237 protein-coding genes, 2 tRNA genes, 2 pseudogenes and 1 other annotated feature (2 of these 242 only partly in view) are annotated in these 226407 nt (G+C 53.6%); of the genes and pseudogenes, 141 read left to right on the forward strand and 100 right to left on the reverse strand.

From position 1 onward, the window contains the following. The 12 genes from cheA to HFD94_RS04490 form a co-directional block, all read left to right on the forward strand. On the forward strand, positions 1-275 hold the final stretch of the coding sequence (cheA, locus tag HFD94_RS04435; RefSeq protein ID WP_181955347.1) for a chemotaxis protein CheA. 1708 nt of this gene lie to the left of the window's left edge; only the last 275 of its 1983 coding nucleotides appear in the window; its start codon lies off the left edge, out of view; its stop codon occupies positions 273-275. A gap of 23 nt (positions 276-298) precedes the next feature. Continuing rightward, positions 299-796 (forward strand): chemotaxis protein CheW, encoded by a 498-nt coding sequence (gene cheW / locus HFD94_RS04440; RefSeq protein ID WP_010258541.1) that lies wholly within the window; start codon positions 299-301, stop codon positions 794-796. A gap of 161 nt (positions 797-957) precedes the next feature. Next, positions 958-2631: a methyl-accepting chemotaxis protein gene (locus HFD94_RS04445; RefSeq protein ID WP_010670819.1), complete on the forward strand. Its 1674-nt coding sequence runs from the start codon at positions 958-960 to the stop codon at positions 2629-2631. A gap of 194 nt (positions 2632-2825) precedes the next feature. Beyond that, on the forward strand, positions 2826-4388 hold the full coding sequence (locus HFD94_RS04450; RefSeq protein WP_010258545.1) for a methyl-accepting chemotaxis protein: 1563 nt from the start codon (positions 2826-2828) through the stop codon (positions 4386-4388). Positions 4389-4494: 106 nt separating this feature from the next. Next, positions 4495-6171, forward strand: coding sequence for a methyl-accepting chemotaxis protein (locus HFD94_RS04455; protein WP_010258548.1), 1677 nt, complete (start codon positions 4495-4497; stop codon positions 6169-6171). Positions 6172-6251: 80 nt separating this feature from the next. Next, on the forward strand, positions 6252-7124 hold the full coding sequence (gene cheR, locus HFD94_RS04460; protein ID WP_010258551.1) for a protein-glutamate O-methyltransferase CheR: 873 nt from the start codon (positions 6252-6254) through the stop codon (positions 7122-7124). Continuing rightward, positions 7124-8173, forward strand: a complete 1050-nt coding sequence (locus HFD94_RS04465) for a chemotaxis response regulator protein-glutamate methylesterase (RefSeq protein WP_061901363.1) — start codon at positions 7124-7126, stop codon at positions 8171-8173. The genes cheR and HFD94_RS04465 overlap by 1 nt, the downstream gene beginning before the upstream one ends. A gap of 39 nt (positions 8174-8212) precedes the next feature. Beyond that, positions 8213-8602, forward strand: coding sequence for a chemotaxis response regulator CheY (cheY, locus tag HFD94_RS04470; protein WP_010258559.1), 390 nt, complete (start codon positions 8213-8215; stop codon positions 8600-8602). Positions 8603-8611: 9 nt separating this feature from the next. After that, a complete protein-coding gene (gene cheZ / locus HFD94_RS04475; protein WP_003849160.1) occupies positions 8612-9253 on the forward strand; it encodes a protein phosphatase CheZ in 642 nt (213 codons plus the stop codon). A gap of 188 nt (positions 9254-9441) precedes the next feature. Continuing rightward, the gene (gene flhB, locus HFD94_RS04480; protein ID WP_010258565.1) at positions 9442-10593 is read left to right on the forward strand and encodes a flagellar biosynthesis protein FlhB; all 1152 of its coding nucleotides are present in this window, start codon (positions 9442-9444) and stop codon (positions 10591-10593) included. Beyond that, positions 10586-12679: a flagellar biosynthesis protein FlhA gene (flhA, locus tag HFD94_RS04485; RefSeq protein WP_010258569.1), complete on the forward strand. Its 2094-nt coding sequence runs from the start codon at positions 10586-10588 to the stop codon at positions 12677-12679. Before flhB ends, flhA begins: the two co-directional genes overlap by 8 nt. Beyond that, positions 12679-13071, forward strand: coding sequence for a flagellar protein FlhE (locus HFD94_RS04490; protein ID WP_050679619.1), 393 nt, complete (start codon positions 12679-12681; stop codon positions 13069-13071). Before flhA ends, HFD94_RS04490 begins: the two co-directional genes overlap by 1 nt. A 162-nt stretch (positions 13072-13233) precedes the next feature. Here the strand turns inward: HFD94_RS04490 and HFD94_RS04495 are convergent, their stop codons facing one another. From HFD94_RS04495 to HFD94_RS23100, 6 genes are all read right to left on the reverse strand, one after another. Then, entirely contained in the window at positions 13234-13566 is a 333-nt protein-coding gene (locus HFD94_RS04495) for a HigA family addiction module antitoxin (protein ID WP_010258577.1), read from the reverse strand. 80 nt (positions 13567-13646) lie between these two features. Beyond that, on the reverse strand, positions 13647-13964 hold the full coding sequence (locus HFD94_RS04500) for a type II toxin-antitoxin system RelE/ParE family toxin (protein WP_061901364.1): 318 nt from the start codon (positions 13962-13964) through the stop codon (positions 13647-13649). A 74-nt stretch (positions 13965-14038) separates the two neighbouring features. Next, entirely contained in the window at positions 14039-15037 is a 999-nt protein-coding gene (locus HFD94_RS04505; protein ID WP_122888761.1) for an aldo/keto reductase, read from the reverse strand. Positions 15038-15249: 212 nt separating this feature from the next. Next, positions 15250-16185, reverse strand: a complete 936-nt coding sequence (locus HFD94_RS04510) for a LysR family transcriptional regulator (RefSeq protein ID WP_122888762.1) — start codon at positions 16183-16185, stop codon at positions 15250-15252. Positions 16186-16271: 86 nt separating this feature from the next. Next, positions 16272-18002 (reverse strand): arginine--tRNA ligase, encoded by a 1731-nt coding sequence (gene argS, locus HFD94_RS04515; RefSeq protein WP_010258588.1) that lies wholly within the window; start codon positions 18000-18002, stop codon positions 16272-16274. 210 nt (positions 18003-18212) lie between these two features. Further along, positions 18213-18335 carry a hypothetical protein gene (locus HFD94_RS23100; RefSeq protein ID WP_009089698.1) on the reverse strand — a complete coding sequence of 41 codons (123 nt, stop codon included), beginning with the start codon at positions 18333-18335 and terminating at the stop codon, positions 18213-18215. Positions 18336-18619: 284 nt separating this feature from the next. Between HFD94_RS23100 and HFD94_RS04520 the strand changes: the two genes are divergently transcribed. Next, entirely contained in the window at positions 18620-19210 is a 591-nt protein-coding gene (locus HFD94_RS04520) for a VOC family protein (protein WP_197979775.1), read from the forward strand. On the opposite strand, the gene HFD94_RS04525 is transcribed toward HFD94_RS04520, so the two are convergent. Continuing rightward, a complete protein-coding gene (locus HFD94_RS04525) occupies positions 19207-20352 on the reverse strand; it encodes a MalY/PatB family protein (RefSeq protein ID WP_122888764.1) in 1146 nt (381 codons plus the stop codon). The two genes, HFD94_RS04520 and HFD94_RS04525, sit on opposite strands and share 4 nt — an antisense overlap. A gap of 85 nt (positions 20353-20437) precedes the next feature. Between HFD94_RS04525 and cutC the strand changes: the two genes are divergently transcribed. Both cutC and HFD94_RS04535 read left to right on the forward strand, forming a co-directional pair. Beyond that, on the forward strand, positions 20438-21190 hold the full coding sequence (cutC, locus tag HFD94_RS04530; protein ID WP_010258601.1) for a copper homeostasis protein CutC: 753 nt from the start codon (positions 20438-20440) through the stop codon (positions 21188-21190). A 222-nt stretch (positions 21191-21412) separates the two neighbouring features. Beyond that, positions 21413-21598, forward strand: a complete 186-nt coding sequence (locus HFD94_RS04535) for an AlpA family transcriptional regulator (RefSeq protein WP_167432787.1) — start codon at positions 21413-21415, stop codon at positions 21596-21598. Between the two features lie 30 nt (positions 21599-21628). Here HFD94_RS04535 and HFD94_RS04540 read toward each other — a convergent pair whose 3' ends face one another. From HFD94_RS04540 to HFD94_RS04595, 12 genes are all read right to left on the reverse strand, one after another. Next, complete coding sequence (locus HFD94_RS04540) at positions 21629-21883, reverse strand: pyocin activator PrtN family protein (protein ID WP_167432788.1); 255 nt, start codon at positions 21881-21883, stop codon at positions 21629-21631. Between the two features lie 50 nt (positions 21884-21933). Beyond that, positions 21934-22281: a hypothetical protein gene (locus HFD94_RS04545; RefSeq protein WP_167432789.1), complete on the reverse strand. Its 348-nt coding sequence runs from the start codon at positions 22279-22281 to the stop codon at positions 21934-21936. Next, positions 22274-22693 carry an HNH endonuclease gene (locus tag HFD94_RS04550; protein ID WP_167432790.1) on the reverse strand — a complete coding sequence of 140 codons (420 nt, stop codon included), beginning with the start codon at positions 22691-22693 and terminating at the stop codon, positions 22274-22276. The genes HFD94_RS04545 and HFD94_RS04550 overlap by 8 nt, the downstream gene beginning before the upstream one ends. After that, a complete protein-coding gene (locus HFD94_RS04555; protein WP_371742523.1) occupies positions 22693-23169 on the reverse strand; it encodes a class I SAM-dependent methyltransferase in 477 nt (158 codons plus the stop codon). The genes HFD94_RS04550 and HFD94_RS04555 overlap by 1 nt, the downstream gene beginning before the upstream one ends. Then, on the reverse strand, positions 23169-23846 hold the full coding sequence (locus tag HFD94_RS04560) for a hypothetical protein (protein WP_167432792.1): 678 nt from the start codon (positions 23844-23846) through the stop codon (positions 23169-23171). The genes HFD94_RS04555 and HFD94_RS04560 overlap by 1 nt, the downstream gene beginning before the upstream one ends. Further along, positions 23839-24051, reverse strand: a complete 213-nt coding sequence (locus HFD94_RS04565) for a hypothetical protein (RefSeq protein ID WP_371742524.1) — start codon at positions 24049-24051, stop codon at positions 23839-23841. Before HFD94_RS04565 ends, HFD94_RS04560 begins: the two co-directional genes overlap by 8 nt. Positions 24052-24062: 11 nt before the next feature. After that, on the reverse strand, positions 24063-24770 hold the full coding sequence (locus HFD94_RS04570; protein ID WP_167432794.1) for a hypothetical protein: 708 nt from the start codon (positions 24768-24770) through the stop codon (positions 24063-24065). A gap of 12 nt (positions 24771-24782) precedes the next feature. Then, a complete protein-coding gene (locus HFD94_RS04575) occupies positions 24783-25187 on the reverse strand; it encodes a hypothetical protein (protein WP_167432795.1) in 405 nt (134 codons plus the stop codon). Then, complete coding sequence (locus tag HFD94_RS04580; RefSeq protein ID WP_167432796.1) at positions 25184-25627, reverse strand: hypothetical protein; 444 nt, start codon at positions 25625-25627, stop codon at positions 25184-25186. Before HFD94_RS04580 ends, HFD94_RS04575 begins: the two co-directional genes overlap by 4 nt. 11 nt (positions 25628-25638) lie before the next feature. After that, complete coding sequence (locus tag HFD94_RS04585; RefSeq protein WP_167432797.1) at positions 25639-25803, reverse strand: DUF1317 family protein; 165 nt, start codon at positions 25801-25803, stop codon at positions 25639-25641. Next, positions 25790-26326: an HD family hydrolase gene (locus tag HFD94_RS04590; RefSeq protein WP_167432798.1), complete on the reverse strand. Its 537-nt coding sequence runs from the start codon at positions 26324-26326 to the stop codon at positions 25790-25792. The genes HFD94_RS04585 and HFD94_RS04590 overlap by 14 nt, the downstream gene beginning before the upstream one ends. A gap of 956 nt (positions 26327-27282) precedes the next feature. Then, a complete protein-coding gene (locus HFD94_RS04595) occupies positions 27283-27942 on the reverse strand; it encodes a LexA family transcriptional regulator (protein WP_181955343.1) in 660 nt (219 codons plus the stop codon). A 91-nt stretch (positions 27943-28033) separates the two neighbouring features. Here HFD94_RS04595 and HFD94_RS04600 point away from each other — a divergent pair, with 91 nt between their 5' ends. From HFD94_RS04600 to HFD94_RS04625, 7 genes are all read left to right on the forward strand, one after another. Further along, positions 28034-28222 carry a Cro/CI family transcriptional regulator gene (locus HFD94_RS04600; RefSeq protein ID WP_167432800.1) on the forward strand — a complete coding sequence of 63 codons (189 nt, stop codon included), beginning with the start codon at positions 28034-28036 and terminating at the stop codon, positions 28220-28222. Positions 28223-28259: 37 nt separating this feature from the next. Further along, positions 28260-28808 (forward strand): YmfL family putative regulatory protein, encoded by a 549-nt coding sequence (locus tag HFD94_RS04605; RefSeq protein ID WP_167432801.1) that lies wholly within the window; start codon positions 28260-28262, stop codon positions 28806-28808. Between the two features lie 186 nt (positions 28809-28994). Beyond that, a complete protein-coding gene (locus HFD94_RS04610; protein WP_167432802.1) occupies positions 28995-29189 on the forward strand; it encodes a DUF4222 domain-containing protein in 195 nt (64 codons plus the stop codon). Then, on the forward strand, positions 29167-30051 hold the full coding sequence (locus HFD94_RS04615; protein WP_167432803.1) for a conserved phage C-terminal domain-containing protein: 885 nt from the start codon (positions 29167-29169) through the stop codon (positions 30049-30051). Before HFD94_RS04610 ends, HFD94_RS04615 begins: the two co-directional genes overlap by 23 nt. Before the next feature lie 11 nt (positions 30052-30062). After that, positions 30063-30497: a PerC family transcriptional regulator gene (locus tag HFD94_RS04620; RefSeq protein ID WP_167432804.1), complete on the forward strand. Its 435-nt coding sequence runs from the start codon at positions 30063-30065 to the stop codon at positions 30495-30497. Beyond that, positions 30494-30616, forward strand: a complete 123-nt coding sequence (locus tag HFD94_RS23105; protein ID WP_254920038.1) for a hypothetical protein — start codon at positions 30494-30496, stop codon at positions 30614-30616. The genes HFD94_RS04620 and HFD94_RS23105 overlap by 4 nt, the downstream gene beginning before the upstream one ends. Next, a complete protein-coding gene (locus HFD94_RS04625) occupies positions 30613-32055 on the forward strand; it encodes a dATP/dGTP pyrophosphohydrolase domain-containing protein (RefSeq protein ID WP_167432805.1) in 1443 nt (480 codons plus the stop codon). Before HFD94_RS23105 ends, HFD94_RS04625 begins: the two co-directional genes overlap by 4 nt. Positions 32056-32301: 246 nt before the next feature. Here the strand turns inward: HFD94_RS04625 and HFD94_RS04630 are convergent, their stop codons facing one another. Then, a complete protein-coding gene (locus tag HFD94_RS04630) occupies positions 32302-33219 on the reverse strand; it encodes a type I restriction enzyme HsdR N-terminal domain-containing protein (RefSeq protein ID WP_167432806.1) in 918 nt (305 codons plus the stop codon). 497 nt (positions 33220-33716) lie between these two features. Here HFD94_RS04630 and HFD94_RS04635 point away from each other — a divergent pair, with 497 nt between their 5' ends. Genes HFD94_RS04635 through HFD94_RS04645 form a run of 3 tightly spaced genes read left to right on the forward strand, consistent with a single transcriptional unit; the run spans position 33717 to position 35809 of the window. Beyond that, on the forward strand, positions 33717-34433 hold the full coding sequence (locus HFD94_RS04635) for a phage antirepressor KilAC domain-containing protein (RefSeq protein WP_167432807.1): 717 nt from the start codon (positions 33717-33719) through the stop codon (positions 34431-34433). Beyond that, positions 34430-35446: a DUF968 domain-containing protein gene (locus HFD94_RS04640; protein WP_167432808.1), complete on the forward strand. Its 1017-nt coding sequence runs from the start codon at positions 34430-34432 to the stop codon at positions 35444-35446. The genes HFD94_RS04635 and HFD94_RS04640 overlap by 4 nt, the downstream gene beginning before the upstream one ends. A gap of 18 nt (positions 35447-35464) precedes the next feature. Further along, positions 35465-35809, forward strand: a complete 345-nt coding sequence (locus HFD94_RS04645) for an antiterminator Q family protein (protein ID WP_167432809.1) — start codon at positions 35465-35467, stop codon at positions 35807-35809. 27 nt (positions 35810-35836) lie between these two features. Here HFD94_RS04645 and HFD94_RS04650 read toward each other — a convergent pair whose 3' ends face one another. Together HFD94_RS04650 and HFD94_RS04655 are read right to left on the reverse strand one after the other, a co-directional pair. Further along, a complete protein-coding gene (locus HFD94_RS04650) occupies positions 35837-36724 on the reverse strand; it encodes a Kiwa anti-phage protein KwaB-like domain-containing protein (RefSeq protein ID WP_167432810.1) in 888 nt (295 codons plus the stop codon). 4 nt (positions 36725-36728) lie between these two features. Then, on the reverse strand, positions 36729-37247 hold the full coding sequence (locus tag HFD94_RS04655) for a hypothetical protein (RefSeq protein WP_167432811.1): 519 nt from the start codon (positions 37245-37247) through the stop codon (positions 36729-36731). 455 nt (positions 37248-37702) lie between these two features. Here HFD94_RS04655 and HFD94_RS04660 point away from each other — a divergent pair, with 455 nt between their 5' ends. From HFD94_RS04660 to HFD94_RS22890, 35 genes and pseudogenes are all read left to right on the forward strand, one after another. Then, positions 37703-37879, forward strand: coding sequence for a type II toxin-antitoxin system HicA family toxin (locus tag HFD94_RS04660; protein WP_167432812.1), 177 nt, complete (start codon positions 37703-37705; stop codon positions 37877-37879). A 48-nt stretch (positions 37880-37927) separates the two neighbouring features. Then, positions 37928-38335 (forward strand): type II toxin-antitoxin system HicB family antitoxin, encoded by a 408-nt coding sequence (locus HFD94_RS04665; RefSeq protein ID WP_167432813.1) that lies wholly within the window; start codon positions 37928-37930, stop codon positions 38333-38335. Positions 38336-38487: 152 nt separating this feature from the next. Further along, positions 38488-38850 (forward strand): phage holin, lambda family, encoded by a 363-nt coding sequence (locus HFD94_RS04670; protein WP_082668175.1) that lies wholly within the window; start codon positions 38488-38490, stop codon positions 38848-38850. Continuing rightward, a complete protein-coding gene (locus tag HFD94_RS04675; RefSeq protein WP_167432814.1) occupies positions 38834-39466 on the forward strand; it encodes a glycoside hydrolase family 19 protein in 633 nt (210 codons plus the stop codon). Before HFD94_RS04670 ends, HFD94_RS04675 begins: the two co-directional genes overlap by 17 nt. Further along, complete coding sequence (locus tag HFD94_RS04680; RefSeq protein ID WP_167432815.1) at positions 39454-39927, forward strand: Rz lytic protein; 474 nt, start codon at positions 39454-39456, stop codon at positions 39925-39927. The genes HFD94_RS04675 and HFD94_RS04680 overlap by 13 nt, the downstream gene beginning before the upstream one ends. A gap of 236 nt (positions 39928-40163) precedes the next feature. Then, on the forward strand, positions 40164-40478 hold the full coding sequence (locus HFD94_RS04685) for a hypothetical protein (protein ID WP_167432816.1): 315 nt from the start codon (positions 40164-40166) through the stop codon (positions 40476-40478). Further along, positions 40468-40842 carry a hypothetical protein gene (locus tag HFD94_RS04690; RefSeq protein ID WP_167432817.1) on the forward strand — a complete coding sequence of 125 codons (375 nt, stop codon included), beginning with the start codon at positions 40468-40470 and terminating at the stop codon, positions 40840-40842. The genes HFD94_RS04685 and HFD94_RS04690 overlap by 11 nt, the downstream gene beginning before the upstream one ends. 128 nt (positions 40843-40970) lie before the next feature. Beyond that, positions 40971-42428: pseudogene (locus HFD94_RS04695) on the forward strand (glycosyltransferase family 2 protein). Then, positions 42410-43033 carry a hypothetical protein gene (locus tag HFD94_RS04700; RefSeq protein WP_207712419.1) on the forward strand — a complete coding sequence of 208 codons (624 nt, stop codon included), beginning with the start codon at positions 42410-42412 and terminating at the stop codon, positions 43031-43033. The pseudogene HFD94_RS04695 and the gene HFD94_RS04700 overlap by 19 nt, the downstream one beginning before the upstream one ends. 124 nt (positions 43034-43157) lie before the next feature. Further along, on the forward strand, positions 43158-43319 hold the full coding sequence (locus HFD94_RS22965) for an HNH endonuclease (RefSeq protein WP_243234771.1): 162 nt from the start codon (positions 43158-43160) through the stop codon (positions 43317-43319). A 171-nt stretch (positions 43320-43490) separates the two neighbouring features. Continuing rightward, the gene (locus HFD94_RS04710; protein ID WP_052271452.1) at positions 43491-43991 is read left to right on the forward strand and encodes a terminase small subunit; all 501 of its coding nucleotides are present in this window, start codon (positions 43491-43493) and stop codon (positions 43989-43991) included. Between the two features lie 2 nt (positions 43992-43993). After that, positions 43994-45655 carry a terminase large subunit gene (locus tag HFD94_RS04715; protein WP_167432820.1) on the forward strand — a complete coding sequence of 554 codons (1662 nt, stop codon included), beginning with the start codon at positions 43994-43996 and terminating at the stop codon, positions 45653-45655. Positions 45656-45712: 57 nt separating this feature from the next. Beyond that, positions 45713-47650 carry a phage major capsid protein gene (locus HFD94_RS04720; protein WP_167432821.1) on the forward strand — a complete coding sequence of 646 codons (1938 nt, stop codon included), beginning with the start codon at positions 45713-45715 and terminating at the stop codon, positions 47648-47650. A gap of 4 nt (positions 47651-47654) precedes the next feature. Beyond that, positions 47655-47840, forward strand: coding sequence for a hypothetical protein (locus tag HFD94_RS04725; RefSeq protein WP_167432822.1), 186 nt, complete (start codon positions 47655-47657; stop codon positions 47838-47840). 19 nt (positions 47841-47859) lie between these two features. After that, positions 47860-49218 (forward strand): phage portal protein, encoded by a 1359-nt coding sequence (locus tag HFD94_RS04730; protein WP_167432823.1) that lies wholly within the window; start codon positions 47860-47862, stop codon positions 49216-49218. After that, the gene (locus tag HFD94_RS04735; RefSeq protein ID WP_167432824.1) at positions 49211-50197 is read left to right on the forward strand and encodes a phage gp6-like head-tail connector protein; all 987 of its coding nucleotides are present in this window, start codon (positions 49211-49213) and stop codon (positions 50195-50197) included. The genes HFD94_RS04730 and HFD94_RS04735 overlap by 8 nt, the downstream gene beginning before the upstream one ends. Further along, on the forward strand, positions 50197-50526 hold the full coding sequence (locus HFD94_RS04740; protein WP_167432825.1) for a head-tail connector protein: 330 nt from the start codon (positions 50197-50199) through the stop codon (positions 50524-50526). Before HFD94_RS04735 ends, HFD94_RS04740 begins: the two co-directional genes overlap by 1 nt. A gap of 75 nt (positions 50527-50601) precedes the next feature. Then, on the forward strand, positions 50602-50799 hold the full coding sequence (locus HFD94_RS04745; protein ID WP_167432826.1) for a hypothetical protein: 198 nt from the start codon (positions 50602-50604) through the stop codon (positions 50797-50799). Between the two features lie 3 nt (positions 50800-50802). After that, entirely contained in the window at positions 50803-51135 is a 333-nt protein-coding gene (locus HFD94_RS04750) for a phage head closure protein (protein ID WP_167432827.1), read from the forward strand. Then, a complete protein-coding gene (locus HFD94_RS04755; RefSeq protein ID WP_167432828.1) occupies positions 51128-51613 on the forward strand; it encodes an HK97-gp10 family putative phage morphogenesis protein in 486 nt (161 codons plus the stop codon). Before HFD94_RS04750 ends, HFD94_RS04755 begins: the two co-directional genes overlap by 8 nt. Continuing rightward, on the forward strand, positions 51610-51975 hold the full coding sequence (locus tag HFD94_RS04760; protein ID WP_167432829.1) for a DUF3168 domain-containing protein: 366 nt from the start codon (positions 51610-51612) through the stop codon (positions 51973-51975). Before HFD94_RS04755 ends, HFD94_RS04760 begins: the two co-directional genes overlap by 4 nt. A gap of 58 nt (positions 51976-52033) precedes the next feature. Further along, a complete protein-coding gene (locus HFD94_RS04765) occupies positions 52034-52531 on the forward strand; it encodes a phage tail tube protein (RefSeq protein ID WP_167432830.1) in 498 nt (165 codons plus the stop codon). 39 nt (positions 52532-52570) lie between these two features. Continuing rightward, positions 52571-53056, forward strand: a complete 486-nt coding sequence (locus tag HFD94_RS04770; RefSeq protein ID WP_167432831.1) for a phage tail assembly chaperone family protein, TAC — start codon at positions 52571-52573, stop codon at positions 53054-53056. A gap of 5 nt (positions 53057-53061) precedes the next feature. Then, positions 53062-53232 (forward strand): hypothetical protein, encoded by a 171-nt coding sequence (locus HFD94_RS04775; RefSeq protein WP_167432832.1) that lies wholly within the window; start codon positions 53062-53064, stop codon positions 53230-53232. A gap of 21 nt (positions 53233-53253) precedes the next feature. Beyond that, positions 53254-55728: a phage tail tape measure protein gene (locus HFD94_RS04780; protein WP_167432833.1), complete on the forward strand. Its 2475-nt coding sequence runs from the start codon at positions 53254-53256 to the stop codon at positions 55726-55728. A gap of 15 nt (positions 55729-55743) precedes the next feature. Beyond that, the gene (locus HFD94_RS04785; protein WP_167432834.1) at positions 55744-56085 is read left to right on the forward strand and encodes a phage tail protein; all 342 of its coding nucleotides are present in this window, start codon (positions 55744-55746) and stop codon (positions 56083-56085) included. A 52-nt stretch (positions 56086-56137) separates the two neighbouring features. Then, on the forward strand, positions 56138-56875 hold the full coding sequence (locus HFD94_RS04790) for a phage minor tail protein L (RefSeq protein ID WP_167432835.1): 738 nt from the start codon (positions 56138-56140) through the stop codon (positions 56873-56875). Between the two features lie 2 nt (positions 56876-56877). Further along, positions 56878-57597, forward strand: coding sequence for a C40 family peptidase (locus HFD94_RS04795; protein WP_167432836.1), 720 nt, complete (start codon positions 56878-56880; stop codon positions 57595-57597). Then, entirely contained in the window at positions 57590-58213 is a 624-nt protein-coding gene (locus HFD94_RS04800; RefSeq protein ID WP_167432837.1) for a tail assembly protein, read from the forward strand. The genes HFD94_RS04795 and HFD94_RS04800 overlap by 8 nt, the downstream gene beginning before the upstream one ends. A gap of 247 nt (positions 58214-58460) precedes the next feature. Next, positions 58461-58745, forward strand: coding sequence for a hypothetical protein (locus tag HFD94_RS04805; protein ID WP_167432838.1), 285 nt, complete (start codon positions 58461-58463; stop codon positions 58743-58745). A 309-nt stretch (positions 58746-59054) separates the two neighbouring features. After that, positions 59055-59492, forward strand: coding sequence for a hypothetical protein (locus HFD94_RS04810; protein WP_167432839.1), 438 nt, complete (start codon positions 59055-59057; stop codon positions 59490-59492). A gap of 87 nt (positions 59493-59579) precedes the next feature. After that, complete coding sequence (locus HFD94_RS04815; RefSeq protein ID WP_167432840.1) at positions 59580-62792, forward strand: host specificity protein J; 3213 nt, start codon at positions 59580-59582, stop codon at positions 62790-62792. After that, a complete protein-coding gene (locus HFD94_RS04820) occupies positions 62792-63094 on the forward strand; it encodes a hypothetical protein (protein WP_167432841.1) in 303 nt (100 codons plus the stop codon). The genes HFD94_RS04815 and HFD94_RS04820 overlap by 1 nt, the downstream gene beginning before the upstream one ends. A gap of 1 nt (position 63095) precedes the next feature. After that, entirely contained in the window at positions 63096-63776 is a 681-nt protein-coding gene (locus tag HFD94_RS04825; protein ID WP_167432842.1) for a hypothetical protein, read from the forward strand. Positions 63777-64149: 373 nt separating this feature from the next. Further along, the gene (locus HFD94_RS22890) at positions 64150-65562 is read left to right on the forward strand and encodes a phage tail protein (protein ID WP_181955344.1); all 1413 of its coding nucleotides are present in this window, start codon (positions 64150-64152) and stop codon (positions 65560-65562) included. 24 nt (positions 65563-65586) lie between these two features. Here HFD94_RS22890 and HFD94_RS04835 read toward each other — a convergent pair whose 3' ends face one another. Next, complete coding sequence (locus HFD94_RS04835; protein WP_167432843.1) at positions 65587-66363, reverse strand: tail fiber domain-containing protein; 777 nt, start codon at positions 66361-66363, stop codon at positions 65587-65589. 18 nt (positions 66364-66381) lie between these two features. Between HFD94_RS04835 and HFD94_RS04840 the strand changes: the two genes are divergently transcribed. The 4 genes from HFD94_RS04840 to HFD94_RS04855 all read left to right on the forward strand — a co-directional run bounded on the left by HFD94_RS04840 (position 66382) and on the right by HFD94_RS04855 (position 68152). Beyond that, positions 66382-66975, forward strand: coding sequence for a recombinase family protein (locus HFD94_RS04840; RefSeq protein ID WP_167432844.1), 594 nt, complete (start codon positions 66382-66384; stop codon positions 66973-66975). A gap of 190 nt (positions 66976-67165) precedes the next feature. Beyond that, complete coding sequence (locus HFD94_RS04845) at positions 67166-67405, forward strand: hypothetical protein (protein ID WP_167432845.1); 240 nt, start codon at positions 67166-67168, stop codon at positions 67403-67405. A 2-nt stretch (positions 67406-67407) separates the two neighbouring features. Next, complete coding sequence (locus HFD94_RS04850) at positions 67408-67731, forward strand: phage repressor protein (RefSeq protein ID WP_167432846.1); 324 nt, start codon at positions 67408-67410, stop codon at positions 67729-67731. A gap of 79 nt (positions 67732-67810) precedes the next feature. Then, positions 67811-68152: a hypothetical protein gene (locus tag HFD94_RS04855; protein ID WP_167432847.1), complete on the forward strand. Its 342-nt coding sequence runs from the start codon at positions 67811-67813 to the stop codon at positions 68150-68152. A gap of 29 nt (positions 68153-68181) precedes the next feature. Here the strand turns inward: HFD94_RS04855 and HFD94_RS04860 are convergent, their stop codons facing one another. After that, positions 68182-69312 carry a site-specific integrase gene (locus HFD94_RS04860; RefSeq protein WP_167432848.1) on the reverse strand — a complete coding sequence of 377 codons (1131 nt, stop codon included), beginning with the start codon at positions 69310-69312 and terminating at the stop codon, positions 68182-68184. Positions 69313-69843: 531 nt separating this feature from the next. Here HFD94_RS04860 and HFD94_RS04865 point away from each other — a divergent pair. Next, the gene (locus HFD94_RS04865) at positions 69844-70692 is read left to right on the forward strand and encodes a hypothetical protein (RefSeq protein ID WP_089414076.1); all 849 of its coding nucleotides are present in this window, start codon (positions 69844-69846) and stop codon (positions 70690-70692) included. 30 nt (positions 70693-70722) lie between these two features. On the opposite strand, the gene HFD94_RS04870 is transcribed toward HFD94_RS04865, so the two are convergent. Beyond that, entirely contained in the window at positions 70723-71820 is a 1098-nt protein-coding gene (locus HFD94_RS04870; RefSeq protein ID WP_010258605.1) for a glycerol dehydrogenase, read from the reverse strand. Positions 71821-71974: 154 nt separating this feature from the next. On the opposite strand from HFD94_RS04870, the gene HFD94_RS04875 reads away from it, so the two are divergent. After that, positions 71975-72595 (forward strand): LysE family translocator, encoded by a 621-nt coding sequence (locus tag HFD94_RS04875; RefSeq protein WP_033757930.1) that lies wholly within the window; start codon positions 71975-71977, stop codon positions 72593-72595. Between the two features lie 4 nt (positions 72596-72599). On the opposite strand, the gene cmoB is transcribed toward HFD94_RS04875, so the two are convergent. From cmoB to HFD94_RS04895, 4 genes are all read right to left on the reverse strand, one after another. Beyond that, positions 72600-73568: a tRNA 5-methoxyuridine(34)/uridine 5-oxyacetic acid(34) synthase CmoB gene (gene cmoB / locus HFD94_RS04880; RefSeq protein ID WP_010258611.1), complete on the reverse strand. Its 969-nt coding sequence runs from the start codon at positions 73566-73568 to the stop codon at positions 72600-72602. After that, entirely contained in the window at positions 73565-74293 is a 729-nt protein-coding gene (gene cmoA, locus HFD94_RS04885; protein WP_010258614.1) for a carboxy-S-adenosyl-L-methionine synthase CmoA, read from the reverse strand. The genes cmoB and cmoA overlap by 4 nt, the downstream gene beginning before the upstream one ends. Before the next feature lie 81 nt (positions 74294-74374). Further along, entirely contained in the window at positions 74375-74770 is a 396-nt protein-coding gene (locus HFD94_RS04890) for an MAPEG family protein (RefSeq protein WP_010258617.1), read from the reverse strand. 69 nt (positions 74771-74839) lie between these two features. Continuing rightward, positions 74840-75661: a DUF72 domain-containing protein gene (locus HFD94_RS04895; protein ID WP_050679612.1), complete on the reverse strand. Its 822-nt coding sequence runs from the start codon at positions 75659-75661 to the stop codon at positions 74840-74842. A 211-nt stretch (positions 75662-75872) separates the two neighbouring features. Between HFD94_RS04895 and aspS the strand changes: the two genes are divergently transcribed. From aspS to ruvB, 6 genes are all read left to right on the forward strand, one after another. Next, on the forward strand, positions 75873-77651 hold the full coding sequence (gene aspS, locus HFD94_RS04900; RefSeq protein WP_010670804.1) for an aspartate--tRNA ligase: 1779 nt from the start codon (positions 75873-75875) through the stop codon (positions 77649-77651). Beyond that, on the forward strand, positions 77651-78082 hold the full coding sequence (gene nudB, locus HFD94_RS04905) for a dihydroneopterin triphosphate diphosphatase (RefSeq protein ID WP_010258628.1): 432 nt from the start codon (positions 77651-77653) through the stop codon (positions 78080-78082). Before aspS ends, nudB begins: the two co-directional genes overlap by 1 nt. Positions 78083-78366: 284 nt before the next feature. Further along, positions 78367-79110 carry a YebC/PmpR family DNA-binding transcriptional regulator gene (locus tag HFD94_RS04910; RefSeq protein ID WP_010258633.1) on the forward strand — a complete coding sequence of 248 codons (744 nt, stop codon included), beginning with the start codon at positions 78367-78369 and terminating at the stop codon, positions 79108-79110. A 37-nt stretch (positions 79111-79147) separates the two neighbouring features. Then, positions 79148-79675, forward strand: coding sequence for a crossover junction endodeoxyribonuclease RuvC (ruvC, locus tag HFD94_RS04915; RefSeq protein WP_167432849.1), 528 nt, complete (start codon positions 79148-79150; stop codon positions 79673-79675). A 96-nt stretch (positions 79676-79771) separates the two neighbouring features. Then, positions 79772-80386 (forward strand): Holliday junction branch migration protein RuvA, encoded by a 615-nt coding sequence (ruvA, locus tag HFD94_RS04920; protein WP_003849207.1) that lies wholly within the window; start codon positions 79772-79774, stop codon positions 80384-80386. A gap of 8 nt (positions 80387-80394) precedes the next feature. Next, complete coding sequence (ruvB, locus tag HFD94_RS04925) at positions 80395-81399, forward strand: Holliday junction branch migration DNA helicase RuvB (protein ID WP_052270583.1); 1005 nt, start codon at positions 80395-80397, stop codon at positions 81397-81399. On the opposite strand, the gene znuB is transcribed toward ruvB, so the two are convergent. Together znuB and znuC are read right to left on the reverse strand one after the other, a co-directional pair. Beyond that, complete coding sequence (gene znuB / locus HFD94_RS04930; RefSeq protein ID WP_010258643.1) at positions 81400-82185, reverse strand: zinc ABC transporter permease subunit ZnuB; 786 nt, start codon at positions 82183-82185, stop codon at positions 81400-81402. Continuing rightward, positions 82182-82937, reverse strand: coding sequence for a zinc ABC transporter ATP-binding protein ZnuC (gene znuC / locus HFD94_RS04935; RefSeq protein WP_010258646.1), 756 nt, complete (start codon positions 82935-82937; stop codon positions 82182-82184). The genes znuB and znuC overlap by 4 nt, the downstream gene beginning before the upstream one ends. A 77-nt stretch (positions 82938-83014) precedes the next feature. Here znuC and znuA point away from each other — a divergent pair, with 77 nt between their 5' ends. The 3 genes from znuA (at position 83015) to lpxM (ending at position 86407) form a co-directional block, all read left to right on the forward strand. Further along, positions 83015-83962 (forward strand): zinc ABC transporter substrate-binding protein ZnuA, encoded by a 948-nt coding sequence (gene znuA / locus HFD94_RS04940; RefSeq protein ID WP_167432850.1) that lies wholly within the window; start codon positions 83015-83017, stop codon positions 83960-83962. A 13-nt stretch (positions 83963-83975) separates the two neighbouring features. Continuing rightward, positions 83976-85307 carry a murein DD-endopeptidase MepM gene (mepM, locus tag HFD94_RS04945; protein ID WP_010258653.1) on the forward strand — a complete coding sequence of 444 codons (1332 nt, stop codon included), beginning with the start codon at positions 83976-83978 and terminating at the stop codon, positions 85305-85307. Between the two features lie 125 nt (positions 85308-85432). Then, positions 85433-86407 carry a lauroyl-Kdo(2)-lipid IV(A) myristoyltransferase gene (gene lpxM / locus HFD94_RS04950; protein ID WP_122888765.1) on the forward strand — a complete coding sequence of 325 codons (975 nt, stop codon included), beginning with the start codon at positions 85433-85435 and terminating at the stop codon, positions 86405-86407. A 119-nt stretch (positions 86408-86526) separates the two neighbouring features. Here the strand turns inward: lpxM and HFD94_RS04955 are convergent, their stop codons facing one another. The 3 genes from HFD94_RS04955 to HFD94_RS04965 all read right to left on the reverse strand — a co-directional run bounded on the left by HFD94_RS04955 (position 86527) and on the right by HFD94_RS04965 (position 90272). Next, positions 86527-87759 (reverse strand): MFS transporter, encoded by a 1233-nt coding sequence (locus HFD94_RS04955; protein WP_022625519.1) that lies wholly within the window; start codon positions 87757-87759, stop codon positions 86527-86529. A gap of 84 nt (positions 87760-87843) precedes the next feature. Continuing rightward, the gene (gene pyk, locus HFD94_RS04960; protein WP_033757915.1) at positions 87844-89286 is read right to left on the reverse strand and encodes a pyruvate kinase; all 1443 of its coding nucleotides are present in this window, start codon (positions 89284-89286) and stop codon (positions 87844-87846) included. A gap of 107 nt (positions 89287-89393) precedes the next feature. Further along, entirely contained in the window at positions 89394-90272 is an 879-nt protein-coding gene (locus HFD94_RS04965; protein ID WP_010258668.1) for a MurR/RpiR family transcriptional regulator, read from the reverse strand. Between the two features lie 364 nt (positions 90273-90636). On the opposite strand from HFD94_RS04965, the gene zwf reads away from it, so the two are divergent. Both zwf and HFD94_RS04975 read left to right on the forward strand, forming a co-directional pair. Next, the gene (gene zwf, locus HFD94_RS04970; RefSeq protein WP_010258671.1) at positions 90637-92112 is read left to right on the forward strand and encodes a glucose-6-phosphate dehydrogenase; all 1476 of its coding nucleotides are present in this window, start codon (positions 90637-90639) and stop codon (positions 92110-92112) included. Positions 92113-92326: 214 nt separating this feature from the next. After that, a complete protein-coding gene (locus HFD94_RS04975; protein ID WP_010258674.1) occupies positions 92327-92965 on the forward strand; it encodes a bifunctional 4-hydroxy-2-oxoglutarate aldolase/2-dehydro-3-deoxy-phosphogluconate aldolase in 639 nt (212 codons plus the stop codon). Positions 92966-92999: 34 nt separating this feature from the next. Here HFD94_RS04975 and purT read toward each other — a convergent pair whose 3' ends face one another. Beyond that, positions 93000-94178: a formate-dependent phosphoribosylglycinamide formyltransferase gene (gene purT / locus HFD94_RS04980; RefSeq protein WP_033757913.1), complete on the reverse strand. Its 1179-nt coding sequence runs from the start codon at positions 94176-94178 to the stop codon at positions 93000-93002. A gap of 166 nt (positions 94179-94344) precedes the next feature. On the opposite strand from purT, the gene HFD94_RS04985 reads away from it, so the two are divergent. Further along, positions 94345-95001, forward strand: a complete 657-nt coding sequence (locus tag HFD94_RS04985; RefSeq protein ID WP_064691398.1) for a tellurite resistance TerB family protein — start codon at positions 94345-94347, stop codon at positions 94999-95001. A gap of 126 nt (positions 95002-95127) precedes the next feature. Further along, positions 95128-97191: a prolyl oligopeptidase family serine peptidase gene (locus HFD94_RS04990; protein WP_033779005.1), complete on the forward strand. Its 2064-nt coding sequence runs from the start codon at positions 95128-95130 to the stop codon at positions 97189-97191. On the opposite strand, the gene exoX is transcribed toward HFD94_RS04990, so the two are convergent. Then, entirely contained in the window at positions 97185-97856 is a 672-nt protein-coding gene (gene exoX, locus HFD94_RS04995) for an exodeoxyribonuclease X (RefSeq protein ID WP_181955263.1), read from the reverse strand. The two genes, HFD94_RS04990 and exoX, sit on opposite strands and share 7 nt — an antisense overlap. Further along, the gene (locus HFD94_RS05000; protein WP_010258692.1) at positions 97853-98086 is read right to left on the reverse strand and encodes a DNA polymerase III subunit theta; all 234 of its coding nucleotides are present in this window, start codon (positions 98084-98086) and stop codon (positions 97853-97855) included. The genes exoX and HFD94_RS05000 overlap by 4 nt, the downstream gene beginning before the upstream one ends. Positions 98087-98237: 151 nt before the next feature. Here HFD94_RS05000 and copC point away from each other — a divergent pair, with 151 nt between their 5' ends. The 7 genes from copC to HFD94_RS05035 all read left to right on the forward strand — a co-directional run bounded on the left by copC (position 98238) and on the right by HFD94_RS05035 (position 103688). Continuing rightward, positions 98238-98615 (forward strand): copper homeostasis periplasmic binding protein CopC, encoded by a 378-nt coding sequence (gene copC, locus HFD94_RS05005; protein ID WP_033769230.1) that lies wholly within the window; start codon positions 98238-98240, stop codon positions 98613-98615. Between the two features lie 5 nt (positions 98616-98620). Next, on the forward strand, positions 98621-99496 hold the full coding sequence (gene copD, locus HFD94_RS05010) for a copper homeostasis membrane protein CopD (RefSeq protein ID WP_029519716.1): 876 nt from the start codon (positions 98621-98623) through the stop codon (positions 99494-99496). Between the two features lie 28 nt (positions 99497-99524). After that, positions 99525-99872 carry a YebY family protein gene (locus tag HFD94_RS05015; RefSeq protein WP_010670792.1) on the forward strand — a complete coding sequence of 116 codons (348 nt, stop codon included), beginning with the start codon at positions 99525-99527 and terminating at the stop codon, positions 99870-99872. 936 nt (positions 99873-100808) lie between these two features. Further along, positions 100809-101306: a hypothetical protein gene (locus HFD94_RS05020; RefSeq protein WP_243234769.1), complete on the forward strand. Its 498-nt coding sequence runs from the start codon at positions 100809-100811 to the stop codon at positions 101304-101306. Positions 101307-101323: 17 nt separating this feature from the next. Beyond that, positions 101324-101764, forward strand: a complete 441-nt coding sequence (locus HFD94_RS05025) for a hypothetical protein (RefSeq protein ID WP_061901373.1) — start codon at positions 101324-101326, stop codon at positions 101762-101764. Between the two features lie 551 nt (positions 101765-102315). Then, positions 102316-103338: an alcohol dehydrogenase AdhP gene (gene adhP / locus HFD94_RS05030; RefSeq protein WP_010258714.1), complete on the forward strand. Its 1023-nt coding sequence runs from the start codon at positions 102316-102318 to the stop codon at positions 103336-103338. Positions 103339-103550: 212 nt separating this feature from the next. Beyond that, complete coding sequence (locus tag HFD94_RS05035; protein WP_010258717.1) at positions 103551-103688, forward strand: hypothetical protein; 138 nt, start codon at positions 103551-103553, stop codon at positions 103686-103688. 97 nt (positions 103689-103785) lie between these two features. Here HFD94_RS05035 and HFD94_RS05040 read toward each other — a convergent pair whose 3' ends face one another. The 8 genes from HFD94_RS05040 to betI form a co-directional block, all read right to left on the reverse strand. After that, a complete protein-coding gene (locus HFD94_RS05040; protein ID WP_010258724.1) occupies positions 103786-103971 on the reverse strand; it encodes a hypothetical protein in 186 nt (61 codons plus the stop codon). A 102-nt stretch (positions 103972-104073) separates the two neighbouring features. After that, positions 104074-104334: a hypothetical protein gene (locus tag HFD94_RS05045; protein WP_010258727.1), complete on the reverse strand. Its 261-nt coding sequence runs from the start codon at positions 104332-104334 to the stop codon at positions 104074-104076. A gap of 181 nt (positions 104335-104515) precedes the next feature. After that, positions 104516-105658, reverse strand: coding sequence for an acyltransferase (locus HFD94_RS05050; RefSeq protein ID WP_010258734.1), 1143 nt, complete (start codon positions 105656-105658; stop codon positions 104516-104518). A 200-nt stretch (positions 105659-105858) separates the two neighbouring features. Next, positions 105859-106188: a multidrug/spermidine efflux SMR transporter subunit MdtI gene (mdtI, locus tag HFD94_RS05055; protein ID WP_010258739.1), complete on the reverse strand. Its 330-nt coding sequence runs from the start codon at positions 106186-106188 to the stop codon at positions 105859-105861. Beyond that, complete coding sequence (gene mdtJ, locus HFD94_RS05060) at positions 106175-106525, reverse strand: multidrug/spermidine efflux SMR transporter subunit MdtJ (RefSeq protein WP_010258741.1); 351 nt, start codon at positions 106523-106525, stop codon at positions 106175-106177. The genes mdtI and mdtJ overlap by 14 nt, the downstream gene beginning before the upstream one ends. Positions 106526-106954: 429 nt before the next feature. Beyond that, the gene (betA, locus tag HFD94_RS05065; protein WP_010258743.1) at positions 106955-108637 is read right to left on the reverse strand and encodes a choline dehydrogenase; all 1683 of its coding nucleotides are present in this window, start codon (positions 108635-108637) and stop codon (positions 106955-106957) included. 23 nt (positions 108638-108660) lie between these two features. Continuing rightward, a complete protein-coding gene (gene betB / locus HFD94_RS05070; RefSeq protein ID WP_010258746.1) occupies positions 108661-110133 on the reverse strand; it encodes a betaine-aldehyde dehydrogenase in 1473 nt (490 codons plus the stop codon). A gap of 14 nt (positions 110134-110147) precedes the next feature. Next, entirely contained in the window at positions 110148-110741 is a 594-nt protein-coding gene (betI, locus tag HFD94_RS05075) for a transcriptional regulator BetI (protein ID WP_010258750.1), read from the reverse strand. A gap of 255 nt (positions 110742-110996) precedes the next feature. Between betI and HFD94_RS05080 the strand changes: the two genes are divergently transcribed. The 4 genes from HFD94_RS05080 to HFD94_RS05095 all read left to right on the forward strand — a co-directional run bounded on the left by HFD94_RS05080 (position 110997) and on the right by HFD94_RS05095 (position 115823). Continuing rightward, positions 110997-113027 carry a choline transporter gene (locus HFD94_RS05080; protein WP_010258753.1) on the forward strand — a complete coding sequence of 677 codons (2031 nt, stop codon included), beginning with the start codon at positions 110997-110999 and terminating at the stop codon, positions 113025-113027. Positions 113028-113168: 141 nt separating this feature from the next. Next, complete coding sequence (locus HFD94_RS05085) at positions 113169-114518, forward strand: MFS transporter (RefSeq protein WP_167423287.1); 1350 nt, start codon at positions 113169-113171, stop codon at positions 114516-114518. 147 nt (positions 114519-114665) lie between these two features. After that, the gene (locus tag HFD94_RS05090) at positions 114666-114878 is read left to right on the forward strand and encodes a DUF1272 domain-containing protein (RefSeq protein WP_132499946.1); all 213 of its coding nucleotides are present in this window, start codon (positions 114666-114668) and stop codon (positions 114876-114878) included. Between the two features lie 297 nt (positions 114879-115175). Further along, positions 115176-115823: a metallophosphoesterase gene (locus HFD94_RS05095; RefSeq protein WP_167432852.1), complete on the forward strand. Its 648-nt coding sequence runs from the start codon at positions 115176-115178 to the stop codon at positions 115821-115823. Between the two features lies 1 nt (position 115824). Here the strand turns inward: HFD94_RS05095 and rsmF are convergent, their stop codons facing one another. From rsmF to yebS, 3 genes are all read right to left on the reverse strand, one after another. Further along, a complete protein-coding gene (gene rsmF, locus HFD94_RS05100; protein ID WP_207712416.1) occupies positions 115825-117252 on the reverse strand; it encodes a 16S rRNA (cytosine(1407)-C(5))-methyltransferase RsmF in 1428 nt (475 codons plus the stop codon). A 162-nt stretch (positions 117253-117414) separates the two neighbouring features. Then, entirely contained in the window at positions 117415-120048 is a 2634-nt protein-coding gene (locus HFD94_RS05105; RefSeq protein WP_010258767.1) for a PqiB family protein, read from the reverse strand. Beyond that, entirely contained in the window at positions 120017-121261 is a 1245-nt protein-coding gene (gene yebS / locus HFD94_RS05110; RefSeq protein ID WP_022625536.1) for a membrane integrity lipid transport subunit YebS, read from the reverse strand. The genes HFD94_RS05105 and yebS overlap by 32 nt, the downstream gene beginning before the upstream one ends. A 214-nt stretch (positions 121262-121475) precedes the next feature. On the opposite strand from yebS, the gene HFD94_RS05115 reads away from it, so the two are divergent. From HFD94_RS05115 to htpX, 4 genes are all read left to right on the forward strand, one after another. Then, positions 121476-121976, forward strand: a complete 501-nt coding sequence (locus HFD94_RS05115; protein WP_010258773.1) for a GAF domain-containing protein — start codon at positions 121476-121478, stop codon at positions 121974-121976. Between the two features lie 96 nt (positions 121977-122072). Next, positions 122073-122774, forward strand: a complete 702-nt coding sequence (proQ, locus tag HFD94_RS05120; protein ID WP_010258776.1) for an RNA chaperone ProQ — start codon at positions 122073-122075, stop codon at positions 122772-122774. Between the two features lie 19 nt (positions 122775-122793). Then, positions 122794-124833 (forward strand): carboxy terminal-processing peptidase, encoded by a 2040-nt coding sequence (prc, locus tag HFD94_RS05125; RefSeq protein ID WP_167432854.1) that lies wholly within the window; start codon positions 122794-122796, stop codon positions 124831-124833. 244 nt (positions 124834-125077) lie between these two features. After that, entirely contained in the window at positions 125078-125959 is an 882-nt protein-coding gene (gene htpX, locus HFD94_RS05130) for a protease HtpX (RefSeq protein WP_003852678.1), read from the forward strand. A gap of 262 nt (positions 125960-126221) precedes the next feature. Here htpX and HFD94_RS05135 read toward each other — a convergent pair whose 3' ends face one another. Continuing rightward, a complete protein-coding gene (locus tag HFD94_RS05135) occupies positions 126222-127592 on the reverse strand; it encodes an MFS transporter (protein WP_061901379.1) in 1371 nt (456 codons plus the stop codon). A gap of 187 nt (positions 127593-127779) precedes the next feature. Here HFD94_RS05135 and kdgR point away from each other — a divergent pair, with 187 nt between their 5' ends. Next, positions 127780-128571, forward strand: coding sequence for a DNA-binding transcriptional regulator KdgR (gene kdgR, locus HFD94_RS05140; protein ID WP_167432855.1), 792 nt, complete (start codon positions 127780-127782; stop codon positions 128569-128571). A 30-nt stretch (positions 128572-128601) separates the two neighbouring features. Here the strand turns inward: kdgR and HFD94_RS05145 are convergent, their stop codons facing one another. Further along, positions 128602-128838: a YobH family protein gene (locus HFD94_RS05145; protein WP_010258788.1), complete on the reverse strand. Its 237-nt coding sequence runs from the start codon at positions 128836-128838 to the stop codon at positions 128602-128604. 212 nt (positions 128839-129050) lie between these two features. On the opposite strand from HFD94_RS05145, the gene HFD94_RS05150 reads away from it, so the two are divergent. The 4 genes from HFD94_RS05150 to rlmA all read left to right on the forward strand — a co-directional run bounded on the left by HFD94_RS05150 (position 129051) and on the right by rlmA (position 132165). After that, a complete protein-coding gene (locus HFD94_RS05150) occupies positions 129051-129323 on the forward strand; it encodes a YebO family protein (protein WP_010258793.1) in 273 nt (90 codons plus the stop codon). 18 nt (positions 129324-129341) lie between these two features. Continuing rightward, positions 129342-130352, forward strand: coding sequence for an MBL fold metallo-hydrolase (locus HFD94_RS05155; RefSeq protein ID WP_064691387.1), 1011 nt, complete (start codon positions 129342-129344; stop codon positions 130350-130352). Between the two features lie 656 nt (positions 130353-131008). Next, positions 131009-131218, forward strand: coding sequence for a transcription antiterminator/RNA stability regulator CspE (gene cspE, locus HFD94_RS05165; RefSeq protein ID WP_003852684.1), 210 nt, complete (start codon positions 131009-131011; stop codon positions 131216-131218). A 137-nt stretch (positions 131219-131355) separates the two neighbouring features. Beyond that, entirely contained in the window at positions 131356-132165 is an 810-nt protein-coding gene (gene rlmA, locus HFD94_RS05170) for a 23S rRNA (guanine(745)-N(1))-methyltransferase (protein WP_064704231.1), read from the forward strand. On the opposite strand, the gene HFD94_RS05175 is transcribed toward rlmA, so the two are convergent. The 4 genes from HFD94_RS05175 to manX form a co-directional block, all read right to left on the reverse strand. Beyond that, positions 132162-132620 (reverse strand): DUF986 family protein, encoded by a 459-nt coding sequence (locus HFD94_RS05175; protein ID WP_022625541.1) that lies wholly within the window; start codon positions 132618-132620, stop codon positions 132162-132164. The genes rlmA and HFD94_RS05175 overlap by 4 nt on opposite strands. Positions 132621-132711: 91 nt before the next feature. Then, positions 132712-133557 carry a PTS mannose transporter subunit IID gene (locus HFD94_RS05180; protein ID WP_010260523.1) on the reverse strand — a complete coding sequence of 282 codons (846 nt, stop codon included), beginning with the start codon at positions 133555-133557 and terminating at the stop codon, positions 132712-132714. A gap of 15 nt (positions 133558-133572) precedes the next feature. After that, the gene (locus HFD94_RS05185) at positions 133573-134373 is read right to left on the reverse strand and encodes a PTS mannose/fructose/sorbose transporter subunit IIC (protein ID WP_010670765.1); all 801 of its coding nucleotides are present in this window, start codon (positions 134371-134373) and stop codon (positions 133573-133575) included. Positions 134374-134436: 63 nt separating this feature from the next. Then, positions 134437-135399, reverse strand: a complete 963-nt coding sequence (gene manX / locus HFD94_RS05190) for a PTS mannose transporter subunit IIAB (protein ID WP_022625543.1) — start codon at positions 135397-135399, stop codon at positions 134437-134439. 507 nt (positions 135400-135906) lie between these two features. Here manX and HFD94_RS05195 point away from each other — a divergent pair. Then, positions 135907-137487 carry a TerC family protein gene (locus tag HFD94_RS05195; RefSeq protein ID WP_010260533.1) on the forward strand — a complete coding sequence of 527 codons (1581 nt, stop codon included), beginning with the start codon at positions 135907-135909 and terminating at the stop codon, positions 137485-137487. Positions 137488-137627: 140 nt separating this feature from the next. On the opposite strand, the gene HFD94_RS05200 is transcribed toward HFD94_RS05195, so the two are convergent. From HFD94_RS05200 to pabB, 4 genes are all read right to left on the reverse strand, one after another. Next, positions 137628-139190: an EAL domain-containing protein gene (locus HFD94_RS05200; RefSeq protein ID WP_167432856.1), complete on the reverse strand. Its 1563-nt coding sequence runs from the start codon at positions 139188-139190 to the stop codon at positions 137628-137630. Positions 139191-139414: 224 nt separating this feature from the next. Further along, entirely contained in the window at positions 139415-140779 is a 1365-nt protein-coding gene (locus HFD94_RS05205; protein WP_010260538.1) for an L-serine ammonia-lyase, read from the reverse strand. A 182-nt stretch (positions 140780-140961) separates the two neighbouring features. Next, positions 140962-141525, reverse strand: coding sequence for a CoA pyrophosphatase (locus HFD94_RS05210; RefSeq protein WP_010260541.1), 564 nt, complete (start codon positions 141523-141525; stop codon positions 140962-140964). Further along, positions 141509-142888, reverse strand: coding sequence for an aminodeoxychorismate synthase component 1 (gene pabB / locus HFD94_RS05215; RefSeq protein ID WP_167432857.1), 1380 nt, complete (start codon positions 142886-142888; stop codon positions 141509-141511). The genes HFD94_RS05210 and pabB overlap by 17 nt, the downstream gene beginning before the upstream one ends. Positions 142889-142998: 110 nt before the next feature. On the opposite strand from pabB, the gene HFD94_RS05220 reads away from it, so the two are divergent. After that, positions 142999-143193 carry a YoaH family protein gene (locus HFD94_RS05220; RefSeq protein ID WP_010260545.1) on the forward strand — a complete coding sequence of 65 codons (195 nt, stop codon included), beginning with the start codon at positions 142999-143001 and terminating at the stop codon, positions 143191-143193. Between the two features lie 11 nt (positions 143194-143204). Here HFD94_RS05220 and HFD94_RS05225 read toward each other — a convergent pair whose 3' ends face one another. Continuing rightward, positions 143205-143549 carry a RidA family protein gene (locus HFD94_RS05225; RefSeq protein WP_003852699.1) on the reverse strand — a complete coding sequence of 115 codons (345 nt, stop codon included), beginning with the start codon at positions 143547-143549 and terminating at the stop codon, positions 143205-143207. 67 nt (positions 143550-143616) lie between these two features. After that, the gene (locus tag HFD94_RS05230) at positions 143617-143976 is read right to left on the reverse strand and encodes a hypothetical protein (protein WP_033757884.1); all 360 of its coding nucleotides are present in this window, start codon (positions 143974-143976) and stop codon (positions 143617-143619) included. Positions 143977-144326: 350 nt separating this feature from the next. Between HFD94_RS05230 and HFD94_RS05235 the strand changes: the two genes are divergently transcribed. Next, positions 144327-144494: a hypothetical protein gene (locus tag HFD94_RS05235; RefSeq protein ID WP_167432858.1), complete on the forward strand. Its 168-nt coding sequence runs from the start codon at positions 144327-144329 to the stop codon at positions 144492-144494. Between the two features lie 382 nt (positions 144495-144876). On the opposite strand, the gene HFD94_RS05240 is transcribed toward HFD94_RS05235, so the two are convergent. Next, complete coding sequence (locus HFD94_RS05240) at positions 144877-145551, reverse strand: ATP-dependent Clp protease proteolytic subunit (protein WP_167432859.1); 675 nt, start codon at positions 145549-145551, stop codon at positions 144877-144879. A gap of 1858 nt (positions 145552-147409) precedes the next feature. On the opposite strand from HFD94_RS05240, the gene HFD94_RS05245 reads away from it, so the two are divergent. From HFD94_RS05245 to rnd, 6 genes are all read left to right on the forward strand, one after another. Then, positions 147410-148147 (forward strand): carbonic anhydrase, encoded by a 738-nt coding sequence (locus HFD94_RS05245; RefSeq protein WP_045139910.1) that lies wholly within the window; start codon positions 147410-147412, stop codon positions 148145-148147. 241 nt (positions 148148-148388) lie between these two features. Beyond that, positions 148389-150305 carry an ATP-dependent DNA helicase gene (locus tag HFD94_RS05250; protein WP_010260556.1) on the forward strand — a complete coding sequence of 639 codons (1917 nt, stop codon included), beginning with the start codon at positions 148389-148391 and terminating at the stop codon, positions 150303-150305. 44 nt (positions 150306-150349) lie between these two features. After that, entirely contained in the window at positions 150350-151048 is a 699-nt protein-coding gene (gene tsaB, locus HFD94_RS05255; protein ID WP_010260559.1) for a tRNA (adenosine(37)-N6)-threonylcarbamoyltransferase complex dimerization subunit type 1 TsaB, read from the forward strand. 60 nt (positions 151049-151108) lie between these two features. After that, a complete protein-coding gene (locus HFD94_RS05260) occupies positions 151109-151705 on the forward strand; it encodes a Slp family lipoprotein (protein WP_167432860.1) in 597 nt (198 codons plus the stop codon). Positions 151706-151914: 209 nt separating this feature from the next. Continuing rightward, the gene (gene fadD / locus HFD94_RS05265; protein WP_010260565.1) at positions 151915-153591 is read left to right on the forward strand and encodes a long-chain-fatty-acid--CoA ligase FadD; all 1677 of its coding nucleotides are present in this window, start codon (positions 151915-151917) and stop codon (positions 153589-153591) included. A 98-nt stretch (positions 153592-153689) separates the two neighbouring features. Then, positions 153690-154811 carry a ribonuclease D gene (gene rnd, locus HFD94_RS05270; RefSeq protein ID WP_010260566.1) on the forward strand — a complete coding sequence of 374 codons (1122 nt, stop codon included), beginning with the start codon at positions 153690-153692 and terminating at the stop codon, positions 154809-154811. Between the two features lie 53 nt (positions 154812-154864). On the opposite strand, the gene minE is transcribed toward rnd, so the two are convergent. The 3 genes from minE to minC are packed head-to-tail and all read right to left on the reverse strand — an operon-like array spanning position 154865 to position 156691. Further along, a complete protein-coding gene (gene minE / locus HFD94_RS05275; RefSeq protein WP_008925314.1) occupies positions 154865-155134 on the reverse strand; it encodes a cell division topological specificity factor MinE in 270 nt (89 codons plus the stop codon). A 3-nt stretch (positions 155135-155137) separates the two neighbouring features. After that, positions 155138-155950, reverse strand: coding sequence for a septum site-determining protein MinD (gene minD, locus HFD94_RS05280; protein ID WP_010260569.1), 813 nt, complete (start codon positions 155948-155950; stop codon positions 155138-155140). 33 nt (positions 155951-155983) lie between these two features. After that, a complete protein-coding gene (gene minC, locus HFD94_RS05285; RefSeq protein ID WP_010260571.1) occupies positions 155984-156691 on the reverse strand; it encodes a septum site-determining protein MinC in 708 nt (235 codons plus the stop codon). A gap of 155 nt (positions 156692-156846) precedes the next feature. Here minC and HFD94_RS05290 point away from each other — a divergent pair, with 155 nt between their 5' ends. The 3 genes from HFD94_RS05290 (at position 156847) to HFD94_RS05300 (ending at position 158610) form a co-directional block, all read left to right on the forward strand. Then, positions 156847-157122: a YcgL domain-containing protein gene (locus HFD94_RS05290; RefSeq protein ID WP_010260572.1), complete on the forward strand. Its 276-nt coding sequence runs from the start codon at positions 156847-156849 to the stop codon at positions 157120-157122. 316 nt (positions 157123-157438) lie between these two features. Beyond that, complete coding sequence (locus tag HFD94_RS05295; RefSeq protein ID WP_010260576.1) at positions 157439-158098, forward strand: fumarylacetoacetate hydrolase family protein; 660 nt, start codon at positions 157439-157441, stop codon at positions 158096-158098. 65 nt (positions 158099-158163) lie between these two features. After that, positions 158164-158610: a YcgN family cysteine cluster protein gene (locus HFD94_RS05300; RefSeq protein ID WP_010260578.1), complete on the forward strand. Its 447-nt coding sequence runs from the start codon at positions 158164-158166 to the stop codon at positions 158608-158610. Positions 158611-159075: 465 nt separating this feature from the next. Here HFD94_RS05300 and dsbB read toward each other — a convergent pair whose 3' ends face one another. Further along, positions 159076-159606 (reverse strand): disulfide bond formation protein DsbB, encoded by a 531-nt coding sequence (gene dsbB, locus HFD94_RS05305; protein WP_010260580.1) that lies wholly within the window; start codon positions 159604-159606, stop codon positions 159076-159078. 483 nt (positions 159607-160089) lie between these two features. Here dsbB and fadR point away from each other — a divergent pair, with 483 nt between their 5' ends. Next, positions 160090-160809, forward strand: a complete 720-nt coding sequence (gene fadR, locus HFD94_RS05310; protein WP_010670276.1) for a fatty acid metabolism transcriptional regulator FadR — start codon at positions 160090-160092, stop codon at positions 160807-160809. 42 nt (positions 160810-160851) lie between these two features. Here the strand turns inward: fadR and HFD94_RS05315 are convergent, their stop codons facing one another. After that, a complete protein-coding gene (locus HFD94_RS05315) occupies positions 160852-162387 on the reverse strand; it encodes a SpoVR family protein (RefSeq protein ID WP_022625556.1) in 1536 nt (511 codons plus the stop codon). 504 nt (positions 162388-162891) lie between these two features. Here HFD94_RS05315 and HFD94_RS05320 point away from each other — a divergent pair. Both HFD94_RS05320 and dadX read left to right on the forward strand, forming a co-directional pair. Next, on the forward strand, positions 162892-164193 hold the full coding sequence (locus tag HFD94_RS05320; protein ID WP_022625557.1) for a D-amino acid dehydrogenase: 1302 nt from the start codon (positions 162892-162894) through the stop codon (positions 164191-164193). Positions 164194-164212: 19 nt separating this feature from the next. After that, complete coding sequence (gene dadX / locus HFD94_RS05325; protein WP_010670275.1) at positions 164213-165283, forward strand: catabolic alanine racemase DadX; 1071 nt, start codon at positions 164213-164215, stop codon at positions 165281-165283. Here dadX and HFD94_RS05330 read toward each other — a convergent pair. The 6 genes from HFD94_RS05330 to yeaG all read right to left on the reverse strand — a co-directional run bounded on the left by HFD94_RS05330 (position 165276) and on the right by yeaG (position 174027). Continuing rightward, positions 165276-166469 (reverse strand): multidrug effflux MFS transporter, encoded by a 1194-nt coding sequence (locus HFD94_RS05330; protein WP_167432861.1) that lies wholly within the window; start codon positions 166467-166469, stop codon positions 165276-165278. The two genes, dadX and HFD94_RS05330, sit on opposite strands and share 8 nt — an antisense overlap. A gap of 127 nt (positions 166470-166596) precedes the next feature. Next, on the reverse strand, positions 166597-168063 hold the full coding sequence (gene wbaP, locus HFD94_RS05335; protein ID WP_029519111.1) for an undecaprenyl-phosphate galactose phosphotransferase WbaP: 1467 nt from the start codon (positions 168061-168063) through the stop codon (positions 166597-166599). A gap of 377 nt (positions 168064-168440) precedes the next feature. After that, on the reverse strand, positions 168441-168674 hold the full coding sequence (locus tag HFD94_RS05340; protein WP_010260598.1) for a DUF1480 family protein: 234 nt from the start codon (positions 168672-168674) through the stop codon (positions 168441-168443). Positions 168675-168752: 78 nt separating this feature from the next. Further along, positions 168753-170480 (reverse strand): potassium/proton antiporter, encoded by a 1728-nt coding sequence (locus HFD94_RS05345; RefSeq protein WP_010670274.1) that lies wholly within the window; start codon positions 170478-170480, stop codon positions 168753-168755. A gap of 248 nt (positions 170481-170728) precedes the next feature. Further along, the gene (locus HFD94_RS05350) at positions 170729-172003 is read right to left on the reverse strand and encodes a YeaH/YhbH family protein (protein WP_010260603.1); all 1275 of its coding nucleotides are present in this window, start codon (positions 172001-172003) and stop codon (positions 170729-170731) included. An 89-nt stretch (positions 172004-172092) separates the two neighbouring features. Further along, positions 172093-174027: a protein kinase YeaG gene (gene yeaG / locus HFD94_RS05355; protein WP_010260606.1), complete on the reverse strand. Its 1935-nt coding sequence runs from the start codon at positions 174025-174027 to the stop codon at positions 172093-172095. A gap of 420 nt (positions 174028-174447) precedes the next feature. On the opposite strand from yeaG, the gene HFD94_RS05360 reads away from it, so the two are divergent. Then, on the forward strand, positions 174448-175197 hold the full coding sequence (locus tag HFD94_RS05360; RefSeq protein ID WP_010260609.1) for a MipA/OmpV family protein: 750 nt from the start codon (positions 174448-174450) through the stop codon (positions 175195-175197). A 72-nt stretch (positions 175198-175269) separates the two neighbouring features. Beyond that, positions 175270-176121: an aldo/keto reductase gene (locus HFD94_RS05365; protein WP_061901391.1), complete on the forward strand. Its 852-nt coding sequence runs from the start codon at positions 175270-175272 to the stop codon at positions 176119-176121. On the opposite strand, the gene HFD94_RS05370 is transcribed toward HFD94_RS05365, so the two are convergent. Together HFD94_RS05370 and gapA are read right to left on the reverse strand one after the other, a co-directional pair. Next, positions 176118-177017, reverse strand: coding sequence for a D-hexose-6-phosphate mutarotase (locus HFD94_RS05370; protein WP_061901392.1), 900 nt, complete (start codon positions 177015-177017; stop codon positions 176118-176120). The genes HFD94_RS05365 and HFD94_RS05370 overlap by 4 nt on opposite strands. A gap of 74 nt (positions 177018-177091) precedes the next feature. Continuing rightward, entirely contained in the window at positions 177092-178090 is a 999-nt protein-coding gene (gene gapA / locus HFD94_RS05375; protein ID WP_003852747.1) for a glyceraldehyde-3-phosphate dehydrogenase, read from the reverse strand. A gap of 341 nt (positions 178091-178431) precedes the next feature. Here gapA and msrB point away from each other — a divergent pair, with 341 nt between their 5' ends. Both msrB and HFD94_RS05385 read left to right on the forward strand, forming a co-directional pair. Further along, entirely contained in the window at positions 178432-178842 is a 411-nt protein-coding gene (gene msrB, locus HFD94_RS05380; protein ID WP_010670269.1) for a peptide-methionine (R)-S-oxide reductase MsrB, read from the forward strand. Between the two features lie 5 nt (positions 178843-178847). After that, positions 178848-179129, forward strand: a complete 282-nt coding sequence (locus tag HFD94_RS05385; protein WP_003852750.1) for a YeaC family protein — start codon at positions 178848-178850, stop codon at positions 179127-179129. Positions 179130-179158: 29 nt separating this feature from the next. Here HFD94_RS05385 and pncA read toward each other — a convergent pair whose 3' ends face one another. From pncA to sppA, 3 genes are all read right to left on the reverse strand, one after another. Beyond that, positions 179159-179767, reverse strand: a complete 609-nt coding sequence (gene pncA / locus HFD94_RS05390; RefSeq protein ID WP_122888820.1) for a bifunctional nicotinamidase/pyrazinamidase — start codon at positions 179765-179767, stop codon at positions 179159-179161. Between the two features lie 16 nt (positions 179768-179783). Continuing rightward, on the reverse strand, positions 179784-180797 hold the full coding sequence (gene ansA / locus HFD94_RS05395; protein WP_010260629.1) for an asparaginase: 1014 nt from the start codon (positions 180795-180797) through the stop codon (positions 179784-179786). An 85-nt stretch (positions 180798-180882) separates the two neighbouring features. Continuing rightward, complete coding sequence (gene sppA / locus HFD94_RS05400) at positions 180883-182745, reverse strand: signal peptide peptidase SppA (protein WP_010260631.1); 1863 nt, start codon at positions 182743-182745, stop codon at positions 180883-180885. A gap of 173 nt (positions 182746-182918) precedes the next feature. Between sppA and HFD94_RS05405 the strand changes: the two genes are divergently transcribed. The 3 genes from HFD94_RS05405 to HFD94_RS05415 all read left to right on the forward strand — a co-directional run bounded on the left by HFD94_RS05405 (position 182919) and on the right by HFD94_RS05415 (position 185892). Further along, positions 182919-183470, forward strand: a complete 552-nt coding sequence (locus HFD94_RS05405) for an NAD(P)H nitroreductase (protein WP_010260634.1) — start codon at positions 182919-182921, stop codon at positions 183468-183470. A gap of 197 nt (positions 183471-183667) precedes the next feature. Continuing rightward, positions 183668-185584, forward strand: coding sequence for a DNA topoisomerase III (locus HFD94_RS05410; RefSeq protein WP_167432862.1), 1917 nt, complete (start codon positions 183668-183670; stop codon positions 185582-185584). Then, a complete protein-coding gene (locus HFD94_RS05415; RefSeq protein WP_010260638.1) occupies positions 185581-185892 on the forward strand; it encodes a DUF1496 domain-containing protein in 312 nt (103 codons plus the stop codon). Before HFD94_RS05410 ends, HFD94_RS05415 begins: the two co-directional genes overlap by 4 nt. 33 nt (positions 185893-185925) lie before the next feature. Here HFD94_RS05415 and xthA read toward each other — a convergent pair whose 3' ends face one another. From xthA to HFD94_RS05440, 5 genes are all read right to left on the reverse strand, one after another. Further along, the gene (xthA, locus tag HFD94_RS05420) at positions 185926-186732 is read right to left on the reverse strand and encodes an exodeoxyribonuclease III (protein ID WP_010260640.1); all 807 of its coding nucleotides are present in this window, start codon (positions 186730-186732) and stop codon (positions 185926-185928) included. A 158-nt stretch (positions 186733-186890) separates the two neighbouring features. Next, positions 186891-186975 (reverse strand) — tRNA-Tyr (locus HFD94_RS05425). Positions 186976-187013: 38 nt separating this feature from the next. Next, positions 187014-187098: transfer RNA gene (locus HFD94_RS05430), tRNA-Tyr, on the reverse strand. Between the two features lie 144 nt (positions 187099-187242). Then, a complete protein-coding gene (gene purU, locus HFD94_RS05435; protein ID WP_003852258.1) occupies positions 187243-188091 on the reverse strand; it encodes a formyltetrahydrofolate deformylase in 849 nt (282 codons plus the stop codon). A gap of 56 nt (positions 188092-188147) precedes the next feature. After that, positions 188148-188603: a YchJ family protein gene (locus HFD94_RS05440; protein WP_062757774.1), complete on the reverse strand. Its 456-nt coding sequence runs from the start codon at positions 188601-188603 to the stop codon at positions 188148-188150. Positions 188604-188699: 96 nt separating this feature from the next. Between HFD94_RS05440 and rssA the strand changes: the two genes are divergently transcribed. From rssA to HFD94_RS05465, 5 genes are all read left to right on the forward strand, one after another. Then, positions 188700-189605, forward strand: coding sequence for a patatin-like phospholipase RssA (gene rssA / locus HFD94_RS05445; RefSeq protein ID WP_010244341.1), 906 nt, complete (start codon positions 188700-188702; stop codon positions 189603-189605). Positions 189606-189704: 99 nt separating this feature from the next. Then, positions 189705-190721: a two-component system response regulator RssB gene (gene rssB / locus HFD94_RS05450; protein WP_010244345.1), complete on the forward strand. Its 1017-nt coding sequence runs from the start codon at positions 189705-189707 to the stop codon at positions 190719-190721. Between the two features lie 193 nt (positions 190722-190914). Next, positions 190915-191823, forward strand: coding sequence for a UTP--glucose-1-phosphate uridylyltransferase GalU (galU, locus tag HFD94_RS05455; protein WP_008925296.1), 909 nt, complete (start codon positions 190915-190917; stop codon positions 191821-191823). A 22-nt stretch (positions 191824-191845) separates the two neighbouring features. Further along, positions 191846-193186, forward strand: coding sequence for a UDP-glucose/GDP-mannose dehydrogenase family protein (locus tag HFD94_RS05460; RefSeq protein ID WP_003852248.1), 1341 nt, complete (start codon positions 191846-191848; stop codon positions 193184-193186). Positions 193187-193200: 14 nt separating this feature from the next. Then, positions 193201-194208 (forward strand): NAD-dependent epimerase, encoded by a 1008-nt coding sequence (locus tag HFD94_RS05465; RefSeq protein WP_050679584.1) that lies wholly within the window; start codon positions 193201-193203, stop codon positions 194206-194208. A gap of 87 nt (positions 194209-194295) precedes the next feature. Here HFD94_RS05465 and hns read toward each other — a convergent pair whose 3' ends face one another. Continuing rightward, entirely contained in the window at positions 194296-194703 is a 408-nt protein-coding gene (gene hns / locus HFD94_RS05470; RefSeq protein ID WP_010244359.1) for a histone-like nucleoid-structuring protein H-NS, read from the reverse strand. A gap of 409 nt (positions 194704-195112) precedes the next feature. On the opposite strand from hns, the gene tdk reads away from it, so the two are divergent. Beyond that, entirely contained in the window at positions 195113-195733 is a 621-nt protein-coding gene (tdk, locus tag HFD94_RS05475; protein ID WP_167432863.1) for a thymidine kinase, read from the forward strand. A gap of 68 nt (positions 195734-195801) precedes the next feature. Here the strand turns inward: tdk and adhE are convergent, their stop codons facing one another. Further along, positions 195802-198489, reverse strand: coding sequence for a bifunctional acetaldehyde-CoA/alcohol dehydrogenase (gene adhE / locus HFD94_RS05480; RefSeq protein ID WP_167432864.1), 2688 nt, complete (start codon positions 198487-198489; stop codon positions 195802-195804). Positions 198490-198949: 460 nt separating this feature from the next. Here adhE and HFD94_RS05485 point away from each other — a divergent pair, with 460 nt between their 5' ends. The 7 genes from HFD94_RS05485 to oppF all read left to right on the forward strand — a co-directional run bounded on the left by HFD94_RS05485 (position 198950) and on the right by oppF (position 207560). Beyond that, on the forward strand, positions 198950-199597 hold the full coding sequence (locus HFD94_RS05485) for a YchE family NAAT transporter (protein WP_010244367.1): 648 nt from the start codon (positions 198950-198952) through the stop codon (positions 199595-199597). A 582-nt stretch (positions 199598-200179) separates the two neighbouring features. Next, entirely contained in the window at positions 200180-201805 is a 1626-nt protein-coding gene (locus tag HFD94_RS05490) for an ABC transporter substrate-binding protein (RefSeq protein WP_167432865.1), read from the forward strand. Between the two features lie 156 nt (positions 201806-201961). Beyond that, on the forward strand, positions 201962-203602 hold the full coding sequence (gene oppA, locus HFD94_RS05495) for an oligopeptide ABC transporter substrate-binding protein OppA (protein WP_010244375.1): 1641 nt from the start codon (positions 201962-201964) through the stop codon (positions 203600-203602). 91 nt (positions 203603-203693) lie between these two features. Continuing rightward, on the forward strand, positions 203694-204614 hold the full coding sequence (gene oppB / locus HFD94_RS05500) for an oligopeptide ABC transporter permease OppB (protein ID WP_010244379.1): 921 nt from the start codon (positions 203694-203696) through the stop codon (positions 204612-204614). Between the two features lie 14 nt (positions 204615-204628). Further along, positions 204629-205537 carry an oligopeptide ABC transporter permease OppC gene (gene oppC, locus HFD94_RS05505; RefSeq protein WP_010244382.1) on the forward strand — a complete coding sequence of 303 codons (909 nt, stop codon included), beginning with the start codon at positions 204629-204631 and terminating at the stop codon, positions 205535-205537. Between the two features lie 11 nt (positions 205538-205548). Further along, complete coding sequence (locus HFD94_RS05510) at positions 205549-206562, forward strand: ABC transporter ATP-binding protein (RefSeq protein ID WP_010244386.1); 1014 nt, start codon at positions 205549-205551, stop codon at positions 206560-206562. Continuing rightward, positions 206559-207560, forward strand: a complete 1002-nt coding sequence (gene oppF / locus HFD94_RS05515) for a murein tripeptide/oligopeptide ABC transporter ATP binding protein OppF (protein WP_010244389.1) — start codon at positions 206559-206561, stop codon at positions 207558-207560. Before HFD94_RS05510 ends, oppF begins: the two co-directional genes overlap by 4 nt. A 48-nt stretch (positions 207561-207608) precedes the next feature. On the opposite strand, the gene HFD94_RS05520 is transcribed toward oppF, so the two are convergent. Further along, entirely contained in the window at positions 207609-207932 is a 324-nt protein-coding gene (locus HFD94_RS05520) for an HI1450 family dsDNA-mimic protein (RefSeq protein WP_003853921.1), read from the reverse strand. Positions 207933-207977: 45 nt separating this feature from the next. Further along, positions 207978-209438, reverse strand: coding sequence for a cardiolipin synthase (cls, locus tag HFD94_RS05525; protein WP_010244396.1), 1461 nt, complete (start codon positions 209436-209438; stop codon positions 207978-207980). A 170-nt stretch (positions 209439-209608) separates the two neighbouring features. On the opposite strand from cls, the gene HFD94_RS05530 reads away from it, so the two are divergent. Then, positions 209609-209782, forward strand: a complete 174-nt coding sequence (locus HFD94_RS05530) for a YciY family protein (RefSeq protein ID WP_003853917.1) — start codon at positions 209609-209611, stop codon at positions 209780-209782. 54 nt (positions 209783-209836) lie between these two features. Here the strand turns inward: HFD94_RS05530 and HFD94_RS05535 are convergent, their stop codons facing one another. Beyond that, the gene (locus tag HFD94_RS05535) at positions 209837-210064 is read right to left on the reverse strand and encodes a hypothetical protein (protein WP_228312651.1); all 228 of its coding nucleotides are present in this window, start codon (positions 210062-210064) and stop codon (positions 209837-209839) included. A gap of 448 nt (positions 210065-210512) precedes the next feature. On the opposite strand from HFD94_RS05535, the gene ycgZ reads away from it, so the two are divergent. Next, positions 210513-210755 carry a regulatory protein YcgZ gene (gene ycgZ / locus HFD94_RS05540; protein ID WP_010244401.1) on the forward strand — a complete coding sequence of 81 codons (243 nt, stop codon included), beginning with the start codon at positions 210513-210515 and terminating at the stop codon, positions 210753-210755. 226 nt (positions 210756-210981) lie between these two features. Here ycgZ and HFD94_RS05545 read toward each other — a convergent pair whose 3' ends face one another. Beyond that, positions 210982-211167 (reverse strand): hypothetical protein, encoded by a 186-nt coding sequence (locus HFD94_RS05545; RefSeq protein WP_010670260.1) that lies wholly within the window; start codon positions 211165-211167, stop codon positions 210982-210984. A gap of 77 nt (positions 211168-211244) precedes the next feature. Beyond that, a complete protein-coding gene (locus tag HFD94_RS05550; protein ID WP_010244407.1) occupies positions 211245-211541 on the reverse strand; it encodes a YciI family protein in 297 nt (98 codons plus the stop codon). Between the two features lie 197 nt (positions 211542-211738). Here HFD94_RS05550 and tonB point away from each other — a divergent pair, with 197 nt between their 5' ends. Next, positions 211739-212494 carry a TonB system transport protein TonB gene (tonB, locus tag HFD94_RS05555; protein WP_029519101.1) on the forward strand — a complete coding sequence of 252 codons (756 nt, stop codon included), beginning with the start codon at positions 211739-211741 and terminating at the stop codon, positions 212492-212494. A gap of 36 nt (positions 212495-212530) precedes the next feature. Here tonB and yciA read toward each other — a convergent pair whose 3' ends face one another. Genes yciA through HFD94_RS05575 form a run of 4 tightly spaced genes read right to left on the reverse strand, consistent with a single transcriptional unit; the run spans position 212531 to position 214781 of the window. Then, positions 212531-212953: an acyl-CoA thioester hydrolase YciA gene (gene yciA / locus HFD94_RS05560; RefSeq protein WP_010670258.1), complete on the reverse strand. Its 423-nt coding sequence runs from the start codon at positions 212951-212953 to the stop codon at positions 212531-212533. Between the two features lie 58 nt (positions 212954-213011). After that, positions 213012-213551 (reverse strand): septation protein A, encoded by a 540-nt coding sequence (locus tag HFD94_RS05565; RefSeq protein WP_010244416.1) that lies wholly within the window; start codon positions 213549-213551, stop codon positions 213012-213014. A gap of 51 nt (positions 213552-213602) precedes the next feature. Then, complete coding sequence (locus HFD94_RS05570; protein ID WP_010244420.1) at positions 213603-214337, reverse strand: YciC family protein; 735 nt, start codon at positions 214335-214337, stop codon at positions 213603-213605. A gap of 27 nt (positions 214338-214364) precedes the next feature. Then, a complete protein-coding gene (locus tag HFD94_RS05575; protein WP_010244424.1) occupies positions 214365-214781 on the reverse strand; it encodes a YkgJ family cysteine cluster protein in 417 nt (138 codons plus the stop codon). 249 nt (positions 214782-215030) lie between these two features. Here HFD94_RS05575 and ompW point away from each other — a divergent pair, with 249 nt between their 5' ends. Then, a complete protein-coding gene (ompW, locus tag HFD94_RS05580) occupies positions 215031-215666 on the forward strand; it encodes an outer membrane protein OmpW (protein ID WP_029519099.1) in 636 nt (211 codons plus the stop codon). A 57-nt stretch (positions 215667-215723) separates the two neighbouring features. Here ompW and HFD94_RS05585 read toward each other — a convergent pair whose 3' ends face one another. The 6 genes and pseudogenes from HFD94_RS05585 to HFD94_RS05615 all read right to left on the reverse strand — a co-directional run bounded on the left by HFD94_RS05585 (position 215724) and on the right by HFD94_RS05615 (position 222751). Continuing rightward, entirely contained in the window at positions 215724-216038 is a 315-nt protein-coding gene (locus HFD94_RS05585; protein ID WP_010244430.1) for a BON domain-containing protein, read from the reverse strand. 149 nt (positions 216039-216187) lie between these two features. Then, positions 216188-216991, reverse strand: coding sequence for a tryptophan synthase subunit alpha (gene trpA / locus HFD94_RS05590; protein ID WP_167432866.1), 804 nt, complete (start codon positions 216989-216991; stop codon positions 216188-216190). Then, positions 216991-218181, reverse strand: a complete 1191-nt coding sequence (gene trpB / locus HFD94_RS05595) for a tryptophan synthase subunit beta (RefSeq protein ID WP_010244436.1) — start codon at positions 218179-218181, stop codon at positions 216991-216993. The genes trpA and trpB overlap by 1 nt, the downstream gene beginning before the upstream one ends. Positions 218182-218227: 46 nt before the next feature. After that, positions 218228-219589, reverse strand: a complete 1362-nt coding sequence (gene trpCF, locus HFD94_RS05600) for a bifunctional indole-3-glycerol-phosphate synthase TrpC/phosphoribosylanthranilate isomerase TrpF (protein ID WP_033787698.1) — start codon at positions 219587-219589, stop codon at positions 218228-218230. Between the two features lie 2 nt (positions 219590-219591). Next, positions 219592-221186: pseudogene (gene trpD / locus HFD94_RS22975) on the reverse strand (bifunctional anthranilate synthase glutamate amidotransferase component TrpG/anthranilate phosphoribosyltransferase TrpD). Then, positions 221186-222751 carry an anthranilate synthase component 1 gene (locus tag HFD94_RS05615; protein ID WP_010670253.1) on the reverse strand — a complete coding sequence of 522 codons (1566 nt, stop codon included), beginning with the start codon at positions 222749-222751 and terminating at the stop codon, positions 221186-221188. The pseudogene trpD and the gene HFD94_RS05615 overlap by 1 nt, the downstream one beginning before the upstream one ends. 23 nt (positions 222752-222774) lie before the next feature. Beyond that, positions 222775-222876, reverse strand: a sequence feature (Trp leader region). A 120-nt stretch (positions 222877-222996) separates the two neighbouring features. Between HFD94_RS05615 and HFD94_RS05620 the strand changes: the two genes are divergently transcribed. Both HFD94_RS05620 and HFD94_RS05625 read left to right on the forward strand, forming a co-directional pair. Continuing rightward, a complete protein-coding gene (locus tag HFD94_RS05620; protein ID WP_164973026.1) occupies positions 222997-223914 on the forward strand; it encodes a PHP domain-containing protein in 918 nt (305 codons plus the stop codon). Between the two features lie 12 nt (positions 223915-223926). Next, positions 223927-224547 (forward strand): L-threonylcarbamoyladenylate synthase, encoded by a 621-nt coding sequence (locus tag HFD94_RS05625; RefSeq protein WP_003853883.1) that lies wholly within the window; start codon positions 223927-223929, stop codon positions 224545-224547. Positions 224548-224557: 10 nt separating this feature from the next. Here HFD94_RS05625 and HFD94_RS05630 read toward each other — a convergent pair whose 3' ends face one another. Further along, a complete protein-coding gene (locus HFD94_RS05630) occupies positions 224558-225205 on the reverse strand; it encodes a hypothetical protein (protein WP_010244455.1) in 648 nt (215 codons plus the stop codon). A 779-nt stretch (positions 225206-225984) separates the two neighbouring features. Here HFD94_RS05630 and rluB point away from each other — a divergent pair. Then, a protein-coding gene (gene rluB, locus HFD94_RS05635) for a 23S rRNA pseudouridine(2605) synthase RluB (RefSeq protein WP_010670251.1) crosses the window boundary here: on the forward strand, positions 225985-226407 show its start. Its footprint extends 468 nt past the window's final position; the window shows 423 of its 891 coding nt (coding positions 1-423); the start codon lies at positions 225985-225987; its stop codon lies off the right edge, out of view.

Raw genomic sequence — 226407 nt, forward strand, 5'->3', positions numbered from 1 at the left:
TGTGGAACGTCTTTGATGTGCAGGATGCCAAAACCGAGGCCACTCAGGGCATCGTGGTAATCCTGCAAAGCGCGGGCAAACGTTACGCGCTACTGGTCGATCAGCTGATTGGCCAGCATCAGGTGGTGGTGAAGAACCTGGAAAGTAACTATCGCAAAGTGCCGGGCATCTCTGCCGCCACCATTCTTGGCGATGGTAGCGTGGCGCTGATTGTTGATGTTTCAGCACTGCAATCACTTAACCGTGAAAAACGTGTGGCTGGCGCTGCCGCCTGATTGATAACGAAAGGGTAAATAACATGAATGGAATGGCAACCGTGACAAAAATCGCTGGCGAAACTGTGGGTCAGGAGTTTCTGGTCTTCACGCTGGGCGACGAAGAGTACGGCATCGATATCCTCAAAGTTCAGGAAATTCGCGGTTACGATCAGGTAACGCGTATCGCAAATACCCCTGAATTTATCCGCGGCGTCACTAACCTGCGCGGCGTTATCGTGCCGATTATCGATCTGCGCGTGAAGTTTGCGCAGCCCGATGTTGAGTACAATGAAAACACCGTGGTTATCGTGCTGAATCTGGAAAATCGCGTGGTCGGTATCGTGGTTGACGGCGTCTCTGATGTGCTGTCGCTGACCCAGGATCAGATCCGTCCTTCACCGGAGTTCGCTGTGACCATGTCCACCGAGTACCTGACCGGTCTGGGTGCGCTGGGCGATCGCATGCTGATTCTGGTCGACATTGAGAAGCTGCTGAGCAGCGACGAGATGGCGCTGGTGGATAACCTGCGTAGCGCGTAATTGAATCATCACGGGCCGGTTATGGCTGGCCCGTGATAGTTTCACAGAGCGATAATTCCTTTCTATTCATAGAATAAAGCCGCATTGCACTCTAATTTCCCGCTGTCACCTGCCGATAATCCCTCAGTCACTTTAATTACCTACTTTCTTCAGGGTTACTCATGTTAACGAAAATCCGTGTTGTCACCAGCCTGTTACTGGTGTTGCTGGTGTTTGGGCTGTTACAGGCCTTCTCCGGTTCTGTTTTCTACTCCGCATTAAGCCACGACAAGCAAAGCTTCGCCGTGTCGCAGCTGGCGATGCAAAATACGCAGTCGCTCAACGACGCCTATATGAGTCTTAACCAGAGCCGGGTGCTGCTGACCCGTATTCAGCTGCGTTTCGCCACCAGTAAGCTGGAAGGCAAAACGGCCGATGTCGCCACGCTGTTTGACGACAGCAAAAACTTTCAGCAGGCGGCCGCCGGTTTTTTCAAAGTCTTTAAAGAGACACCCGATACGCCGGGACAAAATAGTGAGTTAAACAACCAGCTGGAGCAGCGCTACAGCGACTATGGCGCTGCGCTGGATCAGTTGCAGACGGCGCTACAGGCAAACGATCTGATTGCGGCCGGTAAAGCCCCGGTGGCGCCAAGCCAGAGTGCGTTTCTGACGCTTTACCGTGAATGGCGAGCCGATCAGAATCGCCTGACTACGCTTGGTGTTGAAGAGAACAGTTCTGCTTACAGCCGTATGATGTGGATCCTCTCCACCATCATGGCTGTCGTGGTCGCCGTGATCGTGCTCTGCTGGTTTGGACTGCGCAAAATCGTGATGACACCCCTCAACAGCAGCATTAATCACATCCAGCATATCGCCCAGGGCGATTTAACCCAGCCGATTGTGGTGGAAGGGCGCAATGAGATGACTCAGCTCGCGGCCAGTCTGCATGACATGCAGCAGTCACTGGTGCGCACGGTGACCAATGTGCGTGACGGCTCGGATGCGATTTTCACCGGTGCCAGCGAGATCTCTGCCGGAAACAATGATCTTTCTGCCCGCACAGAACAGCAGGCTGCGTCACTGGAGCAGACGGCGGCCAGCATGGAGCAGCTCACAGCCACGGTGAAACAGAACGCCGAAAACGCCCGCCAGGCGTCACAGCTGGCACTCAGCGCCTCAGAAACCGCAGAAAAAGGCGGCAACGTGGTGGCGGGTGTCGTGAAAACCATGAGCGAAATCGCTGGCAGCTCGAAGAAGATTGCCGATATCACCAGCGTGATTGATGGCATTGCTTTCCAGACCAATATTCTGGCGCTTAACGCCGCCGTTGAAGCGGCGCGTGCCGGCGAGCAGGGTCGCGGTTTTGCCGTGGTCGCGGGCGAAGTGCGTAATCTGGCGCAGCGCAGCGCCCAGGCGGCAAAAGAGATCAAAGGGTTGATCGACGACTCAGTGAACCGGGTCAATGTCGGTTCGCAACTGGTCGGCACCGCCGGGGAAACCATGAGCGATATCGTCAGTGCGGTTACGCGCGTCACCGACATCATGGGTGAAATCGCCTCTGCGTCGGACGAGCAGAGTCGCGGAATCGATCAGGTCGGGCAGGCGGTCACTGAGATGGATCGCGTTACCCAGCAGAACGCCTCGCTGGTGGAAGAGTCCGCTGCCGCAGCCGCCTCGCTGGAAGATCAGGCCAGCCGGTTAAGTCAGTCAGTGTCGGTCTTCAAAATTAAACGCGGCGCGTTGCAGCAGACGCTGACAAAGCATCTGCCGATTGCCGCACCCGCTACGGCGGCGCTGGCACCACGCAAAGCCCTGACGGCGCCGGTCAGTGATACTCACTGGGAAACCTTCTGATGTCACGCTGCGCATCCTGCGGGATGCGCAGCAACCCCTCGCGATTCCTCTGCGTAAAGCCAAACTCAGCAGCTCATGCTGATAAAAATAATTACAAAAGCCACTTCTCTCCTGAAAGCGCTGAATAGCGTTAATTAATCCTGTTACATCGCCGATATAGCCGCTGCACCTAAATTAACCTGCAGGGGAACAAGATGTTAAAAAAAATAAAAGTGGTGACCAGTTTAATCGCAGTCCTGGTCATCTTTGGCGCGCTCCAGTTAGTCGCTGGCAGCCTTTTCTGGTCAGCCCTCAATAAAGACAAAGAGTCCTTTGCGCTGTCGCAGGTCTCCAATCGCAATGTCACCGAGATGACTGACGCCTATATTTCACTGAACAACAGCCGTACCACGCTGAACCGCGGCATGCTGCGCTTACAGACCAGCATGGCCTCGCAGATGAACGGCGGTCAGCTTGATGAGCTGATCAACAAAGCCAATACCCAGTTAGCGGAAGCCGATCGCCACTTTAAAATCTATTACCATCTGCCAACCACGTCAGGTCTTGACGAAACCATGGGCGACACGCTTGAAGCGGATTACGCTAACTACGAAAACGGCCTGAAGGCGATGGTAAAAAGCCTGCAGGCGCGTGACCTGGAAGGGATGTTCAAACAGAACATTGAGCAGAAACAGGTCGCGATGCAGGAGAGTTACAACAAATGGCGTGCGCGTCAGACTGAGCTTTCCGATCAGGGAATGGAGCAGAACCAGAAAGCCTTTAAACAGATGATGTGGCTGCTGGCCGCGATTGGTGTTGCGGTGCTTGCGGTGATTATTACCTGCTGGTTTGGCCTGCGTCAGGTGCTGATTCAGCCGCTGCAACAGCTGCTGGCACAGATTCGCGCTATTGCCTCTGGCGATTTGACCCAGCCGATTGTGGTTGAGGGGCGTAATGAGATGAGCCAGCTGGCAGCAGGCATCCATGAGATGCAGCAGTCGCTGGTGATGACGGTGGGGAATGTGCGTGACGGCTCTGATGCCATCTTTACCGGTGCCAGCGAAATCGCCGCCGGTAACAACGACCTGTCGGCCCGCACCGAAGAGCAGGCCGCTTCGCTGGAGCAGACCGCTGCCAGCATGGAGCAGCTCACTGCCACGGTGAAGCAAAATGCTGACAACGCCCGTCAGGCATCCCAGCTGGCGCTGACCGCCTCCGAAACCGCGCAGCAGGGCGGTAAAGTGGTGAATGGCGTGGTCACAACCATGAAAGAGATCGCCGGCAGCTCGAAGAAAATCGCGGACATTATCAGCGTGATCGACGGCATCGCCTTCCAGACTAATATCCTGGCGCTGAATGCGGCGGTTGAAGCGGCACGTGCCGGTGAACAGGGTCGCGGTTTTGCGGTGGTGGCCGGTGAAGTGCGCAGTCTGGCCCAGCGCAGCGCTCAGGCCGCCAAAGAGATTAAAGGCCTGATTGAAGACTCGGTGTCACGCGTCAACAGCGGTTCACTGCAGGTTGAAAGCGCCGGCAGCACCATGAATGAGATTGTGGGTGCCGTGACCCGCGTTACCGACATCATGGGTGAGATCGCCTCCGCTTCCGATGAGCAGAGCCGCGGTATCGAGCAGGTCGGTCTGGCCGTTACCGAAATGGATCGCGTGACCCAGCAGAACGCCTCGCTGGTTGAGGAATCTGCCGCCGCTGCGGCCGCACTGGAGCAGCAGGCCAGCGTCCTGACCCAGGCCGTCTCCGTTTTCAAAATTTCCCGCGCCTGATTTTTTCCTCTTTCAACATGGCGGCGGCGTAAAGCCGTCGCCATGCATAAAGTTCCCCCCGTCTCCGCCGATAAATACACACGAATCGCCAACCAATGAGGTGTTTATGTTTAGTCGAGTACGAGTCGTCTCCGGCCTGCTGTGTGTGCTGGCGCTGTTTGCGCTGCTGCAGCTGTTTTCCGGCGGAATGTTTTTCAAAACTGTCAGTTCAGATAAAGAGAATTTTGCCTACAACCAACGCCTGAATACTCTGCAACAGGCGATGGGCACCTCATGGGTTTCGCTGGTTCAGGCGCGCAACACCCTTAACCGCGCCGGTATCCGTTTTCTGCAGGATGCACAGATGTCGGGCTCGGGTGCCAGCGTGAAAGAGCTGGTCGCCCTGGCGGGCGAGGAGCTGAAGCAGGCTGAAGTCAGCTATCAGATATTCAACGATAACCTGTCAGAAGAAGGCAAAACGGCCGAAAACGTCCGGGCGTTACAGGCGAACTACAAGGCCTATCACGATGCGCTGGCGGAGCTGATGGTCTTCTTCACCGCCGGCAATTTCAAAGGTTTTGTGGATCAGCCGACCCAGAGCTACCAGGACAAGTTCCAGAAAGATTACAGCGAGTGGCTTGAGCACAATAAAGCGCTGTCTCAGCAGGGTGTGGAAGCCAACCAGCACGCGTATACCCGCTCCATCACTATCGTTATCGCCACGCTGGCAGTGACCTTGCTGATGATTATCCTGGTGTGGAACGTGATGCGCTCGGTGCTGATCCGTCCGCTGCGTCAGAGTATTGAGCATATCCAGCACATCGCACGGGGCGATCTGACCCAGCCGGTTGAGATTAGCGTACGTAACGAAATCGGTGAGTTACTGACTTCGCTGCAGCACATGCAGCAGGAGCTGGTCCGTACCGTGCGAACCGTACGAGACGGCTCTGATGCCATCTATACCGGTGCCAGTGAAATCTCCATCGGCAATAACGATCTCTCTTCACGTACCGAACAGCAGGCCGCTTCGCTGGAGCAGACCGCTGCCAGCATGGAGCAGCTCACCGCGACCGTGAAGCAGAATGCCGAAAACGCCCGTCAGGCGTCCAAGCTGGCGCTGACTGCCTCTGAAACCGCGCAGCAGGGCGGCAAAGTGGTGGATGGCGTGGTCACCACCATGAAAGAAATTGCGGGCAGTTCCAAAAAGATTGCCGATATCACCAGTGTGATTGATGGCATCGCCTTCCAGACCAACATCCTGGCGCTGAATGCGGCCGTTGAAGCGGCGCGTGCCGGTGAGCAGGGTCGCGGTTTTGCGGTCGTTGCCGGTGAAGTGCGCAGCCTGGCGCAGCGCAGCGCCCAGGCCGCCAAAGAGATTAAAGGTCTGATTGAAGATTCGGTTAGCCGCGTTAATACCGGCTCGGTGCTGGTAGAGAGCGCCGGTGACACCATGAGCAATATCGTCAGCGCGGTCACCCGCGTCACGGACATCATGGGTGAGATCGCCTCAGCGTCAGACGAGCAGAGCCGTGGCATTGACCAGGTGGGCCTTGCCGTGACCGAGATGGATCGCGTCACCCAGCAGAACGCCTCACTGGTCGAAGAGTCAGCGGCAGCGGCTGCAGCGCTCGAAGATCAGGCAAGTCACTTAAAACAAGCGGTATCAGTGTTCAATATTGGTAAAGAATTTGTCGCTCAGGCCGTTAACAAGACAACGGCGATGAAAACTCTCCAGTCAGATGCACCGTTAGCCGTTGGTCGTTCGCCTGCTACCCGCAGCGACGACAACTGGGAAACCTTTTAAACGCCCGTGGCCCGGCCGCCATTGAGCCGCCGGGCATCGCAGCAGACAAATAATGTATTGAGTTCGGGCCAGGTGCAGAGATGAAAAAATCGACAATTTTAGATCAAAATGAGACGACAACGCTGCTGTCGCAAATGGTGCAGCGTTTACCGCTCTCCGATACGCATTTTCGTCGTATCAGCCAGCTGATCTATCAGCGTGCCGGTATCGTACTGGCCGATCACAAGCGTGAGATGGTTTACAACCGTCTGGTTCGTCGCCTGCGTACGCTGAATATCGATGATTTCGGTCGCTACCTGGCGCTGCTGGAGTCCGATCCGAACAGTGCCGAGTGGCAGGCGTTTATCAATGCCCTGACCACTAACCTGACCGCGTTCTTCCGCGAAGCGCATCACTTCCCGATTCTGGCGGAGCATGCACGTAAGCGACAGGGCAACTTCAGCGTCTGGAGTACCGCAGCGTCAACCGGCGAAGAGCCTTACTCCATCGCCATGACGCTGGCGGAAGCGCTGGGCACCGGACCGGGCAAGTTCCAGGTTCATGCCAGCGATATCGACACCCAGGTGCTGGAAAAAGCGGTGGCGGGTGTTTATCGCCAGGAGGAGCTGCGCACGCTGTCACCCGCACAAATGCAGCGCTACTTCCTGCGCGGCACCGGTCCTCATGCCGGTATGGTGCGGGCGCGTCCCGAGCTGACCAATATGGTCACTTACGCGCAGCTTAACCTGCTGGCCAATGACTGGGCGCTGCCGGGTCAGTTCGACGCTATTTTCTGTCGCAACGTGATGATCTATTTCGATAAAGAGACGCAGGAGAAGATTCTGCGTCGGTTTGTCCCGCTACTGAAGCCGGGCGGCATTCTGTTCGCCGGTCATTCAGAAAACTTCAGTCAGATCAGTAAAGAGTTCTGGCTGCGCGGGCAAACCGTCTATGGACTGACGAAGGAAAGATGATGAGCAAAATCACCGTGATGTGCGTAGATGACTCTGCGCTGATGCGGCAGTTGATGACTGAAATCATCAACAGCCATCCGGATATGGAGATGGTCGCTACGGCGCCCGATCCGCTGGTCGCCCGCGATTTGATTAAGCAGTTCAATCCGCAGGTGCTGACGCTGGATGTGGAAATGCCGCGCATGGATGGCCTCGATTTCCTGGAAAAACTGATGCGGTTACGGCCAATGCCGGTGGTGATGGTTTCATCGCTGACCGGGAAAGGCTCTGAAATTACCCTGCGCGCGCTGGAGCTGGGAGCGGTGGATTTCGTCACCAAGCCACAGCTCGGTATCCGCGAAGGGATGCTGTCTTACAGCCAGATGATTGGCGACAAAATTCGTGCAGCCTCCCGTGCCCGACTGCACAACCGTACAGCGATGCCGGTGCCGGCGACGCTGAAAGCGGGCCCGCTGCTGAGTAGTGAGAAGCTGATTGCGATTGGCTCCTCCACCGGGGGTACCGAGGCGATTCGCCATGTGCTGCAGCCGTTACCGGCGACCAGCCCGGCACTGCTGATTACCCAGCATATGCCGCCAGGCTTTACCCGCTCTTTTGCCGAACGTCTGAACAAGTTGTGTCAGATCACGGTAAAAGAAGCTGAAGATGGTGAGCGTATTCTGCCAGGCCATGCCTACATTGCGCCAGGCGCAATGCACATGGAGCTGGCCCGAAGTGGCGCCAACTATGTGGTGAAACTGAATGAAGGGCCACCGGTTAACCGGCACAAACCCTCTGTGGATGTGCTGTTTAAATCGGTGGCAACTTACGCCGGACGAAATGCGGTGGGGGTCATCCTCACCGGCATGGGCAACGACGGTGCCGCCGGGATGCTGGAAATGCATCGGGCAGGCGCCTGGACTATCGCCCAGAACGAAGCCAGCTGTGTGGTATTTGGCATGCCGCGTGAGGCCATTGCCACAGGCGGCGTGAGCGAAGTCGTGGATTTAAGCAACATCAGCCAGCACATGCTGGCGAAAATTAGCGCCGGACAGGCATTGCGTATTTAACAGGCCCGTCCCGCCGGGCGAGACAACTCAGGAGTAGATATGGCTGATAAAAACATGCGCTTTTTGGTAGTAGACGACTTCAATACGATGCGTCGTATTGTGCGTAACCTGCTGAAAGAGCTGGGCTTCAATAACGTAGAAGAAGCGGAAGATGGTGTGGATGCCCTCGGCAAACTGAAAGCGGGTGGTTTCGACTTCGTGATTTCCGACTGGAACATGCCAAACATGGATGGCCTGCAGCTGCTGCAGACCATTCGTGCCGACGCGGCAATGAGTTCGCTGCCGGTGTTGATGGTGACCGCGGAAGCGAAGAAAGAGAACATTATCGCCGCCGCCCAGGCCGGTGCCAGCGGATATGTCGTGAAGCCATTCACTGCGGCAACCCTGGAAGAAAAGCTGGGTAAAATTTTCGAAAAACTGGGCATGTAAGGGGATGTGATGAGCGACTTTCCGAAACCAACTGAGGATGCCGCGGCACACGACATCATTTCACGTATTGGCTCTCTGACGCGCATGCTGCGCGACAGCCTGCGCGAGCTGGGGCTGGATAAAGCCATAGCCGATGCGGCTGAAGCCATTCCTGATGCCCGCGACCGTCTGGATTATGTTGTGCAGATGACGGCGCAGGCCGCTGACCGTGCGTTGAACTGTGTTGAAGCAGCACAACCCCATCAGGATAAGATGGAAGCCGGGGCAACCCAGCTGAAAGGGCGTTGGGATGAGTGGTTTGAGAACCCGATTGAACTGGGTGATGCGCGGGAGTTGGTGACGGATACGCGCGCATTCCTCACCGCCGTGCCAGAGCATACCGCCTTTACCAACAAGCAGCTGCTTGAAATCATGATGGCGCAGGATTTCCAGGACCTGACCGGTCAGGTGATCAAGCGCATGATGGATGTGATCCAGGAAATTGAGCGCCAGCTGTTAATGGTGCTGCTGGAGAATATGCCAGAAGTCAGCGCTGAGAAGCGTCAGGAAGGCACCAGCCTGCTGAACGGTCCGCAGATTCACGCCGATGCACCGGGCGTGGTGGCGAACCAGGATCAGGTTGATGACCTGCTGGACAGCTTAGGGTTCTAGGTTTCGTCCGCCTGCGGGCGGGTGAAACAGCTGCAGATTATAATAAACAGGGTCACCTTCGGGTGGCCCCGTTCCGCATTGTCAGACCCATCCCCGAAAGAACGCCTGTTTTCTTCATCTTATCTCCGCTTTAACTTAAGCCAGATTTGTCATCCTATGCTCAGAATTCCTGCCAACCGAGGTTTGTCGTGGCTGAAGATAGCGACGAAGACAAAACAGAATCGCCCACGGCCCACCGACTTGAGAAAGCGCGTGAAGAGGGCCAGATTCCGCGTTCGCGCGAACTCACATCCGTACTGATGCTGCTGGCCGGCATCATGATCCTGTGGATGGGCGGCAACATGATGGCGCACCGGCTGGCGGCGATGGTCGCCACCGGACTCCGTTTTGATCACGGCATGGTCAGAGATGACAAAATTATCGTCAGCCACATCGGCAGCCTGATCACGCAGGCACTGATGGCGCTGCTGCCATTGATGGGCGGTCTGGTGCTGGTGGCAATCGCCGCGCCCATGCTGCTGGGCGGTATCGTTTTCAGCGGTAAATCGATCAAGTTCGACCTGAAGAAGATGAGCCCGATGGCTGGGTTCAAGCGAATGTTTGCGGCGCAGGCCTGGACCGAACTGTTTAAAGGCATCCTCAAGACTATTCTGGTTGGCTCGGTGGGCTGGTGGTACATCTGGAGCCACTGGCCCGAGATGCTGCGGCTGATTAGCGAAGCGCCCGTCACCGCGCTGATTCACGGCATGGAGATGATCGCAGTCTGCTGTTCGCTGGTGATGCTGGGGCTGATCCCGATGGTCGGATATGACGTCTTCTGGCAGCTGCACAGCCACTTTAAAAAGCTGAAGATGTCGATGCAGGAGATCCGCGACGAGCATAAGCAGCAGGAAGGTGACCCGCACGTTAAAGGGCGCATCCGGCAGCAGATGCGCGCCGCAGCGCGACGCCGAATGATGGCGGATGTGCCGAAAGCCGATGTCATCGTCACCAACCCGACGCACTACTCGGTGGCACTGCAGTACAACGAGAAGAAGATGAGTGCGCCGAAAGTGGTGGCGAAAGGCGCAGGCGAGATCGCCCTGAGAATTCGTGAACTGGCTGCCGAACACCGCATCCCGGTTCTGGAAGCACCGCCGCTGGCGCGTGCGTTATACCGACATACTGAAATTGGTCAGCACATTCCCGGCGCGCTCTATGCCGCCGTGGCCGAGGTGCTGGCGTGGGTCTGGCAGTCGCGTCGCTGGAAGCGCGAAGGCGGCCTGATCCCAACCAAACCAAAAAACCTGCCGGTTCCGGCAGAGATGGACTTTGCAGGAGAGAGCAAAAACGATGGCTAATAACCTGGCCGCAAAACTACGTTTACCGGGCAACTTTAAAGATATGCAGTGGCAGGTGCTGGCCGGGCCGGTACTGATCCTGATGATCCTGTCGATGATGGTTCTGCCATTACCGCCGTTCATCCTCGATCTGCTGTTCACCTTTAACATTGCGCTGTCGATCATGATCCTGCTGGTGGCGATGTTCACCCAGCGGACCCTGGAGTTTGCGGCGTTCCCGACCATTCTGCTGTTCTCTACCTTGCTGCGTCTGGCGCTGAACGTGGCTTCAACCCGTATCATCCTGATGGAAGGGCATACGGGTGCCGCCGCGGCAGGACAGGTGGTTGAAGCGTTCGGTCACTTCCTGGTGGGCGGTAACTTCGCCATCGGTATCGTGGTGTTTATCATCCTCGTCATCATCAACTTTATGGTTATCACCAAAGGTGCTGGCCGTATCGCCGAAGTGGGCGCGCGCTTTGTGCTGGACGGGATGCCCGGTAAGCAGATGGCGATCGATGCCGACCTCAACGCCGGTCTGATCGGTGAAGATGACGCCAAACGCCGCCGTGCCGAAGTGACCCAGGAAGCGGACTTCTACGGTTCGATGGACGGTGCCAGTAAGTTCGTTCGTGGTGATGCCGTCGCCGGTATCATGATCATGGTGATCAACGTCATCGGCGGCCTGCTGGTGGGCGTGGTGCAGCACGGTATGGATGTGGGTCATGCCGCAGAGACCTATACGCTGCTGACCATCGGTGATGGTCTGGTCGCGCAGATCCCGGCGCTGGTTATCTCTACCGCAGCCGGTGTTATCGTGACGCGCGTTGCCACCGATCAGGATGTCGGCGAACAGATGGTCACCCAGCTGTTCAAAGATCCGCGCGTGCTGATGCTGAGCGCCGGCGTGATTGGTCTGCTCGGTCTGGTGCCGGGCATGCCGAACTTCGTCTTCCTGCTGTTCACCGCCGCCTTACTGGGTCTGGCCTGGTGGCTGCGTGGCCGCGAAATGCAGCCGAAGAAGAAAGTGGAAGTCACGGGCGGCATCGCCAAAACGGCGGACACGCCAGCCGCCACCGAAGCGTCGTGGACCGATGTGCAGCTGGAAGATACGCTGGGCATGGAAGTGGGCTATCGCCTGATTCCGATGGTCGATCATCAGCAAAACGGTGAGCTGCTGGGACGTATCCGCAGTATCCGTAAGAAAGTCGCTCAGGATGTCGGTTTCCTGCCGCCGGTAGTGCATATCCGCGACAACATGGAGCTGCCACCGGCACGCTATCGCATCCTGATGAAAGGGGTGGAGATTGGCAGCGGTGATGCCTATCCTGGCCGCTGGATGGCGATTAACCCTGGCACGGCTGCCGGAAGTCTGCCAGGCGAAGCGACCGTTGATCCCGCCTTTGGACTGGCGGCGGTCTGGATTGATAGCGCGCTGAAAGAGCAGGCACAGATTCAGGGCTTTACCGTGGTTGAAGCCAGTACCGTGGTGGCAACCCACCTTAACCATCTGATTGGCCAGTTCGCCAGCGAGCTGTTTGGCCGTCAGGAAGCGCAGCAGTTGCTGGATCGTGTGACTCAGGAGATGCCGAAGCTGACCGAAGATCTGGTGCCGGGAGTGATCTCGCTGACCACCCTGCACAAGGTGCTGCAGAACCTGCTGGTGGAGCGGGTGTCGATTCGCGATATGCGCACCATTATCGAAACGCTGGCGGAACATGCGCCGGTGCAGAGCGATCCGCAGGAGCTGACCAGCGTGGTGCGTGTGGCGCTGGGCCGTGCGATTACTCAGCAGTGGTTCCCGGGTAATGACGAAGTGCAGGTTATCGGGCTCGATTCCACGCTGGAGCGCCTGCTGTTACAGGCGTTGCAGGGCGGTGGCGGACTGGAGCCGGGTCTGGCCGATCGGCTGTTAAGTCAGGCACAGGCGGCATTGCAGCGTCAGGAGATGCTGGGCGCGCCGCCGGTGCTGCTGGTCAATCATCCGCTGCGTGCGCTGCTGGCGCGTTTCCTGCGCCGCAATCTGCCACAGCTGGTGGTGCTCTCTAATCTGGAGCTGAGCGACAACCGTCAGATCCGTATGACTGCCACCATCGGAGGTAAATAATGCGCTGGCTGGTGATGGCATTCGTGATGCTGCCACTGATGGCGCAGGCGGCCGGTGGTGCCTGGAGTGCCACGGCCAATGGGCCGCTGCTGGCGAACCGCGGCAGCTGGCAACGGGCGCAGCCGCTGACGCCGCCCGCCGACATTGGCGGGGAGGTCAGCGTTATTAACTGGCGTTATCAGCTGAGCAGACCGGCCCCGTCCGGCCTGCAGGTGCGCTTGTGCGGCGAACAGCGCTGCACTTCCCTGGAGGGGGCAAGCGGCACCACGCGCGGGCTGGCACATCTGAGCGCCGGTGAGACCCTGCACATGGTGTTTGGTTTCGCCGGAAGCGGGGCGCTGCCACCCGGATTACGGGTGGTGAGCAGTGAAGTAATGGTCAATTACGAGTAAGGATATCGTTGCTGAATTGACTGAAGGCGAGCCGGAGATCGCCTCCTGGCTCCCTTGTTACGTGATGACCCTGGCTGTAAACCGATGCTAACCCTGACCCAGCGGCTGACAGATAATTGACCCGTTTCAAATCCCGTCATGACCAGTGCGTTATAAAGCTTTTCACGCCAGCTGATTCTCTTTCTGCACCAGAAAATCCTTCAACGGTGTTACGCGACTGATCTCCTCCTGTGCCCTGGCATCATGCATCACTTCCCAGATATCGACACTGTTTTGCAGATTAAGCCAGAACTCAACGCTGGTTTCGAAGGCTGCAGCCAGCCTGAAAGCCATATCCGGCGTCAGCTTCCGGTTATTGTTGACCAGGGCGCTGACGGTGTTGCGGTGCACTTTTAGCATCTCCGCTAAGTCGAGAATCTTCAGGCCGGTTGGCTCCAGATATTCGTAAAGTAATACGTCACCGACAGTGGTCGGTTTGCGGGTCGCCTGGTTCATAGTCTTGCTCTCTTTATTACTGACAGAGGTTGATGTGTTACATGCTGTCTTACAGCGCCTGATGCAGCCAGGCTCAGTTTTCATCGCTTGTGCGTTTTATAACTATGAGCATCCAGATAAAGGTCAACGGCCTTACCTTCTATCCATTTAAAGATCAGCCGATATTGCTCATTGACCCTGATTGAAGCATATCCCTTGAGAGGCGGGTTTAGTTCCTCATGACGATTGCCTGGCGGCGACTTTAAATCCTTATAGCTAATCGCCGCATTGATGATGTCGAGCTTTCGCGCCAGCGCTGATGAGAGGCTTGACGGTATTCTTTTGGAAAATTTGCCATATAAAAAATAATCCTTAAGCCAGTCATCCCTGAAACTTTCAATATTCCTTAACGTCGCCACCTCATTACCTCCCTGTATCACACTGAAAACAATTTAACGCACCGATGCACAGTGCACAAGTGCGTAGTTTGTATTCAGGCGTTCACCCCCTTCATTCCCTCCTCAGAGTAGCGACCGCCTTTAACTTCAATCTGCTGATGCACAGCGTTCAGCAACCCGATATCTTCCTCTTCCAGCTCGATATCTGCGGCCTGCGCGTTTTCAGTAAGGTAAGCGATCTGTTTGGTGCCCGGTATCGGCACAATTTTGTCATACTGGGCCAGTAGCCAGGCCAGCGCAATCTGCCCGGTGGTGGCGTGATATTTCTCAGCCAGTGGCGTCACCGCGTTAAGAAGCTGGAGATTGTGATCGATATTTTCCTGCCGGAAACGGTCATTATTTTTGCGGAAATCACCCTCGGCAAAATCGCTGTTTTTACGGTATTTACCCGTCAGGAATCCTCTGCCCAGCGGCGAATAGGGCACCAGTCCGATACCGAGCTTTTTCACCATAGGGAGAATCTCCTCTTCGATGTCACGCGTCCAGAGTGAATACTCCGTTTGCAGCGCGGCCAGCGGATGGATCGCCTGCGCCCGATTCAGTGTTGAAGCCGATGCTTCACACAGCCCGATCCGGGCAATCTTTCCCTCCTGCACCAGACGGCTGAGACACTGCATGCTCTCCTCAATCGGTGTCGCCGGACTGATCCGGTGCAGATAAAAGAGATCGATACGCTCAACGCCTAGCCGTTTCAGTGATGCATGGCAGCAGCGGGTAATGTAGTCCGGCTGATTGTTGATGGTGCGGGCATAGGCCGCATCAGCCGGACGTTCAATGCCACATTTGGTGGCAACGGTGAACTTCAGCCGTTCGGCCTGATTGAGCCCGGCAAGAAACTGACCTATCAACTGCTCGTTGTGACCGCGACCGTAAAGATCGGCGGTATCGATAAAGGTGATATCCAGATCACGCAGCTTACTGAGCAGTTGCAGGGAATGACGGTCATCGGTCTGACCATAAAATTCGCTGAGCCCCATCGCGCCATAGCCGATTGCGCTGACGTCCAGACCCTGAGTTAACGTTCGCTTTTTCATTGTCGCTCCTCGTATGTGAGACGCGATTGTTTCACTCCCTGTGAAAGCAATGAATTGCTCTTTCCGTCATGCAAAAAAGGTATCAGGCGGATGAAAGGGCTTCAGACATCTATCCGGCGTGTCGACACAGTAAGCTCTCAGCAACAGGCTGAGCGGAGATTAAGAAGGGAGAAGAGTGTGGTGGTGCTTCGCTGCGTTTCAGCGGCACGGCATCATGCGGACGTTATCGCATTCCCGGGATGAGAGAGTTCTCTCAGCGCATTGAGAACCGCCTCATTTTTTTCATCGGCGCGAATCGCCGCGTAAACATCAATCGCCAGCTGCTGCGCCGCATCCTCTCTCAGCGGGCGGTAACAGAGACCTGCCTGATTAAAGGTGCATTTTGACTGCGGCATCAGGGCGAATCCTTTTCCTCTGGCGATGTGTGACAGCATCAGCAGGGAATCGTCCGGCTCTCTTACCCGTTTCAGCGTGACGCTGAGTGTGGCGAAGTAGCGCTCGCATTTATCGTAAAACAGCGGATTGGCGCTGCGGGCAAACCAGAACAGCGGCAGATCGGCCAGCGCTTCCAGCGAGACCCGTTCCGCCACACTGGCAGGATGCGCCGACGGCATGGCAATCAGCAGCGGCTCACGGTAAACCCAGGCGTACTGAACGGTCTCTTCCGTATCCGACCCCTTTTCTCCGGTGAGTATTAAATCCAGACTGTTTTTGCCCAGGCTTTGCAACAGCTGAGGAGAGGTCAGGCGGGGCATCTCCATCTCATCGCTGGCATGAAAAGCGGCGAGCAGCCGGTTAAGTGGCGAAATCAGTTCAAAGTTCAGCGTGCGGGTCAGCCCGATGCGTAGTCGGGCCGCGGCGGGCTGCGCATCCTGCTTCAGGGCATTCAGCGCAGTCAGGATCGCTTCCGCTTTCGCGACCAGCGCACGGCCAGAATCGGTGAGCGTTACCTCATGGGTCGTGCGGCTGAACAGCGAGTGGCCCAGCAGATCTTCCAGACTCTGAATCTGACGGGTAAGCGGCGGTTGCGTCATGCTGAGATGTTCTGCGGCCCGGCGAAAATTCAGCTCGTGCGCAACAGCCAGAAAGCACTGTAACTGTTTTATGGTGGGAAGGTGGCTGCTGATGAGGTGCGCGGCTACAGACATAACACCATCCTGCTGCGAAGTTCGGGAGATCAGAGCGGATATACGAATTCAGCAACGGAGAGGGAAACCCCTCTCCGTTTAAGAGGTTACATGCGCTCGACGGTGTCGATGCCCAGCGTATCCAGACCCTGCTTCAGCGTCTTCGCGGTCAGCGCGGCCAGCTGCAGTCGGCTCAGACGTGTTGTGTCTGATTCTGCGGTGAGAATAGGGCAGTGCTCGTAGAATCCGGAGAACAGACCGGCCAGATCGTAGAGATAGGCACACATCACGTGTGGCGTGCCGTCACGAGCGACCTGAGTAATGACCTCTTCGAACTGCAGCAGACGGGTGGCCAGCTGCGCTTCACGCTCTTCGCTGATCACAATTTCCGCATCCAGCGAATCGGCATCAATGCCCGCCTTGCGGAACACGGAGAGAACGCGGGTATAGGCATACTGCATGTAAGGCGCGGTATTGCCTTCGAACGCCAGCATGTTGTCCCAGTCGAAAATGTAATCGGTGGTACGGCTTTTTGACAGGTCGGCGTATTTCACCGCGCTGATGCCAACCACTTCCGCCAGCGTTTTCACTTCCGCTTCGCTCATCTCCGGGTTCTTCTCACGCACCAGCGTGTAGGCACGCTGATAGGCTTCATCCAGCAGATCGGAGAGCTTGATGGTGCCGCCGCTGCGGGTTTTGAACGGACGGCCATCTTTGCCCAGCATCATGCCGAACGCATGGTGCTCCAGCGGAACAGATTCCGGCACATAACCCGCTTTACGGACGATAGTCCAGGCCTGAACCAGATGCTGATGCTGACGTGAGTCGATGTAATAGAGTACACGATCGGCTTTCAGCGTTTCGTAACGATATTTCGCACAGGCGATATCGGTAGTGGTGTAGAGGTAGCCGCCATCCTTTTTCTGGATGATGACGCCCATCGGTTCACCCTCTTTGTTCTGGAATTCATCCAGGAACACCACGGTCGCACCTTCACTCTCTACCGCTAAGCCTTTCTGTTTCAGATCGGAGACGATGCCAGGCAGCATATCGTTATAGAGACTTTCACCCATAACATCATTGCGCGTCAGCGTGACGTTCATGCGGTCATAGATTTTCTGGTTCTGACTCATGGTGATGTCGACCAGCTTCTTCCACATCTGGCGGCAATAGTCATCGCCGCCCTGTAATTTCACCACATAACTGCGCGCGCGCTCGGCAAACTCAGGATCTTCATCATAAGTGCGCTTGGCTTCACGGTAGAAGCCTTCGAGATCGGCCAGCGCCATCTCTGCATGATCTTCATTCTGCTGCTTTTCCAGGAACGCGATCAGCATACCGAACTGCGTTCCCCAGTCGCCAACGTGGTTCGCACGGATCACTTTATGGCCGAGAAACTCCAGCGTACGCACCGCCGCGTCACCAATGATGGTGGAGCGGACGTGGCCCACATGCATCTCTTTCGCAACGTTAGGCGCAGAGTAGTCGACGACGATAGTCTGGGGCTCGGCCAGTTGCACGCCAAGGCGCGGCAGACGCAGCGCTTCCCGGGCATGACTGGCCAGCCAGTTGTGGTCAAGGAAGATATTGATGAAGCCCGGCCCGGCAATTTCGACTTTGCTGGCGATGCCGGTCAGGTCGAGGTGCTGAATCACCGTTTCCGCTAATTGTCGCGGTGCCTGTCCCAGCTTTTTCGCCACGGCCATAATGCCGTTGGCCTGATAGTCTCCAAACTGAACCCGGGCGGATTGACGAACCTGGGGTTCGCAATCGGCGGGTGCGCCGGCTAAAACCATTGCCTGACTGACTTTTGCGGAAAGAAGTGCCTGAATATTCACCGAGTTACCTTCATGTGCTGAGCAACGCCCGGACCAGAAAGCCGGGCTGTCATCATCTTGCCTGAGCGCATCGCGTCACGGAGAGGCAGAAACGGATGGGGCAGACAAAACGGAAAAAAATGAGGGGAAAAGTATACGTGAAATGTCAGTGGGCGTCAGCAGTTGGTTGAAGCGGGGAAACAGAGCTGAATAAGATGTTTCCCTGAAGCATTAACGACGTCGCAGATGACGGCGTGGGTTCTTTACGCTTTTATCTTCACGCACCTTCCAATGGCGGGAGATTGCAAATCCCATCAGTGCGATCAGGACAGCGACAACGATGAGCATAGACATAGAGCCATTCCTTTTGGTTGTGTTAGGTCAAATTTATAGGAAGGCGGGGTGGGCTGCAATTGTTTGCCAGGTAAATGAGAGTTATCTTATTGTATTAAAGAAGTTGATATAAATCATATATTTAACATGCTTTCATCAAGGAACTCATGGTCCTAAACAGGAGATAAATCCGAAATGAAAGATGTTATTATGAGGATTAGCGTTAAATTTCGGGCCAAATAAGATGAATCTTATCATTATGTGATGCTCAGCACGCGGCGAGCCAAAAGGCAGGCGGGTTATAAATGCTAAACAAATTGAGAGGAAGTGGGGTAGTGAAGAGATCTTTTCCGGCAGAATTGGATGATTTAAAGACAGATTTAGGACGTTTTGAAGAATCGTTGCAAAGTTTTGCGCAGCGGCTCGGTTTGCGCCTTACCGATCTGGAGGTGGACCATATCGCAGTGCGTTGCCATCAGGACACGACGGCGATGCGCTGGCAGCAAGGTTTGCAGCAGATTGGCACGCAGTTTTCGGCGGCGATGATCAATGGCAGGCAGATTTGCCTGTTTAAACTCCATGACCCGCTGATTGTCGCAGGCAGGCAGATTGATGTGGTTGAACTGCCATGGCCGGGTGAAAAGCGTTATCGCCATGAAGGCTGGGAGCATATTGAGGTGGTGTTACGCGGCGATCATCAGACGCTGGGCGTGCGCGCGATGGCCTTGCTGTCAGATGAGGCGCTGACGCAGCCGGGTATTTCATTTAAAACCAGTTCACCGCAGGGCGAGAATGAGCGCCTGCCCAATCCGACCCTGGCGGTAACGGATGGGCAGACGACAATCAAGTTTCATCCGTGGCGACTGGAGGAGATTGTCGCCAGCGAGCAGAACTAAAGGCGGGCGGCTAACGCACGCTTCAGGCGCGCAACGGCTTCGTCGAGCAGCGCGCGGGTACAGCCGAAATTGAGCCGGACAAACTGGTCATTGCCAAACTCACGTCCGGCGGTTAAGCCCAGCCCGTGCTTTTCAAAATAGAGCGCCGGGCTGGCCACACCCAGCGCGCTGGCGTCGATCCAGGCCAGGTAGGTCGCTTCCGGTGAGGCGAGTGACAGGCCGGTCATCTTATTGACCTGCGACACCAGCCAGTCACGGTTACTGCGCAGATAGGCATTCTGCGCATTCAGCCAGGGCTCACCCTCGCGCCATGCTGCTGCTGCTGCCGTGAGTGCCAGAATATCAACATCTGGCACAATGCCGCGTCGTACCCGGTTGAATTGCGCGCGCAGCCCGGCGTTAGGGATGATGGCGATGGAAGCCCCCAGACCGGCAATGTTAAAGGACTTTGAGGGCGACATCAGCGTCACGCTACGCTGGGCTGCATCTTCGCTCAGTGAAGCAAAGGGTATGTGCTTAACGCCGGGTTGCAGCAGCAGATCGCTGTGGATCTCGTCGGAACAAACAATCAAATCGTGCTTCTGCGCAAATTCCAGCTGCGCCTGAAGTTCCTCGCGGCGATAGACGGTACCGCCCGGATTCTGCGGGTTGCACAGCATTAACAGCCGCGCTTTATCGTCCAGTAGACCTTCCGGCGCATCCAGATCCAGTAGCCAGCGTCCCTCTTGCAGCGTCAGTGGCAGCGTGATCTGACCGCGCTCTGCCAGTTTTGCTGCACCGCGAAACGGCGGATAGATTGGCGTTGGCGCAATCGTCAGCTCGTCAGGCGCGGTGAAAGCGCGCACTGCCAGATTCAGACCGCTTACGACACCCGGCAAAACCACAATCCATTCCGGATTAACGTGCCACTGATAGCGTGAGGCGAGCCAGGCTATCGCGCTATCGATAAATTCAACAGGCGTGTCGCCATAGCCAAAAATCCCATGTTCGGCACGGGTTTTAATCGCATTGATGACGCAGTCAGGCGATCGGAAATCGGTGTCTGCCACCCACAAAGGCAGAATGTCCTGGTCCGCATATTTGTTCCATTTAAGGCTATCGCTGTGACGACGGTCTATCCGTTGGTCGAAATTGAATGCCATAGTTAACTTTCCCGGTAAACTCATTCCAGCAGCCAGACTAACTGATGAATCTGCCTTGAACCAGAGTCATGTAAAGGAGAAGAGAATGACCACACTGGAAATTTGCTGCTATGGCGTGGATTGCGCTGTGACCGCACAACAGGCGGGCGCGGATCGGGTTGAACTCTGTGCCGCACCGCGTGAAGGCGGCCTGACCCCGTCGGCGGGGATGCTGAATGCCGCCCGGCAAGAAGTTTCGATTCCGGTTCATCCTATTGTCCGGCCACGTGGTGGCGATTTTTGTTACACCGCACGCGAATTTGAAGCGATGAAATCGGATGTGGCGTTAATCCGTGAACTCGGTTTTCCTGGTCTGGTGATTGGGATGCTGGATGAAGATGCTCACATTCATCATGGTCAGATGCGGCAGATTATGGCGCTGTGTGACGGCCTGGCCGTAACCTTTCATCGCGCCTTCGATCTCTGTCACAGCCCTAAGCGTGCGCTGGAAGAACTAACGGATTTGGGAGTGGCGCGTATTCTGACATCCGGTCAGCAGCAGAGCGCTGAAAACGGAATTGCATTACTCAGGGAACTAAATGAGGCCAGCACCGGTCCTATTATTATGGCGGGTGCCGGGGTACGTCTCAGCAACCTGCAAAAGTTTCTCGACATGGGGATTGATGAAGTTCACAGCTCGGCCAGCCGCCTTGTCGCGTCGCCGATGCGCTACCGCAAAGCGGGGGTCTCCATGTGTTCAGAAGCCGAGACTGACGAGTTCAGCCGCTACTGTGTAGACGGCGATGTGGTTGAGGCGATGAAAAGCGTGATGCAGATGAGCACCGTTCGGGTCGCCTGAACCACAACAGATTTTGCCGCGCAGCACGCCGATCATTGACGTGGTGTTTGCAAGTACCAAACCCCAGTATCCTTGCTGGGGTTCTTTTTATCTAAAACAAAGGGTTAGGATAAAAAGGGGTCCTCGGGGTCCTCATGGGGTCCTGAGAGTTGCGAAAATAACCCAGTAATGAACAATAATCAACAGTAATGAGACTGGTTAAAATTAGCCTGATGAGGTTGTATGGCTGAAATTGAACTCGTAACTGAAGCGCAGGTAATGAGCAAGCTGAGGGTCACATCAAGAACGACAATCAGGAATTACACGGAAAAAATGGGATTCCCTAAGCCGATTCGAAGCAGGCCAAAACTTTATATACTTGCAGAAGTTGATAAGTGGATTTTGAATGGTGGCGTGAACCAGAGGTGAGCATCTCGGGTTCACGCAGAAAAGAGTTGTTTACGCCTGCATTGCGCGGTGCACCGCTTTGCTTTCTTCTCTTTGCTGATCGATGTAATCAGCAAGGTCTGCGATATGTACCATTCGCGGAGCCTTCTGGCTTTCCGCAGTTCTGAATGTTGGGATTGGCAATCTGTTTTCCGACGCCTTCCGTTCAGCGGTTGCCGACTTCATGCCAAAATATTTCTCGCATACCTGGCTAAGTGGAACGGTTGCCGTCTCATATTCAGCCATCAATAAAAACATTGTATTCATATTCTTCTCCACACATTCCCGCTGCATCAGGTTTGTTTAGCCGTGACAGGTCACGGCATATCGATATTCAATTTCAGTTCGTGCCAGCCGCTGGTGGCCCAGCACGCTGCTTCACCCTGGCAAGGGCATGACTGCACCGGCAGCTGCTCTTTGCATTTCCCGCACTGCTGGTGGGCCAGCGCCTCAAGTTGCTGCGCCAGCTCAGCGGAGTCTTTCCGGATTAACAGCGCGATGTACTCGTTCAGCTCATACGGTTCACGACCAGGGCGGCGTGCGACGCAGTTCTGCGCCAGCATCTCCAGTTCCTGACTATCCAGCGCCAGCTCCAGCTTTTTACCACCGGCAGCGGCCTGTCTGGCACGCTGCGCTGCTTTGCGTTCGGCGGGGGATTTAGACATCAACTGTCTCCCGATAAACCTCAAACCAGAACACCACTGGTTTATCTACCACCTCAACCAAGCCGAAACGTTCCGCTGTGCGGAAATTGACGCTGTACAATCTTGCCCGCTCTGCCTGCGCTGCTATTTGTTCTCTAAAACACTCCAGGGTGAAAGTAGCCTTGAAGAGATTGCAAGGTGCGCATGCTGGGAATAGGTTTCCGATAACGTCATTTTCGGGACGCCAGTGTTCTCCTGTTGCTACTGTCCGGCGTGTTCCATCCTGGCGGCGAGGGCCAAACTCCCATTTTCGCAATGCAGCCTCGACATGATCCGCATGCCACCCCTTATCAGGAAGGTCACAGCCGCAGTACGCGCATTTGCCGCCGAATTTAACGCGCAACTCAGCGCGCTGTTTTTTAGTTAGCGCCATCACTGCGCCTCCTTCAAAAAGATAATCCAGTGCGTTTTGTCTCCCTTACCGGTACGCTGCCAGATCGTTGGCTTCACGTCGGTCAGGGCGATCACTTGGCTTACCGGTATCTGCGTTTCATTCCATTTAAAAATCAGCGTGCCGTGTGGCCGCAAAACACGAAACGCCTCACTGAAACCTGCGCGAATATCATCGCGCCAGGTCTGCTTATCAAGTGCCCCATACTTTTTGCGCATCCAACTTTTCTCTCCAGCGCGGTCGAGGTGAGGCGGGTCAAAGACTACCTGAGCAAAACTGCAATCAGCGAACGGTAGCGCGCGAAAATCGGCGATTACATCTGGGTTGATGTGCAGGTTTCGCCCATCACAAAGCGTGTGCTGCTCATTACGGATGTCGGTGAATAAGGCCCGAGAATCAGTCTTATCCAGCCAGAACATCCGGGAGCCACAGCACATATCGAGGATTGGCTGTTCCATCACTCACCCTCCACGCGCTTAAACTCAATAACCCACACCCATGGATTAGCCTGCCAGCTGTCAGCGCCGTAGATGGATTGCCAGACATGATGGAAGTGCTCATGTGGCGTGGCGCTGTATTGGTATCCCGGAATTGAGTCATGACCACCTAAGCAACCTTCAGCCAGCGCGTCCTTCTCCGTCATGCTATTTAACCGCTCCACACGAACGCAGGTAATCTCCAGCGTAATGCGAGACGCCCAGCGCGGCATGTGGATGGATGGCGTCCACGTATCGACTACTGCTGGTTTATTGCATTTCTCAATTGGCACCCGGTGCGTCTGCTGCGTCCAGCTTTGCTGCTCACTGGCTTTATAAACCAGTGTGGCCACGTCAGTTGCCCGACTGTGTACCCGGAACGTTTCACGCACCCACAGGCGATCACCAACTGCACCGAACGGACACTTAGCCAGAAACTGCTCTTTGGTGTAGTCACACCATGTGCCGCTCTGGTTGCGCATTGAGAAAACATGCTCGCCATACCACTTATCACCGGGCTCGCGATACTCAATAACTTTATGGCCACTGGCCTGCATATTTTTAGCCGGTGACTGGATGATCCGGCGCGTCTGCGTCTTTCTGCCGTCGAGAACTGCACCAACCATGTCGGCGTTAAAGAGGATTGGGCGTTCACGCATGGCGCACCGCCTTTTCATCCATTGACCATGCAGTAGCGAGAGCTTGAGTTACCTGGTAGAAATCGTGTTTAACAACAGCTTCAGAAAAGGTTCCGTCAGCGTTGACCGTTTCAATTTTTGTGTAATTTCCGCCATGAACCTGATCAGGGCTGAATTGCGTTACCGCATTAGTTTCGATGATGGTAGAGCCATCAAGCGTCATCATTTTCAATCTCATCACTCACCATCCTTACCGGCGCGGAGTTCTGCGGCGAAACCTGCGAGTGCGATCCGGAAAGTTGAACCTTCAAGGGTTGCTTTTGATGCAAACATTTCCACACCCTCAGCCCGCACAGCGTTGAGGTAGGCGTCGGTGGCTGGGGTAGCGAGATTCGGCAGGAGCGCATAATCACAGATGGATGAGATATGGCTACCGAGGTAACTATCCTCTTCCGTGCGGGGCCGCTCATCAATCATCGTTGCCCGCTGCAGAATGACTCCCCATACAGTCCGGTCGGTTTCTTCTGACCATCCGTCGCATGCATCACCACGGTAGTAGTCGATGTCGCTGTCTGCTGCTGCAATAGCCTTTTCAGCAGAATCATGCTCTTCAAAGCCGCTGTCAGTGCCATAGCTGAAAAAGCCGATTCCGCTTTTCAGAATGGCATTCTCAGCCGCCAGCTCATCACGCTGCTGCTCCAGCGCCTGGAATGCTTCGGCAATGGCGAGGATGTTGGCAGGGCTGCAAAGCTCCAGATAATCGCAAAGCCATGATGCTTCGTTTGAGTTGCTCCCGGTGGAGATTACAGCTTCGCCGCGACTCTCGCAGATTATCTCGTGGGCTTGTTTGCCGTCTTTATCCTGGCAAAGCGCGCTACTCCAATCGCTGCCGTGCCAGTCCGCAACAAACTTCGCTTGCTCAACTAATTCATTCAGCTTTTCCATCACTCACCATCCTTAACCCATGCATTCCAGATACAGCCCGCTGGCAATCAGACGGGCGCGGCGTTTTGCTGCTTCACAGTGGCGCTTCTTTGCCTTTTCAGAGCAGTCATTCCTGTGGTTGATCACCATTGGCTTACATGGCGGGGGAGCAACGCGGCGCGGATTTCTGACCAGGGTATAGGTGCGGTCAATGGAGCCACCACCGAGACAGACCTGATTGGATGCCTCAACCTGAAGTGTTTCACCACCGCGGCGCATGATGTGAAGTACCAAACGGTTGAACTCACGCAGGGTCATACCGAGACGTTCCGCCAGCTCACGGCCCGTTGCCGGGCCTTTTGATAACTGCCAGGCCAGCTTTTCGCTGAACCCGGCGTTAGGGCCATGACTGCGGCGATACTGAGCTACCTTTTTCATGACACCACCTTCAGCGTTACCGTTCGTGAGCGGAGTAAATCCATTTCCATTTGGGAGATGATGTTGATCGCTTGTAAGGTGCCTGGCAGCTGTTGATTACCCATAGTTGACACAGCTCGACGCGCCTCACCGAGTGCTTCACCGCGCAGAGTTCGAATCCATTGGTCGCAGGCTGGCGTAGCTAATGCTGCATTCAGGTCATCAATCAGCGTCAGGTCTGCGCCTGCAGCCTGTAGGGCTGAAATAGTGTCAGGCAGCACGCTGTTGATGCGCAGAACCTCTGAAGCCATCAGGCTGGCGCGGACGGTGGCAACATCAAGACGCGTAGCCAAATCACTCACCATCTTTGCCATTTCCAGCAGAGAGGTTTCTTTACCGATGCTCCTGGCGAACTGGTGGCCAGCAGCGACGACTTCTTTATTCGATTTAGAAGAAAGCATGTTGCTGGCCCTCAGTGGATGGTGATGTTGATGGTTTTATTAAGCCGCTCAGCTTCACGCTGCGCCTTAATGGGGTTACTGATTACCGAGCCATCAGGCATAATCCAGCCGTTCAGGATATGGCTGTAGGGCAGGGTGATGATGCCTAGGGTGATATGATCATCAGGCTTTTGCATTGTGCTGCTCCCAAAGCTCATTAAATCGGGTGATGAAAAGCACTCTTGCCTGACGCGGGTTTAGCGGGGTGATAAGGAAATGCGCTGGCTCAATATTTTCGAGGATCGGCCAGACCGTACCATCGTCCATGTCGAAATCACGGCGTTCGGTAGCCAGAAGAACCAGATCAGCATGCTTCACGCATTCAGACATACGCACAGGGATGTTGAACCGATGCCGAACAGCCAGATCAATACGAGCCTCAACAGCTTTATAATCGGGCAAAATCGATTTCAGTGGGGCTGCAATATCATTGCAATAAGCCTCAGCGGCATCGTGCATCAGCGCCTCAAATGCATACTTCTGAGGCACCACTGTGCTGCAAAGTACAGAGTGTTGAGCCACGCTGTAGAATTCGTCCAGATGACCAGTGAAACGGCAGATGTTCGACAGGGCGCAGGCAATATCTTCAATACAGATTTGCTCTGGTTCCGGGTCAATGAAGTTGAAGCTTTTGCGACTATTGGTGCAAACCCAGACCATACAATTTCTCCACACACGATTTTTGGTTGCATGAATCCCTTGCCAGTTATGGCAATAAAAAACTTTTGGGATTCGTTTAAGTTGGCTGGCGGGTTACTGCAATAACCCACAGCCCGATTACTCCACACACTTGAAAGGTTGCTGCGGTGCCGGGTGCCTCCCGGTGCTCTGGTCAGACTGACAAACACCAGAGCGGAAACTCTTAGACTGTGTGCAATCTTTGTCAGTCTTCCGCGCGCGCTGGCCGCATTCACCACAACGGGGAGAGCATTCATCAACGGCTTAATACTGCGCCTCCAAATACTCTTTCCTGTTGTGTGCCGGTCTTTCCCGGCTGTCAGTTCTTTATTGCCATCTGAACTCATCGGCCTAACGAGTTTTAACGACCTTTACCGTTTGCATAGTCTTGTCGCCGCTAATATCGGTAGCAGTACCGCTACTTTGTGGACATTTATTGAGACCGTCTTGAAGTAGTAAGCCATCCAGTCTCGTTCATAGAACTTTCAAAAATTCTTTCAGCGAGGCTTGCTCTAATCTTTTTAAAAAAGGGCGGTTAAACAAACCTTCATGAGTAACCGCCAACACAGCAATTCCGTACTCTTAAAGCGCTGGTCCGCGAACCACATCTTCAACATCACACTGCACACTCACCACACCGGCATCACCACAACAGACAACATCAGCATCTGGGAAGAGCCTCAAAAAGGTAATCAGGTCCCTGACCGTTGTGTTCGACATGTTTTTAATCATCTTCACAGTACTGCCCTCACACCACTGCAACTGCTTTTGCGAATCATCCCGAACTTCTTACGCCTCGGGCGGCTACTTCGTGGGCGTCCTGCCTGTTCGCTGCTGATGTAACCGAATGTACCTTTAGTTACTCTTGGTGTCAATACTGCATGTACCTTTAGTTACCATCAGGGGCATAAAAAAGCCGCTGCTAAGCGGCTGGGTAACTATAGGTTCTGAGTAACCTGAACAACTTTGCCGATTATTCGACAATTTCCGTCGATTGGGATTGGTTTAAACACTGGATTTAAAGGCATCAGATACGCGTGAGGGCTATCCCATACAAGTTTCTTCACAGTGGCCTCAGATGATCCGTCAAGTATGGCAACAACAATCTTGCCATACAGATCATCGAGCTGCCCGTAATTTGGCTCAACGATAACCACGGACCCTTCAGGTATGGATGGTAATCCTGACGGGTTAGTCATTGACTCACCACGAACGATTAAACCAAATACTTCGTCAGAAACATCACTTGTTGTAAGAGTCCAATTTAACACGTCGCTCAACCTTGAACTTGCATAACTATCCGTCCACATTCCCGCCTGGACAGCCGATATAATGGGTACTGATGTCGGTTTCTTTAAGTGAGGGACCGTTTTTGTATCATCTTCCAAAGATGCCCCTTTGGAATATAAGAGCCATTCTGGCGTGGTCTTAAGCAACTTTGCCAGTTGGTGCAAATTCTCCCCATCAGGCTTAGTTGTTCCGTTCTCCCACTTAGTGACTGATACGCGGCTGACCCCGAGTGCTTTTGCTAACGCATCCTGGGTCATATTCAGGTCAAGTCTCTTTAGTCGTATGCGATCTTTCATTTCTGTTTTCATGTAACCAATGTTACCTAAAAGCACTGTAACTTTTGTTTGCTTTTGGTTGTACCTTTAGTTACATTGAGTCCATTGTTTGAAGGAGGAAAAAATGCTTAAAAAAGTCGTCGTTGCGCACTTTGGCGGAATCTCAAAAACAGCTTCAGCGCTCAGCATCTCACACCCAGCTGTTTGCAGGTGGGGTGAAGTAATCCCTGAGAAGCAGGCTTTTGTCATTGAGAGAATCACCAAGGGTCATCTCAAGTATGACCCGCAGCTTTATGCGAAGAATACAGCCTAATTGGCACTGAAATAACCACAGGAAAGAGGGCTTAACCGTGGATCAGAAACACTGGCAAGTAGAAAAGCAACCAGCCTGGCTGGTGGCAGCAATTAAAAAGACCATCTCAAGTCTTCCGGGTGGGTACGCAGAAGCTGCCGAATGGCTGGGCGTTACAGAAGATGCTCTGTTCAACCGCCTGCGCACTAATGGCGATCAGATTTTCCCAATGGGTTGGGCGATGGTCCTGCAACAGGCAAGCGACACCAAGCACATCGCTAACGCGGTGTCCCGTCAGTCAAACAGCGTCAACGTTCCGCTGGTGGACATTGAGGATGTTGATAACGCGGATATCAATCAGCGACTGATGGAGTCAGTTGAGTGGATTGGCAAGCACTCTGCCTACATCCGCAAAGCAACAGCTGATGGTGTGATTGATGCGGCGGAGCGTGAGCAGATTGAAGAGAACAGCTATCAGGTCATGGCTAAGTGGCAGGAACATCTGACGCTGCTTTATCGGGTTTTTTGCCCGCCAGAAAAGGTGAACGCCGCAGGATTGCAGCCCGCGGCGTTCGATGCGACTAAATCAACGTGTGTGGAGAACTAATCGCGTGATCAATTTAACCAGATTACCAGGGTTACCGCAATTCCGTTGCCTCCCTTCAGCTGGTGGCCGCTTCAGCAGTGAGCCGCTGCGGTATGTGCTTAATGTACCAGGCGGCGCAGAGGAAGTTAACCACAGCTTTGTTGACTGGGCTGTGGGCGATGCTAACCAGCGAATGAAGGCGACCAAATGCGAGAGCTTGACCGAATCTTCCGCGATAAGCGCGGCGTCCCTGTACGGGTCATACGCTGGGAGCCAGAGAACGACCGGGTTATCTACCTGCGTGACGACTATGAACATGGTGAGTGCTTCAGCTCTCTCGAACGGTTTAAGCAATATTTTAGAGAGGTCGAGGTAGCCAATGAGTTTACTTCTGAAGGTTAAGCCTCTCGTGATTAGCCCGATGCTTGCCCAGCGGATTGGTTTGAATGAAGCCATCGTGCTGCAGCAGATTTGTTACTGGCTGGAGGACACCACATCTGGCGTTGAGCATGAAGGCCGGCGCTGGGTTTATAACACCATTGAAGACTGGAATGAACAATTCCCCTGGTGGTCGTCAGATACGGTTAAACGTGCTCTGACCTCGCTTAAGAAAAGCGGGCTCATCTATGTTGAGCAGCTGAAAAAGACTCAACATGATCGCACGAATTTCTACGCAATTAACCACGCAAACCCACTGTTGGCCGATGAGGGCAAATTGCCCTCATCGAAGGATGCAAGTTGCACTCATCGAAAAGGGCAAGCTGCACCTATCGATAAGGGCATTTTAACCCCATCGATGGGGGCAAATTGCCCTCGTCTTACAGAGAATACAACAGAGAATACTACAGAGATTACAACAACCCCTTCTTGTCAGGTTGCGGGGCAACCCGACCATGCCCCTGATGCAAATCAGGCTGCTTTTAGCGTGCTGGAGCATCTGAACCGCGCAGCAGGCATGCGCTTTCAGAAATCAAAATCCTCACTGGCACCAATTCGCGGTCGCCTGGCTGAAGATTTCACTGCTGATGAACTGATCCTCACTGTGGATTACTCAATCGCGAAGTGGGCTGAAGACCCAAAAATGTGTGAGTACGTCCGACCGGAAACAATTTTCCGTCCGGGTAAGTTCCCCGGCTATCTGAGTTCCGCGCAGAAGTGGGATAAAGCGGGGCGGCCTAAGTGCATCAACGGTAAGTGGCAGCGTGATGTGATGGCTATCTCATCAATGGACTATGAAATTCCTAACGGCTTTCGCGGCGCATAGGGGATAGAGCGATGATTAACCACGAATCAAAAATTCTTGAACTGATTACCCGCAATGGCCCGCTGAAGGTCCGCGAACTCTGCAAGCTTACCGGCCTGCATGAGACCTCAGTGAAGCGCTTTATCAAACCGCTTTTCACCAGAGGGACTCTCAAGCGTGCCAGCGACTGGAGTTATTCGATCAACACCGCTCCGGTGCCAGAAGAGAGCGAAAAGCATCGCCAGCTGGCGAAGCAGGCTACCGAACTGGAGGCTAAAGGGTTCTGGTTGCGTGCTGCACAGGTCTGGCGTGAAGCGATGCTGGTGGCCCGGTTCGATGCATCCCGCAATGAAGCCAAAGAGAACTGCGACCGCTGTGCCGCAAGAGGCTCACTTAACTGTGGCAACTATGGCGGGCTTGATACAGGCCGTATTGGCGAAAGCTTCCTGAGTGAGGATCGCCAATGAAAGCGCACCTGAAGAGCCACTACCAACGCAATGAGATTTTCTACCAGGCCATCCGCACCGCAGCGGTGATGATTGCCGCCCTGATTATTGTCCTGACATGGGAGCTGACCACAGCATGAGCACATTAGCGCGCATTTACGACGACAAGAAAAATAGCGATACCGATATCACCACCCGTAAAACTTACCTGCTGGGCGTTGATGAGTTGTATGTAGAAACTAATTACAACATTCGTGATATCGATCAAACCCATGTCGAGGAGTTCCGCGACGCCTTTATCGCTGGTGAACATGTGCCTCCGCTGGCTGTTAAGGTCACCGAGAAGGGCATTAAGATCATCGATGGCCATCACCGCTATTACGGTGCGAAGCTGGCTCAGGAAGCAGGCTATACGCTGCGCCTTGAGTGTAAGGACTTCGTGGGCAGTGAGGCCGACAGTGTGGCATTCATGGTCACCAGTAGTCAGGGCCGCGCTCTGTTGCCGCTGGAACGTGCAGCCGCCTATCAGCGCCTCGTTAACCAGGGCTTAGAGCCAGCCGAGATCGCCGCAAAGGTGAAACGTTCGATCACCGACGTTGAACAGCACCTGCAGCTGCTGACCGTTGGCGAGCCTCTGATTGAGATGGTGAAATCCGGTGAAGTGGCCGCAACCACAGCAGTAGCCCTGCAGCGTGAGCATGGCGTGAAAGCATCATCAGTAGCACAGGAGCAGATGCAGATAGCCAAAGCAGCGGGCAAGAAGAAGCTGACCCGATCTGCAGCCATCGTGTCACCAGCAAAACTGCGTGAAAGAATCCGTGCAGAGCATGCGGCGTGGTCACAGGAAACTTTTGGTGATGTAGGCCCGGTTGGTCCTCTTAAGCACCTGGCGAAAGAAGCTTTGGAAGCAGCTGAAGCACCTGACGACCTGTCAGAGTGGGCTGACCTTCAGTTTCTGCTGTGGGATGCCATGCGCCGCGCCGGTATCACCGAGGAAGAGCTTAACGCTGCGATGGAGCTGAAACTCAGCGTCAATAAATCCCGCAAGTGGCCCGAACCTGAAGACGGTGAGCCGCGTGAACACCTGAAGGCTGATAGTGAGGATGCTGTTGAGTCTGAAAAAGATTATGGCGACGACCTGCCACTGCTGAAGCATGAAATCCTTGAGAAAAGCGGTGTTGAGGTTTGGGGCTGCGTTATTGCTGCGTTCAAAATGAAGGCTGAGTACACATACAGCGAATCCAAATGGGCGCATACATGGGCGGCAGACTCCGTTGAGAATCCTACCTGTGTGACCGTTCCGGCAGAGACGATTGCCAGTGCAGTGCGCCTCATCAAGCAGCACCAGGACGATCTTGAACTGAAACTGTGGCTTTCAGAGCAGCACGATGATTCAGAGATGGCAACAGAGCAACTGATGCGCTTCTCAGCAGTGTTGTCTGAAGTTCGCCAGGACAAGCCATGCTCTGTTCAGGAGTTTATCGCGCTGGTGGAGCAGACCGACCGTGATTGCTGGTCAAACATCCGCATGCTGCGTCAGGCTATTCGTGATGAGGCTATTTTGGGTGTTCAGCTCTAATTTCCAAAGTGACATAAATTCAGCATCGGCACTGCGTAATGTCTAAAAGGCTGATAGACAGTTTTAACTAAAATAGCACCCATGGGTACTTCTTTATGCAATATGTTTATTTAAGTGTTTTTATTTCTGGGTAGATAGTAGGTTTTGGTTTGAATTTCATTTTTAACTAATCATTTAAAGCCGGTTTTTACCGGCTTTAAATGGTTTGTTGCGATAGTTGCCCCGACTTTAAAGTGAATAAATTTATTATTCCATTTCTTTTTTTGCTAGCTCTTCCCATTCGTCAATTGAATGATTATAAGGGAATACTTCTTTAACAATGAAAGGTATGTAGCTTTCCTCGGCATTATGATGTATTTCGCTGCTAATATTACTTGAAATGCCGAATTTTACGTCTGGGTCGTTTTCTGAGAAGTTTATATAAAAAGGCTGCTGGCTTAAAGCGAGCCTAATCCTGTCTGCCTGCTCTGGTGGAAGTATCTTGAGTAATTTTTTAAATGTCTTTTTGTTGAAGTCTAAAGAAATAGCCATATCAACATCACCGGGTATGGTTGATGTGCAGGTGTATGATTGTTCACTCAATCGACTGATAAATTTAGTATTTATGGCTGGTGCAGTAAAAAGCCCACCTTTCACGAAACCCATTTTACGCATATAAATACCAAAGTCAGGTGCATAATTAATAAGTTGTGGGTTGGCCTTAATTTCAGGGTTTAAAATCCTAAATAACTTATCCCAGTTGCTATCAATATCTTTTAATGAAAACTTGAGCAAAGGATTTAATTCCCGGATGCTGTATAAAACAAATTCCTTCCCATTGCATAATGCATACATTTCCGCTCTGATTTCAGGATGTATAGCATAACTATAAGCTTGCTCAACGTGTACGCTTTTACTTATTTTCTCAATAGGAGATTTTGCATCAAGAATCCAATATGGACGAGCATCAGAAAGAAAAACATAATCCGGTACTATTGAAATTTTTCTTGGCTGTGAACCTATTGAAACAAAAGGATGTGAAAGTGTTTTGCTCCTGATTACACGGCTATCCCCTGATGCTTTATAACCAAGTGCTTTGATAATTGGTAAAATCAGCTCCTCTCTAACTGAATCCTCTTTAAATTCATCAGAGTTAAGTAGGTCAAAATCAAAATCATCGAACATATTAATTCCTTTTTATTTGTTAGGTGTTTAATTTTCAATGCGATTAGAAAATTTATTTTGCATAAATTAGAGTGTTGTCTTTAGTGGGTTTTTTCCACACTTTAATATTTAATATCACAAAATACAATCTTCATTGGATTCGCCCAGCTTAATGCAGCTCGTATCATGGAAAGTAGTCCTAAAGGATTTTTTTACAAGACCATAGTTAGTTTTACCCATTGTTAATGATAATCGCCGTCTTGGTGAGGTGTTCTTGCATGATGCGCCCTGTTTAGTCATTGTTCTCTTGTATACATACTGGAGCTTACATTTGTGGCCAGTAGCAGTTGTCCTTCAAAAGTAAGCATTTGACTAAGACCAGGTCGTGAAATTAATTATTTTATCGTTATGATGTGAATGTTGGGAAGCGTATGCAGACGCTGTCCGCAAAGGTTGGTCCCGTTCATTTGCAGATGATGGGGCGGGGCCGGTTAAAAACAGTGTGTGGAGAGGTCAAAATGCTGAATCAATCAGCGGGTGCCATTGCGCCTGTAGTCAATGCTATTCAATCCCCAATCATGACCAGCCGTGAAATTGCTGATCTCACAGCTAAGCGTCATCCAGATGTTAAAAGAGACATTGAAGCCATGCTGCTTCAGCTTCAGGAAGATGCGAGCAGATTTGCTCACATCTACTTAGACAGCATGAACCGCCAGCAGACTGAGTATCACCTTGACCGTGAGCACACTGAATGCCTCATCACCGGCTATAGTGCCATCCTTCGCATGAAAGTGATCAAGCGGCTCCATGAATTAGAGGAAAGCCAGCCAGTCAAAATCCCGCAGACCTTTGCTGAAGCACTCCGCCTGGCCGCCGAAATGGAAGAGGAGAAGGAGCGCCTGCAACTGCAGCTGACTGAAGCCGCGCCAAAGGTTGCTTTTGTGGATCGCTACGTCACGGCCACCGGCTCAATGACATTCCGGCAGGTGGCAAAACTTCTTGAGGCTAAAGAGCCAGAGCTTCGCCTGTTCCTCATTGAGAGCCGGGTTATGTACCGTCTCAATGGCGTCCTGACACCCTACAGCCAACATATTGAGGCTGGTCGATTTGAACTTAGAACCGGCACCACTACCGATTCTAACTATGCGTTCAGTCAGTCCCGATTTACCGCGAAGGGCGTCCAGTGGATTGGCGGGCTATGGACAGCGCATAAAGCGGCAGGCGGTGCTGAGTGAGAGCATTACTTACGCCTGAGGTAGCACCCCGCACCGGAATTGTATTGCTGAAGCCAGGACCAGACCTGTTGAAGCTGTTTAAGGGCAGGGTGGTGATCAGCACACCGACAATGGATATGGCAGACCTGCCGTCAGGGCGGCTGAATGATGGCACGCAGCCGCTGCTCGATGAACCCTCACTGATTCCCTTCTTCAGCCACGAACGCGTGATAAAGGCCGTTGGTGGACCGAATGCGCTGGCATCTTTCGTCCAGTCCTTCGGCTGCTGCCAGTGGGAGAAGCTGGATGTATGGCATCACCATGAATTCACAGTGTCAGAAATCAAAAACGGCCTGGTGTCTCTTTGCTATAGCCACGATAATGAGTTCAGGGAAAACGGCGTACCCGGTAGCCTGGAGAATATCGCCAAAGGTAATACCGCACTCTGGATAATCAGGGCGGCATGCAGTCAGATGGCGCTAAATGGTGGCCACCAGCTGACGCTGCCTGAACTGTGCTGGTGGGCAACCCTGAATGATGTGATTGACCTGATACCAGAGGCACCGGCCCGGCGCGTTCTGCGTATGCCGAAAGAGACCATCCAGAGCGGCGAGCTTAAAGAAGCCCGCATTGTTCCGGCGCGACCGGCTCGCGAGGTAATTCAGGATGCTGCTCAGCTGGTCAAAAAGATAATCGACCTGCGCACCGACCCGGAATCACCAGAATCATTCATGAAGCGCCCTAAGCGCAAGCGCTGGGAAAGTGAGAAATACACACGATGGGTAAAGTCGCAGACGTGCGCATGTTGCGGCGTTCAGGCTGACGATCCTCATCACATCATCGGACATGGACAGGGGGGAATGGGAACGAAGGCGCATGATTTATTTGTGATACCGCTATGCAGAGCGCATCACGATGAACTGCACCGGGATATGAAAGCGTTTGAAGCAAAATATGGCAGTCAGGTTGAGTTGCTATTCAGGTTCCTTGATTTCGCGATTGCAGTCGGCGTGATTGGGACAAATAAAAAATAAAGTGTGTGGAGAGTTTAAATGCGTGACATGTCACAAGAGCTTGAAATGTGGGGAGCGTGGGCTACTTCTGAAAACAGCGGTGTAGACTGGAATAGTATAGCTGCAGGGTTTAGAGGACTTATACCACATTCAGGAAGAAGAATAGTTCACTGTGATGACGACCGAGGGATAAAAATTGATAGCTGCGTAGCGCGCTTGAAAAAGTATAAGCCTGAGGAATACGAAATTATCATAGCTCACTATGTATTGAGGATATCTTTAAGATCTATAGCAAGAAAAAGAAAATGTTCAGATGGAACTATTAGAAAGGAACTCCAGACGGCTCTTGGGTTCATTGATGGAATGTTATGCTTAATTGATTGAAAGGGAGCCGCCTTGGCGGCATCCTCATTAGATATAAGGCCTCTTGGACGTCGATTTAAATATTTTTTGTGTTACTTCTGAAGTGAAAATGTCTTCATCTAAAAAATCCAACAAAGCTTTTATCTCTCTTTTTACCTCTGGGATGACAATTTTTTCGACGTTTCCAACTTTAATTGTTTGGAGCGGAAATCGAATTTTCCTTGCAGCATCCTTTAAAGCGGGGATGTTCGCCGCATTAAGTATTCCGCTTTGTTTTATTAATGTTATTTTAGTTCTGATAATTGAATCTGAAACGGATTTAAGGTTAAAATTCAGCTGCGTAGAAAATATGGGATCATTAGCGAAGTCATCAACATCATCATCGGTAGCTTCTTCAAAATATCTAGTCATGTCAAACAAGCTACGCATTTTAAAAAAGCTTTTAAAATAAACTTTGTCATCATTTATATAAGTTGTTATTTTGTCATCGATATTAAATCCTACGTTATCTGCTTTGCTAAAGGTATTTTTAGCAGCAACCAAGCCCATCAAGAAGGATTTGCTGGTATCTAGTATTTGTTTTTTGTTAAAAGTTTGTACAGCAATAATTTTATTATTGCCAGGAGATTCGACACCTACAAAAAGTGCCTTTATATGTTTGATGTCAACGGTTGTTGGATCCCACTCCTTGATTGCTGTATTGCGCGTCACTGCGTCAATTAACACTCTCGCTTCAACAAAATCATTTAAAACAAAGCACTCATCATAGGTAGGTGTATAACCCGCATGGAAATCAATTATGTTGTCATGGTGCGTTTCAAAATGCTGCTTCTGATCTTTAAACGCTTGATCAACCATGGCACTTGATTTCTTGTCAAGTTTAATTCTGAGTACTTTAGTAGTTACTTGATTATCCATCAAAGCAAAGAGGGCCATTTTTTCACCTTTTAATATGGAGGTATGTATAGTCAGTTAGCTTAACAACTGTAAAGTCTTTTTCTTTAATATCAGTAATTACGTCCTTGGATATAAGGACAAATCCAACACCTGTATCATCTTCTGCTTCATAGAACTTATAACCATGAATTGCTAAGATTGGGTTAAAGTTGTAGTTTTCTGAAAAACAGATATAAAATAGTAATGAAACATAGAAAAATATCGCATACTCCTTTTGTTGAGCTATAGAATCAGTTCCTAACAAAGGAAATAAATAGCTCAGGAAGTAGTTAGTTACTTCTTTGTTTGCCGGTGAAAGCGAATCTATATTTTTAGTTAAAGGCTCCAAATGATTTTTTGCGAACCAGATTAACGACATGCATAACACCCAGCTTACAACAGCAGTAATTCCACTATAAATCATCAAGTCATTGGATTTTTTCATCCAGCCAATAAAAAATAATGTTCCGCAAACAGGTGCTATAGAACTAGCTGTAAGTAGCAGTCGGGCAATTTTGTTCATAAAAACCTCATGGGTTGACTGTTTATACATACAGTACTATAAGGCAAAAGCGCTCTAAAAACCATGCTCCAAACCCATTGAGATTAATCCTAGAATCATAAACGTAGCTAATGGAAAAAACAATTACCGCGTACGCATTTTTATAGGTATTCTGATAAGAGTGGGTTTTAAGCAGCTAACTTATCTGCTAAAAGTCAGTTCCAAATGTGGATGTCAAAGCGCCTCGGGCCTTACCAGCCTGAAGGCGTTTTTATTTTAAATATACCCTGCAGGGGATAGTGATCTGTCTATCCCTTGAAGGGGATAAGAAATTGATCCTGTTGCCGACGGGCAAGGCACTTACCGCTTTTGCGTCAGGGTTATTTTTCAAAATATCGGCTTCCTGTAAACAAAAATGTTGACCAAGTAAGCATAAATGTTTACTATGGCTTCATGTTCAACAGACAGGAGGAGTAGTGAAGCAAAGCGAGTTCAGGCGGTGGCTTGAATCTCAGGGAGTCGAAGTTTCAAACGGTACTAACCATCTGAAGCTGAGATACAACGGGAAGCGAAGTGTAATGCCAAGGCATCCCGGCGCTGAGTTAAAAGAACCACTGCGAAAGGCCATAATTAAGCAGTTAGGCCTGAAATAATTAACCAGCCCTTCGGGGCTGGTTCTCGCAGAGTTTCACTAAGACGATATGCGATACCCGATTAATCTTGAGCCGTGCGACGGCGGATATGTGGTTTCGTTCCCGGATATACCGGAGGCGCTTACTCAGGGCGATACGCGTGAGGAGGCGTTAGCGATGGGTCTGGATGCGCTGGTTACTTCATTTGATTTCTACTTTGAAGATAACCAGCCTGTTCCGGCACCTGGACCGGTGACAGGGGATTTTGTAGAGGTTCCGGCGAGTGTGTCGGCGAAGGTGCTACTGCTGAATGCTTTCCTTGCTTCCGGCTTAACTCAGGTTGAGCTGGCTTCACGCATGGGAGTTAAAAAGCAGGAGGTAACGCGCATCTTCGATCTGCACCACTCGACCAAAATAGATACTGTTCAGAAGGCGCTCTCAGCGCTGGGCAAACGACTTGAATTAGTCGCTGCCTGACAGGCATCAAATAATAAATTCAAAGGCTCACTTCGGTGGGCCTTTTTCGTTTTTGCGCACACCAATCAGTCTCCACACACACTTATGACACCGTGGCGTTGCGCAATCTTCTTCTGACTACCGACAGCACCTACCAATTATCGGAGGTGAGGATGAAACGCATGCCGGACAAAGACGTTGGGTTCTGGGCAAGCCTGATTGCCTGGCTTTACGCCCACAAAAACGAAACCGGCTATGCGGGTCTTGCCGGAGTTATGGCGATTCTCAGAGCTACTTACGTAGGTAAAGACGCATGGTCACGCCGCCTGCTTGATGCAGCGATGTGCAGCGTCTTCGCCTTCTTCCTACAGCCGAGCCTGCAGGTAATTGGCTCGGTGTTTAACTGGCACTTCAGTGAAGACATTACGCGGGTTGCTGCGGTCTTCCTTGGCTTCCTCGGTGTGGACTACGTGTCAACGAAGATACGCCGCCAGATAGATAAGCGATTGGGAGACAGTAATGCTGATAGCCAGTAGTTTTCAGCGTGCCACCGGCGTAAGTGATTCTCTGCGCGATGCCTGGTATCCACATATAGCGGCAAGCCTCTCAGCCTTCCAGATAAGCACGCCACTACGGCAGGCTCACTTTCTGGCACAGACAGGGCATGAGTCAGCCGGGTTCCTGAAGGTTGAAGAAGGGCTGAACTATAGCGAGAACGCACTGACCGCGATGTTTGGCAAGCGCATCACTGCCGAACAGGCCCGCGCATATGGACGTAATGCGATGCATCCGGCCAACCAGAAGATGATCGCCAGCGTCATTTACGCAAACCGTAACGGTAATGGTGATGTTAATTCGGGAGATGGTTACCGCTATCGCGGTCGCGGTCTGATTCAGATCACCGGCAAGGCGAACTATGAGGCGCTGGTTAAACAGCTTGGCGCTGATGTAGTGGCAAACCCTGATTTATTGCTGTGCTATCGCTTTGCTGCGATGTCAGCAGCGGCATGGTGGAAGAATCACGGATTAAACGAGCTGGCAGACTCTGATGATGTTACCCGCATCACCAGAGTCATTAACGGTGGCACCAATGGTCTGGACGACCGGAAATCCCGCTTATCAAAATCTAAGGGGATTCTATGTTCAACGTAATCGGCTTTATCCGAAACAATTCAGGCCTGGTCATCATCGGTCTTATCTGCGTGGCACTGTGGGGCCTGAACGCCAGTAACTCACAGCTGAAGGCAACGAACGACAGGCTTGAGAAGCTGGCAAACAGCAAAGACGAGCAGATTAATGACCTGCGCTCTAAGAACGATGGCCTGGCATCAAGTGTCACTGAGCTGGTAACAGCAGTTAAGCAGCAAAACGATGTGATGAGTCAGGTCACAGAGCAGCGTGCCGTAACAGCCCAGCAGAACCGGAAACTACAGAATGAAATTAAGCGATACCTTGCGGCTGATAAAAATGCTGCCGCTACTGTTCCTGCTGATGCTGTTAAGCGGTTGCGAGACGCCGCGAAGTCAGTCAATCGAGTACAGGATAATCAAGCAGCCCCGAGTAAATCTGCCAGCGGAATTGACCAGCCCGATAAAGGCACCGGAACCCGCTAGAGAGATGAGCTATGGTGATTCGGTTGAGTTGAACGTGGTACTGTATGGCCTTCTTGAAGAGTGTAATGTTGATAGGGATGCCATTAAAAAGCTTCAAAAAAAATAAAAACGATGTATATTCACAATACTGCTTGAGTGTATACTTTATCAAATAACTCATAGGTTTAAAAAATTTACTTAAGCCTAGTTGTTAATAGTGAGTGTGAGGTTGGGTATTTTTAAAAATGAGGTTGTGAATGTCAAAAAATAAATTAGATAAATCAATGTCTGAGTTTATTGACTTTCGTGATAGTGCGCAGGGTCTTTTTAATTCGCAATCAAGCATAATTGAGAGTGTACTGTCTTTGTTTAAAGATGTAGACGATTTCAGAAATGCAAATGGTGAACTTGATGAAAGACATAAAGGGATTTTAGAGGCTTATAATAAAATCATTCCAAGCGTTAAAGATGCATTAATTGCCATGAAGAAGTTTAACACTTCTCTCGAAAGTGATTATTTGAGTGGTGTAAATTTGCTTCAGCAACTCAAGGATGAGAAGAATGAAAAATAACCTTGAAATCGACATTGAAGAATTTAAAGATCTGCAATCTAATAATGTTAGGTTTACAAAAGAGGTTGAGCAGGCTGAAGATAATATTCAAAAACCTGCTAGGGATGATAAGACCAGAAATACTTTAACTCTAAGTTTTATTCTTGGTTTTTTTGGTTTGCTCGTTTTTTCATGTGTTTTTGTTTTGGTTTATAATAACTTCGCAGTGAAGTGGGCTGTCAAACTTAATCAAAACAAAGTTGCTGATATCGCTGCCAGCATACATCTGTTAGAGTTAGATAAAGTCTTGTCAATAATGATTGGAGCATTAGGAACATCTTTAGGCTTCATTATTGGATATTATTTTAAAGAAAAAAATAAGTGATCTGTTTAAATGAAAAAATCATGATCCCGATTGATTGTTTCTTGGGTTAAAAAACATATCTACCATTTAAATTATTGTGAGTTACAAAGTTAAAACCGCTTAAGTGCGGTTTTTTTATTGGGGTAAATATGGAAGTTATGATTGATGGCATGCGCTATACGCCGGTCACTGAGCGGGTATCGAACATCGGTATCGCCATCAGCACCCATAACCGCCATGACATTTTATCCCGTTCCCTTGAGCATCAACTGAAGTTTCTGCCGGCCGGTGCACTGGTGGTTGTTATTGATGACGGTTCAGCCAAACCGGTTGCAGGGCCGGAAGGCGTCAGAGTGATACGGCTTGAAACTTCACGGGGCATTGTGGCGGCTAAGAACACCAGCCTTGAGTCCCTGATTAATGCCGGTTGTGAGCATCTCTTCCTGTGGGACGATGATGCCTGGCCGATTGCTGGTGGCTGGGAGCTGGCCTATATCGAATCACCTGAGCCGCATCTTGCTTACCAGTTTCAGGACTGTGCTACCGGACAGAAGCTGAATGATATAGCGGTGCTGTATCGGGATGATCGGCACGTCGCCTACACCGGCCAGCGAGGGGTGATGCTTTATTACCATCGCAGTGCAATTGAAAAGGTTGGGGGTTTCGATCCTATCTATCAGCGCGGTATGTATGAGCACTCTGATTTAGCGTTGCGCATCCACAATGCCGGGTTAACGAGCTGGGCGTTTGCTGATGTCGCTGGCTCCGAAAAGCTAATTTACTCGCTTGATGAGCATTAGGCCGTTGAGCGTTCCGTTCCTAAGCCTGACCGTGAGGCACAGGTAAAACGCAACGTCACGATTCACAATGAACGCCGCAACAGCGGTTACACCGGTTACGCAGAGTACCGGCAGCAGCGCAACGTGGTGATTACCACACTGCTGACAAGCCAGCCTGACCCACAGCGCAACACCAGAATCACGGCATCGCCTGACCTGCTGGCTAAGTGGGCGGCATCGGTCAATGGCGGTGATGCGGTCGTGTTAACCGATGAGCTGACTACAGCACCTGCAGGCACGTCGCTGGTAGCCGTTACTGATGTGAAGATGAATGTTTACTTCAGGCGCTGGCTGCATATCTGGCAGCACCTTCGCGATCATCCTGAATATAACTTCGTCTGGTGTACCGATGGTACTGACGTTGAGATGCTGCACGAACCGTGGCAAGGGATGGAGCAGGGCAAAATTTACGTTGGTTCCGAACCTAAAACCTATGCAGACGCATGGGCTAAGCAGCAGCATCCTGAAGGTGTCTATCAGGCGTTTCTCGCTGAGCACCAGAATGATGTGATGCTGAATGCCGGTCTACTCGGTGGCAGTCGCGCTGACGTGATGGCAATAGCCCATGGCATCGTTCGCCTCTATTACCACATCGAATCACTGCGCTTCTGGAATCAGGAAGTAAAAGCTGCAGCAGTTGGCGACATGATTGCCTTTGGCATTGTTGCCCATCGTTACAGTCACAAGCTGGTTACTGGTCCGCGCGTGCATACAGTATTCAAGTCAGAAGGCATCGGTAAGGAGTTCGCCTGGTGGAAGCACAAATAAGTTTTGTGGTTGTGGGGCATTACTCACGCAGGCATCAGGCAGAACGCCTGGCACAGATGCTTAACGCTCACCTGCTGATTGATGAGGATAAGCATGGCGCGAACTGGAACCATCGCCGCGCTATCGAATGGGCCAGCCAGCAGAATTTACGAGTAGTAATTCTGGAAGACGATGCACTGCCGGTGTCTCTCTTCGCGCAGAAAGTGGCTGAGTGGCTGTCGCGCTTCCCAGATGACCTGCTGAGCTTTTACCTCGGTACCGGCAGGCCACCTCAGTATCAGCTTGAGATAGCAACGAAGCTGATTGATACAGATCGACGTCATGCGGATTACATCACACTCAACCGACTCATTCATGGCGTCTGCTACAGCGTACCAACGCAAAGGGTACAGCAGGTGCTGTCACGCTGGAATCATCGATCACCTGCTGACTATGCAGTGGGTGATGCATTTGGTGGACCGATAGTTTATCCGTGTTACTCGCTGGTGGATCACATGGACAGCGATACTGTTGAGATACACCCTGACAACGCACCGCGTACAGAGCGCCGCAGAGCATGGCGGCTGGACTTAAAGGAGCATCATGGCACGACTCGTAACGCTTAAGCCCCGGCTCTCAGTTGACCGAACGCAACGCGTGAGAACTGTAACCGTAGCTGAGACGCGCATCACTGGCTGGAAGCTGCAGGCACGGCGTAAGCGACTATGGTCTGCCAATCCATGCTGTGCGATGTGTGGCCGCCTTACTGAGTATCCTCACGGCTTCGAGCTGGACCACAAGGTTGCACTGCATCGGGGTGGTGAAGACATCGATGCCAACTGTCAAATTCTTTGCTGTGGTGCTGACGGGTGCCATCGCAGGAAGACCAATGACGACACGAAAGGCAATTGATAACAATTATCATTACCGCTGAATGATAGTTGCATTTGCAATCTCTTAAATGTGAATGATATCGATTATCACTTGAGGGTAGGGGGGGAGTCCGAAAGTTTCAGGGCTATCCTCTACGAAACCTCGCCCCCTCTCACGCACAGAAAATATCCCCTTTTGGAGGGTGTAAACATGTTAACAGCCCAGAAGCGAAAATTCGCGCTGGCGCTGATTTCCGGTATGTCGAAAAAAGATGCGGCTATAAAGGCTGGGTATTCCGCAAACTCCGCACGCTCCAAGGGTTCGCAGCTTGCTAAAGACCCGGAAGTCATCGCTTTTATGAGCCGCAAAAAGAATGAAAAAGTTGAAGTTGATGACGTGCCAACGCATGGAAAAAAAGTTAATACCCCAGCGATAAACACGCCACTGAATCCTGATCCCGAGCCAGTGCCGGAAATTGTCCGGGCGGCTGGTGAGTATGATGACCCGCTTGAGTTTCTGAAGTCGGTTATGAATGACCGTGCTGAGGATATTGATACCCGCAAAGATGCCGCAAAGGCGATGCTCCCCTACCTACATAGCAAAAAAGGTGAGGGCGGCAAGAAGGATGCGAAGCAGGCTGCTGCTAAGGCGGTTGCCAGCAAGTTCATGGGCATGGCTCCGCCACAGCTGATTGTGAATAACGGGAGATAAAGATGCCTGAATGGTCCACCGCATGCGCTGACTGGGCCAGCAGGCTCATTAACCGTGAGTCAATAATTCCGCCGCCTATTTTCAGAGATTCTGGTGAGCACGCACTGTCTATCTTTAAAGAACTCAGGGTAACTGACCTGCCTGGAAAGCCGACATTTGGCGAGTGTTCAGAACAGTGGGTGTTTGATTTTGTTCTGGCAATATTCGGCGGCTATGACCAGCAAACCGGCAATCAGATGATCCGGGAGTATGGTCTTCTCATCAGCAAGAAGAACACGAAATCAACTATTGCTGCCGGGATTATGCTGACCGCGCTGATTATCTGCTGGCGTGCTGATGAAGAGCATCTGATTCTGGCACCGACAAAAGAGGTTGCCGACAACTGCTTTAAACCCGCTGCCAGCATGGTCCGTGAAGATGAAGAGCTCTCAGCACTTTTTCACGTTCAGGATCACATTCGCACCATTACCCATCGGGTTAATCGCAACAGCCTGAAGGTCGTGGCTGCTGACAGCGATACGGTGTCGGGCAAAAAGGCCGGTCGAATTCTGGTGGAGGAATTGTGGCTGTTTGGCAAAAATGCCAAAGCGGATGCGATGTTTATTGAGGCGCTGGGCGGGCAGGTGTCGCGTAATGAAGGCTGGGTAATTTACCTGAGCACGCAGAGCGATGAGCCGCCTGCAGGTGTCTTCAAAAAGAAACTGGATTACTGGCGTAACGTCCGTGACGGGATCATAAAGGATGGCAAAACGCTCGGCATCCTTTATGAGTTCCCTCCTGAAATGGTGGAAAATGAAGGTTTCCGCAACCCGGATAACTTTTATATCACCAACCCGAACATGGGCCGCTCTGTCAGTAAAGAGTGGCTTGATGATGAGTATCTTAAGCGGTCGCAGGAAGATGAAGGCAGCCTGAGAAAGTTTCTCGCCAAACATCTGAACGTTGAAATCGGCATGAATCTCCGTAACGACCGCTGGGCCGGTGCGGAGTTCTGGGAAACGCAGTCTGATCCGTCTGTGACATTCAAACAGATTTTAACCCGGTGCGAAGTTATCACTGTCGGCATTGACGGGGGCGGGCTGGATGACCTTCTGGGGCTTTCTGTGGCCGGTCGCGATAAGAAAACCCGCGACTGGCTCACCTGGTCTCATGCCTGGTGCCATGAAAAGATGCTGGAGCGCCGCAAAAGCGAAGAAAGCAAACTGCGTGACTTTGAAAAGCAGGGCGATCTTACCATCGTGAAAAGAGTTGGTGATGATGCGGATGAAGTTGCGATGTATGTATCGCAGATTTACGAAGCAGGCCTGCTGGATAAGGTAGGTATGGACCCGGCAGGGATCGGGGTGCTATTGGATACGCTGATTGATGCAGGAATACCGCAGGATTCAGTTGTGGGTGTCAGTCAGGGCTGGCGGCTGGGCGGCGCATGTAAGACTACTGAGCGCAAACTGGCAGAGGGTGCTCTGAAGCATGCACCTCAGCCCCTGATGAACTGGTGCGTTGGTAACGCCAAAGTTGTCATCAGCGGCAATGCACCACTGGTAACCAAGGGTGCCAGCGGCGTCGGTAAAATCGACCCGCTGATGGCTCTCTTTAATGCCATATATCTGATGGCGCTGAATCCGGCTGCTACCAAAAAAGAATACAGCGTGTTTTTCATTTAGAAATTCCGCTTTCAACGACCCGCTCCGGCGGGTTTTTTCGTTTCTGGAGAAAGGGAAATGAAGAATCAGCACGCCGTCAGCCTTCTGAAGGTGAAGGCGGTCAATGAGGATACGCGGGAAATCACTGGCATTGCGACAACGCCGTCACCGGATCGGTATGGCGACATCGTGATGCCCGAGGGTGCAAAGTTCCAGCTGCCTATCCCGCTGCTCTGGCAGCATGACCATCAGTCTCCCATCGGCCAAGTGACCAGCGCCAAGGTTACCGCTGAGGGTATCGAAATCAAAGCCACACTGGCGCAGGCAGATGCACCCAGTCAGCTCGCGGCACGACTTGAAGAAGCATGGCAGAGCATCCGGCTTGGCCTTGTAAAAGGATTGTCGATCGGCTTCCGGCCTATTGAATACGCCTACATCGACGAAGGCGGCATCCGGTTCACGAAGTGGGAGTGGTACGAACTCTCTGTCGTAACGGTGCCGGCCAATGCCGAAGGCACGATCCAGACCGTTAAATCCATCGATGAGAAGCTGCGGGCCGCGTCAGGCGTAGTGCAGAACGACTCGAAAAAAATAAAACCCGCTGGCGCTACAGCAGTTAAAAATTCTCAGACTAAAGGAACCAAGATGAACATTGCCGAGATGATTAAAACTTTCGAAACCAAGCGCGCTACGCTCGATGCTGAGCGTCAAAATGTTATGTCAAAAGCCTTCGATGAAGGCCGCACGCTTGATGCGGAAGAAGAAGATAAGTATGACGAAGTGAGTACGGAAATTAAATCCGTTGATGCGCACCTGGCTCGCCTTCGTGACATGGAATCAACTAAAGCCGCGACCGCTCAACCGGTTCAGAAAGCAGCAGGTGGTACGGTGGTAAACACTGTTGATAACCGCGCTCCTGCGGTGATCCATGTTGAGAAGCCGCTGGAAAAAGGGATCGCTTTTGCGCGTTTCGCCAAGTCACTGGCCGCTGCAAATGGCAGCCGTACCGAAGCGCTGGAGATCGCAAAGCGTCAGTATCCGCGAGATGCCAAGCTTCACCACGTTCTGAAGGCTGCTGTAGGTGCAGGTACCACAACTGATCCGCAGTGGGCTGGCAGCCTGGTGGAGTATCAGGAGTACGCTCAGGACTTCGTCGAATTCTTGCGGCCACAGACCATTATCGGCCGCTTTGGTCAGGGGGATATTCCTGCACTGCGTCAGGTTCCGTTCAACATCCGCATTCCGGCTCAGACTTCTGGCGGCTCTGCGAACTGGGTTGGTCAGGGTAAAGCTAAACCCCTGACTAAATTCGATTTTGAATCAATCACCTTTGGCTTCTCCAAAGTCGCTGCCATTGCTGTGCTGACTGATGAGCTGATCCGCTTCTCTAATCCTGCCGCTGATGCACTGGTGCGCAACAGCCTGGCTGAAGCGGTAATCGCCCGACTGGATGCTGACTTTGTCAATCCGGCAAAAGCAGAAGTCGCTAACGTGTCTCCGGCCTCTATCACCAATGGCGCGCAGCAAATTCCAAGTGCAGGCAACCCTGACACCGACAGCACTAACGCATTTCAGGTGTTTATCGATGCGGGTCTGCAACCGACTGGTGGCGTATGGCTGATGTCCAGCACTACAGCGCTGGCACTGTCAAAACGTAAAAATGCGCTGGGCCAGAGAGAGTATCCGGACATGACCATGTTTGGCGGTACTTTCGAAGGTCTGCCGGCCATCGTCTCTCAGTATGTAGGTAATCTTCTGGTGCTGGTTAACGCGCCGGATATCTACCTGGCAGATGATGGTGGCGTTGCGGTTGATATGTCCCGTGAGGCATCTCTTGAAATGGAGAGCGAACCTACCGGCGACAGCATCACGCCGAATCCGACTGAAATGGTTTCCATGTTCCAGACCAACAGCGTGGCAATCCGCGCCGAACGCTGGATCAACTGGAAGCGTCGCCGTACTGCGGCGGTGGCGGTGATTACCGGTGTTAATTACAGCGCTAACGCTGGCAGCTAAGGAGATGCGGGGAGAAATCCCCGCTCTTTTCTCTATGAAACAGGTTCGTTATCTCAAAAACACCCACGATGCACATGCGGGTGAGAAACGCTTTCTGCGTGACGATCACGCTGAGGTTCTCCGCTTAACCGGCCATGTTGAATTTATCGATATTGTCGAGAAAAAGGCAAAGAGCCAGAAAAAGAATTAACGCTCAGGAGAAGCAGCCAATGTTCGGTTTCCGCAAAAAACCAAAGGAAGAAAAGGCGCTTCAGGCTGCTAATGGTGGCTGGTGGCGAAGGATTTTTGAGTCATTTTCCGGCGCATGGCAGCGAAATATAGAAGTAGACAGTACAACAGTGCTGGCTTACCACGCGGTCTTCACCTGTATTTCTCTAATTGCCGCAGATATCGCGAAAATGCCGATATTGCTTAAAAAGAAACTGAGCAGCGGTATCTGGACGGATCACAGCGATGCGAAGATTTCTCCGTTGCTGAGAAAGCCAAACAGCTTTCAGACACGCATGCAGTTCTTCGAGTGCTGGATGAATTCAAAGCTTTCTGATGGCAACACCTATGTGCTGAAGTTGCGTGATGTCAGCGGGAACGTTAAGCAACTGCGCGTGCTGGACCCAAACAAAGTTACGCCTTACGTGACCGATGATGGAGAAATTTTCTATCAGGTCAGGCCGGATAATATTCACGGGCTGGAGCAGCAGGTAATGGTGCCGGCACGGGAAATTATTCACGATCGGTTCAACTGCTTTTTCCATCCTCTTTGCGGACTGTCACCCATTTATGCCTGTGGGCTGACAGCAATGCAGGGCGATGCGATCCTGACAAACTCCGCAAATCATTTTAAAAACGGCGGAAAACCCGGAGGCGTTATTAAAGTTCCGGGGGCGGTCGATGCAGATAAAGCACGGGAAATAAAACAGAACTGGGACGAGGGTTATTCCGGCGAAAATGCCGGAAGAACAGCATTGCTGGCTGATAATGCATCATTTGAAGTTATTGCTATGACAGCCGTAGATGCTCAGATGGTGGAGCAGTTAAAACTGACTGCTGAAATCATCTGCTCAACATTCCACGTCCCGATTTATAAGGTCAACACGGCATCAACACCGTCCTATAACAATATTGAAGCTCTCGACCAGGGGTATTACTCGCAGTGTCTCCAGACACACATTGAAGGTATTGAACTTCTTCTGGATGAGGCATTAGAACTGGACGCGCAGACCGGGGTGGAATTCGACCTGAATACACTGATCCGCATGGACACTGAAGGGCGTTACAAAACTTACAGCGAAGGCATCGGTGCTGGTTTCCTCACCCCCAATCAGGCACGCAAAAGCGAAAATATGCCGCCTGTTGAAGGTGGCGATACACCATATCTGCAGCAGCAGAACTATGCGCTGTCAGCTTTAGCCAGAAGGGACGCCAGTGACGATCCGTTTGGCACTCAATCCAAATCTGAAGCGGCCATCACGCCGACACCACCTGTTGACGATGAAAGCAGCAAAGCTCTTACTGAGCATGAGCATTTCATGGTCAAGGCAATGCTGAAAGGACTGCTTACCCATGAATGAACGTGACATGTCACTGCTTAAGGCGGTCAGCGAAGCAGTAAAAGAGCAGCTGTCAGCAGTGCAACAACGCTATGAAACCACGCTGAAGGAACAGGCTGAAGAAATTAACAGGCTTAAATCTCAGGTCGAAGAGTATCAACAGTCAGTACCGGATGAGCAGGCTATTGCCGATTTAGTACTGGCGAAGATTTATGTTCCTGCCGCGCCGGCGCTGCCGGATATCGCGCAGATGGTGAAAGATGAGGTGGCTGAGATTCCGGTGCCGGAATCGCCAGTTCTGCCTGATATTGACGGCATGATACAACGGGCCGTTTCTGCCGTTGTGGTGCCGCAACCCGAGCCGCTGCCGGATATCATGCAGATGGTGAAAGATGCGGTGGCTGAGATTCCGGTGCCGGAATCGCCAGTTCTGCCGGATATTGACGGCATGATACAACGGGCCGTTTCTGCCATTGAAATGCCGCAACCCGAGCCGCTGCCGGATATCGCGCAGATGGTGAAAGATGCGGTGGCTAAAATACCTAAGCCGGAAGATGGTGAGCCTGGCGAAGATGGAAAAGACGCGCTTCAGATTGAAATTATGCCGCATATCGATGCTGAGAAATCATACCCGCGTGGCACCTATGCTATTCATCATGGCGGCCTGTGGCGTTCATTCCAGAAAACAACGGGTATGAATGGCTGGGAGTGCCTGGTAGACGGTATCAGCGACATTGATATCACTCAGGCCGAAGATCGTCAGTTCACTGTCACCGCGGTTAAATCAAGCGGTGAAAAAACAGAGAAAACGTTCAGCATGCCGGTAATGATCTACCGCGACATTTTCAAAGACGGCGTGAAGTATTACCCGGGTGACAGCGTTACGTGGGGCGGTTCGGTCTGGTACTGCCATCAGGAAACAGGCGATAAGCCTGGTGAAGATGGCTCTAAAGGCTGGAAACTTGCTGTTAAGCGCGGTCGTGATGCGAGGGCTAAGTGATGCTGGAATTTGTAACGCTTAGCGAAGCCAAAGATCATCTGCGTATTGATACCGATGATGGTGATTCAGATCTGCAGCTAAAAATTTACTCTGCGAGTGCGGCCGTACTGGATTACATACAGGGGAGCCGTGACAAAGTTGTCGGCGAAGATGGAAAAATCATTGACGCCGCACCTGAACTTCAGCGCGTAAAACAGGCAACACTGATTTTAATAGGCATCCTTGATCGCGTCCGTGGCGGCGAGGAAGAGAGCCAGTATAAGCAGGGCGAATTACCTTACTCTGTGACATGCCTCATTTATTCCCTTCGTAAACCAACCATTCTCTGAGCGCAGGAGCATATATGGCATGCAGTGGATGTCAGGCGCGCCGTGACTGGATAAAGAAATGGACCAGAATCGCCTATGAACGAGCAACAGGTAAGCGAACTGCTGAAAGCGATGTCAGCGCAAACAAAAGCAATGACCGATCAGACAGCGGCAATAAGCCGCCTGGCTGAATCAAACGAGTCGTTAGCCGCGGTGCTTTATCAGACCTTTGCTGATGAGGTGCAGGATGATATGCCGGCTGCCACTTATCTAAGCGGAAAGCCAAAGGGGTAGTTCATGCAGGCAGGAAAATTGAGGCATCGCGTCTCGTTTCAGGAGCCGGTTAAAACCCAGAACCCTTTAACCGGAGCAACCGTCAACTCATGGCAGGAAATTCAAAAGTTATGGGCTGACGTTGTACCACTGTCAGCGCGGGAGTTTATAGCGGCGCAGGCTACTCAGGCTGAGATCACAACGCGCATAACGATCCGTTTCCGCAGCGACATCACCTCAAAACATCGCATCGTATACGGGAATAAAATATTCAACATTGAGGGTGTACTTCCTGACCCTGAAAGTGGCCGGGATTACCTGACATTGCCGTGTTCGGAGGGCGTTAACGATGGCTGATGGTGTTGGGTTTTCCTTGACCGGTCTGGATACGCTGCTTGGCCGGCTGGATTCAATAAGCGATGACCTGAAGAAAAAAGGGGGCAGGGCAGCACTACGCAGAGCAGGAAATGTCATTGTGGACAGGGCAAAGGCTAATGCTCGTCGCGTTGATGATATTCATACCGGGCGGAGCATCGCCGACAACATAGCACTGCGGTGGAACGGGCGCGTATTCCGGCGCACCGGTGATCTTGCCTTTCGGATCGGCGTACTACACGGTGCAGTACTCAAAAATCATCCTGATAAAGCTGTGAATGCACCAACCCCTCACTGGCGTTTACTGGAGTTTGGTACTGAAAAAATGCGGGCTCAGCCAATTATGCGGCCAGCTGCTGAGAACGGTGTGGATATGGTCATCAACACGTTCGCCAATGAATACGATAAGGCGCTGGACCGGGCTATTGCCCGCGCCCGAAAAAAAGGGACACAGACATGATTGCACCAATCTTTCCGGTCTGTTCCTCCAGTGCTGCAGTGAATGCGCTGATTGGTGGTGATCGCCTCAGGCTTTATCCGTTCGGCCTTCAGGATGATGATGTCATCTATCCCTATGCGGTATGGCAGAACATCAGCGGTGATCCAGAAAATTATCTTGGACAACGACCTGACGCGGACTCGTTTACGCTGCAGGTTGATGTCTATGCGAATACCCCCGACGAAGCAATCGCCGTCGCCGCTGCTCTGCGAGACGCGATTGAGCCACACGCAAATATAGCGCGCTGGGGAGCTCAGACTCGCGACAGTGAAACTAAACGCTACCGCTACTCATTTGATGTGGACTGGATAGTCCTTCGCTAATCACCTCACCAACTAACCAACCGGCCCTGAGCCGGTTTTTTTACGTCCGGAGATAACCATGTCTGTACTGACGCAGGGCACACAGCTCTATGTGTTTGCAAATAACACGGTGAGTGAAATCGAGTGCATTACCGCATTCAACCCGGGCAGTAGCCCGGCGGATCAGATTGAAGATACCTGTCTGAGTGAGAAAAGTACGCGCACCTATAAGAAAGGTCTGCGCACGCCGGCTCAGGCATCGGCAACGCTCAATGCTGACCCCAAAAATGCCAGCCACCTGATGCTAAGCAATCTCGCAGAAACCTCTGACCAGACAGATCTGGTATTCGCTATCGGCTGGTCAGATGGCGAATCAGTGCCAACCGTGGCCGCTGCGAATGCACCAAACGCTGTTGATGGGCTCAACCTGCCTGACGACCGCACCTGGTATGTGTTCAAAGGGTACGTCGCCGATTTCCCTTTTGATTTCCAGGCTAACACGGTGGTTCAGACCACGGCGACCATTCAGCGCTCCGGAGCCGGTGCGTGGATTCCAAAGGCTGAATCCGGCTCCTAATTCACCGGGGCTCCGGCCCCAATTCATAGCAGGATAAGCATGAAACTGACGCTTGAAGCACTCAAATCCTCCGGAGCCTTTACCGGGCGACCGGTCGAAAAAGAAATTAACTGGAAGCAGGGCGATAAAGATTTTACCGCTACGGTCTATGTGCGTCCTATGGGCTATCACACTGCAACCTCAGATGTTTTAGCAATGGGCGGGAAGGTGGACGGAGTGGCCGGTCGCATCGCTGCATCAATCTGTGATGAATTCGGCAAGCCAATTTTTACCCCGGCAGACATTACCGGTGAGGCTGACCCGGATCGTGGCTCTCTTGATGGCGCGCTGACCATTGCACTGCTGGTGGCGATTCAGGAAGTTAACGACTTGGGAAAGACTTCGAGCTCAGTGCCGAAGACGAATTCTGGTGCGAGCTCGTCCTCAACGGTATCGGCGGGCGCACCATCGCCGAAGCGCGTGAAGCGATCAGCTTCAAAGAGTCGCAGCTCTGGGCGAAATTCCGGGAACGCTACGGAAGCCTGAACCCCATGATGCGCACCGAATGGGGAGCGGGGGTTGTTGCAAGTACCATTGCCAATGTGAACCGGGATGCTAAAACGCCGCCGTTCAGCCCGACCGACTTCACGCTGCATTTCACAAAAGTCACTGCTGCTGATGAGCCGATTTCACTTGATGAAGCCATGACCAGCTGGGGATAACGGCCGCCAGACGGAGAGTTTATGGCTTCAAAATCACTTGGCACCCTGACGATTGACCTTATTGCTAAGGTGGGCGGCTTCGTTTCAGGCATGGATAAGGCGGAGCGTGCCTCTGAAAAATGGGCTAAGCAGGTCCAGAAAGATTCTGCTGCCAGCTCTGCTGCACTGCTTTCAGTGGGGGGCGCGGTACAGGCAGCTGCATTAGCCGCAGGCACAGCCGGTTTCGCTTTACTGAAATCGACCTCAGAACAGGTGAACGCCACAGACCAGTGGGCGAAATCGCTGAAGATGTCCACGCAGGAACTTCTTGCCTGGCAGTTTGCTGCAGAAAAAGCCGGTATATCCGGTGACAATATGGCTGACATCTTCAAAGACATCAGCGATAAAATCGGTGATGCGGTCCTGAATAAGTCAGGTGAGGCCGTTGATGCACTTAACTCGCTTGGCCTGTCTGCCGACAAGCTGTCGAAGGTATCACCGGACAAGCAGTTGCTGGCGATCGGCGAAGCGCTGGGCAAAATCAGCACCAACGCCGGCAAGGTCACCATCCTTGAAAGCCTGGGCAATGACCTCACAAAACTTCTTCCGCTATTCGACAACAATAATGCGAAGCTGACACAGTTCATACAGTTGGCAAAAGATTATGGCGTCGCGCCTGACCCGCAATCCATTGATGACCTGGTTAAGGTCAATGCCCTGTTTCAGGATATGGAAGCGCAGGTTAAAGGGCTGAAGATGGAGATTGCAGCCGGACTTGCGCACGTTGACCTGAGTCCGCTGAATAACTCCCTGTCAGAAATTCATGATGTACTGACCGATCCGAAAGTGCTGCAGGGTATCGCCGATTTGGTCAGCCAGGTGGCGCAGCTTGCCGGATGGCTGATTAAAGCCGCAGCCGGCGCAGGGAAACTCGCCACATCTTCATCCAACCGGATGGCCGCGCTGGGTAACCGGGTTGATATGAATAACCCGGACCAGATTCAGGCACGCATTGATTACCTCAACAGCAACGCAAAAGATCGCGGCAACGGAATGTATGACGGCAGTCAGACCTTCCTCGGCTGGATCATGGGTAAAGACGACAGCGTTAAGGCTATATCGGACGAAATTGCGACGCTGACTGGCCGCCTGGCAGAGCTGAACAAGCAGCCGAAAGATATCAGGGTCTCACCTGACGTCACACCTGCCAGTGCGTCATCGCTGCTGAACTTCGGTCTCGCTCCGGGACAGACCAACGGGAAGCCGCCGAAGGATACCGCAGGGGCTAAACTGGAGTCGGCATTTAAAGCGGTTGAGCGCAGTTACATGCGCCAGATTGAGCTCATCGACACCACGGGTAAAAAGACCGCTGTAGTCACTGAGCAGCAAAAGCTTCAGTTTGATATTGCTGACGGTAAGCTGCAGGGGCTGAACGCCACGCAGCAGAAACGCCTGGAGTCGCTGGCACAGGAAGTTGACCGGCTGAACGCTGTCAAAAAGGCGAATGAAGAAAATGCCAAGGTGGCTGCCTTTGTTGCCAACCTGCAGGCACAGAACAGCAACGCTAAATCATCACTGAATATTGACGTTCAGGGAGCTGGTGCTGGCGACAAAGAGCGGCAGCGCATGAAAGAACGGCTGAATATTGAAAGGGAATATCTGGATCAACAGCGTGAACTGCAGACGCAATATCAGTCGGGCGACATCACCAAATCACTTTATGACAGAGAAACCAGCGCGATCAGTAGCGCCATGAGTGATCGCCTTAAAATGCAGGAGGATTATTACAAAAGCATGGATGCCATGCAGACAGACTGGATGGGTGGCGTGAGTGACGGCCTGGCTAACTGGCTGGATACCTCATCAAATTATTCAGCCTCAGCGGCAAGCGTTGTCAGCAGTTCAATGGATAGTGCTCTGGATAACGTATCGTCCATGCTTATGGGTAATAAAGCCAGCTGGAAGGATTGGACTTCATCAGTACTCAGCATGATCGCTAAAGTTGCTCTGCAGATGGCCGCTGTAAACCTTATAGGCGGACTGGTGAGTTCAGTCGGCGGCGCTGCTGTTGGCGCAGCATCGGCTGGCGGTGGCACAGCGAATAACTCATTCAGCAGTGGTTCCTACAACAACCTGACGCTTAACGCCAAAGGCGGCGTGTATGAGTCGCATGACCTGAGCCAGTACAGCGGATCGGTCGTCAGTTCTCCGACGCTGTTCGCCTTCGCTAAGGGTGCCGGTCTGATGGGGGAGGCCGGTCCTGAAGCGATAATGCCGCTGACGCGTGCGGCAGATGGCTCACTTGGTGTGCGCGCAATAGGCAGTGGTGGTGGCAGCGGCGGTACGTCTATTTCTGTCAGCGCACCTGTCACAGTTGAGGGTGGCGGGGCCGGTGAAACCAGCAGCACCAACACGGCCAATACTGCCCGACAGCTGCAGAGCATGATCCAGACTGTACTTTCGGACCGTCTTAAGAAAGAGATACTGCCTGGCGGCATACTTTACCGCGGCGGATAACATTGATGGTGAAAAATGGCGATTGATACTTTTAGCTGGTGCGTCAGAACAGGGGCGACCGAAGAGATCACCGTTGCCACCCTTCAGGCTCAGTTCGGTGAGGGATATAAACAGGTTGCCGGTGTCGGGATTAATGACCAGCGTGAATCGTGGCCGGTTACCTGCAGCGGCAGTAAAGCTGAGATGGCTACGGTGAGAGCTTTTCTCAAAGCACATGTCACGGCCTCATGCTGGTGGGTGAATCCGTGGGATGAGAAAAAGCTTTATCGCATTAAGGCGGACTCAATACGTCCCGTCTTCATCAACGGTAACTTTGTCGAGATCAGCTTTACCTTCGAGCAGTCTTTCGCACCGTGACATGTCACGATAACAACAGGGCGCTGATGCGCCCTTTTTTATTGGGTGAAAAATGAGTTTTAACCAGGACATTCAGGCGCTGGAGCCGGGGAGTCTGGTCCAGCTGATTGAGATTGACGGTACAGCCTTTGGGCTTGATACCGTGCTGCGCTTTCATGCGTATAACCTGCCGACCGAAGGCTGGAAGTCTTTTGCAGCGGAAAACCTGCCATCAATCATCTGGCAGGGCAATGAGTACGATCCTCACCCGTATGAGCTGACCGGCATGGAGATGAGCAGTACCGGTTCACAGCCGACGCCAAAGCTTTCTGTTGGCAACGTGGGCAACTATGTCACCGCACTCTGCCTGCAGTTTGACGACATGGTTAAGGCTAAGGTCCGCATTCATACCACGCTGGCAAAGTATCTTGATGCGGCAAACTGGACGGCAGGCAACCCCAACGCCAATCCGCAGGAAGAGCGGGTACAGCTGTTTTATGTGAACGCTAAAACGTCTGAAACGCGCACCCAGGTGGATTTTGAACTCTGTTCACCCTTTGACATTCAGAGCCTGCAGTTGCCATCGCGTCAGATTACGCCGGTATGCACCTGGTGCATGCGTGGCTGGTATCGTACCGGCACCGGATGTGATTACGCGGGCAACCGGTACTTTGCGAAAGATGGCACGCCCACGAATGACCCGTCTAAAGATGTTTGTGGAGGTCGCCTGGCTGACTGTAAGGCCCGGTTTGGTGAAGACCAGCCGCTGCCATTCGGCGGGTTCCCGGCTGCAAACCTTCAGGGTAAATAACCATGCGTAAAAAAATTCTTGAGGCGATACGTGAACACGTCGCTGCCGAATACCCGAAAGAGGCTTGCGGTCTGGTCATTCAGTCTGGCCGGACCCAGACCTACGTCCCCTGCAGGAATATCGCTGAATCGCCGACTGAGCATTTCACGCTGTCGCCGGAGGATAAGCGGGCAGCGGAAGCGCAGGGTGACATTCTGATGGTCATCCATTCTCACCCGGACGTGCCGCAGCTTATCCCGTCAGAACGTGACCGGGTTCAGTGCGACTTCTCCGGCGTGGAGTGGGGGATCATGTCGTGGCCGGATGGTGACTTCTGCACCATCAGCCCCCGCACTGAACGCGACTATACAGGTCGTCCCTGGCTGATTGGCGGTAATGACTGCTGGACACTCATCATGGACTACTACCAGCGTGAGCACGGCATCACCCTTAAAAACTGGTCTGTTGATTATGAGTGGTGGGTGGACGGCAAAGAAAACCTGTATGACGACAACTGGCAGTCGGAGGGGTTTGTGGAGATTGAACCAGCGGAAATGCGTGAGGGCGACATGATCATGATGCGCATCAGCGCCCCGGTAACGAACCACGCCGCAATCTATCTGGGCAACAATATCATTCTTCATCATAACGCCGGGAGCCTGTCTACGCGGGTGCCTTATGGCGAATACTGGCGTAACCGTACCGTGCGCATCGTGCGCCGAAAGGAGCTGATGGATGCTTAAAACCATGCGACTTAAAGGCCGGATGGCAAAAATGTTTGGTCAGGTGCACCAGTTTCACGTCGCCGATTTGCGGGAGCTGCTGCGTGCGATGTGCTCACAGGTGCCGGGGTTCAAAAAGTATGTGTCGAATGCGCATCTTAACGGTGTTCGCTTTGCCTTTTTCAGCGGCAAAGACAACATTGGCCTGCAGGAATTTGATATGTCTTCTGCCGCGACTGAGTTTGAAATGGAGCCGGTTCTGGAGGGTTCGAAGCGGGGCGGCACGCTGCAGATCATCATCGGGGCCGTTGCGATTGTGGCCGCGTTCTTCACAGCGGGTGCGTCACTGGCTGCATATGGTGCGGCTATCGGTACCACGACCGCAGTCGGTCTGGCTACTACAGCACTGACCAGTATCGGTATCAGCATGCTGCTGGGCGGTGTCGTACAGATGCTGACGCCGCAACCCAAGCTCAACGTGGGTGCGTCATCCAGCACGGACAATAAGCCGAACTATGCGTTCGGTGCGCCGGTGAATACCGTTGCCATGGGGTATCCGGTTCCGGTTCTTTACGGGACGCGTGAAATTGGCGGCGCGATCATCAGCGCAGGTAGCTTTACCAGCGACCAGCAATAAAATGACGTTAGGAAAAAGTCTTATTTTTTTAGGGGATACATCCGTGGCTACTGAGTGTTACTGGAAAAGAGGGACTGAAGTGGGCATTTTGTGTCATAGCTTTTCACAAAATTTGTTCGTAACGTCAAAACGGTAGTATGATAAAGTATCAATTAAAGCTTCATTTCAACTATTGCATTCTGAGATTTTCTTAAAGTTTCTCTCAATACAGTCGATACTAAATTTGAATTCATCTAACGAGACATGTATGTCGCAAAAATCATCTGAAAATTTTACGTTAGCTCCAAGCGAAGACCGAGACGGCGCCTATGCTGAGGTCGTATCGTTGGTTCCCTATGAAACTTCAGCTGGTGGTGCATTTGTTAATGTTTCCTTTTTCTGTCCCAGAGTAGAGCATATCCTCAATGAAAATGGGGCTGTCGCTGATGCTTCAGTTAAGCTTTTCAAGGTGAAATCTGTAACTTTGCCAAAATCGGCGTTCTTGGACCTGAAAAACACTATAGATACATTAATTGAAAAAGAGGGTTGGTGATGACATCTCTTAACCTTTATGAAACATCTTCTCTAAGTCACCCATTTGCATGGGAGTCCTCCCCATTTGGCTCGGAAGTTATTACCTACGAGAAAAAATCTAAACCCATAACTTCTCGTGCCAGATTGCAAATAGGCAGTTTGATTTCTATGCAAACCAATGAAGTAGCATTACTATTTTGGCGTACCGTATATCAGGGTTTAAGAGGTAGAAGCAAAGCTCATGCAGGTGACTTTGTCGTCGATAGTACTCTTACTGTCGAGCAGCTTTTACAAATGATTGAGCAAAGATAGGCTACAGAGGTCAAGGATGGGGCTCAAAGGAACATTGTCTGGTCATTTTTTGGAAGGAGAAAATGATACACTTTTCTGTACAGATTGGCGTTATCTGACTCCAGACGAAAAGATAAGCATACTCACATTTATCAAAGACATTGATGAGCAGACTCATGTCATTGGTAAAAATAAAGAGTCGTGGTTAGATGATGACCGAGATGAAATTTTGGGAGCTGAAGGTTATAAAGATGAGAATTACTGGCATTATCATTGCGGCCCAGGGTGGTACCACAACACTTTTCGGTGTATGACAAAATGTCTTTATTTCAATCCAGGTGGTAAAGCTTCGCATGAATGCATTCACTACTATCCAGTACCAGAAGAAAACGGAAAGATAGTGGTTGTGGGATATTCACGAATCCACATTCCCTTTTTACGTTCTGACGATCCTCGAAACCCGTTTTTCAAATAGAAACCGCCATTTGGCGGTTTTTTTATGGGAAATTTCAACAGATAAAGTTAACAAACCACCGTTAGGTGGTTTTTTTATGGGTGAAATATGCGACTTCTCGAAGGTGCCGTGATTCAGGGCAGTAAGGGTGGCGGCGGTGGCGGCGCTCATACTCCGGTTGAACAGCCAGACGATCTGCTGTCTATCGCAAAATTAAAAATGCTGCTGGCGATCTCAGAGGGTGAGATTCAGGGGGATTTAACCGCTCAGCAGATTTACCTGAACGACACCCAACTGGCGAACGAAGACGGCACCTACAACTTTACCGGCGTAGTGTGGGACTGGCGTAAAGGTACGCAGGACCAGACCTATATTCAGGGTATGCCTGAAGTCGATAATGAGCTTTCGGTTGGCGTTACAGTAACGCAGGCCATCGCCTGGACCCGCCAGTTTACCAATCTGACCCTGGATGCCATACGCATTAAGCTGAGCCTGTCGGTGCAGTATGAGTATAAAGATAATGGCGATATGGTTGGTACCGTAACGCAGTATGCCATTGACCTGTCAACTGACGGCGGTTCATGGGTCACGGTAGTGGACGGAAGGTTTGCCGGTAAAACCACATCTGAATATCAGCGCGATCATCGCATCGACTTACCTAAAGCCACGTCTGGCTGGTCAGTCAGGGTGCGTCGCATTACCGCTGATTCCTCATCCTCAAAGCTGATTAACGCTTTCAAAGTTTTTTCGTTCGCAGAGGTCATCGACAGCAAACTGCGCTACCCCAATACTGCGCTGCTGTATATCGAGGTTAATGCCAGTCAGTTCAGCGGTCAGGCACCAAAAGTAACGTGCAAGCCAAAAGGGCGGCTGGTTCGCGTTCCGACAACCTATGACCCTGTTTCACGCACTTATGCCGGAACATGGCAGGGTGATTTCAAATACGCCTATACCGACAACCCGGCATGGATTTTCTATGACCTGGTGCTGGATAAAATCTTTGGTATGGGGACGCGTGTCGATGCAACCATGATCGACAAGTGGGAGCTTTACAGTATTTCGCAGTACTGCGATCAGATGGTGTCTGACGGCGCAGGCGGCACGGAGCCGCGCTTTACCTGTAACGTATTCATCCAGAGTCAGCAGGATGCTTACACCGTGCTGAAGGATATTGCGGCGATATTTCGTGGCATCACATTCTGGGGCAATAGCCAGATTTTTGTGAATGCAGACGTGCCGCAGGTCGATTCAGACGGCAATGTTGACGTTGATTTCGTTTACCACGCGGCGAACGTCATTGACGGGCTGTTCACGTATGCCGGTGGCAGTTACAAAAACCGCTATTCATCCTGTCAGGTAAGCTGGTCCGATCCGATTAACCACTATTCCGACACTGTAGAGGGCGTTTACGACTCTGACCTAGTGCAGCGTTATGATGTGCGGGAGATGAGCCTTACGGCCATTGGTTGCACGTCTCAGAGCGAGGCGCACCGTCGCGGGCGCTGGGCCATTCTCTCCAATGCCAAAGATGGTACGGTTTCATTCGGCGTCGGCCTGGATGGTTATATTCCTATCCCCGCTGAAATCATCGGTGTGGCGGACCCATTCCGAAGCGGGAAGCAGAACGGCGGTCGCATCAGTTCTGTTAATGGCCTGCGCGTTACACTCGACCGCGCGATTGATTACGCAGCCGGTGACAGGCTGGTTGTGAACCTGCCGGACGGTACCGCGCAGACCCGCACAATTGGCAGCATCAGCGCCGATAAGAAAACGGTCAGCGTGAATACTTCATTCCGCATTACACCGGTTGCGGGCGCGGTATGGGCTATCGACAGCAATAATCTGGCAATTCAGTATTTCCGTGTGACCTCAGTAGCCGGGAACGATGACGGCACTTTTACCATTACCGGCGTGCAACACGACCCGAATAAGTACCGCTACATTGACGATGGCGTGCGCATCGAGCCAGCCCCAATCACGGTTACACCAATCAGCGTTCTGAAAGCGCCGTCCAACATCAAGATCAGTGAAGTCAGCTTTGTTGAGCAGGGCCTTTCTGTCTCCTCGATGCAGGTCACATGGGATCGTGTTGAGGGTGCAATCAGCTACGTTGCTCAGTGGCGAAAAGACAAAGGGGACTGGGTAAACGTCAGCCAGACCAGTGCGCAGGGTTTCAGCATTCAGGGCATTTATACCGGCGTCTATGATGTGCGGGTGCGCGGCGTTAACGCGGCGGAGGTTTCTTCCCCGTGGGGTTATGCTGACTCAACTTCGCTTACGGGCAAGGCGGGCAAGCCAGGCACACCAGTTAATCTCCGTGCAACTGATAACGTGGTATGGGCGATTGATGTGACGTGGGCATTTCCTGATGGCTCAGGCGACACCTCTTACACTGAAATTCAGGTGGCCACAACGCCGGACGGGCAAAGCCCGCAGTTCCTTGCTTATGTTCCTTATCCCGGCGTCAGCTATCAGCACGGCCCTATGCCCGCTGGCGTTCGCCGCTGGTACCGCGCCCGGCTGGTGGACCGTATCGGCAACACTGGCGACTGGACGACGTATGTTGAGGGCGCAAGCAGCGTAGATGCAACCGCGTTACTGGGTGACATTACCGAACAGGTTCTTAAAACCGATGCCGGTAAGCAGCTCATAGCCAAAGTTGATACCAATATCGATGCCATGCTGCAGAACGCGCTCAACCTCGACGCAACCGTTGATCATCAGATGGCTGAGTCAGGCAAAAACCGTGCTGATATCCTGACGGTCAAACAAACAATCGCGACAAACGATCAGGCTTATGCGCAGAAGTTTGAACAGGTGCAGGCCACAGTTGACCAGAATACTGCCGCAGTTCAGCAGACATCTACCGCGCTGGCCGATACCAACGGCAAGCTGTCAGCACAGTACTCTGTCAAAGTGGCCGTAGACAGCAACGGGCGTCAGTATGCTGCAGGTATGGGGATTGGAGTTGAGAACAGCCCTGCAGGTATGCAGACGCAGGTGCTGTTCCTCGCTGATCGGTTCGCTGTGATGTCACAGGTTGGAGCGACGCCGAAAACTTTCTTTGCCATTCAGAACGGCCAGACAATTATCAATCAGGCGTTTATTGGTGACGCGACTATTACCAGCGCAATGATTGCCGCCTATATCGAGTCCACAAACTACGTTGCTGGCGCTACGGGGTGGAGGCTCAGTAAAGACGGAACCTTTGAGAACAACGGCTATGAGCCTGGCAACGGACGAATGGTGCAAACGAATAACCAGATTAGCGTTTACGACGGAAATGGCGTATTGCGCGTCAGAATGGGGAAACTCAGCTAATGGCATATGGCTTCGGAACATGGGATGTCAGCGGCGTCGATAATAATACCGGGCTCGTTAAGATAAACGCGCTCGGCGTTATGCCTATTGACGCCACCAGTAACTACAATCAGGCATTTTCATTACCAGCCGGTTATTCCCTTGATTATCTTTTTCAGGCCAGCGGCGACAGGAGTGGTAATGGCAGAAAGAAGATATATGTAAGCGGTTCAAACATTGTTGTAGGCCAGGTATCAGGTTCGGATTACTCGGCTGGAACCTTTCCCAACGTTCCGGGCAATATATTGGTGTTCGTGAGGTAATATGTCCTACGGAGCAATGCTCACAGACTCAGCAGGCGTGCCATTTTATATTGGCGATACAATGCCATTAACCCTTCTTGAAAAGCGCGTGCTTAGTGTACCTGCGTCGTCAGGGAGTGGCACCGTGATAAATTTATTTAACAATGACGGGGTCATAAGGTTTGTTTTTGTTAACAGCAATGGTGCCCAGGGCAACGCCCAAAGCACGTGTGAAGCGCTGGAGTTATCTGGCGGGGTTTGGAGCTTGCGATGCGCTGGCGCGACAAGAACAGTCAGCGTTTATATTTTCGGCTATCAGTTTCAGCCCATTCCTGCCTGGGGGATTCAGATAAATGACCCTCAGGGCCGATGCATTCTGACAAATGAAACCAAGGTGTTACGTGATGTCCAGAAGCTAGGAGATGAAGGAGCTGACGCAGGGTCTGGATTCACCGCCAACTTTACCCTTAATGGAGAGTGGGCTGTAGCACCAGCGTATACTGGAAGCTATGTTGGTACAGTAAGCCAAGGCGGGCAGGTTTATCCGGTAGTGGCTCAGTATGCAAGCAGCGCAAGGTTCAACGGCAGCACGACGCAAATCACCAGCGGCTATATTGGCAACCTTAATACAGGAGGCGGAGGCACCGGCACTCTTACAAACTACCGAAACCGCTTGGTAGCTGTAAATGTTCAGCGATATTAAGATTATCGATCATTATGATTGATAAATAATTTTGATGTATTTTTGTGTTGAAGGTATAAAGCAGCGAACTAAACAAGGATGATGAAATGAAAAAAATTCTGTTATTAGCCGCTGCGTTGGTGCTCGCCGGATGTCAGACATTACCGCCTGTAAAGTGCTCTGCAATCGCCAGAATTGGTGGACAGGATGTAAACGTCCCAGTATATGGTGTTAAGACGGAAGCAAACCAGACTAAGTATTACGCGGGAAATCCTTTTGGATGGAAATGGGTCTCGAAATCCAATTTCACCGAGAGCACTTGCGAAAAATAGTTAATAACTCAAATCAATGAACCCGGCCCCCGCGCCGGGTTTTTTATTGCCCGGAGAAAGCTATGCCAGCAGGCACTATTGCACTAACCAATAACTCTACGACTGTTACCGGTACAGGTACTAATTTCACATCAGAGCTGAAGGCTAATGATTTCCTGGTGGCAATTGTTGGCGGCGTGACTTATACGCTTGGCGTGCAGTCAGTTAATTCGGCCACAGGCCTCACGCTGATCACTGCTTACAATGGATCTACAGCAACAGGTGTGGCGTGGACAGCCGTGCCCAACGCAGCGCTGGTTGGCATAACAGCTCAGGTTGCAGCTGATGTTGCTAAGGCAATACGTGGGCTCAATCTCGACAAGGCCAACTGGCAGCAGGTATACAGCGCCTCGGGTACTATTACCGTTAATCTTCCTGATGGCAGCCAGTATAGCGGGCCATCATGGAATGCCGTCGCTAGCTCCGTCACAGGCAAGATGGATAAAGCGAAAAACTTGGAGGACCTGACAGATAAATCTGCCGCTCGCACAAACCTTGGTTTTGTAGATGGGGGGCTTCCAGTATCTTTGGGTGGCACAGGAGGCAAAACACAAGCTGCTGCTCGTTCAGGTCTGGGATTAAAATCAGGAGCCGTAACTGATGCTGTCGGTAGTACAGATACATCGAATGGGTTTGGTAAAATCCCCCTTCTTGGTTCGACTTATACTCCCGGCAATGGACAAAGGGCGTTCACTTTTGCCTCTAGCAACACGCCTGCATTTTCTGGTGCGAATGATGGTAGCTGGACGACGCCGCTGGTAATCAGCAATGGTGGCAACAATTCAGCATCCGCAGCTGTAGTGTTTATCCGGGATGGGAATTTTGCGAATTACTTTGGTATTGATCAGGACAATCAGTGGGCGCACGGGGGGTGGTCAACTCCGGGGGCTCGCTATCGTTTCTGGTCAGAAAGAATTACCACCGTTGACGGTAACGGCTTTATCAAGCGAGCATCGCCAATAGTGCGCGTTGCTGAGACGGGCGAGGCCATGCCTGAGAATTTTGGCGAGGGAAATTTCATCGTTGGTGAGTTATGTGCTGTGAACGACGAAGCAGAAGGGGTGACTGTAACTAAGACTGAGACTGGAATTTACGAAATATCAGGCACAAATGGCCTCTATCCCGAGGGCTGGACTATTGAAATACCGCAGGATGAGAACGGTAATCGACTGTGCTTTGCTTCTGTGACCTATAAAAACAAAAAGTTAATCTTGCAGATTAATAAGCGTAAGTTTGACATTGATACTGCAATGACAATTGCAGGCGATCCGATGGACATACCTGCAGGGCGCTGGATAGATCTAAGGGTGGCTATGCCTGAGAACTCGAAATTCAATAAAGACTCGGAAGCTGCAAAGAAAAGCCTTGAAAAACAGATATCTATCGAATTAAAGGCTCAGGAAAATAGTAAAGCAATTGCGACCTCAGGCTCATAACTCAGCCCCCAGCAGGGGGCATTCTTAAGCATCAAGGCCGTCGATTGCTTCCATTCGCTTCTGTAATTCACTGATTGAGTCATCGCGCATCTGGATTGCTGTTTTTACATCAATAAGCACAACCAGCATATCTGCCATGATGGCCCTGTCAGAAACTCCCATTATTGACGCTCCAGCTGGGGTATACGCGTATTTATCATCTATCTCTGCCAGCTCCTGTGCGATAAATCCCCGGTCAGCTCTACCATCTGATTTCCAGATAAAATCACGGGTTTTGATTTTGCTTAACCGGTCCCAAGCCCTTGCTTTATCGCTGTCCTGAATTTTTTCCTTTAGTGCTCTATCCGAGCTTACATAAGCAAAAGCACCTCTTTTAGAGTCTCCACAACCGGTTACGCCTGCATAAAAAGCATTGAAATCATTACCGTTGAACGCTACCAGGCGAGCCTGAATATCAGAACCATTATCAAAGCAGTCCATTTCCCAACGTTGAGTTGCATTGTTGTTACAGCGGGCAAACAGGTTCCGGGTTGTTCCAGAGCCAACAACAGCACCAGAAGACGTCTTATTGAAGCCGAAATCGGCACCATAGCCACAAAAGAACGAACCTACATTTAATGTCGTATTCCCATTAATAAGGCCACCTGTCTTACCATCTAATGTATTCAATCTGGAATCATTACCTGCAGCGACTGTGTTTGCTGCCGTTCCAACACTCTTTGTTGCTGCTTCGCCTAAACCAAGGTTTACAAGAACGATAACCCCTGGCCTTATATACCTGATTAATGTTTCGATCTGCATTTTATGGGAATCATACAAATGCTTATTGGTTACGTAAGGGTGTCAACAAATGACCAAAATACAGATTTACAGCGCAGCGCATTACAAAGCGCAAATTGTGACCTGATTTTTGAAGATAAAATAAGTGGAAAAACCTCCGACAGACCGGGCCTTAAGAAAGCAGTTAGGGCGCTGGAGCGGGGTGACACATTAGTAGTGTGGAAGCTCGACCGACTCGGAAGAAGCATGCGCCATCTGGTCATGCTGATAGAAGAGCTAAGGGAAAAAGGCATTAATTTTCGGAGCCTTACAGACAGTATTGATACTGGAACGCCAATGGGCCGCTTTTTTTTCCATGTGATGGGGGCGCTGGCGGAAATGGAGCGAGAATTGATAGTCGAGCGAACGCGTGCCGGTCTGGCGTCTGCCAGGGAAAAGGGGCGGATTGGGGGGCGCAGAAGGATAATGACTCCTGAAGTTGTCGAAAGAGCTAAACGCATGATTGCCAACGGGGCAACTCTGAATCAGGTTGCTTTGGTGATGGAAGTTTCGCCAAAAACGATTTACCGCTATATACCTGCAGCAGAGCAGGAAGCACTAAAAAAGCAAATAAAACCGACGACCGGGCAATGACTCAGCCGCTCCTGTCTGAGCGGGCTGCGGTGCGGGTGATTTGAGATTAGTCACTCACCATCGCAAGCGCCAACTAAAAACCCCTTTCATCTCAGACTCTTTACAAATATGTGCACCGCTCCGCCTTGATCAAATCTACCGATCGATATTACTGTTTATCCATACAGTATTTATCAGAGGAGGGTTTATCATGGCGAGAGAGAGTGACATACACGCGGCGTTCGTTGGCGCGATAACAAAAGACGGCAGAGGGCGGCAGATTGTCACCACTGCGGCGTTCCAGAAAAGGCTGGATGATCTGAACCACGTGTGGACGCTGCAGGAGTGCAACAGGTGGATTAGGCGTTACCAGAACTTCTTCTTCGAGCTGGTTACCGAGGAAAGCGAGAATAAGACCTGGTCTTTACGCAACATGGGATACGTGAGGTAACTATGGGATTTCCATCACCAGCTTCAGATTACATAGAGCGACGCATTGACCTGAACGATGTGCTGATGCCTCACCGTAACAACATGATCCTGATTGAGACGCCTGATGGGTTCGTGCTGGCGGACAAATCTCTTAAGCCCACGCCGGGCGACCGAGTCGCATTCCAGATAGGCGAATTCCCGCAGCTGGGCAGATTGTTCAGTACCGGGATTATCACCTCAGACGGTGAAACGATCGACGGAGAGGGCATGGACGGGATTATCGTGCTGGGAAAAGTAACTGCTGAAATAGTGTCGGTTTATGAACAATGTCGCCCCACGATTTAAGGTTTATCCTAATCGAACAGGTCTCATAGTGACGCATCTCTGTTAGCATTAGCTCAAGTAAAACTGACAGGATTAATTGATGAAAAATTTAGCCGTCGCAATGATAGCTCTGGGGCTAGGGGGATGCACTAACCCATATAATTATCGTGAGGATCAAGAGGTTTTAGCGTCATATACGACGACAAAAACCCCAGAAGAGACTCAAGAGTGCATTTTAGCTGCATGGCAGAAAAACCCGCTTATGTATCAAATTATTCCTCAAAAAACGGGTAAGTATTACAGCGTATTTTCTGGAGCAGATAACGCAGATGTATTTGCAGATGGCGAGGTAACGCGGATAAACTTTTACTCTCTTCGTGGCGCTCTGGACGTCACAAATGGCATAGAAAAACGTAAGGCTGCAATCAAAACCTGCTTATGATTTTCCGCCCGGCACCTTCCGGGCGTTACTTACTTAACACTCGCGTTCACGGGTGTTTTATCAAGGCCAGGAATGAGGTCGCTTCTTTTCTCCTGCAACTCTTTGAATCGGTCATGCAGGGAGCGGGGATAAAGCTCTGTATATATTTGCCACAATGTCTTAAGTGAACGGTGTCCTGTTACTTGGGCTACCTCCTCGATCACAAATCCCGCCTCAAAAAGCCTGCTGGCTCCCTCTCTGCGCAGGTCATGGTATCGAAGGTCTTCAATGCCTAACTTGTTCCTTTCTTCACCAAACACGATTGAAATCCTTTTGTGCCTGTAGGGAAAAATCAGATCGCTGGTTTTAGGCTGCATCATGACTATGTCCCAGGCATCACCAAGCAGCGCGACATACATGTGATTACCCATCTTTTTACGTGGGTGCTTACGATCGCGAACGAGTATGGCTTTCTGCTGATGATCGATATCATCCCACCTCAAGCGAGTTACCTCGCCAATCCTCATGCAAGACAATATCGAAAAAAGAAAAATCCGGTGAAATGGAATTTTTTTGTATGAATGACGCGACCGCTCTTCAAGTGCAACCAGAAGGGCATCCGTTTCATCTTTGGTAGGTCGCCGGCTTCTTTTTTGAGAGTGAGCGATCATCCCTAATTTGCTCATCTGATATTTGGCAGAACGATAACACTCCATATCAAATGCTATGTTGAACATAGGCGATGCCGAAGCCAGGACAGCACCGATAAAGGTGATATCGTTTCTAATGGTGGAAGGGCCGGCACCTTGGTCAGCCCTCAGCTTGGCGTGATTTATGAAAGTGTTTGAGCTGAAGTCTTTGAGAGGTACGCTGCAAATTTCGCAGCGACTAATCAGGCTTAAGGATGAGGCCTTGCTTGCACTATAAGTTATGCTGGGGTGGCTGATATACATCTTCAGCAAATCGCCAAAGAGGGCGCTATTCTTTTTATTCTCAACAGGTATGCCGTTCTTTTCGATGTCGGCAACCCTGATGACACCCCATGATTTTGCCTCAGACTGCTTGGAAAAAGTCTCTCTTTCACGGTGAACTACTACCCCTTCGTTTTTTACTGCTACAGTACAGCGATAACGAAACTCACCCTTAGACGTCTTTCTTTTTTCAATAACGTAGTAAGCCATAGAATCAGCCCTGTTTGGTTGGGATGCTCAGGGGGTCCTGCAGGGGATCCTGACCCGTCAAAAATGATTGCTAATACTGTGATAATGTACAGTAATCCGCAAGTAAAAAAACCACATTACAACGTAATTTATTGATTTATATGGCAATAACCTTTGGTGGCATTTTTAGAATCACTATATCCTTGCTGGGGTTCTTTTTGTGTAAAACACACTCCATCCCGGTTAAATTGTTTTGCGCTTCTCTGGCATGTTATTGATGTCAGAGGGATCTGAAATCTGGCTGCAGCGAAGTTATCACTCTTTCGCCTGGCTCGATAAAAATGACCTGCCCCTTATTAATCATTACATGTCATCCAGGACTTCCCGTCCCGGCAGCAACGTAATCATTCGTTTTCTTCGTTATGCTGATGCCGTGTTGCCTCTCCGGTCCTTAAAACCTTAAAAGGCGATGCAGGCTGAAATCTTCACAGATTGCCGCTGTTCATCACCGCAGCGTTTACACTGAAAGCAACGTCGCCTGGAAAAGATCCTATGAAACCCAATCCGATTGCTGTCCTGACTCTGATCCTGACTGTTCTCTGCAGCAGCAGCGCTGCGGCCAGCGCATGCAGCCCGAACAACGCTGCTGTGGCTAACAGCAATAACCTGATTTTGCTGGGCGGGAATGCGAAAGGCGCGGTGAAGCAGGTGGTTGCGGGTGAGTTTGGCAAAGATGTGAACTCGCAAAAGCGCGTACTGGGGCAGTTTGACGCCTGTGGCGATCTGACGGTTGCCGACGTCAGCTATGACAAAAGTGAGCGCAACGTGATTCTCAGTATGGAGCAACACATTGCCCGGGTGCAGGGCGGCTGGGTGGCGGAATATGCGTATCTGGTAAAAGTGCTGAAAGAGGGCAAAGAGGTGGTGGTCGATAACCGACAGGGGACGATTAACTGGCAGAAAGGTCAGCATGGCAACATTACCAGCGCCTCCGACAGGTTTACCAGCATGGGTAAAAGCGGCTTTACCGACACGACTTACCGTTATGATCGGCAGTTCAGGCTGGAGAAGAGCGTGGCGCGCGGCAGCGATCCCCTGACCAACGGTGAAAATCACTACCACTGGAACCCGCAGGGTCTGGTGACCCGCACCACATCGGCCCGCAGCACCGACAGTTATACCTACGATCCCCAATGGCGTGAAGTGCGGCTCAACGGCACGGCGACCACACCACTGAGCACCATCCGGTCAGTAGATGAGTGTCAGTCCTGGGATCAGGTGGGTAACTGTACCCTGAGCTATCTGCACGAGACCGAAATCTTCACGCGCGGCACTATTGAGCGCCATCTCAGTTCCGCCTACAAATATGAGTACTGGGACCAGCCAGCGGCGGCGGAGTGAAAGGCGATCGGATGATCGCCTGTCGGGTGGTTATTTAACCGTCTGACTAAAGGCATCCAGCGCCAGCAGCGCGTTTGCAATATCTTCCGGTGAAAGGTTTGGATTAAGGTTTTTCAGCGTGTCGCCCTCACTGTTCGCCAGTGCACCCACTTTGACCAGATTCTCCCAGCTCTCATTTTCCAGATGCAGCTCCCGGAGCGTGGTCGGCATGTTGATCGAGCGATAGAAGCGGATATAGCGCGCAATGTCCTCATCCGGACGCTTCTCAAGCACCATCTGCGTCAGTGTGCCGTAGGCGACTTTCTCGCCATGGGTCAGATGGTGGATATCACCATCAATCGCGGTGAAACCATTATGAATAGCGTGCGCAGCTGCCAGCCCTCCGTTTTCAAAGCCCAACCCTGATAGCAGCGTATTCGCCTCAACCACCGCTTCCACGGCGGGCGTCACTCGTTTTTGGGTGACGGCAACATAGGCGCTGTAACCCCAGGTAAGCAGCGTTTCTTCACAGGCACGGGCAATCGCCAGCCCGGCAATCGTCGGATCACCATTAACCATTGATTTTGAATGCGAACGCGCCACCGCCTGCGCTTCAACCCAGGTCGCCAGTCCATCGGCAATGCCGGAGGCAAAGAGTCGTGCTGGCGCACTGGCGCAGACTGCGGTGTCCACCAGCACCAAATCAGGATTTTTGCTGTAGAAGCGATAGCTCTCAAATACGCCGCTATCAGAATAGATGACCGACAGGGCGCTACAGGGGGCATCGGTGGAGGCGATAGTAGGCACGATGGCTACCGGCTGCTTCAGCTCATCCGCCACCGCTTTAACCGTATCCAGCGTTTTGCCGCCGCCCAGCCCGACAACCACGTTACAGCCCTGGTTTTTCGCCAGCTGGCTCAGACGGGTGATCTCATTGCTCGACGCCTCGCCGTTGAACTGGTGCCAGTTGAAGGTAACGCCCGCCTTTTGCAGCGCCTGTTGGGCGCGTTCGCCGATCAATTTCCAGACGACATCATCCGCGACCAGGAAAGCGTTATCACCCAGTTCGGCCACGTAGGGGCCCAGCTCATCCAGCACGCCCGCGCCCTGCACATATTTACGGGGTGAAGAGAAGATAAATTTACTCATAATCACAGCTCCTTAATATGAAGTTAAACCGCCCTTAGCCTGGCACACGCTGACGAACAGGGAGAGTGACAAGGGTGAGATAATTCGACGGGCCTGTTACGCTGGCAGGACACCCATACGCTGCTGACCGGCTGTTACCTCCAGGGAGAACGCCATGACCACCACGCTGTTTTCATTTCTGTTTGCCATCACCATACTGACGCTGACGCCGGGCTTTGATACCGCGCTGGTACTGCGCTCAGCAGTCGCTCAGGGCGCAAAGCGCGCCAGCGTGACGGCACTGGGTATCACGCTCGGCTGTCTGGTCTGGGGTGTCGCGGTGGGATTCGGATTAGGCGCGCTGCTGCTGGCCTCCGAAATGGCCTATAACCTGCTTAAGTGGCTGGGTGCCGCCTGGTTACTTTATCTGGGGCTGAAATTGTTGCTGAAACCCCGCCAGGCAGCAATCGACTCGCAACAACCGGCGCTGCAACAGGGCTATCTTGCCTGTTTCAGCCGCGGGCTGCTTGGCAATCTGCTAAACCCCAAAGTGGGGATCTTCTATGTGAGTTTTTTGCCACAGTTTATCCCGGCGGGGGCGTCGGTGGCGCTCTGGTGTAGTCTGATGGCGCTGGCACACATGCTGCTGGGGCTGATCTGGAATGCGGTACTGATTGGCGGCAGCCACTATTTCGCCGGTCATTTGCGCAAACCGCGGGTGCTGAAGGTGATGGATCGTCTGACCGGCTGCGTATTTATAGGATTTGCGGCGAAACTGGCATTGTCTCGCCGCTAGGGTATTACGGTTTGGTGGCGACCAGCACGGCGCGCAGAGGCGCCGGATAGCCCTCGACCGTTTTGCTGGGGTCATCGGGATCGAGGAATTCAGCCAGAGACTCGCTGGTCATCCAGTCAGTACGGCGTTGCTCTTCAGTGGTAGTGAGGGCGAAATCGACAATCCGGACATCCACAAAGCCGCTTTTTTCCAGCCAGCTTTTCAGCGCTTCAGCTGACGGAATGAAGAAGACATTGCGCATCTGCGCATATCGCTCACCGGGCACCAGCACCTGATTCACATCGCCCTCAATCACCAGCGTCTCCAGCACCAGTTCGCCACCGCTGACCAGCTGATTCTTAAGCTGTAACAGGTGATCCAGCGGCGAACGGCGATGATAGAGCACGCCCATCGAGAACACGGTATCGAACGCCTGCAACACCGGTAACTGCTCAATGCCCAGCGGCAGCATATGCGCCCGGCGATCGTCGTTCAGCAGCTTACGCACCGCTTCGAACTGCACCAGGAACAGCTGCATTGGATCGATGCCAACCACCAGATGGGCACCCGCGCCAATCATCCGCCACATGTGATAGCCACTGCCGCAGCCCACATCGAGCACTGTGCGGCCGGCCAGCGGAGAGATGTGCGGTAGCACGCGCTCCCACTTCCAGTCAGATCGCCATTCGGTGTTGATGTGGGTGCCATAAAGGAAATAGGGCCCCTTACGCCACGGCATCAGGTTGCGCAGTAATTTCTCAATACCCTGACGATGGCGATCGCTGATGTCATCGCGGTCGGCAGTAACGCTGTGCAGCAGGTCAAGCTTTTGAGGCTCCAGCAGCGGCAGATACTCCAGCGACTTGTACCAGTCGCGGAAGTGCCCATGCAGGTTTTCACGCTGCCACTCGCTGATTTGAGCCGGTAACACTTCCAGCCACTTCGCCAGCGGTCCCACCGCAATTTGCTGATAAAAACGGCCAAAGTCGATCATTTCAACGCCACCAGAGATCCAAAATTAAAGCACTGGAACCAGAGTTCGGCGTGCGAGAAACCGGCCTGTTTCAGACGGGCTTTATGAGCTTCAACGCTGTCAGTCAGCATCACATTTTCCAGCATGCTGCGTTTCTGGCTGATTTCCAGTTCGCTGTAGCCGTTGGCGCGCTTGAAGTCGTGATGCATGTTAAACAGCAGCTCACCGACTTCGGCATCTTCAAAACTGAATTTCTCTGACAGCACCAGCGCGCCGCCCGGTTTCAGTCCCTGCCAGATCTTTTCCAGCAGCGCCAGACGCGCCGGCGGTTCCAGAAACTGCAGCGTAAAGTTGAGTACCACCAGAGAGGCGTTCTCAATCTCAATGTCGCGGATATCCGCTTCCAGCACCGTTACCGGTGTGTCCGCGCGAAACGCATCAAGATGCCGACGGCAGCGCTCCACCATCGCCGGGGAGTTATCCACTGCGATGATCTGGCAACCCGGCACCTGAATATTGCGGCGCACCGACAGGGTGGCCGCGCCCAGCGAGCAGCCCAGGTCATAAACCTTGCTGTCCGGGGTAACAAAACGTTCTGCCAGCATGCCAATCATCGAAATGATGTTGGAGTAGCCCGGCACCGAGCGCTGAATCATGTCAGGAAAGACTTCAGCTACACGCTCGTCAAAAGTCCAGTCGCCCAGTTTTGCAATGGGCGCTGAGAAGAGTTGATCGCGGTCAGACATATCGAAAATCCGAAGAGACGACGGAAAGGGCGCTATTCTCGCAGAAAGTGGGGCGGGCTGCACCCCTTAACCCAGGCCAGCTTAATGCAGCGTCAGCACCAGTTCCCACGGCATATAGATCAGGTTAAAAATCACCATGCCGCACAGGGAAAACAGCGTCAGCAGCATGCCATATTTGCGGCCTGCCATTGCGCTGCTGCGCAAACCCCAGGCGTGCAGCAGGCGACTGATAAAGAACAGCAGACCCGTGAGATGCACCATCCAGATATCGGCGCCGTTCATCTCCATCATTACCAGCAGAAACAGCGCCAGCGGAATGGTTTCGATGGCGTTGCCGTGAATGCGAATCGCCATTTTCAGGTCGTGGTAGCCGCCATCGCCATACGCCACGCGATAGAATCGGCGATAGCGGACCACGTCCAGCGTGAATTTCATCACCAGTAATGCACCCATCACCACATATAACGCGCTAACCATTGCCACCCCTGCGACTGTCCATAATGCTTCTATTCTAACGGGCGTGCAGCCCGCTGTCCTGGGCAGGAATCAAAACAGTGACGTCTGCTGCGGCCAGTCCGGTCCGCTACCTATGCCGGGATCGATCTGTTGCAGCTGCGGCCAGAGCGCCTGCACCAGCGGAAAGACCTGACCCATATCGGGCGTGTGCAGAAACAGCATGGCGTCGCCCTGTAGCTGCCATTCTGTCAGCTTGTCACGCCAGATCTGAAACAGCGGCACGCTCTCTTCCACGCTATCGCTGCCGATAAACCGCACCATCGGCTGTGAGCCGGTTCGCAGCGCATGAGGCGGCACCCGGGGTTTTTGCGCGCGGGCCACCAGCGCGGCCGGACTTTGCGAGGTAGAGGCGTGAACCGGACGGCTGTCGAGCATCACGCGATTGATGCCGCGCGCCAGCAGGCCGCGATTCAGCGCCCGTTCGGCATCCCCTTTAGCGAAGAAAGCGGGATGGCGGACTTCGACGCCGTAGTGAAAACGGCGTGGCAGGCTGTCGAGAAAGCGCCACAGGTCGTCGAGCTGCGTCGGGGAGAAGCTGGCAGGCAGTTGCAGCCAGTACTGACCGATGCGATCGGCCAGCGGCTCCATCAGGCGCAGGAAATCGGTCAGCAGGTCGTCGCTGTGCTGCAGCGCTGCCTGATGGCTGATGGTATTGGGAAACTTAAAGCAGAAGCGAAACGCATCGTGCGTCATATCGCGCCAGCGCATCACCGTTTCCGGATTCGGCAGCGCATAGAGCGTGGTATTTCCCTCTACACAATGGAAATAGCGGGCATAGTCCGCCAGGCTTTCGATGCCCCAGCGTTTCCAGTGTGAATGCTGCCACTGGGGCAGGCCAATACGAAGTGTCACGCGCGCTCCTGGCTGCAGAATAAGATACCCCATTATCCGCTATGGTCAGGCTGGGGGGCAAATGCACACAGGAAATCGGCGCTTTGGCGCGGATCTGCTTATCCTGTCTGGCTTTTTCCATTATAATGACCGCCATTTTTGCGACAGCATCGCAACAGGTAACGCGGCCGGATGCTGTCAGATGCAGCGGCGAAGTTAAAAGGATAGTGTTATGCGTACAGAATATTGCGGACAGCTCAATCTGTCTCATGTGGGTCAGCAAGTCACGCTTTGCGGCTGGGTAAACCGCCGTCGCGATCTGGGCAGTTTGATTTTTATCGATATGCGCGACCGTGAAGGCATCGTGCAGGTGTTTTTTGATCCCGATCGCCAGGACGCATTTAAGCTGGCTTCTGAACTGCGTAACGAATTCTGTATCCAGATCACCGGTACCGTACGTGCGCGTGATGAGAAGAACAAAAACAGCGACATGGCGACCGGTGAAGTGGAAGTGTTTGCCCAGGCACTGACCATCATTAACCGCTCTGAGCCACTGCCGCTGGACTCGAATCAGACCAACAGCGAAGAAGCGCGCCTGAAGTACCGCTATCTGGATCTGCGCCGCCCTGAGATGGTGACGCGTCTGAAAACCCGCGCAAAAATCACCAGCTTCGTTCGTCGCTTTATGGATGACGCAGGTTTCCTGGATATCGAAACCCCGATGCTGACCAAAGCGACGCCGGAAGGCGCGCGTGACTATCTGGTGCCAAGCCGGGTACATAAAGGCAAATTCTATGCGCTGCCGCAGTCACCTCAGCTCTTCAAACAGCTGCTGATGATGTCCGGTTTTGACCGCTACTATCAGATCGTTAAATGCTTCCGCGACGAAGATTTACGTGCCGATCGTCAGCCAGAATTTACCCAGATCGACGTGGAAACCTCCTTTATGACCGCGCCACAGGTGCGTGAAATCATGGAGCGTTTAATCCGCAATCTGTGGCAGGACGTGCAGGGCGTTGATCTCGGTGAGTTCCCGCAGATGACCTTTGCAGAGGCGATGCATCGCTACGGTTCTGATAAACCGGATCTGCGTAATCCGATGGAGCTGGTGGACGTCGGCGACCTGCTGAAAAACGTGGAGTTCCAGGTCTTCTCTGGCCCGGCTAATGATGAAAAGGGCCGTGTTGCCGCGCTGCGCGTACCGACCGGCGCACAGCTGAGCCGTAAGCAGATTGATGAATATGGCAAGTTCGTGGAGATTTACGGTGCCAAAGGTCTGGCGTGGATGAAGGTTAACGTCCGTGCTGACGGCCTGGAAGGCGTGCAGAGCCCGGTTGCCAAATTCCTGAATGCAGAGATCGTGGAAGGCATTCTGAGCCGCACCGGCGCTCAGGATGGCGACATTATCTTCTTTGGTGCCGATCGCGCCAAAGTGGTTGCGGATGCACTGGGTGCGCTGCGTCTGAAAGTGGGCCGCGAGCTGAACATCACTGATGAGAAAGCCTGGGCACCGCTGTGGGTAATCGACTTCCCGATGTTCGAAGAGGACGAAGAGGGCGGTCTGGCTGCGATGCACCATCCGTTCACGGCGCCAAAAGAGATGAGCGCAGAAGAGCTGGCCGCCGATCCAACCCGTGCCGTGGCGAATGCCTACGACATGGTGATCAACGGTTATGAAGTGGGCGGCGGTTCAGTGCGTATCCACAACGGCAAAATGCAGCAGACGGTGTTCAGCATTCTGGGTATCGAAGAGCATGAGCAACGTGAGAAGTTTGGCTTCCTGCTGGATGCGCTAAAGTTCGGTACGCCACCGCATGCGGGCCTGGCCTTTGGTCTGGACCGCCTGACCATGCTGCTGACCGGCACCGATAACATTCGTGACGTCATTGCGTTCCCGAAAACCACGGCGGCCGCCTGCATGATGACCGAAGCGCCAAGCGAAGCCAATCCGGCTTCCCTGCTGGAGCTCGGCATTCAGGTCGTTAAAAAAGAAAAGCCTGAGAATAAATAATGGGCTATAAACACCCGGTTTCAGTGCTGGTCGTCATTTCGGCGCGCGATACTGGCCGGGTGTTGATGCTGCAGCGGCGTGACGATCCCACGTTCTGGCAGTCGGTCACCGGCAGCCTGGAGGCGGGAGAGTCACCGCTGGCGACCGCGTGTCGTGAAGTGAATGAGGAAATCGGCATCGACGTGCTGGCCGAGCGGCTGGAGGTGGAGGATTGTCAGCGTCAGATCGACTTTGAAATCTTTCCCCATTTCCGCCATCGCTACGCCCCTGATGTCACTCATAATCACGAGCACTGGTTTCGCCTGCAACTGCCGACGGAGCGCGATGTGATGCTCACCGAGCATCTGGCGTTTCGCTGGCTGGCACCCGCTGACGCTGCAGCATTAACCCGATCATGGAGTAACCGCCAGGCAATTGAAGAATTTATCTGAATGCTCGCCATCGCCCGGTATTCCGGCGGCGGATAGATTAAATTTTATGAATCTGGTGAGTTTTAACAGGACTTCACCAACATATTGAACAGTCAGGCGTAATCGGCACCGTGAGGTTGTTCACCGCCCGCGCGATATCGTCAGCGTACGGTTGTACGTGAGGATGCTTCGCGAAGCTCGCCCTCGGGGCATTCAGGTTGTCAGTCACCTGTATGCGTACGGACGGTAAACAGGCTCGCAAGCAGGATAGCCTGCACCCTGTAAAAGATCGGAGAAAATTTAAAATGGCAGGACACAGTAAGTGGGCAAACACCAAACACCGTAAAGCGGCGCAGGATGCCAAGCGCGGCAAAATCTTCACCAAAATCATTCGTGAGCTGGTGACGGCGGCCAAGCTGGGCGGCGGCGATCCGGGCTCAAACCCGCGTCTGCGTGCAGCAATGGATAAAGCGCTGGCGAACAATATGACACGTGACACCATGGATCGCGCTATCGCGCGCGGTGTAGGCGGCGATGACAATGCCAATATGGAAACCATCATCTATGAAGGCTACGGTCCTGGCGGCTCGGCCATCATGATTGAATGCCTGAGTGACAACCGTAACCGTACCGTGGGCGAAGTGCGTCACGCCTTCACCAAAACCGGCGGGAATCTCGGCACCGACGGCTCCGTGGCTTACCTGTTCAACAAAAAAGGCGTGATCTCCTATGCGCCAGGTCAGGATGAAGATGCGGTGATGGAAGCGGCTCTGGAAGCGGGCGCAGAAGATGTGGTCAGCTATGACGACGGCGCGATTGATGTCTTCACCGCATGGGAAGAGATGGGCACGGTGCGTGATGCACTGGAAGCACTCGGCCTGAAAGCGGACACTGCAGAAGTGGCGATGATCCCGACCACCAAAGCCGAAATGGATGCGGAAACCGCACCTAAACTGCTGCGTCTGATCGACATGCTGGAAGATTGCGACGATGTGCAGGAGGTCTATCACAACGGTGAAATCTCCGACGAGGTAGCGGAAACGCTGTAATGGCGTCTACCGTAATCACTTTAACCAAAGAGGCGTAATGTCGATTATCCTGGGTATTGATCCCGGCTCACGCATCACCGGTTATGGTGTTATTCTTCAGACTGGCCGCCAGCTCACTTATCTGGGCAGCGGCTGTATCCGCACTAATACCACCGAGTTGCCCGCCCGACTGAAGCTGATTTATGCGGGCGTCTGTGAAATCATTACGCAGTTTTCACCCGACTTCTTCGCCATTGAACAGGTGTTCATGGCGAAGAATGCAGACTCCGCGCTGAAGCTTGGCCAGGCCCGCGGTGCCGCAATTGTTGCCGCGGTTAACCACGATCTGCCGGTGTTTGAGTATGCCGCCCGTCAGGTAAAACAGACCGTGGTTGGCATCGGCAGCGCCGAGAAAAGTCAGGTGCAGCACATGGTGCGAACCCTGCTGAAGCTGCCGGCGAACCCGCAGGCGGATGCCGCCGATGCGCTGGCGATTGCCATTACGCACTGTCATGTGGCTCAGAATGCGGCTCGCATGAGTGACAGCAAGCTGGTACTGACGCGCGGACGGTTACGCTCAGGTTAGCCGTCATCGCTCAGGTCTCACTCACAGGCTGGATATTCATCCAGCCTTTTTTATGTTATAAAATCCGCCACATTCGTTAGTTAAGGAAGCGTTCAGGTGATAGGTCGTTTACGGGGCAATATTCTGGAAAAGCAGCCGCCACTGGTGCTGCTTGAGGCACACGGCGTCGGCTATGAAATTTATATGCCCATGACCTGTTTTTATGAGTTGCCTGAACTTCAGCACGAAGCGGTGATTTTTACCCACTTCGTGGTGCGTGAAGATGCGCAGCTGCTGTTTGGTTTTAACAGCAAGCAGGAGCGCGCGCTGTTTCGCGAACTGATTAAAGTGAATGGCGTCGGACCCAAGCTGGCGCTGGCGATCCTCTCCGGCATGTCGGCGCAGCAGTTTGTGACCGCTGTTGAGAAAGAGGAGATCGCGTCACTGGTGAAACTGCCAGGCGTGGGCAAAAAGACCGCTGAGCGTCTGGTGGTCGAAATGAAGGACCGCTTCAAAGGAATGCACGGCGACCTGTTTGGCGGCGATTCTGCGTTTACGCTGACCACGCCGAGCGCCGAGCCGGAAACCAATGATGCGGAATCCGAAGCGGTTGCAGCGCTGGTATCACTGGGTTATAAACCGCAGGAAGCGAGCCGTATGATCAGTAAAGTCGGTCGACCGGATGCGGATTGCGAAACCCTGATCCGCGAAGCGCTACGCGCCGCCATTTGAGGTAATTCATGATAGAAGCCGACCGCCTGATCTCCGCTGTCAGTATCAGCGAAGAAGAGGTTATTGACCGCGCTATTCGCCCGAAGATGCTGACCGAGTATGTCGGTCAGCCGCAGGTGCGTGAGCAGATGGAGATTTTCATCAAGGCAGCGCAACTGCGCGGCGATGCGCTCGATCATCTGCTGATCTTCGGTCCGCCGGGACTGGGTAAAACCACCCTGGCGAACATCGTGGCCAACGAGATGGGTGTCAATCTTCGCACTACTTCAGGTCCGGTGCTGGAAAAGGCGGGCGACCTGGCGGCGATGCTGACCAACCTTGAACCGCATGACGTCCTGTTTATCGATGAAATCCATCGTCTCTCACCGGTGGTGGAAGAGATACTCTACCCGGCGATGGAAGATTATCAGCTGGATATCATGATTGGCGAAGGCCCGGCTGCGCGCTCAATCAAGCTCGATCTGCCGCCGTTTACCCTGATTGGCGCCACCACGCGTGCTGGCTCGCTGACCTCGCCGCTGCGCGATCGTTTCGGCATTGTGCAGCGGCTTGAGTTCTACCAGGTTAAAGATTTGCAGCACATCGTAGGCCGCAGCGCCGCCTGTCTGGGTCTGGCGCTGAGTGACGAAGGGGCGTTAGAGATCGCCCGTCGCGCCCGCGGCACACCGCGTATCGCCAACCGCCTGCTGCGCCGCGTTCGTGACTTCGCCGAAGTGCGGGCAAACGGTGATTTGAGCGGTGAAGTCTCCTGCAGCGCGCTGGATATGCTTAACGTAGACAGCGAAGGGTTCGATTATATGGACCGTAAACTGCTGCTGGCGATCATCGACAAATTTATGGGTGGGCCGGTGGGGCTGGATAACCTGGCTGCGGCCATTGGTGAAGAGCGGGAAACCATCGAAGATGTGATTGAACCCTTCCTGATTCAGCAGGGCTTCATTCAGCGCACACCGCGTGGCCGTATGGCCACGCAGCACGCTTATCGTCACTTCGGCATTACGCGCGAAGAGTAATTAGACTGCTGGTTTCCGGACCATGCTGAAAATAAACAGGATGGCGGCGCAGAGCACCACTGACGGCCCGGCAGGGGTGTCGTAGAAGGCGGAGAAGGTCAGGCCGCCGGTGACGGCAATCACCCCGATGACTACGGCGACGGCCGCCATGCCTTCCGGTGAACGCACAAAGCGACGAGCGGTCGCAGCGGGGATAATCAGCAGTGAGGTGATAATCAGCGCACCCACGAACTTCATTGCCACTCCGATAGTCAGTGCCGTGACCAGCATCAGGATCAGACGGGTACGCTGGATATTGACGCCGTCCACCTGGGCCAGTTCCGGGCTGATGGTCATCGACAGCAGCGACCGCCACTGCCACGCCATCACCAGCAGCACGATCACCACGCCGCCACCCATCATCCAGAGATCGTCTGGCGTCACCGCCAGCAGATCGCCAAACAGATAAGCCATCAGATCGACGCGAACGTTCTTCATCAGGCTGACCACCACCAGGCCCAGCGACAGCGCGCTGTGCGCCATAATCCCCAGCAGGGTATCGATAGCCAGATGTGGACGACGCTCCAGCCAGACCAGTCCCAGCGCCAGGCAGACCGTGACCAGAATCACCGCGTAGTAAGGATTCACGTTAAACAGCAGGCCAAATGCCACGCCAAGCAGAGAGGCATGCGCCAGGGTATCGCCGAAATAGGACATCTTGCGCCAGACAACAAACGATCCCAGCGGACCGGCAGCCAGCGCTAACATCACACCGCCTATCCAGCCCGGTAATAACAACTCAATCATGATGGACCCTGTCCTTTGCGTAAAACGATACGTCCCTGAAGGTCGTGACGGTGATTATGATGATGACGATAAATCGCCAGCTCCTCCGCGCCGCGCGGACCAAACATGGCGATAAATTCCGGATGCTGCGATACCGCTTCCGGTGTGCCGGAACAACAGATGTGATGGTTAAGGCAGAGCACTTCGTCGGTTTTGGCCATCACCAGATGCAGATCGTGGGAGACCATCAGTACGCCGCAGTTCAGTTCAACGCGTAACTGATTGATAAGGTCATAGAGTGACACCTGACCATTCACATCCACACCCTGAGTAGGCTCATCGAGTACCAGCAACTGAGGCTGATTCAGCAGGGCGCGCGCCAGCAGCACACGCTGGGTTTCACCACCGGAAAGCTTTTGCAGCGGGGCGTTGAGCAGGTGACCCGCCTGCACGCGTTTCAGTGCCGGCAGGATCTCGGCGTTTTTGCTGCCCCGGGTCAGACGCATAAAGCGTTCAACGGTCACTGGCAGGGTCGGGTCGATGTGCAGCTTCTGTGGCACATAGCCAATTCGCAGACCGGGATCACGCTGAACGGAACCGGTGGTGGGGGCGAGCAGCCCCAGCACCACTCGCACCAGCGTTGATTTTCCGGCACCGTTAGGACCCAGCAGGGTGAGGATGCGGCCAGGCTGCAGTGCCAGGCTGACACCGGATAACACATTGCGCTGGTTAAACTTTATCGAAACATTATCGAGTGTGACAAGTGAGGTCATAGTATTTACAGGTTGCACAGAATTTCGAATGTTATAATATCACATTCCACCTCATGGTCACGATGGAATGACGCAATATGTTACATAATAAAAAGGGCGCAATTTTCGCCTTAACTGCTTTCTCCGTTACAGCTTCGTTAACCCTTCCAGCTCAGGCGAATGTCGTGGCTTCACTCAAACCGGTAGGGTTTATTGCTGCGGCCATTGCCGATGGTGTCACACCGGTTGACGTTCTGCTACCGGACGGTGCCTCTGAACACGACTATTCCCTGCGGCCCTCAGATGCAAAACGCTTAAAAAACGCGGACTTAGTTGTCTGGGTCGGGCCTGAAATGGAAGCCTTTATGGCGAAGTCTGCGGCTGAACTTCCGGCTCAGAAAAACCTCGCGATGGTGAACATCGACGGGGTAAAACCGTTATTGATTAGCGGTGGTGAAGATGAAGATGAACACACAGCGGAAAAATCCGAAGAACAGGACGCCGATGCTCATCACCATCATCACGGCGAGTTTAATATGCACCTGTGGTTGTCGCCAGAGATTGCGCGCAAGACCGCGGTTGCAATCCATGGAAAATTATTGGAACTTATGCCGCAAGATAAAGCCAAACTTGACGCCAACCTCCAGCAGTTTGAGATAGCTTTGGCGGACACGGACAAACGCGTTAGCGCACAACTCGCTCCGGTCAGAAATAAAGGATATTTCGTTTTTCACGACGCTTACACGTACTTTGAAAAACAATACGGTCTCTCGCCCACCGGGCACTTTACCGTCAATCCTGAAATTCAACCGGGCGCTCAGCGTTTACATCAGATACGAACACAGTTGGTTGAGCAAAAGGCGGTCTGCGTCTTTGCTGAGCCACAATTCAGGCCAGCAGTCATCGATGCTGTCGCCCGCGGAACGCAGGTGCGTAAAGGCACGCTCGATCCCCTGGGAACAGACATCAGCTTAGCCAAAGACAGCTATGTGAAATTCCTCTCACAACTGTCGAGCCAGTATGAAAGCTGCCTGAATGGAGCATGAGGAATAGGTAAAAGTGCAGCAGATAGCCCGCTCTGTCGCCCTCGCATTTAATAATTTGCCGCGCCCCCACCGCGTAATGCTGGGTTCTTTAACTGTAGTCACTCTGGCCGTCGCTGTCTGGCGGCCTTACGTTTATCATCCTTCGGATGATGTGACGCCCATCGTCAAAAACATTGAACTGGATAAGAACACGTTCCGCACGCTGTTGCCGGAAGCCAGTGAGCCTATCGATCAGAGCACACCGGAACCGGAAGAAGAACTGCCTGCGGACGATGTGGACACCGACGTGCCCGAAACGGCCGGTGTTCACGACTACACCGTTTCATCCGGCGATACTCTGAGCAGTGCCCTGAATCAGTATGGCATCGACATCAGTGACATTAATGCGCTGGTGATGAGCGACCGCGATCTGCGTAATCTGCAGGTTGGTCAGCAGCTGAGCTGGACGCTGGATGATGATGGCGGCCTGAAAACCCTGAGCTGGGAAATTTCCCGCCGTGAAACCCGCACCTATGAGCGCACCCCTAAAGGTGGCTTTAAGATGGATGCGGAGATGCAGAAGGGCGAATGGCGCAACAGCGTGATGCAGGGCGAAGTACGCGGCAGTTTTGCCGCCAGCGCCCAGCGTGCCGGGCTGAGCAGTGCCGAAGCCAGCGCCGTAATCAAAGCGCTGCAATGGCAGATGGACTTCCGTAAGCTGCGTGCAGGTGATCAGTTCAGTGTACTGATGTCACGCGAAATGCTGGATGGCAAGAGTGCGCAAAGTCAGTTGCTGGGTGTGCGCCTGCGCAGCGGGGGTAAAGACTATTACGCTTTCCGCGCCGAAGATGGCAAGTTCTACGATCGCAGCGGCTCCGGTCTGGCGCGCGGCTTTATGCGCTTCCCGACGGTTAAGCAGTATCGTGTCTCCTCTAACTTTAATCCGCGTCGTCTCAACCCGGTTACCGGCCGCATTGCGCCTCATAAAGGCGTCGACTTTGCGCTGCCGATCGGTACGCCGGTGCTGGCAGTGGGTGATGGTGAAATAGTGGTGGCGAAGAACGGCGGTGCCGCGGGTAACTATGTCGCGATTCGTCATGGCCGTCAGTATATGACGCGCTATATGCACATGAAGAAAGTGCTGGTGAAGCCAGGCCAGAAAGTGAAGCGTGGTGACCGTATTGGACTGTCAGGCAACACCGGACGTTCCACCGGGCCGCATCTGCATTTCGAAATCTGGATCAATAATCAGGCGGTCAACCCCTTAACGGCGAAACTGCCGCGTATGGAAGGCCTGACCGGTAAAGATCGCAGCGATTACATGGCACAGGTTAAATCCTGGTTGCCTCAGCTGGGTCTGAAGTAAGCGAATCTCGTTAAATCGCGCAAAAACCGACGGGTTCCCCGTCGGTTTTTTGCTATCTGGCGCAGGATGATTGCAAATTTTCAGGTCGTCACTATCATTAGCCGGTCATTGCTTGAGGCGAGTGCATGGAAACCCGTAAAAAAAATAACACTGAATTTATTCCCGTTTTTGAACGTTCTTTTCTCAAACCTAAATACTGGGGCAGCTGGCTGGCAATTGGTGCGTTGGCGGGTCTGGCGTATTTACCGCCGAAAGTGCGCGATCCGCTGCTGGGTCGGTTAGGCAAATTCGCCGGTAAGCTGGCAAAGGGCGCACGTCGCCGTGCGCTGATTAACCTCTATTACTGTCTGCCGGAACTCAGCGAGGCGCAGCGTGCAACGCTGGTCGATGAGATGTTTGCGACGGCACCGCAGGCGATGGCAATGATGACCGAGCTGGTGCTGCGCGATCCGGCGAGTATCCGTGAACGTGTAGAGTGGCATGGTCGTGACATTATCGACCAGATGAAAGCGGACCAGCAGAATGTGATTTTCCTGGTGCCACACGGCTGGGCGGTGGATATTCCTGCCATGCTGCTGGCGTCAGAAGGGCAAAAGATGGCGGCAATGTTCCATAACCAGAGCGATCCGCTGATGGACTATGCGTGGAACACCGCACGCCGCGGTTATGGCGGACGGCTTCATGCCCGCAACGACGGCATTAAACCCTTTATCAGTTCGATCCGTCAGGGCTACTGGGGCTACTACCTGCCCGATCAGGATCATGGCCCGGAGCACAGCGAGTTCGTCGATTTCTTTGCCACCTATAAAGCGACGCTGCCTGCGGTAGGGCGACTGATGAAAGTCTGCCGCGCTCGTGTGGTGCCGCTGTTTCCGGTTTATAACAGCGAAACGCACAAGCTTGAGATTTATGTGCGTCCGCCGATGGACGATCTGCTGGAAGCTGACGATCACCAGTTGGCTCGCCGGATGAATGAAGAAGTGGAAGTGTTTGTCCGCCCGCATCCCGAGCAGTACACCTGGATCCTCAAGCTGCTGAAGACCCGCAAAGAGGGTGACATCGAGCCCTATTCGCGCAAAGATCTCTATCCGCGCAAATAGCAAAAAGGCCGCGAAAACGGCCTTTTCTTATCTCCTAATCACTGGCTACAGGTGTGTGCTCCCTTGCTTTGAGCTTCTGAGCTGCCTGCTCAGGACACACCTGTGGCTGGGCTGCCTTTTTATAACGCCTCCAGCCTGCTGCGACGTTTACGCTCGCGCATAAACAGGATCACCAGGCCAAACCAGAGCACGCCGCTGATAAAGTTGACCAGGCAGAACCACAGCGTGCCGCCGCTGAAGTAGCCGCTTTTCGCCAGCTCAATTCCCACCGCCAGCGTCATAATACTGATCATTCCCAGCATCGCTGCCACGCTGCCTTTGCCTTCGTTGCTGGCGTAGAGCGTCAGGCGATACAGTCCGGCATTGACCATGCCCGCGCCAAAGGCGTAGAGACTCAGGCCAGCGGTTATCAGCAGATAACCGTGGCTGTTCATCAGGCTCGCCACCAGCGCCAGGCTCAGACCAATCAGAATCGGCCAGGCGGCGAACTTCACCGGCTGTTCAATCGGCACGCGTCCCGCCAGCTTACTCAGCGTCAGGTTACCGGCGATCATCGCCAGAAACACCGGCAGCTGCAACAGGGCGTACTGCATGCGTGACAGACCTTCGTCGTGCATCAGGATTACCGGCGAAAGGGCAACCCAGGTGAGGATCGGGATAAACACCAGCCCGATAGCGAAGGAACCAAACATCACCAGCCGGTCTTTCATCAGCCGGCCATAGTTGCGTGCCAGATTGGGCAGGGCGATGGAATGACTGCGGTCACCTGCGGTTTCGGGCATCACACGCCACAGCACCACAAAGGCGACCAGGCTGCAGGCGGCAAACAGCCAGAACATGCTGCGCCAGCTGCCAATGGTGAGCCAGGCTGCACCGGCAAGCGGACCCGCCAGCGGAGCCAGCAGCGCCACGTTGGCCATCAGCGCCATCATGCGCACCGCCAGCGCCTCATCGAAGGCTTCCTGAATTGCGGCATAGCCGACCGCGCCGATAAAGCAGAGGCTGATGCCCTGAATAAAGCGCAGGCTGACAAATTCTTCAATCGAGCTGACCCAGTGCATCAGCATGCAGGCGACGGCAAAAAACAGGATGCCGAAGAGCATTACCGGTCGCCGGCCAAACTTATCAGAGAGAGGGCCCAGCAGCCATTGCAGCACCACGCCGCCAATCAGGTAGGCGGTCAGTGAGGTGGAGACCCATTCAGGGCCGACGGAAAATTCGCTGGTGACGATCAGCATGCCAGGCTGGATCATGTCATGAGCAATATAGGTGGCAAACTCGAACAGCACTAACGCCAGAGGAAAGAGTAAAATTCGGCCGGTAAGCTGGCTGATGGGGTGGAAACGGGCCATCTGGCCTCCTTGTCAGAAAAGAAAACGCGACTGCCAGGCAGTCGCGTCGTTTATTCTACACCGACAATGTAAACCCGGGCTCAATTAATCCACGCGCAGCACACGTGTGGTATTGGTGGTGCCGGTGGCGCCCATCACATCGCCCTGCGTCACAATGACCAGATCGCCAGAGACCAGGAAGCCTTTGTCGCGCAGCAGGTTAACCGCATCGTGTGCAGCAGCCACACCGTCGTTATTGCTGTCGAAGAACACCGGCGTTACGCCGCGATAGAGCGCGGTGAGATTCAGTGTGCGTTCATGGCGTGACATGGCAAAAATCGGCAGGCCTGAGGTGATACGTGAGGTCATCAGCGGGGTACGGCCCGACTCGGTCATGGTGATGATCGCGGTGACGCCCTGCAGGTGGTTCGCGGCGTACATGGATGACATAGCAATCGCTTCTTCGACATTGTCGAACTGCACGTCCAGACGATGCTTGGAGACGTTGACGCTCGGGATCTTCTCCGCGCCCAGGCAGACCTTCGCCATCGCGGAGACAGTTTCAGCCGGATACTGACCCGCTGCGGTTTCCGCAGAGAGCATCACGGCATCGGTGCCATCCAGCACGGCGTTCGCCACGTCCATCACTTCTGCGCGGGTCGGCATCGGGTTAGTGATCATCGACTCCATCATCTGCGTCGCGGTAATGATGGTGCGGTTAAGCTGGCGGGCACGACGAATCAATGCTTTCTGAATGCCGACCAGTTCCGGATCGCCAATCTCAACGCCCAGATCGCCACGCGCCACCATCACTACATCAGAGGCCAGAATGATGTCATCCATCGCTTCCTGGCTGGCGACCGCTTCGGCACGTTCCACTTTTGCGACCAGTTTGGCGTCACAACCCGCTTCGCGCGCCAGACGACGTGCCAGATTCATATCTTCGCCACAGCGTGGGAAAGAGACGGCCAGATAGTCGACGCGGATTTTGGCGGCAGTGATGATATCCGCTTTATCTTTTTCGGTCAGCGCTTCAGCTGAGAGTCCGCCGCCCAGTTTGTTAATGCCTTTGTTGTTCGACAGCGGGCCACCCACGGTGACTTCTGTGAACACTTTCATGTCCTGAACTTCCAGCACTTTCAGCTGCACGCGGCCATCATCCAGCAGCAGGATATCGCCCGGCACCACATCTGCCGGCAGGCCTTTGTAGTCGATACCGACGCGTTCTTTATCGCCTTCGCCTTTACCCAGATTGGCATCCAGCAGGAAACGGTCGCCGATATTCAGGAAAACTTTGCCTTCTTTGAAGGTTGAAACACGAATTTTTGGACCCTGGAGGTCACCGAGGATGGCCACGTGGCGACCCAGTTTTGCGGCAATCTCACGCACTTTATCGGCGCGGATCTGGTGATCTTCTGGCGTGCCGTGAGAGAAGTTGAGTCGTACAACGTTCGCGCCGGCAGCGATGATTTTTTCTAAATTATTATCACGATCGGTGGCCGGGCCGAGGGTTGTAACGATTTTGGTTCTTCTGAGACGTCTTGACATCGAGGACTCCGTAAACATTTAAGCGTGCCCTGGTCTGTGGACACAGCATGGTTATCTATTCTATATGATCGACGGGTTGTGATACGACTCACATTGTAAATGTGATGTTAATTTTTTTGCTGATCATCCTTTTCCCGAATGGTGTGCTTTTCGTAACGCGACGCTTTCAACGCCTCTTTCACGCGTTTCAGGTTTTCCCGGAAGGGCGCACCCCGTTCCAGGGTGAAACCGGTCGCCAACACATCGATCACGGTCAACTGCGCCAGGCGCGATACCATCGGCAAATAGATATCCGTATCTTCCGGTACATCAAGCACTAAAGCTATCGCTGCTTCATGGGCAAGGGGAGAATCGGCAGAGGTGATGGCTATAACGGTGGAACCGTTTACACGGGCCAGGCGAGCCAGTTCTACCATATTTTTTGTGCGTCCAGTATGCGAAATGAGAACAAAAACGTCACCGGCTCGACTATTTATGCAACTCATGCGCTGGATCACAATATCGTCTGACCAGATGACCGGCAGATTAAAGCGCAGAAATTTGGTAAAGGCGTCATGTGCTACCACAGCGGAAGCCCCCAGCCCGAAAAAGGCGAGTTTGTCAGCCTGAGTAAGCAGGGTGACGGCCTGCTGCAGTTGGGCGCTATCCAGTTGATCCCGTACCCGCTGCAGCCCTGCCAGCGCCGAGTCAAAGATTTTGTGGCTGTAGTTCTCCACACTGTCATCGTCCTCCACGCCTCGACTGACCCAGTTGCTGCTTTTCACCAGGCTCTGCGCCAGTTGCAGCTTAAAGTCGGGAAAGCCGCGCGCGCCCAGTCGATGACAGAAGCGATTCACCGTGGGTTCACTGACGCAGGCTTCACGCGCCAGGGTGGCGATGCTGGAGTGCATCGCCGCCTGCGGCGCAGCCAGAATCTGCCGGGCGACTTTCTGTTCCGCATTGCTGAGCGCGGCGAACTGCGCCTCAATTTTTTCCAGCATATTCATAAGCCGATGACCATAATCACTTTTAGCAATTTCAATTATCCCTGTCGTCAGGGTCGATTAACAGAGACTATATCGTGTCATCACCTGCCAGGCGCAACGGCGGACAAGTCGATTGCCCTTTTTTTTGGGATACTTTGACCGGTGCCTGATTTTCCTGACACCAACAGACACAGAAAAAACCGGCAATCCGCACGTGTCATCACACGCGCTTAGCACATCCGGTACAGAGTTAATGCGGTTGACCCGGCGAGTCGGTTTACCTGGCGCGGGGAAAAAAGTACATTGTGCTCAAAGAAAATAATAACCTGGACCCGGTGGCAGAGGATGCATCACCACCGGACTATCCTGCAACGAGGAGAGGAAAATGGCGGTAACACAAACAGCCCAGGCATGCGATCTGGTGATTTTCGGTGCCAAAGGCGATCTTGCACGCCGTAAACTGTTGCCTTCACTGTACCAGTTAGAGAAAGCGGGGCAGATCCACGAGGAAACCCGCATTATTGGTGTCGGCCGTGCCGAGTGGGATAAAGCGGAATACACCAAAGTGGTACGTGAAGCGCTGGAAACCTTCATGAAGGAGAAGATTGACGAAGCGCTGTGGGACAAACTCAGCAATCGTCTCGACTTCTGCAACCTCGATGTCAACGACACCACGCACTTTCCGAAACTGGGCAAGATGCTGGACCAGAAAAATCGCACCACCATCAACTACTTCGCCATGCCACCCAGCACCTTTGGCGCCATCTGTCAGGGTCTGGGCACCGCGAAGCTGAATGCTAAACCGGCGCGCGTAGTGATGGAGAAGCCGCTGGGTACCTCACTGGAAACCTCGCAGGAGATCAACGACAGCGTTGGTGAGTACTTTGATGAGAGCCAGGTGTTCCGTATTGACCACTATCTCGGCAAAGAGACGGTGCTTAACCTGCTGGCGCTGCGCTTTGCTAACTCTATCTTCGTAAATAACTGGGATAACCGCACCATCGACCACGTCCAGATTACCGTGGCCGAAGAAGTGGGTATCGAAGGCCGCTGGGGTTACTTCGATAAAGCGGGCCAGATGCGCGACATGATCCAGAACCACCTGCTGCAGATTCTGACCATGATCGCCATGTCACCGCCGTCCGACCTCAGCGCCGACAGCATCCGTGACGAAAAAGTTAAAGTGCTGCGCTCGCTGCGCCGCATCGATCAGACCAACGTGCGTGAGAAAACTGTTCGCGGCCAGTACACCGCCGGCTTTGTGCAGGGCAAAAAAGTGCCTGGCTACCTGGAAGAAGAGGGTGCCAATAAGTCGAGCGCCACAGAGACCTTCGTGGCAATACGTGTCGATATCGACAACTGGCGCTGGGCGGGCGTGCCGTTCTACCTGCGCACCGGTAAGCGTTTGCCGACCAAGTGTTCAGAAGTCGTGGTCTACTTCAAAAACCCGGAAATGAACCTGTTTAAAGACTCCTACTCAGAGCTGCCGCAGAACAAGCTGACGATTCGTCTGCAGCCGGACGAAGGGGTGGATATCGAGATCCTGAACAAAGTGCCAGGCCTTGATCACAAGCACAAACTGCAGACCACCAAGCTGGATCTGAGCTACTCCGAGACCTTTAACCAGTCACACCTTGCCGATGCTTACGAGCGTCTGCTGCTGGAGAGCATGCGTGGTATCCAGGCGCTGTTTGTTCGCCGCGATGAAGTTGAAGCCGCGTGGACCTATGTCGATTCCATTATCGATGCCTGGGCTGCGGACGGCGACTCTTCCAAGCCGTATCAGGCGGGCACCTGGGGCCCGGTGGCCTCAGTGGCGATGATTACCCGCGATGGCCGCTCGTGGAACGAGTTCGAATAACGAAAGTGATGATGAAGCCCGCAACGCGGGCTTTTTTTTCGCCCTTAATCCGGGCCAGCCAACACGAATAAAATTGAACTGCCGTTTCAAAATGGTCGCAGGATGATAGACGCTCAGGAAGTTGATCATGTATGGTAGTGACGCAATTTACAGGGCAGGAGCCGATGCTCCATGACCGGGTCGCAATCCCGGTGTTATCAAGCAAGGGGAACTGATGAAAAACTGGAAAACGAGTGCAGAACAGATTCTGACCACCGGACCTGTGGTGCCGGTCATCGTTGTGAACAAACTGGAACACGCCGTGCCGATGGCAAAAGCGCTGGTGGCAGGCGGTGTCAGAGTGCTGGAAGTGACGCTGCGCACGCCAGTGGCGATGGATGCCTTACGTGCGATGATTAAAGAAGTACCGGATGCGATCGTTGGTGCGGGAACGGTGATTAACCCGCAGCAGTTACAGGAAGTGACCGATGCCGGTGCGCAGTTTGTGATCAGCCCTGGCGTCACCGAGTCGCTGCTGAAAGCGGCCGTTGAAGGGCCGGTGCCATTGATTCCCGGCATCAGCACCGTTTCTGAGCTAATGACCGGTATGGACTACGGTCTGCGCGAGTTCAAGTTTTTCCCGGCAGAAGCAAACGGCGGCGTTAAAGCGCTGCAGGCGATTGGCGGACCCTTCCCGCAGGTGCGATTCTGCCCGACCGGCGGCATCTCTCCGGCGAACTACCGTGACTATCTGGCGCTGAAAAGCGTGCTGTGCATCGGCGGTTCCTGGCTGGTGCCCAACGACGCGCTGGAAGCGGGCGACTGGGATCGCATCACCCGCCTGGCACGCGAAGCTGTTGAAGGCGCGAAGTAAGTTATGGCGGTGAGCGTCTGCTCACCGCACACGTTTATCCCTGAACCGTGACCGCTGCTGCGCTGGCAACGGCACGCGCAATCGCCTGATCCGTGCTGTCACCGCTGGCGAGCGCCACGCCCAGACGACGCTGACCGCTGATTTCCGGCTTGCCGAACAGACGCAGTTGCAGACCGGCACCCAGCGCCGCTTCGACATTCACAAACTGCACATTCTGGCTGGTCAGTTGCGGCAGAATAACGGCGGACGCTGACGGACCATACTGGCGAATCGCGCCAATCGGCAGACCGAGAAACGCCCGCACGTGCAGCGCAAACTCTGACAGATCCTGCGAAATCAGCGTCACCATGCCGGTGTCGTGAGGACGCGGCGAAACTTCGCTGAATATCACCTCATCACCGCAGACAAACAGCTCAACGCCAAACAAACCATAGCCTCCCAGCGCCTTAACCACCTGCGCGGCAACCTCCTGCGCCCGCTGCAGCGCCACATCACTCATCTGCTGCGGCTGCCAGGATTCACGGTAATCGCCATCCTCCTGACGGTGACCAATCGGCGCACAGAAATGAATGCCATCGACTGCGCTGATGGTGAGCAGGGTGATCTCGAAATCGAAGTCGACAACGCCTTCGACAATGACGCGTCCGGCACCCGCGCGGCCACCCTGTTGCGCATAGTCCCAGGCGTTATCGAGCTGGCTGGCGTTGCGGATAAAGCTCTGACCTTTGCCGGATGAACTCATCACCGGCTTCACAATGCAGGGAAAGCCGATTTCGGTAGCCGCTTCATCAAAGCGCGCCTTGCTATCGGCAAAGCGATAGCGGGAGGTCGGCAGAGAGAGCTCTTCAGCCGCCAGCCGACGAATGCCTTCGCGGTTCATGGTCAGCCGGGCGGCACGGGCAGTCGGCACCACGCGCTGGCCTTGCTGCTCCAGCTCAACCAGGGTCTCCGTGGCGATGGCTTCGATTTCCGGTACGACAAAATCAGGCTTCTCTTCAGCGATTAACGCTGCCAGTGCCGCGCCATCCAGCATGTTAATCACATGGCTGCGATGGGCGACGTGCATCGCCGGGGCATCGGCGTAACGATCAACCGCGATCACTTCCACACCCAGACGCTGACACTCCAGCGCCACCTCTTTACCCAGTTCACCTGAACCCAATAGCATCACACGCGTTGCTGCCGGACGCAGCGCTGTTCCGAGAGTCGTCATTTCTTCACCTAAGCAGTCAAAATTCGCGCGCAAGTATAAACGAAAACGTTTGCGTTCTCATCTTTCGTCCATCTGGCACGACCTTTTGCCTTACTTTTCCCGCTCTGACGTTTCCTGACATCCTTTTCGTCAGGATAGCGAACTGACATCTTAAAAGGAGTGGATGATGAATAACTGGTTGCAACAAATTCAGTCGGTACTGACGAAGAAGGGCGGTGAGGGCAAATCGGGCGGCGGCTTAAGCGACATGCTGGCGCCGGGTGCGCTGGGCGGCCTGGCCGGTATGCTGATTGCCAGTAAATCGTCGCGAAAACTGCTGACAAAATATGGCGGCAAGGCGCTGATTATCGGTGGCGGTGCGGCTGCGGGCGCGGTGTTATGGAACAAATACAAGCAGCGGGTCAGCGAAGCGCACCAGAATGAACCTGACTTTGGCGTGGCGCAGACGCCGGTTAACCTGCGGGCTGAACGTCTGGTGACGGCGCTGGTGTTTGCCGCCAAAAGCGACGGGCACATTGACGATCAGGAACGGGCAGCCATTGAGCAGAATATTCATCAGTCCGGTTACGGTCAGGAAGCGGAACAGCTGATCCAGAAAGCGATGAACCGCCCGCTGGATCCGCAGTGGCTGGCCGTCGATGTGAAAAACGAGGAAGAGGCGCTGGAGCTCTACTTCCTGAGCTGTGCCGCCATCGACGTTGATCACTTCATGGAGCGCAGCTATCTCTCCGCGCTGGGCGACGCGCTGAAAATCCCCCAGGATGTCCGCGACGGCATCCAGCAGGATCTTGAGGCTGAGAAAGCCCGTTTACCCGCCAGTTAATCCCTCTGATATTCCGTTGGCGGGTCACAGGATGTGATCCGCCAGCGACTGCTTCTCAACCTATACCTGGCTTCCCGCTGCTGAAGTGTTACGCTTACAGATCATTACGTTCACGGAGACGGATGGATGAAAGCACCCATCGCAAAAAAAATACCCCACGAGATGACGCTGCACGGCGAGACGCGCGTTGACGACTACTACTGGCTGCGCGACGACAAGCGCGAAAACAGCGAGGTCCTTGATTACCTGCGTGCCGAAAACAACTACGGCAAAAAAATCATGTCGTCACAGCAGCCACTGCAGGACCGGGTATTAAAAGAGATTATCGATCGGCTGCCGCCTGAAGATCACTCAGTGCCCTATGTGAAAAATGGCTACCGTTATCAGAGCCGCTACCAGAGCGGTAACGAATACCCGGCCTATTACCGCCAGCCCGCCGCGAGCGATGAGTCTGGCGAATGGAGCCTGCTGCTGGATGCCAACCAGCGCGCCTCGCACAGTGATTTCTATACCATGGGCGCGCTGCATATCAGTCCGGATAACCGGGTCATGGCGCTGGCTGAAGATTTCCTGTCTCGCCGGCAATATGGTATCCGCTTCCGTAACCTGGAGAGTGGCAGCTGGTACCCTGAAGTGCTGAGCAACGCCTCTTCCAGCTTCGCGTGGGGTAATGACTCGCGCACCCTCTACTATGTGCGAAAACACCCGCAGACGCTGCTTTCTTATCAGGTATGGCGACACGAACTGGGCACGCCGCAGTTCGACGACAAGCTGGTCTATGAAGAGCAGGATGACACTTATCATCTCAGCGTACATAAGACCACCTCCAAGCAGTTCATCATGATTGCCCTCTACAGCACCAACACCAGCGAAATTCAGCTGATTGATGCGAACTTCCCCGACGCGCAGCCGCATGTGTTTTTGCCACGCCGCCGCGATCATGAGTACAGCATCGACCACTACGATCATCAGTTCTTCATTCGATCCAACCGGGAAGGCGAAAACTTCGGGCTTTACCGCAGCCGCTATCTGGACGAGTCACGCTGGGAAACCCTGATCCCGGCACGTGAACAGGTAGTGATGGAAGATTTTCAGCTGTTTCGGGACTGGCTGGTGGTCGAGGAGCGCCAGCGCGGCTTAACCAGCCTGCGGCAGATCAACTGGGCCAGCGGTGAAACCAGCGGCATCGCCTTTGACGACCCGACCTATGTGACCTGGCTGGCCTACAATCCGACGCCGCGTACCAGCAAACTGCGCTACGGCTATTCATCGATGACCACGCCGACCACGCTGTTTGAACTGGATATGGATACTGGCGAACGCCGCATCCTCAAGCAGAGCGCGGTGAAAGGCTTTAACGCGGAAGATTACAAAAGCGAACATCACTGGATCAAAGTCAGCGATGGCACCGAAGTGCCGGTATCGCTGGTCTATCACCGCAAACATTATCAGCCCGGGCAGAATCCGATGCTGGTCTATGGCTACGGTGCCTACGGCAGCAGCATGGATGCCGACTTCAGCGTCAGCCGCCTGAGCCTGCTGGATCGCGGATTTGTCTATGCGCTGATACAGGTGCGCGGCGGCGGTGAGCTGGGGCAGCAATGGTATGACGGCGGTCGCCTGCTGAACAAAATGAACAGCTTCACCGATTTTATCGATGTCACTAACGCGCTGGTGGCGCGTGGCATCGGACACCCGGAACGACTCTATGCCATGGGCGGTAGCGCGGGTGGCTTGCTCATGGGCGGAGTAATTAACCTGGCACCGCAGCGGTTCCACGGCGTGGTTGCCCAGGTGCCGTTTGTGGATGTGGTGACCACGATGCTGGATGAGTCGATTCCGCTGACCACCGGCGAGTATGACGAGTGGGGCAACCCCAACGATCCTGAGTACTACCGTTATATCCGCCAGTACAGCCCTTATGACAACATCGAGGCGAAAGCCTATCCCCACCTGCTGGTCACCACCGGCCTGCACGATTCGCAGGTGCAGTACTGGGAACCGGCCAAGTGGGTGGCGAAGCTGAGATCGATGAAAACCGACAATAACCTGCTGCTGCTTTGCACCGACATGGATGCGGGGCACGGCGGCAAGTCGGGGCGCTACAAAGCCTATGAAGGGATCGCGATGGAATACACCTTCCTGCTGGGTCTGGCGCAGGGCACCTTACCGCCAGCTCAGGATTACTGAGATTCGGTCAGGTACTTACGCAGCGCCTGCCGCAATGGCGGGCGCAGATCGCTGACGTTATCCAGCATCCACTTCAGATAGCCCGGATCCTTGCGCGCAACCACCGCGATCGCCTGGCCGCGGTATTTGCCAAAGGGAAGAACGTCGTCGCGCTGGGCCGCCGGTTGTGACCGCACAATCATCTCGGAGGCACTCCAGCCGGAGATCTCCATAATACGAATCAGCAGTGCTGCCGTAACATAGCAGTCATAGAGCGCGCGGTGTGCATGCAGGTCGGCGGGCGGCGTGACATCCAGTTTCAGCGAATGACGCAGTGCCTGGTTGCCATATTTAATGCCCGGCCAGAGCTGACGCGCCAGCTGCATGGTGCAGATCCACTCTCCGTACATTTCCGGCAGCATCCGGCGATCAAAACTGGCGTTATGCGCCACGTAAAAAGCACTGCCGTGATAGCGTGGGATCGCCTCTTCAATGGTCGGCTTACCGGCGACCATCGCTTCGGTGATGCGATGCACGGCCATCGCCTGACGGCTGATAGGGCGGTCGGGCAGGGTGAGATCGCTCATCGGATTCACAATCTGGCCGTTGACCACATCCACGGACGCCACTTCGACCACGCCACCCTGCAGACCGCAGGTTTCGGTATCAATAACGCGAAATATCATTGCTTCATCTTCGGTTCATAAGGAAGGCGCGACAGGCTGAGCGACGCCTGGCGGTAGTGCATCAGACGCTGACGAAACCAGTCACGCAGCGCTTCGGGCTGCTCCTGCGCCACCATTTCGGCGACGATCGGCATGTTATAGCGCTCTTTAAACGCCACACCTGCTGCCGCCAAATCGACATTAATCTTGTCTTTCTCTTCCTGGGACAGCAGGGCAAGGTTATGGCTCATAATATTCTCCTGACGATAGCGGGCAAAAGTAATGTTTTCGGCGGTCTGAATCAAGGATAAAGGATCGCATCGCTGGCCTCGACAGTGCAAATACAGCAGCGTATCCTTTTGCCACGTTTATCGCCCTGGCGGCGGTTAAAAGGATGATCTTATGCATAAAAAACTGATTTCCCGCATGGTTATTGCGCTGGCGGCAGCCGGACTGATGACATTCAGCTCGCTGGCAGCGGCGCATGCGCATCTCCAGTCTTCTATCCCGGCGGCCAAAGCGCAGGTAACGACATCCACCGATGCGCTGACGCTGAACTTCAGTGAAGATATTGAAGCGGCATTCAGCGGCGTTACGCTGCTGGATAGTGAACAGAAGCCTGTCGCCACCGCTAAAGCCCGCGTTGAATCTGGCCAGAAAAACCGGCTGATTGTGGGCCTGTCTCAGCCGCTGCAAGCGGGCAGCTATCAGGTTAACTGGCATGTGCTGTCGGTGGATGGACATAAAACCGCAGGAAGCTATCGCTTTAGCGTGAAGTAACCCCGGTGACCACCCTCTGGATCCTGTTGCGTGCGCTGCATTTTGCCGCCGTGATGCTGCTGACCGGCAGCGCCTGTTACAGTGCACTGTTGGCACCCGGACGCTATAGACCCCTGCTGGCGCGACGATTAAACCCGCTGGTGAAAGGGAGCGCCTGGCTGGCGCTGCTGAGTGCACTGGCGATGCTGGCCTGCCAGAATGTGTTGATGAGCGGCGATAGCGCCAATCTGGCCGATGTCCATATCTGGCTGGCGGTGATTGGCACGCACTTCGGTGGCGTGTGGCTGTGGGAAATCCTGTTTAGCCTGCTGGCCGTTGCCGGTTTGTTATTGACCGGACGGCTGAGTCAGCAGGTGTTACTGCTGGCGGGCGTGCTGCAACTGGCCTGCATGGCTCTGATTGGTCATGCCGCGATGCGCGATGGCTGGCCGGGATTGTTTCAGCAGCTCAATCATGCACTGCATCTGATTGCCGCGGCGTTCTGGACGGGCGGATTACTGCCTCTGTTGCTGTTGATGCGGGAGGCGCGCCAGATCGATCGCCGCACTGACGCTATCCGCACCATGATGCGCTTTTCGCGCTATGGTCATCTGGCGGTGGCGTTAACGCTGCTGAGCGGCCTGATAAACAGCGTGATGATCGCGGGCTGGCCGCTGACGTGGCACGATTCACGCTACATTGTATTGTTGCTGTGTAAAGTGCTGCTGGTTGCCCTGATGGTGCTTGTGGCGCTGATTAACCGATACTGGCTGGTGCCGCGATTCCGCCTGGCGGGCAGCGGGACGCAGCAAAAATTTATTCGCATGACGCAGCTTGAACTGCTGCTGGCGTGCGGAGTGGTTGGGCTGGTCAGCGTATTTGCCACGCTGTCGCCAGCCTGAATGTGGTTTAAGAGAGAAAAGGGTAGTTATGTTGCTGAAGAAAGTGATCCCCGCAATCCTGTTGTTATCCGTATGCGGCCAGGCGCTGGCGGCACAAATCATTACCGTCAGCCGCTTTGAGATCGGTAAAGAGAAGTGGCCGTTTAACCGTGAAGAGGTGATGCTGACCTGTGAGAAAGATGGTGCGATGTTTGCCATCAATCCGAGCACGCTGATGACATACCCCCTGAACGATATCGCCGACACACTGTTCAAAAACAAACAGGTGAAAGCGCAGCCGATCAGCGTGATCCAGGCCGAAGACAAAGCGCATCCGGGCCAGATGATGAGTCTGCAGCCGATTGTTGAGCGCACCCAGGCGCTGTGCGGTAAATAAACCTGTCGGGTGCAGCATCGCGCTGCGCCCAACCCCTCTTTTTTGCCGTTGCGATCACAAACTGATCCGGTTTATGCCCCTGCGGCTCCCGTTTGCTGGCAATTCCACCGCGCTGTTCTAATGTTAAATGGCAAGGCGACATCGCCTTCATAAATGCCAACTTTTAGCGCACGGCTCCTTGAGAGCCATTTCCCTGGACCGAATATAGGAATCGTATTCGGTCTTTTTTTGTTCTATGATTTATAAAGATTTTTCTGTGACTTTTACGAAATATCCCGAAATCACACTATTCAATCTATGCCATCACATATTCCTGATCGCTTGAATCACGATTGTTTTTTCTTCATAGAAAAGTTTTTTATGGTCGAATGGCCTTTACAAAAAACTTCTTCGCTTCTCACATCAAATAGTCGAATTTCAGCGCGTCTCATCTCATGAAAATTCAGCAGGTCTGGCCCAATCTTAATACCTCTCATTTCGCGCGCTTCGACTAATACTCTCATTAATGCATCTGGGGCGTTACGTTGGATCAAGTCTTCATGACAAACATGCCGTTATTGATTTCGATAATGCAGACACAGTGACGTTAATCATTCATCCGATGTCCACTGAGTGAAGGTATGCTAGGGGACACAGCTCGTGCCGAGGGATTCACGTATTTATAGTTCTCTGACGGACGGATAGGCAAATTTCGGAGAGTGATCGTTTTATCTTAGTGTGGCACTATAATGCAGCCATTATCATGAACGAGGGATTGAGAATGATATCAGGAACAGCAGCAAAACAGGAACCTGGACGTTACTACACATTTGAGTCGAGATTGCCTCAGGGCGTTTTTTTGAGATTCGCCCCAGCCATTTGCCAGGAAATGCAAAGCCCGTAACAGATGAAACCAGCGGTATGTGTATCGGTTACTCGGTCGCACAGGCTCCGGGTTTGTGGCAGATTTATGACGTTCAGGGGCATTTTGTCAGGCTGGAAGAAGCGCCACTTGAAACACCCCTGATTGATCCCACGGATATTGCCCTGTTTGGCCTAGGTATTTTTCGTATCCTTCGTACAGGGCGGGTACTATTTGAAGCTGGCTCACGTGCGGCAATCTCAGCAAAAATTAGTCAGGGTACGGTATCTATTTTGCGTGGGCGGCTGAAATTCGGGCTACATGCGCGCAAACTTAAAATGACGCAAACAGCCGCAAGCCATATGTACGAACCCGCTCGATATGTTCCTTTGCAAATTCAGGAAAGGGCTATTCGTTATGGCAAGCGAATGCCAGATCCTCGTGAAGGTAAGGGAATGTTCCGATACGAAACGGAAATTTATAAGCTGCGCTTCGATAAGCAGCTTCAAGAGTATGTCTATCAGAAGTACAAATTTGAGGTGATTATCAGAGAATCGGACTGGACAATATCTCATTTTCAATATTTTCATTAATTAACAGGAACATTTCCATGTTTGATATCAGGAGTGAAGAATTTACTTTCGCAATCGCACCTTTTGAACGCATAGTGGATAACGAAGCCGATCCTGTTAACCATCACTGGGATTGGATACAGTCCTGGATAGAATTCTCTGTAAGCGGCCTGAAGGTGGCATTTAAGACTGAGTTCACTGTTGGAGAGTTGAAAATGTTGAAAAAAGAATTTTCAGCTTTTCATCAGGCGATAATTGCTCAGCAAAAGTTAAAGTCGTTTAAATATCAGAGCGATATTCATCAGCTTGATATGATACTGACAAATGAAAATACTATTGATAGTGTAACTATTGATTTTATCCTCCGACCGGAACCCCATGCCGACAGCGTTCAGGTTAAAGGCAGCTTTGGCCTTAATGAAAGCTATTTCCCTGACATTTTGAAGAGGCTGGATGAAATGATTCAATGGCAGAATTAAAGATTTCGCCATTGAAAATTTTTACTGAAAAATTCGGGCGTAGAATGGATTTTAATTCAGTATTTTTCGTACATGCTATATTCGACGCGGCAGTATCAGCACCTGTACTGCCAATCAGGGGAAAATTGCTGATGCTCTATATGGGATTCTGAATAAATGAAGCGTGCTATTTTATGGCTGATTCAGTCATTTTTCTATTTAGTTCCTTCTGCAGTTATTGTGGCTGGCGTGTATATCTTCATCTGCTTTGTTCCGCAGTATGCAGCACTTCTTAGTTTTGCATGGGTTATTGTAGTTTCTTATGTGTATATTAAATTTAACCGATGGTGTTGATAAAATCCTGACATATTAGTGAGCTTAAAATTTGGGTTGAAAAGCGAACGCAAAATAACCCTATTAGCTTAAGGTGCCCGGTCTCCATCCCAAAAACCCACTCCACTCTGCAACAACAGAAACAACCCTGCCAGCCTCGCACCCAAAGCTTACCTGTCATCTTGTCATCACCGCGGTTTGGCTTATCCTTAAAGCTTCAATCAAAAGGAGCATCGTTTATGAAAGCGGCAATTGCTAACAGTGAACACAAGGTTGAAGTGGTTGAGAAGACGCTGCGTCCTCTCAAAACGGGCGAAGCACGGCTCAGGATGGAATGCTGTGGCGTATGCCATACCGATCTGCATGTGAAGAACGGGGATTTCGGTGATAAAACCGGCGTGACGCTGGGTCATGAAGGTATCGGTATTGTTGAGGAAGTCGCGCCAGATGTGACCTCACTTAAGCCAGGCGATCGTGCCAGCGTGGCATGGTTCTTTAAGGGCTGCGGGCACTGCCAATACTGCAACTCCGGTAACGAAACGCTCTGCAGAGAGGTCGTTAATGCCGGTTATACCGTCGATGGCGGTATGGCTGAAGAGTGTATCGTCGTTGCAGACTATTCGGTCAAAGTCCCCGACGGGCTTGATCCTTACGCCGCCAGTAGTGTCACCTGCGCCGGTGTCACCACCTATAAAGCGGTGAAAGTGTCCGAGGTAAAACCGGGTCAGTGGCTGGCGATTTACGGTCTTGGCGGGCTGGGAAACCTCGCTCTGCAGTATGCGAAAAATGTCTTTAACGCCAAAGTGATCGCGGTTGATGTGAGCGATGGGCAACTGGCACTGGCGAAAGAGATGGGTGCCGACCTGGTCGTAAACTCGGCCAGCGAAGATGCGGCTCGCTTTATTCAGGAGCAAACCGGTGGGGCGCATGCGGCTGTGGTAACGGCGGTTGCCAAAGCAGCGTTTAACTCTGCTGTCGATGCGGTCAGGGCCGGTGGTCGGGTGGTGGCTGTCGGACTGCCGCCGGAAGCGATGAGCCTGAATATTCCGCGTCTGGTGCTCGATGGCATTCAGGTAGTAGGATCGCTGGTCGGGACGCGTAACGATCTGGCGGAAGCTTTCCAGTTTGCGGCAGAAGGGAAGGTGGTGCCGAAGGTGACCAAAAGGAAGATTGGTGAGGTCAATGCCATCTTCGATGAGATGATTCAGGGCAAGATCCGCGGCAGGATGGTAATCGACTTTAGCGGTCAGTCTGCTGAATAATCCGTGCCAATAATCGCAGAAGCCCGCGCCGTGCGGGCTTTTTAATGCCTGTAAGGCCAGTTCCCTCCCGCTGAATGCGTAAAGCACATTCCGTTAAAGCATTAATAAGCGCGGCTTTATGTTTCATGATGTGATTTTCACTTGAACTTTACCGGTAACATTATAGTTTATGGGGTGAAGTCTGATTACACACATCTGAAGGAGGGTTATATATGGCTAAGCATCACTTACTCAAATCCATTGAAATTGCAGCGATTGTGCTGTTTGTCCTGATACTGGCGTATCTGGCGGTTACCGGTCTGCTGTCATCAACTGGCGTTGATCACGCCTGGCCGTATCCCAGTAAGTAATTGAGTGCCGCACCAGGGAAATTATAAATAATATAAATAGATAACCGATCCTGATACAGGACATAAAAAACCCCGCAATCGCGAGGTTAATCAGAGTCTACACCAGGCTCACCGAAAGCAGAGTCAGCTCTTCGGTTTCCAGCGACAGGCTTTTTTTGGTTTCGAACATAAAGGCTTCCAGCGCCTCCTCGACATCGTCGCCCTCGATAAAGGCGTGAGTCGTGACATGATTTTCACCTTTGGGCTTAATCACGTAAGAAACAAACCACTTCTTCTTTTGCATAATGCTTATCCTCTTCTGAATAGGTAAATGCCGCACACCGGCAATACTGAGCTTTCCCGCCAGCAGTTCAGCGGAACATGTACGGGTTCGGTCTGACAAAGACTAATCGAGCGGGGCCGGATGCAGCAGGTCGATCACGTCGTCAATTTCATTACTGGCCGCATGACGATCAAGGGCAACCGCATAGTAGCGTCCCTTGCAGTAGTGCTTTGTTACCGCCACCCGATGGCCGGTATCGCTGTCAGCTTCACCGCCGGTCAGGGTCTGCAGGTGGGGCGGGATAACCAGCTCACTTTCGAGTTGTTCTGCTTCAATGATCACTGCGCCACCGTCGGTGGATAGCAGCAGATGCTGAATGCTCATGTTCTCTCCTCTGAGTCAGATTGCTAACCGGCAAAGTGTAGTTCACCTCAGCGGGTGTGCTGGCGACGGGCTTAATCAATGCCTGAGCAGGCTCGTTATCACAGCCAATTGCGCTTTTCCTGGCAAAAAAAAAGCCCCGGAGTCAGGGGCTTTTAAGAAAGGGATGGCCTGCGTTAAAAACTCAGCTGGTCTGATCGGCCAGCTTCGGCTTCAGCACGCGCTTACCAATCTGAATGCCGGGCTTCTCAACATACTTATAGAGTAAAGAGGCCAGCGCATAGGTCACCGGGATGGCAGAGACGCAGACAATCAGGAAGCGCATCATGTCGCTCTTAAACTCAATGTCGGTGTGATTGAGCAGCAGTGCGATCAGCGGGATTACAATCAGCAGATGCAGCAGGTAGACAGAAAACGACACGTCGCCCAGCCAGGTGCTGAGACGGTTGTTCAGCAGCTTACGCGGCAGAGCAATCAGCGTTGCCATCAGGCTGCCCTGCGGGTATTGCCACAGAATCGCCGTCATACCGACGATCATCAGCGCCTCCATAATCACCTGCAGCTTAATCGCGCCCAGGCCCATCGCCACGCTGGCGACCGGGCCGAGCAGCGCAAAAGCGACGTAGAGCAGGGATTTACGGCGAATCGCCTCGGCCAGCAGCATCCCCGACAGGAACATATTCAGCTTTATCAGGATCATTGAAGGCATCTCAAACGCCTCATAATAATCTGCCAGCACATACCGGCCAGCGCAGCAGAGCGCCATGATGCCAATCAGCGAGGCGGCATAACCAAAGCGCAGCGTCACCAGCATGATGAACGGGAACAGCAGATAGAACTGCATCTCCAGCCCGATGCTCCAGTCAGGCAGCACGGTATTAAAACCATATTCGGGCAGCAGGCCGAACAGGAAACTGAAGTGGGTCAGGATGTTTGCCAGCGACTGGTCGTTGTAACGCGACGACTCAGTGGCGGTGCCGGAATAGAAATGAGCAATGGTGTCACGCATCTCGCCAAACCACGGGCCATAAATCAGGGCGATGATTAACAGCAGATAGTAGAGCGGGGCGATGCGGAAGAAGCGCCGGATCCAGAACTTCTTGATGGTCTCTGTGCTCTGCCACGGCTCTTTCTGCTGACGCTCGACGTAGTTTTTCGCCATCAGATAACCCGATAACAGAATAAACAGATCGACCCCGATGCCAGGGGATGAAATAAGCGTGATATGGCAATGAACCAGTAAGCTGATATGGCCAACTAATACCCAGAGAGAAGCGATGCCGCGTAATCCCTCCAGCTCCGTAGACCAACCTCGTGTTGCAGACATAACTATTCCTCGTTTTTATCCGACCTTCGGCGCTCACTAAGCCTCAAGGCAACAGATATGTAAACGGGCCTTTACAAAAGTAAGAAGATTCCGAGCACAGGTAAGTGGGGGAAATCAACCCAAACAGGGCGGGAAAGCACAGGAAGTTAAGGGCGTGCAGTGGCACACCCTTAATCAATATCACTGATTGAAATGGTGGATCAGGCCAGTTTTAACAGGATCATACCGGCCAGCAACAGGGTCAGGCCGGCCCAGCCTTTGCGGTTCAGCCGCTGGCCAAACAACACCCATCCGGCCGCGACAGTGGCGATAATCCCAAAACCGCCCCAGACCGCATAGGCGATCGAGAGATCGATACCTTTGACCGCCTGAGCGAGTGCGCTGAACGCGAGCAGGACACAGCAAAGTGAAAGCAGACCGTACAGCGGTTTCTTAAACCCATCAGAATATTTAAGGAATATGTTAGCGGCAATCTCCAGCACGATAGCCAGCGCCAGCCAGGACGCATGAACAAGATCAGCGATGAGCATGATTAACCTCCGCTGATGATTGGGTGCCGGTTTTGATCAACACAATTCCGACGATCAGCGTCACCAGCCCACAGATTTTCAGCGCTGACAGCGTTTCACCAAAGAGCTGCACGCTGAATAACGTAATCAGCATGATGCCGATACCTTCCCACAGCGCATAAGCCACGCCCAGGGCGATACGTTTAATGGCGAAACTCAGCAGAATATAAGAACAGGCAATCATGCCCAGCATCATCAGGTAGCCGGAATGGCTGCCATTGAGGCTGGACCATTTCATAAAAAGGGTACCAATAATTTCAGTAACAATAGCGAGTGATAATAAAACCCAGGCGCGCATGGGTGCTCTCCAGCAACGATAAAGGACGACCTGCAACAACGCACAATGTGCGGGCAGACTCAGAACAGTTCGAAGTGGTGAGGGGACTACAGGGCGTTACGCCAGTGCTGATCGGCGGCGTTCCAGCCAGAAAGGCAAGAGGGGGAATGCAGGGGGTTTGACATGAACATTCTGCTCATAAAATTTACAACACATCCACATTGTTGCTTCTCATCAGTGGACGGATAGTGCCTCCGGTTAAATAGACGCTGGATTTATAGCATTCTGCACATCACCAAATCAACAGCAGATGCTGCTTTGTTTGATGTCTGTTAAGGTTTGATGATTTGAAAAGGGTGAAGTGTGGAAAAGGATGTGTGGTAAACCGTAATGAAAAAAATAGCCGGGCAACAGAAGTGCCCGGCTATTATTAAGTGACGCTGTCACGTATCATTCAGCGCGCTGCGGAACCGTGCGAACGGGCGCATCACCCGCAACATAGTAAGCGGCGGTGCTGCGCGGCAACGGATCGCGCCCACGAATCTTATCGGCAATCTTCTCGCCAATCATGATAGTGGTGGCGTTCAGGTTACCGGTGATGATCAGCGGCATAATCGACGCATCGACCACGCGTAAGCCTTCCAGTCCATGCACACGACCTTCGCCATCAACGACGGACATCGGGTCGTTACCCATCTTACAGGTGCCGCACGGGTGATAAGCGGTTTCGCCGTGGTTACGCACGAACTCATCCAGCTGCTCATCTGTCTGGCAATCCAGTCCCGGACTGATTTCACGGCCACGGTACTTATCCAGTGCTGGCTGATTGATGATCTGGCGCGTGATGCGAATCGCATCGCGGAACTCATGCCAGTCCTGCTCATGCGACATGTAGTTAAACAGAATGGCCGGATGACGACGCGGATCGCGTGACTTCAGGCGTACATGACCGCGGCTTGGAGAACGCATCGAGCCAACGTGACACTGGAAGCCGTGGGCATCAACCGCGTTGGAACCGTTGTAGTTAATCGCCACCGGCAGGAAGTGATACTGAATGTTCGGCCAGCTGAACTCTTCGCGGCTGCGGATAAAGCCACCCGCTTCAAACTGGTTGCTGGCACCAATACCGGTGCCGTTAAACATCCACTCTGCACCGATTTTCGGCTGATTCCACCACTTCAGAGCCGGATAGATTGAGACCGGTTCTTTACACTCATACTGAAGATACATCTCCAGATGGTCCTGCAGGTTTTCACCCACGCCCGGCAGGTCGTGAACCAGCGGGATGTCGAACTGTTTCAGCAGCTCAGGAGAACCCACGCCAGAACGCTGCAGGATCTGCGGCGAGGCGATAGCGCCGGCACACAGCAGCACTTCACGGCGCGCGGTCACTTTGTTGATGGTGTTGCTGTCGCCCTGCAGGTACTCCACGCCGACCGCACGCTTGCCATCGAAGATGATGCGATCGGTGGTGGCGTGCGTGATGATCTTCAGGTTGGCGCGGCCTTTGGCCATATCGAGATAGCCACGCGCGGTGCTGGAGCGACGACCGTTTGGTGTGACGGTACGATCCATCGGACCGAAACCTTCCTGCTGATAGCCATTAAGGTCGTCAGTGCGCGGATAACCCGCCTGTACGCCCGCCTCAATCATCGCTTCAAACAGCACGTTATTGCCCGCTTTAGGCGTTGCAACGCACACCGGGCCGTCGCCGCCGTGGAAATCGTTCGGGCCGATATCGCGGGTTTCCGCTTTACGGTAGTAGGGCAGGCAGTCCAGATAGCTCCAGTTCTCCAGTCCAGGTTCGCTGGCCCAGTTATCGAGATCCATCGCGTTACCGCGGATATAACACATGCCGTTAATCAGTGATGAACCGCCCAGACCTTTGCCGCGACCACACTCCATGCGGCGATTGTTCATGTAAGGCTCTGGCTCGGTTTCATAAGCCCAGTTATAGCGTTTTCCCTGTAACGGGAAGGCGAGGGCCGCAGGCATCTGAGTGCGAAAATCAAAGCGGTAATCCGGGCCGCCCGCTTCCAGCAACAGGACGCTCACGTTGCTCTCTTCGGTCAGACGGGTAGCCAGAACGTTTCCTGCGGATCCGGCTCCAATAATAATGTAATCAAATTCCATTCATCGTTCCTCAGGTTAAGTGATTAAAAGACTGACTGAAAACGCGTCAGCTCAACCTGCACTGACTTCACCTGGGTGTAGCTCTGCAGCGTCATCAGGCCATTCTCACGGCCAATGCCGGAGTGCTTGTAACCCCCCACTGGCATCTCTGCGGCTGATTCGCCCCAGGTATTAATCCAGCAGATTCCTGCTTCGATCTGATGAATCACGCGGTGCGCCTTATTGAGATCCTGCGTCACCAGCCCGGCGGCCAGACCAAATTCGGTGTCGTTGGCGCGGCGGATCACTTCTTCTTCACTTTCGTAGCTCAGGATCGACATGACCGGTCCGAAGATCTCTTCACGCACAATCTTCATCTCATCACGGCAGTCGGTGAACACGGTTGGTGCAACCCATGCACCCTGGTCGAAATCGCCACCGGTCAGACGTTTGCCGCCGCACAGTACGCGTGCGCCTTCAGCGATGCCGGATTCGATATAACGCATCACATTGTCGCGATGGCTGAAGCTGACCAGCGGACCAAAGTTGGTCGCCGGGTCACGCAGATCGCCTGCCTGAATGCGGGCAACGCGTTCGCTGATTTTTGCCTCGAATGCGGCCTGCAGTTTTGCAGGAATAAAGACGCGGGTGCCGTTGGTGCAGACCTGACCGGAGCTGTAGAAGTTCGCCATCATGGCGATGTCGGCGGCCAGATCGAGATCGGCATCGTCAAAGATGATCAGCGGTGATTTACCGCCCAGTTCCATGGTGACCTCTTTCAGCGTTGAACCTGCTGCATTGGCCATCACTTTTTTGCCGCTGACGACGCCACCAGTGAAGGAGACTTTGTCGATGCCAGGATGCTCAGTGAGCAACTGACCGGTGACTGAACCGATGCCCGGCAGCACGTTGAACACGCCATCCGGCAGGCCCGCTTCGGTGTAAATTTCCGCCAGCTTCAGGGCAGTAAGCGGGGTCATTTCACTCGGTTTGAAAATCATCGCGTTACCCGCTGCCAGCGCGGGCGCGGATTTCCACAGGGCGATCTGAATCGGGTAGTTCCAGGCACCGATACCAGCTACCACGCCCAGCGGTTCGCGACGGGTGTAAACAAAGGAGGTTTCACGCAGTGGGATCTGCTGACCTTCCAGCGCCGGAACCAGACCGGCGTAATACTCCAGCACGTCTGCGCCGGTGACAATATCGACCGCTGAGGTTTCGCTGTAAGGCTTACCGGTATCGAGCATTTCCAGCTCTGCCAGCTCATCATTACGCTCACGCAGAATATCGACGGCGCGACGCAGGATGCGCGAGCGCTCCATGGCGGTCATCGCGGCCCAGACTTTCTGGCCTTTTCTGGCGGCAGCAACGGCGCGATTGACATCTTCCTGGCCGGCGGCATGAACCTCTGCCAGCACTTCGCCGTTGACCGGGTTAATCGTCTGGAACGTTTCGCCAGACGTTGCGGCAACATAAGCGCCATCGATGTAGAGTTTCTGCTCGGTGAATCGGGACATGTTTTCTCCTTCCGTTATTCGTGCTCGCCAGCCAGTTGCTGACGGATGAATTGGGTGGTCAGTGTGAGGGCGATGACCGGGTTAAATGGCTTACCGCTCAGCGCGGCGCGCAGCCACAGACCATCTATCAGGGCAGCCAGCCCATGTGCGGCCAGACGTGCCTTCTCCAGCGGCAGTTCACGCCGGAATTCGACCACCAGCGTTGAGTAGAGCCGCCGGCTGCTGACCCGCTCCAGGCGATTAAGCTGGGGCTGATGCATGCTGCTCGACCAGAAGTCGAGCCAGGCTTTCATCACTGCCGTGTGCACCTGGGTATCATCAAAATTACCCTCAACGATGGCACACAACCGCTGTTCTGCAGAGGCACCGGCCAGCGGTTCTAACCGCGACAGTACCGCCTCCCGCAGTTGACGCGTCACATCACGCATCGTGGCTTCCAGTAAGCCGTTCTTATCCTTGAAATAGTGACTGATGATGCCGGTGGATACCCCCGCCCGACGGGCGATCTGGGCGATAGTGGCATCATTAATCCCCACTTCATTAATCGTGCTCAGGGTCGCATCAATCAGTTGCCGACGACGTATCGGCTGCATCCCTACCTTTGGCATAGCTCCAGCTCCACCCTCAAATCGAGCCCCTATTTAAACTTTTTTTGATTGCACGTTCAATATAAAAAGAAACTTTGTTAGGATGCTGTTCTTTAAATGTAGCGAAAGCGAAACGGCAATGAGTGCTAAAATAGGCTGGTATGCCTGAGCGATTAACAGGAAGTGACAGAACGAAACAGGGCCGCACGGCCGGAAAGCCGTGGACGGCAAGACTTATCCATTGCGTATTTTCAGGACATTAACCAGAGGTAACCGATGAATAATCCACCTGCCGGTGAAAAAGACAGACTCAATCCCGTTGTATTTTATACCTCTGCCGGATTGATTCTGACGTTTTCACTTGTGACGATTCTCTACAGTGAACTGGCCGCGAGCTGGATCCTCAAGGCGGTAAACTGGGTTTCCGCCACCTTCGGCTGGTACTACATGCTGGCTGCCACGCTCTATATTGTTTTTGTGTTGTATATGGCCTGCTCACGCTTTGGTTCGATCAAGCTCGGGCCTGAGCACTCCAAACCCGAGTTCAGCGTCCTTAGCTGGTCTGCCATGCTGTTCGCCGCCGGCATCGGCATCGACCTGATGTTCTTCTCGGTCGCCGAGCCGGTGACGCAGTATATGCAGCCGCCGGAGGGGGCAGGGCAGACGATGGAAGCGGCCCGCCAGGCGATGGTCTGGACGCTGTTCCACTACGGACTGACCGGCTGGTCAATGTATGCGTTGATGGGCATCGCGCTAGGCTACTTCAGCTATCGCTATAACCTGCCGCTCACCATCCGTTCCGCGCTCTATCCTATCTTTGGTAAACGCATCTATGGCCCGATTGGCCACACCGTAGATATCGCCGCCGTGGTCGGCACCATCTTTGGTATCGCCACCACGCTCGGCATCGGGGTCGTGCAGCTTAACTATGGCCTCAAAGTGCTGTTTGATATCCCGGAAGGCCTGACCGCGCAGGCCGCGCTGATTGTCCTCTCCGTGGTGATCGCCACCATTTCTGTCACGTCGGGCGTCGATAAAGGGATCCGTATTCTCTCTGAGCTGAACGTGGTGATGGCGCTGGGCCTGATTCTGTTTGTGCTGTTCTTCGGCAACACCGAGTTCCTGCTGAATGCGCTGGTGCTGAACGTCGGGGATTACATCAATCGCTTCATGGGCATGACGCTCAATACCTTTGCCTTTGATCGTCCGACCCAGTGGATGAACAGCTGGACGCTCTTCTTCTGGGCGTGGTGGGTGGCCTGGTCGCCATTTGTCGGCCTGTTCCTGGCGCGTATCTCACGCGGTCGTACCATCCGTGAGTTCGTGCTGGGCACGCTGATTATTCCGTTCACCTTTACGCTGTTGTGGCTGTCAGTGTTCGGTAATGCCGCGCTGTATCAGATCATCCACGGCAATACGGAGTTTGCGCAGGAAGTGATGAACCATGCGGAGCGCGGCTTCTACAGCCTGCTGGCGCAGTATCCGGCGTTTAAACTCAGCGCCTCGGTTGCGACGATCACCGGTATGCTGTTCTACGTCACCTCGGCGGATTCCGGCTCGCTGGTGCTGGGTAACTTCACCTCGCGACTGAAAGATATCAACAGTGATGCACCGAACTGGCTGCGTATCTTCTGGTCTGTGGCGATTGGGGTACTGACCCTGAGCATGCTGATGACCAACGGTATCACTGCCTTGCAGAACACCACGGTGATCATGGGGCTGCCGTTCAGCTTTGTTATCTTCTTTGTCATGGCGGGGCTGTTTAAATCCCTTAAGATTGAAGATCACCGTCGGGCCAGCGCCACGCGCGACACCGCGCCCTATCTGGCTCATGCGACCGATCGCCTGACCTGGAAGAAGCGTCTGTCGCGCCTGATGAACTACCCAGGCTCGCGTTATACCCAGCAGATGATGGAAAAAACCATCTATCCGGCGATGCAGGAAGTGGCGAAAGAGCTGGAGCTGCGGGATGGCCGGGTCACGCTGGAGAGTGTTGAGGCGGATGAAAGCAACCCGATTGGCTATCTGGATCTGCGCGTCCATCTGGGCGAGGAGCAGGACTTTATCTATCAGGTCTGGCCGCAGCAATATTCGATTCCGGGCTTTACCTATCGCGCCCGCAGCGGTAAGTCGACCTACTACCGGCTGGAAACCTTCCTGATGGAGGGCAGCCAGGGTAACGACTTAATGGATTACAGCAAAGAGCAGGTGATCATCGACATACTGGATCAGTATGAGCGACACCTGAACTTCATCCATCTCAACCGTGAAGCGCCGGGCAGCAACATCAGCTTCCCAAGCGCTTAAATCAGGGCCCGTCAGTGAGCAATTGCTGGCGGGCTTTTTTTTCGCTACCGTCGTCATGAACAATACCGCTTCACCTGCCGAAATCGACTATCTTTAGGGCTTTGCTGGCCTGATGCCTGAAAAGCGTAGACAGGGAGTCATATGGGAAAAATATTCAGTACGTTTCTGCCGCTCTATACCACTACGCTTCTGATGCTGCTGGGTTCCGGTTTACTGACTACCTACGTTTCGTTGCGGCTGGCCAGTGAGCAGGTTAATGGTGCGCTGATCGGCGCGATTATCGCGGCCAACTATATCGGGCTGGTGATTGGCGGCAAAGTGGGGCACAACCTGATTGCCCGCGTCGGCCATATCCGTGCCTACGTGGCCTGTGCCGGGATCATTACCGCCTCGGTTGTAGGTCACGGGCTGACGGACTTTATTCCGCTGTGGGTCTTTCTGCGTCTGATTATCGGGCTCTGCATGATGTGCCAGTACATGGTGCTGGAGAGCTGGCTCAACGATCAGGCGGAATCTTCCCAGCGCGGCATGATTTTCGGCCTCTATATGGTCGCCACCTACCTTGGACTCAGTGGCGGACAGGTGATACTGAGCCTGCAATCGGGGTTTGGGGTGAGCACGCTGCTGATTGTGGCGCTCTGTTTCGCGCTCTGTCTGGTGCCGATTGCACTGACCACCCGCACTCACGTCCGGCCCATGACACCGGCGCCGATGGAGCTGGGCTATTTTATCCGCACTATTCCCAAACTGCTCGGCACCACCCTGGTGACCGGCATGGCCATTGGCGCGTTCTATGGCCTGGCACCGGTTTATGGCAGCAGTAAAGGCTTCACCACCAGCCAGACCGGTTATTTTATGAGTCTCACGATTTTTGCCGGGCTGGTGTCGCAGTTTCCGCTAAGCTGGCTCTCTGACCGCTACGACCGCCAGCGGCTGTTATTCATTATTGCCATGCTCTTTGCCGTGGCCTGCGTGCCGCTGGTGGTGCTGCCGCATCTGACCTTCCACTGGATGATTGGTATCGCCTTTGCCGCCAGCATGATGCAGTTTGCGCTCTATCCATTGCAGGTGGCGCTGGCCAACGATCAGGTCGCCGCCGATCGTCGTGTCTCGTTAACCGCCTGTCTGCTGATGGCGTTTGGTATTGGCGCCAGTATCGGCCCGCTGGTGGTCGGTGCGCTGATGCAGCCGCTGGGCAGTAATATGCTCTATCTCTTCTTTATGCTCTGTGCGCTGGTGATTGGCGGACTGAGTTATGTGCGTGCGCCGGGTCCGCTTCCGACGACCGAAGTACCGTTGCCGCATGTGGTGATGCCTGACAGTCTGGCGACCTCGCCACTGGGTGCCGCGCTGATCCCGACGCTGGAAGAGGAGGTGATTCATGCGTCGATGGGCGGTCAGGAGCCGGAAGAGGAGAGTGCTGAGTTCGATGACACAGCTGACGAAGAGGATTTGCCCGATGACCTTCCTGATGATCAGCGGCACAAATAGCAGCGACAAAGCAGGATGCCACTCGCCGCTGGCTGTACCGTTAAAGCAGGATGTCCGGATCTGACACACTCTTGTCCGGTTGCTGGCTCGACATTGGGGTCAGCAACCGCGAAGCTGGCGCATACCGCTTTTTTAAGGAGTCACACCATGCTGGAACTTCGCCCCAATTGTGAACGCTGCGACGTTGATCTGCCGCCATCTTCTCTGTCGGCACGCATCTGCTCGTTTGAATGCACGTTCTGCGCTGACTGTGCTGAGCATCTCACTCATCTTTGCCCCAACTGCGGCGGTGAGCTGGTGCGCCGCCCGGTGCGTCCGGCAGAGAAACTGCAGAAATATCCTGCTAAAATGCGTAGCTGATCCCAAATGACTACAGATATGGTGGGGGCAGAATAGCCTGTCGCGCCTGATCGCTTTATGATGTATTTCGTCCCTGACAGAGCTACCACCTTAACTGAGTGCCGGAGATAAGCGCCGGGAGGGACGCACCTTTCACCTCTCTTTAATCGCTTCGCCCGGCCTCCTTGCTCCCTTGCTCCCTTGCACCCTTTCAGCCAGCCTCATTTGCATTCTGCTTTCCAGCGCGTCATGCAAGTACAGTGTCGGCCCTGACTATACTCTGAAGATGTTTTCAGCAGACAAAGGCCGGGTGTAGCGATGTATTACCAATCCCTGAATGGCGCAGCGTGGCGACGGATCTGGGTGGTCGGCGATCTGCATGGCTGCCGCTGCGAACTGGATGCGCTGTTGCAGCAGCATCAGTTTGACCCGCAGCAGGACTTACTGATTTCGGTGGGTGACATCATCGATCGCGGTCCCGACAGCCTGGGTTGTCTGGCGCTGCTGGAGGAGCCCTGGTTTCGCTGCGTGCGGGGGAATCATGAGGAGATGGCGCTTTCAGCACTACAGGGGCAGGAAATGGCGCTCTGGCAGATGAACGGTGGCGACTGGTTCTTTCGGCTGCGTGGTGCAGCGTTGATTGCGGCGCGTCACGCCTTGCAGCGTTGCCGTGAGCTGCCGCTGATTCTCCATCTGCAACTCGAAGAGCGAATTATTGTGATTGCTCATGCTGATTATCCGGCCCGGGAATATGCGTTGAATAAGCCACTCGACTGGCAGCAGGTGGTCTGGAGCCGTCAGCGGCTGGAGGCGATGGAGTCAGGCGAACGGGCGGGCATCCGTGGCGCAGACGCCTTTTACTTCGGACACACGCCGCTGAAACGGTCGCTGACGGTTGCCAATCTGCATTACATCGATACCGGCGCAGTGTTTGGCAATCATCTGACGATGCTGCAAATAAAGTGACTCAGCGGAACAGGCGTCCATCGCGCACCAGCTCCCGCGGATAGCTGTTCTTGATACGGCTGCCGACTTTTTTAGCCAGCCCCAGCGGCTGCTGCTGATAAGTGACAATCATCTCATTACGGGTAGGTTCCGTTTCCGGGTAGATATCCCGGCCGCGATACCACTCTTCCGCCTCTGCTGCGGTGAGCTCAAAAGTCTGCGCCGCATCCGGTTTTGCCAGCGCAATTACCGCTTCATGCTGCCAGCGATAGCCTTTAGCAAAGGTTTCTGCCAGCTTCAGGCCGATGCGCGAGAACCGCACTTTACCCAGCAGCGGGGTGACGGCCTTCGGGAACAGCCAGATCTCTTTATCACGCTGCCACAGCTCCAGCGACGCATCCCATTTAAGAGAGACAGCGGCGGCGGCCTGGGCTATCTCACTTTCCAGCTTGCGGCTGAGGTGGGAGAAGGGCAGTTTACCCACTTTGTAGCCCGGCAGCGGTAAGGGCTCGACCGACGCGGTTTTACACAGCCGCGCAACGAAAAAGCCTTCGCTGTCGAACATCTGCGGGAAGACATGCAGATAGCCCTCGGGCGTCGCGGCCTGTCCGGCACCCTCAAACAGCCCATCGAGCGCTACGACCTCAACAGCGTCCGGATAGCGCTCCAGCAGCCAGGCAATGACCTGCTGATTCTCAATCTGATTCAGGGTGCAGGTGGAGTAAACCAGCGTGCCGCCGGGTTTGAGGGCGTGGAAGGCACTGTCGAGCAGATCGCGCTGGGTCGATGCGATCTCATGCGTACTTGCCAGCGACCAGTTTTTCAGCGCATCAGCATCTTTGCGAATCACCCCTTCGCCTGAGCAGGGAGCGTCGAGCAGGATGGCGTCGAACTGTTCCGGCAGGGCTGGCCCGAAGACCCGTGCGTCAAAGTGCGTTAAGGCACTGTTGCTGACGCCGCAGCGGCTGATATTGGCGTGCAATACTTTTACCCGGCTGGAGGAGAATTCGTTAGCCAGGATAACGCCCTGATTGCCCATCCGCGCAGCAATCTGGGTCGTTTTAGAACCCGGTGCCGCCGCCATATCCATCACGGCGCTGACCTCTGGCTGAGCGTCAAACAGGGCAGTGACCGGCAGCATGGAGCTGGCCTCCTGAATGTAGAACAGGCCACTGAGATGCTCAGCCACGCTGCCCAGCGGCAGGCTCTCATCTTCCCGACTGATCCAGAATCCCTCTTCGCACCACGGCACCGGCGTCAGCTTCCAGTCATAATTAGCCGTCTGACTCAGAAAGTCAGCCACGCTGATCTTCAGGGTATTGACGCGAATACTGCGGCGCAGGGGTTGCTGACTGTAGGCAATAAATTGCGCGAGGCTCGCCTCATCGGGCAGGCTCTGGCGAATTAACGAGAGAAAATCGGCGGGGAAAAGCGAAGAAGCATCTGACACGGGCACATTCCAGTTAAGACAAAGGCGGCAGTGTATCATGAGGAAAGGAAACGGGCAGCCAGGCTGCCCGTTTGAGGGAGTGAATAAGGCGTATGTTCCCTGATCCGGTGCTGACTTTAAACGCCTAAAAGGGCAGAACAGTCTGCCCGTTTGAGATAGCCTTTAGCGCGGAGACGGGATCGCCGTTCCCCAGTTACGCCAATCTTTCGGCGCTTCATCCTGCAACAGAAAGTGTTTATCCGGATTTGCCTGCGGCGCCAGCGGCACCGTCGGCGGCGTCGCAAACTGAATGCCACCGCGAATAAACTGCTGGAATGTCCCGGTTTTCACTACGCCACCCACCAGACCGAAGTCCAGGTTATAGCCGGATGCCAGCCAGAACACCGAGTTATTACGCACCAGATGCTGGTACTTCTTACTGATGCGAAGGGCGATCTGCACACGGTCCGCCATATTACCCAGTGAAGTGCCGGTCACGGTACCCACTTCCACACCACGGAACAGCACCGGCGTACCCAGCGAAAGTGAACCGGCCTCAGTGGCATCAACATAAATGTTCAGGCCATTAAGGTAGCGGGAGTCGGTAATGGTGCTCTCCTGCAGCTCAAACGTGCGCGCGGCGCCACCTTTACCGGGATCCACGTTGACGTAAGGCTGCAACAGGGTTTCCAGATGATTCACGCCGGTAGCGGAAATCTCCGGTGAGACCACCGAGAAACGGCTGCCGAGACGGGCGAAATCGTTGACATACTCCGGATAGAGCACCGCTTTCGCCACCACCTGATTGTTATCTTTGCTTAACGACAGTGACTCCACCTGGCCGACATTAATACCCAGGTAACGAATCGGCATCCCGGCAGAGAGCTTGCTGGCGTCATAGGTGTGCAGCGTAATCTGGCTACCCACCGCGCGGGCGGCGGTTTCAGACGGATAGAGGACGCGTTTGGCCCCTTTGGCCGACTGCGCACCACTCATATTGTCGAAACTGATCGCGCCTTTCAGCGCGCGGTTAAGCGGCGATGCCTGCACCGTCAGGCCGCTGCCGTTAAGGCTGACGCGTGCGCCACCCTCAGCCCAGAACACGCTTTCGCTGGTCAGCAGCTTGCGATATTCCGGCTGAATATGTACCGCAATATCAAAGGCGTCAGCGCGCGGCGTGACTTTGACAATCTCACCCACCTGAAATTTGCGGTAAAGCACGACAGAGCCGGCCTGCACGTCAGGCAGACTGTTAGCGGTCAGCATCAGCGTGGTAGAAGGGCCATCGCCGGTAATGCCTTCTTCCGCTTTTTCAGCATCGGCAAACAGCGGATAGGCACTTTTTGGCTCACCCTTTTTGCCCGGATCCAGCCGGATACCGCCATCCACCCATTCACGGGCGCTGGCACCTAATACCTGCATGCCATCAAGACCGAACTTCACATCCAGCCGACTGTTAACGATAAATTTGCTGTCGCCATGCACCAGATTGCGATTTTCAGGATTGACCGCCACCACGAAATTCACGCCATTTTCATCCAGCGTACGCGACATCACCTGACCAATCTGCATGCCGTGCAGCATCAGCGGCTGGCCCTGATCGATACCATAGCTTTCTGGCGCGCTGAGTTTTACCGTCAGTACATTGGGCTTTTGCAGCAGAGTCTCATTGGACGCCAGCACGGTGTAGTGCTGCTGCGGCTCGCCTTCACCTGGCACCAGTTCCAGCGTGTTGCCGGTCAGTAGCGCGCTGAGGCTGGTATCCGTCAGGCTGATTTTCGGACTGTGCATCTCAATGCGGGTGCCGCTGCGCATCAGACCGACAACAGAGGGATCGATGGTCAGTTCGCCGGTGACCTTGCCGCCATCCTGCAGGTTCAGTTTGGTCAGCGTGCCGACCTCCAGTCCCTGATACATCAGCGGGGTGCTGCCCGCCTTGAGATTGTTGCCGTTGGGCAGATCCAGTGTGATCTGCACGCCGCGCTGACTATGAGCCAGATCGGGATAGAGCCGGTAATTCTGCTCAGCTTTGGCCGTTTCCGCACCCTGTGGCGAGTCAAACGCGATCGCGCCATTGACCAGCGCCGCCAGACTCTCCAGCTGCACTTTAGCCCCGCTCAGGCTGACGTCAGCATTCATGCCTGACACATTCCAGAAACGGCTATTGGTTTTCACCAGATTGATAAAGCGACGGTCAATCAGCACATCAATCGACACGCCATCGGATTTGCTGTTAATGCTGTAGTCATAGACCCGGCCAACCGGAATTTTGCGGTAATAGACCAGCGAGCCGGTGTTGAGCGAGCCGAGATCGGGCGCATGCAGATGGATCATCAATTCGCCGGTATTCACCCGATACTTGGGCTGCGTATCCAGCGCGGTGAACGACTCGCTGGGTTTACCTTTACCCGGCATCATCCCGATGTAGTTGCCGCCGACCAGCGCATCCAGCCCCGACACACCCGCCAGCGAGGCTTTAGGCGTCACCAGCCAGAACTGCGTATCTTCACGCAGCGCATCGCGCATATCGCTCTTGATGCTGGCTTTAATCTGAATGCTGCGATAATCATCACTGAGATTAATGCCCTGCACGGTGCCCACTTCCACGCCCTGATAGCGGATCGGGGTGCGACCCGGCACGATACCATCCGCCGTCTGGAAATTGATGGTGATGGTGGTGCCGCGCTCCTGATAATTGGTCCAGAGCAGCCAGCAGGCGATCAGCATCGCAATAATCGGCAGCAGCCAGAAGGGCGAAATTTTGCGCTTATTACGCAGCGTTGCGTTAGTCGGTGTAGTCGGCGTTTCCTGTTGCATGTGCATCCCAGAGCAGGCGGCTGTCCAGCCACTCAACAGACATAATGGTCAGGATGACGGCCGCGCCAAAAAATAGCGCCGCCGGTCCCATGGTAAAAGCCAGCAGCTGATCACGGTTGACCAGCGACATGGTTAACGAAATGACAAACAGATCGAGCATTGACCAGCGGCCAACCCAGGTGACAAACCGCAGCAAGCGGATGCGGGTTCTCAGCCCCTGTTCACAGCGAAAATGAATGCTGAGCAGCAGCGTCAGCATCACCAGCACCTTGATAAACGGCACCAGAATACTGGCGATAAAAACAATCGCCGCCACAGGAATATTGCCTTCGCCCAGACCCAGGATACCGGAGAAGATGGTGTCCTCACGCCGTGAGCCATTAAGGTAGACCACGGAGATCGGCATCAGATTTGCGGGGATCAACAGCACAATCGATGCGATGAGCGCGGCCCAGGATTTCTGCAGGCTGTGGCGGCGTCGGAAGTCGAGCGGCGTGTGGCAGCGCGGGCAGCGGCCCCGTTCATCGGGTATGCTGGTGTTGTGACAGTTCAGGCAGACCTGCATATCGTCACGGGCCATATTGCCAGGCGTCTGTGGGTAGAAATGCTCCCACAGCTGCTCCATATTCAGATGGATCAGTGTCAGCACGCTCAGCACCGTCAGGGCGATGTAAGCCGCCAGCCCGTAGCCAATCTCCAGCGAAGCATAGTCCTGCACTTTAATTGACGCCACGGCGATGCCGATCAGATAGATATCGAGCATCACCCACTCTTTCAACTTCTCCAGCATCAGCAGCACGGGACGCAGATTCATGCCGAGCCGGTGGCCGATACCGAGATAACAGATACCCGCCACCAGCGTCACCGGCGCGCCGATGGTGCAGAACGCCACCATTGAGGCCGTCAGTACATCACCCTGCTGGGTCATCTGGATGATGCCTTCCAGTACGCTGGCATTGATGCGCATGCCAAGCAGCCGGATATCTACCAGCGGCAGGGAGAAAGCAAAGGGCATTAACACAATCATGGTGGCGGCCATCGCCATAAGACGGGTCATCGGCCAGTCGCGACCACTGAGAATTTCGGCGTTACAGCGTGGGCAATGTGCCGACTGATGCGATTTCACATCCGGTAAGGAAAAAAGGGTATCGCATTGCGGGCAACGCTGATAACGTGCGTGAGGCAATGTCTGGCTGATAGCGTGAATTTTCATAGGGTGATGCAATCTTCGCTCTTCAGAAGTAACAGATATCGGTCATAAAGACATTGTCTGTGTGCCTGTCTCGGGCATCACGCTTCGATCCACAGAATGCTAAGGGTATAGCAACTAACGCTATGATTCACCTTGTGGCTCTGGATATTTAAAACTTATTTTTAACGAACGGTCTTTAATGCCCCGTTCAGATGTCATTGGTAACGGTTAAATAATGAACAAAACTGCCTTTTACGCCGATTTGAATCGCGATATGCGCGCCTTACTGGCGGGAGAAACGGCGTTCCTCGCCGCGATGGGAAACTTTAGCGCGCTGCTGTACGAACGTCTCGATGGCGTGAACTGGGCTGGTTTCTACCTGCTGACGGAAGCGGATACGCTGGTGCTGGGCCCGTTCCAGGGCAAAATCGCCTGTGTGCGCATTCCGGTCGGTAAAGGTGTGTGTGGCACGGCGCTGGCAGAAGAAAAAGTGCAACGCGTAGATGATGTGCATGCCTTCCCGGGCCACATCGCCTGTGACGCTGCCAGCAATGCTGAGATTGTGATTCCTCTGAAAGTGAATGGCACTGTGGTTGGGGTGCTGGACATCGACAGCGTGGCGTACAATCGCTTTGACAGCGACGACGAATCGGGGCTGGTCACACTGACTGATGGGCTTTGTGAAGTGCTTGCGAACAGCGACTTAGAAAAATATCTGCAGCTGACGCGCAGCTAATCGACTGGATCACATGGCATTTAGCGATGTTGTCATTATAATGTCGCCTGTTCATGCCTGCGCTGGTCGGCAAACCCGTTGTAATCAGGAAATTTCATGGAAAATCAACCTAAGTTGAATAGCAGTAAAGAAGTCATCACTTTTCTGGCGGAGCGCTTTCCGCACTGCTTTAGCGCTGAAGGTGAAGCGCGTCCGCTCAAAATCGGTATCTTTCAGGATCTGGTCGAGCGTGTTCAGGGCGAAATGGGTCTGAGCAAAACACAGCTGCGTTCCGCGCTGCGTCTCTATACGTCAAGCTGGCGTTATCTGTACGGCATCAAAGCCGGTGCTATCCGTGTCGATCTCGACGGTAACGCCTGTGGCGTGCTGGATGAGCAACACGTTGAGCATGCACGTAAGCAGCTGGAAGAAGCGAAAGCACGCGTCCAGGCGCAGCGTGACCAGCAGCGCGCCGCGCGTCGTGAAGCAGGCGAAAGCGAAGAGGGCGCGGCACCGCGTCGTCCACGCAAGCCCGCCGCACGTAAGCCTGCAGAAGGCGAAGCCGCGCGTAAACCGCGCCCGCAGACCACTGCACCGCGTGCGACCGCCTCACAGCATCGCAAGCCAGCCCCACGTCCGGAGCAGGAAGCCCGACCCATCACTGATACCTCAACTTTGCAACCCGGCCAGAGTATTAAAGTTAAAGCAGGCAAAAGTGCGATGGACGCTACCGTTCTTGAAGTATCAAAAGACGGCGTTCGGGTCCAGCTCGCTTCCGGCATGGCAATGATTGTGCGCGCAGAACACTTGCAGTTCTGAAACGGAGGCTAACCCCGGCATGAACACCCTTTTTAAAGTTGGACTTATTGCGGGCCTGCTATTAGCAGGCCCAACCTTCGGCGCGGAGAACATTACCCGCGCCGATCAGATTCCCCAGCTTCACGAAGATCCGCAGGATCCGACGGTCAGTGAGCGCGTAACCTCGCGCTTTACCCGTTCCCACTATCGCCAGTTCGACCTGGATCAGAACTTTTCAGCGAAAATTTTTGATCGCTATCTGAACATGCTCGACTACAGCCACAATGTGCTGCTGGCGTCAGATGTGGCGCAGTTTGCCAGCAAAAAAACCACCGTCGGCGATGAGCTGCGCAGTGGCAAGCTGGATCTCTTTTACGATATTTATAATCTGGCGCAGAAACGCCGTTTTGAGCGCTATCAATATGCGCTGACGGTGCTGGCTCGTCCGATGAATTTCAGCGGCAATGACACTATCGACATTGACCGCGCGAAAGCACCCTGGCCGAAAGATCAGTCTGAACTGAATGCGCTGTGGGATGCCAAGGTCAAATATGATCAGTTGAGTCTGAAGCTGGCGGGCAAAGATGATAACGAGATCCGCGACGTTCTGACCAAGCGTTACAACTTCGCTATCCGTCGTCTGGCCCAGAGCAACGGTGAAGATGTTTTCCAGCTGGTGATGAACGCTTTTGCCCGCGAAATCGATCCGCACACCAGCTATCTGTCGCCGCGTAACACCGAGCAGTTCAACACCGAAATGAGCCTGTCACTGGAAGGCATCGGTGCGGTTCTGCAGATGGATGACGACTATACGGTGATCAACTCGATGGTCGCAGGCGGCCCGGCCGCGAAGAGCAAAGCCATTACCGTTGGCGATCGCATCGTCGGTGTGGGTCAGCCAGGCAAGCCGATGGAAGATGTGATCGGCTGGCGTCTGGATGATGTCGTGGCAAAAATTAAAGGACCTAAGGGCAGCAAAGTGCGCCTGGAAGTTCTGCCAGCCGGTAAGGGTACTAAAACCCGTACTGTGACGCTGACGCGTGAGAAAATCCGTCTGGAAGATCGCGCGGTTAAATTGACCATCAAAGATGTCGGCAAGCAGAAAGTGGGCGTGCTCGATATTCCTGGTTTCTATGTCGGCCTCACCGACGACGTGAAAGTACAGCTGCAGAAACTGCAGAAACAGAACGTCGACAGTGTGGTGATCGATCTGCGTACCAACGGCGGCGGCGCGCTGACCGAAGCAGTCTCGCTTTCCGGTCTGTTTATTCCGAGTGGTCCGGTGGTTCAGGTACGCGACAACAATGGTCGGGTTCGTGAAGACAGCGATAACGACGGCGTTGTCTACTACAAAGGACCGCTGGTGGTGCTGGTCGATCGCTTCAGCGCCTCAGCTTCTGAGATCTTTGCTGCCGCGATGCAGGATTACGGTCGCGCGGTGATTGTTGGCGAGCCAACCTTTGGTAAAGGCACCGTTCAGCAGTATCGCTCTCTGAACCGCATCTACGATCAGATGCTGCGTCCGGAGTGGCCTGCGTTAGGCTCCGTTTCTTACACTATTCAGAAGTTCTATCGCATTAACGGCGGCAGTACACAGCGTAAAGGCGTCACGCCGGATCTGCTGATGCCAACCGGCGTTGAAGCGGCTGAAACCGGTGAGAAATTTGAGGATAACGCACTGCCGTGGGACAGCATCAAAGCGGCGACCTATGTCAAAACCGGTGATGTGAAACCGCTGGTAGTGCAGCTGACTAAGCAGCATGCTGACCGCATTGCTCAGGATCGCGAGTTTCAGTACATCATGAAGGACATTGCCCGTTACAATGCCCTGAAAGATAAGCGCAACATCGTGTCGCTTAATCTCGCTCAGCGCGAGAAAGAGAACCACGAAGATGATGCGTCTCGTCTGGAGCGGATCAACGCGCGCTATCAGGCCGAAGGCAAAAAACCGCTGAAAAATCTGGATGAGTTGCCGAAAGATTATAAAGAGCCGGATCCCTATCTTGATGAGACGGTGAAGATAGCTAACGATCTTGCGCAGCTGGAGAAATCCCAGCCAGAGGCGCCAGCGGCTAAATAATCCGCTGTTGCCAGAAAAAGCACCGCTCAGCGGTGCTTTTTTTTGTACTCAGAAAAGTTTCCAGTAAGCAATGATTAGCGCTGGTGAAGGTGCCTGAAGGCTGGGCTCCTCATCAGGCGTGTCAGAATGTAAAGTTATGTCTTTTTAGGCACTTAAACGTTAAGGTTGCTTGAAAAGCAGCCCAATGCCCATAGGATATGGATCCGCGTATAGGCGCGTGAACTACTGAGGAAGATTAACAAAAATGATGCGTATTGCTCTTTTCCTGATGACCAACCTGGCTGTGATGTTGGTATTCGGGCTGATTCTCAGCCTGACAGGGATCCAGTCAAGCAGTGTTCAGGGCCTGATGATCATGGCAGGCCTGTTTGGCTTCGGCGGTGCGTTTGTTTCACTGCTGATGTCGAAGTGGATGGCACTGCGATCGGTTGGCGGTGAAGTGATTGAACAGCCACGCAACGAAACCGAGCGCTGGCTGGTGGATACAATTGGCCGTCAGGCACAGCAGGCGGGTATTGCGATGCCACAGGTGGCGATCTATCACGCACCTGACATCAACGCCTTTGCGACTGGCGCACGGCGTAACGCCTCACTGGTTGCTGTCTCAACCGGTCTGCTGCAGAACATGAGCCGTGATGAAGCGGAAGCGGTGCTGGCACATGAAGTGTCACACATCGCCAATGGCGACATGATCACCATGACGTTGATCCAGGGTGTGGTGAACACCTTTGTGATTTTCGTTTCACGTATTCTGGCGCAGATCGCGGCGGGCTTTATGTCCGGCAACCGCGATGGTGAGGAGAGCAGCAACGGCAACCCGCTGGTCTACTTTGCGGTGTCGATGGTGCTGGAACTGGTGTTTGGTATTCTCGCCAGCATCATCACCATGTGGTTCTCGCGTCACCGTGAGTTCCATGCCGATGCCGGTTCAGCGAAGCTGGTAGGTCGTGAGAAGATGATTGCGGCGTTACAGCGCCTGAAAACCAGCTACGAACCGCAGGAGCCGAGCAGCATGATGGCGTTCTGTATCAACGGTAAGGGCAAATCGTTTAGCGAGCTGTTTATGTCGCATCCGCCGTTAGATAAGCGTATTGAAGCACTGCGTAGCGGTCAGTATCTGAAGTAGCGTTAAGCAGAGCAAAAAAGGCGACCCTGGGTCGCCTTTTCTGTTTAGAAACCATAATCAGACTGAATCTGACAGCAATATCTTAGCCCAACATGCAGGGAACCCGGGCAGAGGAGGAAAGCGTCCCGCGCCATGGATGGTGCGGGCCGACCGTCATGGATGACAGAAGTCTTTCCGATCTGACCGGGTTCCCTGTGAAGGCTCGGCCTTACAGCGAATCGGGTCACACTCTGTCAGGTGGTCGCCTTTTCTGTTTCTGCCATCAGGCGCGGGTCTGCGTCATCCGTGACACACTGACCAGCGCGGCCACGGCGGCAAAGCTGCCCGCCAGCAGCAGCGAAGCGTGCGTCCCGCGTTCATCAAACAGATTAAACATCAGCGCGACCAGTGCAGCACCCATACTCTGGCCCAGCAGGCGCGCGGTGCCCAGCATGCCGCTGGCGCCGCCGCTGCGATGACGCGGAGCGGAAGTGACAATGGTGTGGTTGTTGGGTGACTGAAACAGCCCAAAACCGGCACCGCACAGCATCATGCGCCAGATTATATCGCCATCACCCGGGTTGGCCGGCAGCCAGGCGAGCAGAAACAACCCCAGGGCGAAAATGGCCAGCCCGATGCCGCCCAGCAACCCTGCATGCACCCGTTCAATCAGCCGGCCGGCAATCGGCGCAAATACCATGGTTGCCAGCGGCCAGGGCGTCAGCAGTAAACCGGTTGCCACCTCATCACGCTGCAGGACGTTTTGCAGAAAGAAGGGCAGCGACACCATCGCCAGCATCTGCGCGCAGAACGAACAGACCGACGTTCCCATCGACAGGCTGAAAATCGGGATACGCAGCAGATCAACCGGCAGCAGCGGCACCGCCATGTTTAACTGACGACGAATAAAGAACCAGCCCACAACCAGCAGAGCAATGACCTCCGACAGCACCAGCAGATGACTCTGTCCCTGTGCAAACCCGCTTAGCGCAGAGATGATCAGACCAAAGAACAGGGCGTTCATGATCGCGCTGGGAACATCAAATTTCTGCGCCGTCGCTTTCTGCGGATTATCAGGCAGCGTGCGCAGCGCCAGCCAGAGCGCAATGGCACCCAGCGGGACGTTAATCAGAAACAGCCACTTCCAGCTTGCCACCGAAAGAATCGCTGCGGCGACCGTCGGGCCTGCCGCGGTTGAAACCGCCACGACCAGCGAGTTGATCGCCATGCCGCGTCCCAGATGACGCTGCGGATAGATAATGCGTATCAGCGCGGTATTCACACTCATCAGCGCTGCACCTCCTAATCCCTGCAGCACGCGGGCGAAAGTCAGCATGGTCAGGGTGGTGGAGAAGGCGCAGAACAGCGAAGTGGCAATAAACAGCGCCAGGCCCGCCTGATAGACGCGGCGATAACCCAGCATGTCGCCCAGAAAGGAGAGCGACAGCAGCGAGACGATAATCGCAATCTGATAGGCGTTCACTATCCAGATCGACTGCGCCGGGCTGGCATTCAGTTCGCGCGAGATAGTGGGCAGGGCGACATTGGCTATCGCGCCATCCAGCACTGCCATGGTCAGACCCAGCGCGATGGTGACGATTGCCATATAGCGCTGACGCGCGGGTAATCCATCCTGAGGAGGGGAGAGTGTCATAAGTTAATTACTAAAGAGGGTGAATATCATCATGCTAATGAAATTAACGCTGAAATGCAGCGATCGGACGGAGAAAAAACTGTCTTTAAATATGACGTCATGGTTAAAGCATTGCTGCCTTCGTATGCCTCACTCTATACTGACAGTCCGTTCCATTTTTTTTGAAACAGGTTTAACAAGGTGCGCGATGTCCTCTGCTGAAAATGATAAACAGCCCGATTCCGTCTCTTCGGTACTTAAAGTGTTCGGCATTCTGCAGGCGCTGGGTGAAGAGCGCGATCACGGTATTACTGAGCTCGCGCAGCGCGTGATGATGTCAAAAAGCACCGTTTACCGTTTCCTGCAGACCATGAAGTCGCTGGGTTATGTCACGCAGGAAGGTGAGAGCGAGAAGTACTCACTGACACTGAAGCTGTTTGAACTGGGCGCTAAAGCGCTGCAGAACGTCGATTTAATCCGCAGTGCGGATGTGCAGATGCGTGAGCTTTCGCGTCTGACCAAAGAGACCATTCATCTGGGGGCGCTGGAAGAGGACAGTATTGTCTACATCCACAAAATCGATTCCCTCTACAACCTGCGTATGTATTCGCGCATTGGCCGTCGTAATCCGCTGCATACCACCGCGATTGGGAAAGTTCTGCTCGCCTGGCGCGATCGCAGCGAAGTTGAGGAGATCCTGCGGGATGTCGAATTCAAACGGAGCACGGCCAATACGCTGTTAAGCGCGGAAGCGTTAATTACGGCGCTGGATCAGGTAAGAACGCAGGGCTATGGTGAAGATAAGGAAGAGCAGGAAGAGGGTTTACGCTGCCTTGCCGTGCCGGTCTTTGACCGTTTTGGCGTGGTGATTGCGGGACTGAGCATCTCTTTTCCCACCATTCGCTTTTCAGAAGATGCCCGTCAGGATTACGTGGCCATGCTGCATCGGGCGGCGCGTACGCTCTCCTCGGAGATGGGCTATCACGACTATCCGTTCTGAAAACAGCGGGCCATGTGGCCCGCTGTTTTGTTAATTATCGATCACTTCTCCGCTTTTCTTCAGCAACGGACAATCAGTCACGCCCACCACGCCACTGTCAGTATGCAGATACTGCGCACTGATCACACCGCGAGCGGTCAGATAGCTGCACTGCAGGCCAAGGCCGGCGGCATTTTTAGTACTGCCAGTTAATACGCCATAGCCGGTAAACAGCATCGCCAGCCAGATCACCGCCAGCAAGCCTACCGTACGAATAAACAGTTTCATTATGTCTCCTTGTGAAAGATAACTCAGCGCTCCACCTGGTGCCGCCGGTTATGATGATATCAGCATGCCTCGCTTTTCTGGTGGGATCGATCAGAGATAACTGAAACGGCAAATTCTGCATTGATGTTAACCCCATTATCTTTTGCGATGGCGACAGGTAGAATGGGCGGTTGCCATGTTCTGGCGTTTCCACTGAGTTTTACGAGGCAGTTATGAATGAGTTAGCCGCAAATTCGGGCCCACTGGTCAGCTATGGCCTGCTGGTCATTATTTTGATTGTGGCGTTTATCGCCTGGTTCTTTGTCAACCGTGCCAGCGTGCGCGCCGGTGAGCAAATCCGCTTACTGGAATCCTTGCTGGAAGAGCAGAAGAAACAGAATCAGCTGCTGCGCCGTCTGATTGAGATGCAGCCAGGGGCAGAGAGTAAAAAAACCGATGACGATCGCGAGAAACGCGACTTTATCCGGTTGATTCCGGAACGATAATCACAGCAGAGAGGCGGGATGGTCTGGAAAAATCCGTGGTATGACAGCAGCAAAGCGCATCACACGCCCGAGGGATTCTGCAATCCTGAACCGGAACGGCGCAAGCCGGGCGATCTGCAGCGCTGGCGCAGGGAGCGCAAATCACAGGGGCTGCCGCTGCCACCGCAGCAGGGCTACAGGGCTTTCACCGAACAGTGGTGGCAGCACGCTGATATCAGCGGCAGTGACGATCGCATCTGGTGGCTGGGTCATGCCGCCGTGCTGCTGCGGCTGAACCAGCAATATATCCTGATCGATCCCGCACTCTCGTCACGCGCCTCACCACTCTCTTTTGCCGGGCCGCAGCGAAAAACGCCAGCACCGCTTAGCATCGCTGATCTGCCGCGTCTGGATGTCGTGCTTATTTCACATAACCATTACGATCATCTTGATCGACCGACGGTTAAAGCGATCGTCCGGCGTTTTCCGCAGGCGACCTTTATTGTGCCGCTGGGCCTGGCTAAATGGTGCAGGGCGCGGGGCGTGAAACAAGTCCATCAGCTCGACTGGTGGCAACAGTTTACTGTCGGCGACCTCTGTTTTGATGCGGTGCCGGCACGTCACTGGAGTATGCGAACGCCGCGCGATCGAAACCGTTCGCTCTGGTGCGGCTGGGTCGTGCGTTCTGCCTCCGTGCGCTTCTGGTTCTCGGGCGACAGCGGCTACAGCGATAGCCTGCCGGAGATTGCGGCCCGACTCGGCCCGTTCAGCCTGGCGGCTTTGCCGATTGGCGCTTATGCACCTGAATGGTTCATGGCGGGCCAACATATGAATCCCGATCAGGCGGTGGCGCTGTGGCAGGCAGCAGGCAGGCCACTGACGCTGCCCATCCACTGGGGCGTGTTCGAACTGGCCGATGAGTCGCTTGATGCACCACCCAAAGAACTGGCGGATGCGCTGCTGCGGGCAAACGAGCAAAAGGGCGGTTTCGCACCGTGGCGAATAGGCGAAAGCCGCGGGCTGAATAAGGATACCCAGGAATTATCCTAAAACATCAGAGTTAAAACAAAAGCCCGTTTTTATTATCTGATATCAATTTTTCAAATCAAAAGTTAAATTCTTAATAAGTAAAATCGGGCTCAATGCTTTTATTTGGAGCAGGACGACTGTCTGGCTCCTGCTTTTGGTGCAAAAAAAGTGTTATCTGTACGAAATAAAAGGCGCTGTACAGGATTGACGCCGGATTATAGATATTTTCAACTTTTCGCGCTTCGCTTATTCATTCTGTTATTGCCATATTTGTGAAATATTAATTTCTTATGGTATCCATTGGGTTAGACCCGGCAACAGAGGCCGGAGAGGGGTCTGGCCGGAGAGCGTGCTTAATTTGCATCGGCAGTTGTAAGCGCCACAGAACAGGCAATGTGAGCCTTCTGGCAATTATGTGCGCAGGCTGGCTGAGGCCCTTAAAAATGGCTTGCCATTGTTTTTAGGATATGTGATAACAAATCCTGAGTTAAACGAGGTACAGTTCTGTTTATGCATGGCATCTTCTGTAAAGAAGTCTGTAAAGAAGAACGAGTAAAGACGTTGACGTTGAATACCGCTTCCTTGCCGAACCTTAATTAGTGCCTCATGCAGTAATGTCTCTGGTTTTTCTGTACGACAGCCTTCGGGCTAAATAAACATCTAAAGGAATTTGCAAAATGGCAAAGATTAAAGGTCAGGTTAAGTGGTTCAACGAGTCTAAAGGTTTTGGTTTTATCACCCCTGCTGACGGTAGCAAAGATGTGTTCGTACACTTCTCCGCTATTCAGGGCAATGGTTTCAAAACCCTGGCTGAAGGCCAGAGCGTTGAGTTCGAAATTCAGGACGGCCAGAAAGGCCCGGCAGCCGTTAACGTTACGGCTATCTGATTCAACTCCGCCTCGGTGCATTGCACCCTGACATGAAATCTCAAAGCCCTGGCTTCTCAGCCGGGGCTTTCTTTATGCTTCCGATGCGTAAACGTTAAGGTTACACTGCGCCGCGTTATCTGATGCCGGAGCACCCTATGTCCCTGATTTGCCCTCTTTGTCACTCTCCTCTCGCCTTTACTGCGCGCAGCTGGTGCTGCGAGAATCGCCATCAGTTTGATCAGGCGAAAGAAGGGTATGTCAATCTGCTGCCCGTTCAGCATAAACGGTCGCGTGAACCGGGTGACAGTGCAGAGATGATGCAGGCACGACGCGAATTTCTTGAGGCAGGCTACTACCAGCCGCTGCGTGATCGGGTCGTCAGCCTGCTTGCGCCCGCGCTGAGCCAGCCGGAGTGCAAAATCCTGGATATCGGCTGTGGCGAAGGTTACTACACCGCCGCACTGGCTGACGCAGCAGGCGAGGCCGGGCAGGTCTATGGACTGGATGTCGCCAGAATGGCGATCCGGCTGGCAGCAAAGCGCTATCCGGCGGTGCGCTTCTGCGTCGCCTCCAGCCAGCGCTTACCCTTTGCCGATCACGCCCTGGATGCGGTTGTCCGAATCTACGCACCCTGCAATGAAGCGGAACTGGCCCGCGTGCTGAAGCCGGGTGGCCTGGTATTGACCGTGACACCGGGCCCGCATCATCTGCAGCAGTTCAAGGCGCTGATTTACCGCGAAGTGCAGTTGCATGTGCCGGAGCAGAAAGCGTATCCCGGATTCCGCCAGGTGGAGCAGCATGCGCTGCGTTACCCGATGGCATTAACCGGCGCAGCCGCGACGACCCTGCTTCAGATGACGCCGTTCGCCTGGCGGGCGCGTGAAGAGGTCTGGCAGACCCTGCAGCAGAGCGAGCAGTTCAGCTGCGACGCAGACTTTACCCTGACTGTGTGGCAGCGCGACTAGCGCGCCTCGACCAGGGTGTTATAGATGCGCTCCAGATCGTCGAGTTGCTGCACCGCGATCAGCAGCCGACGCTGTTCCAGCTGAATCACCAGAATGCCATCCTCAGAGAGATTCATGCCCTGAATTCGCCGGTAATCGATCCAGACACCGGCGTAAAACAACCCCTCACTTTTCATCAGCAGCGTTGGCTTTCGCAGCCAGAATAACCAGAACGCCAGAAAACTCAGCACCATCAGCAGTGAGGTGGTGAGCTGCGGGCCGTGATGGCTGACGTTGTTCCACAGCAGGATCAGCAGCAGGCCGATGAAAATCAGGCTATCCAGCTTATGCTGCCTGCGCAGCGCAACCCGTAAGCGGGTCGGGCCGTGGCGACGCGGCAGAATCGCCTCATGATAAATGGCAAACCCCATCAGGGCGGCAATACAACACGCAATCAGCGCGTCGGTTAATGACATCACAGCTACCTCAAACAGGGTGAGCTCAGCCGGTTGTGGCTCAGCTCACCACGCTTAAAAGCCGGGAGCACAGGCTCCCGGCCGGGTGAAATTACAGACCGAGCAGGCCGATCCAGTAACCAAAGATACCGATGGCAAAGAAGCCGACGATAATCCACAGCGCGTTCACTTTACGGCGTAACAGCCACATACAGCCAAAGGTCAGCAGCAGCGGCACCACGCCCGGCATCAGCTGATCGAGGATCGACTGTACAGTGGTGACGGTGGTTTTACCGGTCGAGTCGGTAATACGTGACACCACCAGCGGAATGTTAACGTGTGTCCACTTGTTGACCAGCGCCCCCATGACAAACAGGCCGAGAATCGACGCGCCCTCCGTGAGTTTCTGCAGGAAACCGCCGCCCATATCACTGACGATATCGATCCCTTTGCGATAGCCATAGGCCACGCCGTAGTAGCGGGTCAGCAGGCGTGCCAGGTTAAACAGCACAAAGAAGAGCAGCGGACCCAGCAGACTGCCACTCATGGCGATACCGGCTCCCAGCGCGGCAAACACCGGGCGCACCGTACCCCAGAAGATCGGGTCGCCAACACCGGCCAGCGGTCCCATCAGGCCGACTTTAAGGCCGTTAATCGCGCCATCGTCGATCGGGGCGCCGTTAGCGCGCTGCTCTTCCATCGCCATAGTCACGCCCAGAACCGGCGCGGCCACATAAGGATGGGTATTAAAGAACTCCAGATGACGCTTGATCGCCTGCTTACGATCATCATTGTTCTCAGGATAGAGACGGCGGATCACCGGCACCATTGAGAAGCAGAAGCCCAGCGCCTGCATGCGTTCAAAGTTCCATGAACCCTGGAACAGATTAGAGCGCAGAAAGACGGCGCGAACATCACCGGGTGTCAGTTTCTTTTCGACTTTCGTAATATCAACCATGTGCTCACCTGTTCCTTAATCGAGTTCGTTATCAAGATCGTTTGCGGTCGCTGCACCTGTTGGTGCTCCCGCCACACGGTTGTATTTCGGGCTGAGCTGAATGTAGAGCACCGCCATGACCACGCCAATGACGCCCAGCGCCACCAGGTTAAAGTTGGTGAAGGCCGCGGTGACGAAGCCCAGGTAAAAGAACGGCATCAGGTAGCCTGCGCGCATCATGTTGATGACCATCGCATAACCGACCACTACAATCATGCCACCGGCGATATTCAGGCCGTTGGTCACCACGTCCGGAATAGAGCTGAGTAAGGCGTGAACCGCACTGGTGCCGACCGAAATCGCCACAATCAGCGCCGGGATAGCGATACGCATCGCCTGTAACAGCAGGGCAGAGACGTGGATCCAGGAGATGGCCGTGAGGTTACCTTTCTCTGCGGCTTTGTCAGCCGCATGCTGGAAGGCGACGGTCAGCGTACGCACGATAATGGTCAGTACCTGTCCGGCGGCGGCCAGCGGAATCGCCAGCGCAATGCCGGCACCCACACTTTGACCGCCAGCGATAACCAGGATGGTCGAGATAATGGAGGCGAGGGCGGCATCAGGCGCAACGGCGGCACCGATGTTCATCCAGCCCAGCGCAATCATCTCCAGTGTACCGCCGATAATAATGCCGGTTTTCATATCACCCAGCACCATACCAATCAGGGTACAGGCCACCAGGGGGCGGTGAAACTGGAACTCATCCAGAATCGACCCCATACCGGCAATACAGGCGACAATAAAAATCAAAATAATTTGTAGCGAGGTTATTTCCATCATACTTCTTGTCCTCAGCAGGATAACCAGGAGCCCGGAAACGCAGGCGCATAAGTGCTTCTGTTACGCGTTAACTTTCGCGATCAGATCCATCATTTTCAGTTTCTGGTCACTGGAAACTTTACGCACTTCCAGTTCAATATTGCGTTCATTGAGTTTGCGGAATGCGGCAATATCTTTTTCATCGACCGAGACCGCATTATTGACCTGGGTTTTCCCCTGGCGGAACGCCATACCGCCGATGTTGACGGTTTTAATATCGACACCCTGTTCCACCACGCGCAGTACATCGGTGGGATTGGTAAACAGCAGCATCACGCGATCCTGACCATACTTCGGGTTGTTCCACACCCGCACCATCTTATCGACATCCACCACATGGGCCGTGACGCCGGGCGGAGCGACCTGCGTCAGCAGAGTCTTGCGCACATGATCGTTGGCCACTTCATCGCTGACTACGATAATGCGCTGAACGTTGGTCTCTTTAGTCCAGCGCGTTGCCACCTGCCCATGAATCAGACGGTCATCAATGCGTGTCAGCCCGATTTTCATGTGGTCACCGGGCGCCATCGGCTTAGCCGGTTGCGCCGCAGCGGCCGGTTTTGCCGCGACTGGCGCCGGCGCTTCTTCTTTGGCTTTCAGGGCTTTGACGCCTTCACGGCCGGTCTCCACCGCCACTGCGACCAGCTCGTCAAAACCGGGATTGTCATCGCGCGCCATCAGGGTTTCTACCAGCATCGGGATATTGACCCCGGCGATGACCTCATACTGCGGTTTGTCGACCACGATGCGACTGGCCGCATTAAACGGACTGCCACCCCAGGTATCAACTAAAAACAGGACTCCCTGCGTCGTATCAAGTTCTGCCAGTCGTGCCTGATATTTTTCAATCAGCGTTTCTGCATTTTCACCGGGGACAAAATCTATCCAGCCGACATTGTCCTGCTCGCCCAACAGCATTTCTGCTGTTTTCAGCAGTTGTTCCGCTGCCCAGCCGTGTGTACCAATTACTATCGCAATGGTCACGTGCTACCTCCGTTCGCTAGAGATGCTCATCTGAGTCAATGAACTGTATTGAAGTGCTTTGATGATCTGTTTAACCGGATGATTCGAATTATCGGTATAGCGTCGAAAAAACATGGGTTAACTACGTCAAGGCGGTAAAGTCGCGATTTATTTTAGTGATCGAAAAAATAAATTATGTGATGTCTGTCAGCTATTCATCCTGTGAAGTGACCAGTAACCCTTTTTATGCGCCTGATCATCCGTCAGGCAGATTGTAAAAATAAGAAAATTTTTTGACGCAATTCGCCGACCTGATACATTAACGTTCTGTTTATTACTCAGGAGTAACGGGCTTCAGCCCACCTTTATGGATCGTCACCGACGTCGCTTAATCTGTTCTTTGCGCCTGCTGGCGCGTCACCCTTCGCCTCACGGCGTTTTCACCGCTTTCCCGACTACCTGCATGTCACGCGTTGCTGCGCTGATAAGTAGCACCGCGATCTGTTCCCTGTTCTGGAGTCATAAATAATGGAATTTTTATTCGACCCCTCAATCTGGGCGGGTTTACTGACGCTCGTGGTGCTGGAAATCGTACTCGGCATTGATAACCTGGTGTTTATTGCCATTCTGGCCGACAAACTGCCGCCGAAGCAGCGTGATAAAGCACGCCTGATTGGCCTGTCACTGGCGCTGGTCATGCGTCTGGGTCTGCTGTCGCTGATCTCCTGGATGGTGACGCTGACGACGCCTCTCTTTAGCGTAGGCGGTTTCAGCTTTGCCGGTCGTGATTTAATTCTGCTGGCGGGTGGTCTGTTCCTGTTGTTTAAGGCGACCATGGAGCTGCATGAGCGGCTGGAGAACCGGCAGCTCGACGGATCCGGTAATCGGGGATATGCCAGTTTCTGGGCTGTTGTGACGCAGATTGTGGTACTGGACGCCGTCTTCTCGCTGGATGCTGTGATTACCGCCGTGGGTATGGTGAACCACCTGCCGGTGATGATGACCGCCGTGGTGATTGCGATGGGTGTGATGCTGCTGGCATCTAAGCCGTTAACCAACTTTGTTAACGCGCATCCGACTGTGGTGGTGCTCTGTCTGAGCTTCCTGCTGATGATCGGTCTGTCGCTGGTGGCAGAAGGCTTTGGTTTCCATATTCCTAAAGGCTACCTCTATGCGGCGATTGGCTTCTCGATTCTGATTGAGCTGTTCAACCAGGTTGCACGTCGTAACTTTATCCGCCATCAGTCAAATCGCCCGATGCGTGAACGCACCGCCGAAGCGATTTTACGCCTGATGGGGGGCCGCAACCGTGCCCAGACCGCCAGCAATGGCAACACCAGCAGCAGCGAAGAGGCTGCGCTGGCGGAAGCGATGCCGCAGGAAGCGTTTAAAGATGAAGAGCGCTATATGATTAATGGCGTGCTGACGCTGGCTTCCCGCTCGATTCGCAGCATCATGACGCCGCGCGGTGAAATCTCCTGGGTCGATGCGAATCGTCCGGTAGATGAGATTCGCGGTCAGCTGCTCGATACGCCTCACAGCCTGTTCCCGGTCTGTCGGGGTGAACTGGATGAAATTGTCGGCGTAGTGCGAGCCAAAGAGCTACTGGTGGCGCTGGAGCACGGTGTGGATGTGGCGACCTTTGCGGCCAATACACCGACTATCGTGGTGCCGGAGACGCTGGATCCGATCAACCTGCTTGGCGTGCTGCGTCGTGCCAAGGGCAGCTTCGTGATTGTCACCAATGAGTTTGGTGTGGTTCAGGGTCTGATTACGCCGCTGGACGTGCTGGAAGCGATTGCGGGTGAATTCCCGGATGAAGATGAAACGCCCGATATCATTGCGGATGGTGATGGCTGGTTAGTGAAAGGTGGGACCGATCTGCACTCGCTGCAGCAGTTGCTCGACTTCCATGAGCTGGTCGACCCAACAGAAGACCACGCCTCGCTGGCGGGCCTGCTGATTGAGCAGAAAGGGCAGTTACCGCTTCCTGGCGATGTGATTGACATTACTCCGCTGCACTTCCAGATTATCGAAGCGACCGACTACCGTATCGATCTGGTGCGTGTCACTAAAGATAAACCGCATGACGAGGATGAAGAGGGCTAATCGTTCTCGTTGATGCAGCGGCGCTGCCGGGTTTGCCGGCCGCGCTGAATTCTCCGACAGCCGCTGGCTCATTGCCGCGGCTGTTTTTTTGTCTGTGGCGTAAGGTCATCAGGCAGGACGAAACGGGGCTCAGGCGATTGTCACCTGCGGGCATCAGCCTGATGCTGCGCCAGCCACGCCGGGAAGTCCTGCAGCGGCATGGGGCGGGCAAAATAGTAGCCCTGAAGATGATCCACGCCGCGTTCGCGCAGATAGGCCGCCTGCTCAGCCGTCTCCACGCCTTCGGCCACCAGACTGATATTCAGGCGCTGGGCCAGCGAAATCACCATATCCGTCACCGTGGCATTAATCGCGTCAGTGCCGATGGCTGCGGTGAAAATCTTGTCGATTTTCAGCACATCTGGCTGCAGATCTTTCAGGTAGGAGAGCGAGCTGTGACCGGTGCCAAAATCATCAATCGCCAGCCGGACACCGATGTCATGCAGTTGCGCAATCACCGACTGGTCCACGACCGGCAGGGCATCGCGCTCGGTGAGCTCTACTACCAGTTTCGGCACCGGATTGGCAGGCCACCACAGGTTGTGCAGATCTTCCAGAATGGCGTGGTCGCGGAAGTGGCTGGCGGCAACATTAATGGCGATATGGAACGCGGGATCGTCGGGCAGCTGCGGTAACTGACTCACCACCTCATTCAGTACAAAGCGCGTCAGCGGTTTGATCAGGTTCTGTCGCTCGGCCAGGGGAATAAAGACATCCGGTGCAATCCAGCCCTGACGGGGATTGTGCCAGCGCAGCAGTAACTCAATACCGTCGCACTCACCACTTTTGGTGTTGATCAGCGGCTGGCAATAAACCATAAACTCACGGGCCGTAATGCCATAACTGATTTGCCAGCTCAGGCTCATACGATTTGCGGTCGCCAGCCAGACGATGTAACCCATAAGCAGACTCAGCAGCAGCGCCAGCGGGAGCTGTGAGGGAAGCGTCGCCAGCGCCAGGCGGGTCGGAGAGGGGCCATAGAGAGTAAGCGTAAACGGATAGCGCAGCGAGCCCTGCTCATAGCTCACTTCGTCTTCTGACGGAACCGTGGGCTCGATCAGTGGATTGCCATACTCCAGGCTCTCTCCATTGACGTTAAAGACGGCGCGCTCCACCCAGGGCAACTGCGGCTCCAGCAGATAATTGCTCATCATTTCGATGTTGATCACCTGCAAAATCCCGGAGCGGTTATCCAGGCTCTTTGGCGTCCACAGCAGTAAAATGGGCGAGCCTTTCAGCAGGTACTCATCGGTTGCCAGCGTCATGCGCTGACTGTTAAAGGCTAAATCAGGGTAGGTCTGACTAAAGGGAATGGTGCGCGGCCCGAAGATACTGGAACAGTAGAGCACGTCGTTATCCACCAGCAGGATCGCCCGGACCGTCTGCAGGGAAGAAATTTTTTCGATGAGTGGAAAGCGAACATCCTGACAGGGAACGCCGACCAGACCCAGCGTATTATTGGCTGAAACCTCCAGCGGTGAAAACATCCGGTCAAACCGCATAATCGCTTTATCGGCGAAATCCATCGCCTGCTGCTCGATACGTGACTTCTCTTCGATATAGCGAAAGGCCAGGGTTAATATCAGCACCACGGTGGCGATCGACAGCGCTATCAGCACACGCTTGCGTCTGAATTGTCCAACATTTTGCTGGGCCATAAACATCTGTATCCACCTTCCCAAAAGCCAGTAAAAAGCAAAACACAACGGGGTGAGTATCGGCACGGTCAGATCAACATTGAGGCCGGAATGCAGAAAAGCGGGTCTGGAAAGTTGCTTAAGCCGGACGGCTGCGCGGAAATCACTCTACCGGTTAAACCTGCGCTGAGATAGCGCAGGATGCGGATTTTATTACGTTTGCACGTTTTTTAGTCAGTTAATCGTTTCGCTTAATCACACTGAACTTTAATCGCCAGACCGCCACGCGAAGTTTCACGATATTTGGCGTTCATATCTTTGCCGGTTTCATACATTGTCTCGATAACCTTATCCAGCGAGACGCGGGGTTCGCTGGTGCGCCTAAGTGCCATGCGCGCCGCATTAATCGCTTTAACCGAGGCGATAGCATTGCGCTCAATGCAGGGCACCTGAACCTGACCGGCTACCGGGTCACAGGTCAGACCAAGGTTATGTTCCATGCCGATTTCAGCCGCCACGCAGACCTGCTCCGGACTGCCGCCCAGCAGTTCAGCCAGACCGGCCGCCGCCATAGAACAGGCGACACCCACTTCACCCTGACAGCCCACTTCCGCGCCTGAAATAGAGGCGTTCATTTTGTACAGCACGCCGATGGCGCCAGAGGCGAGGAAATAGCGCAGGAAAATGTCGGGTGTCACCGGCTCAATGAAGTGATCGTAGTAAGCCAGCACCGCAGGCACGATACCGCAGGCACCGTTAGTGGGCGCGGTCACCACGCGGCCTCCCGCGGCGTTCTCTTCGTTAACGGCCAGCGCATACATATTGATCCAGTCGATTACAATCATCGGATCGCTGGAGTGCTTGTCAGAGGAGGTCAGCAGACGACGCAGGGAGGCGGCGCGACGTGGCACGCGCAGTGGTCCTGGCAACACGCCTTCGGTATTCAGACCGCGGTCGATACAGGCCTGCATCGTCTGCCAGATGTTAGTGAAATAGGCATGGATCTCATCGCGGCTGTGCAGCGCCAGCTCATTTTTCATCACCAGACCTGAGAGTGACAGGCCGGTTTCACGACAGTGAGCCAGCAGATCTTTGGCGGAGTGGAACGGCCAGGGCACAGAGACTTCATCCAGTGCCGACTGCCCGAAGTGCTCTTCATCAACAATGAAACCACCGCCAACGGAGTAATAGGTTTTTGACAGAATCAGCAGGTCGCCCGCAAACGCGAGCAGGCGCAGGCCATTTTCATGCAGGGAGAGGTTTTCACTGCGAAATACCATGCCGCCTTCACGCGGGAAATCCACTTCATGTGCGCCTTTCGCCAGCAGCAGTCGCTCACGCTGCTCAACATCTTTAATAAAGGCGGGGATCGCATCAATATCCACCGTATCCGGCGATTCACCCGCCAGACCCATAATAATGGCGATATCAGTGTGATGGCCTTTGCCGGTCAGAGAGAGAGAACCGTAAACATCCACGGCGATCCGGGTGACCTCCTGCAGCTTTTCCTGTTCGCACAGCAAATCCACAAACTGTTTACCTGCTTTCATCGGGCCGACAGTATGCGAACTTGAGGGGCCGATACCCACTTTGAACATGTCAAAAACACTAATCACAGGTGACACTCCTCACAATTATTCTCAGTCTGCCGGGGCAGTTTATGGCGCCCATAGTAATGGTCATGCACCAGGAAAGAGCAGCTTTTCGCATGAAATAAACTTATCAAAACTCATAGAAAAAATTATAGTGCAGCGCGCCAGTAACCTGACGGGCCGGAGAGAGAAAAACGAGAAAGGTCTCAGAATGCGATCTGAGCACTCAGTGATCGGATAATACCCGCGGTCATGCCCCACACCAGATAATCCTGATAGCGCGACAGCCAGACCGGGTGGCGAACGCCAGCCCGATGCACCTCCAGCGCGCTGTAGCGGCTGAGCTGCAAAGCCTCGGCCAGCGGCATCTCAAAGGCGCTGCTCACCTCATCCGGATTAATCGTTAACCGCAGATTGGCCGGAATGATCCCCAGTACCGGCGTCACCTGAAAGCCGGTGCTGCTGGTCACGGCGGGCAGTGCGCCTAATACCTCGACCTGATGCGGCTCAATGCCAACCTCTTCCTGTGCTTCACGCAGTGCTGTGGCGATGAGCGATGCGTCAGTGTCATCCTGCATCCCGCCGGGAAAAGCGACCTGTCCGGCATGTTTGCGCAGGGCGTGTGAGCGCTGCGTCAGCAACAGACCGGGTTCAGGCCGTGCCACAATCGGCACCAGCACCGCCGCATGGCGCCCGGACAGCAATTGTGTGCTGCGGGCTGGCTGCTGCAACAGAAAACGGCTGCGAAAATCATTAAGCGTCAGGGCCAACTGAACCTCCGGTTTGTTCCAGTGCCGGTAAGATCCGGCTGACTTTGTCGAGTGTTTCCTGATACTCCGCTTCGGGATCGCTGTCTGCAACAAGCCCGCCGCCCGCCGCACAGTAGAGCTGCTGACCTTCAGCGATCAGCGTGCGAATGGTGATGCTGGTATCCATCCGGCCACACAGGCTGAGATAACCAATGCTGCCGCACCAGGCATTGCGCCGCTGCGGCTCCAGTTCATCAATAATCTCCATCGCCCGAATCTTGGGCGCACCGGTAATCGAGCCGCCCGGAAAACAGGCGCGCAGCAGATCGGTAGCCTGCAGGGTATCAGGCAGCTGCGCCCGCACCGTGCTCACCAGGTGGTGTACGGCGGGGAAGGGTTCAACCACAAACAGTTCAGGCACCGTGACCGAGCCGGGTAGCGCCACGCGGCCAATATCGTTGCGCAGCAAATCGACAATCATCAGGTTTTCGGCCCGATCTTTTTCTGCATGGCGCAGCGACTCAGCCTGTTGCGCATCAGCAATCGGATCGTCACAGCGTGGCCGGGTACCTTTGATCGGTCGGGTTTCGATCTGTTTATTATTCAGCGACAGAAAGCGCTCCGGCGACAGGCTGAGGATCGCGCTCTCCGGCAGACGCAGAAAAGCGCTGAACGGCGCGCGGTTAGCGGCATTGAGTATACTGAACGCCTGCCACTCATCACCCTGGTAACTGGCCTGAAAGCGCTGCGCCAGATTAACCTGATAACAGTCACCCGCCTGAATATAGGCCTGAACCGCCGCAAAACGCGCAGCGTAATCTGCATAGCTCAGGTTGGAGCGCCAGCGGCTGGTCAGTGAAAAGGGCACGGCCTCGCGCGCCGGCCATTGCGCCAGCCAGGCGGCGCGTTCTTCCGCGTTCTTTAACGCCACCAGCGTCAGGGTCTGCTGATGATGATCGGCAATCAATGCCCAGTCATAGATACCCACCGCCATGTCAGGCGTGGTGAGATCGGCTGCGGCCTGCTGAGGCAGCGACTCAAACCGGCGGCCCAGATCATAACCAAACAGGCCCAACGCACCGCCCTGAAACGGCAGGGCATCGCTGGCAGCCGGCGTCACGCCCAGCGCATCACACTGCTGCTGCACCAGCAGCAGGGGATCGGCGGTTGATTCGGTCGTGCCGGTCAGGTCGCTGAGCGTAGTCATCGCACCGCGGGTCACCAGGGTGGCGCGGGGATCGGCAGTCAGAATATCAAAGCGGTTGTCGCTGTGGTTCGCCTGCGCGGAGGAGAGCAGCATCGCCCAGGGCAGATGGGCAATCGGGGCAAAACGCTGAGTCAGCGCATCCGGGGTATAATCAAGACTGAGGGTTTCAACAATCATCGGGCAGAGAAATCAGAGAGCAAAGAGGCGGTCAGACTGCCATATTTTTTCCTGACTGGCACCTGTTAGTTCCGCGTGGGATACTGTCTGCCCCAACGCAGGAGTGAAACATGTTTATAGGAATACCGGCTCTCTCTCACGAGCAGCAGCAGCAGGCCGTCGAACGTATTCAGGAATTGATGGCGGGAGGTTTGTCGAGCGGTGAAGCGATCACCCAGGTGGCGCAGGAGATCCGACAAAATTTCAAGGGCGAACGGATTCGGGCGCTATTCGAAGACGAAGATGAAGAAAACGAAGAGGAATAACGCCCGGCGTTTTAACGTGCAGCGATAATTTTAATTTCGATTTTGTACTTCGGATTCAACAGACCGGCCTGTACCGTGCAGCGCACCGGCGCATTACCTGGCGAGACCCATGCGTCCCATGCGCGGTTCATCGCAGGGAAATCGGCCTTATCCACCAGAAACAGCGTCGCATCAAGGATTTTGCTTTTATCGCTACCGAGCCGTGTCAGAATCGCATCAATCACTGCCAGCGCATTGGCTGTCTGCGCTTCTGCGTCGGCATCCAGATTCTCAGGCACGCTGGTGTAATAGATCGTGTCGTTGTGGATCACGGCTTCGGACATACGGTGTTCCGGGTCAATGCGGGTAATACTCATCGGTTTCTCCCTGGTTAATTGCGCAATAGCCTGGCACACTCCCGACATCGCTGTCACCCCTTACGCTTTACAGGCAGCGCTCAACAATCGCCTGTCTGTCCGCCATCACCTGAGGCGCCATCCGGAAAGTCGTGAAATATTTCACCTCAGCCCCTTTTCGGCGGGGCGACACATCCGCAAAAATCGAATCTTCCCAGGTAAAAACGCTGATCTCGCTGCCGTTGGGCTGGGTGTGGGTGGTGTTATCTCTGGCAATGACGCTGGTGGTGGACCAGCCGCGATAAATACAGTCGCTGAGCTGAGGGACGGTGCGGGTGCTTTGACCCTGAAAAACAGGCTGCTGCAGACGAGTCTGATCAGGCGTGGGTGCCTGGCAGCCGCAGAGCAGCAGCACGCCAGCCAGAGAGCCGATGCGGAAACAGTTCATACATTCCTCCGCCTGAGTCAGGCAGTCGGGTTAAGGCCATCTGTTTAACACCGCCTGATCGGCAATGTTAAACCAGTCTCAGCACGTCAGCCTACGGGTGCCACATCCCAACGGTAAGCTGATTTAATCATTATAATCCGCGCGTTTGTTTACTCGCTGCGTTCCTCTGCATTTGCTAACTGCATCACACTGTCTGCATCATGATCATGAGCCGCGGACGTTGTCACTGTTGCAGCCCTGCTGCACTAAAGCAGCATGAAGCGTCGAAAGAGCGGGAGAAGTGAGGGCACGCGCGGCATAAAAATGTTATAAAACAGCAGATAAATCGCGCTACGGATGAGGATTCAGGCATGGCGAATACGCAGTATCTTTTTTGGGTGATGGTCGGCGCACTGACGCTGCTGTTTATTGTGGTTTCGGCGTTTGTTGGATTGTCCCGTGGCACTAAGCAGGGCTTTATTACCTTCGCTATTCTGTTCATCGTTATGCTGGCGGGCGCGTTGTACGTCCGCTTATAAGCAGGTCGCAACAGCAGCGTCACCAATGATCGTGATATCAGGTCACCAGCCAGAAACAGATAAACGCCCTGTACCAGAATGAGCCGTATCTGGCTGAGCGGCCTGCTTTATCTCGCGCTTTTTATCTGGCCAGTGTTGAATCAACCCTGCTATTGCTGCTCAAAAAACTCACCATGCAAGGGTAGCGCTTACTGCGAAAATCCACCGTGATATTGATGGTGAGATCCTGCGGCGCCCCATCTGAACGTCGTCTGCGTTATGTTCTTCTCTGGATTACCCGCTAACGGCTCGATATGTCTCCCCGCCAGCACGCCCATCTGTCCAGGCGGCGCATATCTGATAAAAAGTATTCGTCCAGCAGGCATAAATAACGCTATTTTTGCTAGCCGCTGGCCTCTGAAGTGAAAATGTAATAAGCGACATCAGCGGGGGCGATTCCTTCAACACGTTTTTGTGCAATACCCTGTTTTACAGATTCTGGAAAACGCAGGTAAATACGGTTGTCTTCACTGAATAAGGCTTTATCTATCTCTATCCCGTCATCTTTGAAACAGGATGCATAGGTGTCCCTGAATAGTTTACTGACATTATCGATATCTCTGCTGAGTAAAATGACTTCATTTTTTTTCAGATAGTTGCTCTGAATGTTTTGACTCGCTGCAGGGTGGATTAAAAATGTTGCGCTGGGTAATGTTTCCCTTTGCGCCCCTGAGCAATAAATCAGGGTAGCCGCCGAACCCGTCATTGCGGCATTGATGGTTTTTATCGGAATCCTTGACCCCCTGACGGCCTGGCCGCCCATATAGCCAGCTTCCATGTCGCCGCCAAAGCTGTTTATATAAAGCGATATTTCTTTTACAGCGGGGTAACTTGCATTAATATCATCGATGCCTGCCATCAATTCTGCCACTTTAGTGCCATTAACCTCGCCAATGTAAACAATTTTTGCCGATTTTATCTCTTGCGCTTTCAGGGTGTTATTTATCACCACTGACGTTTTCGCTATGCAGCAAGCGGAAGTGACGCCCAATAATAGAAAAGTGAAATAACGCACCATAAAAAACTCCATTTAAGGGTATGACGCTGTCAGTTTAAGGATCAGTAATGTTTAAAAAGAAAATAGCCCGTTGTAACTTCCAGGGTAATGATATAGAAGATGAGTACGATGAATATCAATAATAAACTCGCCCTGGCGTAGTTTTTCTTTGAACGTTTAGTCCTTCGGTTTAAGGACCAGTAAAGCAGCATAAAAATATTTAATACGGGTATGCCGGTTAAAATTAATGTGACAATCCAATCCCATAGGGAGACATCATCGACGTGTTGATTATTTTCCACAGTGTTTTTTACGCTATGTGAGTGGTGGAGTAACGACGTTAACTGCTACGACGTGCAGATCATTTCCTGACTGCTGACGAGTTTTTATAGATTCGCTGAGGATAAACGTCAGACCAGTCTGGTTGTTCGCCGGACATAATCGCGCGCCGCTGTGCAGGGCTGATTCCCTGGTTTATATGCGGCATGACAGGTTCACTATGTTGACCAACTGGGTTGAGTTTGACCTCATCGTTGGTAACGCAACCGCTCAGCGTCAGAATCACTAAGCTATACCGGGGTAATTTTGGGAACAATGATATTTCTCCTTGTTGAGATAATGGTGTCCATTTTGACGGATAGATGCAACAGGGCAGCAACAGCCAGACTACATCCCACTTAACTTATAATATAAAACCCCACTTCGTTAACATTAACGGATATCTTTAGCGAGATAGTCTTAAACGGCCTTTTAAAGAGGACGGATGCCGTGGGGCATGGTTTCTATTGTGATGTGACTCATCCGGCGACAATTTTTTATTGCCTGTGAGAGATAACAGAACGCCTGAATTTTTAATTACCTCTCTACCATCTGTTAAGTCAGCGTGGCTGCATCAGAGGAAATATTCAATCCGCTAATGCTCACAGGTTACGTTTAAATTCTGTCTCTTTTATATCAGGGATTTTTTCTTATAACAACATAACGATGTTTAATGCTACTCCTGTTGAGTTTTTATTTAATGTTACCTTTCTTTGTGCATAATTGTGCTTTGAATCGCATCATTAACTTTTCGTGTCCCTATATTATAGGCAGTTAAGTTCCGGCCTTTTATTCATTAAACGAGTAAGAGGTTTTTTTGAAAACAGAGGTTTTTTAACGGCGAATTATTAAACCCGCTATCAGACTGACGTCAATGATAACGCGGCTGGGGGAGGCGAATGGGCATCCAATTAACCGGTACGCTATCAGCACCGGCTGTGACGCAAGGCTGTTTCACGCAGTGGCGAAGCAGAGTCTGCGGCAGCGCCCGCATTTCTGATATCTTTTGCGAGCCTTGCAAAACAGATGGCAGGAGTAAGCTACACTCAAAGGGCATAGCAAAATTGCTATCTGACACCGGAGGAAATTATGTCTGAACGCCCTGATTACGATGAGCCGCTGCCCGATGACGCTGAGATTTATCCTGAAGATGAGGAAGAAGATGAAGAAGAGGAACCATTAGAAAAGGATGTCTAGCGTCACCTGCATAATCTTTTATGACGCGTTATCGCGTTGCACCGCAAAACCGCCTGCGTGCAGTTTTGCGGTTTCTTACGTCGCCTGAATTTAGTGCAAAATTTCCCTCCCGGCTCGTTTCGACGATCAAAATGATAAATACAGAAAAATGAAACTCTTTTATTCAGAGAGATTGATATCAACCCTTTCCTGAAGTGCTTAAAAACGTCACATCGTGGTGTTTGTTAATTAAATTAACATTGATTGTAATTATAAACTCTTTATTCGTTCTGATTTTGATTTAACGCATTTTGTCACCTTGCTGATTCAGTAGTCAGCGGAATAGTATCCCTGCCGCAAATAAGCTTATAAAGCAGGGATAAAAATGAAATTACCAAAAATGTTAAGTCTGGTTGTGGCGCTTTCTACCCTCAACGTAGCCGGTGCGGCGGAACCGCACTGGACGTACGAAGGCAAAGCTGGCCCGGAACACTGGAGCGAACTGACCAGCGACTTCCACATCTGCCACGAAGGTAAGTCCCAGTCGCCTATCAATATTAAAGATCCGATTGAGGGACATTTACAGGCACTCGATCTGGCCTACCATACGTCGGCTGAGAAGGTGATCAACAATGGCCACACGATTCAGGTGACCGTTGATGAAGAAGATGATTTTATACTGGATCGGGAAAAGTTCACGCTGCGTCAGTATCACTTCCATACGCCGAGTGAGAACCAGATCAATGGGCACACCTTTCCCCTTGAAGCCCACTTTGTACACAGCAAAGAGGATGGCGATCTGGCCGTGGTCGCGGTGATGTTTAAGGTCGGTAAAGAGAATCCGGCGCTGGCACCGTTGATCGACGCTATGCCGAAACAGGAAAACCAGCAGGTAACCATTAATCGCCAGGTAAACTTACGCGATCTCTTCCCGGAAGATCTGCACTATTATCGTTTCAGTGGCTCCCTGACGACGCCGCCCTGCAGCGAAGGGATTCGCTGGCTGGTGCTGAAACAGCCGGTTTCGCTCTCTCAGGCGCAGCTCGACGCCTTTAAACAGGCGCTGAAAACCACCAATAATCGTCCGTTGCAGCATCTCAATGGGCGCATGATTGTAGAGTAGTCACAGCGATTTCTACTGCCTTTCGCGGTGCAACTTCTCATCAGGTATCCCGATGCTGCGAGAGACTCTTTTCAGGCGGCCACCTGCCGCCTTTGTCCCATCTTTCAGACGCGATCCTGAGACACTGGTTGCCACACTCCCAACGGCTAAAAATAGATAAACTATTGATAATTATCAATTTTGCTTTGTTGATCCAATACTGACATAATTACAGTGTTTTTGCCGTTCTTAGTGAGGGTATGTGGCAGACGATTTTGCAGTGGATGGCGCGCTGGCGCTCGCGATCGCAGGCTTTAAGCCGCGTGAAGCACAGCGTGAGATGGCGCAGGCGGTATCTGAAGCCGTAAAACAGCAGGGTGAACTGGTGGTCGAGGCCGGTACCGGCACCGGAAAAACTTATGCCTACCTGGCTCCCGCTCTGCGGGCCGGTAAAAAAGTCATTGTCTCCACCGGATCCAAGGCGCTGCAGGATCAGCTCTATGGCCGCGATCTGCCTACGATGATCAAGGCGCTGGATTTCAAAGGTAAAACGGCCTTGCTGAAAGGACGCTCCAACTACCTTTGCCTGGAACGCATGGAACAGCAATCGATGGCGGGCGGCGATCTCACCGCGCAGGGGCTGACCGATCTGGTGACGCTGCGCAGCTGGTCATCGCAGACGGAAGATGGCGACATCAGCAGCTGTGCGGGCGTGACCGAAGACAGCCCGGTCTGGCCGCTGGTCACCAGCACCAACGATAACTGCCTCGGCACTGACTGCCCGCGCTATAAAGAGTGCTTTGTGGTCAAAGCGCGTAAGCGCGCGATGGACGCCGATGTAGTGGTCGTGAACCACCACTTGTTTCTTGCTGACCTGGTGGTAAAAGAGGGCGGCTTTGGCGAACTTATTCCCGAAGCTGATGTGATGATCTTCGATGAAGCCCATCAGCTGCCCGATATCGCCAGTCAGTATTTTGGTCAGCAACTCTCCAGCCGCCAGTTACTCGATCTCGCCAAAGATATTATTACCGCCTACCGCACCGAGGTGCGTGATGCTCAGCAGCTGCAGAAATCCGCTGACCGCCTGGCGCAGTGCGCGCAGGATTTTCGCCTGTCATTAGGCGATCCCGGCTATCGCGGTAACCTGCGTGAACTGCTGAGCGATAACAACATCCTGCGGATGTTTACGCTGCTGGATGATGCGCTTGAGCTCTGTTACGACGTTATCAAACTCTCACTGGGCCGTTCAGCCCTGCTGGATGCCGCCTTCGAGCGGGCCGCGCTCTACCGTGGCCGGTTAAAACGGCTGCGGGCGATTAACGAGCCGGGCTACAGCTACTGGTATGAATGTACCTCACGTCACTTTATCCTGGCGCTGACGCCGCTCTCGGTGGCAGAACGCTTCCGTGAAGTAATGGATAATCGTAAGGCTGCCTGGATCTTCACCTCAGCCACCCTGGCGGTGGATGAGAAAATGGCACACTTCGCCGAACGGCTGGGTGTGAATGCAGCAAAAAGCCTGATTCTGAACAGCCCGTTCGATTTTGCGAAGCAGGCGCTGCTCTGCGTTCCGCGCAATCTGCCTGAGCCTAACCGTCCGGGTGGTGCACGCCAGCTGGCCGCAATGATGAAGCCGCTGATTGATGCTAATAAAGGCCGCTGTTTCTTTCTGTGCACGTCGCACCTGATGATGCGTGAGCTGGCCGCAGAATTTCGCGCCTCAATGACGCTGCCCGTGCTGGTGCAGGGTGAAACCAGCAAGGGTCAGTTGCTGAAACAGTTCATCGATAAGGGCAATGCCCTGCTGGTGGCGACCAGCAGCTTCTGGGAAGGCGTGGATGTGCGGGGTGATGCGCTGTCGCTGGTGATCATCGATAAACTGCCGTTCACCTCACCGGAAGATCCGCTGTTGAAAGCCAGAATGGAAGATTGCCGGATTCGTGGCGGCGATCCCTTTACGGATGTGCAGCTGCCGGATGCGGTGATCACCCTGAAGCAGGGCGTGGGACGTTTAATCCGCGATACCGACGATCGTGGCGTACTGGTGATTTGCGATCAGCGTCTGGTTTCTCGTCCTTATGGCGCGCTGTTTCTCAATAGCCTGCCGCCGACGCCGCGCACCCGGGACATTGCCCGCGCCATCGCCTTTATCCGCCAGCAACCCGAACCAGACGCGTAATTTTATGCTAAGATGCGCGCCGTTTTCTTTCTTCTGAGGTAGTCATGTCAGCCCGAATTTTAGCGCTGGATACGGCGACAGAAGCCTGTTCAGCCGCCTTGCTGAATCAGCAACAGATTGATGCCCGATTCGAAATTGCCCCGCGCGATCACACCCAGCGTATTTTACCGCTGATCGAAGAGCTACTGCTGGCACAGCAGCTGGAACTGACCGACCTGGACGCGCTCGCCTTTGGTCGCGGCCCTGGCAGTTTTACCGGCGTGCGGATTGGCATTGGTATTGCGCAGGGACTGGCACTGGGCGCTTCTCTGCCGATGATCGCGGTTTCCACGCTGGCAACGCTGGCGGAAGGCGCGTGGCGTCTGCACGGTGCTACCCGGGTATTAACCGCTATTGATGCGCGGATGGGCGAGGTCTACTGGGCCGAATATCAGCGTGATGAACAGGGTGCCTGGCAGGGTGAGGCCAGCGAAAGCGTGCTGTCGCCCGAAGCGGCACTGGCCCGGATGCAGGCGCTTTCTGGCGAATGGATGACCGCAGGCACCGGCTGGCAGGCTTATCCTGCCCTGCAGCAGGGACACGAACTTACCCTGAACGCCAGTGACGTTACGCTGCCCGCTGCAGAAGATATGCTGCCGCTGGCAACCCTTGCGCTGGCACAGGGGAAGACGCTGCTGCCGGAAACGGCGGAGCCCACTTATCTGCGTAATGAAGTCGCCTGGAAAAAATTACCTGGCCGGTAAAATGCACGCAACTTATTGTTATGCGTCCAGTCTAACTCTTTACCTAACGGGAGAACGTCTATGTCGTCAATGTGTGGTAAAGGGCTTTCAGGTCTGCTGCTGACCTGTGTGCTGGCGTTAACCGGTTGTGTCTCAATTCCTGACACGCTGCAGGGCAGCTCACCTCAGCCGCAGCAGGATCTGTTGCGGGTCATGAGCGATCCTTCGCTCTTTGTCGGGCAGGAATCTCGCTTTGGCGGCAAGGTAGTGAATGTCACTAACCTGAACGGCAAAACCCGGCTTGAGATTGCTGCACAGCCGCTGGATGATAGCGCCAGACCGCGTCTGGGTGCGGCCTCGGTCGGTCGGATTTATGCCGATATCCGAGGTTTTGTTGATCCGGTGGATGTCAGAAATCAGTATGTGACGGTGCTGGGTACCCTTAAGGGGACAGAGCAGGGCAAAATTGGTGAAGCGGATTATAAATTTGCGGTCATCGATGTGCGCGGTTATCAGCGCTGGCGACTTACCCAGCAGGTGACAGCTCCACCTCAGCCGATGGATCCCTGGATCTGGTATGGTCCGACCCGCCATCGCGGTGGATACTGGGGCCCGAATCCCTACTGGGGAATGATGAACAGTGGGCCGGCAGAGGTGCAGATTATTCTGACTGAGTAAGTGCAAAAAACATTTAAGTATCAGCCCGGTCGCGGTGCTCGCTGCCGGGCTTTTTATTTGCCTGTTTTATCAGCACGAAATTTAGTGATGCACTTCGCAACCTCAACATGCCAAAACAGGCAAACTGGTACAATCAGTTAAAATATTGTTAACAAACCAGATTGGCTGAGGCAGCGATGGAAATACAACAAAATTATCGGGGTGGATCCTTGAATAAGGTTTGGCTGAAACGCTACCCGGCAGATGTGCCTGCCGAAATAAGTGCAGATCGTTACACCTCGCTGGTGGATCTGTTTGAGCAGGCCGCAAAACGCTACGCCGATCAACCCGCGTTCCTGAACATGGGTCAGAAGATGAGTTATCGTCAGCTGGAAGAGAAGAGCCGCGCTTTTGCCGCCTATCTTCAGCAACAGCTGGGCCTGAAAGCGGGTGACCGGGTGGCACTGATGATGCCGAATTTACTGCAGTATCCGGTGGCCCTGTTTGGTGTGCTGCGTGCAGGTATGGTCGTGGTCAATGTGAATCCGCTCTATACGCCGCGCGAGCTGCAGCATCAGCTCAATGACAGTGGGGCCAGTGCGATTGTCATTGTCTCGAATTTTGCGCACACGCTGGAAAAAGTGGTGGCGAAAACTGCTGTGCGGCACGTCATCCTGACCCGGATGGGCGATCAGCTGGCGCCGATAAAAGCGACACTGGTTAACTTTGTCGTTAAGTATGTGAAGAAGCTGGTGCCCAAATACCATCTGCCGGGGGCAATCTCATTTCGCCACGTACTGGAAGTCGGCGAAACGCTCAATTATCAACGCCCGACGGTTTCCAATGACGATCTCGCCTTCCTGCAATACACCGGTGGCACCACTGGCGTGGCCAAAGGGGCGATGCTGACCCATCGCAACATGCAGGCGAATCTTGAGCAGACCCGCGCGACCTACGGCAAAGTGCTGCGCGACGGTAAAGAGTGTGTCGTCACCGCGCTGCCGCTTTATCACATCTTCGCCTTAACGGTGAATGGCCTGCTGTTCCTGGAGCTGGGCGGTCAGAATCTGTTGATCACCAATCCGCGCGATATTCCCGGCTTTGTTAAAGAGCTGGGGAAATTTCCGTTTACCGCCATTACTGGCGTGAATACGCTGTTTAACGCGCTACTCAACGATGAGCAGTTTAATAAACTCGATTTTTCAACGCTGCGTCTTTCCGCCGGTGGCGGAATGGCGGTGCAGAAAGTGGTGGCCGAGCGCTGGGAAAAACTGACCGGACACTATCTGCTGGAAGGCTATGGCCTGACAGAGTGTTCTCCGCTGGTGTCGGTCAATCCCTATGACATCAGCTGTCATACCGGCAGTATCGGTCTGCCGGTGCCCTCGACCGATGTGCTGATTCTGGATGACGACGGCAATGAAGTTCCCCCGGGTGAACCGGGCGAACTTTGCATCAGCGGCCCGCAGGTGATGCTGGGCTACTGGCAGCATCCGGAAGCGACAGCGGAAGTGCTGAAAAATGGCTGGCTCCACAGCGGTGATATTGTTACCGTTGACCAGGAAGGCTTTATTCGCATCGTTGACCGCAAAAAAGATATGATTCTGGTATCAGGTTTTAATGTCTATCCGAATGAAATCGAAGACGTGCTGATGCAGCATCCTAAAGTGCGTGAAGCCGCGGCTATCGGTGTGCCCAGCGATCTTTCTGGCGAAGCGGTAAAAGTCTGCATCGTGAAAAAAGATGCATCGCTCACCAAAGAAGAGGTGCTCGATCACTGTCGCCGTCAGCTGACCGGTTACAAGGTGCCGAAAATCATTGAGTTTCGTGATGAGTTGCCTAAAACCAACGTCGGCAAGATCCTGCGGCGTGAGCTGCGCGACGAGGCGAAACCCGGCGCGAGCTGAATCCGGGCAGAAATTGAGGTTGAACGCCGGCATGTCCGGCGTTTTTATTGTTTTTAACATGGAGCGCCGCGCGTTGTTGGCTGCGGTGGAAATCAGACGTGAACTATTCCCTTATCGACCAGGATGATCAACTGGCAGACGTGTGTCAGAAAGCGCGCCAGCACGCGGCGGTGGCCCTGGATACCGAATTTGTCCGCACCCGCACTTACTACCCTCAGCTTGGCCTGATCCAGCTGTTCGACGATCAGCAACTGGTGCTGATTGACCCGCTGAATATCCGTGACTGGTCACCCTTTATTGCCTTGCTTACCGACACCCGCGTCACCAAATTCCTGCATGCCGGGGGTGAAGATCTGGAAGTCTTCCTGCACCGTTTCGGCGTGCTGCCGACGCCCATGATCGATACCCAGATTCTGGCTGCCTTTTCTGGCCAGCCGCTCTCCTGGGGTTTTGCCTCAATGGTGGCGCATTTCACTCAGGTCGAACTCGATAAAAGTGAATCACGCACGGACTGGCTGGCGCGCCCTCTGACCCAGCGTCAGTGCGAGTATGCGGCGGCGGACGTTCACTATCTGTTGCCAATTGCGCGTCAGCTGATGATCAATACGGAAGAGGCCGGCAATATGTCGGCGGCACTCAGTGAGTGCGATAACCTGTGTCAGCGTCGTCTGGATAGCCTGTCGCCGGATGAAGCCTGGCGGGATATTACCAATGCCTGGCAGTTGCGCCCGCGTCAGCTGGCGGCGTTACAGCGACTGGCGGCCTGGCGTCTGAAGCTGGCGCGTGAAAAAGATATGGCCGTTAACTTTGTGGTGCGCGAAGAGCACCTGTGGAAAGTGGCGCGCTTTATGCCCGGCTCGCTGGGCGAGCTGGATCATCTGGGGCTGTCAGGCCACGAAATTCGTTTCCACGGCAAAGCGCTGGTGGCGCTGGTGGCAGAAGCTGAGGCGCTGGATGAGAGCGAACTGCCGGCTCCGCTGGGCAATCTGATTGACCATCCGCACTACAAGCCAGTGTTTAAAGCGATGAAAGCGCTGGTGCAGCAGGTGAGCGAGCAGAGTGGATTCAGTCAGGAGCTGCTGGCGTCACGACGTCAGATTAATCAGGTATTAAGTCAGCACTGGGGCCTGAAGCCACAGGGACGTCAGCCGGAGTTACTCACCGGATGGCGGGGCGAACTGCTGAAACCCGGCATTGAGGAGATTCTGGCGGGTTGTTAACCGGTTAAATTTCCCCTGCCAGAGCGCAGGGGAAATTCAGCAAACGGTCAGCGTCATTTAGTCACTTCATCCGTTTCCGGCAGCGTCACGTTCAGCTCCAGAATCGAGATATCATCACCTTTCTGGTCGAGCTGAACCGTTACCATTTCTGGATCGATCTTCACATATCTGCAAATCACTTCCAGAATGTCGCGCTTAAGTTGCGGAAGATAGTGGGGCTCACTGTCGCCCCTTCTCCGTTCTGCCACGATAATCTGCAGCCTTTCCTTGGCTATATTGGCAGTGTTCTTCTTCCGGGATAAAAAGAAATCAAGTAATGCCATGGTTTATCCCCCGAACAGGCGTTTCAGGAAACCCTTCTTCTCTTCTTCGATAAAGCGGAAGGGGCGTACTTCACCGAGCAACCGTTCAACGGTATCGGCATAGGCTTTGCCAGCATCAGATTCGCCGTCAAGAATCACCGGTTCGCCCTGGTTAGAGGCACGTAACACCGATTGATCTTCAGGGATCACGCCGACCAGAGGAATGCGCAGGATCTCCAGCACATCTTCCATGCTCAGCATATCGCCACGGTTCACCCGGCCAGGGTTATAGCGGGTCAGCAGCAGATGCTCCTTCACCGGGTCCTGACTGTTTTCAGCGCGACGGGATTTGGATGAGATGATGCCGAGGATGCGGTCGGAGTCGCGGACAGAAGAGACTTCCGGGTTGGTGGTAATAATGGCTTCATCGGCAAAGTAGAGCGCCATCAGTGCGCCCGTTTCAATCCCTGCCGGTGAGTCACAGACGATGAAATCGAACTCCATCTTAGCCAAATCGTTCAGAACTTTTTCTACACCCTCACGGGTCAGCGCATCTTTATCACGGGTCTGCGACGCAGGCAGAATGTAGAGCTGCTCCGTGCGTTTGTCGCGAATCAGCGCCTGGTTCAGTGTGGCATCGCCCTGGATCACATTAACGAAGTCGTAGACCACACGGCGCTCACAGCCCATGATCAAATCCAGGTTACGCAGACCGATATCAAAATCGATCACAACTGTCTTTTTGCCTTTCTGCGCTAAACCGGTGGCGATGGCCGCGCTTGACGTGGTCTTACCAACGCCCCCTTTACCGGATGTAACTACAATAATGCGTGCCATAAATGTTGATTTCCTTAACAAAAGAAAAGGGGCCTAATTAAGTGTCTGGATAGTCAGCGCGCCATCCTGCAGGCACAGGCGCGCAGCTTTACCAAAAAATTCTTGCGGGATCTGATCCATGATCCAGTACTCTCCGGCAATCGAGACCAGCTCGGCAGCCAGGTTGGTACAAAAAATCTGGCAGTTGCGGTCACCGCTGGCACCCGCCAGGGCGCGACCGCGCATCATGCCGTAAATGTGAATATTGCCATCGGCGACCAGTTCGGCGCCGGCGCTGACGCTGCTGGTGATGATCAAATCGGCGTCACGCGCATAAATCTGCTGGCCCGAGCGCACCGGAGTGTTCACGATGCGGGTTTTCGTTGCTACCGTTTCGGTTACAGCCGGCAGAGGTTCAGGTATCGGCTGCGGCGCGGCGGCTTGCGGTCTGGCCTCTTTACCTTCTGCCAGCACGGGCAGGCCGGCACGGGCGATCATACGTTTCAGCGCTTCGTCTTTGCAGCCGCTTACGCCGACAATGCGTAAACCGGTGGCGAGAACCGCCTGTTGCAACAGTTTCCAGTTAACATCGGCACTTAATGTCGAGACGTTAAGTACCACCGGCGCGTTTTTCAGGAAATCTGGAGCCTGGTCAATCTTGTCCTGGAGTGCCTTGCGAATCACCGCAGGGTCATGGTGATGCAAATGGACGACAGACAGGGTGAAACTGCTACCTTTGAATTCGATTGGCGTTTGCGACATCTGTCCCGACTCAGTCCTGTTTTCACTACCGAAAGCCTGGCGATGATAAAATCATCGTTGAAGAGCTAACGGTGAATATTCGAAGTTCTGCAAGCATGTTATAGTTACAGCTATATTCAGACAAGCCTCAACGCCGGTTAATTCGAGTAAAAAATATGTTTTGTGTGATCTACAGAAGCCCGTTACGTGACCAGACTTATCTCTATGTTGAAAAAAAGGACGATTTCTCGCGCGTTCCGGAAGAATTGCTGAAAGGCTTTGGCAAGCCGCAGCTGGCGATGGTGCTTAAGCTGGCGGGGCGGGACAGGCTGGCTAATGCGGATATCAATAAAGTTAAGCAGGGATTGAGCGAGCAGGGCTATTATTTACAGCTCCCTCCGCCGATTGAAAGTCTCCTCAACATTCATTTACAGGCCGATAAAAAACTTTAACTCGGATTCTTCTGTAAATATAAATCCTGTCGGTGCGATCCTGGCAGGATAATATTGCCCTGATGCTGCGCAAAATTAACGGTGCAGCTTATCTGTTTCACCCATTTTTAAATTCCCTGCTCAATTTTTTCTCCTGATTTGTACGATTATTCAGCACTTCAACGCCTGCATTTACGCTTTCTGACAAATTACGCACCCCGGACCGTTAAAAGGATCTTATTATCACGCTATGAGGTTGGCATTTCGATCAACGCATGAGCAAACATCAACCCGCCAGCAGCGCTGGCATCACACCTAACCTGAACAGGGGATGAGCATGTATCAGCATCGTAACTGGCAAGGCGCTCTGTTAGATTTTCCGGTCAGCAAAGTGGTTTGCGTCGGGAGTAATTATGCAAAGCACATTAAAGAGATGGGCAGCGCAACCCCTACCGAGCCGGTGATCTTTATCAAGCCGGAAACGGCGCTGTGTGATTTACGTCAGCCGCTCTCTATTCCCGACGCGTTCGGCGAGGTCCATCATGAAGTTGAACTGGCGGTGCTGATCGGCGCGACACTGAAGCAGGCGACTGATGCGCATGTGGCTAAGGCGATTGCAGGTTATGGCGTGGCGCTGGATCTGACACTGCGTGACCTGCAGGCCGGGCTGAAAAAAGCGGGCCAGCCATGGGAAAAATCCAAAGGCTTTGATAACGCCTGTCCTGTCTCTGGTTTTATCCCGGTGACGGAATTCAGTGGCGATCCGCAGAACGTCGAGCTTAAATTGCTGGTGAACGGTGAAGTGCGTCAGCACGGCAACACCGAAGACATGATTCATAAAATCCTGCCGCTGATTGCCCACATGAGCCACTACTTTACCCTGCGGGCAGGCGATGTGATTCTGACCGGTACGCCAGAAGGGGTAGGCCCGATGCGCTCGGGTGATCAGCTGGAAGTTTCACTGGCGGGTCACGGCATCAGCACGCGCGTACTCTAAAAACTTGCATCACCGTCGCATAGGCTTTATAAGGTGCGGTTTAGGCACAATCCGGACAAATCATCATGACTGACACCCCTTTCTGGCAACAAAAACGCCTGGCACAAATGAGCGATGAGGAATGGGAATCCTTGTGTGATGGTTGTGGACAGTGTTGCCTGAACAAATTGCAGGACGCCGACACCGATGAGATCTACTTCACCAATGTCGCCTGTGATCAGCTCAATATTAAAACCTGCCAGTGCCGCAACTATGAGCGCCGCTTCGAGCTTGAAGAGGATTGCATCAAGTTAACGCGCGAAAATCTGACGACCTTCAACTGGCTGCCGCGCACCTGCGCCTACCGGTTGCTGGGTGAGGGCAAAGATTTACCCGTATGGCATCCGCTGCGGGCCGGTTCGAAAACAGCGATGCATGCGCAGCGTATTTCGGTGCGGTATATTGCGGTGCGTGAGAGTGAAGTGCGGGACTGGGAAGATCACATCATTGATCGCCCCGATCGCAACGGCTGAGTGCTGCGCTATCAATCGGAACAGAAAAAAGGCTGCAAGTGGCATAATGCTGGTCAGTTAAGATTAGATTTGTAAAGGCTGTCACGGTCAAACGTGGCGGCTTTTTTTCCGGGCGAGCAAGCCGCAGCGCGTGCCTGCGCACCTCTGCTGCTGCCGGGCCGTCCTCGCGCCGCTCACGCGGTACCTTCGGCTTTGACGTCGTGCCGACGAACCGTTCGGGGATCGGCCCTCCCTGGCCGGCCCCGACCTGTCCACGCTTCCCGGCGTGGACTTCTGGCCCACCGTCACGCCTCAGCGCTGCGGATAGCCCTTTCAGCAGCAGAGGCGCTCAGGCCTCCACTCTCGTGCCCTTTTAACAATACACACTGAAGTTTCAGAGCAGGCCAGCCCCTGCCCGGCACCAGACTGCGTTATCACCTGTCGCTTAACTGACCAGCATTATGCCAGTGGCAGCCTTTTTTGATCTCAGCGACCAAAGAGATCGCGGCGTTTAGGTTTCAGCGGCTGGGCTATCAGCACCAGCGCCGCGACCAGCAGATAACCGGCGAACACCACAATCATCCACTGCGGCATGCTGAGCGTCAGGAAAGTCCAGCTGCGTTCTGCACAGTCACCGCTGGCAAGAAACACCGACGGCAGCCACTTATCCAGCGGTAAGCCGCTGGGGAAGCGAGCAGCAAAATCACAGGTGGTGAAGGGGTTAGGGTGCAGCTGAATCATGGTATGTTCATAAGAGAGACGCAGACCTTCCCAGGCACTGTAGATCCACAACGCCAGCGCCGCCAGACGCAACGGCGATTTTGGCGCAATCGCACCAACCAGACCCGCGCCCAGCACACCAAACAGCGCATTGCGCTCATAAATACACATCACGCAGGGCTTCAGGCCCATTACGTGCTGAAAAAAGAGTGCTGTTAATTCCAGTGCAAGTGCAGTCAGTGCCAGTAGTAACCAGGCTCCGCGACCACGTGAGCATTGATTCAGATATCGCAACATATTGCATTCCCTGTAAACGTTAATGCCACGCAGTGTAAACCAAAAGCGTTTGCAAACCAGCCAGGGACAGGGAAAAATCGTGTGCAAACATGACCTGATTCTGATCCAGAGCAGGTTAAATGAGGATAAGCCAGACCTTATCGGCAGAACGCCGGTCAGTGAAGAGCGGGGAGAGCCGCAGTGGCGACAGAGGCGATCGCATGCGGCAGGAGGCGAAACGGCAGGCGCGTGTTATATGCTGTCAAAGTCCTGCGCTTTCAGGGTGGCTGAACGCTGACACTCAGCGGTGCTGTGGCACGCGCCATTTCAGCGCAGAAAGCCATTCAGCCCGCCCGTAATCCCGAAGCCGCTGATACTGCGGTCAGCCATGCTGAAATATGCGCCTGCGCCCGGTTTTAATGGTTACGCAGGCTATATCCGCTATAGGGCGTCTGGTATGATGAGTGCCCATCATGATTAGAAAAGCAACGAGAACACATTGCTATGGTTATAAAGGCTCAGAGTCCAGCGGGATTTGCTGAAGAGTATATTATTGAAAGCATCTGGAACAGTCGCTTTCCGCCAGGGTCGATTCTTCCTGCTGAGCGTGAGCTTTCTGAATTGATTGGGGTGACGCGCACCACCTTGCGTGAAGTGCTGCAGCGCCTGGCGCGCGATGGCTGGCTGACTATTCAGCACGGTAAACCGACGCGGGTGAACGATTTCTGGGAGACGTCCGGCCTGAATATTCTGGAAACGCTGGCCCGTCTCGATCACGACAGCGTTCCGGTGCTGATCGACAACCTGCTGTCGGTACGCAGCAACATTTCATCGATCTTTATCAGCCGTGCGCTGCGCCATCATCCGGACAAAGCACGCGAAGTGCTGGAAACGGTCAGTGCGGCTGCCGATCAGGCTGATGCCTATACCGAGCTCGACTACCGGGTGTTCCGCGGTCTGGCGTTTGCGTCAGGTAACCCGATTTACGGTCTGATCCTGAATGGCCTGAAAGGGCTCTATACCCGCGTTGGCCGCCACTACTTCTCTAATCCGGAAGCCCGTCAGGTCGCGCGCGATTTCTATCTCAAACTGCTGGAACTGTGCGACAAAGAGCCGGGACAGGATGAGATTGTGGATGTGGTGCGCAACTACGGCCGCCGCAGCGGTGAAATCTGGCACAGTATGCAGAAGAATCTGCCTGACGATCTCGGCAGTAAGCGTTGAAAAAAAACCGGACATCGTGTCCGGTTTTTTGTTTTTATCCCATCAGAGTGATGAACCGCGTGGTGGATTACGATCCAGCAACTCTACGCTGCCATCCTCGTTCTGCTGTTCCAGAATCACATCAAATCCCCACAGACGATGCACATGCTTCAGCACCTCGCGACGGCTCTTATCCAGCGGCGTGCGGCTCTGCGGCACATAGCGCAGGGTCAGCGAACGGTCACCGCGCAGATCGACGTTATAGACCTGAATATTTGGTTCGAGATTACTCAGGTTGTACTGCGCAGAGAGCTGCTGGCGAATTGCCCGGTAGCCTGCCTCATCGTGGATCGCGGCGATTTCGAGATAATTGTTGCGGTCATCATCCAGTACGGTAAACAGACGGAAATCACGCATGACTTTCGGCGACAGGAACTGGCTGATAAAACTCTCATCCTTGAACTCGCGCATCGCAAAATGCAGGGTTTCCAGCCAGTCGGAACCGGCGATATCCGGGAACCAGTAGCGATCCTCTTCGGTCGGCGACTGACAGATACGCTTGATATCCTGCATCATCGCGAACCCTAAAGCATAGGGGTTGATGCCGTTATACCACTGACTGTTATAGGGCGGCTGAAACACAACGTTGGTGTGGCTGTGCAGGAACTCCATCATAAAGCGTTCCGACACTTTGCCTTCATCATAGAGGTGATTGAGGATGGTGTAGTGCCAGAATGTCGCCCAGCCTTCATTCATTACCTGGGTCTGTTTCTGCGGATAGAAATACTGGCTCACCTTGCGCACAATGCGCAGGATCTCACGTTGCCATGACTCCAGCAGCGGGGCGTTTTTCTCCATAAAATAGAGCAGGTTTTCCTGCGGCTCAGAGGGATAGCGCGCGGCTTCAAAGGTCACGGCCTCTTTCTCACGCCGTGGCAGCGTTCGCCACAGGGTGTTCACCTGACTTTGCAGATACTCCTCACGGCTTTTCTGCCGCGCTTTCTCCTCCTGCAGAGAGATCTTCTGCGGGCGCTTATAGCGATCGACGCCATAATTCATTAAGGCATGGCAGGAGTCGAGCAACCGCTCTACCTCTTCGACGCCATAGCGCTCTTCGCAGTCACTGATATAGTTTTTGGCAAATAACAGGTAATCGACAATCGACCCGGCATCCGTCCAGCTGCGGAACAGATAGTTATTTTTAAAGAAAGAGTTGTGGCCATAGCAGGCATGCGCCATCACCAGCGCCTGCATGGTCATGGTGTTCTCTTCCATCAGGTAGGCGATGCAGGGATTGGAGTTGATGACAATCTCATAGGCCAGACCCTGCTGACCATGCTTATAGCGCTGTTCGGTCTCGATAAACTTTTTGCCGAATGACCAGTGTGAATAGTTGATTGGCATGCCGACGCTGGAGTAGGCATCCATCATCTGTTCAGAGGTAATCACTTCGATTTGGTGCGGGTAGGTATCAAGCCGGTAGAGTTTAGCCACCCGGTCGATCTCGGCTAAGTAGACATCAAGCAGTTCGAATGTCCAGTCTGGTCCGTCATTGAGTCGTTTGCTGTCTCTGATGGCTTCGTCAAAGATTGTCGTCATAGCGCACCTCTTTTTTGCAAACCGGCTGACCCGAAAGACAACCCGTTCTGGTTATTTAAGGCTTCATCCTGAAAAAGGGAACCCGAAAAAAACTGAGCGAACACAACAATGATAGCCCACTGTCGCTTATCCGAAATGCGAACTCAAACGAATTCTTTGGCACAAAATCATTAAGAGTGGTGCGGCAGAGAATTTAACAGCCTTTAATACTGGTCTTATTATAAATTGCGGAATCAAATCCTGTTTATAAGCGGAATGTATGGGGTTGAATGAATCTCCTGCAACAGGCAGATTTAACTGCCTTCGTTGTCATTTATTTCTGTGTTTAAGGATTAAGACGCATAAAGCGCTGAAATTGGCCGTGCGACAAGATTTTAGTTACCTGAAAAGTAAAAAAGATGTGAAATGGATGGTGAAATTCTGTGGTGGTGTCTGCTGTGTAAATCCGCTGACTATCATCAGTTGAACAGTGAATTATGCTTTTACAGGTCGGGTGGGGGAGCTATGCACGTTGTAATTCTTGGAAGTGGTGTGGTCGGGGTGGCAAGTGCCTGGTATCTGGCACGTGCCGGACATCAGGTGACGGTCATTGATCGTCAGCCCGCCGCAGCGATGGAGACCAGTGCAGGGAATGCCGGTCAGATCTCTCCGGGTTATGCCGCACCCTGGGCAGCGCCCGGCGTGCCATTGAAAGCGGTGAAGTGGATGTTTCAGCGCCACGCGCCGCTGGCTATCCGGCTGGATGGCAGTAGTTTTCAGCTGGAGTGGATGTGGCACATGCTGCGCAACTGCGACATTAATCACTATCAGCAGAACAAAAGCCGCATGGTGCGGATTGCTGAATATAGCCGTGACTGTCTGAAAGCGCTGCGCAGTGAAACCGGCATCGCCTATGAGGGCCGTCAGGGCGGGACGCTGCAACTGTTCCGTACCCAGCAGCAGTTCGACAGCGCCAGCAAAGATATTGCGGTGCTGCGCGACGCGGGCGTGCCCTATGAGCTGCTGCAGGCGCATGAACTGTCTCGCGTTGAACCGGCACTGGCGGCAACCCAGCATAAACTCACTGGCGGATTACGCCTGCCCAATGATGAAACCGGCGACTGTCAGCTCTTTACTCAGCGGCTGGCAAAAATGGCCGAAGAGGCGGGCGTGGTCTTCCGCTTTAACACTCCGGTCGACCACCTGCTGCGCGATGGCAATCGCATCTATGGCGTGAAGTGCGGCGATGAAATTATCAAGGCAGACAACTATGTGGTGGCCTTTGGTTCCTACTCGACCGCGCTGTTGAAAAATGTCATCGATATTCCGGTCTATCCGCTGAAAGGCTATTCACTCACTATTCCGATTAAAAATCCTGACGCCGCACCGGTTTCAACTATCCTGGATGAGACCTACAAAGTGGCGGTGACCCGGTTTGACGATCGTATTCGTGTCGGCGGGATGGCAGAAATTGTTGGTTTTAACACCAAACTCACCGAAGCGCGGCGGGAAACGCTGGAGATGGTGGTCAGTGATCTCTATCCTGAAGGCGGTCATCTCGCGCAGGCGAGTTTCTGGACCGGTCTGCGTCCGATGACGCCAGACGGTACGCCGATTGTGGGCGCCACACCGATCTCTAATCTCTGGCTCAATACCGGTCACGGTACGCTGGGCTGGACGATGGCGTGTGGTTCTGGTCAGCTGCTGGCCGATCTCATCTCCGGTAAAAAGCCGGCCATTGCGGCGGATGACTTAGCGGTGTTCCGCTACTTACCCGGTTTCGCGGCGACCTCATCGCCGCTGCGTAACGCCAACGCAACTCGTTAAGTATTCAGGGAGAGAGAGGATGTCACGTCCGATTGTCGCTACCATCAACCAGCAGGCGTTACGTCATAACCTGACTGTTGTTCGCCAGGCGGCACCCGCCTCCCGCGTCTGGTCAGTGGTGAAAGCTAATGCTTATGGCCATGGCATTGATCGCGTGCGCGAGGCGTTATCTGCCACTGACGGCTTCGCGCTTCTTAATATGGAAGAGGCGATCCAGCTGCGCGAACAGGGCTGGAAAAAGCCGATTCTGCTGCTGGAAGGTTTCTTCCAGCCAGAGGATTTGCAGCTGATTGACCGTTATCGTCTCACCACCAGCGTACACAGTAACTGGCAAATCAACGCGCTGGCCAGTGCCAGACTTGCAGCACCGGTTGATATCTATCTCAAAATGAACAGCGGGATGAACCGGCTGGGTTTTCGCCCTGAACAGGTCAACGGTGCATGGCAAAAGCTGCGGGCGCTCAGTACGGTTGGTGAGATGACGCTGATGGCCCATTTTGCCGATGCGGAAAATCCGCAGGGTCTGATTGCGCCACTGCAGCGCGTAGAGCAGGCGGCTGAGGGGCTGAACTGCCCGCGATCGCTCTCCAACTCCGCCTGCACCCTGTGGCATCCTGAAGCGCACTTTGACTGGGTCCGTCCCGGCATCATTCTGTATGGTGCGTCGCCCAGCGGTGACTGGCAGGACATTGCAGGCAGTGGCCTGAAGCCAGTGATGACCTTAAGCAGTGAGATTATTGCGGTCCAGCAGCTACAGGCGGGCGATGGAGTGGGTTACGGCTACCGCTATCACGCCAGTGCAGCGCAGCGAATTGGCGTGGTGGCCTGTGGCTACGCGGATGGCTATCCACGGCATGCCCCGACGGGTACGCCCGTCTGTGTCGATGGTGTGATGACTCAGGTGGTTGGTGCGGTTTCGATGGATATGATCACCGTCGACTTGACCCCCTGTCCCCAGGCTGGTATTGGCTCAGCCGTGGAGTTGTGGGGTGAGCAGGTGAAAATCGATCAGGTGGCAAAAGCGGCCGGAACGGTAGGGTACGAGCTGATGTGCGCGCTGGCACCCCGCGTTCCGGTCACGGTTATTTAAGCGCGGTCAGGCTGCCGCGCATCTTTCTGCTGCAGCGCCAGGCGATAAAGGCCAGCGCTGCACCCAGCAGCATCATCAGACTCAGCGACAGCTTCTCCGCCACCGGCAGCGCCACAATGACCAGGCTGCCTGACGCGCCACCGGCCATCTGAATGAATCCCTGCAGGGCGGACGCCACGCCCGCCTGTTGCTGATAGGGCTCCAGCGCATAGCTGGTGGCCGGTCCCACCGTAAAGGCCAGCCCGGCAACTGAAACGGCCACCGGGAACATGTAAAGCGCCCAGTGCGTCTGCATCTCCGCCGGGAAGATCTGCATCCCCGCTACCAGCAGCACCGCGCCCAGCAGCATAGTGAAGAATCCCATCGCCAGGCAGAAAGGGCGACCCGCTTTGCGAATCGCTTTATTCACGAACATGCTGACAAACATGATCCAGAAACCGTTGGCGCCAAAAGCAAAAGAGAACTGGATTGGCGTCAGCCCGTCTTCGGTCATTAATACCTGCGGTGCCAGCGACACGTAGGTCAGCACCATGCCCAGCGCACCGGCATTGGCAAACGCGAACGCCAGAAAGCGCGGCTGACGCAGGATCGCGGCATACTGTTTAATCGGTAATCCTTTCACCCGCAGGGTATCCGCCGGGCGCGTCTCTGGCAGCCAGATAATCACCAGCAGCGTAATCAGCACGCCGTAGGCGCAGAGAAACCAGAAGGGTGCGCGCCAGTCAAAGGCGCTGGCCAGCAAACCGCCCAGCAGCGGAGCCAGGGCCGGGACGATGTTTAATGCCCCATTCAGGAAGCCATAGGCACGGGCGGCATCATCACCGCTCAGGCGATCACGCACGCCGCTAAAGGCCACGACCGCGCTGCAGCAGACGCCACAGCCCTGCACCAGGCGGGCAAGGACGAACAGCGGGAATGAGGTAGCGGTGGCGGCGATGGCACTCCCCGTGATGTAAAGCGCCAGGCCCAGCAGGGCGATCGGCTTACGGCCATAGTTGTCCACCAGCGGGCCGGTCACCAGTTGTCCCAGTCCCATGACCAGCAGAAACAGGGGGATGGTGGTCTGCACCAGATTAACCGGCGTATCCAGCCCTTCTGCGATTTGTGGCAGCGTGGGCAAATAGAGATCGATGCCTAAGGGTGCCAGCAGCACCAGGCTTAATAACAGCAGAGTAAATTTTTGCATAACAACCAGAGGGTAAGCGTTCTGTTAAAAAACGATCGCAGAGGGTAATGATTCAGCGGCAAAAAAGATAGAGGAAGTCGTGCGGAAAGTGCGATGCCTGCTGTAAACAGGCATCGCCGAGGTCTGATTAGTAAGCGCCGTCGCGGCGTAACACCACGCCTGCGGTTTTGAACAGGATCGCGATATCGGTCCAGAGCGCCCAGTTTTTGACATACCAGGAGTCAAAATAGACGCGGGTATCATAGTCGATATCGTTACGTCCGCTGACCTGCCACAGACCGGTCATACCCGGCTTGGCCATCAGGTAGTAGTCGACATCACCGGCATAACGCTCCAGCTCAGCTTCAATCACCGGACGCGGACCAACCAGGCTCATCTCGCCACGAATCACGTTCCACAGCTGCGGCAACTCGTCCAGACTGGTTTTACGCAGGAAACTACCAATCCGGGTCACGCGCGGGTCATTCTTCAGTTTGAAATCTTTGTCCCACTCAATTCGTGCCTCTTCGCTGGTTGCCAGTAATTTCTCCAGCACCTCTTTGGAATTGGTCACCATGGAACGGAATTTCAGACATTTGAATTTTTTGCCATTCTGGCCCACACGCTCGTGACCATAAATGGCATTGCCACCATCACGTTTCACCATATAGCAGAGCAGGGCGAAGATTGGGCCGAGGAACAGCAGCAGCATCGACGCCACCACGATATCAAAGGCGCGCTTCATGAAACGGGAGGAGTGTTTCGCCAGGTTGTTGCTGACGCGCAGAATCATCACTTCATGGCTGAAGATAAAGGACATGTCGGTGCCGTAAAGCGGCACGCCGCGCAGCGTCGGGATCACTGAAACTGAACGGCAGTTCATCTTCGACAGGAATTTCAGCCAGCGATCGCGCATCGGCTGCTGCTCATACTCCATAGCCACAATAAACTGCACGTTGTCACGGTCAATGGTCTGCCAGTTGATATCTTTCCAGGTGATCACCGGCACGCCATTCACGCTCTGCTGAGCCGGAACATCATCGACCGAGATAAAGGCCTGTACGTTGTAGCCCAGGATCTCTTCACTCTGCAGCGCCGCGTAAGCTTCGGTGGCGTTTCTGCCGGAGCCAATGATGATGGTCTCTTTCTGCCACTGACCCGCCTTGTGAATGGCGCGTTTAACCAGAGCACGCATCAGCGGCAGCAGCAGCAGGGCATATGTCCAGCTGAAGACCCACACCATGCGGGAGAAATCCCATTTAGAGAAGGCGATCAACGCGAGGTCGAGCAGCGAGAAAACAAATAATGTTTTAATGATCTCTTTCAGCTCAAACCAGAAGGGTTTGCGATAGGTATAGTGACGCAGGCGTACCCAGAACCAGCCGGTACACATGACTGACATAATAAACTGTGCCACAAAACGATATTCAATTTGATGAGGTGGAATAAAGGTATCCAGCTCGCCCCAAATACCCTGTATCGTCGCGGCAGATAAAAACAGTGCGAGGTTAAGTGCAATCAGATCGGAAAAGCTCAGGGCGAATTTCACGATGATATTTTTACGCGTGCCGCTCCACGAGCGGCTCGGGCTATTCATTATCAATGTACTTGCCATAAAACCTGCTCTCTTTCTCAAGTAAAAGATGGCCTGACCAGAATCATGTACGCGCTCAGGGGTGGGCTTCTGAAAAATTAAAAAATAATTTTCAGTCTGTTGCAGTCAGTAAAGCCAGTGCAGCTGCAAAAAAGATAACGGCTAAAGCGTGATAGTACTCACGAAATGTTGCAGCATTGAGAATGAGTATGCAGGAGTTATTTGACAGAGTTAATACGGAAAAAATCTGAAAACATCAAAAGTGATTAAAGTTTTAAATAGCTAACTCATGGTTTTTACTGGATAAAATAAGGCGGGGGTTGGTTATAACCAAACTGTTTAAGACGCTTTTTAGGAATTACCGCCAAATCTTACGACTGGCGGTAGTGATAACAGACTCAGGCAGGTTTTTTTAAAATCCAGCGGTCCTGCTGTTTATCGTAATGACCAATCTGCAGATCCACCGGTTCTCCGTCAATCCATGCCGGGACGCTGGTATCGCGATCCCAGCCATCAAGTTGGGTAATTAAGCCGGGATTGGTGTGACAGGGGATGCTGACGGTGTCGAGGTTCTCACTGTCAAGATCGGCATCAACAATCTCATAACGACCAATTTTAACCACGTGTCCCATTCATTTCTCCCGTTTTTGCTGGCATAGAATTTTAAGCTTAGCGTATCGACAGAAAATAACGTGGCTGAATGATTAGGATTATTCCTTCTCTTCAGCCGGACGGACACCAATCTTCACAATACGGTTATCCTCTTTCTCCGCGACGGTCCACGTCAGCTGATTCCACTCAACCTGATCGCCAACCACTGGCGCGCCGCCCAGCATACTCAGCACCAGTTGTCCCAGCGACTGCTGATCGTTGGTGTTCTCATCCAGTTCCAGTCCGTAAATCTGCGCAATATCGCGCAGGCGAGCTTCAGCATCCAGAATAAAGTCACCAAAGAAACGCTGGTCGAGGGAAACCGGCGGCGACTGGCTGAACATCTTACCCAGCGCCGGCAGATCGCGCTCACGGCCAATCACGCAGATGACGTCGTTCTCCCTGAGACGCGTTCCATCATTCGGATGCATCAGCACATTGTCACGGAACAGGGCGGCGATGCGGGTCTCACGCGGCATCTGCAGGTCACGCAGTGCGGCACCGATGCACCACTTGTCAGCGCTGAGCTGGTAGACAAACTGCTCCCACGGATTTTCGGGGTGGATATCCAGACCGATACGGCTGATAGGCGATGCGGTAGGCGGCACCACCACTTTGGCTTTTTTCGCTGCAAAGCCCAGCGAGGTGCCCTGCAACATCAGGGAGACCAGCACCACAAAGAAGGCGATATTAAAATAGAGCGACGCGTTTTCTAATCCGGCCATCATCGGGAAGACCGCAAGGATAATCGGTACCGCGCCGCGTAAACCGACCCAGCTGATAAAGACGCGTTCGCGTGTAGTAAAACTGCGAAACGGTAGCAGACCAATAAAGACCGACAGTGGGCGCGCCACCAGAATCAGCCACAGTGAGAGGATCATCGCCGGAACCGCGATATGCCACAAATCAGACGGGGTTACCAGCAGTCCCAGCACGATGAACATGCCAATCTGACTCAGCCACGCCATGCCGTCAAAGGTCTGCAGAATGCCGTGACGGTTGCGAATCGGCCTGTTGCCCAGTAAAAAGCCGCACAGATAGACCGCCAGGATGCCGCTGCCCTCTAATACCGTGGTCAGGGCGAACACCAGAATGCCGCCACTCAACGCCAGCAGCGGATAGAGCCCACCGGCCAGACTGATACGGTTAATCAGCTGCTGCAGCGCCCAGCCGCCGCCCAGGCCCAGCACAATACCCAGACCAAACTGCTGCACCAGATGCACCAGGAACATCCAGTCAAGGCCGCTGCGGCCCTGTTCGATCATCTCAATCAGCGTAATGGTCAGGAACACCGCCATCGGATCGTTACTGCCCGATTCAATCTCCAGCGTGGAGCTGACGCGCTCATTCAGGCCTTTGTCACCCAGCAGGGAGAAGACGGCGGCGGCATCCGTGGAGCCGATGATCGCGCCAATCAGGAAGCCCTGCATCATATCCAGGTTAAACAACCAGGCGGCGACCACACCGGTTAAGCCTGCGGTAATCATGACCCCGACGGTCGCCAGCGACAGCGCTGGCCCCAGGGCGACTTTAAATGAGCTGGCTTTGGTCCGCATGCCGCCATCCAGCAGGATAATCGCCAGCGCCAGGTTTGAGATTAAGTAAGCCGCCGGATAGTTATCAAAGGCGATGCCGCCGATACCATCAACCCCGGTCAGCATGCCGAGAGCGAGGAAGATCACCAGAATGGGGATACCCAGTCTGGATGAGAAAGAGCTGAGCAGAATGCTCGATGCGACCAGCACGGAACCGATGATAAACAGACTGTAGACAATAGTGTGGTTCAAACCCGATCTCCTGAGATATGACAGTGCGGTGCAGCGACTGGTGACAAATATCCATGCTATCTCTGAAAGATAATGTTTTATCAAGGAGTTGTCATTGTGAAAATGATCATTATACGAATTGCTTAACAGCGTATGGAATCAGATTAATGTGAAGAATGAGGGGGTTGGCAGGCAAGCGGCAGAAAACAGACTGTTTTAGCAGGTTATTCGGAAGATAAAAAAAGCCGGCGATGAGCCGGCTTAGTGCATCAGGCTTCCGTTGCCTGTTTATGGAACAGCGATCGGAACACCGGGTAGATATCTTCCGGCTCACGAATGTGTTCGATAGCAAAGTTATCGAACGTCGACTGCAGATGCTCATACTCGCGCCACAGCGTCTGATGCGCACGGCGGGTAATCTCGATATAACTGTAATAACGCACCACCGGCAGAATATGCTTCGCCAGAATCTCGTGACAGAGCGGTGAATCGTCGGCCCAGTTATCGCCATCCGACGCCTGCGCAGCATAGATGTTCCACTGCGCCGGGTCATAGCGCTCTTTCACCACCTCATCCATGAGTTTCAGCGCACTCGAAACGATGGTGCCACCGGTCTCCTGAGAGTAGAAGAACTCCTGTTCATCCACCTCTTTAGCCTGCGTGTGATGACGAATATAAACCACATCGACATTCTTGTAGGTGCGGCTCAGGAACAGGTAAAGCAGGATATAGAAGCGTTTCGCCATATCCTTGGTGGCCTGATCCATGGATCCGGATACATCCATCAGACAGAACATCACCGCCTGGCTGGAAGGCTCCGGCCGTTTCTCAAAGTTTTTGTAGCGCAGGTCGAAGGTGTCGATAAAAGGCACCCGTTCGATACGCGCCCGCAACTCGGCGATCTCTTTGCGCAGCCGCTCCTCCTCCAGAAGCTGAGCCGGTTCAGAGTTCTCAATCTCCAGCAGCGTTTCTTCCAGTTCGTGCAGCATCCGGCGTTTACCCGCCGTCATCGCCGTACGACGCGCCAGCGAGTTCTGCAGCGAACGTACGACGCTGATATTGGCAGGCACACCGTTGGAGGTGAAGCCGGCACGGTGGGTCTTATACTCATTCAACTGGCGATGCTGGTTCCGGCGCAGGTTAGGCAGGGCGAGATCTTCAAACAGCAGGTCCAGATACTCATCTTTCGATATCTGAAAGACAAACTCATCCTGACCTTCACCATCCTGACTGGCATTGCCCTGGCCACTGCCGCCGCCGCCGCCACCCTGCGGTCGCTCGACCCGGTCATTCTGCACAAAATGGTCGTTGCCCGGATGGACCCGATGGCGGTTGCCGCCGCGTCCCTGATGGAAAATCGGCTCATTGATGTCGTCAATCGGGATAGAGACAGACTCACCGCTGCTTACATCGGTCACCGAGCGTTTATTGATGGCCTCGGAGATCGACTGCTTAATTTGCGACTTATAACGGCGCAAGAAGCGCTGGCGGTTTACCGCGCTCTTGTTTTTGCCGTTGAGTCGGCGATCGATGAAATAGGCCATGGTATTCCCCCAAACTACATTGTAAGCAGGCCGGGCGAACCCGACCTTGTCAGACCGGTATCACTTACCGGCAAGCTTACAGACTCTTATCAGGACGATTTACGCACACGCAAATACCATTCACACAGCAGGCGAACCTGTTTGCGGGTATAGCCTTTTTCCATCATGCGATCGACAAAATCATCATGCTTTTTCTGCTCATCGGTAGAGGTCTTGGTATTAAACGAGATCACCGGCAGCAACTCTTCCGTATTCGAGAACATTTTCTTCTCGATCACGGTGCGTAATTTCTCGTAACTGGTCCAGTTCGGGTTGCGACCGTTATTGTGTGCCCTGGCGCGCAGCACGAAGTTGACGATCTCATTACGGAAATCTTTCGGGTTACTGATGCCAGCGGGCTTCTCGATTTTCTCCAGTTCCGCGTTGAGCGATTCACGATCAAACAGCTGTCCGGTATCGGGATCGCGATACTCCTGATCCTGAATCCAGAAGTCGGCATAGGTCACATAGCGGTCAAAGATGTTCTGACCATATTCAGAGTAAGATTCCAGATAGGCGGTCTGAATCTCTTTGCCGATAAACTCAGCATATTTGGGGATCAGATAGCCTTTGAGGTGCTCAAGGTATTTCTCGGCCTGATCCTGTGGGAACTGTTCGCGCTCAATCTGCTGCTCCAGCACGTAGAACAGATGCACCGGGTTGGCCGCCACTTCGGCGTGGTCAAAGTTAAACACCCGCGACAGAATCTTAAAGGCAAAGCGGGTTGAAAGGCCGTTCATCCCCTCATCCACACCGGCGTAATCATGATACTCCTGCCATGACTTCGCCTTAGGGTCGGTATCTTTCAGGCTTTCACCATCGTAGACCCGCATTTTGGAATAGATGCTGGAGTTATCCGGATCCTTGAGACGTGACAGGATAGAGAAGCGTGCCAGCGTTTCCAGCGTACCCGGTGCACAGGGCGAGGTCGCCAGCTCACTGTGATTAAGTAACTTGTCGTAGATTTTGATCTCTTCAGAGACCCGCAGGCAGTAGGGCACCTTGACGATATAGACACGGTCAAGGAACGCCTCATTATTCTTGTTATTACGGAACGTCACCCACTCTGATTCGTTGGAGTGCGCCAGAATAATGCCGTTAAACGGCAGCGCCGAAATCCCCTCGGTGCCGTTGTAGTTCCCTTCCTGCGTCGCCGTCAGTAAGGGGTGCAGCACCTTGATAGGCGCTTTGAACATCTCAACGAATTCCATGATACCCTGGTTCGCACGGCAGAGTGCGCCGGAGTAACCGTAAGCATCAGGATCGTTTTGGGCGTGGTTTTCCAGTTTACGGATATCCACTTTACCCACCAGCGCAGAGATATCCTGGTTGTTCTCATCACCCGGTTCAGTTTTGGCAATCGCCAGCTGTTCCAGGATCGACGGCCAGACTTTCACCACTTTGAAACGCGAGATATCGCCGCCAAAATCGTGCAGTCGCTTAGCGGCCCACGGCGACATAATCGTGCCGAGATAACGGCGCGGCACGCCATACTCTTTTTCGAGAATATGCGCATCTTCCTGCGGATTAAACAGGCAGAGAGGGTGGTCATTAACCGGGCTGCGTTCCCCGTCGGCGCTCAGTACATAGATGGGTACCCGCTGCATCAACGACTTAAGCCGTTCCGCCAGTGAGGATTTACCGCCACCTACCGGTCCCAGTAAATAGAGGATCTGTTTCTTCTCTTCCAGTCCCTGAGCGGCATGTTTCAGGTAGGAGACGATCTGTTCAATCGCTTCCTCCATGCCGTAAAACTCCTCGAACGCCGGATAGCGTCCCATCACACGGTTGGAGAATATTCTGGAAAGGCGTGGCTCCTGAGCAGTATCGACCATTACCGGCTCTCCGATAGCCATTAACAGTCGCTCTGCAGCGTTGGCGTATGCACTGCGATCCTGCTTACAGATGGCAAGAAATTCCTGCAGTGTGAACTCTTCGTCCTTGGCAGCTTCATAACGCTGACGATAGTGATCGAATATATTCATAGCGATGCCCGTCCTTTCGTTTTTAGCACAGGTAAGGAGCGTAATTAGAGGCTTATAGCAGCTCCCGGAAGATATTCTCTGTTGAGTACAGCAACCCTTATGCCAACCTGATCTTTCTTATCGGGATACACAACTTTTATGGTTACTCTGCTCGTACAAAATGTCTGCTGTTACTTCTAACTGTAGATGGCTTCTAGGAAATTTCCTCCACGGGTTTGGGTTAATGAGGGGAAGATCAACTGTACAGCGGGTCTGTTGTGAGATGCGTTCATATGGGTGATGCTTTAACTTAACGTGTTTTTAACCTTTAATGCCACTTTCATCGGTTAGCCACTTAAAGGATTTCGATATAAGTTAATCCAGCCGTGAAAAAACGTTAGACTTCCTGTTTGATTGTTATATTTATGGAATGAATAAATTGTGAACCAATTCAAATTTAAGACGCTTGTTGCACTTCTGCCCTGTTATTTACTGGCCACGCACGCGAATGCCGCACCGCTTTCCATTGGCGCATCGGTCATCTATGCCGATTCACCTTATCGCGGCGGCCAGGACCGGTATATCCCGCTTCCGGTTATCAATTATGAGGGTGAAGACTTCTGGTTCCGCAGCCTGCAGGGCGGCTACTACCTGTGGAAAGATCCTCAGAACCAGCTGTCACTGACGCTGCTGGGTTCACCGCAGGAGTACAAACCCAGCGACAACGACCTGGGCGACATGAAAGGGCTGGATAAACGCCGCATGACGCTGATGGGTGGCGCAACCTATCGTCACACCGCTGACTGGGGGATTGTCCGTACCTCATTGCTGGGGGATGTGCTCAATAACAGCAATGGGATGATCTGGGACCTGACATACCTCTATCGCTTCCAGATGGGTGACTTCAGCCTGACGCCGGGCATCGGGGCCACATGGAACAGCGCCAATCAAAACCGTTATTACTATGGGGTATCCGGGCATGAAAGCGCCCGTACCGGCATCAGCCGTTACAACCCGGATGACAGCTGGTCACCTTATGTGGAACTGAGCGCCAGCTATCAGATTGCGCCGCAGTGGAATGCCAGCGTTATGGGGCGTTATATCCGTTTCGACAGCGAAATCAAAGACAGCCCGATGATTGATAAAAGCGGGCAGGCGTTAATCTGGACGGGTGTCAGCTATACCTTCTGATAACGCACCAAAAGAGGGCATTTATTGCCCTCTGTTCTTTTACAGGGCCTCAGAATGGGGCGGGAGAGCAGAATGCGTAACACGATTAACTTTGCCGGTTTTGGCGATCTGCCGGTGATCGGTCAGGGCACCTGGTATATGGGTGAAAACCCGGCGCAGCGTGCTGATGAAGTCGCTGCATTGCAGGCGGGTCTTGAGTGCGGCTTGAAGCTTATCGATACCGCCGAAATGTATGCAGATGGCGGAGCCGAAGAGGTGGTCGGGCAGGCACTGCTGGGCCGTCGCGACCGGGCGCTGCTGGTCTCCAAAGTTTATCCGTGGAATGCGGGCGAAGTGGATGCCATTGCAGCCTGTGAGCGCAGCCTGCGCCGTCTGCAAACCGATTATCTCGATCTCTACCTGTTGCACTGGCGCGGCAATATTCCGCTGGAAGAGACACTGCGCGCCATGGAACGCCTGCAGCAGCAGGGCAAAATTCGTCACTGGGGCGTATCGAATTTTGATACCGATGATATGGCCGAACTGTGGGATGAAGAGAAGGGCGAGGCCTGCGCGACCAATCAGGTGCTCTATCATCTGGCTTCACGCGGCATTGAATTTGATCTGCTGCCGGCATGTCAGCAGCGTGGCGTACCGATCATGGCCTACTGTCCGCTGGCCCAGGCCGGACGGCTACGTGACTCACTCTTTACCGATCCTCAGCTGACTCAGATTGCACAGCAGAAGGGCATCAGCGTGGCGCAATTACTGCTGGCCTGGGTGATTCGTCAGCCAGGGGTGATTGCCATTCCTAAAGCCAGTTCAGTGGCCCACGTTCAGGAAAATGCGGCGGCGCTGGAGGTGAAACTGACCGATGAGGATTTGCAGCTCATCGATCGCGCCTGGCCAGCGCCACAGCATAAGTTACCGCTGGATATTGTTTAGCCGTTAACGTTAGCGCTGGCTGCGGCTTTCTTTTTGAGGCGGAACGTCGTGGCCAGTCGTGCTGGCTTTTCACCCGCGCTGCGTAACGGTTTGCTGATACGGGCTGTCTCCACACAGACCATGGTCTTATAGCCCTCATTCGCCATATCCGTCATGCTGCAGGAGAGTTCCACACCCGGATTCCACGTGACAACGTCACTATGATGATGGTGGTACACCTCGATCTGCCGCTCACCCGCGGTATCATTAATCACTGAGCAATCTTCTGCTGCGGTAAAGATACGGTCGATGCGTCCAGGATAACGCTGTTTGCCGTCGCTGCTGGCCACCTCGCCGTTATTGACTTTGTCGATATAGCTATTGCCCAGACCCGAGACTTCCACACCGTTGATGTCGCTGACGGTAAAGTAGCTGTGCAGAGCCGCCGTCGCTTCAAAGTCACCATAGGCTTCCAGCTCAATCTCACAATGCTGGCCCAGGCGGAAGCGGGCAATCAGGGTGAATTCATGCGGCCAGAGCTTCAGCGTCTGAGGGTTGCTCTCCAGCACCAGCGTCAGCATGACGCCATCTTCATTTTCATCATGCGCCGTAAGCTTCCATGGCTGAACCCGCGCAAAGCCGTGTGCCGGTTCGCCCGCCGGGCCGAACCACGGCCAGCAGATCGGAACGCCGCCACGAATCGCCTTACCCGGTGCAAAGAGACTCTTATCACTCAGCCAGAGTACCGGCTTTTCGCCGCTGGGTTGCCAGGCGATGAGGTGCGCGCCCTGAAGCGTAATGGCTGCCCGCACTTTAGGGTGACTCACAACAATGGCGGGGAGTTCACCTATCTGGCGCTGGGTGAGGTAAGGGGAGATCTGCGTGACCACCGGCAGAGAAAACAGTTTATCTTGCATGTTCGATTCCTTCCTGTGCGGATCAAAAAAAGGGCGACCGAAGTCGCCCTTATTCTCAATGATGTCTGGCTGCCTTATTTAGCAGAAACCAGCGCAATCAGGTCGAGAACTTTGTTTGAGTAGCCAGTTTCGTTGTCGTACCAGGAAACCAGTTTCACAAAGTTGTCGTTCAGCGCGATACCGGCTTTAGCGTCAAACACTGAAGTCAGGATTTCGCCGTTGAAGTCGGTAGAAACCACGTCATCTTCAACGTAGCCCAGAACGTCTTTCATCTCACCTTCTGCAGCCGCTTTAATTGCAGCACAGATTTCTTTGTAAGAAGCCGCTTTTTCCAGACGCACGGTCAGGTCAACAACGGAAACGTTAGGGGTTGGTACGCGGAATGCCATACCGGTCAGTTTGCCGTTCAGCTCTGGCAGAACTTTACCAACGGCTTTAGCTGCGCCAGTTGATGAAGGAATGATGTTCTGCGATGCGCCGCGGCCGCCGCGCCAGTCTTTATGAGACGGGCCATCAACGGTTTTCTGGGTAGCAGTGGTGGCGTGAACGGTCGTCATCAGACCTTCAACGATGCCAAACTTGTCGTTGATCACTTTTGCCAGCGGTGCCAGGCAGTTAGTGGTACAGGATGCGTTAGAGACGATATCCTGGCCATCATATTTGTCGAAGTTTGCACCACGAACAAACATTGGGGTGTCATCTTTAGATGGACCGGTCAGAACGACTTTCTTAGCACCTGCGGTGATGTGTTTACGCGCGGTTTCGTCGGTCAGGAAGATACCGGTTGCTTCAGCAACAACGTCAACGCCTACTTCATCCCACTTCAGGTTGGCCGGATCACGTTCAGCGGTAACACGGATTTTTTTACCGTTAACCACCAGTGCGCCATCCTGAACTTCTACTGTGCCGTCGAAACGACCGTGAGTAGAGTCATACTTCAGCATGTACGCCATGTAATCCGCGTCCAGCAGGTCGTTGATAGCAACGATTTCGATGTCAGAACGCTTTTGAGCAGCACGGAAAACGATGCGACCGATACGGCCGAAACCGTTGATACCTACTTTGATAGTCATATATTCCACCAGCTATTGGTTAGTGAATAAAAGGTTGCCTGTAAAATTACAAAAACCTTACCAGGCGTCAAGCGGAATCGTGTCAATTGTTGCGACAAATCAATTCGCCTGAGAGGAATTATTCGATGCGCAACCGCTTGCGCGCCGCCAATGATATCGCGCTTCGTTGAATCAATCGCCGAATATATAGGGATGCTCCGGATAAAAGGTGATCGATGTCACAAATCCGCTTAGCAGAGAGCAGGCTGAAAGGGTGAGCACAAAAAAAGACCCGGGTTATGTTGATCATTTGTTAGAATAATAGTCGAATTTTTCAGAATGGCACTGCCCGGAATCCTAAAATGGCTAAAGACACCGCACCCGAAGCAAAAATTGCACAGTTGACTGAAATGCAACGCTACGTCACTCAGCAACGCGGAACGGAACCGCCTTACAGCGGCGCACTGCTGCACAACAAGCAGGAAGGGATCTACCACTGTCTGATCTGTGAGGCGCCACTTTTTCTCTCTGAGACGAAGTATGACTCTGGCTGTGGCTGGCCCAGTTTCTATCAGCCGGTCAGTGATGATGCGATTCGCTATATTGAAGATGATTCACACGGCATGCAGCGTATTGAGATCCGCTGTGGCAGCTGCGATGCGCACCTGGGACATGTCTTCCCTGACGGCCCGCAGCCGACTGGCGAACGCTATTGTGTTAACTCCGCCTCGCTGAATTTCACCGACGAGCAGGGCGAACAGACCAAAGGGTAATGGCGATGAAGGAACAGCTTGAAGCAATGCTTGCATCGATGACGCCTGAAGTCTATCAGCGTCTTGCCACGGCGGTTGAGATTGGTAAATGGCCGGATGGCGTGGCACTGACCCAGGAGCAGCGCGACAATTGCCTGCAGCTGGTCATGATGTGGCAGGCGCGGCACAACGACGCGCCGCAGCACATGACCATCGGCAAAGGTGGCGAAATGGTGATGAAGTCGAAAAAAGAGCTCAAAGAAGAGTTTGGAATTGACCCTGACGTGACCCGCATCCATCTGCATTAAAAAAAAGCTGGCGTCATGCCAGCTCCATTTTAAATCAGAACCGCGCCCTGAGCGGTCATCTGGGCAAAGGCAATTTCGCTGTCCTCGGGATTCAGATTGACGCCCCGGCAGCCCTCTTTAACCACCTCAACGTGATAACCCAGCTCCAGCGCATCCAGCACGCTATATTTTACGCAGTAATCCGTAGCCAGCCCCAGCATCACCAGATGGGTGATCCCACGCTCACGCAGCCAGCTGTCCAGCTCGGTCTTACGGCGATGGCCATTGTCAAAAAAGGCGCTATAGCTGTCGACATCCTGATCCTGGCCCTTATGGAACGTCGCATCGAACAGTGAGCGATCGAGACCCGGATGAAAATCAGCGCCAGTTGAGCCCTGAATGCCGTGATCGGGCCACCAGATCTGGGCCAGACCATTTAGCTCGCCCAGCGTGTAAACCGGCTCGCCGGAAACCGAGGCAAAGCTGCCGTGATTGGCCGGATGCCAGTCCTGCAGTGCCAGTACGCATTCACCGTTTTCACGGAACAGTCGCGCATAACGATTTGCCACCTCGACCGTATGGTCGCCCTCATGGACTGCCATCGGGCCGCCGGGGCAAAAATCGTTCTGAATATCAATAATGATGAGTGCCCGCTTCATTACATATCGCTCCGTTTCAGTCTTCAGTCAGTTCGCCGCGCAAATTCTGCTGCATTCTGGCTCGAATTTGATCGGCCGAAAGATCCTGGCTGAGTAAAAAGTGTAGCTTTGTCAGGGCCGCTTCCACGGTGAGGTCAAATCCGCTGATGACACCAGCATGTTCCAGCGCATTGCCGGTAGCGTATCCGCCCATATTCACTTTGCCGGAAATACACTGGGTAAGATTTACCACCACGATGCCACGCTCGCTGGCCTGCTGCAATTCTGCCAGAAATTCCTTGTTCTGCGGTGCATTACCCACACCATAGGAGCGCAGGATCAATGCTTTGACTGGCTGACGCAGAAAGTTACGCACAACGTCGGCTGAAATCCCGGGATAGATGGTGACCACACCGATGGGCTGAGGCGTAATGGTGTGAACCTTCAGTTCGCCCTGACCGGCTGGGGCTGGCGGTGTATTGAGGCGACGAATATGAATGCCCGCTTCCAGCAGCGCAGAGAGGTTGGGCGAAGCAAAGGCGTTGAAGCCGTCTGCATGTGCCTTGGTGGTCCGGTTACCGCGATAGAGCGTGTTATTGAAAAACAGCGACACTTCGCTGATCGGATAGTTGGCCGCCACATAGAGCGAATTTAAGAGATTCTGCTGACCATCTGAACGTAATTCCGCTAACGGAATCTGCGAGCCCGTGACGATAACCGGCTTGGCCAGATTTTCCAGCATAAAGGAGAGTGCTGAGGCGGTAAATGCCATGGTGTCGGTGCCATGCAGGATCACAAAACCATCATAGCGATCGTAGTTCTGACGGATATCTTCTGCGATAGACTGCCAGTCCTGCGGGGTCATGTCGGAAGAGTCGATCAGCGGCTGATACTCATGAATGGTGAAATCAGGCATCTCAGGGCGGTGGAACTCCGGCATGTTAGCCAGCTGTTGCTGCAGGTGTCCGGAGACGGGAATATAACCCTGCGCCGAACGCTGCATACCGATCGTCCCGCCAGTGTAGGCTACGTAGATGTTTTTCTTTTGCATTAGAGAACTCAGACTCGCCATAAAACGCGCAGTATAAGGGGAATAGCGGGGAAAAGCAGCCCGACCAGCGGCCGGGCTGCGAGGTTTATCGCACTTCGCCGCAGTTCAGGCAGAATGCATAACGGTTCTGAGGATCGTTCTGCTTGTCGAACAGACCAGGCTGGGCTTTCATAGCACTCATCACATCCAGCATCGGTGCTGGCAGCCAGGCTTTCAGCGTATCAGGCAGGACAGCCTGCACCGACGCGTTCATCTGGCTCAGCATCATATCCAGGAAGCTCGGGTCATCCTGATACCAGCTCAGCTGCGGATTACTGACTTTCGCCAGCTCGCCCGCCTTCTTCACGGCATCATCGAAGTCACCCAGTGCATCAACCAGACCATTGGCTTTCGCATCGCTGCCGGTCCAGACGTGGCCCTGTGCAATGGCATCAATCTGCTCTGGCGTTTTATGACGTGACTTCGCCACCAGACCGACAAAGTTGCGGTAGCCATTTTCGATGGTCAGCTGCATCAGTTGCTGAACTTCCGTTGGTAGCGCTTTGGTGGTTGAGATATCCGCCAGCGGTGAGGTCGCAACACCGTCGGTGTGCACGCCAATACTGTCCAGGCTGTTCTCCAGCGTATTGATCACGCCGAAGATGCCAATCGAGCCAGTCAGCGTGCTGGGGTTCGCCACAATGTAGCTGGCAGGCGTTGAGATCCAGTAACCGCCAGACGCCGCCATGCCTCCCATCGAGACCACAATCGGCTTACCGGCCGCCTGCGCTGCCGCCAGCTCTTCACGAATCGCTTCCGAGGCGGTGACGCTGCCACCCGGGCTATTCACCCGCAGAATAATCGCTTTGATTTTCGGATCGAGACGCGCATCGCGGATCTGCGCCGCCGTCGTGTCGCCACCGACATTGCCCGGCGTCTCTTCACCATCCATGATGGCACCGCTGGCCATGACTACCGCGATGTTGCCATCCTGCTGCGTGGAGGTGGTTTTCACGCTGTAGTCATAGATGCTGACGCTACGGTAATCGTTGCTCTGCTTATCCAGACCAAAAGTTTTTACCAGCTCCTGATCGGCTGCCGCACGTGAACCCAGGGCATCGACCAGCTTGTTATCCAGCGCATATTGCGCGGTATCGCCTTTCACGGCGTTTAATCCGGCAATAATCGCAGCAGCACCGGGGAAGAGTTGCTCCGGCGTAATCTGGCGGTTCGCTGCCACGGTGTTCAGGTAGTTCTGCCACAGTTGACCGACCCAGCGGCTGTCAGCATCCCGTGCGGCAGGGGACATGTCGTCACGCAGGAACGGCTCAACCGCTGATTTGTAGGTCCCGACACGGAAGACGTGGGAGGTGACTTTCAGCTTCTCCAGCAGGGTTTTGTAATAGAGTCCGTTGGTGGCGAAACCATGCAGATCTACGGTGCCCTGTGGCGACAGATAGATTTTGGTGGCGTAGCTGGCAAGGTAATACTGCGCCTGGCTGTAGCTGTCGCCGAGTGCATAAATCGGCTTGCCGCTGTCGCGGAATTCGCGCAGCGCTTTACCCACATATTGCAGTGAAGGCTGATCGCCACCGGCAAATTCGCGTAAATCGAGCACCATGCCTTTAATGTTGCTGTCATCTTTTGCCTGACGAATAGCGTCGACCACATCAAACAGCGAATTTTCCTGTAAACGGTCACTGCTGGCACCCAGCAGCTGGCGGCCAATTTTGCTCAGACGATTGCTTACCGACGGTTTATCCACCAGCACGCCGCTGAGATCCACTTTCAGTGCGCCTTGCTGAATCGGCGCTGAACTGCCGCCCGACCCGCTGACCTGCAGCCAGATCCCTACACCCACCACAATCAACAAAATCAGGAAAATATTCAGAATAAATTCCCTGATAAAATTCAGTACCCGCCAGCTCCAGCGGAACAGACCTGCAATTATTCGCCACAATGTGCGCATCAGACTCTCCATAAATATGTAGCAGGAAGTGGCCGCCGCGCGGACCAGACTTCCCCGACGAGCTCATCCTAAAGAGCGGCGTGTTAAAAGTCAGCAGGAAATCACTGCGCACTGTTACAAAAAATCTGCCTGTGCCAGGATAACTGCAACATTACAGAGATCGGGAGAAAAACATGGACGCACTGGAGTTACTGGTCAACCGACGTTCGGCCTCACGCCTGACTGAGCCGGCACCTGCGGGTGACGCACTGGAAAATATCCTGCGGGCTGGCATGCGCGCCCCGGATCACGGCACGCTGCAACCCTGGCGCTTTATCATTGTGGAAAATGAGGGGCGCGACCGTCTGAGCCAGCTGCTGGAGCAGGCAGCACGCGATAAACAGCTGGATGAAAAGGCGATTAACAAAGCGAGCCAGTCACCGTTTCGCGCACCGATGATCATTACGGTGGTGGCACATTGTGAAGCGCACCACAAAGTGCCGCGCTGGGAGCAGATCGCCTCGGCAAGCTGTGCAGTGATGGCCATGCAGATGGCGGCCGTCGCTCAGGGTTACAACGGTATCTGGCGCAGTGGTCCCTGGACCGATGACGAGCAGGTACGCCAGGGGTTTGGCTGCCGCGAACAGGATGCCATCGTCGGCTTTCTCTATCTGGGCACCCCGCAACTGAAATCCAGCACCACGGTGCTCCCACCTGACACGGCGCCTTTCGTCCGTTACTTCTGACTACAATGCTTGTCCGGTTCCGGCAGGGTGCATTTCAGCCCTGCTTTTTGCACGGTTCCTGTGCGAACGATCGCTAACGCCGCGCATCACACTTACGCCAGCGGGCCTGCCAGGCTAACATAGCCCCAGTATTCAAACCGACAGCGGACAACCGGTTATCACTGCGTTCCCCCTGATGTTAAGGATTACCTGATTCAATGCGTTTGTTTATTGCGGAAAAACCGAGCCTGGGGCGTGCTATCGCAGATGTGCTGCCGAAACCGCATCGACGCGGTGATGGATTCATTGCCTGCGGCAACGATCAGATCGTCACCTGGTGCGTAGGCCATCTTCTGGAGCAGGCGCAACCCGACAGTTATGACAGCCGTTATGCGCGCTGGTCGCTGGCGGATTTACCCATCATTCCGGAAAAATGGCAGCTAAAACCGCGCCCCTCGGTCGCTAAGCAACTGAAAGTGGTTGAAGGCTTGCTGGCGCAGGCGAATGAAGTGGTGCACGCCGGTGACCCGGATCGGGAAGGGCAGTTGCTGGTGGATGAGGTGCTCGACTACCTGAACCTGCCGGCTGAAAAACGCAGCAAGGTGCAGCGCTGTCTGATTAACGACCTCAATCCTCAGGCGGTGGACAGGGCAGTGAACCGCCTGCGTGAAAATCGCGAGTTTATTCCGTTGTGCGTCTCGGCGCTGGCCCGCGCCCGGGCGGACTGGCTCTATGGCATTAACATGACCCGCGCCTGGACGCTGCTGGGACGCAATGCAGGCTATGATGGCGTACTGTCGGTGGGCCGGGTGCAGACGCCGGTACTTGGGCTGGTGGTCCGGCGCGATGAAGAGATCGAGAACTTCGTGCCGAAAGATTACTTCGAAGTGAAAGCGCACATCCTCACGCCTGACGGCGCCCGATTTATCGCCAGCTGGATCCCCAGTGAGGCCTGTGAACCATGGCAGGATGAAGAGGGCCGCCTGCTCAAACGCGCGCTGGCGGAGCATGTGGTGACGCGTATCACGGGCCAGCCGGCGATCGTCACTGCCTACAGCGATAAGCGCGAAAATGAGGTGGCGCCGCTGCCCTTTTCCTTATCCAGCCTGCAGATTGAGGCCGCTAAACGTTACGGGCTGAGTGCGCAGACGGTGCTGGATACCTGCCAGCGGCTTTACGAAACCCACAAACTGATTACCTATCCCCGTTCGGACAGCCGCTATCTGCCTGAAGAGCATTTTGCCGGTCGTCATGCGGTGTTAAAGGCGATACAGGCGCATCAGTCACAGCTGACCCCACCGGCAGATTTCGATGCCGATCGCAGAAATCGCTGCTGGGATGATAAAAAAGTGGATGCCCACCACGCCATTATTCCAACGGCCCGTGCCAGCGCGGTGAAACTCAGTGAAAACGAGCAGCATATCTATGAACTGGTGGCGCGCCAGTATCTGATGCAGTTCTGCCCGGATGCGGTATTCCGCAAATGTGTCATCGATCTCGATATTGCCGGCGGAAAATTCGTGGCGAAAGCGCGCTTCCTGGCGGAAGCGGGGTGGCGTGCGCTGCTGGGCAACAAAGAGCGTGATGAAGAGAACGACGGCATGCCGTTGCCGGTGGTAGCGAAAGGGGATGAGCTGCTGTGTGAGCACGGAGAGGTGCTGGCGAAGCAAACCCAGCCGCCACGCCCGTTTACCGATGCCACCATTCTTTCTGCAATGACCGGCATTGCCCGTTTCGTTCAGGATAAAGAATTAAAGAAAGTACTGCGTGCGACCGATGGTTTAGGAACGGAAGCCACACGCGCCGGCATTATCGAATTACTGTTTCGTCGTGGCTTCCTGGTGAAGAAGGGCCGCTATATCAATTCTACGGATGCCGGACGCGCCCTGATTCACTCCCTGCCCGATCTGGCAGCACGCCCGGATATGACGGCGCAGTGGGAATCGACACTGACGCGTATCAGCGAAAAGGCCTGCCGCTATGATGAATTCATGCAGCCGCTGGTGCAGACCTTAACCGGTCTGATCCAGCAGGCGCGACAGCAGCCTGCGGCGCATGCATTTCGGGGATTACCGTCCACCGGACAGAAACGTCCGGTGCGCAAAACCAGGCGTAAAGTGAAGGAGACGGAATGAGGCGTTATTCAGTATTACTGGTCGTGGCCCTGTCGCTGGCGACCAGCGTGGCGCAGGCCAACAGTCGTTATCAGTCGATGCCACAGCAGGGCAGCAACGGTGGCAACACCGATGTCGTGGTGGATATGCCACCCGAGGCATGGACACAGGCAGAGAGACGTCAGCCAGACTGTCTCCGCTGCTGTATCTTTGAGAACCGTAACTACACGGAAGGCGCGGTGGTGAAATCAGAGGGGGTGTTGCTGCAATGTACCCGTGATGAACACTCCATCGGCACCAATAACCTGATCTGGAAAATAGTGAAATAGCCGTCGCGTGGCGCTCTGCCACGCGACCATCAGTTAAAAGCGGAAGGTTGACCAGATGGGCGCGTGGTCAGACGGTTTTTCCATGCCCCGGATCTCATAATCAATGCCGGTCTCAACGCAGTGCGACGCCAGGGTTTTGCTCGCCAGCACCAGATCGATGCGTAACCCGCGATTATCATCAAACCCTTTCGAACGGTAATCGAACCAGGAGAAGCGATCCGCCACCTCCGGATTGTGCTCACGCCAGGTATCAACCAGTCCCCAGCCCAGCAGGCGGTCCATCCACTCGCGCTCTTCCGGCAGGAAGGAGCATTTGCCGGTGCGCAGCCAGCGCTTGCGGCTCTCCTCACCAATACCAATATCCCGATCGGTGCTGCTGATATTCATGTCGCCCATAATCAGAACCGGCTTATCAGCAGGCAGATCCTCGGTCAGCAGACGTTGCAGATCGCGATAGAATTTCTCTTTAGCCGGAAACTTGGTGGGATGGTCGCGGCTCTCGCCCTGCGGAAAATAGCCGTTAATTACCGTGATGTCGCCAATCGGGCTGGGAAGTTCCGCGATGATCAGGCGGCGCTGGGATTCTTCGTCATCACCCGGGAAACCCCGGCTCACTGACACTGGCTCAGCTTTGGTTAACAGGGCAACGCCGTAGTGACCTTTCTGTCCATGATAGAAGACGTGATAGCCGAGCTTTGACACCTCTTCCAGCGGGAACATGTCGTCATGGACCTTGGTTTCCTGCAGACCGATAACATCGGGCTGATGCTGTTCGACAAGTGCCTGAAGCTGATGCGGGCGGGCACGCAACCCATTGATGTTAAATGAAACAAATTTCATGAGATCGACCGTTGTTCAGAAATGTCAGGCGGAGATGGTAGCGATTTTTGCTGAAAAAGTCATGGCGGAACAGGCTGAGATTGTGTGAAAGCGGGCAGGAATGTGGGGGCGAACAGGAAGCTTAGGTATTGGTCTGGGATTGAGTGCAACATGCGAGATGGTGGTGGGAGAAGGATTCGAACCTTCGAAGTCTGTGACGGCAGATTTACAGTCTGCTCCCTTTGGCCGCTCGGGAATCCCACCTGGGATAGTGATGTGGCTTAAGATGATTCAGATTCAGATGGTGGTGGGAGAAGGATTCGAACCTTCGAAGTCTGTGACGGCAGATTTACAGTCTGCTCCCTTTGGCCGCTCGGGAATCCCACCATGGCCTGAATCTTTCTCTCTTAAAGCGGGGCGCATCATACCAAATGCGATAAGGGTGTAAAGCGCCCACTGGCAAAACCGCAACTGTTTGCCCACTTTTTACGCGTAGCGCTGAATCTGCAGACAATTCAGCGCACTGGCTGATTAAAGAATAATCGTGCGGTTGCCGTAAACGAACACGCGTTGCCCCAGCACTTTATACAGTGCATTGCTCAGGACATTCTTTTCTACGTCGCGACCGGCGCGCATCATCTCATCGGCGGTGTAGCTGTGATCAACGTTTATCACATCCTGCATGATGATTGGGCCTTCATCGAGATTGTCATTCACATAGTGCGCGGTGGCACCGATGATCTTCACGCCACGTTCATAAGCCTGATGATAGGGACGGGCACCGATAAAGGCGGGCAGGAAGGAGTGGTGAATATTGATAATCTGGTTCGGATAACGCTGCACAAAGGCGGGCGTCAGGACGCGCATATATTTCGCCAGCACCACGTAATCGGGCTGATAGCGGTCAATCTCTTCCACCATGCGGTTATCGTGCTCTTCCCGCGTCAGTCCCTCATGGCTCACCAGCACAAACGGAATGTCAAAACGCTCAACCAGCGAACGCAGGGTGTCGTGGTTACCCACTACCGCCGCAATTTCCATATCCAGGCCGCCAAACGCGCTCTTCATTAACAGATCGCCCAGGCAATGCGCCTCTTTAGTGACCAGAATCACCACGCGGCGACGACCGGCGCTGTGCAGTTCCCGGACTGAACCCTGGGGCAGGGCGCTGTCGAGATCGGCGAGCAGGGTATTGTCGTTGAAGATCCCTTCCAGTTCGGTACGCATGAAAAAACGCCCGGTGCGATGATCAACAAACTCATTGTTCTGCACGATATTAAGTTCGTGCTTGTAACAAATATTGGTGATTTTGGCGATCAGACCTTTTGCATCGGGACAAATGGTTCGTAAAACTTTTCTTTGCATGGTTTGCGCTTGCATCTCAATCAGAGTCCTGTCAAAGCATTAGGGGTAAAACCGCTGGGGTAGCCGTCAGCTTAACCACAACATTTTTTGTATTTTTTTTCACTGCCGCACGGGCAGCGATCGTTACGCCCCACGGGCGGTGCTGTACCGTCAACATAGTACCAGCGTTGATCCTCGCGAAGAAAGCGTGAACATTCATGAATGGCCTGAATGTTGGTTTTCTCGCGGTATCGCGCAAAAAAGGTAACGAAAGCTTCGTTCTCATGGCTTCCATGATTACAACGGGTTACATTCAGGCTGAGCCAGTCGGTTCCTGGAAAACTTTCAGATAAAAGCCCTGACAGCGCCGGATGACGCTTATCAGGATGCCAGGTCGCAACCAGATAGTCCGCATTATGCTGCACATAAGCGCAATAACGGGATCGCATAAGTTGTTCAGCTGTAACAGGAATCTGGTTACCCTGAAGAAAGGGCTCGCAACATACGCTATACTGCTCTCCGCTACAACATGGGCAGGTTTCTGACACATTATCTCCCGGGAATGATGGGTCGGTTTTACAAGCGCGCTATGTTAGCTGACCCCGTGTTGTGATGCTACGTATTGACGGCAGGACCAGACAGAAATGAGAAAGGTAAAAATTGGATTGGCTCTGGGTTCTGGAGCGGCCAAAGGATGGGCGCATATCGGCGTGATCAACGCGCTGGAGCGTGCAGGTATTGAGATCGACGTCGTTGCGGGCTGCTCTGTCGGGGCATTAGTCGGATCTGCCTATGTGAATAACCGCCTGCCGCTGATGGAAAAATGGGTCAGTGCATTTCGCTACTGGGATGTTATTCGCCTGATGGATGTCTCCTGGCAGCGTGGCGGACTGCTGCGCGGTGAGCGGGTCTTTAGCCATGTTCGTCAGCTGATCCCCAATGACACGATAGAGCACTGTCATAAACCCTTTGGCGTGGTGGCGACTAACCTCAGTACCGGTCGTGAACTCTGGCTGACTGAGGGCGATCTGCATCAGGCAGTACGCGCTTCATGCAGTATGCCAGGTTTATTACCGCCGGTGGGCTACAATGGGTATTGGCTGGTGGATGGTGCCGTAGTCAACCCGGTGCCGATTTCACTTACCCGTGCCCTGGGGGCAGACATTGTTATCGCCGTTGACTTGCAGCATGACGCGCATTTAATGCAGCAGGATCTCTTTTCCGTGACACCACAGAATAGCGAAGAAGAAGCCGCCGCAGCGGCATTGAGTTGGGGAGGGAAGCTGCGTCAGCGTCTGGTGAATTTCAGCCAGCGCCGTGCGTCTCAGTCACCTGGCGCGATGGAGATTATGTCCACCTCTATCCAGGTGCTGGAAAATCGCCTGAAGCGGAATCGCATGGCAGGCGATCCGCCCGATGTTTTGATTCAGCCGGTCTGTCCGCAAATTTCGACGCTGGACTTTCATCGTGCTGAGGAAGCCATTGAAGCAGGCAAGGCCGCCGTAGAGAAGAAAATGGATGAACTATTACCACTGGTCCGTGGCAGATAATCAGGTTGTTCATTCAAAGCGGTGACTTCAGCCAATTCTTAAAGGCGCAACTGCGTTTTATGAACCACTATTGAAATATCTGGTACGCAGGGGGAAAGAATGGAAAAACCACTACTCGGCAAAAAGATACTCATTGTCGAAGATGAGGCTGTTTTCCGTTCGTTGCTGGACCAATTTTTGTTATCGATGGGTGCTGTGACGTTACAAGCGGAAGATGGTCTGGAAGCAATTGCACAACTACAACAGCATACTGTCGACCTGATTATCTGCGATCTGGAAATGCCCCGCATGAGCGGCATCCAGTTCGTTGAGCACATTCGTACCCGCGGCAACATCGTGCCGATTTTAATCATCTCAGCTACCGAGAACATGTCGGATATTGCGCATGTATTGCGTCTTGGGGTGCAGGATGTGCTGCTTAAACCACTTAAAAACTTTGAGCGCTTTCGTGAAGCGGTCTATGAGTGTCTCTATCCCTCTATGTTCACTTCGAAAGTGGAAGAGGATGAACAACTGTTCCAGGACTGGGATGCGCTGGTTCGTGATCCTAAAGCGGCTGCCAAGTTGCTCAAGCAACTCCAGCCACCGGTGCAGCAGACTATTGCCAACTGCCGGGTTAACTATCGTCAGCTGACGATGGCCGAGCAGCCTGGGCTGGTGCTTGATATCGCGGCGCTCTCCGATAAAGATCTGGCGTTCTACTGTCTGGACGTGACCCGTGCCGGTGATAATGGCGTGCTGGCAGCGTTGCTGCTGCGGGCGCTGTTCAATGGCCTGCTGCAGGAGCAACTGACCGGGCAGAAACAGCGTCTGCCGGAACTTAATGGGCTGCTCAGACAGGTCAATCTGTTACTGCGCCAGGCGAACCTGAGCGGCCAGTTCCCGTTACTGGTTGGGTACTATCATCGCGGATTAAAGAACTTAATTCTGGTTTCGGCCGGATTGAACGCCACACTCCATGTTCATGCCCATCAGATTCAGCTCAGCAATGGTGTCCCCCTTGGCACTATGGGCAGCACCCATCTTAACCAGATCAGTCAGCGCGCAGAAAACTGGCAATGCCACGTCTGGGGCGCGGGCGGGCGCATTCGGCTGATGCTATCGACGGAAGAATAAGCCGTAAAAACAGAGGAATTCTGGCGCTGAGGACAGGGCCAGAGTTTAGCTTTACAGTTGGGTAATAGTCTTAATTTCGACGGTTTGGTGCCTTCCAGGATAAATCCGTTCGATACTAACTGATATACTCATTTCCGATTTTAAACCGACATATCAAGTATTAACTTGAACGGCCTATAAGAGAGGTATCTTAATGTCTGCCAATAATACCAAAGTAAAAAAAGCGGTAATCCCGGTAGCGGGTTTGGGTACGCGTATGCTCCCGGCTACCAAAGCGATTCCTAAAGAAATGTTACCGCTGGTTGATAAGCCGTTAATCCAGTATGTCGTTAACGAGTGTATCGCTGCTGGCATCAACGAAATTGTGCTGGTAACGCATTCATCAAAAAATGCCATCGAAAACCACTTTGATACCAGCTTCGAACTGGAATCAATGCTGGAAAAACGCGTTAAGCGTCAGCTGCTGGATGAAATCCAGTCAATCTGCCCGCCACACGTCACCATCATGCAGGTTCGTCAGGGCATCGCTAAAGGTCTGGGTCACGCTGTAATGTGTGCACACCCACTGATCGGTGATGAGCCGTTTGCGGTTATCCTGCCAGACGTCATCATCGACGAATATGAATCTAACCCAACCAAAGATAACCTGGCAGAGATGCTGAGCCGTTATGAAGAGTCTGGCCGCAGCCAGATCATGGTTGAGCCGGTTGCCGATGTGACTGCATACGGTGTTGTCGATTGCCAGGGCGCAGAACTGAACCCAGGCGACAGCGCACCAATGGTCGGTGTGGTTGAGAAGCCTAAAGCGTCAGAATCCCCATCAAACCTGGCCGTTGTAGGTCGTTATGTTCTCTCTTCAGAGATCTGGCCACTGCTGGCTAAAACGCCTCCAGGTGCAGGCGGCGAAGTTCAGCTGACTGACTCCATTGCGATGCTGATGGAAAAAGAGACAGTTGAAGCATATCACCTGAAAGGCGTCAGCCATGACTGTGGTAACAAACTGGGCTACATGCAGGCTTTCGTTGAGTACGGTGTTCGTCATCCGGTATTGGGCAAAGATTTTTCTGAATGGCTCGATGGCGCAGTTGGCAACAAAAAGTAATTCATAAACACAGGATAACTCGATGAAAGTCACTGTATTTGGTATCGGCTATGTCGGTCTGGTTCAGGCTGCGGTGTTAGCCGAAGTCGGACATGACGTTCTCTGCATTGATGTCGACGAAAACAAAGTCGAAAATCTGAAAAAAGGCATCATTCCTATTTTCGAACCAGGTTTAACGCCGCTGGTAATGTCCAATTACGAAGCGGGTCGTCTGAAGTTCAGCACTGATGCTGAGCTGGGCGTAAACCATGGTGTTATGCAGTTTATTGCAGTTGGTACTCCACCAGATGAAGACGGCTCTGCCGATCTGAAATATGTGACCGCCGTAGCGCGCACCATTGCGCAGCATATGAACGATCACAAAGTGGTTATCGACAAATCAACCGTTCCGGTTGGCACAGCAGACAAAGTTCGTGCGGTAATGACGGAAGCGCTGAAAGCGCGTGACGCCAACATCACCTTTGATGTGGTATCTAACCCGGAATTCCTCAAAGAAGGTGCTGCAGTCAATGACTGTATGCGTCCAGAACGTATCGTTGTCGGTACTGACAACGACGACGTGGTAGAACTGTTACGCGAGCTCTATGAGCCGTTTAACCGTAACCACGATCGTATGATCATGATGGATATCCGCAGCGCAGAGCTGACCAAGTATGCAGCAAACTGCATGCTGGCCACCAAAATCAGCTTTATGAATGAGATGTCTAACCTGGCTGAACGTTTAGGCGCGGATATTGAAAAAGTACGCCAGGGCATCGGTTCCGATCCCCGCATTGGCTACCACTTTATCTATCCTGGCTGTGGTTACGGCGGCTCCTGCTTCCCGAAAGATGTGCAGGCGTTAATCCGTACCGCTGAGTCAATTGGCTATCAGCCACGTCTTTTGCAGGCCGTGGAAGATGTGAATGACAACCAGAAAAACAAGCTGCCAACCTTTATCAAACGTCATTTTGGTGACGATCTGAAAGGTAAAACGTTTGCGCTCTGGGGCCTGTCATTTAAGCCGAACACTGACGACATGCGTGAAGCCTCCAGCCGTGTGCTGATGGAAACGCTGTGGGAAGCTGGCGCATCTGTTCAGGCGTTTGACCCTGAAGCGATGGATGAAGCACAGCGTATCTACGGTCACCGCAGCGATCTTAAGCTGATGGGTACCAAAGAAGCCGCACTGCAGGGCGCTGACGGTCTGGTCATCTGTACGGAGTGGCAAAACTTCCGTGCACCTGACTTCGACATCATCAAAAATGCACTGAAAGAAGCCGTGATTTTTGATGGTCGTAACCTGTATGATCCAGAGCGTATCAGCAAACGCGGTTTCGTTTATTATGCAATCGGCCGCGGAGCGTCTATTCAAACTGCATAATTAACGAGGGATTTATGAACTTTCTGGTCACCGGCGCCGCAGGTTTTATTGGTTTTCATGTCAGCCAGCGTCTGCTGGCCGCCGGTCACCAGGTTGTCGGTATCGACAACCTGAATGATTATTACGACGTAAATCTCAAGCATGCCCGTCTCAATTTAATTAAGGCCGATCCTGGTTTTACTTTTATTGAGATGGACCTGGCGGACCGTGACGCAATGGCGTCACTGTTCGATCAGCAAAAATTCCAGCGCGTTATTCATCTTGGCGCTCAGGCTGGTGTCCGGTATTCCATTGAAAATCCTCATGCCTACGCAGACTCCAATCTGATTGGTCACCTCAATATCCTTGAAGGTTGCCGTCATCATAAAATTGAACATCTGCTCTACGCCTCATCCAGTTCAGTCTATGGTCTGAATCGCAAGATGCCGTTCTCAACCGAAGATAGCGTTGATCATCCGGTTTCTTTATATGCAGCGACCAAAAAAGCCAACGAGTTAATGTCACACACTTACTCGCATCTCTATCAGCTGCCGACCACTGGATTGCGCTTCTTTACGGTCTATGGCCCGTGGGGCCGTCCGGATATGGCGTTATTCAAATTCACCCGTGCAATGATTGCCGGTGAGGCGATTGACGTTTATAACCAGGGCCAGATGAAACGCGACTTTACCTATATTGACGATATTGCTGAAGCCATTGTTCGCCTGCAGGATGTTATTCCACAACAGGACGACAACTGGACAGTTGAAACCGGATCGCCGGCAACCAGTTCAGCGCCTTATCGTGTTTATAATATTGGAAACAGTCAGCCTGTCACGTTGATGAGCTATATCGAAGCGATTGAAAAAGCCCTGGGCATTACTGCGAAGAAAAATCTGATGCCAATGCAGCCTGGAGATGTCCTGGAAACCAGTGCTGATACCGAAGCCTTGTTTAAGGCAATTGGATTCAAACCGCAGACCGGGGTCGAAGAGGGCGTTAAAAACTTTGTGGACTGGTACCGCGACTTTTACCGCGTCTGAGTATCTGATTAAAAGAAAAAAAGGAAGCTCCGGCTTCCTTTTTTATTGCGCATCAGGCTGCCAGGAAGGCAGTGACACTGCGGGTTTTTACAGTAAAAAATCGTCCAGCTTTTTACCCTGTTCTTCCAGCGCTTTTTTAATCACGGCCGGTGTGCGGCCCTGACCGGTCCAGGTTCTGGACTCGCCTTTTTCATCGGTGTAACCATATTTAGCCGGACGTACTGAGCGTTTACCTTTTGCCGCAGTCCGTGTGTCGGTCAGCGTGTTAATCAGTTCATTCGGGTCAATACCATCAGCCAGTAGCATTTCACGATACTGATTAAGTTTACGTGTGCGTTCTTCATTTTCTGCCTGAAAATGAGACTCTTCTTCGCGGCGCTCTTTTACTACTACGTCCAGCTTTTCCAGCATCTCTTCCAGTATTTCAACGGAATACTCTCTGGCCTGGGCGCGCAGCGTACGGATATTATTAAGAACTTTTAGTGCTTCGCTCATTGTCCTGGTCTCTGAATAAGGGAAAAGTTGTGTTGCCCGCTAATAGTAGTGGCGACATAAAATAACTGCAATCATAAAAATATGTATATCACTAATTACCCAGGTGACTAAAAATAATTTTCACCAGAAAATTGCACAGTTGTGCAGAATAAAAATATTTTCCTTTAGTCCGATATCAAATAAATTTAATGTATTCAGGTCAGCAACAAAAACGTCATTGATTTGGTTGCGGGTAAAATAAGCAAAACTTATCCCGTTCGGCACTGCACATAACAGGCGCTGGAAACGGCATGCAGAGGAATAAACGGCCAGTCGTTACACTTTATTCACTCATCAACCGCAACGTATTGCCGCCGCTTTGTGGTAATATGCGCGCCATTCCATTCAGTCCTGATGAAGATACGCGCCGATGGCTCAACTCTATTTCTATTACTCTGCCATGAATGCAGGGAAATCAACCGCACTGCTACAATCCTCATATAACTATCATGAGCGCGGCATGCGTTCACTGGTTTACACTGCTGAAATCGATAATCGCTTTGGTGCCGGGCAGGTGAGTTCCCGTATCGGACTATCGTCACCGGCGTTGCTATACAACGCAGAGACATCACTCTACAGCGACATCGCTGCTGAACATGCCGTTCATCCTGTCCACTGCGTGCTGGTTGATGAGAGTCAGTTCCTGACCCGTGAGCAGGTTAAAGCGCTGTCAGATGTTGTAGACGACCTTGATATTCCGGTGCTCTGTTATGGTCTGCGAACGGATTTTCGCGGTGAACTGTTTGTTGGCAGTCAGTATCTGCTGGCGTGGGCAGATAAGCTGGTTGAACTCAAAACTATTTGTCACTGTGGGCGCAAGGCCAGTATGGTTCTGCGACTGGATAGCGAGGGCAAACCTTTCAGTGAGGGTGAGCAGGTGGTGATTGGCGGTAACGAACGTTATATCTCAGTCTGCCGCAAGCATTATAAACAGGCGATAGAGCAGGGATCGTTACAGGCGATCCATGGCGCTCAGACTCCGCTGAATTAACCCTATTGTTCAGGTAATAAAAAACCCGCCGAGGCGGGTTTTTTTATCAGACAGTCAGAACGGCACTATCAGACTTTTTTGGCTTTCTTCTCAAGCTTAATACCTTTTACCGGCTGCTCGGCAATGGCTTCGGCTACGCTTGAGAACGGTTCGACAAATTCACGACCGTAGTAGGTATCGAGCATAATCTGTTTCAGTTCAGCAATCAGCGGATAACGTGGGTTAGCACCGGTACACTGGTCATCAAACGCATCATCGGCCAGTTTATCGACTTTCGCCAGGAAGTCCGCTTCCTGCACACCCGCCTCACGGATAGAGGTTGGAATACCAAGTTCAGTTTTAATCTCATCCAGCCAGGCGAGCAGCTTCTCAATTTTCTGCGCGGTGCGGTCGCCTGGTGCGCTCAGACCCAGATGGTCAGCAATCTCGGCGTAGCGACGGCGCGCCTGAGGGCGATCGTACTGGCTGAAAGCGGTCTGTTTAGTCGGGTTGTCATTCGCGTTGTAGCGAATAACGTTAGAGATTAACAGGGCGTTGGCCAGGCCGTGTGGGATATGGAACTCTGAACCCAGCTTATGCGCCATTGAGTGACAAACCCCGAGGAAGGCGTTGGCAAACGCAATACCGGCGATAGTGGCGGCATTGTGTACGCGCTCACGCGCCACCGGATTTTTGGCGCCTTCGGCATAGCTGGCTGGCAGATTCTCTTTCAGCAGTTTCAGTGCCTGCAGTGCCTGTCCGTCAGAGTATTCATTCGCCAGCACTGAAACATAAGCTTCCAGCGCGTGGGTCACGGCATCCAGACCGCCGAAGGCGCAGAGTGAACGCGGCATATCCATCACCAGGTTGGCATCGACAATCGCCATATCAGGCGTCAGTGCGTAGTCAGCGAGCGGATATTTCTGACCCGTCGCATCATCGGTCACTACAGCAAACGGCGTGACTTCAGAACCGGTACCGGACGTGGTGGTGATGGCAATCATGCGCGCTTTGACACCCATTTTCGGGAACTTGTAGATACGTTTACGGATATCCATGAAACGTAACGCCAGCTCCTCGAAGTGAGTTTCCGGATGTTCGTACATCACCCACATGATTTTCGCGGCATCCATCGGTGAGCCACCGCCCAGCGCGATGATGACATCCGGTTTGAAGCTGTTCATCTGCTCAGCACCTTTACGCACGATGCTCAGCGTCGGGTCAGCTTCAACTTCGAAGAACACTTCCGTTTCAATGCCGTGTGATTTCAGCACGCGGGTCACCTGGTCGGCATAGCCGTTATTGAACAGGAAGCGGTCAGTGACGATAAAGGCACGTTTCGCGCCATCCGTTGCCACTTCTTCCAGCGCAATTGGCAGTGAACCCCGACGGAAGTAGATGGATTTAGGAAGTTTATGCCACAACATATTCTCAGCTCGCTTGGCGACAGTTTTGGTATTGATCAGATGTTTTGGACCGACGTTCTCTGAAATAGAGTTTCCGCCCCACGAACCACAACCCAGCGTCAGAGACGGCGCCAGTTTAAAGTTGTAGAGGTCGCCGATACCACCCTGCGAGGCGGGGGTGTTGATCAGAATACGCGCGGTTTTCATTTTGTCGCCGAAGTAGTGAACGCGTTCGGTCTGATTGTCCTGATCGGTATAGAGACAGGAGGTGTGGCCGATACCGCCCATGGCGACCAGTTTTTCTGCTTTCGCGACCGCATCCTGGAAATCTTTCGCCCGATACATCGCAAGGGTTGGTGAGAGTTTTTCATGGGCGAACGGCTCAGACTCATCCACCAGCTTCACTTCGCCAATCAGAATCTTAGTGCTCGGTGGCACGCTGATACCGGCCATCTCCGCAATTTTGAACGCTGGCTGGCCTACGATAGCCGCATTCAGGCCGCCGTTTTTCAGAATAATATTCTGCACCGCACTCAGTTCGGCACCCTGCAGCATATAACCGCCGTGGCTGGCGAAACGTTCACGCACCGCGTCATAGACTGAATCGACCACAATCACCGACTGTTCAGAGGCGCAGATAACCCCGTTATCAAAGGTTTTCGACATCAGAATCGACGCAACCGCACGTTTAATATCGGCGGTTTCATCAATCACGACAGGCGTATTACCCGCACCGACACCAATCGCAGGTTTACCGGAGCTGTAAGCCGCTTTCACCATGCCCGGACCGCCAGTGGCGAGAATCAGGTTGATGTCAGGGTGGTGCATCAGTTGATTGGACAGCTCAACGGAAGGTGCGTCGATCCAGCCGATAATATCTTTTGGCGCACCGGCAGCCACCGCCGCCTGCAGCACGATATCTGCAGCTCTGTTGGTCGCATCTTTGGCGCGTGGATGAGGAGAGAAGATGATGCCGTTACGGGTTTTAAGACTGATTAATGCTTTGAATATGGCGGTTGAAGTGGGGTTGGTCGTCGGGACGATACCGCAAATCAGGCCAATAGGTTCGGCGATGGTAATGGTGCCGAAAGTATCATCCGTGGCTAACACACCACAGGTTTTTTCATCTTTATAAGCGTTGTAGATATATTCTGAAGCAAAATGGTTTTTGATCACTTTGTCTTCGACGATGCCCATACCGGATTCGGCAACGGCCATCTTGGCAAGCGGGATTCGGGCGTCTGCGGCGGCGAGGGCGGCGGCACGGAAGATAGCGTCGACCTGTTGTTGAGAAAAGTTGGCATATTCACGCTGGGCTTTTTTTACACGTTCAACCAGTGCATTAAGTTCGGCGACATTGGTTACGGCCATGGTGTTCTCCTGAAGGAAGTTAAACTTTTTTAGTAAACAATCCTGCGCCATGAGTATAGTCACGTTGCCATAAGGCGCTGGACTGGATTAGAACGCCCGGATTTTCAACTGTTTACTGAACTAGTCTTCTGTTGCAGTCAGTGAGGTTTTCTTCGCTGACGCTAATACTTCCGTTGCGAAAAGATTACCTGGTTTGGGGTAGGGCAATTTTGATGCAGATCAATTTAACCGCAAGCTGACACCTTTCAGCTCCCCTTTACGCCCTTTGTTTATCAAATTGGTTACCTCTTCACGTCATCTGCCTGGTAGCGGCTAAATCCAGTCACTTTTTAATCTCTGGGGTAACGCGCTGGATGCGCCGTCATTCAACAGTATAAATAGCTGAGTCAGCATCTGGCGTCCGTGCCTGTTTTCACATACATTAGGCGCGTTTTCCCCCCCTGTGGTACGGAGTAAAGTCGTGAACCCTGCGCTGTTAGATTTATCAGGCTATATAAAATTTTTTGTCGGGCTCTTTGCGCTGGTCAATCCGGTGGGAATTATTCCGGTCTTCATCAGCATGACCCGTTATCAGGGGGTGGCTGAGCGTAACAAAACCAACCTCACTGCCAATCTGGCGGTTGCTATTATTCTCTGGACGTCACTGTTCCTTGGTGATGCGATTCTGCATGTGTTTGGTATCTCGATTGACTCCTTCCGCATCGCGGGTGGGATCCTGGTCGTCACCATTGCGATGTCGATGATCAGCGGCAAGCTGGGCGAAGATAAGCAGAATAAGCAGGAGAAGTCAGAAACGGCGATTCGTGAAAGTGTGGGGGTTGTGCCGCTGGCGTTGCCGCTGATGGCGGGGCCGGGTGCTATCAGCTCGACCATTGTCTGGAGCACCCGCTACCACAGCTGGATAAATCTGCTGGGGTTCACCCTGGCGATTGCCATTTTTGCATTCTGCTGCTGGTTACTCTTTCGGGCCGCGCCGTTAATGGTGCGTATTCTTGGCCAGACCGGTATCAACGTCATTACGCGTATTATGGGTCTGTTACTGATGGCACTGGGCATCGAATTTGTTGTCACCGGCATGAAGTCCATTTTTCCCGGCTTACTCAATTAAACGCCTACTTATTTCAGAGAGTGAAGTGAAATAATGATCCGTAATGGTGCAGGAGGGGCATTTTATGCACCATTACGATGCAATTATTCGTTGTGCTTAACAGAATCAGGCAATTATAAATTTCATTACTGCGTGCTGGCTCACAGACTTTTTTCTGCAAAATAATGTCACTATTTTCACACGATATTCTGCTCTCTATTTTCGTGTAAGCCTCACAAACTGCCAGAATAATCACGCTATCTTAAATTTCATCACGCTGAAGCCAGATTCCCCAATATAAGTGCCAAAAAAGAGGCTGTTTGTCGCTGCTTTCCGCTCCTGAGAGGGGTTTCCAGCTAAATAGTCTATTTTTCATATCGATATGATATTTTCAGGACGAAAATTAACACTTCCGCTGCCTGACTTCTCATGATAAAAGAGAATTAGTTAACATTTTAGCTATTTTGCTTTGGCGCGCCTTCACGGCTTCTGATAATTTTTGGCCCAACGTAAAATTTTTTCTCCGAAAGCCCAAAGTGAGAACGCTTTTTGCTTAAGCCTGTCGGGATACTTAATTTAAGGTTGGCGTTTCGCATGATTGGGATGAAGAATTTGCAGCAGCAGCGGTCAAAACTCGCAGTCGTTTTGTTAATGGCATTTTCTCCGGCCTATGCCGCCACGGTGCCGCCGGGTACAACACTGACCGCGCAGCAACAGATTGTGATCAATAACGGCAGTGAAGTCTCCTCGCTGGATCCGCATAAAACCGAAGGCGTGCCGGAATCCAACATTATTCACAACCTGCTGGACGGCCTGGTCAATACCGATAACAGCGGGCAGGTCGTTCCTGGCGTCGCTAAAAGCTGGGAAAACCCGCAACCCACCGTCTGGATTTTTAATCTGCGGGAGGATGCGAAGTGGAGCAACGGTGAGCCGGTTACCGCCACTGATTTCGTCTACAGCTGGCGCCGTCTGGTGGACCCGACAACCGCGTCGCCTTACTCCAGCTATCTGCAGGCAGCCCATTTTGCCAATATTGATGCCATCCTTGCCGGTAAAGCGTCACCCGATCAGCTGGGCGTGAAGGTGCTGGATGCCCATCGGCTGCAAATTACCCTGAGTGAACCTGTTCCTTACCTGGTGGCGATGTTAGCGCATACGGCGATGAAACCGGTTTATGAGCCAGCCATTAAGCAGTGGGGGGAAGCCTGGACCCGCCCGGGTCACTACATCGGCAACGGCGCCTACACGCTGAGCGACTGGGTAGTGAATGAAAAAATTGTCGTGAAGCGCAATCCTCGCTACTGGGATAATGCGCACACGGTGATTGAACAGGGGACATTCCTGCCGATCGCCTCTGAAAACAGCGATATCAATCGCTACCGCAGCGGCGGCACGGACATTACCAACAGTGCGGTGCCACCAGAGATGTTTGGCAAGCTGCGCAAAGAGCTGGGCGATGAAGTGAAGGTCAGCCCGCTGCTCTGCACCTTCTACTACGAGATTAATAACAAAAAGCCGCCGTTTACCGATGCGCGGGTGCGTGCCGCGCTGAAGATGACCCTCGATCGCGAGGTGATTGCCAATAAGATCATGGCCCAGGGGCAGATTCCGGCTTATAGCCTGACGCCGCCTTTTACCGCCGGTATCAAACTCACGCCACCTGCCTGGTTCACCTGGACGCAGGCGCAGCGTAATGAAGCCGCGAAGAAGCTGCTGGCAGAGGCCGGCTTTGATGCTGCCCATCCGCTGACCTTTACGCTGCTCTACAACACTTCCGATCAGAACAAACGGCAGGCGATTGCGGCCGCGTCGATGTGGCAGAAAAACCTGGGTGCTAAGGTGACGCTGCAGAATCAGGAGTGGAAAACCATGCTGGAGACCCGTCATCAGGCGCAGTATGACGTGGTGCGCGCCACCTGGTGTGCCGACTACAACGAACCCTCAACCTTCCTGAACAGGCTGATCAGCAACGCCTCGATCAACACCGCGTTTTACAGCAGCGCGACCTTTGATCGTCTGATGGCGGAGACGCTGACGGCGGGCAGCGAGGCGCAGCGCGCCAGCCTGTATCAGCAGGCTGAAACACAACTCGACAAAGACTCACCAATTGTGCCAGTTTACTACCGCGTAAGTGTGCGCCTGGTGAAGCCCTGGGTTGGCGGCTTCACGGGCAAAGACCCGCAGGACATGACAGACCTGAAGTACTATTTCATCAAAAAACACTGATCTGATCGCCCGTTCGGCGAGACAGTCGGAAAGCGCATCAGCAAACAGACCTTTTTTTGGGGTCAATCTCCCTGGTAACAGGCCAGGGAGCCCGCAGACGGGGGACGCCGGGGCAGAGCATCGCCACGGTGACGATAATAAAACTGGAGTGTAATAATGAACAACATCACGAAAAAAAGCCTGATTGCAGCGGGCGTTTTCGCCGCAGTGAGTGCGCTGGCAGGGAATGCGGCTTTCGCGGCAACGGTGCCTGCGGGCGTTGAGCTGGCCGCTAAACAGGAGCTGGTTCGCGGCAATGGCGATGAAGTGCAGTCGCTCGATCCGCACAAAATTGAAGGTGTTCCGGAAGATAACGTGGCGCGTGATCTTTACGAAGGTCTGCTGGTCAATGACAGCAACGGTAAACCGATCCCGGCCGTAGCGGAAAGCTATGAAAATAAAGATTTCAAAGTGTGGACTTTCCACTTACGTAAAAATGCCAAATGGTCCAATGGCGAGCCGGTCACCGCGCAGGACTTCGTCTACAGCTGGGAGCGTCTGGTCGATCCTAAAACCGCCTCACCGTATGCCAGCTATCCGCAGTATGGTCATATCCTGAACGTCGATGACATCATCGCCGGTAAAAAACCAGTTACCGATCTGGGCGTAAAAGCTATTGATGACCACACGCTGGAAGTCACCCTGAGTGAGCCGGTTCCCTATTTTGATAAGCTGCTGATTAACTCCGTCATGTCACCGGTTTACAAACCGGCGATTGAGAAATTTGGCGATCAGTGGACGCAGCCGCAGAACTGGGTCGGCAACGGTGCCTTTAAGCTTGAAGCGCACGTGATTAACGAACGTATCACCCTGGTGCGTAACCCGAACTACTGGGACAATGAGCATACGGTGCTGAACAAAGTCACCTTCCTGCCGATCAGTTCAGAAGTCAGCGATGTTAACCGCTACTTCTCCGAGAACGGCAGCGACATGACCTATAACAACCTGCCAATTGAGCTGTTTAAAAAGCTGCAGCGTGACAACGGTAAAGAGCTGCACGTCGATCCATATCTCTGCACCTATTACTACGAAATCAACAACCAGAAAGCGCCATTCACCGATCCGCGCGTGCGCGCTGCCCTGAAGCTGGGTCTGGATCGTGACATCATGGTGAATAAAGTGCTGGCGCAGGGCCAGAAACCTGCCTATAGCTACACGCCACCAGCGACCGACGGCATGGACATTCTGCCGCCAGACTGGTTCAAATGGTCACAGGACAAGCGTAATGCCGAGGCGAAAAAGCTGCTGGCCGAAGCGGGCTACACCGCCGACAAACCGCTGACCTTTAACCTGCTCTATAACACCTCCGATCTGCACAAAAAGCTGGCGATTGCTGCCTCCTCGATCTGGAAGAAAAATATCGGCGTGAACATCAAGCTGGAAAACCAGGAGTGGAAAACCTTCCTGGATACCCGTCATCAGGGTAACTACGATGTTTCCCGTGCGGCATGGTGTGCGGACTACAATGAACCGACTTCGTTCCTGAACACCATGCTGTCCAACAGCAGCAGTAACACCTCGCACTATAAGAGCGATGCGTTTGACAAAGTGATTCGCGACGCGATTAAGGCCCCGGATGCTAAAGCCCGTGCAGCTGACTATCAGCAGGCCGAGCAGATCATGGATAAAGACAGCACCATCGTCCCGGTTTACTACTACGTGAATACCCGTCTGGTGAAACCTTATGTCGGCGGTTATACCGGTAAAGATCCACTGGATAAAACCCTGGATAAAAACTTCTACATCATCAAACACTAATAGCATTCAGGCTATCAGCAGTGGCGGCGCCTCTGGCGCCGCCTTTTACTTTTTTCATATGTTGTGAAGCAACAGCCTGGTAGGTACGGCAATGTTAAAATTCATCCTGCGTCGCTTGCTTGAAGCGCTACCGACGCTGTTCGTCCTGATTACCATCTCCTTCTTTATGATGCGACTGGCGCCCGGCAGCCCGTTTACCGGCGAGCGCACCCTGGCACCGGAAGTGATGGCCAACATTGAGGCGAAATATCACCTCAACGATCCTATCGGTAAGCAGTATGTCGATTACCTGGTGCAGCTGGCGCACGGCGACTTCGGCCCATCCTTTAAATACAAAGATTATTCGGTCAACTATCTGGTCGCGCATGCATTCCCGGTCTCGGCCAAACTCGGCCTGGCCGCGTTTCTGCTGGCGGTGGTGCTTGGCGTCACGGCCGGAGTTATCGCTGCGCTCAAACAGAACAGCTTGTGGGATTTTGCGGTGATGGGGGTGGCAATGACCGGCGTGGTGATACCCAGTTTCGTGGTCGCGCCGTTGCTGGTTCTGCTGTTCGCCATCACTCTGAAGTGGCTGCCGGGCGGCGGCTGGAATGGCGGGCAGTGGAACTACATGCTGCTGCCGATGGTGGCGCTGTCGCTGGCTTACATCGCCAGTATCGCACGTATCACCCGGGGATCGATGATTGAAGTGATGCACTCCAACTTTATCCGCACCGCGCGCGCCAAAGGCTTACCGCTGCGCCGCATTGTAATGCGTCATGCGCTGAAGCCCGCGTTGCTGCCGGTGATCTCCTACATGGGACCGGCATTTGTCGGCATCATCACCGGGTCGATGGTGATTGAGTCGATCTACGGTCTGCCGGGCATCGGTCAGCTGTTTGTGAACGGCGCCCTGAACCGTGACTACTCACTGGTGATGAGCCTGACCATTCTGGTGGGTTTGCTGACCATCGTATTCAACGCGATTGTTGACGTGCTCTATGCCGTTATCGATCCCAAAATTCGTTACTGATTGCGGAGTTCGCCATGATGTTAAGTAAGAAAAACAGCGAAGCTCTTGATGCGTTCAGTGAGAAGCTGGAAGTAGAAGGGCGTAGTCTCTGGCAGGACGCGCGTCGTCGTTTTATTCATAACCGCGCTGCCTCCATCAGCCTGCTGGTGCTGTTCCTGATCACCCTGTTCGTGATCTTTGCGCCGATGCTGGCGCAGTTCACTTACGACGATACCGACTGGGCTATGATGTCCTCGCCGCCCGATACCACCTCTGGTCACTGGTTCGGCACTGATTCTTCGGGTCGTGACCTGCTGGTACGTGTGGCTATCGGTGGCCGGATCTCGCTGATGGTGGGCGTGGCTTCTGCGCTGATCGCGGTGATTGTCGGGACGCTCTATGGCTCGATTGCTGGCTATCTCGGCGGCAAAACAGACTCGGTGATGATGCGTATTCTGGAAATCCTTAACTCCTTCCCGTTTATGTTCTTCGTGATCCTGCTGGTGACCTTCTTTGGTCGCAATATCCTGCTGATTTTTGCCGCCATCGGCATGGTTTCGTGGCTCGATATGGCGCGTATTGTGCGCGGCCAGACGCTGAGCCTGAAGCGCAAAGAGTTTATCGAAGCGGCCCATGTGGGCGGGGTATCGACCTGGAAAATCGTGGTGCGCCACATCGTGCCGAACGTGCTGGGCGTGGTAGTGGTTTACGCCTCGCTGCTGGTGCCGAGCATGATCCTGTTTGAATCCTTCCTGAGCTTCCTGGGACTGGGTACGCAGGAGCCGCTGAGCAGCTGGGGCGCACTCCTCAGCGACGGGGCAAACTCGATGGAAGTGTCGCCGTGGCTGCTGCTCTATCCGGCAGGCTTCCTGGTGGTCACGCTGTTCTGTTTCAACTTTATCGGCGATGGCCTGCGTGATGCCCTCGACCCGAAAGATCGTTAAGGAGTTTCCCGATGACTATTCATGAATTCCAGCCAGCAATGGCGGCCCGCGCGGGAAGTGAACAGCTACTTACGGTCAAAGATTTACGCGTTACCTTTGGCACGCACGATGGTGATGTTACCGCCGTTAACGACCTGAACTTCTCGCTGCGCGCCGGTGAGACGCTGGGCATTGTCGGTGAGTCCGGTTCCGGCAAGTCACAAACCGCCTTTGCCCTGATGGGGCTGCTGGCGAAAAATGGCCGCATTGGCGGTTCGGCGATGTTCAATGGCAAAGAGATCCTGAATCTGCCCGAGAACAAGCTCAATAAACTGCGCGCCGAACAGATTGCGATGATTTTCCAGGACCCGATGACCTCGCTGAACCCCTATATGCGGGTGGGCGAGCAGCTGATGGAAGTGCTTAAGCTGCATAAAGGGATGAACAACGCGCAGGCGTTTGAAGAGTCGGTGAGAATGCTGGATGCGGTGAAAATGCCGGAAGCGCGCAAGCGGATGAAGATGTATCCGCATGAGTTCTCCGGCGGTATGCGTCAGCGCGTCATGATCGCCATGGCGCTGCTGTGCCGTCCCAAACTGCTGATTGCCGACGAGCCGACCACTGCGCTGGATGTTACCGTCCAGGCGCAGATTATGACGCTGCTCAACGACCTCAAGCGCGAGTTCAACACCGCCATTATCATGATCACCCACGATCTGGGTGTGGTGGCGGGGATCTGCGACAAAGTGCTGGTGATGTATGCCGGACGCACCATGGAGTATGGCCGTGCCCGCGATGTCTTTTATCAGCCGTCACATCCTTACTCGATTGGTCTGCTTAATGCGGTGCCGCGTCTGGATGCGGAAGGGGAAAGCCTGACGACGATTCCGGGTAATCCACCCAACCTGCTGCGTCTGCCGCAGGGCTGCCCCTTCCAGCCGCGTTGCCCGCACGCTATGGATATCTGCACCCAGGCACCACCGCTGGAACCCTTTGGCGAAGGCCGTCTGCGTGCCTGCTTTAAGCCGGTGGAGGAGTTAGTATGAGCACCGTAGCTGAAAAAAGAGTGTTGCTGGAAATCGCCGACCTCAAGGTGCATTTCGACATCAAAGATGGCAGGCAGTGGTTCTGGCAGCCATCAAAAACCCTGAAAGCAGTCGATGGGGTCAGCCTGCGTCTGTATGAGGGGGAAACCCTGGGCGTGGTAGGCGAGTCTGGCTGTGGTAAATCGACCCTGGCGCGCGCCATTATCGGGCTGGTGAAGGCGACCGAAGGTCGGGTCGCCTGGTTAGGCCGTGATCTGCTGGGGCAAAGTGAAGAGGAGTGGCGCAAGGCGCGAAGCGATATCCAGATGATATTCCAGGATCCGCTGGCGTCGCTGAACCCGCGTATGACCATCGGCGATATTATCGCAGAGCCACTGCGTACCTATCATCCAAAAATGGCGCGTCAGGAAGTGAAAGACCGCGTTAAAAATATGATGATGAAGGTGGGGCTGCTGCCTAACCTGATTAACCGCTATCCGCACGAGTTCTCGGGCGGTCAGTGTCAGCGTATCGGTATCGCCCGCGCGCTGATTCTGGAGCCAAAGCTGATTATCTGTGATGAGCCGGTCTCCGCACTGGACGTCTCGATTCAGGCCCAGGTGGTTAACCTGCTGCAGCAGCTGCAGCGCGAAATGGGCTTATCGCTGATCTTCATTGCGCACGATCTGGCGGTGGTGAAACATATCTCTGACCGGGTGCTGGTAATGTATCTGGGGCATGCGGTGGAGCTGGGTACCTACAAAGAGGTCTACAGCAATCCTCAGCATCCTTATACCCGTGCGCTGATGTCCGCGGTGCCGATCCCCGATCCGGACAAGGAGAAGAACAAGCAGATTCAGCTGCTGGAAGGGGAGCTGCCGTCGCCGATCAATCCGCCATCAGGCTGCGTGTTCCGCACCCGTTGTCCGATTGCCGGTCCGGAGTGTGCGAAAACCCGGCCGCTGCTGGAAGGCAGCTTCAATCACGCGGTCTCCTGTCTGAAAGTCGACCCGCTATAATGCAAAACGCCGGGCAATCGCCCGGCGTTTTCTTATCAAATCTGACGCTTACTCACGCCACAGGATATGACAAAGCTTGTGGTCTTTCTCGCGGCACAGCAGCACGCGAGCAAAGACGTCGGTGATCGGCTCACCGTCCGCTTCACCCAGCCCAATCACCACCTCGGCGAAGAAGTCCGGGTTCAGATCGAAATCGACATGATCTTTCCAGTCTTCAGAGGGATCGAACAGCTCTGCGCCACCGCGCTCTTCGAACTGCAGATTGAAGAGAATGACGTCTGCCGGATCAAGATTGTCGACTGCCAGTTCGAGAAAAATATCGTAGGCTTGTTCCAGCGTTTCATCTTCGGTAAGGCGATTATTTAAATCCATAGTCTGTCCTGTCGGCCTGCGGCCATTTACACAATCTGGCTCGTTTTACAGTAAAGGACTGAAGAAGTAAAACAGTCGTTCGACGATGCGTTGCCACCAGGCACGTTTTGCCCAGCGCTTGCCATCCAGCAGGCGGGAACGGGCGATATAGTCATCCTGCACACAGGCGAGATCGCTGCCAAAACCCGCATCATCAACCACCAGCGTCACTTCAAAATTCAGCCATAAACTGCGCATATCGAGATTCACGGTTCCCACCAGGCTCAGTTGTCCGTCGACCAGCACGCTTTTGGTGTGCAGCAGGCCATCTTCAAACTGATAAATTTTCACGCCCGCTTCCAGCAACTCACTGAAGAAGGAGCGGCTGGCCCAGCCAACCAGCAGCGAGTCATTGTGACGAGGCACAATCACGCTGACATTGACGCCACGCTGCGCCGCCGTACAGATAGCATGCAGCAGATCGTCGCTCGGCACTAAGTAGGGCGTGGTCATGATCAACTGTTCACGTGCCGAATAGACCGCAGTCAGCAGCGCCTGATGGATCATATCTTCCGGGAAGCCGGGACCGGAGGCGATCACCTGCACGGTGTGGCCGCTCTCCTGTTCAAACGGCATAATGTTGCGATCGGGCGGTGGCGGTAAAATGCGTTTGCCGGTCTCTATCTCCCAGTCGCAGCTGAAAACAATCCCCATCGCGGTGGCAACCGGGCCTTCCATTCGCGCCATCAGGTCAATCCACTGACCGACACCCGCGCTCTGTTTGAAGAAGCGCGGATCGACCAGGTTCATGCTGCCGGTATAAGCGATGTAGTTATCAATGAGTACGATTTTGCGGTGCTGACGCAGATCCATCCGTCGCAGGAAGACGCGCAGCAGGCTGACCTGCAACGCTTCCACCACATCGATTCCGGCATTGCGCATCATGCCGACCCAGGGGCTGCGGAAAAAGGTAACACTGCCCGCAGAGTCGAGCAGCAGACGGCAATGAACGCCTCGGCGTGATGCCGCCATCAGCGATTCCGCCACTTCATCCGCCAGACCGCCGGGATGCCATATATAGAACACCATCTCAATGTTGTGGCGGGCCAGCTGGATATCACGAATCAACGCCTGCATCACGTCGTCGGCGCTGGTGAGCAGCTGCAGCTGGTTGCCCTTGACCCCGGCGATGCCCTGACGATGGTAGCAAAGCTCAAACAGCGAACGCGCAACGTCGCTGTGTTCGGTGGCAAAAATTTCACGGCACTGCTTAAGGTCAGTAAGCCAGCGGGCAGTGGATGGCCACATGGTGCGGGCGCGCTCTGCACGACGTTTACCCAGATGGAGTTCGCCAAAAGAGAGATAAGCGATAATCCCGACCAGCGGCAGAATATAGATAACCAGTAGCCAGGCCATCGCGGATGTCACTGCCCGTCGCTTCATCAATACGCGCAGCGTAACCCCGGCGATCAGCAGCCAGTAACCAAACACCAGCAACCAGCTGATCAGGGTATAAAAAGTGGTCATAAAGTGGACATCCCGTTCGCGCTTTCGTCCGGCAAGTTTACGTGCAGATGACGGCTAACGGAACCCTTTATCCCGGACATCCTCGATGAAGGATCCGATTTGGCATTACCGCAGAGATCTCTATAATGCCCTCGCGTATATCTCGTGTGTATGACGTCAGAGAGGAAGTGATGAAACGAAGCAGAAATGAAGTGGCGCGCTGGAGAATGTTACGGCAGGTGCATCGCCGCCGCTCACGCTGGCTGGAAGGGCAGTCGCGGCGGTATAAGCGTATCCACTGCATTCGCCATCAGCTGGCACAACAGCAGCGTCGTTCGATTCTGTTTATTACGCAGATAATATAGCGAAAGCCCGGTGAATTCAGCCTGTCGGACAAAGCAGGCTATTCAGACTTCAAATCAGGCTTCAAAAAAAACCGATTCTGCCATCGCCCGTCGCGCTATCAGGTGCTCCTGATGCGACGCGCCACGATCGCTGACTTCGCGCATCAGACATTCCATTGAGCTGCCCAGCTCAGTCGGCCTGTGGTAACCCACACGATCGTACCATTCGTAAGACCACTGACGCGATTTACGCTGATAATAGACAGTGAGCCACACTGAGCAATTAGCAGGGTAACCACTCATTACTTCTATTTTGGGGTCAACAATAGAAAGGAGCCGGGATAACAGCGGGTCGAGCAATGTAAGGGACTGGCCAGAATAAGTTTTATGCATAATGTGCCCGCGACTGTGCTGTGCATCCATTCAGAGGTTCAACTCACAAGGGGTAAATGTAGACAGCTCTGCGAGATAATTCCTCTTTAATACTAAAAAAAGGGCGGAAAGATCATATTTTAATAGTAAAACAGGTCATTCAGGCGCGGACTAAAGAGGGAATATTAACAGGATAAAAACCGCAGGCTAACAAGTTGTACAACTTTACAATGTTGTAATGTGCTGTTATTTATGAGTTTATTGTCATTAAAACGTGACGATCTGATTTTTTAAGCTAAATATCTGTACAGATAGCTCGTTGTTGTATAACTTTATCGCATCGGTTATTAATCTTAAATGAATCCTATGAGGGTCAACCATGCAGACTAACGTTCGTATTCCCGCTTCAGTCTCTGACATCTCCGCGTATTTACACAGCGCCGCGCAGCCCTCACAACAGGCCATTCTTGGCTCCGTCGTGACGGAAATTATCAGTTCGGGTCGTAGTCTGAATCGTAAAGCGATCTGCTCAAAACTGATCGGCCGTTTACAGCATGTCACCAGTCCGGAAGAAGAACAGCACTATCATGCGCTGATTGGCCTGATTCTGGATCGCGGTTAACTCATCGCTGAAAATAGCCAGTGGCGGGATATTAAAGAGAGCGTGTATTACTGAATGACCAGGCCGGTGTACTGCCGGTTTATTATCAATGTCGTTCAGAACAACGCTTTAATTTATTAAGATCAATTGGTCGCTGCGTTTATTCGCGAGGCAGAATATTCAGACCGGCCGGTTGCTGCGACAGAGAGTGATGTGCTGCTCTGTCGCAATGAAACCTCAGGTCTGATTAACCAGCGAGACGTTGTGTCGTCATCATCAGCGTTACGTTCACCAGCTGCAGTGCCGCCGCCAGCACGATCAGCATGACAATCCACTGCTTTTTATTACGCCAGCCCTGAGTTCGCCAGAGATAAACCGCGCTGCCGATCAGTAAAGCGATAATGGCCAATAGCCCCAGAATGATTATCTGCATCTTTCCTCTCTTGAACGATCAAAATAAAAATGGCTTCTGTGCCAGGCACAGAAGCCATTTTCAATGCTGAGTCACGATCAGAAGACGCGTTTAAACGGCTTAACCGAAACCTGCTTATAGACGCCCGCGGCGAAGTAGGGATCATCCTGTGCCCAGGATTGTGCTTCTTCTAATGACGGGAATTCAGCAATCACGGTTGAGCCGGTAAAGCCCGCTACACCAGGATCGTTGCTGTCGACAGCAGGCATCGGGCCTGCAATGATCAGGCGTCCCTCTTCCTGCAGCAGTTTGAGCCGTGCCAGATGGGCAGGGCGCACGGCGTTACGTTTTTCCAGTGAATCTGCAGTATCTTCTGCATAAATGACGTAAAGCACTAAGGAACTCCCATTAACCAGAATTTCGCAACACGTTAAGGGATTGCCCCTCAGAGTGCAAACGAAACCTCAGAGTGGTGAATGGCTCAGCATAAAGGGCTAAAAAGCGCTTTTCTTCAGGCGGGATGGCGGGAGTTATTGAAACTGATTGCTATTTGCATTTAAAATCGCTGCTTCATTCAATCACTGCGACTGTTATGACCACGCTGACTATGCCATTACCTAAACGCACGCCTGTCTCCATGTTGTTGTCTGTTGCTTTGCATGGGGCCGTGATAGCCGGAATTCTGTATGCTTCATTCCAGCAGGTGATTGAGGTGCCCAAAGCGTCGCAGCCCATCAGCGTTACCATGGTCGCCCCTGAAGTCCAGCCTGAGCCTGCACCGGCCATCGTGGAGCCGCCTGCACCACAGCCAGAACCTCAGCCAGAACCTGAACCGGTGCCGGAACCTCAGCCCGTGCCCGAACCGCCGAAAGCGGAGCCGGTGCCGATTCCCAAACCTGAGCCTAAGCCAAAGCCCAAACCGAAACCAGAGCACAAGCGGGAGCAGCCTAAACGCGAGGTGAAGCCGCGTCAGGAGAGCAAACCGCAGGCCGATCCGTTTAAGCAGGAAGCCCCGGCGACGCAGAACAAACCGACCACGGCGCCAAAATCTACGCCGTCACCCACCTCATCGGCCTCAACCGGCCCAAAAGCACTGAACGTCAGTAAGCCTGGCTATCCACAACGCGCATTTGCACTGCGTGTAGAGGGGCGGGTACGGGTGAAGTTTGATGTGGACAGTGAGGGACGGGTGGATAACATCCAGATCCTCTCTGCTGAGCCGCGCAATATGTTTGAGCGTGAAGTTAAGCAGGCGATGAAAAAGTGGCGCTATCAGAGCGGACGGCCAGGGCAGGGTCTGACCATGAATATCGTGTTTAAGATTAATGGTGGGGCCAGCATAGAATAAAGCGTCAGGTCAGGCTGAAACAGCCTGACCTGTTTTTCATTCGCCGGGTTGCTGGTTAGCGCGACCGGCTGGCAGAGGACGGGAATTACCCTCATTGTCGACCGCCACATAAATAAACACCGCTTCCGTCGCAATGTAAGTTTGTCCAATCGGCTCAGACGACACTTTTTTGATCCACACTTCCACATTAATCGTCATGGAACTGTTGCCGGTACGAAGACAGCTCGCATGGCAGCTCACCACATCGCCCACCGCGACGGGCTTCATAAATGACATGCCGTCGACGCGAACCGTCACCACGCGTCCTTCAGCGATCTCTTTCGCCAGGATAGCGCCACCCATATCCATCTGTGACATCAGCCAGCCACCAAAAATATCGCCGTTGGCGTTGGTATCTGCTGGCATGGCGAGCGTACGCAGCACCATTTCGCCTTTCGGCAATTTATGTTTTTCGCCCATTGCTTCCACTTCTATGCAGGTGAATGCTAAAAAAATGCCCGGCGGACCGGGCAGATGATTATTTTTGTTCCTGCTGCGGCATCTGTCGCCAGATGTAAAGCCCGCTGAGCAGGGTAAACAGTAAGGTCAGACCGGAGAGACCGAACACTTTAAAGTTAACCCAAAACGCCTGAGATAACCAAAAGGCGACATAGATGTTTACCAGGCCGCAGATAAAGAAGAACAGCGCCCAGGCAACGTTGAGCCGGCGCCAGACCGCGTCGGGCAGCTGCAGCTCTTTACCCAGCATGCGCTGAATCAGCGTCTGCTCCATAAACCACTGGCTGTAGAGCAGGGCGGCGGCAAACAGGCTGTAGATAACCGTGACTTTCCACTTAATGAACTCATCGTTGTGGAACACCAGCGTCAGGGTGCCAAAAACCGCCACCAGCACAAAGGTGAAAATCGTCATCTTTTCCAGCTTGCGATAGAGCACCCAGCTGACAACCAGCGCCAGACCGGTCGCGACAATCAGCGCGCCCGAGGCGACAAAAATGTCATACAGCTTGTAGAAGATGAAAAAGACCACCAGGGGAAGAAAGTCGAGTAGCTGCTTCATAGTTTTTCCATTCAGAGTTGGCTGCAAATGTGCCCGAAGGCACATCGTCAATCAACGTAACAGCATATAGAGCCGATAAAGATAGATAATCAACATCGCCGAAACCACATTGCCTGCCGCGGTGAAAATCACCGACGAGACATTCAGCGGTAAAACCGTCAGCGAAGAGAAGAACAGCATCACCACCACTTTGGCCAGCAGCCAGAGCAGAATAGCGGGGGCAATCAGCTTCACATTCTTCCACGCCATCCGCATGCTGGCCCGCATGGCGGCAAAGACACCCATCTTCTCACTGGCCACCATCACCGGAGCCAGCGACAGCAGAATCGTCAGCAGAATGCCTGGCACCACCAGCACCATAAAGCCCAGTTGCGCCACCAGCGTCATCAGGAAGGTGAGCAGCAGCAGCTTTGGCAGCAGCGGCGCTGAAGCACCAATCGCCCGCAACGCACTGACACGCTGGCCGGAAGAGACCATCGGGATCAGATAGAGCATTCCGCCAAGCAGCAGCGTGTTCCCCATCAGCGCAGCGAAGGTGCTGGCCGCCGAGGCGCGCAGCAGCACCTGCTGCTGTTCCGGTGACATATTCTGCACCATCTCAAACAGCGAACCGGCGCTATCGTCACCCTGTTGCAGGAGGGCCATCTGATCGGCACCTGGCGTCAGCACATGCACCAGCATGACGGTGATAAAAGCGGCCAGCAGCGACATCAACAGCACCGTAGCCAGTTGATGGCGCGCGAAATTTCCTGTGTCACGGTATAACGAGCTTGCCGTGATAGACATGTACACTCCTTTGAGGAACCGGGTTAATTAACCCGGCGATTGTACATGTTCTGGCAGCTCGCTGGCACCCGCTGCGGCATAACTTTCTGTCATGACAGGTAAAGATGGGGAAAAAAGGGCGGGAAGACCATAGCGGGCGCGGGCGCGATCGCAGGCTTCATTGTGGATACCCGCTTCGCCCGACATCGAAAATTCCCGACAGGGCGTCGGACGTTGTTCGTAAATACCGCAGGAGACACAGCCGCCAATGTCGCCCTCAAGGGCAACGCAGCGCGGCGCGCGATCGTTCGTTCCACGCATATTGCGCATTAACAGGCTGAGCGGTTCGGTTAATGCGGTCGGCACCGGGCCGCCTGCATCATCGGCTTCGGCCCAGTAAAATGAGACGCGGAAATGGGCGCAGCAGGCGCCACAGCTGACACAAGGGTTAGTTATTTCACTCATTTGATCACCCGCCCCTCCCAGGGCATCGAACCAAAATCACCAGAGAAGATAAGCAAAATAGGCCCGGCGAAATTATTCAGCAAGGGGAATTTTGCTGCGCCAGCCTGAGCCGAAATTGATTTAAATCAATTCATTGTTTTTTAAGTAATTTATCTGAAGGGTACAGAGTGCAATTTTCTGTAAATCACGTTAAATATTTGCCAGCAAAAAGCGATGACGTTCGCGACATTAACATTAAGCAAAGGAGTGATGATGAAACTGGCAAAATGCGCGATGCTGCTGGCTCTGGCTTTTCCCCAACTGTCGATGGCCCACGAAGCAGGCGACTTCTTTATGCGTGCCGGTAGTGCCACCGTCCGGCCCACCGAAGGTTCCGATAATGTGTTAGGGATGGGCGAGTTCAGCGCATCCAACGACACGCAGCTGGGCCTGACCTTTACTTACATGGCAACGGACAACATTGGTGTCGAATTACTGGCCGCCACACCGTTCCGTCACAAGGTGGGCCTGGGCCCGACCGGAACACTGGCAACGGTACGCCAGTTACCGCCTACGCTGATGGCGCAGTACTACTTCTTTGACAGCAAGAGCAAAGCGCGTCCTTATGTTGGCGTGGGTATCAACTACACCACCTTTTACGATGCCGATTTCAATCAAACGGGCCGCGATGCGGGCCTGACCGATCTCAGCGTGAAGGATTCCTGGGGTGTGGCGGGTCAGGTCGGTCTGGATTATCAGATTAACCGTGACTGGATGCTGAATGCGTCGGTGTGGTACATGGATATTGATACGGAAGTGAAGTTTAAAGCGGGTGGCGAGCAGCAGAATATCAATATGCGCATCGATCCCTGGGTCTTCTTCTTCGGAGCGGGTTACCGTTTCTGATGATAAAGATGATAAAAAGGCCGCTGAATCAGCGGCCTTTTTTTGTCTGTTAAGACGTTATTTGATCTGCATATTGTTAACAACGGACTTCACGCCCGCCACGCTGCGCGTAACCTGAACGGCACGGTTAGCCATCTGTGGTGATGAAACAAAACCGCTCAGCTGAACTTTACCTTTGAAGGTTTCTACGTTGATTTCAGTTGATTTCAGCGAGTCATCTTTCAGCAGTTCACCTTTAACTTTTGTGGTCACCACGGTGTCATCAATATAGCCACCGGTTCCCTCTTTGGTTGCGGTTGGCGCACAGGCGCTCAGTGTCAGCGCAACCACGCCCGCCAGTACAGCACCTGTCAGCAGTTTAACGAATTTCATTGCTTTCTCTCCCTGTCACAAAATGGATGCGACGTTACCGTAACGGCGCATTGTCATTGTGGTGCAGATTTTGCAAAAAGGGCAAATGGGGGAATGAAAAAAAAGGAAACAAATCATGCCTTATCGCGCGATAAGGCATGCTGGCAGGATTAACGGCTGGCGGCTTTAAGACGGCTGACAAAGTTCTTCAGCTCGCTCAGCATCACCTCAGGCTCTGAATGATGTTTTTCGATGATTCTGACAATCGCAGAGCCGGAGATCGCGCCCGCAGCGCCCGCGGCGATCGCTTCCTTCACCTGGTCAGGCTCAGAGATACCAAAGCCCTGCAGCGGCGGGGCTGCATGGTATTCACGCAGCTTGTCGATCAGATGCTGCAACGGCAGGCTGGCGCGGTTTTCAGCACCGGTCACGCCCGCGCGCGACAGCAGGTAGGTGTAACCCCGTCCGTGTGAAGCGATCTCGCGCAGCAGCTCATCGCTGGCGTTAGGCGGACAGATGAAGATGGGTGCTATGCCATGACGCAGCGCCGCCTGACGGAAGGGCGCGGACTCTTCAACGGGCACATCCGCCACCAGCACCGAATCCACACCCGCCTCTGCACAACGGGCATAGAACTCATCCACACCGTTGGTGAAGACCAGATTGGCGTACATCAGCAATCCAATCGGCAGATCCGGATACTTACGGCGGATAGTGGCCAGCATTTCAAAGCATTGGCTGGTGTTGGTGCCCGCCGCAAAGGCGCGTAACGTCGCATTCTGGATGGTCGGGCCATCTGCAAGGGGATCTGAGAAGGGAATACCCAGCTCCAGTGCATCCGCGCCTCCTTCAACCAGGGCATCAATCACGCGCAGTGAAAGCTCCGGTGACGGATCGCCCAGCGTAACAAAAGGAACGAAAGCCCCTTCGTTATTCGCTGACAGACGCGTAAACAGTTGATTGTAACGTTCCATCAGATTTCTCCCTGCGCTGTCAAAATGTCATGAACGGTGAAAATATCTTTGTCGCCGCGGCCAGAGAGGTTGACCACAATCAACTGCTCTTTTTCCGGCTCGGCCTGAATCATCTTCATGGCGTGCGCCAGGGCGTGGGATGACTCCAGCGCCGGAATGATACCTTCATCGCGACAGAGCTGTTTAAAGGCGGCCAGCGCTTCGTTATCGGTGATGGAGACATATTCCGCACGACCAATGCTGTTCAGGTGAGCATGCTGCGGGCCTACCGACGGGAAGTCGAGGCCGGCAGAGATGGAGTAAGACTCCTCAATCTGGCCATCATGGGTCTGCATCATCGGCGATTTCATACCGAAGTAGATGCCGACGCGACCGTGCTTGAGCGGCGCGCCATGCTCGCCGGTCTCAATGCCGTGGCCCGCAGGCTCTACGCCGATCAGCTTCACGCTGGTCTCATCGATAAAGTCGGCAAACATGCCGATGGCGTTGGAGCCGCCGCCCACACAGGCGAGGATCGCATCGGGCAGGCGACCCTCTCTTTCCAGAATCTGCTTTTTAGTCTCTTCGCCAATCATGCGCTGGAACTCACGCACAATCGTCGGGAAGGGATGCGGACCCGCCGCGGTGCCGAGCATATAGTGTGATGTCTCGTAGCTGCCAGACCAGTCACGCAGCGCTTCATTACAGGCATCTTTCAGCGTGGCGGAGCCGCTGTGCACCGGGATCACTTCTGCGCCCATCAGACGCATACGGAAGACGTTGGGTGACTGACGCTCCACATCTTTTGCGCCCATATAGATGCGGCATTTCATGCCCAGCAGCGCACAGGCCAGCGCTGAAGCTACGCCGTGCTGACCCGCACCGGTTTCGGCAATAATTTCGTTTTTGCCCATGCGTTTGGCTAACAGCGCCTGACCCAGCACCTGGTTGGTCTTGTGCGCGCCACCGTGCAGCAGATCTTCACGCTTAAGATAGAGGCGGGTTTTGGTGCCTTTAGTCAGGTTTTTGCACAGCGTCAGGGCGGTAGGGCGACCCGCATAGTTCTTCAGCAGGTCGGTAAACTCGGCCTGAAACTCAGGATCTTTCTGGGCGTCGACAAACGCCTGTTCCAGCTGGCGCAGGGCTGGCATCAGGATTTGCGGAACATACATTCCGCCAAATTCGCCAAAGTAGGGATTAAGTAACGTCATTTTTTATCTTCCTTTCTCGGGCCCGCCGTTGAGCAGGCCAGGCAAATCAGTAGGCTCGCAGTGTCTGAAACACAGCGGCAATTTTACGGGCATCTTTGATGCCAGGCGCGCTTTCCACGCCAGAGTTGAAGTCCAGGCCGGCACAGCCGAGCTGCGCGGCTTCAACACAGTTATCCGCGCTCAGGCCACCGGCCAGCAGAACATTGTTGAGCGTCTGTCCCTGCAACAGCGACCAGTCGAAACGCTGTCCGGTTCCACCGTCGCCATTATCAAACACATAACGGTCAACATGAGGCCAGTCGCGCGCCGGCAAGGTGCCTTCAATGCGCAGCGCCTTCCAGATTTGAATCTCTGCTGGCAGAGCCGCACGCAGTTCAGCCACAAACGCCGGCGTCTCGTTGCCATGCAGCTGCACCGCAGAGAGTGAAAGCGCACCGGCTTGCGTGACAATGTCACTTATAGCGGCATTGCGGAACACGCCGACGTAGCGCAGCGGGGCCGCAGCGATAACGGTCTGCGCCGTAGCGGTGTCAATCTGGCGCGGGGAACCTTCCGCGAAGATCAGCCCACCATAGATTGCCCCGGCTTCATAGGCGGCACGCGCATCTTCGGCACGGGTCAGGCCGCACACTTTATTGCTGCCCAGCGTGACCCGACGCACCGCTGCGGTCAGGTCGGCTTCTTCCATCAGTGCAGAACCAATCAGGAAGCCGTTGGCAAAATGGCTCAGCTCGCGAATATCGGCATAGCTGTTAATGCCTGATTCGCTGATTACCGTGACGCCGTGTGACAGGCGCGGTGCCAGCTGACGGGTGCGGTTAAGATCGATAGAGAGGTCACGCAGATCGCGGTTGTTGATACCCACGACTTTGGCCTGCAGCGCGATAGCCCGCTCCAGTTCCTCTTCATTGCTTACTTCAGTCAGAATGCCCATCTTCAGGCTGTGCGCCACAGCGGCCAGCTGACGATACTGCTCGTCATCCAGCACTGACAGCATCAGCAGAATCGCATCCGCCTGGTAGTAACGGGCCAGATAGATCTGATAGGGGTCGATGATAAAATCTTTGCACAGCACCGGCTGGGTGATGGCCGCGCTGACAATCGGCAGAAAGGCGAAGTCGCCCTGAAAATATTTCTCATCGGTCAGCACAGACACCGCGGAAGCGTAGTGGCGGTAGACCCCGGCAATGGCGGCTGGATCGAAATCCTCACGAATAATGCCTTTCGAGGGAGAGGCCTTTTTACACTCCAGGATAAACGCGGTTCTTGCACCCTGCAGCGCGTCGTAGAAATGACGGCTGGCAGGTTCAATGCTGTTCTGAAAGGTAGAGAGAGGCTGCTGCTGCTGACGGGCTTCAACCCAAATCGCTTTGTCCTGAACAATTTTTTCTAACACGGTGCCTTTCATGATTATCCTCTTGCTGCCAGTGCGACGACACGCTCATAAGCCTGTCCGCTGCGGATGGCGTTAAGCGCCTGCTGTGCGTTTTCACGCAGATCTTCCTGACCGAATACTTTAAGCAACATCGCCACGTTGACGGCGACGGCCTCCTCATGGGCCTGCTGGCCATTACCCTGGAGTAAAGAGGTCAGAATGTCACGATTTTCTTCCGGCGTGCCGCCCGCCAGCGCCTCTTTGGGATGGAAGCCAAAACCAAAGTCCTCTGGCGAGAGCTGATAGCGCGTAATTTCACCTTCACGCAGTTCGGCCACATGAGTCACGTCGTGCAGCGCCACCTCATCCATTCCGCCACCGTGAACCACCGCCGCGCGCTGATAACCCAGCACTTTCAGCGTCTGGGCAATCGGCATCACCAGTTCCGGGCTGTAGACGCCAATCACCGCCAGTGGCGGGCGTGCCGGATTGATCAGCGGGCCCAGCACGTTAAACAGCGTACGGGTCTTAAGCTGCTGGCGGACCGGCATCGCGTGGCGAAAACCGGTGTGATACTGCGGCGCAAACAGGAAGCAGACATTCAGATCGTCCAGCGCCTGGCGCGCCCGGTCAGCGGGCATATCGAGATTGATGCCAAAGGCGGCCAGCAGATCGGAGGAGCCCGATTTGCTGGAGACGCTGCGGTTGCCGTGCTTCGCCACTTTCAGACCGCAGGTCGCAGCGACAAAGGCGCTGGCAGTCGAGATATTAATGCTGTTACTGCCATCGCCGCCGGTGCCCACAATGTCAGCAAACGCATAATCAGGGCGGGGAAAAGGTTTGGCATCTTCCAGCAGTGCGGTGGCGGCTCCGGCGATCTCTTCCGGCGTTTCACCGCGCACTTTCATGGCGATCAGCGCGGCAGCGAGCTGCGTTGGCTCCAGCTGTCCGGTAATGATGGCGCTGAACAGCTGGTGACTCTCAGCCTGATTCAGCGTCTGCGCCTGGTAAAGTTTTTCCAGTGTCTGTTGCATGTTTATTCTCCCTGTTACTTCGCCAGCGCCCAGGCCAGCGTCTGCTCAAGCAGGCGCGCGCCCTGAGAAGTCAAAATCGATTCAGGATGGAACTGAAACCCGCATACGCGATCGGTTTCATGGCGAACGGCCATCACCATCCCGTTGTAACTGGCGTTCACCGTCAGCTCTTCCGGCGTGTTGCTGCCCACCAGCGAGTGATAGCGCGCCACCGGCAGCGGATTGCTCAGACCGGCAAACATCGCCTCGCTGTCATGGTCGATTGAAGAGGCTTTGCCGTGCAGGATCTCGCCTGCCTGGCCCACATGGCCGCCATAGGCTTCGACAATCGCCTGATGACCCAGACAGATACCGATAATTGGCAGACGACCACGCAGCACCCGCAGCAGCTCCGGCATACAGCCAGCATCTTTTGGCGCGCCGGGACCGGGAGAGAGCATCAGCACCGGGTTCTCCATCCGCTGCAGCTGTTCAATAAGCAGTTCGGCGGGCAGGTTGTTGCGGTAAATCACCACGTTGTGACCAAAGGTCCGCAGCTGATCAACCAGGTTATAGGTAAAAGAGTCGATGTTATCGAGCAGCAGAATATCGGCCATCAGAAGATCTCCTTGCAGTGATGGGCAGTCGCGATAGCGCGCAGTACGGCGCGCGCTTTGTTGCGGCTTTCATCAGCTTCAGCCTGCGGATTAGAATCCAGCACCACACCAGCGCCCGCCTGAACGGTGGCGACGCCATCTTCTACATAGGCGGAGCGGATAACGATACAGGTATCGAGATCGCCCTGGGCGGTGAAGTAGCCCACCGCGCCGCCGTAGCTGCCGCGACGGGTGCGTTCAGCCCCGGCAATCAACTGCATGGCGCGAACTTTTGGTGCTCCGCTCAGCGTGCCCATGTTCATACAGGCACGATAAGCGTGCAGCACATCGAGGTCCGCGCGCAGCGTACCCACCACGCGGGAAACCAGATGCATCACAAACGAGTAGCGGTCGACTTTGGTCAGGTCAGCCACGTAACGGCTGCCGGGCACGCAGATACGCGCCAGATCGTTACGCGCCAGATCCACCAGCATCAGATGCTCAGCCAGCTCTTTATGGTCGGTACGCATCTCCAGCTCAATGCGGCTGTCGAGATCGCGGTCCAGTGAGCCATCAGCATGGCGGCCACGCGGGCGGGTACCGGCAATCGGGTAGATCTCAATCTGACGGGAGGTGGCGTCATACTTCAGCGAACTCTCCGGCGACGCGCCAAACAGGGAGAAATCCTGATCCTGCATGAAAAACATATAGGGGCTGGGATTGCTGTTTTTCAGTGTCTCATAAGCAGCCAGCGGCGACGGGCACGGCAGCGAGAAGCGACGTGACGGCACGACCTGGAAAATTTCGCCGATGCGAACCGCCTGTTGAAGTGTGCGTACTACGTCGCAATACTCTTCATCACTCTGGCTGGTGGTCAGCGTCATCTGTTCAACCGGCTGGACCGGCAGAGCCGGTGCCGGTTGCAGCATCTGGCCGTGCAACTGCTCGATGCGGCGCTGCAGGCGCTGGAACTCGCTGGTGGATGGGCAGAACAGGCTGGCCTGCAGACGCGCACTGCGGGTCTGGTGATCGATCACCAGTAAGGTTTCTGCCAGGTAAAAACAGTAGTCGGGGCAGCGTTGCTGATTATCCAGCTCCGGCAGGGTTTCAAAACCGGCAACCAGATCATAAGCAAACAGGCCACCCAGCAGTACGGCTTCGCGCTCATCGGCAGGGGAGTTGACCAGTTGTGGAATCAGACGCAAAGCATCAAACACCGACAGTGCCTTGAGGCGGGAATCTTCATCCTGCTGATGGTCGGTGCTCTGCGGGAAAGTCAGCTCGCGTCCATCGGGACGAACCTGATTGCTGACCGACGCAGGCAGGGCCTCATCCAGCAGCGGCAGCAGGGCGCGGCCATTTTCTGACAACGCCTGAACGGTGACATTGTTGCCCATTGCGCTGACGCGCAGCGCGCTGTCGACAATCAGCAGGCTTTTTAAGTTGCGCTTGCTGTCGATGTCAGCGGATTCAAGCAGCAGGGTTGCCGGACGTGCGCCGCACAGCTGGTGAAACACTGCGGCCGGATCTTCGCGGTAGGGTGCGGTGCCGGTAATCAACTTCACTGTAGGTTTCGCATTTGGCATGATGATTTCTCTGAATTTCGCTCAAAAAAAAGCCCGCTCGGTGGCGGGCTCAGGTATTAGCACAGCGTTTACGCAAAGTGTGCACGACCCTGTCGCCCGTTTTCGGGAACATTGCGCCAACCGTTTAAATGCGTGATTACAACAGCCATGATTGAATACCCGTTACGTGTGAACTTGTGTACTAGTTAACGGGTTCGGGGCGGAAATGTCAATACACTTTTTCACTGACCGTGAAAATCGTTATCATGCTGGCCGGTTTAGTTTTTGCAGGAGTTCTCTTGAGCGATATCGCCCGTTTCCCGGTTTATGATTTACACAGCCACACGCGTGCCTCCGACGGCTTACTGACCCCAGCCGCCCTGGTGCAGCGAGCGGTTGAGATGCGCGTCGGCGTACTGGCGATCACCGATCACGACAGCGTTGCAGGGGTAGATGAAGCGCAGCAAACGGCAATCGATCACGATTTACCGATAAAAGTGCTGGCTGGCGCAGAAATCTCCACCCTGTGGGAAAACCATGAGATTCACATCGTGGGACTGAACATTGACATCCGCCATCCGGCGATGGTGGCGTTTCTGGCCGGACAACATGCCTGTCGGCAAGCACGTGCAGAAGAGATTGGTGAGCGACTGGCGAAGGCACGTATCCCGGATGCGCTGGCGGGAGCCACGCGACTGGCTGATGGCGGCATCATTACCCGCGGTCACTTTGCCCGCTTCCTGATTGAGCAGGGTAAAGCAGAGAATATGGCGCAGGTGTTCAAAAATTATCTGGCGCGTGGCAAAACCGGTTACGTGCCGCCACAATGGTGTACAATTAAACAAGCTATTGATGCTATTCATCATTCTGGTGGCTGCGCCGTGCTGGCGCATCCTGGCCGTTACGGTTTATCGGCAAAGTGGCTCAAACGGCTGGTCGCCCATTTCCGCGAAGTGGGCGGTGATGCGATGGAAGTCGCGCAGTGCCAGCAGCCACCTAATGAGCGCACGACGCTGGCGCAATACGCCAGAGATAATGAACTGGCCGCATCACAAGGTTCTGATTTTCATCAACCCTGTCCGTGGATTGAACTGGGCCGCAAACTCTGGCTGCCCGCGGCGGTTGAGCCGGTCTGGGAGCGCTTCCCGGATCTGGCTCCCAGCCTGGCAATCACGGAAAGGTGACACGAGGTTTCTATGAGTCAATTGTTTCATATTCATCCGGACAACCCGCAGCCTCGCCTGATTAATCAGGCGGTTGACTACCTGAACAAAGGCAGCGTCATTGTTTATCCAACCGATTCCGGCTATGCGCTGGGCTGTCGGCTGGAGGAGAAGGGCGCGATGGAGCGTATCTGTCGTATCCGTCAGCTCGACGGGCACCACAACTTTACCCTGATGTGCCGGGATCTCTCTGAGCTGTCGGTCTATTCGCAGGTGGGCAACTCAGCGTTTCGCCTGCTGAAAAACAACACGCCAGGCAACTACACCTTTATTCTCAAGGCGACCAAAGAGGTGCCGCGCCGCCTGATGAATGAAAAACGTAAGACCATTGGTCTGCGCGTGCCCTCTAATCCCGTGGCGCTGGCGCTGCTGGAAGCACTGAATCAGCCGATGATGTCGACCTCATTAATTCTGCCGGGCAACGATTTCACCGAGTCCGATCCGGAAGAGATCCAGCACAGCATCGGCAAGCTGGTCGATCTGATTATCGACGGCGGCACGCTGGGCCAGCAGCCGACCACGGTGGTCGATCTGACCACCGATGCGCCGGAAATTGTGCGTGAAGGGGTGGGCGATACCCGCCCGTTCCTGTAAGCCCTCAGGCTCAGGCACCGCGTGTCGGTGTCTGGGCCAGATTCGACTCTAACCAGCTTTTGAACTGGCCGTAAGGAATATAAAGTGACACATCTTTCAGGATCACTTTGTTATTACGCCCATTTTTAATCGAGTCAGAATAGCCAACAATCACGCCGCCCAGCGTATCATCACGGTTATAAACGCCGCCGCCCGACATTCCCTGAACAACACCTGCATTGGAGGCCATGGCTATACAGGGACTTTTATTCCAGTTATTCCGAATAGCCGTACGGGCTAAATTAACTCCGGTCGATTCAACCGGCATCGCTGAAATAAAACTGTAGCCATACATTTTAACCGGATCGCCGATGTCGCTGCTGCGGAACTTAGTCAGCGTGCTGGCGTCATTCTTGTGATAAATAATCGCAAGGTCGCAATAAGGGTGATAAGACTTGACGCGCTGCACGGCAGTTTTGGCAACGTGCGCAGCTGTCAGGCTATATTCAGGCGTCAATGGAATGCTGGTGCCCAGTGTGCCGAGACCGAGGATCGTCGGAATGCCAGTCACGCTCATATCTACGTGCTGCATCGCCGTACGACTGTACTCAGTGTGGCCCACAGAACACCCGCTCAGCACCAGTGCAGCAAGCACCGGGCACAGCAACAGGTTTTTCATGATGGGTTTCTTTATTCAGGCATGTCGGGAAATCCCTGGTGAAGATTTTTGACATGCAAGCAAGGTTCATCACTGAACCGTATTAACGCAACAACTCCGGATGCGCCGGTTTATTGGATTAATCTAAAAAGACTATTTTTATAAACGAATAACAAAAGCCGGACTTCATTGTTGCAAGACCCCTCTGTCGTGAGTCCTGCTTTTTATTGTGCTACAGGAATAAAGTATATCAGCTTAATAGTGTCGTACAATTTATTAAAGCTAATAAGAATCAAATGTCCTTGAAAATAAGGCCTTAAATAAATCTGCGTTAAGAAAAATCTGGCCTTTTTGTATTTACCGAGCGGTTATAATGGATTAAGTCATTAAAACAGTTGTTTGTGCTGACTTTAATGTTTTTTTAAGAAGAATAAAAGCAAGGGAAAACCAGCGAAAGTGTAAGATGGTGTTAAGGTTTTTATCACCAGAACATTACGTTGATGAAACTAAAGTGGTTAGAAAATTTAATTGTCATCAGCTATAAAGTTTTTAATACATGCATTTTATTAATCTTATTCCTGTCAGATGCACGGGGATTATTTAAATCAGCGTCAGATATTATCAGATCTAAAACTATCAGAGGCTGACCCTTCTTAATTCGCTTCAGACCCACTCATAAAGCGCGTTACTTCAGGGGTAAATGCCTGTATAATGGGGCCGAATTAATAGGTTAACCTGTTGATTAAGAAAGAATTATCACCCTACCGTGACGCCTGGGAAGGCGACAAAGAGGAAGCTCAATGAGCGAAAAGTTACAGAAAGTCTTAGCGCGTGCCGGTCATGGCTCGCGTCGTGAAATCGAATCAATGATTGCCGCTGGCCGTGTCAGCGTCGACGGCAAGATCGCCACCCTGGGCGACCGCGTTGAAAGCAGCAAATCTCTGAAAATCCGTATTGATGGCCATCTGGTCTCGATTGCTGAATCAGCAACCGAAGTTTGCCGCGTGCTGGCTTACTACAAACCAGAAGGTGAACTCTGTACCCGCAGCGATCCTGAAGGGCGCCCAACGGTATTTGACCGTCTGCCTCGTCTGCGCGGTTCACGCTGGATTGCCGTTGGCCGTCTGGATGTGAACACCTGTGGTCTGATGCTCTTCACCACTGACGGTGAACTGGCGAACCGCCTGATGCATCCGAGCCGTGAAGTGGAACGTGAATATGCG

The sequence above is a fragment of the Pantoea sp. EKM20T genome (assembly GCF_011800485.1).
Taxonomy (GTDB): domain Bacteria; phylum Pseudomonadota; class Gammaproteobacteria; order Enterobacterales; family Enterobacteriaceae; genus Pantoea; species Pantoea agglomerans.

Coding starts and splice junctions, on each gene's coding strand:
- HFD94_RS04845 (WP_167432845.1), top strand. CDS start 67,166: ATGGCGAGAGAGAGTGACATACACGCGGCGTTCGTTGGCGCGATAACA.
- HFD94_RS05230 (WP_033757884.1), bottom strand. CDS start 143,976: ATGAACTGTTTCCGCATCGGCTCTCTGGCTGGCGTGCTGCTGCTCTGC.
- HFD94_RS04555 (WP_371742523.1), bottom strand. CDS start 23,169: ATGGAACAGCCAATCCTCGATATGTGCTGTGGCTCCCGGATGTTCTGG.
- HFD94_RS04615 (WP_167432803.1), top strand. CDS start 29,167: ATGAGTTTACTTCTGAAGGTTAAGCCTCTCGTGATTAGCCCGATGCTT.
- fadR (WP_010670276.1), top strand. CDS start 160,090: ATGGTTATAAAGGCTCAGAGTCCAGCGGGATTTGCTGAAGAGTATATT.
- HFD94_RS05530 (WP_003853917.1), top strand. CDS start 209,609: ATGAAACGAAGCAGAAATGAAGTGGCGCGCTGGAGAATGTTACGGCAG.
- HFD94_RS04525 (WP_122888764.1), bottom strand. CDS start 20,352: ATGGCATTCAATTTCGACCAACGGATAGACCGTCGTCACAGCGATAGC.
- HFD94_RS04545 (WP_167432789.1), bottom strand. CDS start 22,281: ATGTCTAAATCCCCCGCCGAACGCAAAGCAGCGCAGCGTGCCAGACAG.
- HFD94_RS04765 (WP_167432830.1), top strand. CDS start 52,034: ATGTCTGTACTGACGCAGGGCACACAGCTCTATGTGTTTGCAAATAAC.
- HFD94_RS05105 (WP_010258767.1), bottom strand. CDS start 120,048: ATGCAACAGGAAACGCCGACTACACCGACTAACGCAACGCTGCGTAAT.
- HFD94_RS05350 (WP_010260603.1), bottom strand. CDS start 172,003: ATGGCCTATTTCATCGATCGCCGACTCAACGGCAAAAACAAGAGCGCG.
- HFD94_RS04780 (WP_167432833.1), top strand. CDS start 53,254: ATGGCTTCAAAATCACTTGGCACCCTGACGATTGACCTTATTGCTAAG.
- HFD94_RS04855 (WP_167432847.1), top strand. CDS start 67,811: ATGAAAAATTTAGCCGTCGCAATGATAGCTCTGGGGCTAGGGGGATGC.
- HFD94_RS04490 (WP_050679619.1), top strand. CDS start 12,679: ATGCGCTGGCTGGTGATGGCATTCGTGATGCTGCCACTGATGGCGCAG.
- HFD94_RS04680 (WP_167432815.1), top strand. CDS start 39,454: ATGTTCAACGTAATCGGCTTTATCCGAAACAATTCAGGCCTGGTCATC.
- HFD94_RS04875 (WP_033757930.1), top strand. CDS start 71,975: ATGACCACCACGCTGTTTTCATTTCTGTTTGCCATCACCATACTGACG.
- HFD94_RS05135 (WP_061901379.1), bottom strand. CDS start 127,592: ATGACACTCTCCCCTCCTCAGGATGGATTACCCGCGCGTCAGCGCTAT.
- HFD94_RS05625 (WP_003853883.1), top strand. CDS start 223,927: ATGAGTCAATTGTTTCATATTCATCCGGACAACCCGCAGCCTCGCCTG.
- zwf (WP_010258671.1), top strand. CDS start 90,637: ATGGCGGTAACACAAACAGCCCAGGCATGCGATCTGGTGATTTTCGGT.
- HFD94_RS05545 (WP_010670260.1), bottom strand. CDS start 211,167: ATGCAGATAATCATTCTGGGGCTATTGGCCATTATCGCTTTACTGATC.
- tonB (WP_029519101.1), top strand. CDS start 211,739: ATGACCACGCTGACTATGCCATTACCTAAACGCACGCCTGTCTCCATG.
- HFD94_RS05000 (WP_010258692.1), bottom strand. CDS start 98,086: ATGAGCCATAACCTTGCCCTGCTGTCCCAGGAAGAGAAAGACAAGATT.
- HFD94_RS04955 (WP_022625519.1), bottom strand. CDS start 87,759: ATGGCCCGTTTCCACCCCATCAGCCAGCTTACCGGCCGAATTTTACTC.
- HFD94_RS05200 (WP_167432856.1), bottom strand. CDS start 139,190: ATGTTTATGGCCCAGCAAAATGTTGGACAATTCAGACGCAAGCGTGTG.
- HFD94_RS04585 (WP_167432797.1), bottom strand. CDS start 25,803: ATGCAAAAGCCTGATGATCATATCACCCTAGGCATCATCACCCTGCCC.
- HFD94_RS04650 (WP_167432810.1), bottom strand. CDS start 36,724: ATGGCCCTCTTTGCTTTGATGGATAATCAAGTAACTACTAAAGTACTC.
- znuA (WP_167432850.1), top strand. CDS start 83,015: ATGTTACATAATAAAAAGGGCGCAATTTTCGCCTTAACTGCTTTCTCC.
- HFD94_RS04775 (WP_167432832.1), top strand. CDS start 53,062: ATGATGCGCACCGAATGGGGAGCGGGGGTTGTTGCAAGTACCATTGCC.
- HFD94_RS05575 (WP_010244424.1), bottom strand. CDS start 214,781: ATGAGTGAAATAACTAACCCTTGTGTCAGCTGTGGCGCCTGCTGCGCC.
- htpX (WP_003852678.1), top strand. CDS start 125,078: ATGATGCGTATTGCTCTTTTCCTGATGACCAACCTGGCTGTGATGTTG.
- HFD94_RS04465 (WP_061901363.1), top strand. CDS start 7,124: ATGAGCAAAATCACCGTGATGTGCGTAGATGACTCTGCGCTGATGCGG.
- HFD94_RS05405 (WP_010260634.1), top strand. CDS start 182,919: ATGGACGCACTGGAGTTACTGGTCAACCGACGTTCGGCCTCACGCCTG.
- HFD94_RS04890 (WP_010258617.1), bottom strand. CDS start 74,770: ATGGTTAGCGCGTTATATGTGGTGATGGGTGCATTACTGGTGATGAAA.
- exoX (WP_181955263.1), bottom strand. CDS start 97,856: ATGATATTTCGCGTTATTGATACCGAAACCTGCGGTCTGCAGGGTGGC.
- HFD94_RS05095 (WP_167432852.1), top strand. CDS start 115,176: ATGTATTACCAATCCCTGAATGGCGCAGCGTGGCGACGGATCTGGGTG.
- purT (WP_033757913.1), bottom strand. CDS start 94,178: ATGACGACTCTCGGAACAGCGCTGCGTCCGGCAGCAACGCGTGTGATG.
- HFD94_RS05015 (WP_010670792.1), top strand. CDS start 99,525: ATGTTGCTGAAGAAAGTGATCCCCGCAATCCTGTTGTTATCCGTATGC.
- znuC (WP_010258646.1), bottom strand. CDS start 82,937: ATGACCTCACTTGTCACACTCGATAATGTTTCGATAAAGTTTAACCAG.
- lpxM (WP_122888765.1), top strand. CDS start 85,433: ATGGAAACCCGTAAAAAAAATAACACTGAATTTATTCCCGTTTTTGAA.
- HFD94_RS05370 (WP_061901392.1), bottom strand. CDS start 177,017: ATGCAAGATAAACTGTTTTCTCTGCCGGTGGTCACGCAGATCTCCCCT.
- HFD94_RS04495 (WP_010258577.1), bottom strand. CDS start 13,566: ATGAACCAGGCGACCCGCAAACCGACCACTGTCGGTGACGTATTACTT.
- HFD94_RS04745 (WP_167432826.1), top strand. CDS start 50,602: ATGAACGAGCAACAGGTAAGCGAACTGCTGAAAGCGATGTCAGCGCAA.
- HFD94_RS04510 (WP_122888762.1), bottom strand. CDS start 16,185: ATGTCTGTAGCCGCGCACCTCATCAGCAGCCACCTTCCCACCATAAAA.
- HFD94_RS05045 (WP_010258727.1), bottom strand. CDS start 104,334: ATGAGCATTCAGCATCTGCTGCTATCCACCGACGGTGGCGCAGTGATC.
- HFD94_RS05295 (WP_010260576.1), top strand. CDS start 157,439: ATGTATCAGCATCGTAACTGGCAAGGCGCTCTGTTAGATTTTCCGGTC.
- HFD94_RS04975 (WP_010258674.1), top strand. CDS start 92,327: ATGAAAAACTGGAAAACGAGTGCAGAACAGATTCTGACCACCGGACCT.
- HFD94_RS04715 (WP_167432820.1), top strand. CDS start 43,994: ATGCCTGAATGGTCCACCGCATGCGCTGACTGGGCCAGCAGGCTCATT.
- cmoB (WP_010258611.1), bottom strand. CDS start 73,568: ATGATCGACTTTGGCCGTTTTTATCAGCAAATTGCGGTGGGACCGCTG.
- HFD94_RS05365 (WP_061901391.1), top strand. CDS start 175,270: ATGCGTAACACGATTAACTTTGCCGGTTTTGGCGATCTGCCGGTGATC.
- oppB (WP_010244379.1), top strand. CDS start 203,694: ATGTTAAAATTCATCCTGCGTCGCTTGCTTGAAGCGCTACCGACGCTG.
- minE (WP_008925314.1), bottom strand. CDS start 155,134: ATGGCATTACTTGATTTCTTTTTATCCCGGAAGAAGAACACTGCCAAT.
- HFD94_RS05240 (WP_167432859.1), bottom strand. CDS start 145,551: ATGGTGCGTTATTTCACTTTTCTATTATTGGGCGTCACTTCCGCTTGC.
- HFD94_RS05385 (WP_003852750.1), top strand. CDS start 178,848: ATGAAGGAACAGCTTGAAGCAATGCTTGCATCGATGACGCCTGAAGTC.
- HFD94_RS05195 (WP_010260533.1), top strand. CDS start 135,907: ATGGAATTTTTATTCGACCCCTCAATCTGGGCGGGTTTACTGACGCTC.
- HFD94_RS04590 (WP_167432798.1), bottom strand. CDS start 26,326: ATGGTCTGGGTTTGCACCAATAGTCGCAAAAGCTTCAACTTCATTGAC.
- HFD94_RS04560 (WP_167432792.1), bottom strand. CDS start 23,846: ATGCGTGAACGCCCAATCCTCTTTAACGCCGACATGGTTGGTGCAGTT.
- adhE (WP_167432864.1), bottom strand. CDS start 198,489: ATGGCCGTAACCAATGTCGCCGAACTTAATGCACTGGTTGAACGTGTA.
- oppC (WP_010244382.1), top strand. CDS start 204,629: ATGATGTTAAGTAAGAAAAACAGCGAAGCTCTTGATGCGTTCAGTGAG.
- trpA (WP_167432866.1), bottom strand. CDS start 216,991: ATGGAACGTTACAATCAACTGTTTACGCGTCTGTCAGCGAATAACGAA.
- HFD94_RS04625 (WP_167432805.1), top strand. CDS start 30,613: ATGAGCACATTAGCGCGCATTTACGACGACAAGAAAAATAGCGATACC.
- hns (WP_010244359.1), bottom strand. CDS start 194,703: ATGAGCGAAGCACTAAAAGTTCTTAATAATATCCGTACGCTGCGCGCC.
- cheR (WP_010258551.1), top strand. CDS start 6,252: ATGAAAAAATCGACAATTTTAGATCAAAATGAGACGACAACGCTGCTG.
- HFD94_RS04655 (WP_167432811.1), bottom strand. CDS start 37,247: ATGAACAAAATTGCCCGACTGCTACTTACAGCTAGTTCTATAGCACCT.
- gapA (WP_003852747.1), bottom strand. CDS start 178,090: ATGACTATCAAAGTAGGTATCAACGGTTTCGGCCGTATCGGTCGCATC.
- HFD94_RS04740 (WP_167432825.1), top strand. CDS start 50,197: ATGCTGGAATTTGTAACGCTTAGCGAAGCCAAAGATCATCTGCGTATT.
- HFD94_RS04570 (WP_167432794.1), bottom strand. CDS start 24,770: ATGGAAAAGCTGAATGAATTAGTTGAGCAAGCGAAGTTTGTTGCGGAC.
- HFD94_RS04870 (WP_010258605.1), bottom strand. CDS start 71,820: ATGAGTAAATTTATCTTCTCTTCACCCCGTAAATATGTGCAGGGCGCG.
- HFD94_RS04575 (WP_167432795.1), bottom strand. CDS start 25,187: ATGAAAAAGGTAGCTCAGTATCGCCGCAGTCATGGCCCTAACGCCGGG.
- betA (WP_010258743.1), bottom strand. CDS start 108,637: ATGGAATTTGATTACATTATTATTGGAGCCGGATCCGCAGGAAACGTT.
- HFD94_RS04750 (WP_167432827.1), top strand. CDS start 50,803: ATGCAGGCAGGAAAATTGAGGCATCGCGTCTCGTTTCAGGAGCCGGTT.
- msrB (WP_010670269.1), top strand. CDS start 178,432: ATGGCTAAAGACACCGCACCCGAAGCAAAAATTGCACAGTTGACTGAA.
- tdk (WP_167432863.1), top strand. CDS start 195,113: ATGGCTCAACTCTATTTCTATTACTCTGCCATGAATGCAGGGAAATCA.
- HFD94_RS04505 (WP_122888761.1), bottom strand. CDS start 15,037: ATGAAAAAGCGAACGTTAACTCAGGGTCTGGACGTCAGCGCAATCGGC.
- HFD94_RS04620 (WP_167432804.1), top strand. CDS start 30,063: ATGATTAACCACGAATCAAAAATTCTTGAACTGATTACCCGCAATGGC.
- HFD94_RS05315 (WP_022625556.1), bottom strand. CDS start 162,387: ATGACGACAATCTTTGACGAAGCCATCAGAGACAGCAAACGACTCAAT.
- pabB (WP_167432857.1), bottom strand. CDS start 142,888: ATGATTGTTGAAACCCTCAGTCTTGATTATACCCCGGATGCGCTGACT.
- HFD94_RS04725 (WP_167432822.1), top strand. CDS start 47,655: ATGCGGGGAGAAATCCCCGCTCTTTTCTCTATGAAACAGGTTCGTTAT.
- HFD94_RS04800 (WP_167432837.1), top strand. CDS start 57,590: ATGCTTAAAACCATGCGACTTAAAGGCCGGATGGCAAAAATGTTTGGT.
- HFD94_RS04795 (WP_167432836.1), top strand. CDS start 56,878: ATGCGTAAAAAAATTCTTGAGGCGATACGTGAACACGTCGCTGCCGAA.
- HFD94_RS05175 (WP_022625541.1), bottom strand. CDS start 132,620: ATGTCATTAACCGACGCGCTGATTGCGTGTTGTATTGCCGCCCTGATG.
- HFD94_RS04455 (WP_010258548.1), top strand. CDS start 4,495: ATGTTTAGTCGAGTACGAGTCGTCTCCGGCCTGCTGTGTGTGCTGGCG.
- ruvC (WP_167432849.1), top strand. CDS start 79,148: ATGTCGATTATCCTGGGTATTGATCCCGGCTCACGCATCACCGGTTAT.
- HFD94_RS05520 (WP_003853921.1), bottom strand. CDS start 207,932: ATGGATTTAAATAATCGCCTTACCGAAGATGAAACGCTGGAACAAGCC.
- rssB (WP_010244345.1), top strand. CDS start 189,705: ATGGAAAAACCACTACTCGGCAAAAAGATACTCATTGTCGAAGATGAG.
- HFD94_RS04730 (WP_167432823.1), top strand. CDS start 47,860: ATGTTCGGTTTCCGCAAAAAACCAAAGGAAGAAAAGGCGCTTCAGGCT.
- HFD94_RS04990 (WP_033779005.1), top strand. CDS start 95,128: ATGAAAGCACCCATCGCAAAAAAAATACCCCACGAGATGACGCTGCAC.
- cheY (WP_010258559.1), top strand. CDS start 8,213: ATGGCTGATAAAAACATGCGCTTTTTGGTAGTAGACGACTTCAATACG.
- wbaP (WP_029519111.1), bottom strand. CDS start 168,063: ATGGCAAGTACATTGATAATGAATAGCCCGAGCCGCTCGTGGAGCGGC.
- HFD94_RS04865 (WP_089414076.1), top strand. CDS start 69,844: ATGAAACCCAATCCGATTGCTGTCCTGACTCTGATCCTGACTGTTCTC.
- yebS (WP_022625536.1), bottom strand. CDS start 121,261: ATGAAAATTCACGCTATCAGCCAGACATTGCCTCACGCACGTTATCAG.
- yciA (WP_010670258.1), bottom strand. CDS start 212,953: ATGGGCGAAAAACATAAATTGCCGAAAGGCGAAATGGTGCTGCGTACG.
- yeaG (WP_010260606.1), bottom strand. CDS start 174,027: ATGAATATATTCGATCACTATCGTCAGCGTTATGAAGCTGCCAAGGAC.
- cheW (WP_010258541.1), top strand. CDS start 299: ATGAATGGAATGGCAACCGTGACAAAAATCGCTGGCGAAACTGTGGGT.
- HFD94_RS05510 (WP_010244386.1), top strand. CDS start 205,549: ATGACTATTCATGAATTCCAGCCAGCAATGGCGGCCCGCGCGGGAAGT.
- adhP (WP_010258714.1), top strand. CDS start 102,316: ATGAAAGCGGCAATTGCTAACAGTGAACACAAGGTTGAAGTGGTTGAG.
- HFD94_RS04550 (WP_167432790.1), bottom strand. CDS start 22,693: ATGGCGCTAACTAAAAAACAGCGCGCTGAGTTGCGCGTTAAATTCGGC.
- HFD94_RS04755 (WP_167432828.1), top strand. CDS start 51,128: ATGGCTGATGGTGTTGGGTTTTCCTTGACCGGTCTGGATACGCTGCTT.
- pncA (WP_122888820.1), bottom strand. CDS start 179,767: ATGAAGCGGGCACTCATCATTATTGATATTCAGAACGATTTTTGCCCC.
- HFD94_RS05460 (WP_003852248.1), top strand. CDS start 191,846: ATGAAAGTCACTGTATTTGGTATCGGCTATGTCGGTCTGGTTCAGGCT.
- rlmA (WP_064704231.1), top strand. CDS start 131,356: ATGTCCCTGATTTGCCCTCTTTGTCACTCTCCTCTCGCCTTTACTGCG.
- HFD94_RS04835 (WP_167432843.1), bottom strand. CDS start 66,363: ATGCAGATCGAAACATTAATCAGGTATATAAGGCCAGGGGTTATCGTT.
- HFD94_RS05025 (WP_061901373.1), top strand. CDS start 101,324: ATGTTTGATATCAGGAGTGAAGAATTTACTTTCGCAATCGCACCTTTT.
- betI (WP_010258750.1), bottom strand. CDS start 110,741: ATGCCAAAGGTAGGGATGCAGCCGATACGTCGTCGGCAACTGATTGAT.
- HFD94_RS05115 (WP_010258773.1), top strand. CDS start 121,476: ATGAACAAAACTGCCTTTTACGCCGATTTGAATCGCGATATGCGCGCC.
- HFD94_RS04665 (WP_167432813.1), top strand. CDS start 37,928: ATGCGATACCCGATTAATCTTGAGCCGTGCGACGGCGGATATGTGGTT.
- galU (WP_008925296.1), top strand. CDS start 190,915: ATGTCTGCCAATAATACCAAAGTAAAAAAAGCGGTAATCCCGGTAGCG.
- HFD94_RS05490 (WP_167432865.1), top strand. CDS start 200,180: ATGAAGAATTTGCAGCAGCAGCGGTCAAAACTCGCAGTCGTTTTGTTA.
- HFD94_RS04965 (WP_010258668.1), bottom strand. CDS start 90,272: ATGAATATGCTGGAAAAAATTGAGGCGCAGTTCGCCGCGCTCAGCAAT.
- HFD94_RS04645 (WP_167432809.1), top strand. CDS start 35,465: ATGCGTGACATGTCACAAGAGCTTGAAATGTGGGGAGCGTGGGCTACT.
- flhA (WP_010258569.1), top strand. CDS start 10,586: ATGGCTAATAACCTGGCCGCAAAACTACGTTTACCGGGCAACTTTAAA.
- HFD94_RS05330 (WP_167432861.1), bottom strand. CDS start 166,469: ATGCAAAAATTTACTCTGCTGTTATTAAGCCTGGTGCTGCTGGCACCC.
- HFD94_RS04450 (WP_010258545.1), top strand. CDS start 2,826: ATGTTAAAAAAAATAAAAGTGGTGACCAGTTTAATCGCAGTCCTGGTC.
- HFD94_RS05080 (WP_010258753.1), top strand. CDS start 110,997: ATGAATAATCCACCTGCCGGTGAAAAAGACAGACTCAATCCCGTTGTA.
- HFD94_RS04520 (WP_197979775.1), top strand. CDS start 18,620: ATGCTAAACAAATTGAGAGGAAGTGGGGTAGTGAAGAGATCTTTTCCG.
- aspS (WP_010670804.1), top strand. CDS start 75,873: ATGCGTACAGAATATTGCGGACAGCTCAATCTGTCTCATGTGGGTCAG.
- HFD94_RS04690 (WP_167432817.1), top strand. CDS start 40,468: ATGAAAAATAACCTTGAAATCGACATTGAAGAATTTAAAGATCTGCAA.
- HFD94_RS04635 (WP_167432807.1), top strand. CDS start 33,717: ATGCTGAATCAATCAGCGGGTGCCATTGCGCCTGTAGTCAATGCTATT.
- HFD94_RS05565 (WP_010244416.1), bottom strand. CDS start 213,551: ATGAAGCAGCTACTCGACTTTCTTCCCCTGGTGGTCTTTTTCATCTTC.
- dsbB (WP_010260580.1), bottom strand. CDS start 159,606: ATGTTGCGATATCTGAATCAATGCTCACGTGGTCGCGGAGCCTGGTTA.
- HFD94_RS05340 (WP_010260598.1), bottom strand. CDS start 168,674: ATGGGACACGTGGTTAAAATTGGTCGTTATGAGATTGTTGATGCCGAT.
- cls (WP_010244396.1), bottom strand. CDS start 209,438: ATGACCACTTTTTATACCCTGATCAGCTGGTTGCTGGTGTTTGGTTAC.
- HFD94_RS05085 (WP_167423287.1), top strand. CDS start 113,169: ATGGGAAAAATATTCAGTACGTTTCTGCCGCTCTATACCACTACGCTT.
- sppA (WP_010260631.1), bottom strand. CDS start 182,745: ATGCGCACATTGTGGCGAATAATTGCAGGTCTGTTCCGCTGGAGCTGG.
- HFD94_RS23105 (WP_254920038.1), top strand. CDS start 30,494: ATGAAAGCGCACCTGAAGAGCCACTACCAACGCAATGAGATTTTCTAC.
- trpCF (WP_033787698.1), bottom strand. CDS start 219,589: ATGAAAGGCACCGTGTTAGAAAAAATTGTTCAGGACAAAGCGATTTGG.
- cspE (WP_003852684.1), top strand. CDS start 131,009: ATGGCAAAGATTAAAGGTCAGGTTAAGTGGTTCAACGAGTCTAAAGGT.
- HFD94_RS04815 (WP_167432840.1), top strand. CDS start 59,580: ATGCGACTTCTCGAAGGTGCCGTGATTCAGGGCAGTAAGGGTGGCGGC.
- HFD94_RS04720 (WP_167432821.1), top strand. CDS start 45,713: ATGAAGAATCAGCACGCCGTCAGCCTTCTGAAGGTGAAGGCGGTCAAT.
- HFD94_RS05050 (WP_010258734.1), bottom strand. CDS start 105,658: ATGTCTGCAACACGAGGTTGGTCTACGGAGCTGGAGGGATTACGCGGC.
- ompW (WP_029519099.1), top strand. CDS start 215,031: ATGATGAAACTGGCAAAATGCGCGATGCTGCTGGCTCTGGCTTTTCCC.
- HFD94_RS04805 (WP_167432838.1), top strand. CDS start 58,461: ATGTCGCAAAAATCATCTGAAAATTTTACGTTAGCTCCAAGCGAAGAC.
- dadX (WP_010670275.1), top strand. CDS start 164,213: ATGTCACGTCCGATTGTCGCTACCATCAACCAGCAGGCGTTACGTCAT.
- HFD94_RS05180 (WP_010260523.1), bottom strand. CDS start 133,557: ATGGTTGATATTACGAAAGTCGAAAAGAAACTGACACCCGGTGATGTT.
- HFD94_RS04610 (WP_167432802.1), top strand. CDS start 28,995: ATGCGAGAGCTTGACCGAATCTTCCGCGATAAGCGCGGCGTCCCTGTA.
- oppF (WP_010244389.1), top strand. CDS start 206,559: ATGAGCACCGTAGCTGAAAAAAGAGTGTTGCTGGAAATCGCCGACCTC.
- cmoA (WP_010258614.1), bottom strand. CDS start 74,293: ATGTCTGACCGCGATCAACTCTTCTCAGCGCCCATTGCAAAACTGGGC.
- HFD94_RS04910 (WP_010258633.1), top strand. CDS start 78,367: ATGGCAGGACACAGTAAGTGGGCAAACACCAAACACCGTAAAGCGGCG.
- xthA (WP_010260640.1), bottom strand. CDS start 186,732: ATGAAATTTGTTTCATTTAACATCAATGGGTTGCGTGCCCGCCCGCAT.
- HFD94_RS05630 (WP_010244455.1), bottom strand. CDS start 225,205: ATGAAAAACCTGTTGCTGTGCCCGGTGCTTGCTGCACTGGTGCTGAGC.
- pyk (WP_033757915.1), bottom strand. CDS start 89,286: ATGTCAAGACGTCTCAGAAGAACCAAAATCGTTACAACCCTCGGCCCG.
- HFD94_RS04860 (WP_167432848.1), bottom strand. CDS start 69,312: ATGGCTTACTACGTTATTGAAAAAAGAAAGACGTCTAAGGGTGAGTTT.
- HFD94_RS04735 (WP_167432824.1), top strand. CDS start 49,211: ATGAATGAACGTGACATGTCACTGCTTAAGGCGGTCAGCGAAGCAGTA.
- HFD94_RS04670 (WP_082668175.1), top strand. CDS start 38,488: ATGAAACGCATGCCGGACAAAGACGTTGGGTTCTGGGCAAGCCTGATT.
- proQ (WP_010258776.1), top strand. CDS start 122,073: ATGGAAAATCAACCTAAGTTGAATAGCAGTAAAGAAGTCATCACTTTT.
- HFD94_RS05155 (WP_064691387.1), top strand. CDS start 129,342: ATGGTCTGGAAAAATCCGTGGTATGACAGCAGCAAAGCGCATCACACG.
- HFD94_RS05260 (WP_167432860.1), top strand. CDS start 151,109: ATGTCGTCAATGTGTGGTAAAGGGCTTTCAGGTCTGCTGCTGACCTGT.
- HFD94_RS05585 (WP_010244430.1), bottom strand. CDS start 216,038: ATGAAATTCGTTAAACTGCTGACAGGTGCTGTACTGGCGGGCGTGGTT.
- HFD94_RS04565 (WP_371742524.1), bottom strand. CDS start 24,051: ATGATGACGCTTGATGGCTCTACCATCATCGAAACTAATGCGGTAACG.
- HFD94_RS04820 (WP_167432841.1), top strand. CDS start 62,792: ATGGCATATGGCTTCGGAACATGGGATGTCAGCGGCGTCGATAATAAT.
- HFD94_RS04790 (WP_167432835.1), top strand. CDS start 56,138: ATGAGTTTTAACCAGGACATTCAGGCGCTGGAGCCGGGGAGTCTGGTC.
- purU (WP_003852258.1), bottom strand. CDS start 188,091: ATGCAAGCGCAAACCATGCAAAGAAAAGTTTTACGAACCATTTGTCCC.
- HFD94_RS04630 (WP_167432806.1), bottom strand. CDS start 33,219: ATGTTCGATGATTTTGATTTTGACCTACTTAACTCTGATGAATTTAAA.
- HFD94_RS05235 (WP_167432858.1), top strand. CDS start 144,327: ATGGCGAATACGCAGTATCTTTTTTGGGTGATGGTCGGCGCACTGACG.
- HFD94_RS04760 (WP_167432829.1), top strand. CDS start 51,610: ATGATTGCACCAATCTTTCCGGTCTGTTCCTCCAGTGCTGCAGTGAAT.
- HFD94_RS04810 (WP_167432839.1), top strand. CDS start 59,055: ATGGGGCTCAAAGGAACATTGTCTGGTCATTTTTTGGAAGGAGAAAAT.
- HFD94_RS22965 (WP_243234771.1), top strand. CDS start 43,158: ATGTGTGGCCGCCTTACTGAGTATCCTCACGGCTTCGAGCTGGACCAC.
- HFD94_RS04985 (WP_064691398.1), top strand. CDS start 94,345: ATGAATAACTGGTTGCAACAAATTCAGTCGGTACTGACGAAGAAGGGC.
- tsaB (WP_010260559.1), top strand. CDS start 150,350: ATGTCAGCCCGAATTTTAGCGCTGGATACGGCGACAGAAGCCTGTTCA.
- HFD94_RS05150 (WP_010258793.1), top strand. CDS start 129,051: ATGAATGAGTTAGCCGCAAATTCGGGCCCACTGGTCAGCTATGGCCTG.
- HFD94_RS04840 (WP_167432844.1), top strand. CDS start 66,382: ATGCTTATTGGTTACGTAAGGGTGTCAACAAATGACCAAAATACAGAT.
- HFD94_RS04580 (WP_167432796.1), bottom strand. CDS start 25,627: ATGCTTTCTTCTAAATCGAATAAAGAAGTCGTCGCTGCTGGCCACCAG.
- HFD94_RS04600 (WP_167432800.1), top strand. CDS start 28,034: ATGCTTAAAAAAGTCGTCGTTGCGCACTTTGGCGGAATCTCAAAAACA.
- mdtJ (WP_010258741.1), bottom strand. CDS start 106,525: ATGCGCGCCTGGGTTTTATTATCACTCGCTATTGTTACTGAAATTATT.
- HFD94_RS22890 (WP_181955344.1), top strand. CDS start 64,150: ATGCCAGCAGGCACTATTGCACTAACCAATAACTCTACGACTGTTACC.
- minD (WP_010260569.1), bottom strand. CDS start 155,950: ATGGCACGCATTATTGTAGTTACATCCGGTAAAGGGGGCGTTGGTAAG.
- HFD94_RS05035 (WP_010258717.1), top strand. CDS start 103,551: ATGGCTAAGCATCACTTACTCAAATCCATTGAAATTGCAGCGATTGTG.
- HFD94_RS04675 (WP_167432814.1), top strand. CDS start 38,834: ATGCTGATAGCCAGTAGTTTTCAGCGTGCCACCGGCGTAAGTGATTCT.
- HFD94_RS05415 (WP_010260638.1), top strand. CDS start 185,581: ATGAGGCGTTATTCAGTATTACTGGTCGTGGCCCTGTCGCTGGCGACC.
- HFD94_RS05570 (WP_010244420.1), bottom strand. CDS start 214,337: ATGTCTATCACGGCAAGCTCGTTATACCGTGACACAGGAAATTTCGCG.
- HFD94_RS05220 (WP_010260545.1), top strand. CDS start 142,999: ATGTTTATAGGAATACCGGCTCTCTCTCACGAGCAGCAGCAGCAGGCC.
- oppA (WP_010244375.1), top strand. CDS start 201,962: ATGAACAACATCACGAAAAAAAGCCTGATTGCAGCGGGCGTTTTCGCC.
- ruvB (WP_052270583.1), top strand. CDS start 80,395: ATGATAGAAGCCGACCGCCTGATCTCCGCTGTCAGTATCAGCGAAGAA.
- HFD94_RS05290 (WP_010260572.1), top strand. CDS start 156,847: ATGTTTTGTGTGATCTACAGAAGCCCGTTACGTGACCAGACTTATCTC.
- HFD94_RS04445 (WP_010670819.1), top strand. CDS start 958: ATGTTAACGAAAATCCGTGTTGTCACCAGCCTGTTACTGGTGTTGCTG.
- HFD94_RS05145 (WP_010258788.1), bottom strand. CDS start 128,838: ATGAAACTGTTTATTCGTACGGTAGGCTTGCTGGCGGTGATCTGGCTG.
- HFD94_RS04685 (WP_167432816.1), top strand. CDS start 40,164: ATGTCAAAAAATAAATTAGATAAATCAATGTCTGAGTTTATTGACTTT.
- kdgR (WP_167432855.1), top strand. CDS start 127,780: ATGTCCTCTGCTGAAAATGATAAACAGCCCGATTCCGTCTCTTCGGTA.
- trpB (WP_010244436.1), bottom strand. CDS start 218,181: ATGACGTTACTTAATCCCTACTTTGGCGAATTTGGCGGAATGTATGTT.
- rssA (WP_010244341.1), top strand. CDS start 188,700: ATGAGAAAGGTAAAAATTGGATTGGCTCTGGGTTCTGGAGCGGCCAAA.
- HFD94_RS04825 (WP_167432842.1), top strand. CDS start 63,096: ATGTCCTACGGAGCAATGCTCACAGACTCAGCAGGCGTGCCATTTTAT.
- HFD94_RS04540 (WP_167432788.1), bottom strand. CDS start 21,883: ATGAATACAATGTTTTTATTGATGGCTGAATATGAGACGGCAACCGTT.
- HFD94_RS05225 (WP_003852699.1), bottom strand. CDS start 143,549: ATGAGTATTACCCGCATTGACCCGGAACACCGTATGTCCGAAGCCGTG.
- HFD94_RS05185 (WP_010670765.1), bottom strand. CDS start 134,373: ATGGAAATAACCTCGCTACAAATTATTTTGATTTTTATTGTCGCCTGT.
- mdtI (WP_010258739.1), bottom strand. CDS start 106,188: ATGCTCATCGCTGATCTTGTTCATGCGTCCTGGCTGGCGCTGGCTATC.
- copC (WP_033769230.1), top strand. CDS start 98,238: ATGCATAAAAAACTGATTTCCCGCATGGTTATTGCGCTGGCGGCAGCC.
- HFD94_RS23100 (WP_009089698.1), bottom strand. CDS start 18,335: ATGTCTATGCTCATCGTTGTCGCTGTCCTGATCGCACTGATGGGATTT.
- ycgZ (WP_010244401.1), top strand. CDS start 210,513: ATGCAGACTAACGTTCGTATTCCCGCTTCAGTCTCTGACATCTCCGCG.
- HFD94_RS05090 (WP_132499946.1), top strand. CDS start 114,666: ATGCTGGAACTTCGCCCCAATTGTGAACGCTGCGACGTTGATCTGCCG.
- HFD94_RS04785 (WP_167432834.1), top strand. CDS start 55,744: ATGGCGATTGATACTTTTAGCTGGTGCGTCAGAACAGGGGCGACCGAA.
- HFD94_RS05465 (WP_050679584.1), top strand. CDS start 193,201: ATGAACTTTCTGGTCACCGGCGCCGCAGGTTTTATTGGTTTTCATGTC.
- HFD94_RS05300 (WP_010260578.1), top strand. CDS start 158,164: ATGACTGACACCCCTTTCTGGCAACAAAAACGCCTGGCACAAATGAGC.
- HFD94_RS05245 (WP_045139910.1), top strand. CDS start 147,410: ATGAAATTACCAAAAATGTTAAGTCTGGTTGTGGCGCTTTCTACCCTC.
- betB (WP_010258746.1), bottom strand. CDS start 110,133: ATGTCCCGATTCACCGAGCAGAAACTCTACATCGATGGCGCTTATGTT.
- HFD94_RS05615 (WP_010670253.1), bottom strand. CDS start 222,751: ATGCCAAATGCGAAACCTACAGTGAAGTTGATTACCGGCACCGCACCC.
- HFD94_RS04770 (WP_167432831.1), top strand. CDS start 52,571: ATGAAACTGACGCTTGAAGCACTCAAATCCTCCGGAGCCTTTACCGGG.
- znuB (WP_010258643.1), bottom strand. CDS start 82,185: ATGATTGAGTTGTTATTACCGGGCTGGATAGGCGGTGTGATGTTAGCG.
- prc (WP_167432854.1), top strand. CDS start 122,794: ATGAACACCCTTTTTAAAGTTGGACTTATTGCGGGCCTGCTATTAGCA.
- HFD94_RS05040 (WP_010258724.1), bottom strand. CDS start 103,971: ATGCAAAAGAAGAAGTGGTTTGTTTCTTACGTGATTAAGCCCAAAGGT.
- ansA (WP_010260629.1), bottom strand. CDS start 180,797: ATGCAAAAGAAAAACATCTACGTAGCCTACACTGGCGGGACGATCGGT.
- nudB (WP_010258628.1), top strand. CDS start 77,651: ATGGGCTATAAACACCCGGTTTCAGTGCTGGTCGTCATTTCGGCGCGC.
- HFD94_RS05320 (WP_022625557.1), top strand. CDS start 162,892: ATGCACGTTGTAATTCTTGGAAGTGGTGTGGTCGGGGTGGCAAGTGCC.
- HFD94_RS04595 (WP_181955343.1), bottom strand. CDS start 27,942: ATGAAAACAGAAATGAAAGATCGCATACGACTAAAGAGACTTGACCTG.
- cheZ (WP_003849160.1), top strand. CDS start 8,612: ATGAGCGACTTTCCGAAACCAACTGAGGATGCCGCGGCACACGACATC.
- HFD94_RS04850 (WP_167432846.1), top strand. CDS start 67,408: ATGGGATTTCCATCACCAGCTTCAGATTACATAGAGCGACGCATTGAC.
- HFD94_RS04710 (WP_052271452.1), top strand. CDS start 43,491: ATGTTAACAGCCCAGAAGCGAAAATTCGCGCTGGCGCTGATTTCCGGT.
- HFD94_RS05620 (WP_164973026.1), top strand. CDS start 222,997: ATGCTGGCCGGTTTAGTTTTTGCAGGAGTTCTCTTGAGCGATATCGCC.
- HFD94_RS05410 (WP_167432862.1), top strand. CDS start 183,668: ATGCGTTTGTTTATTGCGGAAAAACCGAGCCTGGGGCGTGCTATCGCA.
- cutC (WP_010258601.1), top strand. CDS start 20,438: ATGACCACACTGGAAATTTGCTGCTATGGCGTGGATTGCGCTGTGACC.
- minC (WP_010260571.1), bottom strand. CDS start 156,691: ATGTCGCAAACGCCAATCGAATTCAAAGGTAGCAGTTTCACCCTGTCT.
- HFD94_RS04535 (WP_167432787.1), top strand. CDS start 21,413: ATGGCTGAAATTGAACTCGTAACTGAAGCGCAGGTAATGAGCAAGCTG.
- HFD94_RS05535 (WP_228312651.1), bottom strand. CDS start 210,064: ATGAGTGGTTACCCTGCTAATTGCTCAGTGTGGCTCACTGTCTATTAT.